General features: G+C 44.3%; 207 protein-coding genes and 4 riboswitches (2 of these 211 only partly in view). Of the genes, 146 read left to right on the plus strand and 61 right to left on the minus strand.

From position 1 onward, the window contains the following. A protein-coding gene (locus J2Z69_RS12200) for an NAD(P)/FAD-dependent oxidoreductase (protein ID WP_245339268.1) crosses the window boundary here: on the plus strand, positions 1-500 show its 3' end. Its footprint begins 637 nt before the window's first position; only the last 500 of its 1,137 coding nucleotides appear in the window; its start codon lies off the left edge, out of view; the stop codon is at positions 498-500. Positions 501-744: 244 nt separating this feature from the next. On the opposite strand, the gene J2Z69_RS12205 is transcribed toward J2Z69_RS12200, so the two are convergent. Further along, a complete protein-coding gene (locus tag J2Z69_RS12205) occupies positions 745-1,587 on the minus strand; it encodes an AraC family transcriptional regulator (RefSeq protein WP_209862853.1) in 843 nt (280 codons plus the stop codon). A gap of 173 nt (positions 1,588-1,760) precedes the next feature. Here J2Z69_RS12205 and J2Z69_RS12210 point away from each other — a divergent pair, with 173 nt between their 5' ends. The 5 genes from J2Z69_RS12210 to gnpA all read left to right on the plus strand — a co-directional run bounded on the left by J2Z69_RS12210 (position 1,761) and on the right by gnpA (position 7,407). Next, a complete protein-coding gene (locus tag J2Z69_RS12210; RefSeq protein ID WP_209862857.1) occupies positions 1,761-3,116 on the plus strand; it encodes a carbohydrate ABC transporter substrate-binding protein in 1,356 nt (451 codons plus the stop codon). Positions 3,117-3,236: 120 nt separating this feature from the next. Continuing rightward, the gene (locus J2Z69_RS12215; protein WP_245339269.1) at positions 3,237-4,130 is read left to right on the plus strand and encodes a carbohydrate ABC transporter permease; all 894 of its coding nucleotides are present in this window, start codon (positions 3,237-3,239) and stop codon (positions 4,128-4,130) included. A gap of 12 nt (positions 4,131-4,142) precedes the next feature. Further along, complete coding sequence (locus tag J2Z69_RS12220; RefSeq protein WP_209862860.1) at positions 4,143-5,030, plus strand: carbohydrate ABC transporter permease; 888 nt, start codon at positions 4,143-4,145, stop codon at positions 5,028-5,030. Between the two features lie 9 nt (positions 5,031-5,039). Beyond that, positions 5,040-5,219: a DUF6903 family protein gene (locus tag J2Z69_RS12225; RefSeq protein WP_209862863.1), complete on the plus strand. Its 180-nt coding sequence runs from the start codon at positions 5,040-5,042 to the stop codon at positions 5,217-5,219. 13 nt (positions 5,220-5,232) lie between these two features. Next, complete coding sequence (gene gnpA, locus J2Z69_RS12230) at positions 5,233-7,407, plus strand: 1,3-beta-galactosyl-N-acetylhexosamine phosphorylase (protein ID WP_209862866.1); 2,175 nt, start codon at positions 5,233-5,235, stop codon at positions 7,405-7,407. Positions 7,408-7,511: 104 nt separating this feature from the next. On the opposite strand, the gene J2Z69_RS12235 is transcribed toward gnpA, so the two are convergent. Beyond that, the gene (locus J2Z69_RS12235; protein ID WP_209862869.1) at positions 7,512-8,492 is read right to left on the minus strand and encodes an SIS domain-containing protein; all 981 of its coding nucleotides are present in this window, start codon (positions 8,490-8,492) and stop codon (positions 7,512-7,514) included. 314 nt (positions 8,493-8,806) lie between these two features. Between J2Z69_RS12235 and J2Z69_RS12240 the strand changes: the two genes are divergently transcribed. The 5 genes from J2Z69_RS12240 to J2Z69_RS12260 all read left to right on the plus strand — a co-directional run bounded on the left by J2Z69_RS12240 (position 8,807) and on the right by J2Z69_RS12260 (position 14,767). Continuing rightward, entirely contained in the window at positions 8,807-9,781 is a 975-nt protein-coding gene (locus J2Z69_RS12240; RefSeq protein WP_209862872.1) for an ROK family protein, read from the plus strand. Between the two features lie 46 nt (positions 9,782-9,827). Continuing rightward, positions 9,828-10,694, plus strand: coding sequence for a class II fructose-1,6-bisphosphate aldolase (gene fba / locus J2Z69_RS12245; protein ID WP_209862875.1), 867 nt, complete (start codon positions 9,828-9,830; stop codon positions 10,692-10,694). Between the two features lie 91 nt (positions 10,695-10,785). Continuing rightward, a complete protein-coding gene (locus J2Z69_RS12250) occupies positions 10,786-11,589 on the plus strand; it encodes a DeoR/GlpR family DNA-binding transcription regulator (RefSeq protein WP_209862878.1) in 804 nt (267 codons plus the stop codon). A gap of 414 nt (positions 11,590-12,003) precedes the next feature. Further along, a complete protein-coding gene (locus tag J2Z69_RS12255; protein WP_209862881.1) occupies positions 12,004-13,293 on the plus strand; it encodes a glycosyltransferase family 39 protein in 1,290 nt (429 codons plus the stop codon). A 301-nt stretch (positions 13,294-13,594) separates the two neighbouring features. Beyond that, positions 13,595-14,767 (plus strand): MFS transporter, encoded by a 1,173-nt coding sequence (locus J2Z69_RS12260; RefSeq protein WP_209862884.1) that lies wholly within the window; start codon positions 13,595-13,597, stop codon positions 14,765-14,767. 208 nt (positions 14,768-14,975) lie between these two features. Here the strand turns inward: J2Z69_RS12260 and J2Z69_RS12265 are convergent, their stop codons facing one another. From J2Z69_RS12265 to J2Z69_RS12280, 4 genes are all read right to left on the minus strand, one after another. Beyond that, a complete protein-coding gene (locus tag J2Z69_RS12265) occupies positions 14,976-15,656 on the minus strand; it encodes a stalk domain-containing protein (protein ID WP_209862887.1) in 681 nt (226 codons plus the stop codon). Between the two features lie 16 nt (positions 15,657-15,672). Continuing rightward, a complete protein-coding gene (locus tag J2Z69_RS12270) occupies positions 15,673-16,857 on the minus strand; it encodes a WD40 repeat domain-containing protein (RefSeq protein WP_209862890.1) in 1,185 nt (394 codons plus the stop codon). A gap of 107 nt (positions 16,858-16,964) precedes the next feature. Beyond that, entirely contained in the window at positions 16,965-18,470 is a 1,506-nt protein-coding gene (locus J2Z69_RS12275; protein ID WP_209862893.1) for a sensor histidine kinase, read from the minus strand. 1 nt (position 18,471) lies between these two features. Further along, the gene (locus tag J2Z69_RS12280; protein WP_209862895.1) at positions 18,472-19,161 is read right to left on the minus strand and encodes a response regulator transcription factor; all 690 of its coding nucleotides are present in this window, start codon (positions 19,159-19,161) and stop codon (positions 18,472-18,474) included. Between the two features lie 305 nt (positions 19,162-19,466). Here J2Z69_RS12280 and J2Z69_RS12285 point away from each other — a divergent pair, with 305 nt between their 5' ends. The 11 genes from J2Z69_RS12285 to rbsB all read left to right on the plus strand — a co-directional run bounded on the left by J2Z69_RS12285 (position 19,467) and on the right by rbsB (position 28,080). Beyond that, entirely contained in the window at positions 19,467-20,102 is a 636-nt protein-coding gene (locus tag J2Z69_RS12285) for an alpha/beta hydrolase (RefSeq protein ID WP_209862898.1), read from the plus strand. A 13-nt stretch (positions 20,103-20,115) separates the two neighbouring features. Beyond that, the gene (locus J2Z69_RS12290; RefSeq protein ID WP_209862901.1) at positions 20,116-20,595 is read left to right on the plus strand and encodes a hypothetical protein; all 480 of its coding nucleotides are present in this window, start codon (positions 20,116-20,118) and stop codon (positions 20,593-20,595) included. A gap of 246 nt (positions 20,596-20,841) precedes the next feature. After that, entirely contained in the window at positions 20,842-21,186 is a 345-nt protein-coding gene (locus tag J2Z69_RS12295; protein ID WP_342591588.1) for an SRPBCC family protein, read from the plus strand. Next, positions 21,183-21,512: an NUDIX hydrolase gene (locus tag J2Z69_RS12300; protein WP_209862904.1), complete on the plus strand. Its 330-nt coding sequence runs from the start codon at positions 21,183-21,185 to the stop codon at positions 21,510-21,512. The genes J2Z69_RS12295 and J2Z69_RS12300 overlap by 4 nt, the downstream gene beginning before the upstream one ends. Positions 21,513-21,713: 201 nt before the next feature. Beyond that, a complete protein-coding gene (locus J2Z69_RS12305; RefSeq protein ID WP_209862907.1) occupies positions 21,714-22,256 on the plus strand; it encodes a histidine phosphatase family protein in 543 nt (180 codons plus the stop codon). Between the two features lie 160 nt (positions 22,257-22,416). After that, positions 22,417-23,400 (plus strand): LacI family DNA-binding transcriptional regulator, encoded by a 984-nt coding sequence (locus J2Z69_RS12310; RefSeq protein WP_209862910.1) that lies wholly within the window; start codon positions 22,417-22,419, stop codon positions 23,398-23,400. Position 23,401: 1 nt separating this feature from the next. Beyond that, positions 23,402-24,280 carry a ribokinase gene (gene rbsK, locus J2Z69_RS12315; protein WP_209862912.1) on the plus strand — a complete coding sequence of 293 codons (879 nt, stop codon included), beginning with the start codon at positions 23,402-23,404 and terminating at the stop codon, positions 24,278-24,280. 1 nt (position 24,281) lies between these two features. Continuing rightward, positions 24,282-24,680, plus strand: a complete 399-nt coding sequence (rbsD, locus tag J2Z69_RS12320) for a D-ribose pyranase (protein ID WP_209862915.1) — start codon at positions 24,282-24,284, stop codon at positions 24,678-24,680. Between the two features lie 15 nt (positions 24,681-24,695). Beyond that, the gene (locus J2Z69_RS12325; protein WP_209862917.1) at positions 24,696-26,177 is read left to right on the plus strand and encodes a sugar ABC transporter ATP-binding protein; all 1,482 of its coding nucleotides are present in this window, start codon (positions 24,696-24,698) and stop codon (positions 26,175-26,177) included. 1 nt (position 26,178) lies between these two features. Continuing rightward, entirely contained in the window at positions 26,179-27,150 is a 972-nt protein-coding gene (rbsC, locus tag J2Z69_RS12330; RefSeq protein ID WP_209862919.1) for a ribose ABC transporter permease, read from the plus strand. 15 nt (positions 27,151-27,165) lie between these two features. Continuing rightward, positions 27,166-28,080, plus strand: coding sequence for a ribose ABC transporter substrate-binding protein RbsB (rbsB, locus tag J2Z69_RS12335; RefSeq protein ID WP_209862921.1), 915 nt, complete (start codon positions 27,166-27,168; stop codon positions 28,078-28,080). A 62-nt stretch (positions 28,081-28,142) separates the two neighbouring features. On the opposite strand, the gene J2Z69_RS12340 is transcribed toward rbsB, so the two are convergent. After that, entirely contained in the window at positions 28,143-29,195 is a 1,053-nt protein-coding gene (locus J2Z69_RS12340; RefSeq protein ID WP_245339270.1) for a GerAB/ArcD/ProY family transporter, read from the minus strand. A gap of 35 nt (positions 29,196-29,230) precedes the next feature. Between J2Z69_RS12340 and J2Z69_RS12345 the strand changes: the two genes are divergently transcribed. After that, positions 29,231-29,377: a hypothetical protein gene (locus J2Z69_RS12345; RefSeq protein WP_209863626.1), complete on the plus strand. Its 147-nt coding sequence runs from the start codon at positions 29,231-29,233 to the stop codon at positions 29,375-29,377. A 134-nt stretch (positions 29,378-29,511) separates the two neighbouring features. On the opposite strand, the gene J2Z69_RS12350 is transcribed toward J2Z69_RS12345, so the two are convergent. After that, a complete protein-coding gene (locus J2Z69_RS12350; protein ID WP_209862923.1) occupies positions 29,512-30,657 on the minus strand; it encodes a Ger(x)C family spore germination protein in 1,146 nt (381 codons plus the stop codon). Next, positions 30,654-32,105 (minus strand): spore germination protein, encoded by a 1,452-nt coding sequence (locus tag J2Z69_RS12355; protein WP_209862925.1) that lies wholly within the window; start codon positions 32,103-32,105, stop codon positions 30,654-30,656. The genes J2Z69_RS12350 and J2Z69_RS12355 overlap by 4 nt, the downstream gene beginning before the upstream one ends. A gap of 259 nt (positions 32,106-32,364) precedes the next feature. Here J2Z69_RS12355 and J2Z69_RS12360 point away from each other — a divergent pair, with 259 nt between their 5' ends. The 14 genes from J2Z69_RS12360 to J2Z69_RS12425 all read left to right on the plus strand — a co-directional run bounded on the left by J2Z69_RS12360 (position 32,365) and on the right by J2Z69_RS12425 (position 44,917). Continuing rightward, the gene (locus tag J2Z69_RS12360; protein WP_209862927.1) at positions 32,365-32,580 is read left to right on the plus strand and encodes a hypothetical protein; all 216 of its coding nucleotides are present in this window, start codon (positions 32,365-32,367) and stop codon (positions 32,578-32,580) included. A 51-nt stretch (positions 32,581-32,631) separates the two neighbouring features. After that, the gene (locus tag J2Z69_RS12365; protein WP_425355008.1) at positions 32,632-33,309 is read left to right on the plus strand and encodes a hypothetical protein; all 678 of its coding nucleotides are present in this window, start codon (positions 32,632-32,634) and stop codon (positions 33,307-33,309) included. Continuing rightward, on the plus strand, positions 33,306-34,505 hold the full coding sequence (locus J2Z69_RS12370) for a glutathionylspermidine synthase family protein (protein ID WP_209862930.1): 1,200 nt from the start codon (positions 33,306-33,308) through the stop codon (positions 34,503-34,505). Before J2Z69_RS12365 ends, J2Z69_RS12370 begins: the two co-directional genes overlap by 4 nt. A gap of 66 nt (positions 34,506-34,571) precedes the next feature. After that, positions 34,572-35,183: a signal peptide protein gene (locus tag J2Z69_RS12375; protein WP_425355010.1), complete on the plus strand. Its 612-nt coding sequence runs from the start codon at positions 34,572-34,574 to the stop codon at positions 35,181-35,183. Then, entirely contained in the window at positions 35,180-35,572 is a 393-nt protein-coding gene (locus J2Z69_RS12380) for a DUF350 domain-containing protein (RefSeq protein ID WP_209862933.1), read from the plus strand. The genes J2Z69_RS12375 and J2Z69_RS12380 overlap by 4 nt, the downstream gene beginning before the upstream one ends. Positions 35,573-35,623: 51 nt before the next feature. After that, positions 35,624-36,616: a potassium channel family protein gene (locus J2Z69_RS12385; RefSeq protein WP_342591589.1), complete on the plus strand. Its 993-nt coding sequence runs from the start codon at positions 35,624-35,626 to the stop codon at positions 36,614-36,616. 199 nt (positions 36,617-36,815) lie between these two features. After that, complete coding sequence (locus J2Z69_RS12390; protein WP_209862937.1) at positions 36,816-36,995, plus strand: hypothetical protein; 180 nt, start codon at positions 36,816-36,818, stop codon at positions 36,993-36,995. Between the two features lie 91 nt (positions 36,996-37,086). Next, positions 37,087-37,830 carry an SDR family oxidoreductase gene (locus J2Z69_RS12395; protein ID WP_209862940.1) on the plus strand — a complete coding sequence of 248 codons (744 nt, stop codon included), beginning with the start codon at positions 37,087-37,089 and terminating at the stop codon, positions 37,828-37,830. A 159-nt stretch (positions 37,831-37,989) separates the two neighbouring features. After that, positions 37,990-38,217, plus strand: coding sequence for a MerR family transcriptional regulator (locus J2Z69_RS12400; protein ID WP_209862944.1), 228 nt, complete (start codon positions 37,990-37,992; stop codon positions 38,215-38,217). 595 nt (positions 38,218-38,812) lie between these two features. Continuing rightward, complete coding sequence (locus J2Z69_RS12405; RefSeq protein ID WP_342591592.1) at positions 38,813-39,763, plus strand: hypothetical protein; 951 nt, start codon at positions 38,813-38,815, stop codon at positions 39,761-39,763. Between the two features lie 107 nt (positions 39,764-39,870). After that, a complete protein-coding gene (locus tag J2Z69_RS12410) occupies positions 39,871-40,959 on the plus strand; it encodes a threonine aldolase family protein (protein WP_209862947.1) in 1,089 nt (362 codons plus the stop codon). A 400-nt stretch (positions 40,960-41,359) separates the two neighbouring features. Continuing rightward, a complete protein-coding gene (locus J2Z69_RS12415; RefSeq protein ID WP_209862950.1) occupies positions 41,360-43,120 on the plus strand; it encodes a fibronectin type III domain-containing protein in 1,761 nt (586 codons plus the stop codon). A 176-nt stretch (positions 43,121-43,296) separates the two neighbouring features. Continuing rightward, positions 43,297-44,022 (plus strand): 3-ketoacyl-ACP reductase, encoded by a 726-nt coding sequence (locus tag J2Z69_RS12420; protein WP_209862953.1) that lies wholly within the window; start codon positions 43,297-43,299, stop codon positions 44,020-44,022. A gap of 88 nt (positions 44,023-44,110) precedes the next feature. Beyond that, positions 44,111-44,917 (plus strand): MBL fold metallo-hydrolase, encoded by an 807-nt coding sequence (locus J2Z69_RS12425; RefSeq protein WP_245339272.1) that lies wholly within the window; start codon positions 44,111-44,113, stop codon positions 44,915-44,917. A gap of 301 nt (positions 44,918-45,218) precedes the next feature. Here J2Z69_RS12425 and J2Z69_RS12430 read toward each other — a convergent pair whose 3' ends face one another. Further along, positions 45,219-46,013, minus strand: coding sequence for a YheC/YheD family protein (locus J2Z69_RS12430; protein WP_209862956.1), 795 nt, complete (start codon positions 46,011-46,013; stop codon positions 45,219-45,221). A 350-nt stretch (positions 46,014-46,363) separates the two neighbouring features. Between J2Z69_RS12430 and J2Z69_RS12435 the strand changes: the two genes are divergently transcribed. The 3 genes from J2Z69_RS12435 to J2Z69_RS12445 all read left to right on the plus strand — a co-directional run bounded on the left by J2Z69_RS12435 (position 46,364) and on the right by J2Z69_RS12445 (position 50,138). Next, positions 46,364-47,605, plus strand: a complete 1,242-nt coding sequence (locus J2Z69_RS12435; protein ID WP_245339273.1) for a phenylacetate--CoA ligase family protein — start codon at positions 46,364-46,366, stop codon at positions 47,603-47,605. Next, entirely contained in the window at positions 47,593-48,579 is a 987-nt protein-coding gene (gene sbnA, locus J2Z69_RS12440) for a 2,3-diaminopropionate biosynthesis protein SbnA (protein WP_245339274.1), read from the plus strand. The genes J2Z69_RS12435 and sbnA overlap by 13 nt, the downstream gene beginning before the upstream one ends. A gap of 314 nt (positions 48,580-48,893) precedes the next feature. Further along, a complete protein-coding gene (locus J2Z69_RS12445) occupies positions 48,894-50,138 on the plus strand; it encodes a GAF domain-containing sensor histidine kinase (protein ID WP_209862959.1) in 1,245 nt (414 codons plus the stop codon). Between the two features lie 121 nt (positions 50,139-50,259). Here the strand turns inward: J2Z69_RS12445 and J2Z69_RS12450 are convergent, their stop codons facing one another. The 3 genes from J2Z69_RS12450 to J2Z69_RS12460 form a co-directional block, all read right to left on the minus strand. Further along, complete coding sequence (locus J2Z69_RS12450; protein ID WP_209862961.1) at positions 50,260-52,002, minus strand: lytic polysaccharide monooxygenase; 1,743 nt, start codon at positions 52,000-52,002, stop codon at positions 50,260-50,262. A gap of 300 nt (positions 52,003-52,302) precedes the next feature. Beyond that, complete coding sequence (locus tag J2Z69_RS12455) at positions 52,303-53,439, minus strand: J domain-containing protein (protein WP_209862964.1); 1,137 nt, start codon at positions 53,437-53,439, stop codon at positions 52,303-52,305. Beyond that, entirely contained in the window at positions 53,439-55,139 is a 1,701-nt protein-coding gene (locus J2Z69_RS12460) for a molecular chaperone HscC (RefSeq protein ID WP_209862966.1), read from the minus strand. The genes J2Z69_RS12455 and J2Z69_RS12460 overlap by 1 nt, the downstream gene beginning before the upstream one ends. A 110-nt stretch (positions 55,140-55,249) precedes the next feature. On the opposite strand from J2Z69_RS12460, the gene J2Z69_RS12465 reads away from it, so the two are divergent. Continuing rightward, on the plus strand, positions 55,250-55,666 hold the full coding sequence (locus J2Z69_RS12465) for a VOC family protein (protein ID WP_209862969.1): 417 nt from the start codon (positions 55,250-55,252) through the stop codon (positions 55,664-55,666). A 152-nt stretch (positions 55,667-55,818) separates the two neighbouring features. Here J2Z69_RS12465 and J2Z69_RS12470 read toward each other — a convergent pair whose 3' ends face one another. After that, positions 55,819-59,961 carry a bifunctional 2',3'-cyclic-nucleotide 2'-phosphodiesterase/3'-nucleotidase gene (locus J2Z69_RS12470; protein WP_209862971.1) on the minus strand — a complete coding sequence of 1,381 codons (4,143 nt, stop codon included), beginning with the start codon at positions 59,959-59,961 and terminating at the stop codon, positions 55,819-55,821. Between the two features lie 299 nt (positions 59,962-60,260). On the opposite strand from J2Z69_RS12470, the gene J2Z69_RS12475 reads away from it, so the two are divergent. After that, the gene (locus J2Z69_RS12475; RefSeq protein WP_209862974.1) at positions 60,261-62,288 is read left to right on the plus strand and encodes a CotH kinase family protein; all 2,028 of its coding nucleotides are present in this window, start codon (positions 60,261-60,263) and stop codon (positions 62,286-62,288) included. 121 nt (positions 62,289-62,409) lie between these two features. On the opposite strand, the gene J2Z69_RS12480 is transcribed toward J2Z69_RS12475, so the two are convergent. Beyond that, on the minus strand, positions 62,410-64,017 hold the full coding sequence (locus J2Z69_RS12480) for a hypothetical protein (protein WP_209862977.1): 1,608 nt from the start codon (positions 64,015-64,017) through the stop codon (positions 62,410-62,412). 155 nt (positions 64,018-64,172) lie between these two features. On the opposite strand from J2Z69_RS12480, the gene J2Z69_RS12485 reads away from it, so the two are divergent. After that, complete coding sequence (locus tag J2Z69_RS12485) at positions 64,173-64,409, plus strand: DUF6953 family protein (protein WP_209862980.1); 237 nt, start codon at positions 64,173-64,175, stop codon at positions 64,407-64,409. A 55-nt stretch (positions 64,410-64,464) separates the two neighbouring features. Continuing rightward, entirely contained in the window at positions 64,465-65,115 is a 651-nt protein-coding gene (gene rnhA / locus J2Z69_RS12490; RefSeq protein ID WP_209862982.1) for a ribonuclease H, read from the plus strand. A 49-nt stretch (positions 65,116-65,164) separates the two neighbouring features. On the opposite strand, the gene dhaS is transcribed toward rnhA, so the two are convergent. Then, positions 65,165-65,758 (minus strand): dihydroxyacetone kinase transcriptional activator DhaS, encoded by a 594-nt coding sequence (gene dhaS / locus J2Z69_RS12495; RefSeq protein ID WP_209862984.1) that lies wholly within the window; start codon positions 65,756-65,758, stop codon positions 65,165-65,167. Between the two features lie 194 nt (positions 65,759-65,952). On the opposite strand from dhaS, the gene trxA reads away from it, so the two are divergent. The 5 genes from trxA to J2Z69_RS12520 all read left to right on the plus strand — a co-directional run bounded on the left by trxA (position 65,953) and on the right by J2Z69_RS12520 (position 71,460). Continuing rightward, complete coding sequence (gene trxA / locus J2Z69_RS12500; RefSeq protein ID WP_209862987.1) at positions 65,953-66,264, plus strand: thioredoxin; 312 nt, start codon at positions 65,953-65,955, stop codon at positions 66,262-66,264. Positions 66,265-66,304: 40 nt separating this feature from the next. After that, the gene (gene tpx, locus J2Z69_RS12505) at positions 66,305-66,823 is read left to right on the plus strand and encodes a thiol peroxidase (protein WP_209862989.1); all 519 of its coding nucleotides are present in this window, start codon (positions 66,305-66,307) and stop codon (positions 66,821-66,823) included. Between the two features lie 200 nt (positions 66,824-67,023). Continuing rightward, positions 67,024-70,185: a copper amine oxidase N-terminal domain-containing protein gene (locus tag J2Z69_RS12510; protein ID WP_209862992.1), complete on the plus strand. Its 3,162-nt coding sequence runs from the start codon at positions 67,024-67,026 to the stop codon at positions 70,183-70,185. A 289-nt stretch (positions 70,186-70,474) separates the two neighbouring features. Then, complete coding sequence (locus tag J2Z69_RS12515) at positions 70,475-70,978, plus strand: hypothetical protein (RefSeq protein ID WP_209862995.1); 504 nt, start codon at positions 70,475-70,477, stop codon at positions 70,976-70,978. A gap of 110 nt (positions 70,979-71,088) precedes the next feature. Further along, the gene (locus J2Z69_RS12520) at positions 71,089-71,460 is read left to right on the plus strand and encodes a DUF423 domain-containing protein (RefSeq protein WP_209862998.1); all 372 of its coding nucleotides are present in this window, start codon (positions 71,089-71,091) and stop codon (positions 71,458-71,460) included. Between the two features lie 53 nt (positions 71,461-71,513). Here J2Z69_RS12520 and J2Z69_RS12525 read toward each other — a convergent pair whose 3' ends face one another. Then, on the minus strand, positions 71,514-73,007 hold the full coding sequence (locus J2Z69_RS12525) for a peptide MFS transporter (RefSeq protein WP_209863000.1): 1,494 nt from the start codon (positions 73,005-73,007) through the stop codon (positions 71,514-71,516). A gap of 255 nt (positions 73,008-73,262) precedes the next feature. On the opposite strand from J2Z69_RS12525, the gene J2Z69_RS12530 reads away from it, so the two are divergent. The 6 genes from J2Z69_RS12530 (at position 73,263) to J2Z69_RS12555 (ending at position 80,954) form a co-directional block, all read left to right on the plus strand. After that, positions 73,263-74,597 (plus strand): sugar ABC transporter substrate-binding protein, encoded by a 1,335-nt coding sequence (locus tag J2Z69_RS12530; RefSeq protein WP_245339275.1) that lies wholly within the window; start codon positions 73,263-73,265, stop codon positions 74,595-74,597. A 92-nt stretch (positions 74,598-74,689) separates the two neighbouring features. Continuing rightward, positions 74,690-75,580, plus strand: coding sequence for a carbohydrate ABC transporter permease (locus J2Z69_RS12535; protein WP_209863003.1), 891 nt, complete (start codon positions 74,690-74,692; stop codon positions 75,578-75,580). Positions 75,581-75,596: 16 nt separating this feature from the next. After that, positions 75,597-76,421 carry a carbohydrate ABC transporter permease gene (locus tag J2Z69_RS12540; RefSeq protein ID WP_209863006.1) on the plus strand — a complete coding sequence of 275 codons (825 nt, stop codon included), beginning with the start codon at positions 75,597-75,599 and terminating at the stop codon, positions 76,419-76,421. 92 nt (positions 76,422-76,513) lie between these two features. Next, entirely contained in the window at positions 76,514-78,295 is a 1,782-nt protein-coding gene (locus J2Z69_RS12545) for a cache domain-containing sensor histidine kinase (protein ID WP_209863009.1), read from the plus strand. A gap of 2 nt (positions 78,296-78,297) precedes the next feature. Further along, positions 78,298-79,479 (plus strand): response regulator, encoded by a 1,182-nt coding sequence (locus J2Z69_RS12550; RefSeq protein WP_209863012.1) that lies wholly within the window; start codon positions 78,298-78,300, stop codon positions 79,477-79,479. Positions 79,480-79,724: 245 nt separating this feature from the next. Continuing rightward, positions 79,725-80,954, plus strand: coding sequence for a chitinase (locus tag J2Z69_RS12555; protein WP_209863015.1), 1,230 nt, complete (start codon positions 79,725-79,727; stop codon positions 80,952-80,954). A 287-nt stretch (positions 80,955-81,241) separates the two neighbouring features. On the opposite strand, the gene J2Z69_RS12560 is transcribed toward J2Z69_RS12555, so the two are convergent. Continuing rightward, positions 81,242-82,027, minus strand: a complete 786-nt coding sequence (locus J2Z69_RS12560; protein WP_209863018.1) for a hypothetical protein — start codon at positions 82,025-82,027, stop codon at positions 81,242-81,244. Between the two features lie 251 nt (positions 82,028-82,278). Between J2Z69_RS12560 and J2Z69_RS12565 the strand changes: the two genes are divergently transcribed. Then, positions 82,279-83,997: an alpha-keto acid decarboxylase family protein gene (locus J2Z69_RS12565; protein ID WP_245339276.1), complete on the plus strand. Its 1,719-nt coding sequence runs from the start codon at positions 82,279-82,281 to the stop codon at positions 83,995-83,997. A 199-nt stretch (positions 83,998-84,196) separates the two neighbouring features. Here the strand turns inward: J2Z69_RS12565 and J2Z69_RS12570 are convergent, their stop codons facing one another. Then, entirely contained in the window at positions 84,197-84,448 is a 252-nt protein-coding gene (locus J2Z69_RS12570; protein ID WP_209863021.1) for a YiaA/YiaB family inner membrane protein, read from the minus strand. A 165-nt stretch (positions 84,449-84,613) separates the two neighbouring features. Beyond that, entirely contained in the window at positions 84,614-85,456 is an 843-nt protein-coding gene (locus J2Z69_RS12575) for a helix-turn-helix transcriptional regulator (protein ID WP_209863024.1), read from the minus strand. Positions 85,457-85,694: 238 nt separating this feature from the next. Between J2Z69_RS12575 and fabF the strand changes: the two genes are divergently transcribed. Then, positions 85,695-86,933 carry a beta-ketoacyl-ACP synthase II gene (fabF, locus tag J2Z69_RS12580; RefSeq protein ID WP_209863027.1) on the plus strand — a complete coding sequence of 413 codons (1,239 nt, stop codon included), beginning with the start codon at positions 85,695-85,697 and terminating at the stop codon, positions 86,931-86,933. A gap of 424 nt (positions 86,934-87,357) precedes the next feature. On the opposite strand, the gene J2Z69_RS12585 is transcribed toward fabF, so the two are convergent. Further along, positions 87,358-89,712 carry a UvrD-helicase domain-containing protein gene (locus J2Z69_RS12585; RefSeq protein ID WP_209863571.1) on the minus strand — a complete coding sequence of 785 codons (2,355 nt, stop codon included), beginning with the start codon at positions 89,710-89,712 and terminating at the stop codon, positions 87,358-87,360. Between the two features lie 410 nt (positions 89,713-90,122). Next, positions 90,123-90,232: riboswitch (TPP riboswitch) on the plus strand. 127 nt (positions 90,233-90,359) lie between these two features. On the opposite strand from J2Z69_RS12585, the gene thiC reads away from it, so the two are divergent. After that, positions 90,360-92,144: a phosphomethylpyrimidine synthase ThiC gene (gene thiC / locus J2Z69_RS12590; RefSeq protein ID WP_209863030.1), complete on the plus strand. Its 1,785-nt coding sequence runs from the start codon at positions 90,360-90,362 to the stop codon at positions 92,142-92,144. A gap of 297 nt (positions 92,145-92,441) precedes the next feature. Here thiC and J2Z69_RS12595 read toward each other — a convergent pair whose 3' ends face one another. After that, positions 92,442-93,278: a metallophosphoesterase gene (locus tag J2Z69_RS12595; RefSeq protein ID WP_209863033.1), complete on the minus strand. Its 837-nt coding sequence runs from the start codon at positions 93,276-93,278 to the stop codon at positions 92,442-92,444. An 11-nt stretch (positions 93,279-93,289) separates the two neighbouring features. Beyond that, a complete protein-coding gene (locus J2Z69_RS12600; RefSeq protein WP_245339294.1) occupies positions 93,290-94,432 on the minus strand; it encodes a glycoside hydrolase family 5 protein in 1,143 nt (380 codons plus the stop codon). 172 nt (positions 94,433-94,604) lie between these two features. On the opposite strand from J2Z69_RS12600, the gene J2Z69_RS12605 reads away from it, so the two are divergent. From J2Z69_RS12605 to J2Z69_RS12630, 6 genes are all read left to right on the plus strand, one after another. Next, positions 94,605-94,742: a hypothetical protein gene (locus tag J2Z69_RS12605; protein WP_209863039.1), complete on the plus strand. Its 138-nt coding sequence runs from the start codon at positions 94,605-94,607 to the stop codon at positions 94,740-94,742. Positions 94,743-94,824: 82 nt separating this feature from the next. Further along, complete coding sequence (locus J2Z69_RS12610) at positions 94,825-95,952, plus strand: DUF2087 domain-containing protein (RefSeq protein WP_209863042.1); 1,128 nt, start codon at positions 94,825-94,827, stop codon at positions 95,950-95,952. Positions 95,953-96,153: 201 nt separating this feature from the next. Next, positions 96,154-96,618 (plus strand): DUF2243 domain-containing protein, encoded by a 465-nt coding sequence (locus J2Z69_RS12615; RefSeq protein ID WP_209863045.1) that lies wholly within the window; start codon positions 96,154-96,156, stop codon positions 96,616-96,618. After that, positions 96,615-97,385 (plus strand): cytochrome c oxidase assembly protein, encoded by a 771-nt coding sequence (locus J2Z69_RS12620; protein WP_209863047.1) that lies wholly within the window; start codon positions 96,615-96,617, stop codon positions 97,383-97,385. Before J2Z69_RS12615 ends, J2Z69_RS12620 begins: the two co-directional genes overlap by 4 nt. 117 nt (positions 97,386-97,502) lie before the next feature. Beyond that, positions 97,503-98,108, plus strand: coding sequence for a pentapeptide repeat-containing protein (locus J2Z69_RS12625; protein ID WP_209863050.1), 606 nt, complete (start codon positions 97,503-97,505; stop codon positions 98,106-98,108). A gap of 51 nt (positions 98,109-98,159) precedes the next feature. Continuing rightward, on the plus strand, positions 98,160-98,396 hold the full coding sequence (locus J2Z69_RS12630; protein ID WP_209863053.1) for a hypothetical protein: 237 nt from the start codon (positions 98,160-98,162) through the stop codon (positions 98,394-98,396). A 92-nt stretch (positions 98,397-98,488) separates the two neighbouring features. Here the strand turns inward: J2Z69_RS12630 and J2Z69_RS12635 are convergent, their stop codons facing one another. Together J2Z69_RS12635 and J2Z69_RS12640 are read right to left on the minus strand one after the other, a co-directional pair. After that, positions 98,489-101,818 carry a DEAD/DEAH box helicase gene (locus tag J2Z69_RS12635; RefSeq protein ID WP_209863056.1) on the minus strand — a complete coding sequence of 1,110 codons (3,330 nt, stop codon included), beginning with the start codon at positions 101,816-101,818 and terminating at the stop codon, positions 98,489-98,491. A 50-nt stretch (positions 101,819-101,868) separates the two neighbouring features. Further along, positions 101,869-102,189: a thioredoxin family protein gene (locus tag J2Z69_RS12640; protein ID WP_245339277.1), complete on the minus strand. Its 321-nt coding sequence runs from the start codon at positions 102,187-102,189 to the stop codon at positions 101,869-101,871. A gap of 149 nt (positions 102,190-102,338) precedes the next feature. Here J2Z69_RS12640 and J2Z69_RS12645 point away from each other — a divergent pair, with 149 nt between their 5' ends. Further along, positions 102,339-102,662: a YnfA family protein gene (locus tag J2Z69_RS12645; protein WP_209863059.1), complete on the plus strand. Its 324-nt coding sequence runs from the start codon at positions 102,339-102,341 to the stop codon at positions 102,660-102,662. A gap of 143 nt (positions 102,663-102,805) precedes the next feature. Here the strand turns inward: J2Z69_RS12645 and J2Z69_RS12650 are convergent, their stop codons facing one another. The 4 genes from J2Z69_RS12650 to J2Z69_RS12665 all read right to left on the minus strand — a co-directional run bounded on the left by J2Z69_RS12650 (position 102,806) and on the right by J2Z69_RS12665 (position 106,393). Then, positions 102,806-103,228 carry a hypothetical protein gene (locus tag J2Z69_RS12650; protein WP_209863062.1) on the minus strand — a complete coding sequence of 141 codons (423 nt, stop codon included), beginning with the start codon at positions 103,226-103,228 and terminating at the stop codon, positions 102,806-102,808. A gap of 146 nt (positions 103,229-103,374) precedes the next feature. Further along, positions 103,375-104,346: a copper amine oxidase N-terminal domain-containing protein gene (locus J2Z69_RS12655; protein ID WP_209863065.1), complete on the minus strand. Its 972-nt coding sequence runs from the start codon at positions 104,344-104,346 to the stop codon at positions 103,375-103,377. Between the two features lie 488 nt (positions 104,347-104,834). Further along, on the minus strand, positions 104,835-105,746 hold the full coding sequence (locus J2Z69_RS12660; protein ID WP_209863070.1) for a TPM domain-containing protein: 912 nt from the start codon (positions 105,744-105,746) through the stop codon (positions 104,835-104,837). After that, on the minus strand, positions 105,743-106,393 hold the full coding sequence (locus tag J2Z69_RS12665) for a LemA family protein (protein WP_209863072.1): 651 nt from the start codon (positions 106,391-106,393) through the stop codon (positions 105,743-105,745). The genes J2Z69_RS12660 and J2Z69_RS12665 overlap by 4 nt, the downstream gene beginning before the upstream one ends. Positions 106,394-106,534: 141 nt before the next feature. Here J2Z69_RS12665 and J2Z69_RS12670 point away from each other — a divergent pair, with 141 nt between their 5' ends. Both J2Z69_RS12670 and J2Z69_RS12675 read left to right on the plus strand, forming a co-directional pair. After that, positions 106,535-107,494, plus strand: coding sequence for a phosphotransferase (locus tag J2Z69_RS12670; protein ID WP_209863075.1), 960 nt, complete (start codon positions 106,535-106,537; stop codon positions 107,492-107,494). A 63-nt stretch (positions 107,495-107,557) separates the two neighbouring features. Further along, positions 107,558-108,559, plus strand: coding sequence for a glycosyltransferase (locus tag J2Z69_RS12675; protein WP_209863078.1), 1,002 nt, complete (start codon positions 107,558-107,560; stop codon positions 108,557-108,559). 426 nt (positions 108,560-108,985) lie between these two features. Here J2Z69_RS12675 and J2Z69_RS12680 read toward each other — a convergent pair whose 3' ends face one another. Then, positions 108,986-109,138, minus strand: a complete 153-nt coding sequence (locus J2Z69_RS12680) for a hypothetical protein (protein ID WP_209863081.1) — start codon at positions 109,136-109,138, stop codon at positions 108,986-108,988. 370 nt (positions 109,139-109,508) lie between these two features. Here J2Z69_RS12680 and J2Z69_RS12685 point away from each other — a divergent pair, with 370 nt between their 5' ends. The 8 genes from J2Z69_RS12685 (at position 109,509) to J2Z69_RS12715 (ending at position 117,063) form a co-directional block, all read left to right on the plus strand. After that, entirely contained in the window at positions 109,509-109,970 is a 462-nt protein-coding gene (locus tag J2Z69_RS12685; RefSeq protein ID WP_209863084.1) for a pyridoxamine 5'-phosphate oxidase family protein, read from the plus strand. Positions 109,971-110,203: 233 nt separating this feature from the next. After that, complete coding sequence (locus J2Z69_RS19315) at positions 110,204-110,338, plus strand: hypothetical protein (RefSeq protein ID WP_281069406.1); 135 nt, start codon at positions 110,204-110,206, stop codon at positions 110,336-110,338. Between the two features lie 57 nt (positions 110,339-110,395). After that, entirely contained in the window at positions 110,396-111,214 is an 819-nt protein-coding gene (locus J2Z69_RS12690; RefSeq protein ID WP_209863088.1) for a transporter substrate-binding domain-containing protein, read from the plus strand. A 10-nt stretch (positions 111,215-111,224) separates the two neighbouring features. Next, positions 111,225-112,013, plus strand: coding sequence for an amino acid ABC transporter permease (locus tag J2Z69_RS12695; protein ID WP_209863091.1), 789 nt, complete (start codon positions 111,225-111,227; stop codon positions 112,011-112,013). Then, positions 111,986-112,696, plus strand: a complete 711-nt coding sequence (locus J2Z69_RS12700; RefSeq protein WP_209863576.1) for an amino acid ABC transporter permease — start codon at positions 111,986-111,988, stop codon at positions 112,694-112,696. The genes J2Z69_RS12695 and J2Z69_RS12700 overlap by 28 nt, the downstream gene beginning before the upstream one ends. After that, positions 112,693-113,445: an amino acid ABC transporter ATP-binding protein gene (locus J2Z69_RS12705; RefSeq protein WP_209863093.1), complete on the plus strand. Its 753-nt coding sequence runs from the start codon at positions 112,693-112,695 to the stop codon at positions 113,443-113,445. Before J2Z69_RS12700 ends, J2Z69_RS12705 begins: the two co-directional genes overlap by 4 nt. A 17-nt stretch (positions 113,446-113,462) precedes the next feature. Beyond that, positions 113,463-114,641 (plus strand): amidohydrolase, encoded by a 1,179-nt coding sequence (locus J2Z69_RS12710; RefSeq protein WP_209863096.1) that lies wholly within the window; start codon positions 113,463-113,465, stop codon positions 114,639-114,641. Positions 114,642-114,897: 256 nt separating this feature from the next. Further along, entirely contained in the window at positions 114,898-117,063 is a 2,166-nt protein-coding gene (locus J2Z69_RS12715) for a putative bifunctional diguanylate cyclase/phosphodiesterase (RefSeq protein WP_209863101.1), read from the plus strand. A 96-nt stretch (positions 117,064-117,159) separates the two neighbouring features. Here the strand turns inward: J2Z69_RS12715 and J2Z69_RS12720 are convergent, their stop codons facing one another. After that, positions 117,160-118,542 carry an esterase-like activity of phytase family protein gene (locus tag J2Z69_RS12720; RefSeq protein ID WP_209863103.1) on the minus strand — a complete coding sequence of 461 codons (1,383 nt, stop codon included), beginning with the start codon at positions 118,540-118,542 and terminating at the stop codon, positions 117,160-117,162. Positions 118,543-118,777: 235 nt separating this feature from the next. Between J2Z69_RS12720 and J2Z69_RS12725 the strand changes: the two genes are divergently transcribed. Together J2Z69_RS12725 and J2Z69_RS12730 are read left to right on the plus strand one after the other, a co-directional pair. After that, complete coding sequence (locus J2Z69_RS12725) at positions 118,778-119,371, plus strand: nitroreductase family protein (RefSeq protein ID WP_209863105.1); 594 nt, start codon at positions 118,778-118,780, stop codon at positions 119,369-119,371. A gap of 398 nt (positions 119,372-119,769) precedes the next feature. Continuing rightward, positions 119,770-119,869, plus strand: a riboswitch (purine riboswitch). A gap of 65 nt (positions 119,870-119,934) precedes the next feature. After that, a complete protein-coding gene (locus tag J2Z69_RS12730; protein WP_209863108.1) occupies positions 119,935-121,371 on the plus strand; it encodes an NAD(P)/FAD-dependent oxidoreductase in 1,437 nt (478 codons plus the stop codon). A 269-nt stretch (positions 121,372-121,640) separates the two neighbouring features. Here the strand turns inward: J2Z69_RS12730 and J2Z69_RS12735 are convergent, their stop codons facing one another. Then, positions 121,641-122,195 carry a GrpB family protein gene (locus J2Z69_RS12735; RefSeq protein WP_209863110.1) on the minus strand — a complete coding sequence of 185 codons (555 nt, stop codon included), beginning with the start codon at positions 122,193-122,195 and terminating at the stop codon, positions 121,641-121,643. A gap of 272 nt (positions 122,196-122,467) precedes the next feature. On the opposite strand from J2Z69_RS12735, the gene J2Z69_RS12740 reads away from it, so the two are divergent. Next, positions 122,468-125,443 carry an OmpL47-type beta-barrel domain-containing protein gene (locus J2Z69_RS12740; protein WP_209863113.1) on the plus strand — a complete coding sequence of 992 codons (2,976 nt, stop codon included), beginning with the start codon at positions 122,468-122,470 and terminating at the stop codon, positions 125,441-125,443. An 86-nt stretch (positions 125,444-125,529) separates the two neighbouring features. Here J2Z69_RS12740 and J2Z69_RS12745 read toward each other — a convergent pair whose 3' ends face one another. Further along, entirely contained in the window at positions 125,530-127,203 is a 1,674-nt protein-coding gene (locus tag J2Z69_RS12745; RefSeq protein WP_245339279.1) for a glycoside hydrolase family 13 protein, read from the minus strand. Positions 127,204-127,535: 332 nt separating this feature from the next. Between J2Z69_RS12745 and J2Z69_RS12750 the strand changes: the two genes are divergently transcribed. After that, positions 127,536-128,927, plus strand: coding sequence for an L-cystine transporter (locus tag J2Z69_RS12750; protein ID WP_209863116.1), 1,392 nt, complete (start codon positions 127,536-127,538; stop codon positions 128,925-128,927). Positions 128,928-129,438: 511 nt separating this feature from the next. Here the strand turns inward: J2Z69_RS12750 and J2Z69_RS12755 are convergent. From J2Z69_RS12755 to J2Z69_RS12775, 5 genes are all read right to left on the minus strand, one after another. Further along, on the minus strand, positions 129,439-131,760 hold the full coding sequence (locus J2Z69_RS12755) for a glycoside hydrolase family 65 protein (protein WP_209863119.1): 2,322 nt from the start codon (positions 131,758-131,760) through the stop codon (positions 129,439-129,441). A 29-nt stretch (positions 131,761-131,789) separates the two neighbouring features. Beyond that, positions 131,790-132,440 carry a beta-phosphoglucomutase gene (pgmB, locus tag J2Z69_RS12760; RefSeq protein WP_209863122.1) on the minus strand — a complete coding sequence of 217 codons (651 nt, stop codon included), beginning with the start codon at positions 132,438-132,440 and terminating at the stop codon, positions 131,790-131,792. Between the two features lie 97 nt (positions 132,441-132,537). Next, positions 132,538-133,572, minus strand: coding sequence for a LacI family DNA-binding transcriptional regulator (locus J2Z69_RS12765; protein ID WP_209863125.1), 1,035 nt, complete (start codon positions 133,570-133,572; stop codon positions 132,538-132,540). A gap of 167 nt (positions 133,573-133,739) precedes the next feature. After that, positions 133,740-134,132: a VOC family protein gene (locus tag J2Z69_RS12770; protein ID WP_342591593.1), complete on the minus strand. Its 393-nt coding sequence runs from the start codon at positions 134,130-134,132 to the stop codon at positions 133,740-133,742. A gap of 125 nt (positions 134,133-134,257) precedes the next feature. Then, positions 134,258-136,006: an alpha-glycosidase gene (locus tag J2Z69_RS12775; RefSeq protein ID WP_209863129.1), complete on the minus strand. Its 1,749-nt coding sequence runs from the start codon at positions 136,004-136,006 to the stop codon at positions 134,258-134,260. A 659-nt stretch (positions 136,007-136,665) separates the two neighbouring features. On the opposite strand from J2Z69_RS12775, the gene J2Z69_RS12780 reads away from it, so the two are divergent. The 6 genes from J2Z69_RS12780 to J2Z69_RS12805 all read left to right on the plus strand — a co-directional run bounded on the left by J2Z69_RS12780 (position 136,666) and on the right by J2Z69_RS12805 (position 143,538). Then, entirely contained in the window at positions 136,666-137,961 is a 1,296-nt protein-coding gene (locus tag J2Z69_RS12780) for a sugar ABC transporter substrate-binding protein (RefSeq protein ID WP_209863132.1), read from the plus strand. Between the two features lie 120 nt (positions 137,962-138,081). Then, on the plus strand, positions 138,082-139,395 hold the full coding sequence (locus J2Z69_RS12785) for a carbohydrate ABC transporter permease (RefSeq protein WP_209863134.1): 1,314 nt from the start codon (positions 138,082-138,084) through the stop codon (positions 139,393-139,395). Continuing rightward, positions 139,392-140,237: a sugar ABC transporter permease gene (locus J2Z69_RS12790; RefSeq protein WP_209863135.1), complete on the plus strand. Its 846-nt coding sequence runs from the start codon at positions 139,392-139,394 to the stop codon at positions 140,235-140,237. Before J2Z69_RS12785 ends, J2Z69_RS12790 begins: the two co-directional genes overlap by 4 nt. Before the next feature lie 302 nt (positions 140,238-140,539). After that, entirely contained in the window at positions 140,540-141,133 is a 594-nt protein-coding gene (locus tag J2Z69_RS12795; protein WP_209863138.1) for a type IV pilus modification PilV family protein, read from the plus strand. Further along, a complete protein-coding gene (locus J2Z69_RS12800; RefSeq protein ID WP_209863141.1) occupies positions 141,117-141,731 on the plus strand; it encodes a PulJ/GspJ family protein in 615 nt (204 codons plus the stop codon). The genes J2Z69_RS12795 and J2Z69_RS12800 overlap by 17 nt, the downstream gene beginning before the upstream one ends. 16 nt (positions 141,732-141,747) lie before the next feature. Continuing rightward, complete coding sequence (locus J2Z69_RS12805; protein WP_209863145.1) at positions 141,748-143,538, plus strand: hypothetical protein; 1,791 nt, start codon at positions 141,748-141,750, stop codon at positions 143,536-143,538. A gap of 97 nt (positions 143,539-143,635) precedes the next feature. On the opposite strand, the gene J2Z69_RS12810 is transcribed toward J2Z69_RS12805, so the two are convergent. After that, positions 143,636-147,190: a DUF5057 domain-containing protein gene (locus J2Z69_RS12810; RefSeq protein WP_245339296.1), complete on the minus strand. Its 3,555-nt coding sequence runs from the start codon at positions 147,188-147,190 to the stop codon at positions 143,636-143,638. Positions 147,191-147,487: 297 nt separating this feature from the next. On the opposite strand from J2Z69_RS12810, the gene J2Z69_RS12815 reads away from it, so the two are divergent. From J2Z69_RS12815 to J2Z69_RS12855, 9 genes are all read left to right on the plus strand, one after another. Beyond that, positions 147,488-149,152 (plus strand): GspE/PulE family protein, encoded by a 1,665-nt coding sequence (locus tag J2Z69_RS12815; protein WP_209863151.1) that lies wholly within the window; start codon positions 147,488-147,490, stop codon positions 149,150-149,152. Between the two features lie 12 nt (positions 149,153-149,164). Continuing rightward, positions 149,165-150,205, plus strand: a complete 1,041-nt coding sequence (locus J2Z69_RS12820) for a type IV pilus twitching motility protein PilT (RefSeq protein ID WP_209863154.1) — start codon at positions 149,165-149,167, stop codon at positions 150,203-150,205. Continuing rightward, complete coding sequence (locus J2Z69_RS12825; RefSeq protein ID WP_209863157.1) at positions 150,205-151,413, plus strand: type II secretion system F family protein; 1,209 nt, start codon at positions 150,205-150,207, stop codon at positions 151,411-151,413. The genes J2Z69_RS12820 and J2Z69_RS12825 overlap by 1 nt, the downstream gene beginning before the upstream one ends. A 110-nt stretch (positions 151,414-151,523) precedes the next feature. Next, positions 151,524-151,988, plus strand: a complete 465-nt coding sequence (locus J2Z69_RS12830) for a prepilin-type N-terminal cleavage/methylation domain-containing protein (RefSeq protein WP_245339281.1) — start codon at positions 151,524-151,526, stop codon at positions 151,986-151,988. An 80-nt stretch (positions 151,989-152,068) separates the two neighbouring features. Beyond that, positions 152,069-152,821 (plus strand): prepilin peptidase, encoded by a 753-nt coding sequence (locus J2Z69_RS12835; RefSeq protein ID WP_209863160.1) that lies wholly within the window; start codon positions 152,069-152,071, stop codon positions 152,819-152,821. 12 nt (positions 152,822-152,833) lie between these two features. Further along, positions 152,834-154,393 carry a pilus assembly protein PilM gene (gene pilM / locus J2Z69_RS12840; protein WP_209863163.1) on the plus strand — a complete coding sequence of 520 codons (1,560 nt, stop codon included), beginning with the start codon at positions 152,834-152,836 and terminating at the stop codon, positions 154,391-154,393. A 1-nt stretch (position 154,394) separates the two neighbouring features. Next, the gene (locus J2Z69_RS12845; RefSeq protein ID WP_209863165.1) at positions 154,395-154,991 is read left to right on the plus strand and encodes a hypothetical protein; all 597 of its coding nucleotides are present in this window, start codon (positions 154,395-154,397) and stop codon (positions 154,989-154,991) included. 86 nt (positions 154,992-155,077) lie between these two features. Beyond that, complete coding sequence (locus tag J2Z69_RS12850; protein WP_209863167.1) at positions 155,078-155,509, plus strand: NfeD family protein; 432 nt, start codon at positions 155,078-155,080, stop codon at positions 155,507-155,509. 2 nt (positions 155,510-155,511) lie between these two features. Then, positions 155,512-156,444, plus strand: coding sequence for an SPFH domain-containing protein (locus tag J2Z69_RS12855; RefSeq protein WP_209863169.1), 933 nt, complete (start codon positions 155,512-155,514; stop codon positions 156,442-156,444). Between the two features lie 264 nt (positions 156,445-156,708). On the opposite strand, the gene J2Z69_RS12860 is transcribed toward J2Z69_RS12855, so the two are convergent. Both J2Z69_RS12860 and J2Z69_RS12865 read right to left on the minus strand, forming a co-directional pair. Further along, on the minus strand, positions 156,709-157,431 hold the full coding sequence (locus J2Z69_RS12860; RefSeq protein WP_209863171.1) for a PspA/IM30 family protein: 723 nt from the start codon (positions 157,429-157,431) through the stop codon (positions 156,709-156,711). A gap of 14 nt (positions 157,432-157,445) precedes the next feature. Continuing rightward, the gene (locus J2Z69_RS12865; protein ID WP_209863173.1) at positions 157,446-157,676 is read right to left on the minus strand and encodes a PspC domain-containing protein; all 231 of its coding nucleotides are present in this window, start codon (positions 157,674-157,676) and stop codon (positions 157,446-157,448) included. Positions 157,677-157,991: 315 nt separating this feature from the next. Between J2Z69_RS12865 and J2Z69_RS12870 the strand changes: the two genes are divergently transcribed. Beyond that, positions 157,992-158,549 carry a flavodoxin family protein gene (locus J2Z69_RS12870; protein ID WP_209863175.1) on the plus strand — a complete coding sequence of 186 codons (558 nt, stop codon included), beginning with the start codon at positions 157,992-157,994 and terminating at the stop codon, positions 158,547-158,549. 229 nt (positions 158,550-158,778) lie between these two features. Here the strand turns inward: J2Z69_RS12870 and J2Z69_RS12875 are convergent, their stop codons facing one another. Together J2Z69_RS12875 and J2Z69_RS12880 are read right to left on the minus strand one after the other, a co-directional pair. Continuing rightward, positions 158,779-159,492 (minus strand): YcnI family copper-binding membrane protein, encoded by a 714-nt coding sequence (locus tag J2Z69_RS12875; protein WP_209863179.1) that lies wholly within the window; start codon positions 159,490-159,492, stop codon positions 158,779-158,781. 132 nt (positions 159,493-159,624) lie between these two features. Then, a complete protein-coding gene (locus J2Z69_RS12880) occupies positions 159,625-161,289 on the minus strand; it encodes a copper resistance protein CopC (protein ID WP_209863182.1) in 1,665 nt (554 codons plus the stop codon). Between the two features lie 250 nt (positions 161,290-161,539). On the opposite strand from J2Z69_RS12880, the gene J2Z69_RS12885 reads away from it, so the two are divergent. The 5 genes from J2Z69_RS12885 (at position 161,540) to J2Z69_RS12905 (ending at position 165,393) form a co-directional block, all read left to right on the plus strand. Then, positions 161,540-161,740 carry a copper ion binding protein gene (locus J2Z69_RS12885; RefSeq protein ID WP_209863185.1) on the plus strand — a complete coding sequence of 67 codons (201 nt, stop codon included), beginning with the start codon at positions 161,540-161,542 and terminating at the stop codon, positions 161,738-161,740. Positions 161,741-162,109: 369 nt separating this feature from the next. Further along, complete coding sequence (locus J2Z69_RS12890; protein ID WP_209863188.1) at positions 162,110-163,279, plus strand: YhgE/Pip domain-containing protein; 1,170 nt, start codon at positions 162,110-162,112, stop codon at positions 163,277-163,279. 127 nt (positions 163,280-163,406) lie between these two features. After that, positions 163,407-164,000 carry a TetR family transcriptional regulator gene (locus J2Z69_RS12895; RefSeq protein ID WP_209863191.1) on the plus strand — a complete coding sequence of 198 codons (594 nt, stop codon included), beginning with the start codon at positions 163,407-163,409 and terminating at the stop codon, positions 163,998-164,000. Positions 164,001-164,005: 5 nt separating this feature from the next. Continuing rightward, complete coding sequence (gene nfsA / locus J2Z69_RS12900) at positions 164,006-164,752, plus strand: oxygen-insensitive NADPH nitroreductase (RefSeq protein WP_245339282.1); 747 nt, start codon at positions 164,006-164,008, stop codon at positions 164,750-164,752. A 74-nt stretch (positions 164,753-164,826) separates the two neighbouring features. Then, on the plus strand, positions 164,827-165,393 hold the full coding sequence (locus J2Z69_RS12905) for a DUF2062 domain-containing protein (protein ID WP_209863198.1): 567 nt from the start codon (positions 164,827-164,829) through the stop codon (positions 165,391-165,393). Between the two features lie 84 nt (positions 165,394-165,477). Here the strand turns inward: J2Z69_RS12905 and J2Z69_RS12910 are convergent, their stop codons facing one another. From J2Z69_RS12910 to J2Z69_RS12930, 5 genes are read right to left on the minus strand one after another with little or no spacing between them, the layout of a single operon-like run. Beyond that, a complete protein-coding gene (locus J2Z69_RS12910) occupies positions 165,478-166,269 on the minus strand; it encodes a TatD family hydrolase (protein WP_245339283.1) in 792 nt (263 codons plus the stop codon). Next, on the minus strand, positions 166,269-167,099 hold the full coding sequence (locus J2Z69_RS12915) for an ABC transporter ATP-binding protein (protein WP_209863203.1): 831 nt from the start codon (positions 167,097-167,099) through the stop codon (positions 166,269-166,271). The genes J2Z69_RS12910 and J2Z69_RS12915 overlap by 1 nt, the downstream gene beginning before the upstream one ends. 13 nt (positions 167,100-167,112) lie before the next feature. Further along, the gene (locus J2Z69_RS12920; RefSeq protein WP_209863205.1) at positions 167,113-167,883 is read right to left on the minus strand and encodes an ABC transporter permease; all 771 of its coding nucleotides are present in this window, start codon (positions 167,881-167,883) and stop codon (positions 167,113-167,115) included. After that, a complete protein-coding gene (locus J2Z69_RS12925; protein WP_209863208.1) occupies positions 167,880-168,173 on the minus strand; it encodes a thiamine-binding protein in 294 nt (97 codons plus the stop codon). Before J2Z69_RS12925 ends, J2Z69_RS12920 begins: the two co-directional genes overlap by 4 nt. A gap of 29 nt (positions 168,174-168,202) precedes the next feature. After that, positions 168,203-169,216 carry an ABC transporter substrate-binding protein gene (locus J2Z69_RS12930; protein ID WP_209863211.1) on the minus strand — a complete coding sequence of 338 codons (1,014 nt, stop codon included), beginning with the start codon at positions 169,214-169,216 and terminating at the stop codon, positions 168,203-168,205. A gap of 153 nt (positions 169,217-169,369) precedes the next feature. Then, positions 169,370-169,480, minus strand: a riboswitch (TPP riboswitch). An 80-nt stretch (positions 169,481-169,560) separates the two neighbouring features. Between J2Z69_RS12930 and J2Z69_RS12935 the strand changes: the two genes are divergently transcribed. The 4 genes from J2Z69_RS12935 to J2Z69_RS12950 all read left to right on the plus strand — a co-directional run bounded on the left by J2Z69_RS12935 (position 169,561) and on the right by J2Z69_RS12950 (position 172,013). After that, entirely contained in the window at positions 169,561-170,046 is a 486-nt protein-coding gene (locus tag J2Z69_RS12935; protein ID WP_245339284.1) for a pyridoxamine 5'-phosphate oxidase family protein, read from the plus strand. Positions 170,047-170,211: 165 nt separating this feature from the next. Then, positions 170,212-171,249, plus strand: coding sequence for an EAL domain-containing protein (locus tag J2Z69_RS12940; protein WP_209863213.1), 1,038 nt, complete (start codon positions 170,212-170,214; stop codon positions 171,247-171,249). Positions 171,250-171,494: 245 nt separating this feature from the next. Then, entirely contained in the window at positions 171,495-171,695 is a 201-nt protein-coding gene (locus J2Z69_RS12945; protein ID WP_209863215.1) for a cold-shock protein, read from the plus strand. An 81-nt stretch (positions 171,696-171,776) separates the two neighbouring features. Next, positions 171,777-172,013 carry a cold-shock protein gene (locus J2Z69_RS12950; RefSeq protein WP_209863218.1) on the plus strand — a complete coding sequence of 79 codons (237 nt, stop codon included), beginning with the start codon at positions 171,777-171,779 and terminating at the stop codon, positions 172,011-172,013. A 77-nt stretch (positions 172,014-172,090) separates the two neighbouring features. On the opposite strand, the gene J2Z69_RS12955 is transcribed toward J2Z69_RS12950, so the two are convergent. Then, the gene (locus J2Z69_RS12955; RefSeq protein WP_209863221.1) at positions 172,091-172,477 is read right to left on the minus strand and encodes a VOC family protein; all 387 of its coding nucleotides are present in this window, start codon (positions 172,475-172,477) and stop codon (positions 172,091-172,093) included. Positions 172,478-172,721: 244 nt separating this feature from the next. Here J2Z69_RS12955 and J2Z69_RS12960 point away from each other — a divergent pair, with 244 nt between their 5' ends. Genes J2Z69_RS12960 through J2Z69_RS12970 form a run of 3 tightly spaced genes read left to right on the plus strand, consistent with a single transcriptional unit; the run spans position 172,722 to position 176,375 of the window. After that, positions 172,722-173,891 carry a sugar ABC transporter substrate-binding protein gene (locus tag J2Z69_RS12960; protein ID WP_209863223.1) on the plus strand — a complete coding sequence of 390 codons (1,170 nt, stop codon included), beginning with the start codon at positions 172,722-172,724 and terminating at the stop codon, positions 173,889-173,891. Then, complete coding sequence (locus J2Z69_RS12965; RefSeq protein ID WP_209863226.1) at positions 173,888-175,375, plus strand: sugar ABC transporter ATP-binding protein; 1,488 nt, start codon at positions 173,888-173,890, stop codon at positions 175,373-175,375. Before J2Z69_RS12960 ends, J2Z69_RS12965 begins: the two co-directional genes overlap by 4 nt. Further along, on the plus strand, positions 175,362-176,375 hold the full coding sequence (locus J2Z69_RS12970; protein WP_209863229.1) for an ABC transporter permease: 1,014 nt from the start codon (positions 175,362-175,364) through the stop codon (positions 176,373-176,375). Before J2Z69_RS12965 ends, J2Z69_RS12970 begins: the two co-directional genes overlap by 14 nt. A gap of 117 nt (positions 176,376-176,492) precedes the next feature. Here the strand turns inward: J2Z69_RS12970 and J2Z69_RS12975 are convergent, their stop codons facing one another. Continuing rightward, positions 176,493-176,987, minus strand: coding sequence for a CcdC family protein (locus tag J2Z69_RS12975; RefSeq protein ID WP_209863232.1), 495 nt, complete (start codon positions 176,985-176,987; stop codon positions 176,493-176,495). Between the two features lie 277 nt (positions 176,988-177,264). On the opposite strand from J2Z69_RS12975, the gene J2Z69_RS12980 reads away from it, so the two are divergent. The 5 genes from J2Z69_RS12980 to J2Z69_RS13000 all read left to right on the plus strand — a co-directional run bounded on the left by J2Z69_RS12980 (position 177,265) and on the right by J2Z69_RS13000 (position 181,843). After that, positions 177,265-178,344 carry a lactonase family protein gene (locus J2Z69_RS12980; RefSeq protein ID WP_209863235.1) on the plus strand — a complete coding sequence of 360 codons (1,080 nt, stop codon included), beginning with the start codon at positions 177,265-177,267 and terminating at the stop codon, positions 178,342-178,344. Positions 178,345-178,666: 322 nt separating this feature from the next. Further along, on the plus strand, positions 178,667-179,716 hold the full coding sequence (locus J2Z69_RS12985; protein WP_209863237.1) for a sulfate ABC transporter substrate-binding protein: 1,050 nt from the start codon (positions 178,667-178,669) through the stop codon (positions 179,714-179,716). Positions 179,717-179,770: 54 nt separating this feature from the next. Continuing rightward, complete coding sequence (cysT, locus tag J2Z69_RS12990; protein ID WP_209863240.1) at positions 179,771-180,601, plus strand: sulfate ABC transporter permease subunit CysT; 831 nt, start codon at positions 179,771-179,773, stop codon at positions 180,599-180,601. Positions 180,602-180,636: 35 nt separating this feature from the next. Next, a complete protein-coding gene (cysW, locus tag J2Z69_RS12995) occupies positions 180,637-181,497 on the plus strand; it encodes a sulfate ABC transporter permease subunit CysW (protein WP_209863243.1) in 861 nt (286 codons plus the stop codon). Between the two features lie 115 nt (positions 181,498-181,612). After that, entirely contained in the window at positions 181,613-181,843 is a 231-nt protein-coding gene (locus J2Z69_RS13000) for a YezD family protein (protein ID WP_209863245.1), read from the plus strand. A 337-nt stretch (positions 181,844-182,180) separates the two neighbouring features. Here the strand turns inward: J2Z69_RS13000 and J2Z69_RS13005 are convergent, their stop codons facing one another. Continuing rightward, positions 182,181-183,101, minus strand: a complete 921-nt coding sequence (locus J2Z69_RS13005; protein ID WP_209863247.1) for a hypothetical protein — start codon at positions 183,099-183,101, stop codon at positions 182,181-182,183. A gap of 133 nt (positions 183,102-183,234) precedes the next feature. Between J2Z69_RS13005 and J2Z69_RS13010 the strand changes: the two genes are divergently transcribed. The 6 genes from J2Z69_RS13010 to J2Z69_RS13035 all read left to right on the plus strand — a co-directional run bounded on the left by J2Z69_RS13010 (position 183,235) and on the right by J2Z69_RS13035 (position 189,094). Beyond that, on the plus strand, positions 183,235-183,957 hold the full coding sequence (locus tag J2Z69_RS13010; RefSeq protein WP_209863250.1) for a DUF421 domain-containing protein: 723 nt from the start codon (positions 183,235-183,237) through the stop codon (positions 183,955-183,957). 175 nt (positions 183,958-184,132) lie between these two features. After that, positions 184,133-184,768, plus strand: a complete 636-nt coding sequence (locus J2Z69_RS13015; RefSeq protein ID WP_209863252.1) for an NAD(P)-dependent oxidoreductase — start codon at positions 184,133-184,135, stop codon at positions 184,766-184,768. A 513-nt stretch (positions 184,769-185,281) separates the two neighbouring features. Then, positions 185,282-185,623 (plus strand): hypothetical protein, encoded by a 342-nt coding sequence (locus J2Z69_RS13020; protein ID WP_209863255.1) that lies wholly within the window; start codon positions 185,282-185,284, stop codon positions 185,621-185,623. A 206-nt stretch (positions 185,624-185,829) separates the two neighbouring features. Continuing rightward, entirely contained in the window at positions 185,830-187,446 is a 1,617-nt protein-coding gene (locus J2Z69_RS13025; protein WP_209863588.1) for an NAD(P)H-hydrate dehydratase, read from the plus strand. Between the two features lie 211 nt (positions 187,447-187,657). Continuing rightward, the gene (gene ssuE / locus J2Z69_RS13030; RefSeq protein WP_209863257.1) at positions 187,658-188,224 is read left to right on the plus strand and encodes an NADPH-dependent FMN reductase; all 567 of its coding nucleotides are present in this window, start codon (positions 187,658-187,660) and stop codon (positions 188,222-188,224) included. A gap of 282 nt (positions 188,225-188,506) precedes the next feature. After that, positions 188,507-189,094 (plus strand): P-loop nucleotide/nucleoside kinase family protein, encoded by a 588-nt coding sequence (locus tag J2Z69_RS13035; protein ID WP_209863259.1) that lies wholly within the window; start codon positions 188,507-188,509, stop codon positions 189,092-189,094. A 268-nt stretch (positions 189,095-189,362) separates the two neighbouring features. Here J2Z69_RS13035 and J2Z69_RS13040 read toward each other — a convergent pair whose 3' ends face one another. Both J2Z69_RS13040 and J2Z69_RS13045 read right to left on the minus strand, forming a co-directional pair. Next, on the minus strand, positions 189,363-190,394 hold the full coding sequence (locus J2Z69_RS13040; protein WP_209863591.1) for a ribonucleotide-diphosphate reductase subunit beta: 1,032 nt from the start codon (positions 190,392-190,394) through the stop codon (positions 189,363-189,365). A gap of 475 nt (positions 190,395-190,869) precedes the next feature. Continuing rightward, entirely contained in the window at positions 190,870-193,203 is a 2,334-nt protein-coding gene (locus J2Z69_RS13045) for a ribonucleoside-diphosphate reductase subunit alpha (RefSeq protein WP_209863261.1), read from the minus strand. Between the two features lie 722 nt (positions 193,204-193,925). Between J2Z69_RS13045 and J2Z69_RS13050 the strand changes: the two genes are divergently transcribed. The 7 genes from J2Z69_RS13050 to J2Z69_RS13080 all read left to right on the plus strand — a co-directional run bounded on the left by J2Z69_RS13050 (position 193,926) and on the right by J2Z69_RS13080 (position 200,907). Further along, a complete protein-coding gene (locus J2Z69_RS13050; protein WP_209863264.1) occupies positions 193,926-194,225 on the plus strand; it encodes an MTH1187 family thiamine-binding protein in 300 nt (99 codons plus the stop codon). A gap of 214 nt (positions 194,226-194,439) precedes the next feature. Further along, entirely contained in the window at positions 194,440-195,324 is an 885-nt protein-coding gene (locus J2Z69_RS13055) for a cation diffusion facilitator family transporter (protein WP_209863267.1), read from the plus strand. A 107-nt stretch (positions 195,325-195,431) separates the two neighbouring features. Continuing rightward, on the plus strand, positions 195,432-196,820 hold the full coding sequence (locus J2Z69_RS13060) for a right-handed parallel beta-helix repeat-containing protein (RefSeq protein ID WP_209863270.1): 1,389 nt from the start codon (positions 195,432-195,434) through the stop codon (positions 196,818-196,820). Between the two features lie 104 nt (positions 196,821-196,924). Then, a complete protein-coding gene (locus J2Z69_RS13065) occupies positions 196,925-197,677 on the plus strand; it encodes a general stress protein (protein ID WP_209863272.1) in 753 nt (250 codons plus the stop codon). 219 nt (positions 197,678-197,896) lie between these two features. After that, positions 197,897-198,766, plus strand: a complete 870-nt coding sequence (locus tag J2Z69_RS13070) for a carbohydrate ABC transporter permease (protein ID WP_209863275.1) — start codon at positions 197,897-197,899, stop codon at positions 198,764-198,766. Next, positions 198,766-199,602, plus strand: a complete 837-nt coding sequence (locus tag J2Z69_RS13075) for a carbohydrate ABC transporter permease (RefSeq protein WP_209863594.1) — start codon at positions 198,766-198,768, stop codon at positions 199,600-199,602. Before J2Z69_RS13070 ends, J2Z69_RS13075 begins: the two co-directional genes overlap by 1 nt. A gap of 42 nt (positions 199,603-199,644) precedes the next feature. Beyond that, positions 199,645-200,907 carry an ABC transporter substrate-binding protein gene (locus tag J2Z69_RS13080; protein ID WP_209863278.1) on the plus strand — a complete coding sequence of 421 codons (1,263 nt, stop codon included), beginning with the start codon at positions 199,645-199,647 and terminating at the stop codon, positions 200,905-200,907. Positions 200,908-201,621: 714 nt separating this feature from the next. Here J2Z69_RS13080 and J2Z69_RS13085 read toward each other — a convergent pair. Then, complete coding sequence (locus tag J2Z69_RS13085; protein WP_209863281.1) at positions 201,622-203,163, minus strand: potassium/proton antiporter; 1,542 nt, start codon at positions 203,161-203,163, stop codon at positions 201,622-201,624. 211 nt (positions 203,164-203,374) lie between these two features. Here J2Z69_RS13085 and J2Z69_RS13090 point away from each other — a divergent pair, with 211 nt between their 5' ends. Continuing rightward, positions 203,375-204,886: an HD domain-containing phosphohydrolase gene (locus tag J2Z69_RS13090; RefSeq protein WP_209863283.1), complete on the plus strand. Its 1,512-nt coding sequence runs from the start codon at positions 203,375-203,377 to the stop codon at positions 204,884-204,886. A 94-nt stretch (positions 204,887-204,980) separates the two neighbouring features. Here J2Z69_RS13090 and J2Z69_RS13095 read toward each other — a convergent pair whose 3' ends face one another. Continuing rightward, the gene (locus J2Z69_RS13095; protein ID WP_209863286.1) at positions 204,981-205,637 is read right to left on the minus strand and encodes a phosphatase PAP2 family protein; all 657 of its coding nucleotides are present in this window, start codon (positions 205,635-205,637) and stop codon (positions 204,981-204,983) included. Between the two features lie 237 nt (positions 205,638-205,874). On the opposite strand from J2Z69_RS13095, the gene J2Z69_RS13100 reads away from it, so the two are divergent. Then, positions 205,875-207,275, plus strand: coding sequence for a sensor histidine kinase (locus J2Z69_RS13100; RefSeq protein ID WP_209863288.1), 1,401 nt, complete (start codon positions 205,875-205,877; stop codon positions 207,273-207,275). A 27-nt stretch (positions 207,276-207,302) separates the two neighbouring features. Beyond that, entirely contained in the window at positions 207,303-207,680 is a 378-nt protein-coding gene (locus J2Z69_RS13105) for a RidA family protein (RefSeq protein WP_209863293.1), read from the plus strand. Positions 207,681-207,776: 96 nt separating this feature from the next. Here J2Z69_RS13105 and J2Z69_RS13110 read toward each other — a convergent pair whose 3' ends face one another. Next, positions 207,777-208,538 (minus strand): tryptophan-rich sensory protein, encoded by a 762-nt coding sequence (locus tag J2Z69_RS13110; RefSeq protein WP_209863296.1) that lies wholly within the window; start codon positions 208,536-208,538, stop codon positions 207,777-207,779. A 245-nt stretch (positions 208,539-208,783) separates the two neighbouring features. Here J2Z69_RS13110 and J2Z69_RS13115 point away from each other — a divergent pair, with 245 nt between their 5' ends. Next, positions 208,784-211,879 (plus strand): DEAD/DEAH box helicase, encoded by a 3,096-nt coding sequence (locus J2Z69_RS13115; protein ID WP_209863597.1) that lies wholly within the window; start codon positions 208,784-208,786, stop codon positions 211,877-211,879. Between the two features lie 99 nt (positions 211,880-211,978). On the opposite strand, the gene J2Z69_RS13120 is transcribed toward J2Z69_RS13115, so the two are convergent. Both J2Z69_RS13120 and J2Z69_RS13125 read right to left on the minus strand, forming a co-directional pair. After that, the gene (locus J2Z69_RS13120) at positions 211,979-212,209 is read right to left on the minus strand and encodes a hypothetical protein (protein ID WP_209863298.1); all 231 of its coding nucleotides are present in this window, start codon (positions 212,207-212,209) and stop codon (positions 211,979-211,981) included. Between the two features lie 721 nt (positions 212,210-212,930). After that, a complete protein-coding gene (locus J2Z69_RS13125; protein WP_209863301.1) occupies positions 212,931-213,299 on the minus strand; it encodes a hypothetical protein in 369 nt (122 codons plus the stop codon). A 249-nt stretch (positions 213,300-213,548) separates the two neighbouring features. Between J2Z69_RS13125 and J2Z69_RS13130 the strand changes: the two genes are divergently transcribed. Continuing rightward, positions 213,549-214,343 (plus strand): zinc ribbon domain-containing protein, encoded by a 795-nt coding sequence (locus J2Z69_RS13130; protein WP_209863303.1) that lies wholly within the window; start codon positions 213,549-213,551, stop codon positions 214,341-214,343. 70 nt (positions 214,344-214,413) lie between these two features. After that, on the plus strand, positions 214,414-214,719 hold the full coding sequence (locus J2Z69_RS13135; RefSeq protein ID WP_209863306.1) for a hypothetical protein: 306 nt from the start codon (positions 214,414-214,416) through the stop codon (positions 214,717-214,719). Positions 214,720-214,820: 101 nt separating this feature from the next. On the opposite strand, the gene mscL is transcribed toward J2Z69_RS13135, so the two are convergent. After that, positions 214,821-215,321: a large conductance mechanosensitive channel protein MscL gene (gene mscL, locus J2Z69_RS13140; protein WP_209863309.1), complete on the minus strand. Its 501-nt coding sequence runs from the start codon at positions 215,319-215,321 to the stop codon at positions 214,821-214,823. Positions 215,322-215,513: 192 nt separating this feature from the next. Continuing rightward, positions 215,514-215,614: riboswitch (purine riboswitch) on the plus strand. A 165-nt stretch (positions 215,615-215,779) separates the two neighbouring features. On the opposite strand from mscL, the gene J2Z69_RS13145 reads away from it, so the two are divergent. Together J2Z69_RS13145 and J2Z69_RS13150 are read left to right on the plus strand one after the other, a co-directional pair. Further along, complete coding sequence (locus tag J2Z69_RS13145) at positions 215,780-216,364, plus strand: xanthine phosphoribosyltransferase (RefSeq protein ID WP_209863312.1); 585 nt, start codon at positions 215,780-215,782, stop codon at positions 216,362-216,364. Between the two features lie 33 nt (positions 216,365-216,397). Further along, positions 216,398-217,774 carry a nucleobase:cation symporter-2 family protein gene (locus tag J2Z69_RS13150; protein WP_209863315.1) on the plus strand — a complete coding sequence of 459 codons (1,377 nt, stop codon included), beginning with the start codon at positions 216,398-216,400 and terminating at the stop codon, positions 217,772-217,774. A gap of 93 nt (positions 217,775-217,867) precedes the next feature. On the opposite strand, the gene J2Z69_RS13155 is transcribed toward J2Z69_RS13150, so the two are convergent. Both J2Z69_RS13155 and J2Z69_RS13160 read right to left on the minus strand, forming a co-directional pair. Next, complete coding sequence (locus J2Z69_RS13155; protein ID WP_209863318.1) at positions 217,868-218,206, minus strand: DUF4870 domain-containing protein; 339 nt, start codon at positions 218,204-218,206, stop codon at positions 217,868-217,870. 141 nt (positions 218,207-218,347) lie between these two features. Continuing rightward, a complete protein-coding gene (locus J2Z69_RS13160) occupies positions 218,348-219,364 on the minus strand; it encodes a serine hydrolase domain-containing protein (protein ID WP_209863320.1) in 1,017 nt (338 codons plus the stop codon). A gap of 472 nt (positions 219,365-219,836) precedes the next feature. On the opposite strand from J2Z69_RS13160, the gene J2Z69_RS13165 reads away from it, so the two are divergent. The 13 genes from J2Z69_RS13165 to J2Z69_RS13225 all read left to right on the plus strand — a co-directional run. Next, positions 219,837-220,025: a hypothetical protein gene (locus J2Z69_RS13165; RefSeq protein WP_209863322.1), complete on the plus strand. Its 189-nt coding sequence runs from the start codon at positions 219,837-219,839 to the stop codon at positions 220,023-220,025. Between the two features lie 165 nt (positions 220,026-220,190). Then, entirely contained in the window at positions 220,191-220,940 is a 750-nt protein-coding gene (map, locus tag J2Z69_RS13170) for a type I methionyl aminopeptidase (RefSeq protein WP_209863324.1), read from the plus strand. A gap of 377 nt (positions 220,941-221,317) precedes the next feature. Beyond that, a complete protein-coding gene (gene coxB, locus J2Z69_RS13175; protein ID WP_209863326.1) occupies positions 221,318-222,358 on the plus strand; it encodes a cytochrome c oxidase subunit II in 1,041 nt (346 codons plus the stop codon). Positions 222,359-222,451: 93 nt separating this feature from the next. Further along, complete coding sequence (gene ctaD / locus J2Z69_RS13180; RefSeq protein ID WP_209863601.1) at positions 222,452-224,269, plus strand: cytochrome c oxidase subunit I; 1,818 nt, start codon at positions 222,452-222,454, stop codon at positions 224,267-224,269. Continuing rightward, positions 224,266-224,892: a cytochrome (ubi)quinol oxidase subunit III gene (locus J2Z69_RS13185; RefSeq protein ID WP_209863330.1), complete on the plus strand. Its 627-nt coding sequence runs from the start codon at positions 224,266-224,268 to the stop codon at positions 224,890-224,892. The genes ctaD and J2Z69_RS13185 overlap by 4 nt, the downstream gene beginning before the upstream one ends. 3 nt (positions 224,893-224,895) lie before the next feature. After that, entirely contained in the window at positions 224,896-225,219 is a 324-nt protein-coding gene (locus J2Z69_RS13190) for a cytochrome C oxidase subunit IV family protein (protein WP_209863332.1), read from the plus strand. A 103-nt stretch (positions 225,220-225,322) separates the two neighbouring features. Then, positions 225,323-226,261: a cytochrome c oxidase assembly factor CtaG gene (gene ctaG, locus J2Z69_RS13195; protein WP_209863334.1), complete on the plus strand. Its 939-nt coding sequence runs from the start codon at positions 225,323-225,325 to the stop codon at positions 226,259-226,261. Positions 226,262-226,269: 8 nt separating this feature from the next. Further along, positions 226,270-226,734, plus strand: coding sequence for a DUF420 domain-containing protein (locus tag J2Z69_RS13200; RefSeq protein WP_209863337.1), 465 nt, complete (start codon positions 226,270-226,272; stop codon positions 226,732-226,734). Between the two features lie 270 nt (positions 226,735-227,004). Further along, positions 227,005-227,712 carry a hypothetical protein gene (locus tag J2Z69_RS13205; protein ID WP_209863340.1) on the plus strand — a complete coding sequence of 236 codons (708 nt, stop codon included), beginning with the start codon at positions 227,005-227,007 and terminating at the stop codon, positions 227,710-227,712. 37 nt (positions 227,713-227,749) lie between these two features. Beyond that, positions 227,750-228,145 carry a GntR family transcriptional regulator gene (locus J2Z69_RS13210; protein ID WP_209863604.1) on the plus strand — a complete coding sequence of 132 codons (396 nt, stop codon included), beginning with the start codon at positions 227,750-227,752 and terminating at the stop codon, positions 228,143-228,145. Positions 228,146-228,407: 262 nt separating this feature from the next. Further along, positions 228,408-229,316, plus strand: a complete 909-nt coding sequence (locus tag J2Z69_RS13215; RefSeq protein ID WP_209863344.1) for an ABC transporter ATP-binding protein — start codon at positions 228,408-228,410, stop codon at positions 229,314-229,316. A gap of 16 nt (positions 229,317-229,332) precedes the next feature. Beyond that, a complete protein-coding gene (locus J2Z69_RS13220; RefSeq protein ID WP_209863347.1) occupies positions 229,333-230,238 on the plus strand; it encodes an ABC transporter ATP-binding protein in 906 nt (301 codons plus the stop codon). Next, positions 230,231-230,686 carry the beginning of an ABC transporter permease gene (locus tag J2Z69_RS13225; RefSeq protein ID WP_209863350.1) on the plus strand. 831 nt of this gene lie beyond the right edge of the window, so the window shows 456 of its 1,287 coding nt (coding positions 1-456); its start codon is at positions 230,231-230,233; the stop codon falls past the right edge of the window. Before J2Z69_RS13220 ends, J2Z69_RS13225 begins: the two co-directional genes overlap by 8 nt.

The raw sequence follows: 230,686 nt of genomic DNA on the forward strand, positions 1-230,686 counted from the left end.
CGCTGGGTATTGATTTTCAGGTGCGGGCTCAGAAAGCGCAGATCATGCACTTGCGGGTTCCAGGTACGAAGCACACTACCGGTAGCTGGCCTGTGGTGATGCCACCCTCCGATCAATATTTGCTCGCCTTTGAAGAGCACAAAATTGTGGTGGGGGCCACGCATGAGAATAACATGGAAGGTTATGACACGAGGGTTACAGCTGGTGGAATGCACGAAATGTTAAGCAAAAGTCATACCTTTGCCCCAGCTCTTGCGGACAGCACATTTGAAGAGGTAAGAGTGGGATTTCGCCCATTTACAGGTGATTTTCTTCCGGTTATCGGAGCAGTTCCAGGCTGGGAAGACCTTCTGGCAGTCAATGGACTCGGTGCCTCTGGCTTGACCATGGGACCTTTTATCGGAAGAGAGATGGCTAAACTTGCACTAGGTATGGAACTTGATATCGACTTAACAGACTATGATGTGAGCAAGGCTATCGGGCGAATCGAACCAGTGTAGTCCTTTTAGAATTAAGTACAAGCTATGGATATATTTTAATTTTAGATAGGCTGGGAAGAGGGAGGGGACAGTAAAGCTCCCCGCCTGATACAGTTTGAATTGTCTAAGCGCATTTGTTGCTTTTATGGACTGATTACAAGCATTTATAGCGAAAGCTCTAATTCAATTTGTACTCTTAGGTTACGAATATGAGATTATGAATTCCTCTCACGCCTCCCGTATAAGTCCCGTCGCATAAGTCCCGTTACGGAACTCGTCTTTTTGTCTGGAACCTATATTCGCTTGGCGTTAAGCCCCCACTTCGTCGGAAACTTTGTGAGAAATAACTTTGAGAGGAGAAGCCAGTAGATTCAGCAATTTGTGCAATAGAAAGATCCGTAGTTTCTAGGAGTTCCTTGCTCGCGCGAATCCTGACCTCATTTAGATAATGTATGGGTGACATATCATAATATTTAGCGAAGGTATGTGCCAAATAATACTTACTAAGATGTGCCTTTTCCGCAAGAGAGTCGAGCGAGATCTCCTCTGTATAGTTTGAGTCGATATATCGCTTGATCCGACTACATATTTTGTTCGCTTTTTGAGTAGCTACAACGGAGAAGGGATGACCCGAGCTTCGCATTAAACTGATGACTACGACCTCAAGTAAGTTTTGACAGATAGCTTCATAATTTTCATGCTTATTTTCCGTTTCCCGAAGCAAAGCATTGAAATAGAACAGTAGCTCATCCCTTTGATTCCGATAATTAATGATCTCATGATTCCGATTGACACTTCGATCCCCAAAGTCAAAGCTCATCCCCTCTACGCCAAGCACGACATATTCGAGAGGATCAATACTAACAGAAACTTCAGTATGCTCCACATTCGGGTTCACAATGACAAGATCGTCCTGCTGTACCGAAAAAATCTCGTCCTCGACTATAAAATTCCCCCGTCCGCTACGGACATAAAACAATTCTGAGAAATTATGAGAATGGCGCATGCTGAACCAATCTCCTTCATAAATGGAGGAACTGACATAAATTAATCTGGCCGGAATCTCTCCATCTCTTTTACCAGGAAGCCAATAGCGTACATTTCCCATCTGCCATCCGTCCTTTTCGTCGTATCGTTATAGGAATTATTATAATAGCAAGATATATAAAATCAACGGCAATATGTATGTTGATGCAAGATACCCATATGAAATATGGTAGAAGAGTAAAAAGAATGTAAGCGTTTGCGATTAAACAGACTAAAAATAAAGGGGTATGTACCATGAAAAAGATTCTTAGCCTTGCAATTACAGCAGCACTGACGTTTAGCTTGGCAGCTTGCTCGAGCTCTTCTGACAGTGGAACCGATTCATCGAAAGCAAATTCGAATACGGATTCAACAACGAAAAACCGTACTCTTAAGTTAGCCGCTTTGGAAACTGCCTATGGCGCGGATGTATGGAAGCAGATTACAGCTGCATTTGAAAAAGCCAACCCTGGGGTAAAGGTCGAGACCACCATTGATAAAAATATTGAAGATGTCATTGGACCTGGCATGAAATCGGGTGATTTCCCTGATGTCATCCATTTAGCAACGGGGCAGCCGAAAGGCTTGACCGAAACTTTTGTAAAAGATAAAAATTTAACCGATCTAACAGACGTGCTCTCCATGAAGGTTCCTGGTGAGGGTGTTACGGTGAAGGATAAGCTGATTCCAGGCTTTAACGAGACTACAATTACGAATCCATATAACGACGGAAAAACGTACCTTATGCCAATGTTCTACAGTCCTACCGGTCTGTTCTACAATGCAGATTTGTTTGAAAAAAAGGGATGGAAAGTTCCTACAACTTGGGATGAAATGTGGGCATTAGGTGATAAGGCTAAAGCTGAGGGTATCGCACTATTCAGCTATCCAACATCAGGTTATTTTGACTCCTTCTTCTATGCACTACTTAATGAAGTGGGAGGCGCCGATTTCTTCAACAAAGTGACGCATTATGGAGAAGGCGTTTGGCAAACTTCAGAAGCTACGCAAGTAGCTGATCTCATTGGTAAATTGGCTAAATACACAGAAAAAACGGTTCCCGCCAATGCTAACAAAGATAATTTCACTAAAAACCAACAGCTCATCTTAGATAATAAAGCACTCTTTATGCCTAATGGTACTTGGGTAGTTGGCGAGATGAGTAAAGCTCCTCGTGCAAAAGACTTCAAATGGGGCTTCACGGCTCTACCGGCAGTAAAAGAAGGCGGAGACCGCTACTCTTATACTTTCTTTGAACAAATTTGGGTTCCTGCCAAAGCTGAAAATGCGGATTTAGCAAAACAGTTTATCGCTTATCTTTATTCCGATGAAGCAGCTGCTATTTTTGCAAAAGTCGGTGCAGTTCAACCTATTAAAGGCATGTCTAGCAAGCTCGATGGTGACAATAAGCTATTCTATAGTGTCTACGATAATGGTGCAAAAGCATCTATGGGCGCATTTGCCACGACTGACCCTGTCGAAGGCGTAAACATTTCCGATACGGTGTTCGGCTCGATCGATTCATTAGTAACAGGTGCGAAGACTCAGCAAGAGTGGATTGCAGCTATTAGTAAAGCAAGCGATGCTCTGCGTGGAGCATTAAAGAAATAAATAGATAGTTTTCTAAGGGGCTTCCCATAATGATACGGAATCCCAACATAGTCTAGGAATCAATGGTGGTCAGCGCAAGCTGCCCACCATGATTCTTCCCTTAGAAAGGAGAGATTTTCATTGGAAACTAACAAAGGAAGAGGACGTTTCATATTCTTCTGTCTAGCACCTGCCGTTCTCTTATTTTCCATTTTCTTAATTTTTCCCACCATCGATGTATTTCGGATGTCACTTTACAGGTGGGGAGGCTATACAGACAACAAAACCTTTGTAGGGCTACAAAATTTTAGTAAGCTTTTTCAAAGCGACAAATTTTATCAGACATTCCAAAACAGTGTGCTACTCATCGTTATCGTCACGATCGTGACCTTTGCGCTTGCTCTTATATTTGCATCGATGCTCTCACGTGAAAAATTAAAAGGGCAAAATCTACTCCGCATTATTTTCTATATCCCGAACATTTTGTCGGTCGTTGTAATCAGTGCCATTTTCTCAGCGATTTTTGATCCCAAAAGCGGACTGTTGAACTCAATATTAAATTTGTTTCGTGGAGTAGGGGCAGAGTCTATACTTTGGCTCGGAGATCAAAAAATCGTTATCTTCAGCCTTGGCGGCGCCATGATTTGGCAGGCTATCGGCTATTACATGGTTATGTATATGGCTAGTATGGCCAACATTCCCGAGAGTTTGTATGAATCTGCTGAGCTAGAGGGTGCAGGGCGAATGACTCAGTTCTTGTCTATCACGATCCCGTTGATCTGGACGAATATACGCACGACCCTCACTTTTTTCATTATCAGCACTATTAATATGAGCTTCCTGTTTGTTATGGCCATGACGAGCGGCGGTCCGGACGGTGCCACGGAGGTTTTCCTGAGCTATATGTATAAAGAAGCTTATACCAATTCCTCGTATGGGTACGGAATGGCTATCGGTGTTGTTGTATTCCTGTTTTCATTTGCGCTCGCTGCCATCTTGAATGCAGTCACTAGACGAGATCATTTGGAATATTAAGGAGGGAACAAGATGAAGAATAAAAAGCTCACATTAAATAGCGATAAGTTCTACAGAGGCTTCATTTACATTGTTCTGATCGCTTTGGCCGTAATCATCATAGTCCCTGTACTATGGGCATTTGTTGCCTCCATCAAACAAGATAGTGAATTCTATGGTAACCCATGGAAGCTTCCAGAAGGAATCTATCTACAGAACTATGCGGAAGCATGGTTAGAAGCAAAAATGGGCACATACATGCTTAACTCTGTTATCGTGACGGCAATTGCACTTTTGATTCTATTAATTGTGGCATTACCCGCAGCCTATGTACTTTCGCGGTTCAAATTTAGAGGGAACGGGATCTTGAACTTGATGTTCATGGCGGGATTGTTCATTAATATCAACTATATCGTTGTTCCTATCTTTCTTATGCTTAACAACGGAGATAAGGCGTTACGTAGCATTTTTGGACATCCCATTTTACTGAATAATTTGTTCGTATTAGCGATTATTTATGCTGCTATGGCGCTACCTTTTACCATCTACCTCATGTCGGGATATTTCAAGTCCCTTCCCAAAGAATATGAGGAAGCTGCTTCCGTGGATGGAGCAGGCTATTTCCGAACTATGGTTCAGATCATTATGCCTATGGCCAAACCTAGTATCGTAACCGTCATTCTATTTAACTTCTTATCTTTCTGGAACGAATATATCGTTTCGATGACGATGCTAACCAAACCAGAACTTAAAACGTTACCGGTAGGCTTGATGAACCTGATGGCAGCACAAAAATCTGCTGTTGAATACGGTCAGATGTACGCGGGTCTAGTATTAGTGATGCTTCCAACCCTTATTCTATATATTCTAGTCCAAAAGAAACTTACCCAAGGTATGACTATGGGTGGGCTGAAAGGTTAAGGTGATCTTATGAATGATTCGATAAAGGAAAATTTGCGTAGCCTGCTAGTCTTGATCGTATTCATCGTCGGTATCGGCTTGGTTATTGTCGGACAAAGGCACATTGGTGCACCTGGGCTCGGGATTATGCTGCTGGGACTCGCTATGCTAATCAGCCTGCTGTGGCTATATAATCGTAAATTTAAATAAAGGAGTTATACTCATGAGTAGAACAAGAGGACGTGTGACGATACCTACAGATATAGACGTTATTCCCCAGACTCTAGAGGTCATGAAACGCTGGGGGGCGGACGCAGTGCGTGACTGCGACGGAACAGATTTCCCTACGGAGCTGCAGGATATCGATGCTAAGGTCTATTCGACTTATTATACAACGCGTAAGGACAACGTATGGGCAAATGCGAATCCTGAAGAGATTCAACAAATGTATCTGATGACACAGATCTATACGGCTGAAAGTACAAGCCTATCTATCTGCCTTATGAAAGGGCTTTATCCGGACATGCTCAAAGTGAACTGTCGCGATGATATTAAGCGCTGGTGGGAAGTCATCGATCGTACGACCGGAGAGGTCGTTCCAGTCGATCAATGGAAATATAATGATCAGACTTGTGAAGTAACGATCACAACTACCGCATTCCATGATTATACCGTTAGCTTCTTGGCTTATATTATGTGGGATCCCGTTCATATGTATAATGCCGTCATTAATGAATGGAAAGACGTGGAGCATCAGATTACATTTGATGTTCGTCAGCCGAAGACTCGTGAATTTACAATGGAGCGTATCCGTAAATTTATCGAAGATCATCCTTATGTCCATGTCATTCGCTATACAACCTTCTTCCACCAGTTTACCTTGGTTTTTGATGAGCTTGCTCGCGAAAAATACGTGGATTGGTACGGCTATTCAGCATCAGTCAGCCCGTATATTCTTGAACAGTTCGAGGAAGAGGTAGGCTACAAGTTCAGACCAGAATTTATAATTGATCAAGGCTACTATAACAACAATTACCGGATACCTACTAAAGAGTTTCGTGATTTCCAAGCTTTCCAGCGCCGTGAAGTTGCCAAGCTTGCCAAGGAAATGGTTGATATTACCCATGAATATGGTAAGGAGGCTATGATGTTCTTAGGCGATCATTGGATCGGTACAGAGCCTTTCATGGAGGAATTCGCTTCTATCGGTCTTGATGCCGTAGTTGGCAGTGTGGGTAATGGTTCAACATTAAGACTTATCAGTGACATTCCAGGAGTTAAGTATACTGAAGGTCGTTTTTTACCTTACTTTTTCCCAGATACGTTCCATACAGAAGGCGATCCTGTAAGTGAAGCCAAAGTGAACTGGGTTACTGCACGCCGTGCGATCCTCCGCAAACCCATCGACCGGATTGGCTATGGTGGTTATCTTAAGCTTGCACTGGACTTTCCAGAGTTTATCGACTATGTAGAAAGTGTAACGGATGAGTTCCGAACGCTCTACGACAACGTGCAGGGAACAACACCTTATTGTGTCAAAACCGTAGCGGTGCTTAATTGTTGGGGCAAAATGCGGGCTTGGGGTACCCATATGGTCCACCATGCACTCTACTATAAGCAGAACTATAGTTATGCTGGAATTATTGAAGCCCTATCGGGCGCACCTTTTGATGTGAAATTCATCAGCTTCGACGACATCAAACAAGATGCCTCTATTTTAGCTGGAATTGATGTGATATTGAACATTGGTGATGCTGATACAGCTTATTCAGGTGGGGAATGGTGGTTAGATACAGATATCGTTACCGCAGTGAAGAGGTTTGTTCATGAAGGCGGTGGATTTATCGGTGTTGGTGAGCCAACGGCGCATCAAGCTAATGGTCAGTACTTCCAGTTGGCTAATATCCTCGGCGTAGAGGAAGAACGAGGCTTTACCTTAGGGTATGATAAGTATAATTGGGATGAGCATGATCATTTCATTACTGCAGATTGCAGAACCAGTAGTGATGGAAGTAAGGAAATCGATTTTGGTGAGGGCAAGAAAAATATCTTTGCACTGGAAGGTACCACCATCCTCCGTCAAATCGACAAAGAAGTCCAACTCGCTACCAATGAATTTGGCAGTGGACGCGGCGTGTATATAAGTGGTTTGCCTTATAGCTTCGAGAACAGTCGTCTGCTTTACCGAGCAATCCTATGGAGTGGCCACAGCGATCAGGAGCTGAACCGCTGGTTCAGTGAGAACTATAACGTTGAAGTTCATGCCTATGTTAAAAACGGAAAATACTGTGTCGTGAATAATACTTATGAGCCACAAGAAACCAAGGTGTATCGTGGGGATGGCTCTAGCTTCTCGCTTAAGCTGGAAGCAAATGAGATCAAGTGGTATGAGATTTAAGAACCTATTTTGATAGAATAATTGGCTATATATATCCCGCTATATATACCCTCACAAAAGAACCTTCAGGAGATCTCCTGAAGGTTCTTTGTATTCGTGTGGATCTACAATTTGACCCAAGCAACCAACCCATCGGGCTGGTCGGGATTAATGCCCTGACGGTCAGCACTCGTCAAAGCGACGATTTGTGGAATGAAAATAAATGGAATACCTTGCACGGCAACATCTAAACTCTGGTCTGAGATGACAGCAAGATCGACGTATTCTGTTGCTACGGCATCCGCATGATCAGCGAATGCGATAATCGTCGCCCCTCTACCTTTGATATCACGGATCAGGTTACGCTGATGTTCTGAGCCATTGCCGGTGATTGCTGCAATCACAAGCGTGTCAGATCCCACCGTTACCATTGGACCATGCCGCACGTCCAGCAAGTGGTAGGAATGGGCTTGTACTTTCGCAATCTCTGTCAAAGCAAGGGCACCTTCGGAAGCGAGACCATAAAGCTCGCCATCAGCAAGCACAACGGCATTCGTCCATGCAAAATCAGCTACATTACGGATATCACTTTCTACACGCTGCATGTAAGATTCGCCTTGGTCTATCGCTTTTTGGATGTCAGCGATAACGACTTCATCATTGCCGAGGAAAGCAGTCAACATCAGATTGGCTACATATAGATTGGTTACAGTACGTGTCTGGCAGACACTATGGTCAAATGCCCAAGGTAACTCTAACGATACATTTGCCATTGTTGAAAGTGGAGAATCTGACACACAGGAAAGGGCCATTACAGCAATAGGTCCATGATCTTGTAGCGATCGAACTGCCTCAACGACTTCACTTGTGCTGCCGGAACGCGAAGGTGCTATCAGCAGAGTGTCTTCTAATATAGAGCTGTAACGTTCAGGGTTGAGCATGAGATCGCCAGCGGCTAATGCGTGTGCGGGGAGTCCTGAACGCAGGCGACAAGAAAAGGCAGCGGATTCACTTAGACAGTAGCTGGATCCGCAGCCAATAAAGGTAATGGAACGGATGGACTCTGATTTTGCCAAGGTAACAATTTCTTGTCTTTTAGATAACATGTAGTTGTAGGTTTGTTGCAGTGCGTTATATTGTTGCTTAATTTCGCTATAAGTTAAGTTCATCGATCATACCTCCTAAATGGTGTTACCTACTGTGAGTGTAAATCAACCAGATTGTAATTTCAATCATAAAAAGAAATTTATAATCACAATATGAGTAATTTAATCAATTAATACATATTAATGATCTAATTATACTTTTTATTATTAAAATAAGCAAAAAAAGATTGAATAAATCAATTATTGAGATTATTATGATCGTAAATGAATTATAAAATCAGATTCATTTCACTAGGGGAAGGGAGGATCTTCTGATGAAGTATACAGCTGGTGTTGATGTGGGTGGTACCAATATAGAGTGTGGATTATTAGATGAACTTGGCAATGTTCTGATTAAAAAGAAATACCCAACAAACCCTGAACAAGGCGCAGACACTATTCTAGAACGCATCGCTTTAACGCTCGAACAGCTTCGAGAAGAACTAGGAGTTGCTGCTGAGGATATGGAAGTCGTGGGTCTGGGAATACCGGGACTTGTTGATCCTATAGCCGGTATTAGCCTTCGGGCAGTGAATCTGAACTGGAGTCAGGTTCCTGTGGCGGCTAAGCTTACGGATCTAATAGGGAAGCCAGTTTTTATAGATAATGATGTCCGCATGTATATATACGGAGAAGCGGTTGCAGGTGCTGGCCGTGGTCACGATTACGTATATGGAATCACAATTGGTACAGGTTTAGCGGCCGCATTTGTACAACGCGGAGAGATACACCGTGGACACCGCTTCATGGCAGGGGAGATCGGGCATGTACCCATCGATCATGTGAATTTTACTTGTCGCTGTGGAAGAAAGGGCTGTCTTGAAACGACAGTATCTGCTAGAGGAATTGCACAACAAGTACAGACGCGAATAGTACAAGGGGAAGAAAGTGTACTTCGTGCGTGGTTCGCTGATGTGGAAGACATCCAATCCAGCGATGTTACGCGTGCGTGTCTGGCCGGAGACGATCTATCACGTGATGTGCTTGAACAGACGGGACGTGAACTCGGGCGTGCACTCGCGTGGGTCGTACCTATGCTCTCGCCCGACGTGATTGTTATTGGTGGAGGGGGCGCCTTGGCTGGCGAATGTATTATTGAACCGATGAAAGATGAATTAAATCATCGATTGCTCCAGGATTATCGCAATCATTTTGCTATCAAAAGTGCAGAACTTACTGACGATGCCGGCATTATTGGAAGCGCACTTTGGGCCTTGCACCAACATAAGCCAAGATTCAGAGATCACTAATGTGTAGCCTATCTATATAGCAAAACTTAAGTAGGAGGAATGTATCATGACACTTATCTCATCCACTGAAATGCTGCAAATTGCTCGTAAAAATAAATACGCTGTAGGTGCTTTTAACGTTCACACATTAGAAATGCTTCAAGCTGTTGTTGAGGCAGCAGTCCAAACGGATTCCCCACTCATTATTCAATCAACCGTTGGAACGGTTAGACACTTAGGTCCTGATTATATCGCGGAAGCAGCTAAGGTAGCTGCTGATCGTACGGGATTACCTATCGCCTTGCATTTGGACCATTGTACAGATTTCTCAACGATTGTTCAGTGTATTCGTGCAGGGTATACATCAGTTATGATCGACGCTTCTATGTTTGCATTTGAAGAGAATGTAGAACGCACACTTAAAGTTATGGAAATAGCTCTTGCTGCAGGTGTCAATGTGGAAGCCGAACTTGGTAAAGTGGGTGGCGTTGAGGATGATATCGTCGTGGCTGAACATGAAGCGCTGCTTGCTGATCCCGATGATTGCCGGTTATTTATTGAACGTACAGGGGTGCATACATTAGCCCCAGCTATTGGGACGGCACATGGTATTTATAAAGGAGAGCCCAACATCGACTTTAATCGCATTGCAAAAATTGCTGAGCTGGTTGATGTTCCATTGGTTCTTCATGGCGGATCGGGAATTCCAGCTGAGCAAGTGAAGAAGGCTGTAGCGCTAGGGATGTCTAAGATGAACGTTGCTACAGAACTTCGGATTGCGTTCTCGAATGCCATTAAAGATGTATTCGCCGCTAATAGGGAAGAGAGTGATCCTCGTAAGTATATGGTTCCTGCTAAAGAAGCTGTGAAGCAACTTGTGATGGAGAAAATGGAACTATGCGGATGTATTGGAAAAGCCGGCGATCTCAGATGATGACATGGACTTCAGTCCACTTGCAAATTAGCCTTCAATCCTCCAATATTAGGATTAGAATGTTGATGGGCTGTCATCAAAGGAGAGAGTTATGGAATATTCAAAGAGCGAGCTACGCAGAGTAAAAGCTCTAGAACTCATTAAATTGTACGGAAAAATATCAATTCAAGAATTAGTTGAAGCTATAGGCTGTTCGGAAGCTACGGCAAGACGTGATCTAGATGTTTTAGAAAAGTCAGGGCACATCATTCGTACCATTGGAGGGGCCATCTACGAAGGGGCACTTATGCAATCGGTATCCGAATTGCCTTTCGCGGATAAGCGTTTTTTTCAGCGGCAAGACAAAGAAAGAATCGCCGAAGTAGCGGCGAAGCTGGTGAGGGAAGGCGATATTGTATGCCTAACTGGGGGAACAACAACGTTTTTTATTGCGAGAGCTTTGAAGAAGCATCGTAATATTACGATTGTTACCAATGCAGTGAACATTGCTTCTGAGCTGGCAGATGCAGAGGGTATTCAAGTGGTTGTTATTGGCGGCATTATGCGTGCTAAGAGCTATGAGCTTAGCGGTCCACTTGCCGAAAGTGTCATTGAGAAAATCAATGTTACTAAGATGTTTCTTGGAGTAGATGGTGTTTCTCTAGGTCACGGATTTACGATGCATTCTGAGCTGGAAGCTCGCATTGCACAACTTCTGATTGAACGTTCGAGCGAAGTATATGGCGTATTCGATCAAAGCAAGCTAGAGAAAAGCGCTCTGTTCACGATTATCCCGCTGCACCGGGCAACAGGAGTGATTACGAACAAGCTTCCTGAGGGCTGGTTCGAAGAAGCATGTAAGGAGCAGCAGATTGCGATATATACATCGGTTGAAGATGTCGTTCAAAAGCCATAGCTGTTAAGACTGGTTGCTTTTACAAAAGGGATCATGATTACATGTACAGCGTTTTTTAATAAAGGCTAAGCTTTTAGATAAAAAGTAGTGGTGAACAAAATTAATGTAGAGATAATGCTTATGCTTGTAAGCATGGAAAACATCCAACGTAATGAACTTAAAAAATGCTTAACAAAAAACGGACTCCTTCGGGTGTCCGTTTTTTGTCAATACATATAAATTTACTATAGAATGGACCAATTAATTCTAAATAAACAATAGTTTTAATATTAAGACCCGCATTAAGGTTCTAACTGCACCAAACTGTTTACAAATTTAGAACCTAGTTATAAGCAAAATGTTACTAATAGGGTATTTGCGTTGTTTATAATATAAGAAACATTAGAGGCGTATAGCCAAAAAAGGAATGAGACCATGTTTTTAGTGAAAGACACGACGATTAAGCAAAGGGTATGGCTTGCTGGAATTGCGTTTTTCATTCTAGCTATGTCTAGTTTTACAGTGCTGTGGGGGCATAATTATTTTTTGCTAGGAAGTATGAGCCATCCTGATAACGATGATGTGAAGTACATTCAGAGCGCAAAGTTATTGCTAACGCAAGGAACGCTTGCGTACAACAGCGGGGTGGGACCGAGTGCGTTTGTCATGCCAGGTTTTCCTGTGTTATTGGCGGGATTCATTGCACTTTTTGGTGATGAGGGCGGTGTAATTGCATTTCGCTTGTTCCAGTGCCTGTTACAGGCACTATCTATTTATCTAATATTTTGGATTGCTCGGTATGTATTTAATGAAAAGGTTGCCATGATTGCATGTGTGCTTAGTGCTTTGTATGTGCCGGATTATTTTTCATCTGCGATGATTTTATCGGAATCGATCTGTCGTATTCTGATTTTGCTGATGGTGGTGTGCATTATACAGGCCATTGAGTCCCGCAGATGGACGTGGTACCTGATGATTGCTATTCTTACGGCTGTTGGGGTTTATTTTAAACCACAGTTGGCTTTGGTGCCTTTGGTCCTTATCCTTCTCTGGTGGAGACATCGTTTCTCTATAAAGATTATGATTCAACTTTCTGCTCTCATGGTTACCGTATTCTTAATCCTGCTGGCCCCTTGGTGGATTCGCAACGTAATGGTATTTGATCGATTTATTCTGTTCACAAGTTCCGCAGGTAGTCCGTTCTTACTCGGTACACGAATGAATTGGGAACTGCCTTCTTCTGGATTTTTTCAAGCTTATCCGCAGTATACGCCTAAGACGATCTTTGAGGGGTCCGATGATACGGCCGTCACCAAAGGCATGGATATTATCAAATATGGGTTCACTTACGAGCCTTGGAAATACTTAAAGGGCTATACGATAGAGAAATTTGAGGATCTCTACTTAGATCCTTACTACTGGCGTCCCATCTGGCCTATTAGCAAAGCAGCAATGGTCATTATGCAAGCGCTCATTATCATCTTAAGCACTTTGGGCTTAATCTGGGCTCTATTTAAAAATTCGTTCACTCGGATGCTCCCCATGTTGTATGTCCTTGCTTATTTTACGGTGGTGTATATTCCGTTCGTAGCTTTCTCCAGGTATGGGTACAACAATATGGTATTTTTGCTAATATTAGCGGCTTATTGTATAGAGAGAAGCATACATTTTGTGATGGGGCTTTCGCAAAGAAAGCGACAAGGAACCATGGTTATTCCTCGTTAGCGTTAATTCAGTCGATAACAAAGTATAGAGAGGTTATTTAACAAGACATCCTTAGGGGGTGTCTTGTTTTATATTCATTTGAAAGATGGTTACTTATATAGAAATTAACTATGGCGGGCAGAAAGTATGCAGTAGAAAGCTGTAGAGCCATTTTATATGTAATCATGCTAGACCAAATTCAGGCATAACGCAGTTGCTTATTGAAGATATGAATTGGATTCGGCCGATCTAACGCAACTATAATTGAAGGAGAAGCATCTCAGAATGGGGTATACCACTTCAGATCAAAAGGAGTGAGGGCATGCGGAAAATATGGGTACTTACTCTAGGCATGTTCTCGTTAGGATTAGATGCCTACGTTGTAGCGGGTCTGCTCCCGTTCATGGGCGCCTCTTATGGCCGAGCCGATGCACAAATGGGCATGGCTGTGAGCGTATTTACATTGTGTTACGCTCTAGCGGCACCTATATTTGCAACCGTGCTTGCGGGTCGGCCTGTTCGGCAAATGCTGCTTTGGGCTCTGATTATTTTTGCTGCAGCGAATGGAGCAAGTGCGATGGCCCCAAGTTTTTCGCTATTTCTTCTGGCTCGGGCATGTGCAGGTATCGGTGCAGGATTGTTCTCCCCTTTAGCATCTGCTGCGGCTGCTGGGCTCGTACCTAAGGAAAAACGCGGTTTCGCGTTAGGTTTTCTACTTGGGGGAATGAGCATGGGGACGGTTATTGGAGTCCCTATAGGGCTTCTTGTCGCTAAGTATGTTGAATGGCAGGGCGTAATTTGGATGGTAACGATGCTGGGGGTTATAGCTTTGTTAGCGATCATAATAGGGTTTCCCAATGTTCCAGCTACGGCCCCTCCATCCTTACGTCAGCGATTGGAGATGTTAAAAAGTGGTCCGGTCGCAGCTACCGTAGGGGTTACACTAGTCATAAGTATTGCAAGTCTCGGACTGTATACGTATGTTGCCTCTATACTGCAGAGTCTAGGTGGAAATAATGTCTCGGTCTCTAGTTATTTATGGGCTTGGGGCATAGGTGGAGCTGTAGGTAGTTTTGCTATCGGCCCCTTAATGGATCGAATCGGCCAGCCGAGAAAAATTTTATTAGGTATATTATGTATTTTATTCCTAGCGATGCTAGCTCTGCCCATGGCTTTTGGAACGCCTCTTATTACCTTTATCCCATTTCTGTTATGGGGTGCCTCGGGCTGGGCTTCCCAAGCTCCTCAGCAGCACATCCTTTTACAATTAAAACCCCAAGCTGGGGCTTCGGTTGTGGCACTGAATAGTTCGTTTAATTACTTGGGTAGTGCCTTAGGTTCAACGCTCGGTGGGGCTGTATTAGCTTTGGGCTTGTCCCCGTCGAAGCTCTCCTTTGGTGCGGCGAGTCTAATTATGTTTGCAATTGCAGGACAGCTTCTCATCATTAGAATGCAGAAGAAGCCTCAACCCTTAGACATCGGTAAAAGCTTTTAAGCAAAAAGCTTAAGATACACCCATAGATTATTCAATTAGACGCCGATTTCTCTGGCTTGTTAATGTGGTACTCTGATTGACCATTAGTTGTATCTGCTTTTGATCATGCGCATGTACTAATCTTGCTATAGCAATTGAAAAAGGAGCTACCAGAGGCAGCTCCTTTTACTGACGAGAAGACAGTTTTTATGATGTAAGAGTCATGATTTTACTTCAGTTTTGCTACGCTTGCAGCCACTTGTTGGATTTGAGCTTTGCTTAACGTATGATCCTCTGAGCTGATGGTCACGTAACGGTCATTAAGCTTAAAACCAAGCATGGGAGTCTTATCCGGTGTATACCACTTGGCCTGAATGCCGTTGGACAGCTTGACGGATTGGCTAGCATATCCACCTGAATAATCCCTTGGCGAAATGCCGACACGCATATGCTTGAATAGGAGATATACGCCGTCATCAGAGGCTCCAGCTTTTTGATAAGCGTCGCCTGTTACCATGAGCTGAGGAGCATACGCGGTCTCAAATGATTTGAACTTGGCAAATTCTTTATGAATGGCAGCCAATTGAGCAGTGCTATAGGTTATTTTGGATACCGTAGTAGATGAGCCGCTACCAATGTTCACTTGGTGATGGATAGCATCATAAGAAACGGGAACTTTTAGTGCATCAGCTACTGCACGCACGGGCAGGTAGGTCGTGTCATTATAGGTAATAGGCGCGAGTTTGTTTCCTTTTCCATCGGTTGGAGAGTAAGCTGCCCCGTTCACCTGAATACCTATATTATGATTCAAATACGCCGATATTTTCTGTAAATTCGTTCCTGCATATACGCCGCCCACACCAGTTACAGTCATGCCTAATACCATCATTGATACGATTGTCTTTTTCATAGTTATCGCTCCATTCTTATTTAAAATCCAGGATTTGAGTTACAATTCCGCTGTTCTCATTTTGCATCGTTACCCCAAGCCGTCTACCGGAGGGACTCCAATTCAGCGGATAGACTGGATAATACGTAGGGCCAAGGGGCGAGACGCTGCCTGTACCCGAATCGTAGATATAGAGTCCATTCATTCCACTCTTCTCTTCACTATAGAGGGCAAAAGCTAGCTTTTGAGAGTTCGGAGACCAAGCTAGATAGAGCATCATATCTCCTTTGCCAATCATGGAGCCCTGTATCTGTCCGGAAGGGGTATAAATTAAGATTTGTGTATTGCCCTTATCATTAGCCATAAAAGTTGCTACAGCTATCCATTGTCCATCCGGTGAAATTTGAAAATCGCCGATATTTTTGGCAATCAAAATTGGTGTACTGTGGTCCGGCTCAAAAGCTTTTAACTGATGATAATTATCCGTATAATAGATTCGGCCTCCACTCGTCCCAATATGATTCAACACCTCCGTATCCGCATCATTTAATTCCAGCATGGTATACGAACCATCTGCTGAAATCCGCCGAATTTCGCCTCTCCCCGATGTAGAACCTGCTGCAAGTACATACGTCTTGTTGTCCAGCCACTCGCCGACTTCCATATAATTATCCCCAGGAACTGGGGTAAGCGTCCCTGATTGCACATCTCTAATGAAGTTGGAAGCGGAGTATTTATCTTTCCATTTCTGGATGAATACAAGTTTGCCATCTGGGGATGGTTGTTCATGTAGGGTAACTTGATTATTTCCCTTCTTAGAATCCGCAATATTCTGCACCTGATCCTGAGCTAGTTCGACTACGGCAGAAGTATAAGTATACTTGGCCTCCACTGTTGCAGTTGCCGGCTTGATTTGCTTCACGATCTCGACTTGAATTTCATCATCGGATAGCCATTTCTCAATGTGTGCTTCCTCCAGCCGATGGATGCGATCGACAATCGCCTCGGGCGTGACACTTTGGGCTGCTCCATCCACCACCGTAAGCTTACGGTCTCCTGTAGCAGAGGAAGGCTTCGAAGTAGTTACCGAACTTGGGGGAGTCTGGTTAGGGGGAGGATTCACCAAAGTAATCTTATCCGGGCCTGACTGACACCCTGAAAGGACAGTAACTAATGACAGCGAAAAAGTTAGTGCGCCAAACCTACGACTCATTTTGTACATGCAGATTCTCCTAATTTATCTGGTTTGAAATCCTTTGGTGTACACTCAGTATAGATTGTGAATATTTCAAAACGATCTCCATCTTGTATCCAACTTGTAAACAATCATCAAGGTCTACTATCCGGATTCTGGAGGGGGAGCCGTAAAAGAAAGGTAGATCCATTCGGACCGGAATCTGCAAGGTGGATCGAACCTCTTTGTTTCTCAGCTAGACTACGTACTAGAGAGAGGCCAAGTCCTGTTCCCCCATAGGCTCGGGACCGATCTCCACTGACGGTATAGAAAGGATCAAAGATTCTATGAATCGCTTCTGGTGGAATACCGATGCCTGTGTCGGCGATCTCAACAACCATCCAGGCTGGTAGGGCGGTTGTCTCATCATTGGCAATGTAATTAGAGAGCGTTACCGTACCCCCGGGCTTGTTATATTTGACTGCATTATCTAATAAATTAATCAAGATATGCATGACGTTCTCTGGATCTGCCCAAACGGTTCCTGCATTCGTATGGATTGCTAAAGTCACATCGCTTTGTTGTGCTTTGACAGCTAGACGGTGCACAGCTTCCTCCATAACAGATTGAATCTCCATAGACTCGGCGTGAGTCTCGAAATCATAAATGTCCATAGCAGATAATTGTAAAGCTTTCTCAATGAGAGCATAGAGTCGCTCCGCTTCCATACCAATGCGCGTGCGTGCTTCTTCTAGCAGAAGAGGGTCATCTTGATACATATGCAACAAGTCGGCATAGGCAAGAATGGACGTGAGCGGTGTTTTTAGCTCATGACTGATGTTACCAATGAATTGTTTTTGCTGTTGTTCCAGCTCTTGCAGACGGGTAATAGCTTCCATCAGTTTCAATTTCTCTTCAGTTAACTGGGTTACAGAGGAAGAAATGCGGTTGCTCATATCGTAAATGCCATCGGATAATTGCCCAAGCTCATCCGTTCGACGAACAAGAGCAGCGTCTAGATATTGTCCTCTACCGATTTGCTGCGTAGCCGCATTCAGCTTCGAAATGACGTTCACTTGCCGCCATACATAGACGTATCCGATAAGAAAACCGATAATCAGCACGGATACACCCGTACCTAAGAATAGAGATTGGATATGATTATAAAAAGCATGTTGTTCCGCAAGTGAGGAATGAAACTGAACTGTTCCTGCACGTGTACCATCAATATACAGCGGAGCCAGGTATAAGACTCGATCTCCCTCCGTAATATAGGCAGATTGACCCTTTGCGGTATAGGCCAATGCATCTCTCGCATCCAACTTTGATTCAGCCGGTAGTGAGCTGCCTGCAAAACCTCCATCCGCTTTATAGAGCGTAACGGCCATCCCATCCTCCGCTCCTAGATCAACCGCCAGTCGCTGTCCGCTGCGTTCCATAAAGGTAGCGACAGGGATTTTGGTTCCAGTCAGAAATTCTTGTCTTACTTTAAGATTTGCAGATTCTGTCTGCTGGGCAAAGGATTGCTCTAGACGTGATCGCTGATCTTCCTTGATTCCGGTCAGAACTAAAAAACTGAGTACAGCAAGAACAGACGCGAGTAGAAGCGCAAGTAGGATAGCTACTTTTCCTTTGAGACCGATTCGAATAGGATGCTTCATCTTAAAATTTCCCTGTACTCTTATACCCTATACCGTATACCGTCTGAATTAAACCTTGTAATGTATCCAGCTTTTTCCGTAGTCTCTGAATATGAATATCTACCGTACGTGTGCCGCCAGCAAAATCCATATCCCACACTTGGGACAGTAATGCCTCACGAGAGTACACTCGCTCTGGATTACGTGTTAATAATGCGAGTAGATCAAATTCTTTGGGTGTCAAATCAAGAGATTGATTGCCTATATAAGCGGAGCGACTGAACATCTCTACGGTAAGACCCGCTAGATGGATGATGTCATGCTCGCTAGACGAGAGAGGGATAACTTCGGTGCTTGCTCTTCGTGCTAGTGCCTTTACTCTTGCCATAAGTTCACGTATGTCAAAAGGTTTGGTCATGTAATCATCAGCTCCGAGTTCCAGTCCCAGCACCTTGTCAACGATATCGTTCTTCACGGTCAATAGAAGAATGGCGGGCCGCTGACGATCAGCTAATGTGCGGCAGACATCGTATCCATTTTGCCGGGGCATCATTACATCGAGTACCATCACATCGGGATCAAACGTCTCTACATGCTTCAGCGCTTCCTCTCCATCTCCAGCAGTCTCGACCGTATATCCTTCTCTGCGTAACGCGTAAGCTACAGCACTAGCAATGCTTGCTTCATCATCCACTACAAGTACTTTAGTCATGGTTGTCTAACTCCTCTATTTATACTTATTTGAAGGTTTAGGTATGTAACGACTAGGCTTATAAATTGTTTTCACATCTTATAGTCTAATTTAAATTCGCTTTATATGTAATTATCCCCCTTCTAGAGGTTGAAACAACCGAACAGGAGGAGCTATTCATCTGTTGGAGAGGGTCTTCTTTTTTTTACTGAGCGCGATTAAGATGAATATGAGTTACTAAAAAGAATGCAGAATAAAAATAATGGCATCAACCCAGAGCATAAAACAAAAAATTATAAATTTAATAAGTGGGAGGAGGTTCAAAGATGAAAATTAGAGATATTACTCTATCCTCGAAGTGGGGCACTGAGATCAGACAGAAGCTATATCAATTAGATGGAGAGTCAAAAAGTCTAGTGGTATTGTTCCCAGGCAAATATTTCTCATGTGATAGGTCTCCTCTGTACTATGCGGGTGTCGCGGCAAGGCAACAGGGAATGGATGTGCTAAAATTAGAGTATGGGTATCAAGTGGCAAGAGTTGAACTGGACCTCAAAGATTTACCAGATGTTATAGAGGAATGCATGGAGGCTATACAAGCTGTTGCTGAGGCATATAACAACCTTATTTTTGTGAGTAAAAGCCTTGGAACCCTAATAGCAGGAGAAATAGAATGCCGGATACAAATGACGATTCACAACATCTATCTTACACCGCTACATGCAACCCTTCCTTATATTAATGATGCTAAAGGAATGATCATATATGGTACACAAGATCCAGAGTTTGAATCGGTAAGTGTGGATGCTATCATTCCAAGTGCAGAACGAAGGGTGATTGCAATAGAGGGGGCAGATCATGCCTTGGAAAGAGAGACAGTGCAAGGTAGTCTTGATGTTCTACAATTTCTTGTTACTACGTATACAGAGTTCTATGAAACAGTGTTGAACCGACCCTCGTAAGTAAGGATGGATAATGGATGCTATGGAGGTTATTGTCACGAAAAAGCTTATTTTATCCGCTAGTATACTACTCATCGTAGGAATTATTGCATATGTATTTTGGCCTTCAAAAGACAAGATTGACGTACAGAAATCGGCCTATATGTATAGCCCCGATCAGAGTTTCTCTAGTAAAACTATGCTCATCGGTACCTATGATAAAAAGAAACATTCTTTTCAAGGAACGATGACTTTAGGTAATGAGGTCTATTCAACTGTGCTGCTCTCGCCGGGCTCATTACTCATCTCTTATGAAGGAGCTAATCGCCGGGTGGTTGGCCCTATTTTTTATGACGAGATTTCGCAGGCTTTCGCTCTTCAGATTCATGATAAAGACCTGTACATGAAGCTCACGCACACCTCATATAACCCATCTAGTCCACCCCTTATTCTTGCGGCTCCCGTCGAGACTTTGGAAGAAGCCAAGCAACTTTATGCAAGATTATCTAAATAATTTCTTTCATACTAGCTATCTATTTTCTGAGAGATTGTCTAGCCTTTGCATTATGCAGAGGCTTGTTGTCCTGTATAATAGTGGTGTAATAGTATTTAGTTCTCAGTTCTCCTTTTGGCTGACACTAAGGGGGCGCAACTATGGTAATTGTAAAGACTGAAATCAGGGTTAAGTCCCCAATAGAGATAGTGTTTGATCTTGCTAGAGATATTGAGCTGCATACAAGAACCGTGTGGGCACATACCCATGAAACGTGTAATGCAAGGCCCTATTGGGATGGGGGAGACCGTTACTTTTGAAGCTACCCATTTTGGGATTAGGCAGCGGCTTACTTCTAAGATAACGGAATACGATGCTCCTAGATTATTCGTGGATACAATGCAAAAGGGAGCTTTCAAGAGCCTTCGGCATGTGCACGAATTCGTACAAAGAGAGGACTACACGCTAATGACAGATACGCTGTATTTAGAAGCTCCTTTTGGAATTGTAGGAAAAATAGCCGAAAAGGCAGTTCTTCAGAGGTACATGAAAAATTTTTTAATCTATAGAAATCGACAATTGAAGAAGCTTATAGAATCAAAAGGGGAGTGACTCATGCAAAAAATAAATCATTAGCGGCAGCAGCCATCAGAGAGGCTAAGGAAGAAACGGGTCTGGATGTTACAGTTCATGGTGTCGTTGCAGTACATGAATGCAGAATTGAGTCAAGACAAGCCCATGTTCTGTTCATTACGTTTCGAGCGGAGATTGTCGGTGGTCAGCAGCAGATTCTTCATCCCGATGAGATTGTGGAAATTTCATGGGTGGACCTGGAACAGGTCGGTAAGCTCATGCTTGTGCCAAGTTATGAGAATTTAATGGAGAACATGCTGAAGATGCAGAGAGAAGCACTTTATATGAATCAAGGAAGAGCTTAAGCAATGGTATTGCCAACTTAGTATGTTGAATCTTAACTCAAATAGCTAACAAACAAGAATACACTTATTACCTTGAAATCAAAGGGGATAGTTCAACGGAGCGGCTTCTTACGGAGGATGATACATACACCGTGGATAAAAATGATTCCCATAGTAGATACATATAAGTCTGTTCACAAAGAAAGAGAGGACAACCTGAAGATGAGCATTGGATTAGTCCGACATTTCAAAGTACTCCATCCACCTACCGGGGCATGGATGACCGGAAAGCAGTTCGATCATTGGGTGGAAGGTTATAATCAGGCTGAGATTGATACATCCAGCTATACGGCCTATGACCACATAAAGTGGGATGTGTGCCTATCGAGCGATTTATATCGCGCAGCTAAGACAGCTACGTTTTTCCACACAGGTTCGATTGAACAGACCGAACGTCTGCGAGAAGTAGACATGAAGGGAGTGGGGCCCGCCAAGCTGCGCCTTCCTTATAGTCTTTGGCTTGTTGCAGCACGGATAGCTTGGTATTATTCGCATCCCTCTCAACCTGAGGGCCGAGGAGAGACAGAAGCTAGGGCGGCGGCTATAATCAGCCAAATTGAAGAGGATTATAGGGGTTTGAACGTTCTCGTAGTAAGTCACGGAGGCATTATGAAGTCTTTGACACGCGAATTGTTCAGCCGAGGATATCAGGGGGATCGATTCATCAGACCTCCGAATGGGAAATTATATATCTACAACAAATGAGACATGGGGCAAGCTGCAAGGCTTGTTTTTTTGTAGATTTTTTTGTCTACAGCCGTAACGAATGGGATGTGTATAATTTCCTTTTTGTAAGGGTTGCCAAAAAAAATAAGATGTGATAATTTGAATAGGTAACCGGTTACACATTTGAGGTGAAGAGAGCATGGCCACGATAAAAGAAGTTGCCAAACAAGCAGGTGTATCCGTTGCAACCGTCTCTAGAGTGTTGAATGAGACAGGGTATGTGCACGAAGATACCCGAGCCAAAGTGAATCAAGCTATTCAGCATTTACATTATACGCCCAATGAAGTGGCGCGATCTTTGTTTAAGCGAAAATCCAAATTAATCGGACTGCTGTTGCCCGACATTACGAATCCCTATTTCCCAGAGCTGGCTCGCGGCGTAGAGGACCGGATGCAAGAGAGCAACTATCGTTTGATTTTTGGAAATAGTGATGAAGATGAACATAAAGAACGAGACTATATCCAGACATTCGTACAAAATAATGTGGTTGGCGTCATCTCTTCCACTAATGATCCGAATGCAGTCTCTTATAGCAAGCTGAAGATACCTGTTGTATTTCTAGATAGAACGTCCGATGACAAACCTTCCGTCTTTGCGGATGGGAGAGAGGGTGGACGCATCGCTGCGCAAGAAATGGTGAGGCGTGGAAGCAGGGGGATTGTAATTCAGCGGGGACCACAACAGGTTAGACCCGCGCAGGATCGTTTCCTAGGAGCCATGGAAGTACTTGAATCTGCTCCAGGCGTGACTGTTGATATCATGCAGAATGCTTCTTTCTCCTATAACGAAGCCGTGCAAGGAGCTAAGGAACTGTTCGAGAAGTTCCCTCAGACGGATGGCATTATTGCAAGCAATGACATTGCAGGGGCTGCACTACTGCATGAAGCCCTCCGACTTAACAAGCGAATTCCCGAAGATGTGCAGATTATCGGCTTCGATGATATTCCGCTTAGCAGCCTGGTCTATCCCCCTCTATCGACGATTCGGCAGCCCGCTTACGAAATGGGACGGGAAGCAGCAGAGCTATTAATTCAGTTCATAGAAAATAATCTAGTAGCACAACATAAAATACAATTGCCTGTTAGCTTTATGGAACGGGGCACGACTAGGAAGGTGGATTAGCATGGCTAAGTTATGTGTGATTGGAAGCTGTTCAATGGATTTGGTCGTTACATCCTCTAGACGTCCAGGAGCCGGAGAGACTGTACTTGGTGACAGTTTCAAGACCGTTCCTGGTGGAAAGGGAGCGAATCAGGCGGTCGCGGCCGCCCGGCTTGGCGCGGAAGTAACCATGATTGGATGCGTAGGCAAGGATTCATTTGGTGAAGTGATTTTGCACAATTTAAAAGAAAATGATGTGTTTATAGACAATGTGGAACCGGTTACACATAGGGAGAGTGGCACGGCCCATATCGTTCTAGCTGAAGGGGACAATAGCATCATTGTCGTTAAAGGGGCTAATGATCTGGTCACGCCAGAATATGTAGAGAGCTGTGCGTCCGTTCTTCATACCGCAGATATGGTGTTGATCCAGCAGGAGATTCCAGTGGAGACGGTTGCCTTTGTCAGTGAGTTCTGTGCGACGCACCAGATTCCCTTATTACTTAATCCGGCCCCGGCTAGAGATTTAGAAGCATCTGTGATTGAACAAGCTACGTACATTACACCAAATGAACATGAAGCGGCTCTAATGTTCGGAGGCCTGAGTACGTCAGAGGCTCTGCGTAAATATCCGAACAAACTGTTGATTACCGAGGGCAAGCAGGGGGTTCGTTATTTTGACGGTGAACAGGAAGTGCTTGTTCCTTCTTATATAGTAGAGGCGGTAGATACAACAGGTGCTGGAGATACGTTCAATGGTGCATTTGCGGTAGCTAGGGCGGAAGGCAAATCGCTCTATGATAGTATTCAATTTGCCAATCGAGCGGCTTCTTTATCCGTGACAAAGTTTGGTGCACAAGGTGGGATGCCGAAAAGAACCGATGTGGAGGCGAGCCTCTAATATGAAAAAGCACGGTATGCTTAACAGTCATATCTCTAAAGTTCTCTCCGATCTTGGACATACGGACCAGATTGTCGTTGCAGACCTAGGGCTTCCGATTCCAGCAGGTGTGCTCAAGATTGATTTGGCATTAACCTATGGTATGCCGAGCTTTCAGACGGTTATCAATCTGATAGCGGAAGACATGGTCATCGAGAAAGTAATGATTGCTGAAGAAATGAGAGCAGAGAATCCGCTACAATCCGATTATATTCAGCAGACATTTGCAGCCTGTGAGATCGAACAATACACACACGAGCAATTCAAGGCACTGACGCGGAACGCCAAAGTTGTTATCCGTACAGGCGAAGCGACGGCATACGCCAATTGTATTTTACAAGCAGGGGTCCATTTCGGCTAAGGAGGAACTTCGATAATGCACATACAAATGAACAACATTCACAAATCCTTCGGTACGAACCAAGTGTTAAGCGGGGTGAATTTTGATCTTATGCCTGGGGAAGTCCATGCGCTTATGGGGGAGAATGGGGCAGGTAAATCCACACTCATGAATATTCTCATCGGACTTCACCCAAGGGATGAAGGGACAATTCAGATCGATGGACAAGAGAAGTACTTCTCTAACCCTAAGGAAGCGGAAGAGTATGGGATTGCTTTTATTCATCAGGAACTAAATGTGTGGCCAGATATGACCGTGCTGGATAATCTATTCATTGGTAAAGAGGTTACATCCAAAGGAATATTCTTAAATAGGAAACAAATGAAAACGCTAGCATCGGAGCAGTTCCGCCGATTATCGGTCAACATCCCCCTTCAGACGGAAGTGGGCGAACTATCTGTCGGTCAGCAGCAAATGATTGAGATCGCCAAAGCTCTGATGACCGATGCCAAAGTCATCGTCATGGACGAGCCGACATCAGCGCTTACGGAGCGAGAAATTCAGCATTTATTCGAGGTCATTGCATCGCTCAAAAAAGAGGGTGTATCTATCGTCTATATCTCCCACCGGATGGAAGAGATCTTCGCGATCTGTGACCGGATTACAGTCATGCGAGACGGTAAGACCGTCGATACGAAGGAAATTCCGCATACGAATTTTGATGAAGTGGTCAAGAAGATGGTGGGCCGTGAACTTACAGAACGCTATCCACATAGGCATCCGAGTCCGGGCAATGTCGTTCTTGAGGTGAAAAATGCTTCTAAAAAAGGATATTTCGACAATATAAGCTTTAAAGTACATGCGGGGGAAATCGTAGGTTTCTCGGGCCTGATGGGATCAGGGCGTACGGAGATCATGCGCGCCATCTTCGGAATGGATGCACTAGACCATGGGGAAGTCTGGATTCGGGGGAAGAAAGTCAACATCCGTACACCGGACGACGCCGTGAAGCACGGTATTGGCTTCATCACCGAGGACCGCAAAGATGAAGGGCTTGTCCTCCACTTCTCCATCCGTGAGAATATGGCACTCCCAAACTTGTCTAGCTTCACGAACAAAGGCATCATCTCTACCCAAAAAGAACATGATTTCGTCGATTTACTTGTCAAACGTCTACAGATCAAGACGCAGTCTATGGAGACTCCAGCGGGCAGCCTGTCGGGCGGTAATCAGCAAAAGGTTGTCATCGCTAAATGGATTGGCATTGGGCCAAGCTTATTGATCTTGGACGAACCGACCCGGGGCGTGGATGTGGGGGCTAAGCGGGAAATCTATCAACTCATGAACGAATTGACCGATCGGGGGGTTGCCATTATTATGGTCTCCTCCGAACTGCCTGAAGTTCTAGGTATGAGTGACCGTATTGTCGTCATTCATGAAGGTAAATTCAGCGGCGAAGTCAGTGGCGTAGAGGCTACACAAGAGAAAATTATGACGTTAGCTACAGGAGGACAGTAATATGACAACCAGCAACGAAGCAGCTAAACCGAACAAGAAGTTCAATGTGGGCCAAGTCACACAGAAATTAGGGCCTTTACTCGGCCTAATTATTCTAATTATTATCGTATCCGTGCTGAATCCAAGCTTTCTGGAACCGCTGAATATCCTGAATCTTCTGCGCCAAGTCTCAATTAACGCCCTTATTGCCTTTGGGATGACCTTCGTCATTCTCACAGGCGGGATCGACTTGTCTGTCGGATCTATACTTGCCTTGTCTAGCGCCTTTGTAGCCAACATGATGGTGGCTGGACTCGATCCTATCCTTGCAATCATTATCGGCTGTCTGTCCGGGGGCCTTATGGGCGCTGTGAATGGACTCATGATTACGAAAGGTAAAATGGCTCCCTTTATTGCAACCTTAGCTACCATGACCATCTTTAGAGGTCTAACGCTCGTGTATACGAACGGGAATCCGATTACGGGTCTTGGCGAAAGCCGCTTGTTCCAGTTGTTCGGACGTGGGTATGAACTAGGTATTCCGGTTCCTGCCATTACAATGGTCATTACCTTTGCTGTGCTGTGGGCGGTTCTCCACAAAACTCCATTTGGTCGTAAAACCTATGCTATTGGGGGAAATGAGAAGGCGTCTATCGTATCAGGTATTAAAGTCAACCGTGTAAAAATTTTGATCTACTCTCTTGCGGGCATGCTATCTGCATTAGCAGGAGCTATTCTTACCTCGCGTCTTAACTCTGCACAACCTACAGCTGGAACATCCTACGAACTGGATGCCATCGCTGCGGTGGTCCTTGGTGGAACCAGCTTGTCAGGTGGACGCGGACGCATTGTAGGTACGTTAATTGGTGCACTTATTATCGGAACACTGAACAATGGTCTGAATTTGCTAGGTGTATCTTCCTTTTATCAAATGGTGGTCAAAGGGATTGTCATCGTAATTGCTGTTCTTATCGACCGTAAGAAATCTGCTTAAGAGGAGACGACAACAATGAAAAAAGTTAGCATCGTGCTTATATCCTTCCTGCTGATCATCATGACAGGATGTTCCCTTGAACCTCCAGAGTGGGCCAAGCCTAAAGCTGCGGGAGACCTGAAAGAAGCCAAGATTGGCTTATCGATCTCTACACTGAATAATCCATTCTTCGTATCTTTGAAGGATGGTGTAGTAGCAGAGGCCGCGAAGCAAGGTGTGAAAGTCATCGTCGTCGATGCGCAGAATGACTCAGCCAAACAAAGTAATGACGTAGATGACTTGATTCAACAAGGAGTCAATGCGCTGCTTATTAATCCGACCGATTCTTCCTCGATTTCGACCGTTGTGCAGTCTGCGAATAGTCTAGGAATCCCTGTAATCACACTTGACCGTTCCGCAGATAAAGGGGATATCAAGGCGCTGGTCGCGTCGGATAATATCAAAGGTGGTAAAATGGCAGCACAGTATATTGTAGACACATTAGGTAAAGATGCCAAGGTGATTGAACTCGAAGGCGTTCCGGGTGCCTCGGCAACCCGTGAGCGGGGGAAAGGCTTCCATGACATCGCGGACACACAGTTGAAAGTGATTGCCAAACAAGCAGCAGACTTCGACCGTACCAAAGGATTGAACGTGATGGAGAACTTACTCCAAGGAAATCCAGATGTACAGGCCGTATTTGCTCACAATGATGAAATGGCCCTAGGTGCGATTGAAGCGATTCAAAGCTCAGGCAAGGATATACCGGTTATTGGCTTTGATGGGAACAAAGATGCACTGGATTCCATCAAGGCTGGGAAGTTAACGGCAACCGTTGCGCAGCAGCCTGAACTTATTGGTCAGTTGGCCGTGAAGGCAGCCAAAGATGTCCTGCAAGGCAAGACCGTAGAGAAATCTATTCCAGCTCCGCTGAAATTGGTTACGAAATAACAGCACAACAGCCGCCCTGAGTATGCAGGGGCGGCTTTTTTTATATTTATATATGGTCGACCTTAGGAGAGCTTCTTGGTCTTAAGCTGTCCACGGAACAAAGCAACAAGTATGTAGTAAATGGGAATGCAATCGATGATGGCCCAGAACAAAATAATAGCCATAGAGTTGATATTCTGCTGAAATACAGTCGAATTTCTGGAGTATTGAAAAGCTAGAATTGTAGCCAGTCCTCCAAGTAGTGAGATGAAGACATGAGGCCCTGATTTGAAATTCAATACACGAGACAGACAGAGAGTGCCTACATATAAGAGGAAAGCATCGTGAATGAACATAGATGTGAGCCACATGCCGATAACCAGTGGATCAGCATTGCCGAGTATACCACTGTAAGAAGAACTTCGAATTAATTCCAGAATGGGATACTGAACACGTCCCCCATAATAAGGGCCGAAATTTAACAGTGTGAGTAGCCAAGGAATAAAGACACCTGCAACGACCACAAGATTAGCTAACATCAGATTACGTAATGTTTTTTTGCCACAGGTTAGTTCGGGGGCGAGAAATAGGAAGATGAACCATTCTCCAAACCACGATATGGACGAGAGCGTATCCCTTGCAGCGATATCTAATTTATGGTGCGTTAATAGAGCGGGCAGCATGTGAAAATTCGCATCTCTAGAGAACATAAGGGCTAGAAAAAACAGACCCGTGAGGAGCAGTATAAAAAGCGTATCGGAAAGGTAGATCATCGTGGCAAAGCCCCACCGTGCGGTAAGAGCAATAGCGAATCCAAGCATCAATTGAATAAACCAAGGTGGTGTACCTTTCATATACACAGTGCCATAGAACAAAGTAAATTGTTCAATATCCAAAGAGATATAGTATATCGTCCATAACGCAATTAGAAGGAGTACGGAACGATGCAGCCATTTCCCCATAATTCGTTCCCCAAATTGGATCCATGACTCTTGAGGGGCAAGTCTTCCGATTCGAACGGTACAGTAGATAAGCAGGACATTGATTGCCGCTGCCGTTAAAAGGGCAATCCATCCTTGATATCCCGATGAAGTGATGAGTGGCGTCACTAGAAAAGCTAGGGGAATTGAAATCATGTAAATGCTCGCAAATCTAAACACTTGAAAAGAGGATGTATGCATTCGTACCAGCCCTTCTTTCTTTTGGTCTAATTCTATTATTTGAACCATCCAAACAGGAACATGATGAGCTGGTTAGGCTGCGGCCACCAGGGAAAGAAGCTAGCTCCCATCCCCCAGCTTGTAAACAGAATGAATAGACACCAGAAGAGAATGCTGTCTCGCCTCCGTTTATTTTTGACGAGGACCCACTCCAGTATGGCGTAGCCCGCAAAAAAGAATGCCAGCATGAGAAGGACCTCCCTTGTTAGTGTGGTGCAAGATGGCTTTTTGTTTAGGTCTGATTGTTCGTGTTCTTGACATTTAGGTCGATGTGAACTTGATACTTAAGATCATTTTTATAGTAGGAGCTCCAATGCTTCTTTAACTTTTCCCATTCCTTTGGGTACTTCCAATCGAGGTTCATTCCGAATTGCAGAACATCAGCTTCAACCTTCTGCGTTTCTCGGATCGCACCATGCATATCCTTTTCAATTTTTGCTTTGAGGAGCTTAACCACGAGTGGATTGATTTCAAGATCCTTTAGATTTTGCGGATCTCGTTTGTAGATGAGATCCCCAGTGGCATCCAACGAAATCTCGAATAGGGGTCCATCAGCCGTCATTTTGACATCCTTTTTAGCCTTCAAAGTATGGAACAGGACGCTTGCCCGGCTTTTATCGCCATTCCAAGTAATGGAATACACTTGTCTTCCCAGATTCCCTATAGCCCAAGCCAAAGCTCTGGATTGTTCAATCATTAATTGCCCCTTTAACTTATCTCCTTCATATAAGGCTCCGCCTTGCACACCTACCCATTTTGAATCTTCATTCTGTCCCGTATCTTGTATCGTATTGAACGAGAGCAGATCAGTAGCAAAGCCCTCTCCTATCGTGGTGGAGATAAGAGCATCTTTCACACGGGTGGTGAACAGCGAGCGCTGCATGACCATTTTGCGCAGAACTTCGCCTGGCATCTGCTCATACAGAGGAACGAGCTGCGATATATCTTTCGCGGAACCAGGGGCAGTAATAATAAAAGCGTTGCTATGAAAAGATGGCTCTCGATCAAGCCAATCCAATAGATCATGGATACCCGCTTGTGCATACGTATGGCCCACTACGATCATCTTCGTATGTCCAAAGTTTAATCTTCGGGTAAGTTCTGCTTCGATTAGACGTAGAGCGTCAGGAACTGTCAGCGCATTTTTCGTTGTCATGGAAAAGGATTTTCCGCCTCCCCCGTTGCTGCCAGCTTGTTGTCCTGAAGATAGGCGGTTAGGCAAAGGACTGCCGAGCGTGACCTCGACGGTACCGGGCTCTTTTCCCTGATCAACGTACATGCCAAAGACGAAGGTCTGCTCGTCGATCTCTACTTTGGACCAGCACCCTGTAAGGAACACAATAGGCAGCAGGAATAGGATGAACCGGAACCTTCTCATTTCTTCGGTTGTCTCCTTATATTGCGATTTGTGAACGAGCTGGATCGTTTGGTCATCCCTGGGGAAGGTACGCGAAAAAAGACATCTTTCCAGTCTTGCAAGACGATGGGAGCCAAAGGCTGCATATACGGAGCTCCGAATGTTTTCAGACTAACCAGATGTCCGAAGATAATGAACGTTAGGATGAATACACCAATTAATCCAGTAGTGCCCCCGATAATCAGCAAGGGGAACCTTAACAATCTCATCGCAAGTCCCAGTTCAAAGTGAGGAATGATGTAGGATGCGATGCCTGTAACGGACACGACGATCACCATTGGTGCGGAGACAATCCCAGCCTGCACAGCCGCTTGTCCAATAACGATGGCCCCTATGATGGACACGGTCTGTCCAACCGGCTTAGGAATACGGGTACCGGCTTCGCGAAGCCCTTCAAAGGTAAGCTCCATAATCAAAGCTTCAGTTAGTGCTGAAAAGGGAATATTCTCCCGTGCAGCGGCAATCGTTAATAAAAGATCGGAAGGAATCATCTCGGATTGGAATGTGGTGATGGCGACATAAAGGGAAGGAAGAATAAGTGAGATGATAGCGAAAAAAATACGGACAATTCGGATCCAACTAGCCGACATATAACTTTGGTAGTAATCTTCTGACGATTGAAGCAAGGAGAAAAGGGTAACCGGTACTAGCAGGGCTGAGGGGGTCCCATCCTGTAGTATTCCAACCCGTCCTTCGAGTAGGGAGGCAGCTACAGAATCCGGTCTTTCTGTATATTGAAACTGTGGAAATGGGGTATGGTTACCTTTTTTCATCTGTTCGGATAAATAACTTATGCCCAGCGCCCCATCAATAGAAATCTCAGCGATTCCCTTATCGACTTCCGCGACAACTTCTGGTTTGCACAGACCTTCAATGTAGACCATGTAGACGATAGTTTTTGTGTATTTTCCGACTTCATAGCGAATGGTCTTGAACGCGGGATGCTTAATTTTGTGTCTCAATAGCGATAGATTGGAGTTAATATCCTCAATAAAAGCTTCCTGCGGTCCAATAACGACAAGCTCGTTTTGCGATTCAGAGACGGCCCTTTTTTGATATTTTACGAGGTCAAATAAATACAGTTGGTTGAAGTGTTCAGCGCAAAGAATAGCTTTCCCTTCCACTAGGGCATTTACAGCCTCAGGGGGATCTTGAATTTGATTATTAGGCAGAGGAAAGAGGGAACCATTATTCAGTTTGCTGACCAAATCCTGATCTTTGTCATCGGATAGAGCTTCTTGTACAAGGACGTAGGCAATTTGTTTGTGGATGACCTCCATGTCTACGATCGAGGGGATATAAATGAGCATATAAGATTGTTTATGGATTAGAAATTCTTGATATTCAACGTCATCACTGTCTTTTAGTAAATCTCTAATCTGTTCAATGGCTAACCCACGCTTTCGCAAATCTAGAACACCCCTAACCTAATGAAGTCATATTTGGTATCTTTAGGATGCCGGGTTAGGTAAGAAGTTATACGGACTCGTATAGGATCCTAGGGTGGCAAGAGATTGTCGCTTACATAATGGACCAAATTTATCATCAATTTCTATTATTTCATTGCCTTTCAAGGCGGGAGATCTTATGCTAAGTGGATATGAAACGTGTGTTTAGGATCGACGTATTACATGCATAGATGGATAAGTTTCGAAAGGGGATAGAGACTTGAGCGATACATTACAAGTTGTATTAATTGAGAAATTGGCGGACGGCGAAATGCGTGAAATCGAGGAACGGGCTTGGAGTAGCCAAATGATCATTGCCCTTGAGCATGCTAACTATATTATTGTGGGTGGACGCGAATATCAGACACTTGAAGGAAGATTGAATATCGACACAGGTAAATTTGAACTATTACTTGTAGTTATGCCCGAGGCTTGACCTTAGCATGAAATATACGACCCCACCCAATTAAAAGAGGAGGAACGTCTCGTGACGCAAGACCCTGCATCTAATGAAAAAGAAAAAGGAATAGACTCATCTCCTTTATTTCATGGCAAACCTGTTCGTGTATTATCGACTTCTCTGGGCATTGCCTTGTTAGCGAATGCTTTTTTAGTACCGGGAACCCCGGTGAATTCTGCATCTAGCTCCGATGAGCCTCAACTGGTCTCTTGGTCTACGGAGGAAGTCAAACAATATTTTGATAAAAATGTAGACTGGAATATTCCTCTCCCCGATCTAGAGAAGAAGGACGGCGATTCTTCTGGAACGAGCTCAACGGGCGGGTCAGGTTCAGGGGGAACAACAGTCATTAACAATTATGGTGGATATAACTCTGGTTTTGGCTGGGATGATATCCTGCTGTATCACATGTTGTTTAATAGCGGATCTTATTATTCCTCAAGTCGGTGGTATAACACGCATCCAGGGTACTATCCGAATACGAATCGTTCATATCGACCTAGTAAATCTTACTCCAGCACCACGTTTCAAAATAAGTCAGTTACGGGTTCACGAGTTGGGCCGAAGACGTCCTCTACGTCTAAAGGAACGATTACGCGTCGCTCCTCGTCTTCTAGTTCAGGGGGGATCGGTGGGAAATCTAGCGGCTTAGGTTCCTCTTCATCCAGTTCCAGTAGTTCAAGATCGAGTGGCTTTGGCGGATGACCCAAGAACGTGTATTTGAAGTTATGGGACAGCCGGAGAAGGAACGTACCCCACGAGTAGAGAAGCTAAGCGAACTTGGCTTTACATGGGCGGATTTGGATGGAGAGCCCTACTGGATCGATCAAGTGGTAAGAATGAAGTCAAGTACGTATGCGGAGCTCAGCGATGCAGCCGCACAATTATGGATTATTCTGGATAAGACCGCTCGTTATGTATACCGCAATCATCATTTGTACAGTTTGCTTGGAATTCCAGAGGTGTTATGGGAAATGTTAGACGAAATTCCCTTGCCACCAGCAGGATTTATTAGTCGGTATGCTCGGTTTGATTTTGCAGTGTCCGAGTCGGGTCAGATCAAGTTGCTGGAGCTGAATGCAGATACACCGACGGGTTATGTAGAAGCCTCTATTGCGACCCCTTGGGTGTGCGAACAAGCAGGTATATCCTCTAAAAATCATCAGATGCCAGAACTCATTGCTGCCGCTTGGGCAGAGGATCGCCCAGATACTGCCGCTTGTGTGGGATATGGTGAACATTTAGAAGATTCCGGTACGATTGAGGCGCTTGTACGCCATAGTGGCCGCAGCATGAATCTAGTAGATTGCTTAGATTTATGGGTGGATGAAGGCATCCTAAAAGATGCACAGCACCTTCCGATTGAGCGCATGTTCGCCCTTTATCCCAAAGAATGGATGGCTGTAGATGATGGGGGAGATGCCCTTGCTTATTCCATCGAAAAAGGACACCTTCAATTGTTCAATGCTCCACATAGTATCTTGCTTCAGTCCAAAGGATTACTTGCTGCATCATGGGCTTTATATGAGCTCGGATTACTATTTGATGCCAATGAGCGAGAGGTTATAAAGAAATATATGCTCCCTACCTATAACAAACCCGTATTTTCTGAAAGTTATGTCTCCAAGTCTATGTTTGGACGGGAGGGCGGTTCAGTACGTATCTACGATACAAAGGGCAAATTAGAAATAGAAGACCAAGAGGGCTATGATACAAGCGAATTATTTCCTTGTGTCTATCAAAAAAGGGCCGAACTCGCTCAGATCGAGACAGCTTATGGGAAGTTTCATTTGTTAACCGGTCTGTTTGTATTAAATGGTGTACCTTGTGGATTACTCGGCCGTGCAGGCGGCTTAATTACGGGGAATACCAGTCATTTTATCGCGATAGGAGTGGAATAAATGCGACGGATGCACACAATCCGAGGTACGGCTAAGTCATCAGCAAGTAGGACCTTTGCCAGAGTGATGATGCTGATTGTACTGTGTTGTAGCTTTATCTTGCTAAGTGCCTGCCAAAATAACGATAGCAGTACAGTGTTCAATACTAGTAACTCTGAAGATACCACCGCCGATACAAGCCGGGTTCCTTGGGATTACCGCATTGTTGATAGCACCGTTGGAGATCTCATTGGAAGCGATATGACGGTTCTGCCGGACAATGAACTTTTACCTAACGATGGGAATTATGCTACAGGGGACAAGATCTGGACGCTGCAATATATGGATGCCGAACTTACAACAGATGCAGACAAGCGCGGGGATATTCGTCTATCCGCATGGCAGTTGATCAAATCTTACAAAGACGAAGCTTCTGCCAAAAAAGATCTAGAGAGATTGAAAGTGTCCGTTAAGACGGATGTAAATCTTGTGGGTGTCTATACAACTAAATATAAGGATAAGACACGTAGCTTTGCCGTACTGGAGCTCCCATCTGGCAACCGCATCAAGCAACCGATTGATACGGATATGTATAAGACATTAGAAAAGAAGAAGAAAGCCAATGTCATTTTAGAAGAAGTCCATGATTTCACAGATTATGATCTAGCATATGCAAAATTTCGGGGGTGGGCGAAGTGACAATCGTTATAAATTTAATAGTAAGTATTGTAGTAATCATCCTGCTCCAACTATTGGGCATGGTGATATTTAGCTGGATGACTCGGTTCAACGATATGGAAGAATTGCGAAAAGGTAATATAGCCGTAGGTCTTGCCTTGGGTGGAAAATTCTTGGCGACGGCCATTATATTGGGCGTTGCAGCCTATACGAACACATCCATTTGGTTCATGATGATGTGGTTCGCCGTTGGGTACGTCTGTCTGGTTGCCGTCTACTGGATCTTTGAATTAGTGACACCTAGCTTCTCTATAGATGATCATCTTAAGCAGGGAAATGTAGCCATTGGGATTTTGCTTGCGATGGTGTTCATTGGAACCGCCTTTGCTGTGAGTAGCTTAATCATTTAAATCAAGCCCAAGAAGGGAAAGGAAATCGTGCACTTTCTACTCAGATTATCTATGCGTATTATGCATCTCCGCAAAACAACCGTGGGAGGTTTCGTCCTCCTTTTTGTTATAGCGGCCGCCACGGTAGCCTATGCCCTAGAGCCTTCAACATTCAACACGTGGTTCAACGCGTTCTATTGGGTGCTAACCACGATGGCAACGGTTGGATACGGTGATTACTATGCGAAGACGGTTCCCGGTAAGGCCTTTACCATATTTCTATACATATTTGGAATCGGATTACTTAGCTTGGTCATTGCCAATGTGATTGATTCAGTAGGTACGATTCAGCGGAAAAGGGGATCAGGAACATTGGATTTTAAAGGGAGTCAGCATGTCATTCTTATCAATTGGAGCAAAAAAGTACAGTATGCGATCGATGAGGTTCTGTCGTATACACCGAACGCCCATATCGTTGTCGTGGATGAATCGACCCGTCATCCGCTGGAGCATATAGCTCAAGTCCATTTTGTTAGCGGCGATCCTTCAGATGATGAGGTATTAAGGAGAGCAGGTATTCATAGAGCCAAAGCCGCAATCGTATTCGCAGATGTACGCATTACTGAGGCTTCTCTTGTGGATGGGAAATCCCTGCTGATTATCTCAAGCATTGAACGAATTGCACCTAGTGTACATACAACCGTAGAGATTGTACAAGAAAAGAACGTACAAAATTTTCGCCATAATCAAGTCAATGATTTTGTTCTCTCCCATGATGCCATATCTAGATTAGCCGTTCGTTCTGCTCTCCAAGAAGGGAATTCAGATATTCTTAGTCAGTTGCTTAGCCGTCAGTATGGTGACGATATTTATCAGATTCCGGTTCAGCCGAGCTGGACAACGTATGGCGACGCCTTTAAGGATCTTCTTAAGCAAGGGGCTACCCTTCTTGCCGACCGCAATGATCTCAGTATCAATCGCAAATTAAACCAGCAGATTCCGAGCGGGGCCAAGCTTTATATTGTATCGGATGCCGATACGTACCAACAGATTCTAGAAAAATAAACGAATACATAAGGGAGCCGCAAGGCTTCCTTTTTGGTATAGAGGTAAAAAGTAGTATGGGTTATTTTCCTTAATATGGTATAATATTAACAATATTTATTTATTTTAAATCATACCGTGGAAGGGCGTGTTTATCATCTTACCAATTATATTGGGCCTCATAAACTTAGCAATTTTAGCACTGGTAATATATATAACTGTGAAGACGGCGATTAATAAGTCCGAACTGATCGATGTAGTAAAAGAAAGCAGAGCTTTAAGTACGCAGCAATCATGGCAGCATAAGGAGAATAAGGAACAAATGGAAGAACTGAAAAATCTTTTAAGGGAACAAAATGCTCTCTTGAAAGAGTTGATCTCCCAAAAGTCAGGTCTATAGAAAGCCAAAACTTATTTATCTGAAGTAAATATAATCTCAGTCATTTGAAATAAATATAAATCTAACAAATGGATAGAGGGAGGGATGAATTATGAGTGCTACACTTTCAGGTCAAGTAGCTATAGTCACAGGTGCTTCGCGGGGTATAGGTCGGGCGATTGCAGAAGAGTTAGCGGCTAACGGTGCTCAGGTCGTGGTGAATTATGCAACTAGTGCTGCTGAAGCTGAAGAAGTGATCGCGCGTATTAAGCAGCAAGGCGGTGAGGCTATTTCTATTCAAGCGGACCTCGGCCAATTATCCGATGTAGATAAGCTATTTCAAGGAACGCTAGAGAACTACGGTAGGCTGGATATTCTGGTGAATAATGCGGGCTTTATGCGGACTATACCTCTAGCCAACGTAACAGAGGAAGATTTCGATAAGCATTTTGCAGTGAATGTAAAAGGTACTTTTTTTGCCATTCAACATGCTGCTAATCATATGCAACCCGGGGGTCGCATCATTAATTTCTCCACTTCGGTGGTAGGTCAGATGTTCCCAAGCTATAGTGTGTACGCTGGAACCAAGGGAGCTGTAGAACAGTTCACCCGACAATTAGCTAAGGAACTTGGGCCAAAGGGTATTACCATTAATGCGGTGGCGCCGGGCCCAGTGGATACCGAGCTATTCAGGCAAGGGAAGACCGAAGACCAGATTGCGCATTTAAGCGGACTTAATGCTTTCGGGAGAATCGGAGAACCTGAAGATATTGCGAAAGTGGTGCTGTTTTTGGCGAGTGAACAATCTCAGTGGATTACAGGCCAGACGTTACGTGCTAATGGTGGTTTTATATAACATACGGAATTTAGCCATAATTAGGAGAAGGAGGCTCACCCAAAGAGCCTCTTTTTGTATGAGTAAGGGCGATCGAGGTGAATGTGCATCATTCGTGCTATACTAAGGGTATTCCGTCAAGAAACGTTCTGGCTTGGAATAAAGAGGGGTTGCCGATCTATGCAAGAATTCGAGGACTGGAATCAAAAAGTGAAGAAGACATTTAATGCTACAAGTAATGAAGAGGTTCTAACCGTTACCGAAGCGGGAAGTCTACTCGGTCTTTCCAAAGATCAAATGAAAACGTACACGGACAAAAGTAAATTAACTAAAGTTCCGATTATGCGGAGTGTTCATAGATACCTGTTGCTCAAGAGCGAAATCGATGCCTTGGTCAAAAGCCAATAAAACAAAACTGCGAATAGCAACGTAAGAGAGACCTGATAAGAAGGTCTCTTTTTTATGTAATTATTTTTTGTGTAATTATTAAGGATATGTTGAGAGGGATACCCGTTCACTGATAAAGAGGGGGAAGTATAGGAGTAAGCAATCACGTTTAATTTTGAATTAGAAGGGGGGACTCATTACGATTAGATCACCTAAACAATAGGGCTGATTATCTAATAGTAAGTTATGTACATGTGAACCAAGATAAGAATATACCCGTATATTCATTAGATGACCATCATCGAAATTTGAGCATAGCTCATCCTTAGGGTTGGAAGACGCTTTTTGTCGACGCTGGATCAACAGGTTAACTATATTATATCGGCAGATGACAAATAAAAGTTTACACATTCCATGATTTGACATAATATATGAGGTATCTGCTTGTCCCATAAGGAGAGTAACCATATTCCCCTATTTTCCCCCAGATCCAGCTCAGCCCCCCACCCTATTTCACACCTGATGGTTGTTTGGACGACAGCATGTTTGGTTATTGTCTAGTAACAAGATGTGACGGCATGAAAATATGAAGAAGGAGCTGAGGTTAAAGTTGTCGGTGCGGAAAAGTTCACGTAAAAAGAGGTTGCGTCATTATGTGACACTGTGGCTAGGCTTAATGGTGTGTGTAGGTGTGTTTGCAGGATTTAATGAAGGTCAGGCAGAAGCATCAATACCGTACAGTCAATTCAAATCCATATCGGAGAAGGGTCCACTTATTGCAGGCTTAAGCAGCAAGGAATCTTGGGTACCTCAAGGTCTTGCTCTAATTCAGGACAAGCATTGGATCATCACTACGCATTACTGGAACAGTAAGAATAGAACCAAAGCTTCTGGTATCGTTATTACGGATTCAACTACAGGAAAACGTGTCAAAACGATTTATTTACATGAATCGCTATTTCGGCCTCACGTGGGTAACGTAGGCGGCGTCACTGTAAGTAAAACTCACTTATGGATAGCCTCAGGTTCAAAAATCTACAAAATTCCCCTTCAACTACTCTCTGACAAAAAAGACTTCAGTGTGATCGTCATGAACGGATACAAATTGAATCACAAAGCTTCCTATACCGCCTATCAGGATGGAGTTCTATGGATTGGTGAATATATGGACGGCAAGGATAGTGGTAAAGTTACTTGTGTCGGTGGTCCTAACGGAAAAGTATATGGATACAAATTGGATGAAAATGATGATTTTGCATCGTCTATACCGAAGCCGATGACCTCATGGAGCACACCGGACCGAATTCAAGGACTTGCTGTGACGAAAGATCAGATGATCTTCACTCAATCCTGCGGACGCGATGTATCTAGTAAGCTATTATTTTATACACCCGGTTCTACAGGCAAAAAGACAGGTTCTCTAACTTTACCTCCTATGGCAGAAGGCATATCGTTCTGGGGAACTCAGCTCTATACTATTTTTGAATCCGGTACGCATAAATATGCTGGGGGAATCTACCCACTGAAAAATATATACATCTTGGATACGAAAAAAATCCGAATGTAAGGCTATTAAGCTTGAAGACCCGAGAAGGGTCTTCTTTTTGTTGATCAGATCCCCATAAAATCATAGTACAATAGACATATCTAGTTGCCGAAGGGAGTAATGCATATATGAATACAACCACCTTACCAGAGGCATTTGCTGCAGCATCTTATCCTCTGTCCGGGCACGGTAGGAGAAATCTCCATGTGCTGCAAGAGGTACTTGATTCTTTAGATGGTGAATTGGCAAGCGATATGTATGGATCTGGACAGATTATAGAAGATTTTGAGCGGGACATGGCAAAGTATCTAGGCAAAGAAAGTGCGGTCTTTTTCCCGAGTGGTACGATGGCGCAGCAAATCGCTTTGAGAATCTGGTGCGATCGTCAAAATAACCGAAGTGTGGCATATCACCCGCTGTGTCATCTGGAAATACATGAACAGGATGGCCTGAAGGAGTTGCATCATATCGAGCCGATTCTCTTAGGAACAGCAGATCGCCTCCTTCGTATCGAAGATGTGAAGAATATAGGTCAGCCGATTGCTTGCCTTTTGCTCGAACTGCCCCAACGGGAGATTGGCGGTCAACTACCTCCATACGAGGAATTGGAAGCGATCTCGGCCTATTGTCGACAAGAGGGAATTAAGCTTCATTTGGATGGTGCACGTCTTCCTGAGATCATCCCCTATTATCAAAAGAGTGCAGCAGAGATCAGTGCGCTTTTTGATAGTGTATATATTTCTTTCTATAAAGGAATCGGCGGTATTGCGGGTGCGATATTAGCAGGAGAACAGGACTTTACTACGGAATCTAAAGTATGGAAAAGAAGACATGGCGGCGACCTCATCAGTCTGTATCCTTACATCGTCAGCTCCGCTTTTTATTTTAAGCAAAGAGAACCGAAGATGGCGCAATATTATGCTGAGGCCCAAGAGCTAGCTACGCTATATAATTCCTGTCATGGAGTGAACACATTGCCGATAGTTCCTGTCTCGAACATGTTCCATGTGCATATTCAGATACCTAAGCATGAATTGGAACCTCTTCTTATATCATTCTACAAAGAGACTGGAGTGGCTTTGACATCCTATCTAAATGAAAAAGATAATGGAGTCTGTTCCTTCGAGGTGAGTACGGGAGATCGTTATGCCGGAATTCCTCAGGACTTGCTTAAATCAGCATTTAAGCGGTTGAATGAGATGCTAGAATTAGCGTAACAGTAGAATAAGTAATAAATGGACTTTGCAATAAAATATTTACAATAAAATAGATGGAACTTGCAATAAGATGTAAGCATTATCCAGCGCGTCGGGTCTTAGCAGATCGGTGTGCTGGTTTTTTTATTTACAGATGTAATAAACATTACATTCACAGATGAAATGGACATAACGTTTTACTTGAAATAAAAATAATTTAACCCGAGTACTATCAAGTTAAGCAAATCTTGTATAGGATTTAATTTTCATAGAATCCAATTATGAAAAGTACACAAATTTAGCCCTACTCAATAATAGTTAATGGTGCTATATTTGCATATGAAAGCGTTATTTTAATAGAAAAGGAGGCGCTAAAGAACGTAGCTAGTGGTTCATATTCAACATTTTGAGGAGGATAATAATGAAATTAGGAAATAAAAAAGTGAAGAGATCCTTGCCACTGTTGGTTGCCATGACGATGTTCTTAGGGCTATTACCTTCAATGGTATCCGCAGCAGATCGTGGTGCTTGGGCACCTTATGTAAGTTATGCAGTGAATGATACCGTGACCTATGCAGGAAATACGTACAAAGATATTCAGCCGCACACGTCCTTACCTGGCTGGGAACCTACCAATGTTCCTGCACTTTGGTCGCTAGTAGCTGGTGGCGGTGGGGGTACAACTACAGATACTCAAGCACCTACAGCTCCATCTACTCTAAAATCCACTGCCTCCACAGCATCCAGCGTGTCCCTTTCATGGACAGCATCCACGGATAATGTAGCTGTAACTGGCTACGATGTATACCAAGGTACTACTTTGGTAGGTAGCGTGAATGGTACGACGTTGTCTTATACAAACTCAGGTCTTACTGCAAATACTTCATACACGTACACAGTAAAAGCTAAGGATGCCGCAGGCAATGTATCCGCTGCTAGCAATGCAGTTACAGTAAAGACTGCTACAGTAAGTACACCGGATACACAAGCACCTACAGCTCCAGCAGGTCTGGCTGTTAGCGGAAGTACTTCTTCCTCTGTATCCTTATCATGGACAGCTTCCACAGACAATGTGGGTGTAACTAGCTATGATGTTTATCAAGGTTCAACTGTTGCACTTTCTGTTACAGGCACAACAGCTACAGTGACGGGTCTTGCAGCTAGCACAGCTTACGCGTTCAAAGTAGTAGCAAAAGATGCCGCAGGTAATGCCTCTGCTGCTAGTGCTTCAATTAGTGCAACTACTCCTGCTGCAAGTGGGGGCGGGGGAACTAACAACGCAGCTCTTCCTAAGCACGTGTTGACTGGATACTGGCAGAACTTTGTAAACGGTGCGAAAAATGTTCGTCTTAGCGATGTTCCAGCTGAGTATGACATCATCGTATTGTCTTTCGCAGATATGGATGCATCCAAACCAGGCGGAATTACATTTAATGTAGATCCTGACCTGTCTAAGGCACTGGGTGGATACTCCAATGCAGATCTAATCAATGATATCAAAGCGAAGCAAGCTCAAGGCAAAAAAGTAATTATCTCCCTTGGCGGTGAAAAAGGGAACATCAACTTAGGCAGCGCGTCTCCAAATGTGGCCAACTTTGTAAGCACCGCTTCCGATATCATCAGCCAATTTGGTCTGAATGGTGTAGATATTGACTTGGAGAACGGTATGAATGTAGCGAATCTAACAACTGCAATCCGTCAGCTTCAAGCCAAAGTAGGTGCTGGTTTCATTTTGACCATGGCTCCACAGACGATTGATATGCAAAGTAACAGCACATCGTATATGCAGCTGTACAATAACTTGAAAGACATCACTACAGTAATCAATGTTCAATATTATAACTCTGGTTGTATGCTTGGACGCGATGGCAAATGTTATTCCCAAGGTACAGTTGATTTCTTAACAGCTCTTTCCGATTTGACTCTGCAATGGGTAGCTCCATCCCAACTGGGATTAGGTGTTCCAGCAACAGCGCAAGCAGCCGGCGGCGGTTATGTATCCGCTTCTGTAGTAAATAACGCATTGAACTGTCTGGCAACAGGTAACGGTTGTGGAAGCTACAAGCCCGTTGCAAAATATCCCGACATTCGTGGCGCGATGACTTGGTCCATTAACTGGGATGGTTCCAACAGCTACGCATTTGCGAAGACAGTAAAACCTTTCTTAGTCACTCTTCCTTAACTAGTTCAACAAGGAACTCCGGCTGATCGTAGCTGGAGTTCTTTTTTTGCGCTGAAATGGGTTAGAAGATCTTAGAGGGGGATCGCATCTAGTATAGTTTCGTTTTTAGTCTCGAGGAATGGGTATAATACAGAAGACAAGGTATACAAAATTATAGAGCGAATGGAGAGCGAATCATGAATCAATCTCTTAAAGATAAGACCGCAATTATTACTGGAGCAGGCAAAGGAATAGGGCGTGCCATAGCTATTGCTTTAGCTGGTGAAGGAGTTCACTTAGGCTTAATCTCCCGTACATTAGAGGAAGTTGAAGCTTTAGCTAGCCAGCTTCAGCAACAATTTGGCATTCAAGCTTATGCCGCAGAAGCTGATATATCGGCTGATGATGAGGTCGAAGAAGCTGTGGCGAAGCTTACGGGTTCGCTGGAGCATATTGATATTCTGATTAACAATGCAGGTGTTGGGAAGTTCGGCAAACTCTTAGAGATGGACCCAGAAGAGTGGAGACAGATCGTAGATATTAACCTCATGGGAACCTACAACATGCTCCGGGCTGTATTACCGGGCATGGTAGAGCGTAACAGTGGAGATATCATTAATATAGCCTCTACTGCAGGAGAAAAGGGCTTTGCCACAGGCTCCGCGTATTGTGCGTCTAAATTCGCCGTTATGGGGATGACGGAATCCGTCATGCAGGAAGTTCGCAAGAACAATATTCGGGTGACCGCCTTAACTCCGAGTACGGTGAACACACCACTCGCTGTGAATGCAGGACTATCGATTGGCGATGAAGACCGGATGATGCAACCCGAAGACGTAGCGGAGGTTGTACTGACTGCGCTGAGACTCCCTGCTCGCGTACAATTGAAGACAGCTGGCATCTGGACGACAAATCCGCAATAAAGAATGTGTCAAGAGTAGAACTGTTCCATCGTGTATAATTTGCATCCCTCCATCTAAACCTATGGGTTAGATTGGAGGGTTTTGTCATTTGATTACATTACCTAAGGATTTGAGTGTGTTGAAGACACTTATTGTAAATGTTGTGATGGTTGGTCAACCAGGCTCCCCAGAATGGGTGTTGATCGATGCAGGCATCCCTGGTTTTGCACATGCGATTCTCGAACAAGCTGAAGAAAGATTTGGGAAAGGTATAGCGCCTAAGGCCATTTTACTTACGCATGGTCATTTCGACCATTTAGGATCGCTCGAAAAGCTTCTGGATTCATGGGATGTCCCCATCTATGTATCGACTGAGGAAATTCCTTATGTTACAGGCATGAAGGATTATCCTAAACCAGATCCTGAAGTGGGCGGGGGACTTATGTCTATGGTCTCGCCGTTATATCCCTATCAAGCCTATGATTTTGGTGAACGTGTAAGGCCGTTACCTGAGGATGGAAGCATTCCATTCATGCAAGGATGGCACTGGATCTCTACGCCTGGCCATACGCCGGGGCATATCTCTTTGTATCGTGAAAGCGATCGAACTCTAATTGCGGGAGATGCCTTTATAACGGTAAAGCAAGAATCGGCCTTTGCCGTTCTCACGCAGGAGGTAGAGGTTCATGGCCCTCCCACTTATTTCACACCAGACTGGGAGCAAGCACGGATATCCGTTCAGCGCTTAGCAGCTTTGCGGCCGGAACTAGCGATCACTGGTCATGGCCTGCCTCTATCTGGTTCTCTACTACGCACGGGGCTTGAGGAGCTAGCACGAGACTTCGAGAAAAAGGCGATTCCCGAGCATGGGCGATATGTCCCTCCTAAGGATGAGTCGAAATCGACCCGGATGTAAGGGAGCTAACTAGCTCTCCAAGCAAGCTCCTAGCCAAGTATCATACGCAAAGGGAGCAGTGTCCACTATAAGCATGCCACAATCATCAACGAGGCAGAAAGTGAAGTTACGGGAACCCTATTCCCGATGATTCGGCCTAGCGGACAATGAAAATGATCTCCACCCTATAAAATTCATAGATATAAGATTCAGGATTTTGCAGTGTATAGATCTGGAATATGAATTCAAGTGGACAGAGCCTTTAGGCCCCAACAAGCTGTATCGCTACCCTGCGATGCAGCTTGTTGTGTTGTGAACCTATTTATTTGTGTACCTTCGCTGAACGAGCTTTGCCGCATCGTAGACAATAGGATCGTCCATAACCTTTTCCGTAGGCGATGATTCGTGTAATCAAGGTATGGTCAGAAAGTTTAGTGAACGGGCAAGGGTCAGGACGTGTGTTGACTTCAAGAATCCAGAGTTTGAATTGTTTGTCAATCGCGACATCCAGTCCTAACTCATTCATTAGCGGATATTTGCTAGCAAAGACACTTGAGGTCTGTTTGGCTATTCGATTCATTTGCTTTAGTAAATGGGAGGTTTTGCGGATTCCGGCTGTATGGCGCAGTAATTCGTCTGCCGCATAGATTGTCCCTCCTTGACTACCATTCGTGACGGCCAGACCGGGTGGAGCTACACGACCAGCCGTACCTGTAGGTACCCATTTGCCTGAAGGACTGCGCTGAATCATGACCCTGAAATCATAAGGTCTCTTTTCATATTTCAGAACATGAATTCCTTGCTGTATAAGATGTTGTCTATGCTTAACGTGTCGTTTTAGTCCGAAGACAAGTCGCTCAAAAGATGAATAGGTGATATTCCGATCTCCGCTATGCAAGTTATATGTTCCCTTCCGAACTTCGACACGGATGATTCCATTGCCCATGGAACCCGTATCGGGCTTAATATAGACCATTCCGTAGCGCTGTAACATAGACCGAAGATTCACCTTAGAGTAGCTGGACATGGCCGGGAGATATTTAATTAACTCGGGGTCTGTTGTTAGAAGGCGATGTTTGAGTAACTTGCTGGAGATACGCGGTGAATCACGTTTCATGGTAGGTGATCTCCTTTTAATGACTGCCTTAATGATCTCCCTTATAGGAATCAGGCAGCGGTTAATATCTTGGTAAAGAAAGAAGATTGTGAAGTACATAACATTTCCTTGAGTTCTATAGCACAAGTAAGGCGGAATACATGTTCAAGTCAACTAATTATCCATCGCGCACGACATGAAACGCATGTGTTTGAAGGGACGTGCAGAATGTAGCTATTAGATGCAATACTCCTAACATCTTAATGTCTTTATTCTATGGGGGCTTTTGACCTGGGGTGCTGGGCAGGCACCCAGTTGTTCATCCATGCATAGAATAAAGATAAAGATTGTGACTTGAGGAGCGTGTAACGATGCTTGTACCCACTTGGGTTGTCGAAACATGGAACCGGATGAATGAGTATTACCCTTGGCTTAAGGAACGGTCGCTTGCTGCGGGGCAGGATTCTCATCCTTTTAGTGAGACGAATCTTCCTTTACTTTTAACAGCAGAAGATTTGGAGACCTATTATTACGACGTGGAATCTCCGCTTCCAAGGGTCATGCAGGTATCGGATTCATTACGGAGATATCTGACGTCTGGCACCAGTTCGGGGCGCCGCAAACAAATCTTTTATACAACAGGGGATGAGGCAGCTTACTTGGATATCAAGCTAGAGGTATTCCAGCATATTCTGCAGGATACAGCTGAAAAGACAGCCATGTCTGACATGGGCACAGGTCATGCAGAAGCAACGGCGCTCGAAGTATTTCAACGCTTAGGCTATAGCGTCGAATCTATCTCGTTTTCCTTGCCGATCAGCCAGCATCTAGAGAGGTTGCAAGCGGTGAAGCCGCAGATTTTGTACACGATGCCTTCGATTCTGGAGAGACTCATTCAAGAAGCATCCAATCCAGGAAACTTAGGAATTCAGCAAGTTATTTTAGTGGGGGAGATGGCCTCGCCGTTTTGGGTTAGCCGTATAGCGGAGCAATTGAACCTTTCAGATCATCAGATTACGGATACGTATGGTTCTATAGAGGTGGGTACGATTGCGTACTATTCACATATACATGAACGTTATATTTTGACCGATGGATTGTGGGCTGAGGGTGTGGAGTCGGAGCGGCTGGGTCAAGATTTCAGTCCATTACCAGAAGGAGAGCAGGTGCTTGTGCTGACCTCGGCGTGGCGTGAAGCCTTTCCTGTCGTGAGATATGTAACTTATGACGTAGTGCGAGATTTAAGACCTATTCAAGTGGATGGTGAACTCAGACAGAGCTTCAAATGTATAGTCAAACGCATAGGGCCTGATCTTAAGCATGGGGAGAAAATTAGTATTTACGATATCGAAAGTAACGTTTACAAGCATATAGCATCAGCTAGGGTAACTTTGGCACTAGCTGGGAACACGCTACAAGTGTATTTGGAAGATGCAAATCTTACAGCCGAGATCATGCATAGCGTTCAGCAGGATATTGAGCAATGTATACCGGAGATCCAGCAGATGATCATCTCGGGACTGTTGGAGCGAATTGAGGTTATCGCTGGACATGGACCCACTGAGGATAGGGATTCCAATCGAGTAAAGGGGAAACGGTTATGGTACACCTGAAGCATGAACTTAGCGGCATGAAGCTTGAAGGGGGTATCGCAGATGTGATCGGACATACCCCTCTAGTCCCACTGCGTAGATTGTTCGAACAGGAAGAATTCAATGTGTATGGCAAGCTTGAGAGCATGAATCCTGGAGGGAGTTCCAAGGATCGCGCTGCTCTACACATGCTTCGTGAAGCGATTCAAAGGGGTGACATTACCGAAGAAAGTGTAGTCATTGAGTCGAGTTCAGGTAATCTAGCTATAAGTCTGGCGCAGCTTTGTAATTATATGGGGCTCAGGTTCATTTGTGTAGTCGATCCTCGCACGACAGAGCAGCATAAGCGAATCATTCGTGCTTTTGGAGGAGAGATTGATCTTGTAACGGAGCCGGATACGGCGACAGGTGAATTTCTTCCGGCCAGAATTGAGCGGGTACAGACCTTGGTCAAAATGATTCCGCAGGCATATTGGACGAATCAATACGCTAACCCGGATAATGCTAAGGCCCACGAGTGCACGACCATGAAGGAGATTGCAGATCAGATAGGCCCGGTAGATTACCTTTTTTGTGGTGTAAGTTCATGTGGCACACTTAAAGGATGTGCAGATTATATACAAAAGCAGGGGTGGTCTACTCACATCATAGGAGTAGATGCGTTAGGTAGTGTTATCTTTGGTGGTCCAAAGGGGGCACGGGTGTTCCCTGGGCTTGGATCGGGAATAGTTCCTGGTCTCTACGAAGAGGGGCTTGCCGAGAAAGTTGTCTATGTATCCGACTTAGATTGTGTAGCGGGGTGCCTTTCTTTAATTAGAAAGGAATCCATTCTCGCGGGCGCTTCTTCCGGGGGAATCATTACAGCCATTCAGCAGTTGAGAAATGAAATTCCTGCAGGTGCTACTACGGTAGCTATTTTGCCGGATCGTGGTGAGCGGTATCTGGATACTGTGTTCAGTGAAGGATGGGTAGAACGCCATCTGTCCCTAAAGTAGCTCAGGTAATTTGTGACAGTAAAAAGCTATTATTACTCAATCTATATGAACACCGCAAGTGCATAAATCTAATAGAGATACAACTAAAAACCTCCAGTTTTGGGGGTGTTTTTGTATAGCGAGTTAGGCATGAAAATGAGTACGGTCCGCAGAAAGATTATCTATTTGATCAAGCAAGAGGAGACTATAGCATATGATATAATGATAGATGTGATGTTATTTACAAAACTTTACTTTGCGTGACGTGTAGGATAAGTCTACTCTTGAGGTAAATCCAATACGGCATATGCCTGACGAGGAGGAGTCCGAAAAAGATGTTGAAGACTGATTATGTGGATGTACTCAGTGTGATTTCGCGTAATTTGTATGAGTCAGCCGCTCAGGTGATGCAGACATCAAGCCGCTTAATCTCGGCCAATACGTTCTGCATTGCACTGAATGATCGGCAGAGTACAACCGTACTGAAATCTTTTAATAGAGAAGCTGTAATTCTTGAAGAGGGACTCATGTTAGATAATGAAGATTCCTATTGTCATTTAGTAACAGAGCATGCGAAGGGACCCCTTGTTATTCAGAACAACCAGACGCATGACTTAACGAAAGAGATGGATGCCACCGTTTTTGTAGGCGCTTGTTCGTTCATGGGCGTCCCGATTCAGACGAAATCAGGCGAGACCTATGGTTCGTTGTGTGCATTCGATCATAACCTCTATCAGTATAGTGATCAGGATGTAGAGTTATTTCAGTCCTTGTCGTTGTTTTTTGCGAATATGCTCGAACTTGAAGATACCCTTCATACCCTGCGACAAGTCGAAGCAGACAATCAGCGGATGTTAGAGGAAAAATCTAATCTGCTAGCGGTCATGAGCCATGAGGTGCGAACGCCGATGAATGGGATCATTGGCATGTCCTCCTTGCTTAAGACGACAGAACTCTCAGAGGAACAGCGGGAATATGTGGATTTAATTGAGACGAGCGGAGAATCTCTGTTAGAACTAATGGAAAATATTCTAGCATACTCAAAGACAGAACATCAGCAACTTCAGCTTGATATTCGTGCATTTCATCTGCCTTCTTTTCTCAAGCAAATTGAAGCCTTATTCCAGAAGGAATTGGAGCAACAGGGTACCTTGATGTATACTTCCATCTCGGCTAGTGTGCCAGATATTATCTATGGCGATGCTAATAAAATACGTCAGATTCTCATCAACTTATTATCCAATGCGATTAAATTCACGGAGGAGGGCAGCATTCGGATTGAGATCGATGTCGATGCTACTACATCGATTGCTCCTCAATGGGTCGTACGCGTGAAAGATACTGGACCAGGTATTCCCCAAGAACGTAGAGGAGATTTATTCCGTACCTTTTCTCAAGTCCATGAGCCTATCGTTACAGAGGGGTATAGTGGAACAGGCCTTGGCCTCTCTATATGCAAACAACTAGTTGAAAGAATGGACGGGCAAATCTGGTTAGAGGATACCGCGGAGACAGGATGCTCATTCATTTTCTGTCTTCCGCTTCTGGAAGAAGCGCTGACTGTGGAGCTAGTACAATAACCTTACTAGCGTTGAGTGTTGTTGGGGTCTACAGCAGGCTGTTGAAGAATGGAAAATATCACCCAAACAGGACGGCCCTTGGGCCGTCCTGTTTGGTATAATCGCTAGATTTAAGCTAGATTTAAGATACAAGTAACCATACACTGGCTGTACCAGGAACATCGCCTTTTGTCCACCATTGGGCTTTGTAACTTTTGCCGCCGTAAGTAACTACAGATTGGCCTTCGTAAGCCTTATCTGCACTCCAAGCTTGAATCGTTCCAGACGTGGCAGGCTTCCATGAACTGGTCGTATCCGGTTGGTCTCCCTTCGTCCACCACTGAGCAATGTATTCTACACCGTTGTAGAGGACATGGTCTCCTGCGAGGTAGGTACTATTTTTATCCCAAGTAGGAATTGCGCTTTTAGCTTTCGTGCTAACACTAAGGGCCGTGCTGACAGGTGACACATTACCCGCAGCATCAGATGCTGCAACTGTATAGCTGTAAGCCGTGCTTGCAGTAAGCCCAGCATCGGTGTAGCTAGGAATAGAAGACGTGCCAACTTTGACCCCTGTACGATAGATGGTATATTGCGCCACACCCACATTGTCTGTTGATGCCGTCCACGTCAGTGTAATCGTGCTATCCGTCTGCGCAGATGAGTTCACTCCAACTGGAATCGTAGGAGCTTGGGTGTCTGTGACAGAGCCAGATAACGTGCTCACTGCAAAGGCCGAACTTGCAGCTGAGCGATTCCCAGCAGCATCTAGAGCTGTAATTGTATACGAGTAGGAGACTCCTGCTTTGAGGCCGGAATCAACATAGGTAGTCGTTGTAGAAGTTCCTACTAGAGTACCATTTCGATATACTTCATATTTGGTCACGCCTACATTGTCTGTAGAAGGACTCCACATTAAATCGATACTTGTCTGTGTCTGACTATGGGACATGATCCCTGCTGGCACAGTGGGTGCGGCTGTATCTGTAACATTTGCCTTGGTGCTAACGCTAACGGAACTACTAGCTACAGAACGCGCGCCTGTGGTATCGATAGCTACTACCGAGTACGTATAAGCCTTGTTAGCTGTGAGTGCTGTATCCGTATAGCTGGTAGTCGTGGACGTTCCCACTACAGCACCATTCCGAGAGATTTCGTACTGCTTCACGCCACTAGTAGAAGTGGAGGGAAGCCAGTTCAGTGTGATACTATTCGTAGTCTGAGCAGATGAGGCTAGACCTGTTGGCGCAGCAGGTGCAGTGGCAGGGGGAGTGCTGCCATTAACGAGGTTCACATCGACCACTTGGTAAAAGGCATTACCTGTATCCGCAATCTCCCATACAGCGAGGATAATATTGTAGCCACTACGATCGGTAGGAACATTACACTCATGGGTTACCGTAGCATTCGGTCTTGCCCCTTTATCATTGATATAACAGAACGGTGTAAGATCTAGCTGAGCGCGAGTTAAGGGTTTGCTCTGATCCCAACCTTTTTTGGTGATATAGTATTTCCATTCTTTTGTAGCATGAAGGGCTGTGAGCTTCCATTGGAACGTATTTTTGCCGCCGTTCATCGTAATCTTAGTCCAGCGGTCAGCAGATTGTTCTTCTAACTCTGGATATTTACCCACACCAGCTAAATTGCCATCGGGTACACCAGCTGTAGGGAAATTACCTACTCCTTCTACACTTTGAGGTTCATATTGAATACTGCCGCAATTCTTGTTAATGCCCTGAGCACAGAGTGCAGATCGACTGCCTGGAGACTCAATGTATCCATGCGCGGAAGCGCTTCCAGCAAACACTAGCATAAGCACAGCACCCATAAGCGCCAGCGCCGCTGTAATCCAGACTTTAGATTTGTAGATCGGGGTTAAAATCATTATTCTCCTCCTTTAGGATAGTGGGATAAGTACTCTATCAGAGTAGCGGATTAAATCTAGGATGGGCTAGATTCCTTAGTCCTAGAATAAGGAAAGATATAGAAAAAAGACCCTATAAATTAGGGCCAAAGTATTATTTTGGAGATATTTACCCCTCATGATCTGTAATATAATGGGTAATATTTACTGTTTAGATTAATCGAGTTCATTGCATTATGAAAGAATACAATGTGTACCATAACTAAAACAAATTCTAACTAAAACAAATTTTCTCTCTTTGGAGCACTTAGACAGTTGAGGCTACAGCCACCGTTTGCGGAGTAGGAAAGTGGCAGCACTTTTCAGACGTAATTTGAAGGAGATCTTACCTAACTCATCCTTAAGGCGCTGGGTTAAGCGTACCTCAGAAACTTGATTCTTTTCCCGATTTCGAAGCATGAGATCGTTAACCTGAGACATGGCTAGGATGGCTTCGATGCGCTTTGGTTGCAGAGTTAAAAGACGGACATAAAATTTCTTGGCACGCTGTAGATCGTTAGCTTGATGTGCGGCATAACCAGCTAAGGATAAGGCCTGCACATCATCCGGTGTTCTTAGCAGGATATTCTCTAGAGAGTCTAGAGCTGCATTCCAATCCTTTTTCTCGGTATGAATTTTAGCGCGATAAAAGTCTACTTCATTAGGAACAGTGAGAAGCTTTGCTATATGATCACAGGCCTCAAGTGCCAAATCATACTGCTCACGTGAACAATAATGGTGAATGAACATGTGGGACAGATCGGTATCTCCATCAAAATAACCCGCAGCCTTATTCAACCATTCTTCTGCTTGTATCCAAGCATCTCCCTTAAGCGCCAAATAAGCTTCTTCTCGTGCTTTGAGAAAGAGATCCGCATCAGGTATTTCGGCCATTAGCACAGGTTCGTAGGCTAAGGTAGACTCTGGAGTTTTCAGACAAGCATAGGCATAGATTTTAGGGTATGTATTCTGGAATTGCTCTTGATTCTCATTCCACTGTTGATGCCAGCCGAATGTTCGCACCATGAGATCCCATACCTTCGACGTCAGGAAATAATGTCTATCAAAAAAAGCTAGCAGCGCTTCAGATATCGTCTCTTTGGCTTGGAGATCCCACAGAAGCTCGGAATGGAGTACAGTATCCCATACGGTGACGTTCATTCTGGATGGATAGTTATCATATATTCTTTGTATATCCATTAAGAATGTAGTGATCGTCTCATCTGGGAATAGTCCCGATTCTTCTTCAGAAGGCGACGTTTTGGCGTAGGTTAGAGCTGCATCGTAGGCTTCCCGGAGGACTTGGTATTCTTCGGGATCATCCTCAGGATGAGAGATCTTAAGTTTCTTCGCATAGGTGCGTTTGATTAAAGTAAGATCATCGGTAGGCTCTATTTGTAATATGGACCATGGGTTCACTATTCATCATTCCACCTCTCTACATCGTCCAGCATGTTCTTAAAATAACGAGCGAACTTAACAATTTCTTGCTCTTGCTGAGAAGCTAAAATATGTTCAAATTGCTGCATCATCTCAGCTAAATCTCTACGTCTGTCTCCGAGAGATTCTTCATAGAGTCGTTCACCTCTTGCAAGAAGCAGGCGGTTATGACTTCGATCGCGGGGATGCACTTTGATATGAGCTAGCTGGCTTAAGCGAGCTTCGATATCTTCTTTATGTAGCAATCCCGGCTCTTTCTCAATAATGGCAGTAGTCTTCTGTCCTGTGCTAATGGTAGTAATCTCTACTTCTAACATGCCATTGATATCATAAGTAAAGCGGACGTCGATGGCCTCTTGACCTGCAGGTCCCGGAGGAATCGGATGCTGCACTTCACCAAGTCGGATAGTGTTCTCTACACGGCGGCTTTCTCCTTGGAAAATAGCGACTTGAATGTGGCGCTGATTCGGATGGATCGTACAGTACCGTTCTACTCGGCTGACCGGAATGGGTGTATTACGCTCGATAATAGGACTAAAATGACCAGAATCATATTGCTTCTGACCATAAGCTTTTGTAGTCTCGATCCCCAAGGTATAAGGACATACATCGGTAAGAATAACTTCCCGAAGGGAAATGTCCCGCTGCTTGAGTGCGACTTGTATAGCGGTCCCCAAAGCGACAGTTTCGTCTGGATGAATATGAGTGTAAGGGAGTCTGCCAAACATTTTACTGATCATTGATTTAATCAGTGGCATCCGCGTAGCACCACCGATGAGAATAATGGCATCTAGATCATGCGCTCTCAATGAGGCATCACGCAGCGCACGTTCGATGGGTTGACGTAAGCGGAGAACCAGCGGATTCACAACTTTTTCGAACAGATCCCGATTTAGAGTAAGGTCATACATGTGTTCACCCAGCTGAACATGCATATGGGCTTGGTGGGCGGAGGCAAGTGCACATTTGCAAGCTTCGGCTTGTCTAAGTAGGGCTGCGCGAGCTTTCTGATCTAAGCTGGCAAAGTCGATACCTGTCTGTTCGATAAAATAATGTTGTAGAAGTTCGGAGAAGTCTTCCCCACCTAAGTAGTTGTCTCCAGCGACCGATTTCACTTCCATCATGCCTTCAAAATATTCAAGAATCGAAACGTCGAACGTTCCACCTCCAAGATCTACGACTAAGAATTGAGTCTCTTGTTTCTCTTGGTGCAAGCCATAAGCTATAGCCGCAGCGGTGGGTTCACTAATAAGACGTTCTACCCGTAGCCCGGCTAATTCTGCTGCTCTTTTGGTGGCTTTACGCTGGGTATCATTGAAGTAAGCAGGTACACTGATAACGGCCTCGGTAATTGGCTGTCCCAGAGCAATTTCGGCATCCGCTTTGAGGGAGCGAATGATAAAGGAGGATAGCTCCTCGGCATTAAATGTATGCGGGCCTAACTTATACGTTTTCTCGGTACCCATAAATCGCTTGAATACCGCTGCTGTATATTCAGGGTGCGTTAATAATCGTTCTTGGGCAATGCGTCCAATAACAAGTTCACCAGTATGATCTACACTTACAATAGAAGGAGTGAGGAACTCTCCATATACATTAGGAATGAGCTTTGCTCCCTCTTTGGTCCAGTGAGCTGCCAAGCTATTTGTCGTGCCGAGGTCGATTCCAATAATTGTCATGGGGATATTCCTCGTCTATGATAGATTTGAGTCCCAGATAGGGACTGTAGTTATTTTATCGGACTTTAGGGTGGATTGTTGAAGTGTAATAGGACAGGAGGTTTATTTTAATGCAAAAAAATGTGTGGTCCACGGGCCTATCTGCTGTCCAATTCAGGGTGGCAAGACCTACACATCAACTGGATAAGATCGTGACTTTCTATCGGGAGGGTCTAGGTCTGAAGGAAGTGGGTTCATTTCAGGGACATGAGGGGTACGATGGTGTGATTTTTGGACTGCCTGATGAGAAATATCAGTTGGAATTCACCCAGTACACGGATGCAGTACCTATACTTCCACCTTCAGAGGATAATTTGCTTGTATTTTATATGCCCGATGAAGCAGAGCGGGACCGGGTTGCAAAGCGACTCGCATCTATGGGTCATCCTGCGGTTAAGCCAGAGAACCCTTACTGGAGAGCAAATGGAGTTACCCTATGTGATCCTGATGGGTGGCGTATTGTCTTACAGCATGGCAGTGGGTTATAGAAGAACATATTCATCTTAGGGTTGGACAAGAACAAGCTGTTAAGGTTTTCACAGCTTGTTTTTGATTAAGGCATAGAACAAATAAAAGAGCGGTCTCCCAAGTCTGGATGACTTGGGAGACCGCTCTTAATCTTTATTAATACATCATAGTATTACTTTTTGTTGATGCGGTTCTCAATCTTCGCTTGAATATCTTTTCCAGCGAACGTTGTTTTTACATAGTCGATGAGTGCTTCAAGATCTACTTTGCCTGCTTCACGGTTCGTACCTTTAAGCAGTGCTGTATAGCCGTCGCCGCCAGAAGACATGAAGTCATTCACTACAATGGTGTAGGAAGCTGCATCTTCGATGGCTTTACCGTCTGTTTTTTTCAATTCAACGATTTTGGAACCTTGTGGTTTGGAATCATCATAAGTGTAAGTCAGACCGGATACTTGACCAATCGTAGTCTTGGAACCGCCCCATTGTTGATTCAGTAGTTCCTTGATTTGTGCACCTGTCATTGTAAGTTTTACAAGTACGTTACCGAAAGGCTCGATGCTGAACATGTCACCATAAGTTACATTGCCTTGTGGAAGATCGTTACGAACTCCACCCGAGTTCATGAATCCGAAGTCTGCATTCATAGCCGTGCGCATGCTGTCTGCAATCAGATTACCTAGTGCAGATTCACCCGCAGCATTCACTGTACGAGATACGCCTAGGGAAGAAGTACCTACAGGAGCGTTCAGAACTGGAGCATTTTTTGCAAGATAATCACTAACCATTTTGGTAATCGTAGCGTCTGGTGTAATGCCTTCATGCTTCACGCTTACGATCGTCGCCTTTTTGCTAATGATGTTCTGTGTTGCACGATCTACGACAAGATCCGTGCTAGAGAATGCCGTTCCGTAAGAGTAGGATTCAACAATTAGTTTGTTGTCAACGACAGTGTTCAATCCACCGTGATCATGTCCTCCTACAATAACGTCAACTTCATCATCCACGCTCTTAGCTAAGTCAACGACTTCACCGGTAGGTGCATCGCTTGATCCTGCGAATGGATCATGCGCAAGGATGACGATAGATTTGATCCCTTGCTTTTTGAGTTCAGCTACCGCTTTGTTCACGGCAACCGTCTGATCCGTGAACTTAAGACCTTTCACACCCGCTGGGCTAACAATCGTTGGTGTGATGTTGGTTACAACGCCGATGAAGCCTACTTTGACGCCGCCCACTTCCTTGACAACATAAGCTGGCAAGAAAGCTTTACCGTTCTCATCTTCTACGTTAGCTACAACGTAAGGGAAGTTTGCACCCGCAAAGTCTGCGCCAGTCTTAGGGTTTTTGCCTCCGTAGATCAGGCGAAGCGCTTCTGCAGAACCTTTATCGAATTCGTGGTTACCCACAGTACCTACATCAAATTTCATACGGTTCAAGAAATCAATAGTAGGCTCGTCTTGGAGTAGTGCGGATACAGGACGGCTTGCGCCAACGGAATCACCCGCATGTACAAGAAGGGTGTTCGGGTTCTTTGCTTTGTATTGCTCCAAGTAAGCGGCCAAGTAGTCAGCACCACCCACAGTGGAAGTTACTTTACCTGTTGCATCTTTAATATCTTTTTTGTAGTCCAGTTGTCCATGGAAATCATTAATGCCGAGCAATTGAACAGAGATGTTCGTAATTAATGTGTCTACAACTTTTGCTGCTTCCGCACGAGTGGAAGTTGCTGCTGGTACGAACATGTTGTTCCCGCGGCCATTGATTACACCACGATCTACAACTACGTTCACTTCAGCTTTAGCCCAAGCACTGATCTTAGCACTATCGCTAAATTTCGCCGTTGTAGTTACTTTAATAGATTCGCCAGCTTTTACATCGAGTGCATGCTTGGCCATAACTGCCATTTGTTCACGGGTGACAGGCTTGTTCGGCTCAAATGTAGTTTTGCTAGTTCCGTTAATAAGTCCGTTCTCATAAGCTGCCGTGATTGCATTTGCGAACCAGCTATTGGAAGGAACGTCTTTGAAGACAGACTTCCCTTTTGCTTTAAGTTCCAAAGCATTCACAAGCAACGTTGCGAATTCTGCACGAGTTACTGTAGATTCCGGTTCGAACGTTGTTTCCGTTTTACCTTTGACAATGTTCTTGGAAGCTAGGTCAGTAATGAACGTAAATGCCCAGTGTGTTGCTGCCACATCTTTGAAGACTGGGGATTTTGGCGGTTGTGGTGTAGTTGTACCGGGTTGCTCTGGCGTAGGGGCAGGAGCCGCTTTGCTCAGATCTAATTTGAAGACACCAAAACCTTTTTCGTTCGTTTGACCAGTGTACTGAATGTTAGCCGTTTGTTTTGCAAATGCTTCTGCTTTTGGAGCAGAAGTAAATGTAACATTGAGATCGCCTGCTACAGGAGCGATGGACCAGTTGTTATCTGCTGTAGGGTTGATTTCTTTGTTAGCTGTAATGTAATCCATCAAGATTTGACGGTTCTCATCTGGGCTGTCGATTACATATTTGCTACCTTTAAGTCCAGGGAAGTTACCACCACCACTTGCGCGGTAGTTATTCGTAACTACAACGAAGTCTTGGTTAGGATCGATCGCTTTGCCTTGGAATTGAAGATTAAGTACACGGCTGCTGTTCGCATCGTTCACTGTACCATCTACGTTATATTTCGCAGGTTTAGTCACATCGATCTGATACGTTACACCATCGATGACATCGAAGTTGTATACAGGGAATTTATCATTCAAAAGTGGTTGTTCCTCTTTCTTAGCTGGATCAATCTGATTGAATTTACCTGCGGACATTTCAAGCCATTCTTTAACTGTAGAACCTTTTACCAAAATAGCTTTTAGTGTGTTGTCATACAGATACAAGTCGCCTGCGCTCTTAATAGCCAAAGGACCTTTTGCGATATCTGTATATTCTTCAGGACCATTTCGTCCTGCTTTGAACGGTGCGCCAGCGGAGAGAACAGGAGTGTTGGCGTAAGCTGGCAAGTTCTTTTTGATATAGTTCGTAACATAGTCTTTCTGAGCTTTTGTTACGACTTGAATAGAAGGATCATCTTGAATAAGTGCAAAGTAGCTGAAGATTGGCGCTGTAGTTGAACCGATTGGGCTGTTCACATAGGCAGAAGTTGCCTCATGTTCAGGTGTAACCGCGTCTACAATTGCTTGATCAGGTTCAGCCAAAGATTTCTTGTTCGCTGTATCATAGATGGCTTTGGTAGAAGATTGGGAGGACGCTACTTTCCATGCGCCATCTTTCTTCTCTAGAGTCAGGTCGATTAGACCTAGGTTGCTACCGCCATATCCTGCTTGAACAGCAGCCACACCGTTGATCGTACCTTTTGCATTATCTACCCCTGGAAGCAAATTGCCAGAAGCATCTTTGAATAGACCATCAAGTGCTTTGTCGGTAGCCGCAGGGAATACTTTATGAGTATGAGAGAAAGTAATAGCATCGATACCCGGTACCTTGCTAAGTGGAAGAATGACATCTTCATCCATCACGTTTGCTTTAGCATTGGCATTGACCCCGGAATGTGTCATAGCGATGACGATATCTGCTCCAGCTTTTCTCATTTCAGGAACAAATTTTTCGGCTGTAGCTACGATATCTTTGGTAATGACTTTACCTTCTAAGTTGGATTTATCCCATTCCATAATCTGTGGAGCTACGAGACCTAGAACGCCGACTTTAACCGTTTGTTCTTGACCAGCTTCATCTTTGTAGGTTTTCGTAATGATTTGATAAGGTTTGAAATGGTTGACATCATTGTCAGGATTTTTATCTTTGTCGTCATTGTATACGTTTGCATTGACGTAAGGGAAGTTTGCTTTTTTGATGATTTGTTCGAGGAAATCCAGACCATAGTTGAACTCATGGTTACCCATTGTAGCTGCGTCATACCCCATCAAGTTCATGGCTTTGTATACCGCGTGGGTTTCATCTGCTTTTACGGGTTTAACAAGGGCTTCATAAGTTCCGAGCGGAGTGCCTTGGATCAGGTCCCCGTTGTCTACTAGGAACGTATTGCCTACTTCTTTACGAGCTTCCTTAACCAATGTAGCTGTTCTGGATAAGCCTACAGTTGGAGCCGCTGCGCTCTTGTAATAGTCATAGGACATCAAGTTCGTATGGACATCGGTAGTCTCCATAATTCGCATTTTTAGAGGCGAGCTGGACGTACTTGCATCAGCAGCAGCAAAACCGCCTTGGAGTGGTAGAGCCAGCAAACTGATGGCCATAGAAGATGTGAGAACCTTGGTAAGTTGTTTGTGTAACCCCTTATTCACTTCATTCTTCATCCCTTTCAAATATGGTAGATTCAAAGATTGGTGATCCAAATATATGAAATCACTCTACTATCATAAGGGAGATTTAACAAAAACGATATAGATTTTCGTAATTTATTGAACAAAGGTTAAATTTAATTGCACAACTTGATTAGAACTGTTTTCGCGGTGTTAGGTTGATGTAAATTTGAAAAGGCTACAGGTCAAACTTTAAGCATACTTTAAGTTTTCTCTCCTAGTGGACAAGGTATAATTTTACACAGAGTTTACAAAACTCATCTCTATCATCTCTAGACACCTAGGAGGACGAAATGTTGAACGTTGTATTCAAGAAAATGGCTGTAGCTTCCTTAGCAGCGGTCATGGTGCTGTCATCAGGTAGCTTCATTGGCAGTAGAAATGTAGCCCATGCAGAATCAGAGGTCACCCCGTCCTATACTACGATTTTCCAAAAGGACAAGATTATTAAAGTGAACGTTACGATTGCAGATGCAGATTGGAAAGGCATGCTCGCAAGCCCACTGGACAAGGCGTACAAAAAAGTCACGGTAGATGTAGATGGTCATGTATTGAACAATGTTGGCTTCTCTACTAAAGGGAACCTGACCTTAACATCTGTTGCTGCAATGAAAGATTCGGATCGGTACAGCTTCCGCCTCAAATTCGACAAGTACGATAAAACGCAGAGCTTACTGGGTCTGGATAAAATGGTCTTGAACAACAGCTATACAGATCCTTCTTATATGCGTGAATATCTTCATTACGAAGCGCTTCGTGCTATCGGCATGGATGCCCCGCTTACCGCCTTCACGAATCTATATATCAATGGGAAGTTATATGGATTTTATCTAGGGGTAGAATCGGTTGCAGATAGTTATCTGAAGCGGAATTATGGAGAGAATGCTGCGACCGATGGCGTGCTTTACGATACGGAAGAGCAAAGCTACCTTCAATATAAAGAAGGCAGTGAATACGAGAGCATCACCTATGAGACGGGCAAAAAAGATAATAAAGCCTCCCTTAAAACGTTCATTAAAACGTTGAATGCTATGCCTGCTGGAGAGAAAGGCGATATTGAGAGCGTACTGGATGTTGATTCTGCTCTGAAATATATCGCTTCGAATGCAGTTCTAGGGAACTATGATAGTTACAATGGAGATAAGGGTCATAACTTTTTACTCTATGGTAATGCATCTGGGAAATTCACCGTTGTTCCATGGGATTTCAATATGTCCTATAATGGTTACTCAGGCGGAGGCGGACCTGGTGGCGAGAGACCGGGCGCAACAGATGCTGGGAAATTAAAAGATACTACATCGACCACGACATCTGCGAAGTCTACCGTACCTACGACTACAAAAGGAGCCGAGGGTGGTACTTCAACTGCGGCAACCACGGCGGGAACGAATACGAGCGCCATCACGGCATCCATAGATAATCCTACCTTAGGGATCAATATAGACAAGGTTCCGATGATTAATAATCTTCTTAAAGTTCCTGCTTATAAAGCTAAGTATCTTAGTTATGTATCTGAGTTAGTCAAACAGCTCAAAACTACACCTGCACGTATTACAGGATTGGCACAGCTGATTCGTCCCTTTGTACAGAATGATCCAACAAAGTTCTACACACTAGAGCAGTTTGATTCTAATATTAAGTATTCTACTCTTCCAGACGCTAGTGGCGGTGGTATGCAAGGAGGCGGAACACCTCCAGGTGGATTTACTCCACCAGCTGGAATGGAAGGCATGAAGCCGCCTGAAGGGTCTACTCCCGCAGCTCCACCTACTGGAGACATGAATGGCACACAGCCCACTCCACCAACAGGTGGTCAGGCACCAGGTCAAGGCATGGGCATGATGGCATCGGGTTCGATCATGACGTTCGTCTATAACCGTCTGGTGAACTTGCAAGGCCAGCTTGGCTTGCCGCTTACTTCGCTTCCTGCAACAGAGGATTCCACTGAATCTGGACAAGGAAGTAGTAAAGGAATTGCTGTTCAATTGAATGGAAAACGTCTTGCGATTAATGGTCAACAACCCGTAATGCGTAAAGGTACGGTGCTAGTGCCTGCAAGATCGATTCTGCAGTCTTTCGGCGCTACGGTGAATTGGAATGCAAGTAGTAAGAAGGTTACCGTTAAGAAAGATCAGAATACATTGGTTCTTACGTTAGGTAGCAGGGCGGCTACGATAAATGGACAAACCTTTACTTTGTCTGCTTCTGCTGAAATTGTGGGAGGAAGTACACTAGTTCCTGTCCGTTTTATCGCTGAGGCTTTGAGTATGAAGGTATACTGGACGAATGAAAGTCAGACCGTGTACATTTCTAGCAAATAAACAAGGCTTCTTGTGAGATGAACTCAAGCTTTATGATTAGCAACTAGAATAAAGCACGGCCCTCTAAAAAGGGGCCGTGCTTTTGTATATCAAAGCGAATGTTGTCTCGCGTAGTCCATCTTTATTCTTTGGAATGATCGTTTTTTCCGCCGATCTGAATACCGATGTGTCCATCGTGGTGTCCAACGCTTCCCCCTAGATCAAACCCAATGCCTTTGCCCCCGCCTAAATGACCATCCATGTGTGTGGCTAGGCCATGCTGACCGCCTACTTTGGCTCCTGCATCTGCGGCCAGCCCTTTTTTCCACCCTGCATCCGCCCCGGCATGGGCGGCAAGGCCATGTTCATTCCCGCCTAAGTTTCCTTTAATATGAGCTCCCATCCCTTTGTGACCGCCCATGTGACCATCAGCGTGAAGACCTATACCATGGTCTCCACCCACTTGGGCCCCTACATCGAAGCCAGCTCCTTTTTTGAACCCAGCATCTGCTCCGGCATGAGCGTTCAGACCGTGCTTAGGTCCACCAAGTCCGCCACTAAGATGAGCTCCAATACCTTGGTGACCGCCCAAGTGAGCATCTGCATTCATACCTACGCCATGCTCGCCTCCGAGCTTCGCTCCAACATCAAAACCAATACCTTGCTTCAATCCAGCTTCAGCATCAGCGTGTGTATCTAAGCCATACTGCTTCCCGCCAATGGTAGCATGAATGCCGCCACCGACTCCCTTGCCACCGCCTAAGTGAGCATCGGTATTTAGAGCTGCACCATAGTCACCTCCGAACTTTGCTCCAGCGTCAACGCCCCAGCCTTCTTTTTTGCTGAGATCTGTACCCGCATGGGTGTTCAGGCCATATTTGGGTCCGCCGAGATGTCCTGCAGCGTGGAAACCAGCGGTATCTCCGCCCAATTGTCCATCTGCTTGTAAGCCAATTCCGTGTTCACCACCGAGTTCACCTGCTGTATCAAAAACAAGGCCTTGGCCGCCGCCAAGCTGCCCATCTGCATGAGCATTCACACCGTAAGGACCGCCGTAATCTGCTTTGGCATGAAATCCAACCTCCGCATCCCTTGGAACAGGTGCGGGCTGATAACGGGGGTAATTTCCCGGTAGATAGTCGTATCCCGGATAAGGAAGAGGAATTACATTAATCGGTGGGAAGTATGGATAGCCCGGGTTAAATTGTCCGCCGCCGGGAAAGCCTGAGCCCGGTCCACCGGGGAATCCGGGTCCACCGCCGGGGAAGCCTGAGCCCGGTCCACCGGGGAAACCAGGTCCGCCGCCGGGAAAGCCTGAGCCCGGTCCACCGGGGAAACCAGGTCCGCCGCCAGGAAAGCCTGAGCCCGGTCCACCGGGGAAACCAGGTCCGCCGCCAGGAAAGCCTGAGCCCGGTCCACCGGGGAAACCGGGTCCACCGCCAGGAAAGCCTGAGCCCGGTCCACCGGGGAAACCGGGTCCACCGCCAGGAAAGCCTGAGCCCGGTCCACCGGGGAATCCGGGTCCACCGCCAGGAAAGCCTGAGCCCGGTCCACCGGGGAAACCGGGTCCACCGCCGGGGAAGCCTGAGCCCGGTCCACCATGACCTGACCCTCCGCCATGCCCGCCATGTCCGCCATGTCCTGAACCGCCCCCATGGGGAAGAAGGTTTATACCGCGACCTTCGCTCGTATAATAAGTCGAATGTACTGAACCTGCGGCGGGCTCAAGTCCGTTCAAGTCTCTTGTCATTTCGTTAGACCTCCATTTAAGAATTGATGATATAGCCTATTCACAGCGACAAGGAAATGACACCCGCCCAATCAAACAATTGAATGAAGCGTCCAAATCCGATACGATACAACTATTAAATATATTGGACGAGTTGAAGGAGCGGAGCAGAACGGATGGAATGGACAGACCAGCAAGTGGCAGAATGGATGGTAGAGGAGATACGATTCAAAGGAATTCTTCGACAAGAAGAAGCGATTACGCATATTAAGGAGCACTTTGGTGAACGTTTTATTTTTGTGAATGATAATGGCAACACATCGCTATCGAAAGAAGTGAAAAAATCATTCCGTAAGCTACACGGCGGCCGAGTGGCTTGGGATCGGGAAGGATTTTTCTGGGCTTGGACCTAAGTGTGGAGCGAGAATCTATATAAATTATTCAATATAAGGGAGCGAAATCATACCCATGGCAGGATCGAAGTATTATGTTGTGTGGGAGGGGTTAAAGCCCGGAGTCTATACTACATGGAATGAATGTAAAGCGCAGGTCGATACATTCAAGGATGCCAAATATAAATCGTATCCATCCAAGGCGGAGGCAGATCTTGCTTACCAAGAAGGTTGGAAGAAGCATTGGGGCAAAAAGAGTGCGGGGAGTTCAGCAAGTGCTACAGCGAAGACGCGAACATCTGCATCTAGTTCTATCGCAGATATAGATTACGACAGCATGTCCGTAGATGTGGGGACGAGGGGGAATCCCGGACCTATTGAATACCGCGGCGTGGATACGCGCACGGGCGAAGTGGTTTTTGAACGGGGACCGATTCCTAATGGGACGAATAATCTAGGTGAATTTTTGGCGATTGTTCATTCGTTAGCCTATTTGAAGCAGCAAGGGAGTACGAAGACTGTCTACAGTGATTCTCGGACTGCGCTGAAATGGGTTAGAGAACGAAAAGTCGCTACCACCCTAGAACGTACAGAGGCCACCAAAGAAATTTGGGATTTGGTAGATCGTGCGCTAACTTGGCTGGAGTCCAATCGGTATGAGAACAAACTGCTGAAATGGGAAACCAAAGCATGGGGAGAGATCAAGGCGGATTATGGTCGAAAATAGCACAACAAACAACGAAGCTCACCTCCATACAGAGAGGGAGCTTCGTTTTTTAATGAATCTTATCTTTTGGTTTAGATGCATGAAGATTAGAAGTAGGTAAATGCAACGCTTTAGTGAAATTCCCTCGCATCAAGTCACTGAGTTTCTCAATCATGACCTGTGGATCATCCTTCATCCCTGAACGAATCCACTGAATAATAAGCCCAGTAAAGGCTAATGTATAAAAATTAGCGATGAAGTGCTTATCCACTTCGGTCTCTTCGGGCCCCGATATTTCTATAAGCACCTGCATGATCAGTCGGCTCGTCACAGAATATAGATATTCATCCAGATGGTCCCGTGCCAAGGAATGAAGGGTGTTGACACAAAATTCCTTATTGTTACTAATGTATACAAATACTTTGTAAAAGCCATCTGACCAAGCTTCATAGGTGCCATCTTCGGCAATATGTTCAATGGCCTCGGTCTGATAGATCCATCCTAACAATGCATATAGATCTTGAAAGTGATAATAAAAGGTCTGGCGATTCACTCCGCACTTGTGCACGAGATCCTTGACGGTTATTTTATTGAGTGGCGTTTTGAGCATAAGTTCTTTGAGCGCACTAGCTAGCGCTTTTTTAGTTAAGACTGAATTCGACATAGTTCACCTACCGCACAGTATAAAAGCTCTATACCCGATCATAACAACTTAAATTGGAATTAAGCAAAAATAAAGCAACAATCATAAATATTGTACACAAATTAATTGTTGACTATGTAATTAGCGAATGTTATACTTTGACCATAAAAGTTGTGCGCAAATTAATTTTACAAACTTAAGAGGAGGAGTTACACATGGCGATTATGAATGTGACCGATGCCGCTTTTGCGGAGGAAGTAGAGGCTTCAACAGGAACGGTATTGCTGGACTTCTGGGCACCTTGGTGTGGTCCTTGTAAAATGATGTCCCCTGTACTAGAAGAACTGTCGAACGAACTTGGGGACTCGGTTAAAGTCGTGAAAGTGAACGTGGATGACAACCCAGCTTCTGCTTCCAAATATAATATTATGAGTATCCCTACTCTTCTGGTATTCAAAGAAGGTCAAGTTATACAGCAAATGACAGGCTTGCAGACAAAAGATCAATTAAAAGCAGCATTAGCTTAAATCATATAGATTTCATTTTTCATAGGAGGTTGTACTAGATATGATCGAAGAACGTAAAGGTTACGCTACGGTGGGAGGGGCTCCTGCAACATTGCTAGGTCCGGAGCTCAAAATAGGAGATGTTGCTCCCGATGTTACCTTAAATGCTGATCTGATGACGGAAGTCTCTTTGTCTGATTATAAGAGCAAATTAAAATTAATCTCCGTAGTACCTTCCCTAGATACAGGGGTATGTGATGCGCAGACACGCCGTTTCAACCAAGAGGCCTCTAATCTCGGGGATGAGGTAGTCATTCTTACTATTTCTGCGGATCTACCTTTCGCTCAGAGTCGGTTCTGCACGGTTGCAGGCATTGATCGTGTAGTTACGTTATCCGATTACAAACATCGCGCTTTTGGTATGGCTTACGGCGTGTTACTTCAAGAAGTACACTTGGATCAGCGGGCCATCTTCATTGTTGATGCAGAAGATAAGATTCGTTATATAGAGGTGCTTCAGGAAATGTCGGAACATCCAGACTATGACAAAGCACTCAGCGCTCTGCGTGAAATGCTGTAATATTGGTGTTATATACGCCGTATATATGAAGGGAACTGCGAGTAGCAGCTCCCTTTTTTGTTGTATTTTCATGATAAGAGTCGAATATTTGGAAAAAAGTCAGTGTTGAAGGAAACTTTTAACAGGTTAAGCACGTCCAATACAGCGATACCTAAAAAATTTAGGTATGCCCTGATCTTTTTAGTCCTAAGGAGGATATTATGAAAAAATGGATGTCATTGCTGACCTTGGCTTCTCTGATCTCGACGCTAGTCTTGCCCATTCAGGCACAAGCGGCCACAGCAATCAGTGTGTATATGGATGGGAATAGGATCGCTACAGATCAAGCGCCTATTGAAAAAAGTGGAAGGGTGCTGCTTCCCTTAAGAGCAATTTTCGAATCTCTGGATGCGGATGTGCTTTGGAATCCTAAGACAAGTGTAGTTACCGCAGTGAAGGATGATACAACGATTCAATTAAAGATAGGATCCAAGACCGCAACAATTAACAATAAAAGTGTAGCTCTAGATGTCCCAGCGCAGACGGTAAAAGGACGTACATTAGTCCCTGTTCGCTTTGTTAGTACCGCCCTAGGTGCCAATGTCGAATGGAAACCGACTACGCGGAGTGTATACATTACGAACCCTGTGGAGCTGTCGCCGGTTGCCTATGTTACCCCGCAAGTCATAGGGCAAAATGGAGACGGCCGGGATCTGAAGGTGAGCTTTTCCAAAGTTACGAATGAATCTACCGTATCCCATTATCGTGTTCTTGTAGTGAAGACAGACCGTAGTCGGTCCTTTGATCTGCAAGCCGCGCAGAATACAGCAGCTGGGAAATACACCTATGTAAGTACACAGGGTACAGAGCGTACGGTTGCTCTATCAGCGCAGTCACGCGATACGGACGGAGATTTGCTTCGTTCAAATCAATCGTACACCGTTTATGTGCTAGCTATTGGAACGAAGGCAGGGGAAGCAGCGCTATCTAATCCTTCTCCCGCAGTGACTCTGGGTGCTAGCACATCAGTGCAGGCCGTGACTTCGGTGTCCGCGCAGGATGTGAATGATTACGGGGATGGTAGGGACCTTTCCGTTAGCTTTACCAAAGCTTCAAATGAATCGAATATTGCTAATTACCGGATATTCGTCGTGAAGACGAGCGAAATAGGTTCATTTAATACGAGTGTAGCAAGCGGATTAACTAGTGCTAACTACACTATAGTGAATAAGACGGGTTCTTCCACACTTACGACGGTACTTGGTTCGTCTACTAGGGATACCTCGGGCGAACTGCTTCGGACCGGGGTCTCGTATACTGCGTATGTGCTTTCTGTGAGCAACAGTGTAAGTGCATTCAATCATCAGTTATCTGCGGGTTCATTAGCTGTTGTGCTAAGCTCTGGATTTGTGACCCCACCAGTCATTACCTCCGTCACAGACGTAAGTGATTACAACGATGGGCGCGACGTGAGAGTTAACTTTAATAAAGTCTCAGATGAGTCCCGTATTAGCGAGTACCGAGTGTATGCTGTACGGACATCCAATGCGGACAGCTTTAATCTGAGTACAGCTAGTAATTTATCGAGCACTTATTATACCACTGTAAGTAAGACGGGATATTCACTAAGTCCCACATTAAATGCCAGCAGTAGAGACACAAGTGGCTCGCTACTTACTAGTGGCGTTAGTTATCGCTTCTTCGTGTTGGCTGTAGGAAATGGCAGTTATTATGGCACCAACGTATTGTCCGGTGGCTCTTCGGCATTCACCCTGTATAACAACATCAATGTTGGATATGCCACGAACGTAAATGCTTGGGATATCGCAGATAACAACGATGGGCGAGACATGCAGGTCTCATTTAACCGCGCAAGTGATGAATCGAACATTAGCCATTACCGTATCTTCGTAGTTCGTGATGGTTATGCAGATAGCTTCAATCTTACAGCCGCAAACAACTTCTCAGATTACTATTACACGTATGTGAGCAAGACGGGGTACAATATCACACGTCAACTGGCTTCCACCACTCGCGATGTAAATGGGAATCTGCTTCAGAATAATGTCTCATATCGGGTGTTCGTTCTTTCTGTAGGTACAGGAAGTTATGCAGGAACCAATGCATTATCTAGTTACTCCCCGATCGTGACGCTCTACAATAATAATGGAGTTAAAGCGGTGACCGGTCTGACAGGTTCAGATGTGGCAGACAATGGGAATGGACTTGATCTTAGAGTTTCCTTTACCAAAGCCTCAGATGAGAGCAGCATTAGCTCGTATCGATTGTTTGTGGTCAAATCAGAAAAAGCAGGATATTTCTCCAGAAGCATCGCAGAAAATTTAACAAGCAGTTCTTACTATACTGTTAATAAGACGGGCTACAACTTTAACGATGTCCTATCCAGTTCAGCAAGGGATAGTGACGGTGAGCTGATCAAGAATGATCAGAACTACAACTTATTTGTTTTATCCGTAGGTAAAGACAATTATTATGGAACCAACATCTTATCAACGGCCTCTTCCACAGTAAAACTGATTACAAGCAGCACGGCTCAAGCCGCGATGATAACTAGTGTGACGGATGTTGCGGATTCTGGTAATGGAAGCGATCTTAGCGTATCGTTCAACAAACCTAGCAGCGCAGCGAATATTGATCACTACCGCATCATTGTGGTTAAAAGTGAAAAAATTGTATCGGCGAGTCAGGCGGCCGCACTTGCAGATGATCGGGTCACCTTTGTGAGCAAAGAAGGCAATTCCTCGAATAGAACGTTGTCCTCCGATGCCAAGGATAGTGATGGGGATGTCATTCGAGAAGGTCAGAGCTATAAAGTCTATGTTCTGTCCAAAGTATCAGGAAGTGGAACGAATGCACTATCTGTAGCTTCAGGCCTAATCACACTAGGATCACCGGCTATAGCTCCGACCAATATTAAGGCAGAATTAGATCCTGCTCAGGATGCGACAACCAGTATTCGTGTAACTTTTAATGCTTCGGCTAAGACATCAAATCTATCCGAATATCGAATATTTGTGGTTCCAACGGTTTCAGCATTTGGAAGAGCAGAAGCGGAGAATAGCAAAAACTACAAGCAATTGTTGAGTACAGCAACAGAGACTTCTATTTCTGTAAGCACAGATAAGGATTACAATGGAAATCCCATGGCTATCGGTAGCAAGTATAAGGTATATGTGCTTGCCGTTAATAGTATAGCTGGAAAGGGAAATGCGATTTCGGAACCCTCTAACGAGATTACGATAAAAGGCACAGTGCCTGCACCGACTGCACCAGCGCCTACTGAAACGACACCCCCTGCACCAGCAGCAGAACCTGTTGCTATTGCAACGTTCAAAAGTGACGCGTTCAATCTAGTTTTTTAAAGTAAAAGTTGTATCATATACACCGAGTGAATTGAATATTAAAATTCAGAAGGCTGTGGTTATGTCTTCTGTAAAGTCATCAATATAAGAATGATTATAAAGAGCCTGAACTCCTTGTTCAGGCTTTTTAGCATATCACTTCATTTTTAACTAACCAAAAACCTAGCATATTATCCATATCCTAGACTAAAGTCTAGGTTGCAAATTGATCTAGGGGTGGAGGTTAGACTACAAATCAGGTGATAGACTTGAGGTATACGGTAGATATGAAAAAGAAGGAGAGATACATATGAATCGTAAGACTGTACTTGGTCCCTTACTTATATTAGTGGGTGTATATCTGTTCTTGAACAAATCAGGCTCATTAGGTCCAGGATCTATCTTTGCCTATTTCTGGCCAACCTTATTTGTACTTCCCGTCGGGCTACTTCTACACTGGCTTTACTTCTCATTAACAGGACGCAAGGGCGTGGGTATGTTAGTGCCTGGTGGAATTTTAATTACAGCCGCAGTAGTCTGCCAGATCTCCAATATCTTTGGTAACTGGGAGACCACATGGCCGGGATTTATTTTGGCTCCTGCGGTAGGACTGCTTGAGCTATATTGGTTCGGAGGTCGGAACAAATGGTTGCTTATTCCGATTAATATTTTAACGGTAGTGGCTTTGCTCTTCTTAACGGTATTCTCTGTCGGCTCTCTTCTGGGCCAGTCTATTTTTGGTCAACCGCTCCTTGCGATCATTTTGCTCATTGCAGGTGCTTATCTGATGCTTTCTAAGAAAAGAGAATACTAGCCATTCTTCGTTACCAAGTGCTACGATGTATAAGTCTTTTTGATGGATCGGACTCCCTAATCAGAGGGTTCTTATACATTGGAGCGACAACTTGGCGGAGGTGAAGAGCGATGAATACGTTACTGCTTCTAGGGGCGATTTTCATGTTTTTGGCTGTGGCTCTTGGAGCGTTTGGGGCGCATGCCTTGAAGAACAAATTATCTGAGGATCAATTAAAGGTCTATCAGACGGGAATTCAGTATCATATGGCACATAGTCTTGCTTTGCTGATCTTGGGCATCATGGCGCATATCCTACCTACTGCTTCTAATACTATTGTGATGGCTGGTTGGTTCATATGTACAGGGATTGTTCTCTTCTCTGGAAGTTTGTACGTGCTTAGTCTCACAGGGATTCGTAAGCTTGGGGCGATTACACCGATGGGTGGATTATTTTTCTTGGCAGGCTGGGTAGTTACCGCGATTGCCATCATTAATCTATAAGGCATAAGCATGAAGAAAGAGCTTTCCTATGAGGAAGCTCTTTTTTTATATTGCTATTCTACACCTTTCATATATCCCTGAATCTTAGGGGAGAGAAGGAATAATACCACGCCTAGCACAATCGCTGCTCCTCCAATAATACCGAAGTAAGCCATCTCCGTACTTGGAGTATAGAATCTAACGATTTGGGCATTGATGGCTTGAGCCGCAGCATTTGAAAGGAACCATAGACTCATCGTCTGGGCAGAGAAGGCCGCTGGAGCAAGCTTAGTGGTAGCGGATAGTCCCACAGGAGAGAGACATAGTTCTCCAATGACAACGATGAGATAACTTAGGACAAGCCACAGCGGATTGACTAGAGAATTCTCACCTCCAAGGTAAGCAGGAAGCAGAATGACTAAGAACGACAATCCAGCGAATAACAGGCCAAGTGAGAATTTTACAGGAATGGACGGTTGACGCTTGCCGAGCTTAATCCAGATCCAAGCGAAGACCGGTGCCAAAATAATGATGAATAATGGGTTCAAAGATTGGAACCAAGCTGGAGATAACGTGATTCCTGCAAAGTTCAATTCCATCCGTTTATCGGCATAGTTCGCTAATATAGATGATCCTTGTTCTTGAATGGCCCAGAACATAATAGAGGCAATGAATAGCGGGATGTAAGCAATAATTCGAGATCTCTCAACAGCGGTAGTCTTTGCACTGCGATACATCACTATAAAGTATAGTGTGGGTATTAGTATACCTAGTACACCTACAAGGGCGATAAACGTTTTGAATGTAAGAATGCCAAGTGTAATGGCAACGAACACCAGAATAGCTAGTAGAATTACGCCGCCACCGATTAAGGTGTACACCCGTTTTTTCTCCGATGGGGAAAGGGGATTAGCCACAATAGACCCAGCAAGTCCCAGGTTTTTTTTGCGTGTAACCATGAATACGATAATACCTACAAGCATACCTAGTGCAGCGATCCCAAAGCCAATATGGAAGTTATAGTCAAGACCGATCGTACCTACAATAAGCGGGGCAAGGAAACTACCCAAGTTGATTCCCATATAGAAAATACTAAAACCTGCGTCTCGGCGTGCATCTTTTTCGCTATAGATCTGACCGACAATGGTCGAGACATTTGGTTTTAGTAGCCCCGTACCTAGTACGATCAAGACCATGGAGACGAAGAAAAGAATCATACTTCCCGGAATCGCAAGCACAATATGGCCGAGCATGATGAATATACCGCCATAAAATACAGATCTTGCTGTACCCAAAATCCGGTCTGCCATCCAGCCTCCAATAATACCGGACATGTAGACTAAAGACCCGTAGATGGACATGATGGATAGCGCTGTGCTTTGATCAAGACCTAATCCGCCTTTGCTGACTTCATAGTACATGTAATATACAAGGATGGCACGCATGCCGTAATAAGAAAATCTTTCCCAAAATTCTGTGAAGAATAAGGTGAATAATCCTTTAGGATGTCCAAAAAAACCTTGTTGTGGAACGCTGTCTACAATTTCTTGTTTATTATACGTAGCCATATAAATCCTCCCGAGCTTATCATCTCTTATATGTATAGGTTATTTATAATAGTACCCACCCAAGTGAGAGTACAAGCAATTTTTAAAAAAATTACCAAAACGAACGATCGCCGTTACGCTCTCCCTCCTCATTTTCCAAACCATAATCTAAAAAAAACAAACCTCATCCCTAAAGTTCTCGCCTTGTTGAGAGCGCTATAATCTCCAATAATAAAGGTAATACATGAAGATTATGAAAACAGGGGGCAATCAATCATGATACTTAATTCAAAGAAAATGATAGGCGTCGCTTTAACCGGTGCATTGACACTAAGCTTGACCGCATGTGGTGGAACGGACACCAAAACCACCGATTCAGGTAGTGCTACAACCGGTGATAAAAGCACGGACAAAAAAGTAACGATTTCTTTCCAGAATATCTATCCGGACCCTACAACACCTTCCTACAAAATGCTTCATTCGATCGTAGATCAATATCAGAAAGATCATCCGAACGTTACGATTGAGCTAGATACCTTAAATACAGATCAACAAAAAATGAAACTGAAGACGCAAGCTGCGTCTAAAGAAGTGCCCGATATTACGATTGTGAATCCTGCGGCACAGATGAAACCTTTCGTTGATGCTAAATTGTTAGCTCCACTGAATGACATGCTTGACCAGAATGGTCTGAAGGATACGTATCAAAAGGGACTACTGGATAATTACAGCTTTGATGGCAACACCTATGCTGTGCCTGATGGCAATAACATTGAAGTAGTCTACTACAATAAAGAATTGTTCCAGCAAGCAGGCATTGCTAAGACGCCTACGACATTTGATGAACTTCTTCAAGACGTGAAGGCACTAAAAGCTAAAGGAATCACGCCGATTGCGATCGGAGAAAAAGATTCTTGGACGGGGTCTTTCTTGTTCATGAATATCTTGCTTCGTACCTATGGGGGCCCTGGCTTCTTAAAAGACGTAGTCGATGGCAAGAAGACATTTAATGATCCGGCCTTCACCTTGGCTGTCGATCGCTTCCAGGATCTTGTTCAAGCGGGCGCATTCCCAGATGGTGCTACATCTATCGATTACAATGCGGGCGGAAATATTTTCAAAACAGGTAAAGCTGCGATGTACATCATGGGTACGTGGGAGACCGGTTCCATCGATGCTTCTTCTGTAGCAAGCAAGGTAGCCGCATTCCAATTCCCTACCGTAGATGGGAAGGGCGATGTGAATCAATATATGCTCGCTCCAGGTAGTGCATTTGCCGTATCTGCGAACAGTGAACATGTGCAAGAAACCAAAGATTTCTTGAACTATTTTGCACTGAACCTACCTAAGAAACAATTTGAGTATAAGAACGCTGTAGGTCTAGGGCAAAAGATTGACGGTGATTTAAAAGCTAGCGGCTATTCCGATCTAGCAATTAGTGTAGCTGGGCTGTTCAATAACATCTCTGGTGGCGACTTGGCCTTCGACAACACGATGAATCCGGCTACAGCTCAAGCCCATCTAGGTAGCATTCAGAATCTGTTCGTACAGAAAGTAGATGCTGTCCAAGTAGCGAAGGAACATCAATCTGCATTTGAAGCAAATAAATAAGAATAATTAAATTCTGTATATAGAGAAAGCGATGCGAAGAGGCTCCCACGCTTCTTCGCATCACATATGTAATGGGAGGGAGTAGGCCAGCTATGAACGTGTTGAAAGTACCTACACGCACGATTGCCGTATTTGTCTTACCTGCTTTACTGCTGTATATATGTCTAGTGTTTGTGCCAATTATCGTCTCATTCTATACAGGATTACTGAATTGGGATGGCATTACAGCTGCAAAATTTATAGGTTTCGGTAATTTTAAAAATATGTTCTTGCATGATCCGATATTCTGGCCTTCTGTACTAAGAACCTTGTTATACGCTGTGGCTTCTATCGTGGAAATTCCATTTTGTCTTCTCATGGCGATTCTTCTGAATCGATATGTGCGGAAAGGCAATGCCCTCGTCTCCATTTACTTTACTCCAGTTATTCTGTCTGTGGTAATCATTGGGCAACTATGGAGCACCATCTATAATCCAGCTGCGATGGGCGGTATGCTGAATGGTGTACTGACTTCAATCGGTCTAGAGCGTTGGACACACAACTGGCTCACGGAGCCGAAGATTGCGATGTACTGCATTTATGTAGTATCGCTATGGCAGTATTTCGGTTACCATTTATTAATTCAATTCACGGGAATTCAGAACTTGCCCAGCGAGATCTATGAAGCTGCCAAAATCGACGGAGCAGACGGCTTCAAGGCAGATCGTTATATCACCCTGCCCCTGATTGTTCCGATCTTCAAAATATCTGTAGTTCTAGCTTTTATCGGTTCTTTGCAAGCCTTTGACCTGGTGATGGTCATGACGGGCGGTGGACCGGCTCACGCCACAGATGTCATTTCAACGCATATGTATAACAGCTCGATATTATCTCAGAAATATGGATATGGAAGCGCCATTGCAACCTTCTTAGTTTTGGTATGCCTAAGCTTCACTGTCGTGATTAACCTAATCTTTAGCCGCTTAGAGAAAAAATTCGGATAGAAGGGGAGTGCACGTTATGAAAGGATTCAAACGAGGTATCTTGTATCTTCTTTTTGCGATTCCGGTAGTTACACAACTCTACCCTCTATTATGGCTGTTCCTCTATTCACTCAAGAGCAATGAAGAGATCTTAGGAGGAAGTTTTTTCGCCTTACCTCAGAAGTTTCAGTGGCATAATTATAAGGAAGCCTATGAAATGGGTAGCTATGTGCGCTATCTAGGAAACAGTGTGTTTGTCACGATAATTACGATGGTCTTCGTCATTTTGCTTAGCTCGATGGTAGCATATGCCGTCTCCCGGTTCCGCTGGAAGTATAACAAAATCATTTTGCTTATCTTCATGATGGGTCTGATGATTCCGATGCAAGCTACCTTATTACCGTTAATGATTATATTTAAAAATATGCATATTCTTAACACGCATTTGGCTCTGATCTTACCTTATATCGCGTTCTCCACCCCCATTGCTGTGTTCATATTAAGTGGATTTATGCGTGATATTCCGGGAGAAATCGAAGAATCTGCATTTGTGGATGGAGCAAGTATCTATCGGATTTTCCGCAGCATTATCCTGCCGATTTCCGTTCCACCGATGATGACGGTTAGTATCCTGACGTTCATTACGATCTGGAATGAATATATTTTGGCACGAACATTTATCTCTTCAGAAAGACTGAAGACATTGCCGTTCGGGGTGTACACATTTGTCAGTCAATATTCAACCAATTATGGCGATATCGGAGCTTTTTTGATCATGGGCGCAATTCCGGTTATCCTGATCTATTTCGTTCTTTCCGAGCGAATTACCAAAGGGATGGTCGCTGGAGCTGTCAAAGGATAGCGGTCAAAGGATAATGAGGGTTTACCGTAACATTTAAGAAGAACTATAATGAAGAGGCAGCAGGACTACAGATGGAGAGGGGGAAAAATCCTTTGCGAAGAGGTTTTCATTCCATAAGCCATCGATTGTTCGTGCTGTTTCTTTTTTGTATGTCGGCCATTGTCCTTATCGTGAGCCTCTTATATTACAATCGGACAACGGAGCAGTTCCATGCGAAGATCAGTGATTTGGCGCAAAAAAACGTCTCTCAAACGGTCGGGCTATTCGATCTTCTATATAAGGGATATGATAGCTTGTCCAAGACGCTGAGCAACAACTTCGACGTGGTTCGGTTATTGAACGAGAAAACAAAAGAGCCAGCTATGGAATATATTAATGAGCAGTCGATTACGAATATGATTGGGGCTATCTTTTACTCTCGGGATGATCTGGTAGGTATCCATGTCATTACCGATCAAGGCAAAATTTATAACTATGGTAATTATATGAATGTGGTTGATCCGGATTATGCAAAATCAGAATGGTATAGCGAGTTACAACAATCTTCTGGGAAAATGGTCTGGTTAGGGGTGTTTCCCCACTCGCTGATTGATCGCAATGAAAGCAGACCCGTATTTGCATTTGGTAGGCAAATTTTTGACCTTAATGAGCATAAGCCGATTGGTATTGTGCTATATGAGACCAATCCAAAGCCCATTGTTGCTGCGTTAGATAACCTTAAGCTTGGGCCGAATAGTCATGTCTATGTTGTTGCAAAGGGCGGTCGGGTAGTCTCCTCGACCATCGATCCCGTTACGGTGGATACGAATGAGAAATTGCCGCACATAGATGATCAGAAAAATGTAATGGTGGAGCAGGACAAGCAGCGACTAATCGTAGCATCTAAGCTTCCTTTTACAGATTGGTCTGTTGTTAGCGTTACTCCGGATAAAGACCTCAACGTAGAGTTGGTGCAGATGAAAAAGTTCTTACTCTATGTCGTTTCGATTCTCATTGTAGTCTCCGCCCTTATTGCTTCTATTGTATCCCGAACGTTGTCTAGTCCTCTCAAGCGCCTTATCCGGGGGATGAAGCAAGTCGAAATGGGGAATTTCCGAGGTCAATTAAATGTCACGTCGTATCAAGAAATCAACAGTCTAGTCGCTTCATTTAATCGAATGGTCCTGCAGATTGAGGAATTGATTGAACGTGTCAAAATTTCATCAGTTAGTGAGAAAAATGCTGAAATCTATGCGCTGCAATCTCAGGTTAATCCGCACTTTTTGTATAACACGCTCGATATGATCTACTGGATGCTGGATGAAAAAGGGGATGAACAGCTGGGTGAGATTATTTTATCGCTCTCTCATATGTTCCGCTATAGCAGCAGGTGGGTAGAAGGAGCAGAAATTACGCTTCAAGAGGAATTTGATCAAATCGTTCATTATCTAACCATTATTCAGTTCCGTCTTGAAGGGCGATTACAAGTAGACATGGGAATATCTGAGGAATGGATGGCCATTCAAGTTCCTAAAATGACCCTGCAACCGGTCATCGAAAATGCAGTCAAACATGGACTCGAAGCACTAGGCAGACCAGGCATTCTAAAGGTCGATGCGCAAGCGGATGGGCAGGATCTACGCATTCGAGTGGCAGACAATGGGCGAGGAATGAGCCGCATTGAACTGGATCGTCTGACGGCATCTCTTGAGGGCAAGCGTTCTTCAGGAATCAGTTCTTCCAAAAAAGTAGGGGGCATTGGTCTTCTAAATTTGCATCAACGATTAAAGCACATGTTCGGTGAAGCTTATGGACTTGAAATCTACAGCATATTAGGAGAAGGGACTACGGTAACCATCGTAATTCCTTTACCTGCGGGCAGAGAGGAGAATTAGCTATGAATCATATTCTCATTGCCGACGATGAACGGACCATTCGAGAAGGAATTCAACGTACAATCGAACTTGTCTACCCTAAGGCAGTGGTCTACGTGGCCGCTTCCACAGCTGAAGCGGTGGAAATCATGGGCCAGCACCATATGGATGTCGTACTGACTGATATTTTGATGCCTGGTATGAATGGGTTGGAGTTCATGCGCATCTCAAAGCGTAGATTTCCACACGTCAAGTGGGTAGTGATTTCGGCGCACTCGGAATTTTCATATGCTCAAGAAGCCGTAAGACTCGGCGCAAGAGATTACTTGCTTAAGCCCATTGGGAAGAAGCGCCTCATCGAGGTTATGGAAGGTCTGGATGCGGAAATTAAGAAGGATGCGGAGACCTCTAGAGGTGGTGAGCTTTTGAAAGCGAATCTCAAATACTTGCATGAAGGCATTTTCCGCAGACTAGCTTCGGGTCTGGATACCGGAAGCTTGGACATTCTCTCCTTTACACAAGATTATTCTACGTTTCATCTGGTAATGGTCGCCTTAGAGGCTGGAGATAAGCCTGTTCAATTAGAGCATTTTATTGTGGAAAATGTATTGTTAGAGCTCATCGAGCGTCATGGAAAGGGCTTGGGGATCAGCCTCGATCCGAATACACTGCTCGGTATCGCCAGACTGCGGCAGGACACGGATCTGGAAGCTTTTCAGGGAGAATTAAAAGGGCATCTGAAACACTATATCAAAATTCCTTTTCATATCGTGGTGTCTGGGCTGAACCATGAGTTCAATTGTGTCCCTGAGGTGGTGAGTCAGATGCGTTCAGCTACTGCCGCACAACAGATAAAGCCCCTCAAAGGTAGTGGAGAGAAGGCCATAGAGGTAGCTTTGGAGTATATTCAGACGCACTATCATGAGGATCTTTCTTTGGAAAAAGTAGCTGCCGTGGTCTTTTTGAACTCAGCTTATTTCAGTCAATTATTTAAGCTAAAGATGGGGCAGGGTTACAAAGAATATGTGATCTCTCTGAGACTTGCGCAGGCCAAACAACTGCTCCTCAACCCCAAACTTCGGCTCGTGGACATTTCCGAGCGGGTTGGTTACCAGGATATGAAGCATTTCACGCAAGTATTTCGCAAAAAGTTCGGTCTCACACCTACAGAATTCAGACAACAACAAAATGTGAATGTGATATGAATGTCCAAGAATTAAGTATATGTAATGTCCTTTTGAAAAGAGAATTGGTCTGAGTAGTCAAGCTTTGGGAGAGCATGAGGGGGAATATTTTCCTAGTAGGGATAGTATTCTCCTTAATCGATTTAGCCTATATAAATAGTTGAGTACGACTATATAATTGTACGGGTAATTTCCTGATAATGAACAGGAGGCTGGATGAAAGTTACGTCCAAGCATCCTACAAAACAGGTCGAAGGAGAATGTGTATGCGGGGATCGAACATAGCTGGAACCAAAAAATGGACGGTACGCACGATGAGCCTTGCCCTTGGAGCTACATTGCTAGTTACACCTTTGAATGCTTTTGCTTCGTCTGAGCACACTGCTAGACCAATTTTGAAAGCGCCTTCACAGTCGCAGATGAGCCCTCTCGCAGTGGGACAAAGTCGGAAGCTAAGTAGTTCAGAGCTTAAGCAGCTATGGAATGGCATCGACGCTAGATTCTCTCCCGATAAGGCCGTTGCCGCAGTGAAAGCCGCTCTATCTGAGAAAGAATACAATACTTTATTTCCATATCGTCTAGGTTCCGTGGAATGGCACAAAGCGGCGGCAGGGAAAGAGTACGATGATCCGAAGCAAGGGGACTATTATTCCTACCAGAACTTGATCGATGCGGTGACAGAAGCCGCAAATATTAAATATAAAGTAAGCACCCGGGCAGGAAGCTTAACTGCTCAGGAAATCTATCGTTTGGATAAGAAGATGATGAAAGAGACACTTGTCGTGAGAACAGATGATTTCAATTCCAAAGCGAATTCAAAACAGAAGATCAGCACTCAAATTGTCGATTTTGGCTCGTTCCTGCAAGAGGGAAGCGACCGTGATCGGAAGCGAGATTTGGCGGCACTTCTGGCTAATTTGTCTCATGAGACAGGTGGCGGCGCGGCAGATTCTCCAGGAGGAGAACTGCGCTGGGGTCTGTTCTGGAATCAGAACATCGCAGGAAGAACAGGCGTTAACAAATCTAATTTTGTCGATGCAGCTAGCAGTAAACTGTACCCAGGTGTGGAAGGCAAACGATATTATGGACGTGGGCCGATTATGATGAGTTGGAATTTCAATTATGGATTGATTAGCTCCATTATCTATGGTGACAAAAATGTACTGCTCAAAAATCCAGAATCCGTTGCAGCCGATGGCAAATTAGGATTCATGACGGCCTTAATTTTTTGGCTTACTCCTCAGGCGCCTAAGCCATCCGCTCATGATGTCATGGTCGGCAAATGGAAGCCAATTAGGGAAGACCTTGCCAAGGGATTATCTCCAGCAGGTTTTGGTGTCAGTGTCATGGTCTTAAATGGGTTAGAAGCCAATCTTGGAGATGTCGACGGAAGTCCAATTAAGCGCCGCGCTGGTCACTATCGGGATATTACTGCGCGGATGGGACTCAATATTATTGGCGAAAAAGTAGATACACTAGGCATGAAGCCATTTTAATCAGGCTGAACTAGAAAAGAACAAGGCATGTTATAAGGATGGATATGACCATTGATGGTGCCAAGAGAAATTACCCCTATCAATTTGGAACCTTCTCTAACAGACTACCCCTGTAGTCTGTTAGTCTATGTCGGTAAGGTGTATACCGGTATCTGTTAGGTGTATAGGGGTAATTTGTTAGGTGTATATTCATAATCTGCTAAATAGGTGGAACCGGTAAATCGGTAACTATTTATAGATAGGAAAAACGTAAATATTATTAATTGTTAGCTGGAGCATATGTTTATTTACTTCGCAGGAGCAGCAAGCTGTGATTTGACCTTGGCGATTACAAGGCTAATCTGGTTCTCCAGCGATTGAATAATTTTCTTATCCTCATTGATTTTAAGAGCTAAGGAACCCAGCGTAACTAAAGAATCAGCAACTTGCTTTGTATCTTTCTTCTTCAAGATGGGCTTAAAGTCACTCCACTCTGCGGCGTATCGTTTGGTAGTTAGGCTAATGGAGGTTTTGGTGGACTTTATTTTTGTATTGTACATTTCGGTATTAGCGATTGCCTCACGATAGCCTTTGATTGTAGTATCTCGGGCTATTCTGGCGTTCTTAAGCTGCTGTTCTTTGCGCCTAACATCTTCATGAGCTAATTGCACCGCTAGCTTCAATTGGGCTGTGGCATTCTTGGTACCACTGACTGTTTTGTAAAGGATAAACAAAGGCTTGTACTGTTCCTCCGTCTGCTTGAGCTTGGTCTCCAATTGCTTAATACGATCTGCATCAATCCATTTGAGTGCATCTAATGTAGTTTTCTTCAATTGTTCATTCGCATTGTGTACTTCCTTAATAGAGTTGTCCAATATACCTTCCTGAGCAAGCAGACTTGTAAGCGTCTCAAAAGATGTGACAATTCGGTTTTTAAGGGCTGGATCTGCGGTAGTAGCAGTCTGCTGAATGAGGGCCTGTGTTGCGCTCGTTATAGGTGAGGCGGCGCCAAGAGCTACGGATGGGAAGTTCGGTAGTAAGGCGGTGGACAATAGAGCGGCGGCAAGTAGCTTGTGTTGATACCTAGATTTCATTTAAAGAATTCCTCCTTAGTATAGGTGATATATGTACTCCTATAAGCAAATAATTCTTAGCTAATACACAAAAAAAGCACCCGTAAGAAAAGGCCTTCGCCTCATCTTACGGGTGCTTCCGCGTAAGTACATATGTTTGCATTTAATATAATGCATCCATAACCACATTGTCAAGGATTGGAAATCGTGAGATGGATAGTTAATTCGGGTAATACTATGGATAAACGCAAAAGATGAGAGGGGTAATCCATATGTCCAATTCTATCCAGTCTATGAAGAGTAATGGTGAGGGTTCCAACACAGGAGACAAAACGCTGGGGCAGTATCTATTAGATTGTTTGAAATGTGAGGGAATTACCGAGATATTCGGAGTACCTGGTGACTACAATTTCACCTTGCTAGATACTTTGGAACGTGAGAAAGGTATTCGCTTCGTAAATGGTCGGAATGAACTGAATGCAGGGTATGCTGCTGATAGCTATGCTCGTTTAAAAGGTGTTTCAGCACTGATTACAACATTCGGTGTGGGAGAGATGAGTGCTTGTAATGCGATTGCAGGATCTTACAGCGAGAACGTCCCTGTCATCCATATTGTGGGATCACCCAAAACGCAGGTACAGCAAGCTCATAAACTTATGCATCATACCCTTCACGATGGGAACTATGATGTGTTCCGCAGCATGTATGAATCCATTACCGCTTATACAGCCGTGCTTACTCCTGAAAATGCAGCGATAGAAATTCCTGCAGCAATTCGCATAGCGAAGGAGAAGAAGAAACCCGTGTATCTCGTGGTCGCGATCGACCTAGTAATGAAGCCTGTACTTCAACGAGAGAGCCAAGATATGCCTTTAAAAACGAACGCTGAAGTATTGAAAGCAGCTTCCGAGCATGCCAAACAGTTGCTAGAGGCTTCTCAACATCCTGTGATTCTATCGGACTGGATGGTTCAGCGATACGGTCTATCCCATGAAGTGGAGGATCTCGCACAGAAATTAAATATACCTATGGCTTCTTTACAGCTCGGGAAAAGTGGAGTAGATGAGACACATCCTCTATACATGGGCATGTATGGCGGTGCGCTTGGAAGTTCTAAGGTTCGGGATGTGGTTGAACAGGCCGATTGTGTACTGGCGATGGGGCTGATCTGGTCAGATAGCAACAGTGGTCATTTTAGTGGGAGACTAGATACGACGAAGACTATCATCATTGAGCCGAACTCAGTAAAGATTGGTGAAGCTGTGTATTTAGATATCAAGGCTGAAGATATGTTACACGAACTCCTTCGTGCTGAGCAAAGTAAATTTGCGACGAAAAAAGGGACAACATACGATTTTCCATATGATATGGAGACGGGAGAACCGGAAGACTTACTCGTTGCAGAAAGCTATTATCCTCGAATTCAGCGCATGCTCAGAGAACAGGATATTGTGGTTGCTGAGACAGGTACATTTATGAACGGAATCTCTCAACTTCGGTTGCCTACAGGAGCGAACTATATTGCACAAGCAGGGTGGGAAAGTATTGGATATGCTACGCCAGCGGCCTTTGGAGCTTGCATCGCCGCTCCATCACGACGTGTGTTGCTATTTACAGGAGATGGTTCTTTGCAGCTAACCGTGCAGGAGATCAGTTCTATGCTAGCGAATCAATGCCGACCGATTATTTTCATTCTTAATAATGATGGCTACACCATCGAGAAATATTTAAATGTCAAAACGGACAACCAGCGATACAATGAAATACCTATGTGGTCATATACTAAGCTTACCGAAGCTTTTGGCGGTCAAACCTTCACCGTAAAGGTTCAGACGAATGGCGAATTAGATCAGGCTATTCGGGATGCGGAAGTACAGAGCCAAGAGAGATTGTGTGTCATTGAAATGATTGCGAAGGATCCTATGGACGCTCCAGATTATCTGCGAAGAACAAGAGAGTTCTTGGAAGAGCAGGAGAAAAAACAGAGCTGAACGTGTACATTATTATTTATCAAGGAAATTTATTAACTAGACCTACCACCTAACTGACAGGAAGCTATCTATTAGGTGCGAAACTTTGCTTCAAGCGCATCAAAAAGGGACTTATCCTCTAAAGATATGTCCCTTTTTTCGATGTTTTTTGTGTTCGTAGAAGAAAGAACATTGTGTCTAGCTTTATGATTTGGATTGTCTAAACACTAGGAGGATTAGTCCGATTTTGCTCTGCAAGAATATCGTTATCTTCACTGTTATCACGGGTTACTTTTTGTGTCAAAATGGCTCCAACGGCTACGAGAATCATGACCGCAATATAGTACCCTTTCTCATTTAACTGCATATTCGCGTTGTACATCCCAATTCCAAATAAAGCGACGCCGGCAAACAATGTGAAATATGCTAAAAATGTAAACGCTGGCGTATTTCTTCTTCTATACTTTTGCATGTATACCATCCTTTAATATGAATTCCGTAAGTATTATTTGGAAAATAGTACTAACATGGAACTATCTTACTATGGAATATCCTACTAATCTACTAGTTTTTTGTAAGTGTGAATGAGTGGAATAGTATATAAAGTTTCCTAACCTTGTACGCAGTCTTGCCATTATTACATACCCTCTAACAATTTGCTTAACTTTGATTCCGTCTGTGTATCCTGAACAGGGGTATAGATACTGCATCTTAATTCTGTAGATCCTTGAACTTGCAAAGAGGTGAGGTCGAACAGCATTTTGCCCGCCTTAGCATGTCGGAATTCAATGAGTACGGTAGGCGCTGAACTGACTTCGCTCTCATGCCATAACGAGGAGAAATCAGGATAATGCTGGGTCATGGACTCAATAAATTCAGCATACCAAGGATCTGCGACATATTGACCGTAGTAAGCGCGGAATATAGATAAAAATCCCCGAGCGAAATGTTCCCAATTGACGGCTAGACTGCGTAGTTCTTTTTTTGCAAATAGAAGTTGGATCATATTTCTTTCATGAATAGGAACCTGTTCAAAATTAAGAAAAACCTGAGCGGCTGCGGCATTCCAACCGACGATCTGACATTTGCGATCTGAGATAATGGTCGGGCAGAATCTCAGCTCCTGAAGAATTCGCTCTAAGGAAGGACTGACGACAGGGAGATTCTGAGGATGTGCCAACTTACTATGTGCTGCAGACTCCAGTGCAAGATCATATAAATATTTACGCTCATCCGTATTGAGCTGAAGTGCACCAGCTATCGCATCCAGCACGGACGGAGAGACTTTGATATCCCTTCCTTGTTCGAGCCACGTATACCAGGTTGTGCTTACACCTGCTAAGGCAGCTACTTCTTCTCGGCGGAGTCCGGGGGTACGCCTGCGTTGTCCAGGAGGAAGGCCCACAGTATGGGGATGTAGCTTGGCTCGCTGTGTCATGAGAAAATTGGAAAGAGCTTGGAGTCTGGATTCGGGTTTCATAAAGATAGGTCCTTTCGTAATCCTAGAATTATTGTAGTGTTAATTATACTAGGATAAACACAAACTTGTAATAGGATATAAAAAGGTTAGAATACAGAAATAAGCAATTATAGATATCATTAAAACGGAAATTTTTCAATTATAAAGGTGCAGGATTTAATGTATGAGTCAGGATGTACTTCAATGAGTTGTGAAACTTATTGGAGCTGAACTCAAGAGGTGAAAGGGGAAGAGACTTATGGAGAGAGTGGTTATTACGGGTATGGGGATTGTATCTCCGTTAGGCAATGAACTAGATACATTTTGGAATAAATTAAAGGCAGGAGAGTCTGGAATTAGCAGTATTGATTCCTTCGATGCATCTGAATACAAGACGCAGATTGCAGGATTGGTCAAAAATCTGGATGCTGAGGAAAGATGGGGACGCAAGGAAGCACGAAAGATGGATCGGTTTACTCAGTTCGGGTTATATGCAGCTGAACAGGCGCTTGAACATTCAGGACTAGACTTAGACAAGCTAGATCGTGAACGTCTGGGTGTCTATGTGGGATCTGGAATTGGTGGGATTGAGACGTTGGTGCACAATGTAGACCTCCTACGAGATCGGGGGAAAGGAAGAGTGAGTCCGACAATGGTACCGATGATGATCTCTAACATGGCGGCTGCACAGATTAGCATTCGTCTAGGCTCCATGGGTCCTTCGCTGTCTCCGGTTACGGCGTGTTCTATAGGCAATACAGCCATCGGGGAAGCCTTCCGTCTAATCCGCACTGGGGAGGCGGATGTAATTTTTGCAGGGGGAACTGAGGCGGCTGTCCATCCACTAGCTTTAGCTGGTTTTGGTAATGCTACAGCTCTTTCCGTTCGCAATCATGCCCCGCAGCAAGCCAGCCGACCGTTTGATGCGGGACGTGACGGATTTATCATGTCTGAGGGCGCAGGAATACTTGTATTGGAGTCATTAGCTCATGCTAAGAACCGAGGAGCTACGATTTATGGTGAAGTGATTGGATATGGAGCGAGTTCAGATGCATATCATATGGTTGCACCTCATCCCGAAGGAACAGGAGCCTATATCGCTATGAAAACAGCACTCAAAACAGCAGGGATTCAGCCGGATCACATCGATGTCATCAGTGCTCATGCTACGAGTACAGAGGCTGGTGATCTGGCTGAGACCAAGGCCATTCATCGCTTGCTTGGAGATCATGCCTATTCAGTACCCGTGACCGCCAATAAATCGATGCTCGGCCACATGTTGGGCGCATCAGGCGGAGCCGAAGCCATTGCGTTAGTCCAGACGTTAAGAGAGGGCGTTGTTCCGCCAACGATTAACTTAGATCATCCCGGCGAAGGGTGTGATCTCGATTATGTTCCAAATCAGGCACGTTTAGGGCATTTCCAGATTGGGTTGTCTAACTCCTTTGGCTTTGGTGGCCATAATGCAGTGATAGTGCTGAAGAGGTTTGACGAGTAGCCAGTAGTTGCCTGTAGAAATCGAGTTAGCTTACATGAATAAAGTCGAGCATACATTCGTGCGTGTTCATCTACGTGGGAGAAAGAGCAAGCTTAATGAGCACATAAAATATTTTTTTTGTAGCCAAAATCTGCTCTAACTAAATAGGCCATTATATATTAAGTATAATAGATTAGAAAACAAACTAAATTTGCGTTAGATCATTTAATAATTAATGACTTATGTACAAAAAAGGCCTCTTTAAAAGAGGCCTTTTGCGTTTATTTGAAAGGTCAAGAGCATAGATAATAGTTCATGAATACAAAAATGTTTCAGTAATCAGTGCTGTATTAATGGTAGAAAATGTTACTTCGGGGGTGGAGAAGATAGGCTGGGCGGGCGCTTAGGCTAAGCCAAGCGCGGCTGTGGCAAGGACGTGCCGCCTTTATCGCGGCACGTCCTTGCTTCCCCTGTGCATCGGCTTCCCGCACAGGGGGCAAGCCTTCGCGGCGAGGCCCTGCTCCCTCGCCGCAATGCGGGTCCAGGCAATACAGCCTGGACCTTGGCACACCCAGGCGGCGACGGTCTCCATCCGCCGCGCCGCCGCTGCACTGCCCCCGCTTCGGGAACGCTCCGCGCCCGAAGCGAACCCCTCGCGCCGAGCAAGCGCTGCGCTGCTCGGCGTGCCTGCCGAGCTTCGCGCCATGCTCGAAGCTCGGGTGCCCGTGCCTTCGGCTTCGCCGCCGAAGGCAGAGAGCAGAAAGCGGGATACCGCCGCTTTCTTGCCCCGGTACCTGGCGGGGGAGCTGATGATCAGCTCCTCCTTGGCCCGGGTAATCGCGACGTAAGCGAGTCGCCGCTCCTCTTCTAGCGCCGCCGCGCCCTTGGACCCTGCGCGATCCGCGTCCGGATACGCGGTGTCGTTCAAGCGGTCGGCATCCAGCGCCGAACTATGCGGCAGGCTGCCCTCAATGGCGCTAATGAGCAAGACCACAGGGAACTCCAGTCCCTTGGAGCGATGAATGGTCATGAGGGCAACGCGGTTACCTTGTTCTTTGGACTTATCGCTGTTATTCTCTTGACTCTTCTGGATTACATCATGAATGAAGCCGAGGAAGGCTTCCACCGTATCGAACCGCTCCGCCGAAGATTCTAGCTCATCTAGCATTTCCTTGATCATTTCTTTATGTTGGGTTAGCAGCTTCCGATCATCGGCTTCGACATAAGCGTTGTAGAATTTCTCCCGCATCAAGGCGATAGCGCTTGCGGGCCTCATCGTGGACAAGCTGCGAATCAGCTCCAGTCGATCCTTGATCTTGGCGAGCTGGAAATCCTTGAGTCCCGATAACGTTAACAAGTGAACGAGCGGTCCCTTTTTAGCCCGAATCGATTCCTGTTCTACAATGTGTGACATGCCCCGTTCTCGATTGATATACAGCGTAGGCAGTACACTTTCCATGGCGGTGAAGTCTCTACGGCTCAGTCCTAGACGCAAATGATCCACAAGCGGAAGGACCAGCGAGTGTTCATAGAGTAGTTGTCCATCTCCATACTCAATATAGGGAATCTCCCGAATCATGAGTTGTTCTAGCATCGCTCGGTTATTACTAGAAGCTCGGTACAGGATAGCATAATCTCCAAAGGTTCTTCTGCTGGTGTGCACTTCGTGTTCTATCCGATCGAGTGCTATCCGGGCTTCATCGTCGCTGGTAAGCGGCCGCATATACATGGGTCCCGCTGTTCCTGATTTGACGGCAAGTAGAGTCTTGCTGCGCCGATGTTGGTTATGCCGGATCACTTCATTGCCTAGACCCACAATCCGTGTACCGGATCGATAATTAATATCAAGTGTAATGACATGGGCTTCTGGGTAGGTCTTCTCGAACTGTAAAATATATTCGCTGCGCGCACCATTAAACGAATAAATAGTCTGATCATCATCGCCCACGACCATTAGATCATGATGCGGGGCCGCAATCATTTTGACCAATTCATATTGCAGATGATTTGTATCTTGGAACTCGTCTACCATAATATAACGGAAGCGATCTTGAAGCGTGCGCAGCAATGCCGGTTTGCCCCGCAGCATGCGGTAGGCAAGTACAAGCACATCATCAAAATCCATTTTCTCATGATCTACTTTCCATTGTTCATACTGCATCAGAATTCGTTTGATTTCACGCTCGGTTACACTCTTCTCGGGCATGTCTGGGATTTCAATGAGCTGCGTCTTATAGGAAGATAGGATGGAAAGCAGGGATTCCGGTTGGTAGGCATCTTGGAGACCCATTTCCCGCATCATTTGTTTGAGCAAAATATGTTGTCTACGTGTCTCGCTCCAAATTTCGAGTTCCGTGCCTTGTCTGCGCAGCAGTTGCAGGAAGAACGAATGGAATGTTCGAGCTTGCAAAAGCCTTACATCTTGCGGATGTATACCGGGCAAGATGGCAATGCGGTCACGCATTTCTGCAGCAGCTTTGCTGGAGAACGTAAGCAGTAGAATTTCTCTCGGATCAATTCGGCGTACGGATAAAAGATAACCTGTACGGCAGATTAAGACCGAGGTCTTGCCTGAACCTGCGCCAGCTAGTGTAAGCAGTGGGCCTCGAAAGTGCCGAACGGCCCGAATTTGAGAGGGATTTAGTATAATACCGTTCTCTTCCAACGTGCGAAAATAAGCCGCATCAGAATCTTTGGCCCCCACAATCTCTCGGCTTGTCTGTGCCGAAGCGAGTCGCGCTTCCGGTATGCGCTGCTGAGCGGCCCCCGATGGTACTTTATTAAAACTGGATTCACCCATGTTATTCACCTTTTGCATTTATATTAATTTTTCTTGACCTTTTGTAAAAAGAAACAATCTGATTCTATGAATTCAGCTTAACAGCATACCTCTATTCTATCAGACATACAACAGATAACTAGACACATTCAGATATTGGATACCAGGAATAGAACTTATTGTAGGTTCATTCTGTCTTTGTTCGCTTAGTAATTCTTAATGGATTCACCCATTTGTCAGAGCATAAACATGCTGGCCTAGAGTAGGGAATATCCAGACATGCATGACTGTTAAATTAGATCTGCTAAAATATATCTTCTAAGTGAAAAGAAACATATCTGGCTCTGTAATCTACTTAATCATTTATGAAATGAACTAACGTAGATCACCGTTGATAACCTATCCAAAATGGGTTAAACTGGATGAACAACTTCATATCAAGCGGGAGCTCAAGGTTTGGGCTGAGAGGATAGGAATTCGACTATCGACCGTTATACCTGATCTGGGTAATGCCAGCGGAGGAATTGAACAGGACGCCATCTGTCTTTTTCAAAAGACCTTGTTACTTTATATTTGTATGTTTTTCTAATATAAAGGAATAACGTCTTGAAATGTCCATATTTATCGCCTGGCCTTTCTCGGATACACAAAGAGGAGGCTTTTTTGTTATGAACGAACCAACACAAACAGTGCACACGTCCCCCCTTCCCGGAAGCCGCAAGGTCTATATCCAAGGTTCAAGACCTGATGTTCGCGTTCCCATGCGGGAGATTGCGCTGAGTCCAACATCGGATAGCTTGGGGCAGCATGAGAATACACCCGTTCGTGTATATGATACCAGTGGGCCCTATTCCGATACGGAAGTGCAGACGGATATTGCTCAAGGTCTTGCCCCCAGTCGGCAAGCCTGGATTGAAGAGCGTGGGGATGTAGAAGCTTACGTGGGCCGAGATATTAGGCCTGAAGATAACGGTTATGCAGAGCATGATCCAAGAGCCAATACAGAGCAATTCCCCCATAATGGGCGTAGACCGCTCCGTGCTAAGCCCGGACAGAACGTAACGCAGATGCACTATGCGCGCAAAGGTATCATCACTCCTGAGATGGAATACATCGCCATCCGTGAGAATGTAGCGGCTGAGTTCGTGCGCGATGAGGTAGCCCGGGGCCGAGCGATTATTCCAAGCAATATCAATCACCCGGAGAGCGAACCGATGATTATTGGACGTAATTTCCTAGTGAAGATTAATGCGAATATAGGCAATTCGGCGGTAGGTTCTTCTATCGACGAGGAAGTAGAGAAGATGACGTGGGCTACCCGCTGGGGTGCCGATACGATCATGGATCTTTCTACAGGCAAAAATATTCATACCACCCGCGAATGGATCGTCCGCAATTCTCCTGTACCTATCGGTACGGTGCCGATTTATCAGGCGCTAGAGAAAGTGAATGGAAAAGCTGAGGACCTGACTTGGGAAGTATACCGAGATACGCTGATTGAACAAGCAGAGCAGGGTGTGGATTATTTTACAATTCATGCGGGGGTATTGCTGAGGTATGTTCCCCTCACAGTTCATCGGCTAACCGGTATTGTATCTCGAGGGGGTTCGATCTTAGCTGCATGGTGCTTAGCTCACCATCAGGAGAATTTTCTATACACGCATTTTGAAGAGATATGCGAGATTATGAAGGCTTATGATATTGCATTCTCTCTAGGAGATGGACTTCGTCCGGGGAGTTTGGCCGATGCCAATGACGAAGCTCAATTCGCGGAGCTTGAGACGCTGGGTGAACTGACCAAGATCGCTTGGAAGCATGATGTTCAGGTCATGATCGAAGGTCCGGGTCATGTACCGATGCATTTAATCAAAGAAAATATGGATAAGCAGCTTGAAATCTGCGATGAAGCACCATTCTACACATTAGGGCCCCTGACTACCGATATTGCACCCGGATATGATCACATTACCTCAGCCATTGGAGCAGCCATGATTGGTTGGTTCGGAACGGCGATGCTGTGCTACGTTACACCGAAAGAGCATCTGGGTCTGCCCAATAAAGACGATGTGAGAGAAGGGGTCATCACCTATAAAATAGCGGCACATGCCGCCGATCTAGCCAAGGGTCATCCTGGTGCTCAGGACCGCGATAACGCCCTTTCCAAAGCCCGATTTGAGTTCCGTTGGCGTGATCAATTCCATTTATCCTTAGATCCGGAGCGCGCTCTCGAATACCATGACGAGACTCTTCCTGCTGAAGGCGCGAAGACGGCCCATTTCTGCTCCATGTGCGGACCCAAATTTTGCAGCATGCGCATTTCTCATGATATTCGCCAAATTTCAAGAGACCATAGTGAGGCGTTCGAAGCACTAGGCAGCGATACATCTATTCAAGAAGGCATGCAGCTAAAGTCGAAAGAATTCAAAGAAACGGGCAGTGCTATTTATAAATAGATATTAGATATTAGAAGTTAGATATTAGATTATTAGATATTAAATATTAAATACTAAGTGTTAGATATGTAACTTATAAAAATTTAAATGTTGAATAATCAAGAAAGCAGCACCTAGGTGCTGCTTTCTTATTTTATTATATACACAGGCTTTATCATCTTCCTCCCTGTCAGGGCAGGATCGTGAAAACTATCCGAAAAGTACTCTGTTATAAGGAATATATCTAGAAAGTTGAGCCCCGATACCGTATAGGGTTCAGCGTGCATTTAGTTCTTCTACAGTGTAAAAATAAATGCTTTATCTGCTTTGATGAAGCAATTGGATTACGGTGAGCTCAGGTTTTGCAAATAAGCGCACTGGCAGTCGGGTCGTTCCGATGCCTCGGTTGACGTAAAGTTTCAGCGACTTGCTTGTGTAGGGCAGGGAGTATAGTCCTTCCACATACTTTTGGGCTAACAGGGTTGTAACAGGCGGATCTAAGAGAGGAACCCTAACTTGACCACCATGGCTATGACCGGATAGTTGGAGATCAATCGGATAACCTTGTAGTTGATCGGCTATATCTGGCTCATGGACGAGGAGTAGGTTAAAGTCCTGCTCTCGGAGCGTTCGAAGTGTCCGGGCCACCTGCGGCTGTCCAAGCAAAAAATCGTCGAGTCCAGCTATGATGATATTCTCGCCTTTCGTGGATCGTATAGTATGAACCTCATTCACTAGTACGTTAAATCCTGCTTCCACCATATATTGCTTATACCCTCGGCTGCCTCCTCCCCCTCTGTCATGATTGCCGAACACAGCAAATTTCCCAAGTGGAGCATGTATCTTTTTCAATACTTGTTGGGCCTTTATTCTATTATCTAAGCCAAACTGCGTATAATTATCCATTAAATCTCCGGTAAACACTACAATGTCAGGTTTCATAAGATTAATGCGATCTACTAATTGTTGAAGCTGATCTACCGAATAATGGGGACCTAGATGCGTATCTGAAAATTGTACAATTTTTGTACCGTTAAAGGAGATCGGAACGAAATCATTAACTACATCTAGACGAGTAACTGATATAGATTTGGGTTCAATTTGGGTTGCATAGTACCCGGTTCCTAATAGGAGAAATAGTACAAAAATAATCATCCTTCTAAAGCTCACTTCTTCAGGTCTTCTTGTATGGCATTCCAGATGGGATTATGCGCCTTAACGCGGGCAGGAAGCTTCCCTTTTTCAATGGCATCCCAGTATTTCCAGTCTGGTTTCACACTGCCTAATTCATAGTCCATCCCATCCCATGTATCTTCACGAAAAGCATAGAAAGCCCAGTGCCAGCCATATTCATTAAAAATGGAGATAAGATCCGCCATGTATTGGTCCGCACCTTGGACCATTCGGTTCGTTCCGAATTCTGAGGCGATAATCCGGTTTGCAGGCACACCATGATCTGATGCCCACTTCGCAACAGGCTCTACAAATTGCTCTAGCGCTTGGCGGTTAAATTCTTTTTCTGTCTGATTATTTCCAACCTTAACGGTTCCCGGATAAGAATAGGTGAATCCCTTTTTCTTATTTTGACTCGTCATTTCATAAGGCTCATACATATGAAAAGCATATAGCACGTTCGGGTCATCCATGGGCTTCAAATACTTAAAGGCCCAAGGCGTTGCGTACAGTCCTGAATCTACAATAATGGGCGTCGTACTATCGACGGTTCTAATCCCCTTTACAATCGAGTCATAGAGCGCATTGAGGTCCGCTGCGGTATGTTCCACTTTGGTATACCAATTCGTATAATCTTGAGTCCAAAAATCATTAAAACCCGTAGCTGTCTCCGGATGAGGCTCATTAATGAGGTTATAGCCGATAACGGCTGGATGTCCTTTCAATCTTGTAGCTAGGTCTTTCCAAAACTCTGTAGCCTGATTCTGATATTCAAGATCATTCCAGATTCGATCGTCATTTTTATTTCCGTTAAACTGCCGCCAACGATCTCCTGGCAAGCTAAGCACGGTAACTACAACTTTCATTCCTTTGGCTTCCGCCGCATCCAAATCCGCTTTGAGTCTAACAAAATCCTCTTCTACGATACCTTTGTACTGATCGGAGCTACCTATTAGGAAGTCTGCATTACGGGTGTCCGCCTTATCATTAAATAGAAAATCACGATTTTTACTCCACTTATCGGGTGCGAGACGGACGAACTCTATCCCTTGCTCCTTGGCCGCTTCATAATTTTGGGGAAGCGATGTAGAATTCATGAAATTCGTTCCCTTGCGCTGTTCATCCCAATATTTCATTTTCTCTGAAGGAACCGTAGACTTTTTCTCCTGACTATTGTTTACTCCTGTAATTTTCACAGGCTTAGGAGCAGCTGTATTATTACTGCACCCCGCTATTACTGCCAAAATTGTAGCCGATACTAGAATCGTTTTTACGATGGGCCAACCCGCTGGTGTGGTTGTTTTGTTCATGTTCAATCACCTCGAAGATCATCTTACCCTTCGTGTGTTACGCCAATATGACAAACAAACCGCATTAAACGCATTAACAGTGCGTAGGGTTCATCGTGAAATTCGAAAATGGAGAGTCATTTATCAGTTTAAATAAACAGAATTTATGATTAGGTTTGACTTATAACAAACGAAATAATAAAATATCTATAAATAAACTAACGGAAAAGGTGTTTGGAATGGAAAACGAAAGAATTTGGAATGCTTCGATGAAGGATTTAGCCAAAGGATATACCGAAAATGAGGAAACTTATGAATGTATCGCTTGTGGTCGTCAGTTTGAGAAGGGACTTATTTATCCGGTTGAGGAACTGCTCTATGAAGCGGAGAAGTTTGTGGTCCTGCACATTGCTAAGGAACATGGCTCAGCTTTTGACTACTTGATCCAGCAGGATAAGCAGATTACGGGACTATCTGAGATTCAGAGTAAGCTACTTGGCCTCTTCTATGAAGGAAAGAGCGACAAAGAAGCTCAGGAGGAAATGGGCATGGGCAGTACGTCCACCATACGGAATCATCGGTTCGTGCTGAAGGAGAAGGAGCGTCAAGCGAGAGTCTTCCTGACCCTGATGGAGTTACTTCGCGCGCAAGAGAAGGGTACAGATTCGGGGAGACTTGGAGCGGCGAGAGCACGGACCTTAGAGGGACGACACCGATCTACAGCGACAGAGCAGGAGAAAGTGCTGGCGAAATATTTCCCGCAAGGGGTACAAGGCCCGCTTAAGAACTTCTCAATGAAAGAGAAACAGAAGCTTGTTGTCTTGCACGAGTTAGCCAAGCGATTCGAACAAGGGAAGCAGTATACAGAAAAAGAAGTGAATGAGCTACTTGGTCAGGCTTTTGAAGACTATGCCATACTTCGGCGTTATTTGATTGATTATGGATTTATGGCCAGACAAGAAGACGGGAGTGCCTATTGGCTCACCGAACTTGCAGAGGGGCAGGAGGAGAAAAGCTTGAACCGCAGAGACGAATTAAAACTTCAGGCTAAGGAAATCAAGATTGAAGCGGGTGTATTCCAGATACGCAACTTGGAGAATGGAAAGGTCTTCATTGATAGTAAACCAAATTTGAAATCCATGAATGGACATGAGTTTTCTCTAGACATGGGCTCGTTCATCAACAAGAACCTGCAAGCAGATTGGAAGAAATACGGTAAGGATGCATTCGTATTTGAGGTGCTTGAGGTCTTGAAGCCGAAGGATGGCGAGGCTAAGATTTATGATCCCAAGGATGCTTTGAAGAAACTTGAAGAGAAGTGGCTAGAAGCCAAACAACCTTACGGGGACCAAGGATATAATGAGTAGTCGAACTAAATAAGCATTAGTTAAGAGTTGATTCCTTAGAGGATTCAACTCTTTTTATGTGGACGAGTAATCTCTACGTATTTATTAGGAAGAGTTGAGTGGGGAAAAGTCCTGTGTGTGTCGTCCGTGAGATGGTTCCAACTTAACAAAGCTGGGTAATATGGTAAAGATTGGATAATTCTATACATAGGGAGCAATCTAATGGACGTACTAACCCATCAGAAGTTTGCAAGTCGTAATCTATGGTCAGGTTTCCTATTTGGAGTGGGACTCGTAGGTTTTATAGATGAGACCGTATTTCACCAATTATTACATTGGCATCATTTCTATGACAGATCTACACCTGAGGTGGGATTAGTATCCGATGGACTTTTTCACGCGTTCAGTTGGTTTGCCACAATTGGAGGACTATTTTTGTTCGCAGATCTTCGCCGCCGTAAAGTGCTCTCGGTTAGAAGATGGTGGGGAGGGGTATTGCTTGGAGCTGGTGTATTTCAGCTATATGATGGGACGATTCAGCACAAGCTGATGCGATTGCATCAGATTCGCTATGTGGAACATGTGTACATCTATGACCTCATATGGAACATAGCTGCGGTCATTATGATTTTCATTGGAGGTATTCTTATTGTGCGTTCGAAAGTAAAAAAGGACTTCTCGCTATGAATCATGTTCATGCTCTTAGCAGCGTGTTTAGTCTGAATATCGTGATTTTTATAATAGCTATTGTACTGTACATTACAGCTGCTTTAATTACCAATCGTACATATCGCTCATGGCCCAGATCTAGGTATTTCTTCTGGATCGCAGGTGTTTTAATCACTGCGCTGCCTATCATCGGCCCCCTAGCCAATCTAGCACATTTAGATTTTAAAGCACATATGGTAGGTCATTTATTATTAGGTATGCTTGCTCCACTTCTTCTGGTGCTCGCAGCACCTATGACTCTAATCATGAGAACTCTTCCGTTAGCTTTGGCTCGGCAACTGTCCCGTATCCTAAAGAGTAAGCTGATTCGATTCTTAAGTGATCCCCTTATAGCGGCGTTTCTAAATATCGGGGGATTATATATTCTGTATTTGACCGACTTATATATGTGGATGCAACAATCGATGTTGCTACATAGTATCGTATATCTTCATGTATTTTTTGCAGGCTATCTATTCACCATATCGATGATCTATATCGATCAACCCGCACATCGTACGAGTTATGTGTATCGTGCTGTTGTGTTTGTGTTTGCCCTAGCAAGTCATGGGATTCTAGCTAAATATTTGTATGTTCATCCGCCTACTGGGGTCCCTTCCTCTCAATCAGAGAGCGGTTCCATCCTTATGTATTATGGGGGGGATGCTATAGAGATAGTCATCATTACTATATTGTGCTACCAGTGGTTCCGAGCTACTCGTCCTAGTTTTGCGGAAGGCATTTAGGACTAAATCTCGATTCTTATTCATAAGGAAAGGGACAATCTATACTTGAATCGGCCTTTCCAAATGTGTTACATAAGGGGGAGTAATCATTCTGTACGGCTAGGGAGCGTTCATTAGATGTATCAATATATAGACAGACATTTTGATCATGTAGATTTTAGTCACTCCGATCAACGGGAAGGCGAGCTTATACGGTGCACTTTCGAGAAATGTACTTTTCGAGGAACATCAATGGAGGAGATAACGACAAGTGGATGTCGTTTTGTAGAATGCGATTTTACAGGAGCTCTATTGAATGCATCGATGCATACGGAATCAGCATTTGAGAATTGTAATTTTCAAGAGGCTAACCTATTTGTCTCCAAATTCACCCATTGTAAAATGACAGGTTCAGATTTCTCCCAAGCGCAGCTGGATGGAATTACTTTGGAAGAAGGGGATTGGTCTTATACCAATCTTAGACATGCCAATCTAGCAAAGCAGAATTTGCGCAACGTACGCTTCATCGAAGCAGATTTATACGGGGCTAATCTCGAAAAAGCTGATCTGCGTAAAGCGGAGCTGAGTATGGCCCAACTAACCAAAGCCAATCTACAACAGAGTGACCTTCGGGGAGCCTTGATTGATGGCATTGATTTTCGGACTTTATCTCTTCGCGGAGCAAGAATGGACACGGCCCATGGAGCGGCTTTCCTTAAAGTGCTCGGTGCAAAGATAGACTGAACAAAGCGAAGAGATTTTGTATAGTGCTACAATTTCAGGGGAGGGTTCCATTTGAGAAATGTATGGATCATTCTATTCGGCGTTCTTCTTATGGCCCTAAGTGGGTTAGAGAGGATCATCCTGTATGCCAGCAAGGCTAATCAGGTCGGTAATAATCTGCAAGAATTAACTGATCTTATACCCTCTTATATATGGAATATCACCACAATTACCTTTTTTGCAGGTATTCTTCTGGTTGGAATTGGTGCGATGCTCTATCTGCCCAATCGCTCTAAAGATCTAGCCTAAGCCATGTATTCGTTTCATACGCCAATCACATTATAAAAACAAGCCCCTTCACTTCGTGGCAGAAGTAAGGGGCTTGTTTTTATAATGTGGAATTACAAGCTCAGTAGTTCGCGAATTTCTTGCTCGGTCAGGGTGGAAATAGATTCTTGTCCGGGCTCAATCACTTCAGCAATCAGATCCTTTTTCTTCTGCTGAAGTTCATACATCTTGTCCTCAACGGTGTCTTGCGTGACCAGCCTGATGACTTGGACAACTCTTTTTTGCCCCATACGGTGGGCTCGGTCTGCGGCTTGCTCTTCCACGGCAGGATTCCACCATAAATCGTAGAGGATAACGGTATCGGCTCCGGTTAAATTAAGACCGGTTCCCCCTGCTTTCAAGGAGATCAGGAAGAGATCCTTCTCCCCTTCATTGAACCGATCGCACAGCTCAACACGATCTCGGGAAGGCGTCTGTCCATCTAAATAGAAGTAAGGAATACCTTCGTAACCGAGTTCCCGCCCTATGATACCAAGCATCTGAGTGAACTGGGAGAAAATGAGAACCCGTCTGCCCGAGCTTCGGCATTCTGCAATAATCTCCATTAGCTGATCAAACTTAGCAGAGCCGCCCTTATACCCTTCGACGAACAAGGCAGGATGGCAGCAGAGCTGACGCAATCGGGTAAGACCCGCAAGAATCTTGATACGATTCTGTTGGAACTCGTCATCTTTTAGATGCTTCAAGGTTTCTTCCCGGAGATTACCAAGATAGGCAGCATACAGCTTCTTCTGCTCAGGCAAGAGCTCGGAGATCTGCATGGATTCGAGCTTCTCTGGAAGCTCTTTGAGCACATCGGTCTTCAATCGGCGTAGCAAGAATGGACGAATGCGACGTGCGATCGTCTCGCGCGAGAGACTGCTGAATGCAACGCGGCTAGGGAAGAGGATCGGCAATACGACGTTATAAATGGACCAAAGCTCTTCAATGGAGTTTTCAACGGGCGTACCCGTCAATGCAAATGTATAGCGAGCATCGATTTTCTTCACGGATTGAGCCGTCTGCGTATAGTGATTCTTGAAAGCCTGGGCTTCATCCAAAATTAGGGTATGAAAGGCATACTTCGCATACGTATCTACATCCTGCCTAAGCAGGGGATAGGAAGTAATGATGACATCAAATTCGTCAGCATGTTTTAATACGCGATCACGCATCGTCTTCGTCCCATCCGCAATGACTGCTCGAAGACCGGGTGCGAATTTGCGAAGTTCATTATGCCAGTTGTATATAAGTGAAGCGGGACACACGATAATCGCGGGCACACGGTCTGAACGGATCGATGGTAATTCAGACACGAGAAAAGTTATAGCTTGCAGCGTTTTACCTAGTCCCATATCATCGGCTAGTATTCCCCCAAATTGATAATGAGCTAAGGTCTTCATCCACTGATAACCTAGTTTTTGATAGTCTCGCAGTATAGGCGCTAGCGAAGGAGGTACCTCGAAATCGATATCACCTGGGTTACGTATATGCTCCAATAATTGACGCAAAGATTTGCTAAACGTCACGCCAGCTACAGCTGCTTGCGGATCCATTACATGTAATGCCTGCAGTGCGGGCACCCGAAAATAGGGACCTTTGATATCGGGTTTGCGAATGCCAATTTCCTTCATGAAAGCTCCAATTCCCTGCCACTCTTTGGTGTCTAAAGGTAGGAGGGAACCTGTAGGTAGACGGTAATATTTACGTTTAGCTTCAAGTGCATGAAGGAGTTCTTTGACCTCATCTTCAGGGATACCATCGAGTTTGAAGCGGAGTTCAAGCCAGTTCGTCCTCTCCTCCAGATGAACGGAAATGGACGGTGTGGAAGGTGTCGGAAGCACCCGAACCTTCACCGCAGTGGTGGCATAGACCACTAACAGTTTCTCCAGATCAGGGATCGTGTGATGGAGGAAGTCGAATTCTTTCTCTTCATCGTCAATGAAATATCCACTTTCGGTCTGAGCAAAATGACTCTGCTGCATGATCGCCAAAATCCTTCGTTCCTGCTCTCCGTCCCGAATGAGAATTCGGTCCTCTCCTCGGCGTTCCCCTGCATCCTGCAAGGGATAGATAACAATATCCCCATATTGAAATTCCAGGCTAGCAATCAGCCGATCTCGAATACGGTCGAGATAGAGACGTGCCTTAAGGGGCGCCTGCATCAAGCGATCAGAGACGGCTTCGGCGACGTGGACTTCACCCATTTTCATCAGTGCAGGCACAACCTTTTCCATAAAAGGTTCCATCTGCTCTTTGGATATCTGAATCGTGGGTTGCCTAGATGTATCCAGCATACGCTTAAGCTCATGTAAGTGAGTGCACTGCTGCACAGGAAGCTTCAACAGCTTTCCTTCATAAAGGACGATGCCATAGGCCTCCAGAATAATGAGTTGATCCAGCCCTTGCACATCCAGCTGGTAGGTTGCTTCCTCATCCTGATCAAATCCAAATCGTAAAGGAAGTGCATGGTCGGCTACCTGAAGTGCTGTGAATGTGCCATTAGGTAATTCAACTTTGACAGTACCTGTCTCCAAGAGCAAAGGGAGTAATGTGTCCCAGAGTGACGGGGGAATAAGAAGCAGTCGGTCTCCAGCGGTATGTCTAGAAGAGAAGGCATATCCACTTAGGGTATCCCGGTACATCGTCTCTTCATGATGCACATCGATAAGCATTCTTAGCACCCGATCCTGCGCTGGATGAAAATAATGAAGCTCAGGGATATAACTGAAATGCTTGGTAAAGGTGTACTTGTCTCGTTGCTCATAGGACGTTAAAAATTCGCGAATTTTCTGTACAATGTAGAATCTTTTCTCGCCTACTCGAAGCTCTAAAGCTAACATATATTTACCCATTCCATAATGATGGGGCCTACAGATGAATTCGGCATCTAATGCAGTTAGGTCATAGGTTAGAATTCGGTTCTTGTGTCCCGTGCGAGCTGAATTCCCGAATAGTCCTAGCACTTCATCTGCTAGTAAGAACGGAGAGGACTCATTCCGCCTTGACCTCGGATGAAGTAAAGAAGGAAAGGAAGGACTGTGTTCAGCTAGAGAGGATGCTGAAGGAAGTGTCTGTGGTGAGCTGTTCATGGGATCGGGTCCAGCAAGTTCATATCGCTTAGCATGTAAAATATCTAGTAGAACAGCAGCCACATGTTCACAATACTGGAAGCTGGTATAGTAGGAGGGACAGCTGCATTTTGCAGACACATCATGGTTAGCATCTAGGATGACCGTCACCTCTTGCAGATCACTTCCCTTGACCGTTGCTTCGAAATGTCTAGCATTCGGACGATATAGGGTAAAAGTAACCTGACCCTCCTGATATAAGTCCGTGCCTCGTTCGAACGACTGTGGACCACATAGCAATGTAATGGTTCGTTCACTTAACTGAAAATTCATGCAAATCTACCTCCTTTCGGGCGAATAGAGGGTGGATATGTGAACATATCTCAACTCTGATTAGGTTTGAGCAGCTGATATAAGTAATCGACAGAGTGCATCGCATATTCAAAATTTAGAGGGTTCCCATCTTCGAATATCACCAAGCAAGGTACACTCGTAATCTGCCATGTATCGCGTAGGTGGGGCGCGTAATTAATATTTAATTTATATAACTCAAGCTCAGGCAGAGCTATATTTACAATGTCCAGCATGCGTTCAGCCAATTGGCATGTTCCGCAGAAGGTTGTATGGATTAGTAGGGCCATTTTCCCCGTAGAGTGGGTTAGGTAATGGAGCAGCTCCTGCTCTTGCAGTTCATGTAACGGCAATGGAATTCCTGCCTTTCCTAAGTATAAAGTGAACGATGTAACTCTCCTCAGTATATTGAAATCAGATGCGAATTACGAGCGTTTGTTCGGGAAAAAGGATGGAAATAAATCATGATCTATCCTAGGGAGGATAAAAAGGGGGCTAGGAATTGTCGATTCTTTTATTCATCTTGGCCGGGATTGCTGAGATTGGAGGAGGTTATCTTATCTGGCTTTCTCTCCGAGAGGGCAGGCCGCTTTGGTTCGGTGTAGTTGGCAGTATAATACTCATCATCTACGGAATCATTCCAACGTTACAGAAATTCCCCTCTTTTGGCCGGGTATATGCTGCCTATGGAGGTATCTTTGTTGTGATGGCTCTGTTCTGGTCTTGGCTAGTCGATAAAAAAACACCCGATGTCTATGACTGGCTAGGTGCGGCGATTTGTCTTGTGGGTGTCTCTGTCATTTTGTGGGCGCCAAGAAGTGGCTGAAGAATGGGCAAGTCGGAAGAGATGCATCAGGATTATCAATGGTGTACTGACATCCGATGAGACTGCGCCCGCATAAAAATACCCCCGCAAACGATATTTATCGTTTGCGGGGGTATTTGGCTTCTCACAGATGTAATCGGTGATTAATCTGAGAACAATACACCATCAAAGTTTTCAGGTCCAACACGGATAGTACCTAGCAAATTGGAAGATACAAAAGCGGTGTATACAAGTTGGGGTGTAATCGGCGGGATATAGTCATCCGCGGAAAAAGTAATAATCTGAGGGGCAAGCACACTCACATTAAATGTAGAAGTAGCTGAATAAATTACAGGATCTGTCGGTAGCGTTCCTCTCACGATAGTTACAGTAATCCCAACAAGTGCTAAGGGAACCTGCAATGAGATGGTCCCTTTGAACTGAACGCGAGGAGTTCCTCCTACATTAAATGTTGATAGACCAATTTGTCCAAAAAGCTGAGGGGTATTCACTGCAAGAATAGGGATGGCAATGGAGTTGGCTGTACTAGCATTTTGTGATGTTCTAGCATCTATGACTTGAGTCATATTAAATTCCACCTTTCATAGGATGTACGATAGAGTATGAATTAGGTTTAACAGATTCTTGGACACCCTCTAACTGTGCATCCTATAAAGGATAGAGAATTTAGCAAAAAACAAAATGCATTTCTTTTATCAAATGGTAGAGGAATCTAGGAAGCTGGTAGGATTAATGGAGCCAATCCTCCAATGCTAGAACCTTTATAAGCTCGTAAAGAATGATCTATAATCATCTTTTTCCCAGCTACTGCGGTATAGCCATAATGTGAACCCATGATCTTCACTAATTGAGCATCAAGGTTATCATTTTTATTGAAAGGCTGCTGAATCAGATTTTTCTTATTTGTGAGTTGCCCCATCCAAGTTGTGGTCACTTTATTGTCTTTAATTTGAAGTTGAATGATGAGGTTATATAAGGGCTTTGTTCCGAGCCAAGCCTTACTATAAGGTTCAACATCTCCACTTAAACCTCGATTGATGATGTGAAGAGTAAGCCGTGTTGGATCGCTAGGATCGAACCAAATATGATAGAGATCAAAGTCAGAGATGGGCTCCTTCAGTGCTGAATTCAGCGCCAGCAGCTGTCCCCAAGTGTGGAAAGATTCGCCGACTTTCTGATCAAGCTCGTCACGATTTCCATTCGGGTCCATGAGCTTGGTGAGTGATTGTTGCTGTTGAGCAATGAACGCATTAGTCAGAATCGACGCTTGTTTACTCCCTTCGAACCAACGAACCTGCGAATCTAACGTCTGCGAGACGAATCTTAGCGGTACATAAGTTCTTCCACTGCGCAGAACGGGGGGAGTGGATAGTTGTAGAGGGACCTTATTTTTGAAAGCTGTCTTTGAGCCAATCGTTAAGGTTAACACAGAAGCCCCATTCTTGACTGTAACTTGTTGCTTGGCTGCATTCCAATCATAGCTTAGTTGAAGAGCAGATAAGGAACGAAGCGGAATATATAAGGTGTTTTTGATAAGAAGAGTGGGCTGGGGAGATACAAAGGTATCATTAATAGATAGTGATATTGGTGTAGAAGCGGCTTGGCCATGAGCAGGTGCCGTAAATCCAAGAGATACAGAACTTATAAGCAGTAGCATGAGTACCAAAATCTTTGTATGTTTCAAAAAAGTCAGCTCCTTTGTTCTAAATTCAGGGTCGATTCCCTTGAGGAATCGCTAATTATTTAACCGGAGTAGGCCTATTAGTAAGAAAGAAGTGCCGAACTCCTTAGAGGAAGCTTCCCTCTCGCGCATGTCCCGTATTTCTACAGCTTCAGAGTCTCTGAATATGTCTCGCAACAAGATTCTCAACCGGTGCATTCACGAAAAAGGGAGTACCTCGATTGCGATCTGCATAGAACGAATTCCAATTGAAACGGGAGTTTCCTTGAGTAAGCTGTCTAACATTTGAAGAATGTCATCATGATGAAGAATGTTTACTGAATAGAGTTCACCTCCTGATATAGTATTATTTTACCATATTATGTAGAATTTTAGGGTATTTTGTATAGTATATGGATGTAATATGAGGGGGAAATATCACTAAAAAGCAGACCTCTCCATCGCTGAGAAGGTCTGCTTAGATAGTTACTTATGAAGTGAGAAATGCTGAATTAAAATCTTCGACCGGCACCGCCGCCTCCAGAGGAACCGCCACCCCCACCGTTAAATCCACCCCCACCGCCACCGCCACCACGACCGCCGCGTCCAAGTATGGACAATAGCGTCATCGTGATGAAACCGCGGAAGAAGATGAAATCGACGGCCATGAGGCCGATGATGATAATGACCCAGAAGATGGAGATCCCTCCGCCTTCATTTCCACTTTGGGAGGATCCGGGAGATGGAAGCACCACGGATTCCGGGTGAAGTTTGTCTTGTACTTTATATTCTGTAGCAACCTCATTATATAGAGTCTTATAGGTCTCTATAATCGCTTGATCCGGCTTGTTTTGCTGAAAATAAGGGATGGATACCTCATCTAGTATACGGCCTGCTTTGCCATCTGGGATGGCGCCTTCAAGGCCATATCCGACTTCAATGCGAAGCTGGCTCGCGCCCTGCTGGCTGCTTAGAGATACGACGAGGAGTACGCCGTTGTTGAGCTTGGCATCTCCAAGTTTGTATTGTCGTAAAGCACGGTTCGCATATTGTTCCACCGACTCTTCCCCAATTGTGGGTACGGTAAGCACCGCGACCTGTGCCTTAGTAGCGCCTTCTAGAGCCCGACCCAAGCGATTCAATTCATCTTTTTGTTCTTGATTCAATAGATGCTGAAAATCCTGAACATAGATATCTCCTTGAGGAGCGGGAATTTCGATAACGGCAGCCCATGCAGGGGCTGCCCAAGCGAATATGAACAGCAACGTAAAAAATGCAGACAGCAGGCTCCTTGGACAACCTTGCTTTAAGCGACGGCCAAGCAAGCCTGCAAAAGGAACCTCCTTGTGCTTTTCAGTGGCTGCTTGGAAATCCGAAGCTAGTGCTCGGTTTACCTGAGGAGAACTCAGGCGGTTACCGTTCATGCGCTCTTACCAGATGAAAGTAGAGTCAGCTTAGGATTGTTATTGAAGTTGAACGAAGTTGATTTATCCTCATCACTAAAGTCGACTTCTGGATTATTACGGGATTCCGTCGTAGTCTGGAAGTATTCTTTTTTGTCGAATCCAAGGATGCCAGCCATCAGACTGCCAGGAAAGCGGCGAATCATCTTGTTATAATTGGCTACTACAGTATTGTAATCTTTGCGTGATACCGCAATACGATTTTCAGTTCCAGCGAGTTCATCCATCAATTGCTTGAAATGAGCATCGGATTTGAGGGTTGGATAGTTCTCAACTACTACCAGCAATCGGCTCAAAGCGCCTTGCAATTGTTCATTGGCTTCCGCTTTCTCTTGATTCGTGCGTGCGCCACCTAGAGAAGCTCGTGCATCCGTTACAGATTTAATGACATCTTTCTCCTGCTTGGCAAATCCCTTTACCGTGTTAACCAGATTGGGAATGAGATCATACCGACGCTGTAAGTCGGTTTCAATGACACTGAATTTCTCATCAACCTCCGTCTCTGCATTAACGAACTTGTTATAGTTGCTGATCATAATAATTCCTAAGATGACGACGATCGCAACGACCGCAATAATGGGAATAAGACAACCTTTTCCTTTTGGCATTATGTAGTCCCCTTTTCGATTAATCTAGTGCATGTAGTTTGTTTGTACCCGAAGACAGCAAGTGAGAAACCACATTCCGGCAATGTACAAGAGAATCAAGCTCTGAGATAATAAGAAATGATCTGAAAAGGAGGTCATTTCTTGTACCCTCTAACGAAGTTGAATGACTCCCACAGGCACTTCCCGGGCCTGCCGATGCTCAAACGAGAAGTGCTTTATACAGGCATGAATGGGCAACAAGTTGAACGTATATACAGTACTCTGGACAAGTCTTACATTTACAAACCGCTGACTAATGATAGCCAGTCTGGCAGGGAGCGATGGATCTACCATCATATTCTTCCGTTACTGCCTGATATTTATCCAGCTTTAGTGGATGCAAGCTTTGAAAAAGAGGGACCAGATAGCTGGCTCCTTTTCGAGGATTTAGGTCCTTTACGTCACGTGTTTCGAATGGATACCGCTCGTGAAGTGCTTAAGCATATGGCTAGGTGGCATACATTTCCTCATCATCATTGGCCCGATGGACTCACCTTGCAGGGGCCTAAACCCTCCATTTTGCAGATGGCTGCCGAACTTTGTGCGCGTGCGGAAGACTTGTACAGAGTTACAGCTTGGGCAATTCCTGAAGAAGCCGAAAACATAGTTCAGTTCATTCGGGCTGTGGATGTGGACGAGACTTTTTTCCGGGATGCTGTAGTGCTTACGCATGGAGATCTACATTTAGGTAATTATAGTAAGGTGAGAGGGCGAACGATGATTCTGGACTGGGAACATGCTCACCTGAACCTGCCCTATTGGGATCTGTATCATGTTCTTGATGTATCACATCCGTTATACCCTAGACGCATCACCCCTTCCCAGCGTACAACCCTGCTTCATTACTATATGCATCAATCAGCACAGTATGGCGAGAAACTGGACAAGGAAATTTTTATGAGGAACTATCGTGTGTTTAGCTGTGTTTTTTCGCTTTGGATGTTGTTATTAGTAGAATCTGATTTGAGTAGTGGGCAGACCCCTTGGCCGCAGGACAAACTTTTGGTGCAACGCGAAGAAATTAAGGACAGTTTAAGGCACAATATTCGTCGATGGAGATAGCACGAGGAGCGGTAATGCAGCGCCAGGCGCGGATGCAATAGAGATCCGAAAGGCGGCTGGACGATGAAAAAAGTAGGATTAGTAATGAGGAAAATTCAATTTGCTGAGCGCCAAGGTCCAAAGGTATTCGCCGATCGCTTACAAGCGCTAGCCCGAGAATTAGGCGTGGATATTGTGTTTATCTCACCCGAACGGCATGTAAGTGAATTCGACTGGCTTCCTGGATATGAACATGAGAAGGGTGACCTCGTGAACTACGATGTCGTTCTTGATCAAATCTATAATAGACATATTGAGCATGTCATTTATACGGTTTCGGGATTTACCTTTCTTAATATGTTCCTTAAAAACAGTGTGCTTTTTCCGCATAGCTTTCCAGACCCTGCCTTGACAGGGTATGAGATGATGAAGCCTTTCTATACGATGGTGAATAAAGCTATTGTGCAGACTGAATTTTTGAAGAGAGAAATTAGCCGTAACTTTGGTGTCACAGATACCAAAGTTATCCCGATTGGATTCGATGAACGCTTGGCAGAGCGGTACTATGATCCTGAGCAGGTTGTACATAACCGTATATTGTGGATGGGCCGAGATGAGGAGAATCGTAGACCAGACATCGTGCTCGATTATGCCAGACATAATCCGGACAAGGAGGTCATTATGGTGTTCGGAGGCGAACGCTATAAACAAAGTATGAAGAAATACAGCATTCCAGATAACGTAAAGCTTAAGTTCGCACTTACCCAAGAGGAAGTATTCCAACTCATGAATTCCGCCAAAGTATACTGGAGCTGTTCTAAGTTTGATACCTTTGCAATGCCGCTAACGGAAGCGCTAGCGATGGGCAAAATTGTTGTAAAACCCGAGCACCCTTGTTACGATCATATTAGCGCACAGCATGCTTTTTCTGGTAATGAGCATAACTGGTTTGAACTTGTTAATATGGCAGCAGCCTCTCCCTTGAAGAGTTCATGTGAGAACCGTGCCTATGCATTTGAGAAATTCTCAAGTCAAGTTATGAAGCAGGGTTACGCAGATTTCTTCGATCAATGGCTTAGTAGTTAATTTAACCAGACTGCATCATGAAGTAATTCACTCCACGTTAGGACCACATCTTCTGAGACTATCATCTACGTACATCTAAGGTAAGATACTCCACGATAATTCACCACATCTAGGCTTTAACCGACGTTTAATGACTTCCTACTAAAGACTATCAGCTTTATGTTCACTGTATAATTTTTCAGTACAAGGATGTCGGGGCTATTCTCAATCGACATCCTTATTGCTATGCAACGTTCTTCTTCAACATCTACATCTACATCTACATCTAAATCTATATTTTACTAAAAAAATTTACTTAGAAAAGTTATTAAAAGCAATTACGAAAATAATGCCTTCCTCATGATGTAATAGGTGCACAAAAAAAGACACCTTGGCAGGTGTCTTGGAGCCGCAAAGCTTTAGAAAGAGAGCGGCGTGACGTATACATTAATCTTGTTGAGCATCATGATGCATATAGGACAGCTTGCGAATAATTTCTCTTTGCCATTTCTCATCTCCGAGTTGCACAGCGAGGTTGAGAAGATCCAAATATTCATCAATCTGTGGATGTATAGTTACATTTGGGGTAAGTGTTCTCATGCGCGTTACTCCTTTGAGTTCAAATATCAAGATCTAGTAGATAATGAGAATCATTATCATGAACTTTCTATCTTTATATTATGCATGATCCTGTTCAAATTGCAACAGTTAAACGAAGAAATTTCTCACAATTACATAATTATGATGAAGCAAAAAAGAGCGGTCCCATCGCCAAAGTAATAGGCCGATTCACTATGGATGTAGAGATACGGTAGAAGAGATAGGGCAGAATCCAAACACCTGTTGGTAGTGTTCGACACTCAGTTCTACATTCGCTACAATGACATATGGACATGCACTTTGTATGCTTATTTCCTCCAAGGGCTTTGAATTTTGGGCCATTCTTAAAAGTAAAGGAGATCCTTATACCATGAATACGTGCGAAATTGGAACCGAGCTACTGCATCTTTTAGATGGGCAAGACCTAGCTATGAAGCAGCATGATGCCTTGCTATTATTGACGGTAAATGAAGAGGGCTGGCCTCATACAGCTATGATTAGCGTGGGTGAAATTGTAGCACTCAATGCAACAACGCTTCGTATAGGGGTATGGCCAGGTACAGAGACTAGTCGAAACATGGTCCGGACTGGACAAGCTACGTTGGTTGCCATAGTGCAGGATCTAGCCTATTATACCCGGCTCACTCTCCAGAATTTAGCAAGTCTAGAGCCTACGGAAAATCTACGTCAACGCTTTGAAGCGCGGGTGGTCTGGACAAGAGAAGATAAGGCTCCCTATGCGGATATTGTGAGTGGAATTTCCTTTGAATTGCATAATCCAGTAGAAGTCCTCGCCCGTTGGGAAAGGACCGTACAAGATTTATTGAAGTAAAGCAGCGATGTCGATTGGTGCTACATCCAAAAGATCATGTACATATAAGCTCATTCGAGAGGTTCCTCGGATGGGCTTTATTTTTATCTATATGATAATAGAAAAACCCTATTACTGAAGCCATTGACGACTGTCTAGTCTCCCGTGTAAAGTAAGGTTCAACATAATACCTAATTAAACAACTAGGAATTATAAGAATATTAGCAGGAAGACAACTCAACAGGGGGTTTGTGATGAATGAGTTCTATCGGTTAGGCTCTATCGTAGTCCCCATGGATGAGCGCGAAGAATATGAACGATTTCATGAAATCGTTCATGACAGGTGGAGACATCACTATCGTTCTCCTAAGAAAGGTGGTACATCCTGAACGATATGAACACTACAAACAGGGTCAAGCCAAATCACAACCATCGGAGGTCAGTTCATGAAAAAAGTTGGGGTATTTTGGGTGACGATCAGTATGTTGATGACGATGCTCTCTGGATGCGGAGCCGAGAAAGAAGCTGCGGCTGTCGATGCCAAGACAGGTTCGAACATAGCAGTACGGAAAATTATTGTGGGAACCGGCACACAGTTTCCGAACGTTTGTTTTTTAGATGATAAAGGTAAGCTTACGGGCTTTGATGTGGAGCTCGTTCGGGAGCTGGATAAGCGACTGCCTGAGTACGAATTTGAATTCAAAACGATGGAATTCTCCAGCCTTCTGCTGAGTTTGGGAACGAAGAAGATCGATTTTATTGCTCATCAGATGGAGAAAAATCCGGAGCGCGAAGAGAAATTCCTATTTACCAAAGAACCTTATAGTATCTTCTTAAATAAAGTAGTCGTTCCTAAGCGCAACACGGATATTAACTCCATTGACGATTTAAAAGGCAAAAAAGTGATTACGTCAGCTACTAGTAACGAGGCGTATATCTTGCAGCAATATAATAAGAAAAACAACAGTGCGATTGATATCGTCTACTCCAGCGGAGCATCCAATGATACGACCAACCAAATTTTGAACGGGCGTGTAGCGGCTACTATCAGCACTTCTTTTGCACTGAAGTTCCTACCGAATGGAGATCAATTGAAGACGGTAGGCGATGCTTTAACCCATTCAGATGTACTGTTCGTGCTTCGCAAAGATGAGCAGGAAGTGGCAGATAAGCTCGATCAAGCTATTAAAAGCGTGAAGGACGACGGTACACTAGCCAAGCTCAGCATCCAGTGGCTGGGCGAAGATTTCACCAAGACGAAGTAAAGATACGAGTATGAATACTTCCTTTCAATTATCTTACGTATTCGACTTTCTGTTCAAGCTGCTGGGCTATGTGCAGATTACCCTTTTCATTGTGGCAAGCTCAATTGTACTGGGGCTAGTGGTGGGTCTAGTCCTTGCCCTGCCTCGAATGTATCAAGTGCCTCTTTTAAAGCAGTTGTCTGCCGTCTTCGTCTCATTTTTCAGGGGAACGCCAGTATTGATCCAACTCTTTTTAATCTATTTTGGTGTGCCGGAACTGCTGAAAGTGGTGAATATCGATGTGACGAAGGCCCCTGTTTTACTTTTTGTAATTCTGACCTATACGCTGAATAGCGGAGCTTTCTTAAGTGAAATTATCCGAGGAGCTGTAGCTGCGGTAGATCGGGGCCAAGTCGAGGCGGCTTATGCCGTAGGCATGAGTAAATATCAGGCATTTGTAAGAATTATGTTGCCACAAGCCCTGTCGGTATCTATACCTATTTTTGCAAATAAAGTGCTGGCTAATCTTAAAGAGACTTCTCTAGCCTTTACCCTTGGACTTATGGATATTAACGGAAAAGCACAAAGTCTAGGATCCCTGACTAATCATTTTGTAGAAAGTTATATTGCCTTATCAGCACTGTACTTTGTCATGGCCATCTTAATAGAGCAGTTGTTCTTATGGTGGGAGCGGCGGATGCACCGGCATGAACAAGGATATATCTCTCCATTACAAGAGCTAAAGTTTTCTCATACAGCTCGACGTCTTCGTGATCAGAAGGAGGATGCTTTATTCAACTCGACCCAAGGTTTATCTTAACGGCCTTTCTGTCTTTGTTTCAGGCCCTTCCTATGACCCTATTGATTACTGCCGTGTCACTTATAGGAGGCTTTATCATTGGAATGATTGTGGCGCTTGTCCGCATCTATCGTGTTCCATTTCTTCGTGGGCTAGGGGCAGCCTATGTAACGGTCATTCGAGGGACGCCGATGCTGATGCATCTGTTCCTCATTTATTTCGGACTGCCTGTAGCGATCGATAGTTTCTGCGGCTTTGTGGGCATTCATTTCAGTTCCACTTCGATTCCCATTCTGTATTTTGTATTCATTGCTTTCTCAATAACGGCGGGGGCTTATAGCGGCGAGGTCATCCGCTCAGGCATTCTGGCTGTGGACCGAGGTCAAGTGGAAGCTGCACATTCTGTTGGCATGTCTAGTGTCCAGACGTTTCGCCGGATCATTCTTCCTCAGGCGCTCTCGGTTAGTCTCCTGAATATCTCAAGTGAGGTGATTGGGATGCTGCATGGTTCCACGCTGGCTTATACCGTATCGATTCGAGAGATTAATGCGCAGGCTAATATCGTGGCGTCTAGCAATTGGAAGTTCTTTGAAGCGTATATCGCAGCGGCACTCCTATTCTGGGGAATAACCTTGTTAATCGAACGGGTCACGGCTTTTCTAGAAAAGAAAATGAATACGTACAATCGAGGCGGGGTAGCATGATTACAATTCAGAGTTTGACGAAGTCTTTTGGTAAGCAGGAGGTCCTCAAGAGCATCGATCTGCAAGTACAGAAGGGAGAAGTTGTGGTTATTCTAGGGCCAAGCGGTTCGGGCAAAACCACGCTACTTCGTTGTCTGAACTTTTTAGAGAGACCTGATGGCGGTAAGGTATCCATTGGCGACTTACAGGTGAACTGCAAGAAGCCAAGTAAACAGGAAATTTACGACCTAAGAAAGAAGACAGCCATGGTATTTCAGCATTATAATCTATTCAAGCACAAAACGGTTCTGGAGAATGTGATGGAAGGTCTAGTCATCGTGCAGAAGCAAAGTAAGCTTAAAGCTCGTGAGAAGAGTGTTCAGGTGCTTGAAAAAGTAGGCTTAGCTGAAAAGCTGAATGCTTATCCAAGCCAGCTCTCTGGGGGGCAGCAGCAGCGAGTGGGCATAGCTCGGGCGTTGGCCTTGGAACCCGAGGTTATTTTGTTTGATGAACCGACCTCGGCCCTAGACCCCGAGCTTGTAGGTGAGGTCCTCTCCGTGATTCGTAAGATTGCGAAAGAAGGCATTACGATGATTGTGGTGACTCATGAGATGAATTTTGCGATGGATGTCTCGAATCATGTGATCTTCATGGATGGGGGAGTGATTGTGGAGGAGGGCACGCCCACAGAAATCTTCCGTACACCAAAAGAGGAACGAACTCGGCAGTTCCTGAAGCGGATTACACCAGAGCTTACGTATGACATTTAGACAGGAGGCATCTGTATATGACTACTCATTCTATACTCTCACCCAAAGCTTACGCATTGACGGACCAACTTATTGCGATTAGGCGTCAGTTACATCAGCACCCCGAAGTATCTCATGAAGAGATTCAGACTACGGCATCTATTCGAGGGTGGCTCGGGCAAGCGAACATTCGCATACTAGATGTCCCACTAGCAACAGGTGTAATTGCAGAGGTCGGAGGCCAGCGCGGCGGGCCCATCATTGCCCTTCGGGCAGATATCGATGCTCTGCCCATTCATGAGGAGACAGAGTTCGAATTCTCATCCCAAATAGCGGGTACCATGCACGCCTGCGGCCATGATTACCATACGGCTTCCTTATTGGGGGCCGCTTTCCTGCTTAAAGAACAGGAGGAGGAACTTCAGGGAACTGTTCGGTTCATATTTCAGCCTGCTGAAGAGAAGGCTGAAGGGGCCGAACTCGTTATTCAGAGCGGTGCATTAGAAGGGGTTCAGGCCATCTTCGGCTTGCATAACAAGCCGGACTTGCCTGTGGGAACTATCGGCATCCGATCCGGTCCGCTGATGGCCGGTGCGGACGGCTTCGTGATCGAAGTAGAAGGAACCGGAACCCATGCAGCTGTTCCGCAAAGTGGAAATGATCCGATTGTTGCTGCCTCGCATATCATTACAGCGTTGCAGTCTATTGTTAGTCGAAATGTGAACTCGCTTCAGAGTGCCGTCGTTAGCGTGACTCGTTTTCACAGCGGGACCGCCTGGAATATCATTCCGGATAAAGCGGTATTAGATGGTACAATTCGTACGTTCGAGGAAACGGTACGGGAGAAGGTCCTCGCCCGATTCGAAGAAATTGTGCAAGGCGTATCTTCTGCATTCGGGACTCAAGCGGAGCTTCGATGGCTTCAAGGTCCGCCGCCTGTTCATAATGATGCGTTGCTGGAACCGCTGGTGCGAGAAGCTGCGCAGCTTGCGGGACTTACGGTCGTCTTACCAGACCCCACCTCTGCTGGGGAGGATTTTGCATTTTATCAGAAGCAAATTCCTGGTTTTTTTGTCTTCATGGGGACATCGGGATCGCACGAATGGCATCATCCTTCTTTTGATTTGAACGAAGACGCTTTAGCGCCAAGCGCTTCTTATTTTGCAGCGCTTGCGGAGCTTGCATTGAACTCTTTTTCTGACAATATCTCAGACTAAATAGCAGATTATATTGCTAGATCTACAAAAAGTATAGGTGTTAATGCAAACGAGCCGAAAAGCTCGTTTTTTTGATCTTTTTATCCATCGTTCATTGCAGGAAATTACAAAAGATATGTCGAAGCTGTACATACCTAATTCGCTCAGCCATGACTAGAGCTATCTCTAGAGCCATGGCAGCACCCTCTCTCAAGACTAGACAACGGGACGATAGAATAGATCGACAGAATTGCGCCAAAAGGAGGAACTTAAGCTAATGAATTGGGTTGTCGGCTCCTTCATTTTTATTTGTGTAGGTCTGCTTGGATTCCTGTGGACCTCATATAGACTTTATCAGTACAAAAGACGTTTGCATGATAGTGAAGAACGATATCATACGGCTTCATACGGCTCTGACATTATTATTTGGAATATGGATATTGCTAAGGAGAAGTATTATATATCAGATCCTTGGTATGCGCTCATGGGTTATGTGCGTGGTGAATTCAAAGGGCAACTTCAATCTTGGAGAAGTCTAATTCATCCAGAGGATCGTCTGAGCGCCGAAGTAGCTAGAGCTGCCCACATGACAGGCAATCAGGCTATATATCGTGCGGAATATCGGATGCGAAAGAAGGACGGGGAGTATTTATGGTTCGAAGTCAGGGGTAAAGCCATCCGAGATAAATATGGAACACCCCTTCGCATGGCAGGCTCCATTATGGATATTACAGCTAGTAGAGAGAAAGCCGTCTTACTTCAATTAAGTCACGATGAGATGAAACGCAAAGAAGAATATCATAATTTAGTGCTTGGTGTGTCCAATGACGGAGTCTGGGAGCTAAATATAGAGGATCGACGCATCTATTTATCTCCACGACTTCAAGATATGCTAGGCTACGAATCATTACATTACATAGATACTGATAGTTTAACAAAGTATATTCACCCTGATGATGAAGAAGCCATTAGAACAGCAGCGCAGCAGTATTTCACGAATTCCAGTGAATATTTTCAATGTGAATATCGGATGAGAAAGGCTGGGGGGAAATATACCTGGTTCTTAGCTAGAGGTCGTGGCATTTTTGATGAGAATGGTAAAGCCACGCGTATGGCGGGCTCCAATACCGACATTGATGAGCTAAAGAAGGTTCAAGAACAGTTACAGTTACTGGCCTATAACGATACGCTAAGTGGTCTTCCTAATCGCCTCTATATGTTGGAAGAGTTGGATCGCTTCTTCAGGCAGCCTGAAGGCGGAATTGCCGTGTTCTTTATTGATATGGATAATTTCAAATTCATTAATGATACGCTGGGCCACAAATCAGGAGATCAGCTGATCAGGCTGGTGAGCCAACGGCTGTCTACTTATTTGCCCCATGAAGGAATGTTGTTCCGTTGGGGTGGAGATGAATTTGTCTACTTATTAAAGATGACTTCGTGTGATAATGCCAAAAATATTGCAGAGCATATTATTCGCCAATTCAAACAACCGATACTCTTGAACGAAAATCAGCTTCATGTCTCCGTGAGTATTGGTATTGCCACCTATCCTGAAGATGGAAATAGCGCAGAGGAACTGCTAAAGAACGCAGATCTGGCTATGTATCGTTCCAAGCGTGCGGGAAAAGGCATTTATACCCTATATGACCGTTCTATGCATGAAGACTTAACTCAGCGAATGCTGATGGACAAACATTTAAGGACTGCATTAGATCAAGATGAATTCAGTCTGTACTATCAACCGCAACTCAGTTTTGAGACGGGTCAGATTGTTGGATTTGAAGCCTTGCTTCGCTGGTCAAGTCCTGAGCTTGGCAACGTCCCACCAAATCTGTTCGTTCCCGTAGCTGAAGACAATCGTCTAATTATCTCGATTGGTGAATGGGTGATGATTACGGCTTGTGCTTTTATGAAAGATCTCCATAATAAGGGCTACACAGAGTGCCGTATTTCTGTGAATATCTCCGTCATTCAGATGGCGCAGGATGATTTTATTTCTACCGTGCTAGATATTCTAGAAGATACAGGGCTTGCTCCATCTTTCTTAGAGCTAGAAATCACAGAGTCTATTTTTATGGATTCTTATGAAATCATTATTTACAAGCTGGAAATCCTTCGATCCTTAGGTGTGAGAATTGCACTAGATGATTTCGGAACAGGTTATTCATCGCTGAGCTATTTGAAGCAGCTGCCGATTTCAACTTTGAAGATTGATAAATCTTTCATTGATAATTTGCCGGATGAGTCGAAGAATCGCTCCCTCACGGAAGCCATCATTGTAATGGGTCACAAGCTGGGACTGGAGATTGTAGCCGAAGGGGTAGAGAGTTACAAGCAGCTTGCGTTCTTGAAAGAAAGCGGCTGTGATCACATTCAAGGGTACTTCCTCAGCCGACCGGTTGAAGAATCTCAGGTCCCTGTATTAATGGAGAAGTATTAAAAAGCCATCCAAGTGAATCGACGCAGTTTTAAGCAAAAAAGACAAGACCTTACTCAAGCCTGAAGGCGGAGGGTCTTGTCTTTTTTTTATGATATTTTATTTTAAGGTATAAGGGAGTTCAAATGTCCAAAGATCGGTACCATTCTCTTTGGAATCGGGACGATCTACTCCAAAATCATTATCATTGACGATGACAAGGGTATGTCCATTGACTAAGGAGATACCTTCGATTTTTTCATTCGGATACTTGAATTCAACCGCGTCGAGAATGGTCGTCTTTTGGGGACTAGTCACGCCGGCCTTAGATAGCTCGGCAGGAGATAACTGCTCCAGCGTCTTCCCAGCTTTGCTCGTATCGTCATACTGTCCTAGAATGTTGGTTGCTTTGGACAAGTCTGTAAGGTAGATTTTCTTCAGTTGTGCCTTATCTCCTGCGTTCTTATCACGCTCATCAATCAGAAGCATATTCTCATTAATGACATTGAGATCAGAGATGACAATATCGGATTGCTTCAAGTCTTTGTACGACTTCGCGTCCTCTGTCAAATAGACATATTCCGCTACGGGTTGCAGAGTAGCTAGATCGATTTTTAGGATACGTAGCGCACGTGAATTGTCCGTAGATTTATCCGGATTACGGAGTGGGCTCTGCATCGCAGTGAACAACCATTTGCCATCAGGCGTAATTCCTACAGCTTCTGCACCTCGATTTTGGCGACGGTTGAGGTAGGAAGCAGGTAAGTTCTCCTTTAAAGGAAGAGCACTAGTATTTAGTTCTGTACCAATGCCTTTAGGGGCTAGCCTTTGTAATAGGGTGCCATCCCGGCTGACTTGAACCAAATAAGGGCCATATTCATCGGAAATCCAAAATGTGTCGTCTTTAGGATTGTAAGCAAGTCCTTCTACGTCAAGCCCATAGATGTCATAGGAGATCACGTTCGCAGCCGCTTTATCATAAGGAATCTCATCTCTGGATTTGAGATTCGGTAGGCCTGTAATCAGTGAAGTGCCGGTCACTGCGTCGGTACCTTTGATTTTAAGTGGAATGGTCTGAAGGACTTTAATCTGTCCTTGGCTTAGTTCAATTTTGTAAATTGTAGGTGTATAGTTCGGCATAGGGAAGGTGCGGCGTGTAGTACCGTTGACATCGACTTCGCCATTTGGACCCCGATCTGCTGTCGTATAGAAGATATTATCTGCATCTCCGGGAATATGGGTTAAGGAAGAGCCAATGCCAAATTTGATGCCCGGCGCTAGATCAGGCTGATTCAGATTGTATTTTCCTGTGAGGGTAGGTTTGCTTGTCAAGGTTAAGCTCGACTGAGCTGCATCCCAACTTTCGTAGGCACTCGTGGTAGTGTTCTGGCCACTACTAGTTATGTATTGAATTTGAGCAGCAAAAGCAGACGTAGTTAAGACGGACATACTACCTAAGGATAATGCAGTTAGGGCGGTAATCAGACGTTTTTTATTGAACATGATAGGGAACCCCTCTCCAAAACTAAAATTGTAGTTTTCTACTCTTTTACTAGAGTCTAGCGTTAAATCATTAACGGGATATGTGGGGTAGATATGATTTATGTAAAAACGTTAAGGTAGCGTTAATGGATGCCATTGCAACGAAAAGATTGGGAAACGGTATCCCTAATTTGTTACAATAAAAGTATTCTAGGCTTGAAAAGTACTATTTATATAACTTGAGGAGGAACTATTCATGAATGTATCCGAAGCGATCCGCAGTAGAAGAAGTATTGGTAAAGTAAAGCAAGACGAGATTCCTCAAGCTACAATTGAGGCTATTTTAGAAGCGGGAATTTGGGCACCGAACCACCGTTTGACTCAGCCTTGGAGATTTTTTGTGCTACGGGGAGAGGGACGCAATGTTCTTGGAGAAGCTATGGCCGACATTGCACTGGAATCGATAGAGGACAAAAACTCAGAGGAAGCCGTGAAGGCGCGTGAAACTGCGCTGCAAAGACCGCTTCGTGCTCCTGTCATTATCACGGTTGCTGTATCTCCAAGTGACAAAACAGGCGTGGTTGAACTAGAAGAATACGGGGCTGTGTTCTCCGCTATTCAGAACATGCTGCTTGAAATTCATGCTCAAGGTCTAGGTGCAGTATGGAGAACAGGAGACCCTACGTATCACGCCAAGATGAATGAACATTTTGGACTTGCGCCACAAGATAAAGTGCTTGGATTTATTTATCTTGGTGTACCTGACATGGACAAAGAGCTTGTAGGCAAACGTACGGACGTTCAAGAGAAGACTATCTGGGTAGACCGTGCAGATCAGTTGAAAGGTTAGTCATCTCCTGAGAGACCATAAAATTCACAGTTATGCTTAATAGGTTAGAGGCTGAATAAGCGTTCAAGCAAGGGAATTTAACTGAAGCAAAGCACTATGGTGATCTGGCTGTATCCAAAGCTGGAGAAATCCAAAATATTTATGGATCAAGCGAAGCACATATTTTAAGCGGAACATATCTAGAAAAGCAGACCTATAGGGTCTGCTTTTTTGTTATTATACATAACATCTTTTTTATAAGTGTACTATGATAATGTTCGGAAATTATATATTATTTATATAATAAACATGAAAATAATATTAATATCTCCATAAACACGAACTATTAATATGAAAAATGTTGACACATTCGGAAATATTGTTTATGATTCTACATGTTCAAGTGATAAATAATGATGTGAATTATATATGTAACCGTTCGTATATCCTCAAAGAGATGGTTTGAGGGTCTCTACAAGGAACCCTATGTTCCTGGCTACGAACAGGATGCTATTTGGCATACCTGTTCTGAAGCCAGGAATTTTTTGTATTCAAGGCTACACCTTACACCTCAGGAGGATAAAATGAGTAAATATGACGTAATTGTAGTAGGGGCAGGCCCCGCTGGAATATTTGCCTGTTATGAATTGAGTCTGAAGGCTCCGCATTTGAAAGTGCTACTAGTAGATAAAGGTCATGATATCTATAAAAGACGTTGTCCTATCCTTGAGGAAAAGATTACGTTATGTCCACCTGCTGCTGGCAAAAAAGAATTTTCTGGCTGTCTACCCGCATGCTCCATTACAGCTGGATTCGGCGGTGCAGGTGCCTATAGTGATGGCAAATTCAATATTACAACCGAGTTTGGTGGATGGATGACGGATTATTTGGCGCCTTCGAAAGTCTTGGAATTGATTCAGTATGTAGATGGAATCAACTTGCATCATGGGGCGACTACAAACGTAACCGATCCGTTAACTTCTGCTATTCGTGATATTGAACAGCGGGGTTATGCTGCAGGACTGAAGCTGCTTCGCGCGCAGGTGCGTCATTTGGGAACAGAACAGAACTTAGAGATTCTCAAATCCATTTACGAATATTTGAAGACACGTGTCGATATGACGTTCAAAACAGAAGTAGAAGATATTATTACGACAAGAACGGAAGAAGGATATCGTATCGGTGGGATTACACTTAAAAATGGTGAAGTCCACGAAGCAGATGTCGTCATGATTGCACCAGGACGTGACGGTTCTGCATGGCTTACCGAAATTCTCAAGAAACGCCGCCTTAAGATGTACAATAATCAGGTAGATGTAGGTGTTCGGGTTGAGACTTCTGATGTAGTGATGCGGGAGATTAATGAACATTTATATGAGGGTAAGTTCATCTATAATACGTCGGTTGGAACGAAGGTGCGCACGTTCTGTAGCAATCCATCAGGACATGTAGTTGTGGAGAATCATAGCGGTGTGATGGCGGCCAATGGACACTCTTACAAAGATCCCGCACTAGGATCACAGAACACGAACTTTGCTCTGCTGGTATCGCACAAGTTCACAGAACCTTTTGATAAGCCAAATGAATATGCCCGTGAAATCTGCCAGCGAGCCAATGATCTTTCTAGCGGCGGGGTCATTGTTCAGAAGTATGGGGATATACTGCGCGGAAGACGTTCTACGCACAGCCGTATTGCTGAGGGATTTCTTGAGCCTACGCTTAGTGAGGCTGTACCTGGCGATTTAGGATTGGTGCTTCCGTATAATACAATGAAGAGTCTAATAGAAATGACACAAGCGCTGGAGAAAGTGACTCCGGGTATTGCTTCTGAACATACGCTATTCTATGGCGTCGAAGCGAAGTTTTACTCCGCTCGCCCGCTCTTGAAGCCTTCCTTTGAGACGGAAATTGCAGGTCTCTTCTGTGGTGGAGACGGTGCAGGAATTACGCGGGGGCTGGCTCAAGCGGGCGCGGCAGGAGTCTGGATTGCTAGAGGTATGATGGAGCGCGTAGGCTTGTAATTAGAGATAAGCGATGTTTGCCTTTTTGCCTAAATGTGTGTCATAGAGATTCGGTATGCTTGAGCATTCCAGCAGCAAGCAACCTATCTATTTTATCAAGCAGATGCTGAACTAATAATTAACAATTTTAACCACATTGTAAATCCCTTCAAGGCCCAGTACATCTGGAATCTTGAGGGGTTTTTTAGTGTTACTACCAGTCTACTCGTTAGGCTTGCTAGATAGACTTGCTTGATAGACTTGCTTGATAGGCTAAGTACAGTTCGATCTTATTCCTGCTTTTGGGCTAGCACTTGTTCAATGAACTGAGTTTTGGCTAAAGTATAGGCTTCTCGGTCATCTGCAAAGGTGGCCGCAAGTTGCAGCTTAAGTTCAGCATACTGCTCAGTCAGCTGGGGATTTGCCCGCAGTCTGTTACGGAACGTGAGCTGCTTCTCCCAACGCTCCTCTCCTTCTAGCATCAAGTGTAAATGCGCGATTCGCTGATCCTCGTGTACTTTAACAAAAAATCTTCGCCACTCGCGTTCATCTAGTTCCGGGGGGACGTAATGCCAATCGAAAGGAGCAAGTTGTTCTGAAATAGCTTCAATGTGTTCAAAAGAAGAAATCTGCGCCATAAGATCAATAATCGGTTTGGCAGGTAGACCACTTACGGAGGTACTTCCGATATGCTCGATACGAGTCATTCCAAATGGGGAAAGCAGCGGGGCAAGAGCCGCTTGTTCTATGCTGCCTTGAGTTAACCATGCGGGATTCGAAGGGGAAATGTGAACAGCCTCAACAGCCCATAGGGGCCAATTAGAGGGATGTGTGCTTTCTGCCATAACGTGGTCGCCTCATTTTCTTTGATATAGTGCTAGATTGCAGTCTTCTCTTTCATAAAATATGCTGCTGCTTATTATACGCAGTATACATTATAGACTGAAAATCTATCTATGTATCTCCTCTTTCAGGGTGCTCCGTGTATACGTTATTATTTCCATTTACAAACATTTAAAAAAATTTACAAAATACACTAACCATGGGTCAATTCATCGTATATGATAGGAATGATCTACCAATATTTCATAGATTGAATAGGAGGAATGAATAACGTATGAGAAGTCGCTGGGGAACTAAATTTGCAGGGTGGGCACTTGCCGGATTACTTCTAGCTGGTGGACAAGCAGGTCTTGGATTAGGGGCACTTCCTGTTAGTGCCGAGGAACTTAACCCTGCAACCGCAGTCGCCGTTCAAACAGCGGATGTAAATGCAGCAGCTCTGCCGAATGGACAGGGCAAAAAAGTATTGTTTGATAACACCCATGCACAGACCGCTGGAGCCGCGGATTGGGTCATTGACGGAGCTTTTTCTGATTTTGCTAATGGGCTAAAAGCAGTTGGATTCACTGTAGATGATCTTCAGCGTACAGCACCTTATACCTTTGGTGAACAAGCAGTAACATATGATAAGCTCAAAAATTATGATGTTTTTGTGATTGCAGAAGCGAATATTCCTTTCAAAGTATCAGAGCAGCAAGCTCTACTTGAGTATGTACAGCATGGCGGCGGTGTATATTTCATTGCAGATCATTATAATGCCGACCGTAATAAGAATCGCTGGGATTCCTCAGAAGTATTCAATGGCTATCGCCGCGGAGCTTGGGAGAACCCAGCTAAAGGCATGTCTACAGAAGAAGCAGCTTCCCCTGCGATGCAGAATGTAGCTAGTTCCGACTGGTTGGCCGACAATTTCGGTATTCGGTTCCGTTATAATGCACTCGGCGATATTAATGCTTCGGATGTGGTAGCTTCTAACCAAACTTTTGGCATTACAGCAGGTGTAAGCTCGGTAGCTGTTCATGCCGGTTCGACACTAGCTATATTAGATCCCAACAAAGCCAAGGGGCTAGTGTATGTACCTACCTCTGCGCCAGCTTGGGCCAATGCAGTAGATAGTGGCGTGTACAACGGCGGTGGAAGAGCTGAAGGACCATTTGCAGCTATTTCCAAAGTGGGTCTAGGGAAGGCTGCATTTATTGGAGATTCTTCTCCTGTAGAAGATGCGACGCCTAAGTACCTCCGTGAAGATAACGGCAAATCAAAGACGACCTATGACGGCTTCAAGGAAGTGAATGATAGCACGTTCCTGGTTCAGACTGTAGAGTGGTTAGCGAATAAAGAAAGCTACAGTTCCCTGAACCAAGTCTCGGGACTTGTGCTAGATACGCCAACAGCGCTTCTTCCTATGGAAGTTCCTGCAAATTCAACAGAACCTAAGCCAGAACCTTGGGCAGCACCGGATGCAGGCTACAAATGGTATGATCCCACTACGTTCAAACCTGGTTCTTATGGGGCGGCTACAAAAGTGCCCGATGCCAAGCCTGTATATGCATTTGTGAAGCAAAAACAGCTTCCTTCTGCGCAGGAGTTCCAAATTCGTCTCACGGCGGATAATCTGAATCCGGGTCAGACTGTGACTGATCTGAAAATAGGGATTTATTTAGCTGGTGGCGATCAAATTGCTCGGTTCAAAAATGCAGACGGTACATGGTCTGATTATGGTTACAGTCCTTCGGTAAGCTTAACCGCTAATGCTTCAGGTCATGCGGCAAAAGATTGGACTGTGCAACTAAAGCCGAACTCTACAGGTTCTGCATCCCTTCGTCTTAAGCAGGGGAGCAACAATGTATCTACAGAGACCGTAACGATTGCGAATGTACCCGCAGAACCCCTGCCAGCAGATCACCCTCCGGTTCCTGCGGCAACTTCTGTAGCCTCAGCACGACAAGTGGCAGATGGTACTGTAGTTACAGTGGAAGGCGTAATCACAAGTGAACCGGGTGTTTTTGGAGGCCAAGCTTTTTACCTTCAAGATGAGTCGGCTGGGGTCTATGTATATCAGAACATCACAGGTTATCACGTAGGGGATCGCGTGTCAGTTAGTGCATCCAAGACTACCTATAACGGTGAGGTGGAGCTTGAGAATCCGGTTTTTTTTGAGAAAAAAGGGACTTCGGAACTTCCGGCTTGGAGCATTCAACCTGTTCTAAGTGAGACGAATCAAGGTCAACGGGTTACCCTGCAAAACTTGAGTATCCAGAACTTCGTGACAGCTGCACCTGCGGGTTCGTTTGAATTCGATGCGGTGGCAAAGGATGGCGGTTCTACACATGTGCGTGTAGATGGTAGAACTGGCGTGAATGCGGCGGATTTCCAAGCGAAGTATCCGTCAGGATCTTGGATTCATGTATCCGGAGTCTCTTCCGCTTACAAAAGTGGATACCAATTAAAGCTGCTCTCAGCAGATCAAGTCCAACTGTCAGATACTGCAGCTCCAGTTACGACGGTTACTTCAGATGGACAGACCGGGGCGGGCGTGTACAATCGTGGTCCTGTGTCTATTACATTTGCAGCGACAGATGAAGGTTCAGGCGTGGCTCGTACGGAATACCGTGTGAATGGGGGAGCATGGACCGAAGCATCAGGCGCGCTGACGCTTCGTGCCGAAGGAACGCATATCGTCGATTATCGTTCAATTGATCAAGCCGGAAATATCGAGGCAACACAGACGCTGACTGTAGGAATTGATACTGAGGGTCCCCAAGTTGCGTTAACGGGTTCCGCTACATTTTATCAGACCGATGCTGCGCTTCCTGCCGTCTCTATTAAAGATATAGGTAGCGGTGCGAAGCAAGTATCTTATACATTCGATGGCAAAAAGATTACATCACTCACAGATATTACGCCGTATAAAGTGGCGCTAGGAAGTCATACGCTAGCGGTAACCGCTGTGGATGGTGTGGGCAATAGCACAACGAATTCATTTGCGCTTAAGAATGCTATAGACGTAGACCACTTGGATGAGCTAGTCACCTTGGGTCAGACAGAGCAGTGGATTACGAAGCCAAGTGAAGTGACAACTTTGCAGGCCAAAGTAACGTTGGTACAGAATGCAAAGAACAAAGCGGAGCGGGTCATTTATCTAGCTGCGTTTGGAGCTGAAGTAGCTGCACAGACGGGCAAGAGCATTAAGCCTGCGTTCTCTGCTTTAGTTGTTGTCGATTTGGCTAGCATTTCCAAACAAATGTAATTCATAAGATCAAAAAGAAATGCCACCTTATCCGTCTGGATAAAGGGGCATTTCTTTATTTTTGAAGCGAAGCAAACTCAGATATACTACTGAATCCGATAAATTCGGGCTTCATAAGGACGGAGGAGGTTCATCTCTCTTCCTTCTGTTGGATAGTTGCTGAGAATGACTTCTTTGCCGCCGAGGTCTATACCTAGTTCATCGGGAATCTCTACAGAATCAGCGAAAAAGTTCAATAGTACAGCCCATTGTTCTCCCTCAAGTGTTCTCGTATAGGCATAAATGCTGTCATGATAGGGTAATAGGAGCTCGTAATCACCATACACCATGATTGGTGATTTTTTTCGTAAGGCAATCAGTTGTTTGTAGTAGCTCAACACAGAATTCGGATCTTGCAACGCAAGTTCAGCATTAATCTCTTTGTAGTTCGGATTGACCTCAATCCAAGGAGTGCCTTCTGTGAAGCCACCGTTAGGTGTACCGTCCCACTGCATGGGTGTACGTGCATTATCACGGCCTTTGACATGAATAGCTTCCAAAATCGCTGCATGATCGGCTCCGCCCTCGACGACTTTCTCTTGATACATATTCAGAATCTCAATATCTTTATATTGATCTAAGGAGGTAAAAGTCACATTCGTCATGCCGAGTTCTTCGCCTTGATAGATATACGGAGTTCCTTTCAAAGTATGCAGTAGCGTAGCAAGCATTTTGGCCGATTCCAGACGATATTCTCCGTCATTCCCAAACCTAGATACCATACGTGGCTGATCATGGTTATTCAAATATAGACTATTCCAACCTTCTTCGGCTAAGCCCACTTGCCATTTATGAAGGATGCTTCTTAGATCTTCCAGCGTCCAAGGAGCTAGATCCCATTTTCCACCCGGACCGGAGCCGATATCCATATGCTCGAACTGGAACACCATTTGTAGTTCGTGACGATCTTCACCCGTATATTTCTTAGCTTGCTCTACAGTAGCGCCTGGCATTTCACCAACTGTAATGACGTCATAGTGGGAGAGAACTTCATGATTCATTTCTTGAAGATATTCATGGATTCTTGGCCCATTCATGAAATAGTCTCCACCCCAAGCGAGCTTTTCTGTCCCGGCCGAAGGAAGTCCATCTGCCTTAGAAATGAAGTTAATGACGTCCATTCGGAAGCCATCTACCCCTTTATCCAGCCAAAATCTCATCATGTCGTAAATGGCATGGCGAAGTTTCGGGTTCTCCCAGTTCAAGTCAGGTTGTTTTTTGGAGAAAATATGAAGATAATATTCCCCTGTAGCTTCATCGAACTGCCAAGCGGGTCCGCTAAAAGCAGAGGACCAGTTATTGGGAGGTGTATTTTCTTCATTACTGGTTCTCCAAATATAGTAATCCCTATATTCATTATCTTTAGATTTACGTGATTCTAAGAACCAGGCGTGTTCGTCTGAGGAGTGATTGACCACAAGGTCCATCATCAGTTTGATGCCTCTAGCATGAAGTCCCTCAAGTAGGTTCTCCCAATCAGCAAGAGTGCCAAATTCATCCATAATATCTTCATAATTGCTTATATCATACCCATTATCATCATTCGGTGATTTATAGACGGGAGATAACCAGAGAACGGTAATGCCTAAATCTTGAAGATAATCAAGTTTGGAGATGATACCGGGAAGATCTCCAATGCCGTCTCCATTACTATCTTTGAAACTACGTGGATAGATTTGATAGACTACAGCTTCTTTCCAAAATGCTTTTGTTATAGCCATATGGATATCCCCTTTGCGCAGTGAAATATGGAGTATTTTCTTCAAAAATAATCATCATGATTAAGCTTGGTTAAACGTTTACTGTCTCATTAATTCTAGCAATATTCATTTATCTATGTCAAGAATACGAGAAGAAAAGTAAGGGATAAGCGTGAATCAATTTAATTGTGGGTAATATAAAAGGCGAAGTAATTCCAAGCTAAATAATTAATCCTACCCATTTAGTCTACATTGTGATACTATACATTAAGCCAATTATTCCGATTAGGAATTCAATTATGGATTCGAAATCGAAGAATAGAACATAATACACATCATAGGGGGTTACAAAAATGACGACGCTGTGGGTTATACTTAACGTAGTTATTATGGCTCTTCTCATCGGATTATTAATATGGATGCAGAAGAAGCATGTTTCATTTACGAAGCGAGTTTTTACAGGGCTTGGACTGGGAATCATCTTTGGTGTCATCCTTCAGTTAGTATCCGGGCCTGATTCTAAAGTGGTAACCCAATCCACGGATTGGTTCAATATTGTCGGTAACGGATATGTAGGACTACTTCAAATGATTGTCATCCCGCTCATTATGGTGTCCATCATTTCGGCAATTATGAATCTGAAAGGAAGCCGTAACTTAGGTAAGATTAGTGCTTCCATTATCGCTGTGCTCATGATTACAACAGCTATTGCTGCGAGTGTAAGTATCGTGACTAGCTTAAGTTTTAATCTCAAAGCCATTGAGATTCAAAGCGGAGACAAAGAGAAGCAACAAGGCGCGAAGCTTGAAGAGCGTCTCGGTTCCGTACAGGATATGACCATTCCACAGCAGATTTTGGAGTTCATTCCGACGAATCCTTTTGAAGATATGACTGGGGCTCGCCGTTCATCAACACTGGCTGTAGTTATTTTCTCAGCTTTTATTGGGATCGCAGTCCTTGGATTAGATAAAAAGAAACCTGAACAGGCAGATATGTTCCGCAAAATTGTAGATTCTGTCTACGCCGTTGTTATGCGAATTGTGACTCTGGTGCTACGTCTTACTCCATTTGGGATTCTGGCCTTGATGACCAATACCATAGCCACGACCGACGCCGGTTCCATTGTAAAACTGATTAAATTCGTAGGAGCGTCTTATGTAGCACTCATCGTGATGTTCATCATCCATCTGATCCTACTTGCTCTGTTCGGCTACAATCCGATTCAATATGTACGCAAAGTGTTCCCTACACTGGTATTCGCCTTTACTTCCCGTTCTAGTGCGGCGACCATCCCTCTTAATGTAGAGACGCAAGTGAAGAAGCTTGGTGTGCCTTCAGGAATTGCTAACCTTGCAGCTTCCTTCGGGGCTACTATTGGACAAAATGGTTGTGCCGGTATTTATCCGGCTATGTTGGCAGTTATGATTGCTCCTACTGTCGGAATTGATCCAATGAGTTGGGATTTCATCTTGACCCTCATTCTTGTGGTGACCATCAGTTCCTTCGGTGTGGCGGGCGTAGGCGGCGGAGCGACATTCGCTTCCTTGATCGTGTTGTCCACCATGAACATGCCAGTAGCCTTGGCAGGACTTCTTATCTCGGTTGAACCTTTGATCGATATGGGTCGTACTACCCTCAATGTTAATGATTCCATCACGGCCGGAGTCATTACAGGCAAGATCTTAGGGGAAAACAACAAAGAAGTGTTCGATAGTAACGTTGATCTCGATGTAGCACACGCTTAAATATTATGGAGTTCAACCCCATTTTATAAGCTAACCCTAACACCCTTATTCTAATACGCTTCAATTGCGGAATTAGAATAGGGGTGTTTTTTATGTATGATTTATTTGTTGTGGATTATTAAAAACAAGGCACAAGTAAACTTTGAACTCATTTTCTGAATCTCCGCCTAGGCTGTATGTATATGAACTTGAGTTAGGGACCCCTCAAAAATGAGCAGCAGCATATTTTCTAAAATAAGAACTGAATGATGCCTACAACAATGAGCATGAAAATAAAAAATATAATGAAATTAAACATTAATTTAATCAATGATTACCCTCCTTAAGCTTTACTATTATTAACATATATTATTTCGTAATGAACTCTTAATTCACTACAATATTGTTGCTGGCGCAGCAAAAAGGCAGGATTCAGTCCAGCCTCCCAATCCAGCTGCTTGAACCCTGCTTTGAGTAATCATGCTAATCTTTATGAGATTTCATTCCGCCGTAGCGTAAGACATTAAGATATCTAAAGTGTGTTCACCGATTCGCTTTCCACTTGAATCATGCCTAGACTGCCCACGCTATAATCGCGATTATGAATACGAATCGCCGCAGGAATTTCTGTCTCATTGAATACCGTCACGCTTTGCTCCGATACATGTACTTTCAACCGAGCACCGCGGAACATCACTTTGAAGGAAAATGATGTCCAGCGACCCGGGATAAATGGCTTCAAAATCAGTTCATCGTTCTGAACACGCAGTCCGCCAAATCCGTGAACGACTGACATCCATGTGCCTGCCATACTCGTCGTGTGACAGCCATCTTCCGTATCGTTGTTGTAGTTATCCAAATCTAGACGTGAAGTACGTAAATACATCTCATAAGCCTTCTCTTGATAACCTAGCTCACATGCCAAAATTGAGTGGAGGCAAGGAGACAAGGAGGATTCATGAACCGTTAGCGGCTCATAGAAATCAAAGTTGCGGCGTTTGGTCTCAAGATCGTAGCGATCACCCAGGAAGTAGAGCCCTTGAATGACATCTCCCTGCTTAATAAAGCATGAACGGAGAATTCGATCCCAAGACCAGTTCTGGTTAATCGGGAGATTACCCGGTTTGAGGTCTTTAACCTGAATAATCTCTTTGTCCAAAAAGCCATCCTGTTGTAAGAAGATACCGAGTTCTTTGTCCTCGGGATAGTACATTTTAGTGATGATATCCTTCCACTTCGCTGTCTCTTCTGTAGTAAGTTTTAGTTTATCCAGCAATTCCTCATAGCGATGCGGTTCGTTAGTCTCAAGGTAGTCCAAGGCTTCTAATGTGTATTCAAGTGTCCACATCGCAATGCGATTGGTGTACCAGTTGTTATTCACATTGTTCTCGTATTCATTGGGTCCAGTGACCCCGAGCATTACGTATTTGTCCTTCAGAGGAGCATAATTCACGCGTTCTTCCCAGAACCTTGAAATCTCCGCAAGTACTTCAAGTCCGTATTGACCTAAATAGGATTTGTCACCGGTATAATTCACATAATTATAGATAGCATAAGCAATCGCACCATTTCTATGGATCTCTTCAAAGGTAATTTCCCACTCATTGTGGCATTCTTCCCCATTCATCGTTACCATCGGGTACAATGCACCTTTGCTGAATCCTAGCTTACGTGCATTTTCCTTGGCTTTCTCCAGGTGTTTGTAGCGATAGATGAGCAAATTCCGGGCGATGGAAGAGTCCGCCGTACTGAGGTAGAAAGGTACACAATAAGCTTCGGTATCCCAATAGGTGCTGCCGCCGTATTTTTCACCCGTGAAGCCTTTAGGCCCAATATTAAGGCGATCATCCTCACCACTATAGGTCTGATTCAATTGAAAAATATTAAAGCGAATCGCTTGCTGTGCCGCCACGTCTCCCTCAATAATGATGTCACTTTCTTTCCATTTGTCTGCCCATGCTGCCGCTTGTTCAGAGAGAAGCACATCAAAACCGGCTGTCGTCGCTTTATTCAGGGACTTCGTTGCAGCTTCCACAAGCTGGCCTAATCCGTAATTGCGTGATGTAACGTTAGCAACATATTTATAGAGGACAATCTCATCATTTGGTGCTGCTGCTATGGTAATGTCATTTGCTACGTATTTTTCTTTTTCAGAAGTGGAGGGAGTAAATTCTAGCTTTTGGCCGTTTTTGACAATATCGTAGGTCATGACCGAAGTTATATGAAAATCTAATTTCTTCGTCTTGAGCGTCAGGTTCGCTGTACAAAGTCCTACTTCTTTGCTGACTTCATTCCAGAATTTCTCCTCATAATTCGAATCCTTATTTTTAACATCTCCATCTAGGTAAGGCGTGAGCCGAATAGGTGCGGAGAAGTTCAGCGGGGTAATAGCGTAGCGAATCGCCCCAATCTCGTGACGAGCAATACTTACGAAACGGGTGGAGGCAATTTTAAGCTGCTTGCCATCAGCCATTTTGACCACAGCAGTACGCGCCAAATATCCTTCTTTCATATTCAATTCCCGGCGGAATTCCGTTACACTGCATGCGGCCAAGTCGAGAGGGCTACCGTTAACGTGAACATCAATTCCGATCCAGTTGGTACTATTGAGTACTTTGGCAAAATAATCTGGATAGCCATTTTTCCACCAGCCTACACGGGTCTTATCCGGGTAATACACGCCAGCCATGTAGCTTCCTTGCAGAGATGGACCGCTGTACTTTTCCTCGAAATTGGCACGCTGCCCTATATATCCATTGCCGATACTAAATACACTTTCGGAAATCTCTTGGTGTATGGCATCAAAAGATTCTTCGATAATAGACCATTCATCAAGTTTCAAATACTGTTTCACAATAACCGACTCCTTCGCTAGCGCTTTATTTACAATTGCTGTAGCCGCTCGGTAGACATCTCTGCCAAGGAAGAAACGACTATAGTAGCATGCCCTAAATTCTGGGCTGATCCGATTCCAACACTACGCATACCCGCACGGGTAGCCGCCTCAATACCTGCTTCAGCATCTTCGAATACGACACATTGATCTGGCAAGGTATCAAGGGCCTTTGCTCCAAGGAGAAATACCTCAGGATTAGGCTTAGCCTGACTCGTATGTGTTCCATCTATAATGGCATCGAAGTACGGGGTAAGACCCGTATTGTTCAGGATAATCATCGCATTTTTGCTTGCCGAGCCTAGTGCAACTTTGATTCCTTGCGCTCGGCAGGCTTGAAGGAATTCAAGTGCACCGGGAAGGATTTCAGAAGCACCCATAGTAGAAATGGAATCTACATACCATCTGTTCTTGCGCTCAGCTAGTTCAAGCTTACGCTGATCATCAAGCTCTATACCGCCGATCCCGAGCAAAATATCTAGGGATGCCGCGCGCGATACACCTTTCAACTTCTCATTATCTTTCAAGGTGAATTCAAATCCAAGCTCCTCAGCCAGCCGTTGCCAAGCAAGATAATGATATTTGGCTGTATCCACAAGGACACCATCTAAATCGAATAAGCATGCATGAATAGGGGACATTGAAATACCTCCGTTATAGTTTGCGCAAACGTTTGTACAACAAGCGAAAAATAAATGAAGCAGCGATGCTTCAGTTTATTTTGTGTCTCGTTTCTTATCACCTTTTAGGCAGTGACAGCATAGAGGATTCGCGGATCATCAAACGATGCGGAATAATCTGACGTGTCTGATATATCGTGTCTCCATTGTTCTGGATATTCTGAATAAGTAATTGCGAAGCGGTATATCCCAATTGGTAGATGCCAATATCAATACTGCTTATTGGGGGTGAAGATAGTTCTGCCATTGTAATGTTATTGAAGCTAACCAGACAGACATCATCAGGTACTTTAAAGTTCAGTTCATGTAATCCACGCAGAATGCCGAATGATACCATATCATCTACGACGACTAGTGCAGTAGGGCGGTTAGGAAGACTCATGATAAAAGACATCGCACGATATCCACTATCTTGTACAAATTCCCCTTCTACAATCCACTCTTGCCGCATTTCCAAATTGGCGTCTGCCAAAGCATTCTGATATCCTTTGAGGCGGTCTTGAGACACCGTCAAATTAGGAGGTCCGCTGACGAATCCGATACGTTCATGGCCCATAGTAATTAGATGCTTAGTAGCATCATAAGAAGCCTGAACGTTATCTGTGTCCACGGATAATACGTCATCGTAATCTTCACTTCGACCAATCACGACAAAAGGATAATCATTCTGATGCAGAAATTCGATAACTGGGTCATCTTTACGTGAATACAGGAGAATGGCGCCATCTACACGGCGGCCTTTGAGCAGCCTAGCCACAGCTTCTACTTCTTCCTTTTCATTGGCACCTGAACTGATAAGTACGTCAAATCCTGAGCGGTTGGCCTGCGTAACAATACCACGAATCAACTCCATAAAGAACAAGTTAGAGAACAATTCTTCCGCTGGCTTCGGTAGAATGATGCATATGCTCTCGGTCGTCTTCGACACCAGGCTTTTGGCCATAATATTCGGATGATAGCCGAGCTGCTCCATAATCTCTTTCACTTTATGAGAAGTTTGTGCGCTGATTCGAGGGTGATTGGACAGTACCCGAGATACGGTGGATGGTGATACTCCAGCCTTTTTGGCGACATCCTTAATGGTTACAGCCATGGGTACCTCCTCTATGGAACCGGTTGCTTTTTTACAATGTAATCTTAATCTAAAGGATGGGGAATGTAAATAGAATAGCCCTTAAGATAACCTAGGTTATACGACATTCGTATACCTCATTTGATCTCATGAATTTACTGCAAATTATGTATAAAAGTGGATCATTATCATGGAGCAACAATTTCCACCTTTATGCGGTCGGGGTCCTCAAAAAAGACAGCGTAATGCTCTGACCCTCCTGCATATGGATATTGATCGTGATAGAGCAGCTGGACTCCGCGTTCTTTAATCTGGCTTGTGAGTTGGTCCACATGTTGCTGAGAAGAGGCATAGAATGCGAGATGATTTAAGCCCACACGAGAACGATGATAGGGGATATCTAGAAATCTTGCTTCCGTTTGAACAAAGACAAGGTAGGTTGGCCCCAGCTTCCAGCTCCGTCCATCTTCCCAAGATTGATAAGGTTCGTATCCTAATTCTTCTAATAGCCATCCCCAAAAATCTGTACTTTTTCTGAGATTAGAGACGTATAGTTCAACATGGTGTAACAAGCTGTTCACCTCTTCTGAAATGTCATATGCCAAAGTATCAATTATTGAGTCATTGCAGAGCATTCGTCTAGCGTACTACCATGCCATTCCCAGATCATTGGGGGGTGTGAAATGAGAAAAAACAGGCACTTCGTTTATTGCACTATAGCCGTAAGAATAGCATATCCATAGGCTGGAAGCCGAACAGCCAGTTTGCCCTGCTTAGCTATCCATTTCTCACCCGTAAAGTTATCTTTCCACTGTTTTTCTTCTACGTTTACTTCCAGTGTCTGAATGATGTTGTCATTATTGGCAAAGATCAGCACGGTCTCTTCGTCCAGTTGACGATGAAAGACGAGCTTAGTGCTTCCTTCTTCGGCAGATAGAAAATGAAGTGTGCCTGTACGTAGAGCTGGCAACTCACTGCGAATACGAATGAGCTGTTGATAGAAGGAGAAGAGATCTCGATCCTGTTGATCCGCATCCCATACCATGCATTTTCTGCAATCAGGGTCTGCACCCCCATCCATTCCGAATTCATCTCCATAATAAATGCAAGGAGAACCTGTATAGGTGAACATCAGAACTTCCGCCAGCTTAAATTTATCTTTATTTCCTTCACATAAAGTGAGTAGGCGCGGCGTATCATGACTATCTAGCAAATTGAACGCAACTTCGCTAGCTTGGCGAGGGTAGCGCGACAATTGCAGACCGATAGCACTTGCATACTGACTAGCATCCGAGATCCGCTCCACAATGAAATCGGTAATAGCATTGGTGAGAGGATAATTCATTACAGCATCGAATTGATCTCCTTCCAACCAAGGTGAAGCTTCGTTCCAGATTTCTCCTAGGATGAAGGCGTCTGGATTCGCTGTCTTGACGACTTTCCGGAATTCTCGCCAGAAATAGTGATCCACTTCATTCGCTACATCTAACCGCCAACCATCAATTCCAATTTCTTTAATCCAGTATTCGGCCACACCTAGAAGATACTCACGTACTTCAGGATTCTCCGTATTGAGCTTGGGCATATGAGGCTCAAAGGCAAAGGTATCATACGTAGGAATGCCATGCTCAACTTGAAGTGGTAGCTTCCGAATATGGAACCAGTCTTTGAATTTGGATTGATCTCCTTTTTCTTGGACATCTAGGAAGGGTGCAAACGTTGCACCCGCATGATTAAATACGGCATCCAGCAGTACTCGAATTCCGCGATCATGACATTTTTGGACAAGTTCTTTCATAGTGTCCGCATCACCGAACTGGGGGTCAATTTTCATGTAATCTTGAGTGTCGTATTTATGATTAGTCTGAGCTGCAAAGACCGGTGTAAAATAGATCGCGTTCACTCCAAGCTCAGTAAGATGATCAAGATGGTCAATGACACCTTGTAAATCGCCCCCAAAGTAATTATCTCTTGTTGGTGTACCGCCCCAAGGCTCTACCTGATCTGAACTTATGGAAGGATTCCCATTAGCAAAACGTTCGGGGAAGATTTGATAGAATACGGCTTCCTTTACCCAAGCTGGAGGCGTAAATACATCAATCGGATTGATGTATGGAAATTCGAATAGTCTTTCCGGATGAAGAGGTAGATCTTTGAGAATTTCATTTTCGGTCATCCATACTTTCTCTGAACCTTTGTGTAGTAGAAACCCGTATTTTAGGCGGCGAAAAGGAGGTTTAACCTCGCATTCCCAATAGTCAAATTGATGATCTGAAGACATGACATACATGGGTACTAATTCGACTGTGGTATCCCAAGCGTATTTATCGCCAGTCCAAGCATGAACCTCCGTTAAATCTCCCTTTTTAGCACGAAGCCGGAGGTGAATAGTTTCATGGTCATAGGCATACGCCCAGTTAAGTTTTGGGCGGTGGTAGATCGCTTCTAAATTCAAGTAAATTGCCTCCTAATTGGATGAAATATTAGAGCAAAAAAGCACATCCGGACCTTATTAATGGGCTCCGAGGATGTACCTGAAAGGAAACATTGCCTTTAAATTATCATGGTAAAATAGTATGTACGTGTCACATTGGACAGGATTATAGCATGCCATTTTCATAGTGACAATATCAATAATAAGAGTATATAAACCATATAGCAAAGCTTGAATATCATTTTGAGTTACTGGTAGAAAAGAGTACACGATCACAAATAGTAATTGATTAAAAGGTGGATGATATTACTTTGAATCTGATATCAATTAGTCCCTTTGGTTATGCCATAGAGCATAAATTTCCTAGGATTTATAGCATGAATAAAGCATCAAATGAAGAAAAAAAGATCACATAAAATGTGATCCGTTGCGATATAAGGAGTAATAAAGAGTAATATGGAGATATCAACCCTATATTGCAGGAAAACAACCAATGCAAACGTTTTTACTATGATTAATCGATGCTGTATGATGTTTTTAGGAATGAAGCGCTTTCTATTTTATAAATCTTGCTAAAACATAGAAAATTACGAGGATTTGCAACCTTGTATCAAGTTTAATGAAATCGTTTGCGCATTGTTTCTGTAAAGGATTCGCTAATAACGGGAGGGTTAATACAAATGAAATTAAAGAAATTCACGGTTCTGCTTGCTGCACTGTCTATGGCGATTTCCATGACCGCTTGTGGTCCTAAAAAATCCGCTGAGGAAACTCCAGCACCTGCTCCAGACACAACAACAGAACAACCAACAGCAGACAAAACAGAAATTAAACCTGAAGATGGAGCTACCTTGGTCATTTGGGAAAGTAAAGATGAAAGAGCCTTCACAGATGAAATTGCTAAGCAATTCACTGAAAAATATAAAGTGCCTGTAAAGATTGAAGAAGTAAAACCAGATGAGCAAGTGACAAAACTTACTCAAGATGGACCTACAGGTCTCGGTGCCGATGTGGTTATTTTCCCACATGATAACTTGGGAAGAGCAGCGAGCGCACAATTGTTACTGCCTAACGATATATTTGCTGATGAGACCAAAAAGAACAATACGGACGCTTCTGTGCAAGGGGTTACGTACAATAATGAACTTTATGGATATCCAAGAGCCGCAGAAACGTATGCGCTTTATTATAATAAGTCTCTTGTAAAAGAAGCACCTAAGTCTTTTGATGATGTGATCGCTTTTGGCAAGACCTTCACAGATAAGGCGAAGAAGAAATACGGCATCATGTGGGAAACAGGTAATATGTACTTCAACTATCCATTCATCGCTACTACAGGTGGATATATCTATGGTAAGAACGGTACAGACAAATCCGATATCGGAATCAACAATGCAGGTGCGATTGAAGGCCTGAAAGCATACCAAAGTTTGAAAGAAATTCTACCTGTGAAGAGCGGCGACATTACGCCTGACATCAAACGTAGCTTGTTCAACTCCGGTGACGTAGCAATGGATATTACAGGACCCTGGGAATTGAATGCTTACAAGCAAGGTTTGGGTGACAAACTCGGCATCGCTCCGATCCCAACGATTGGTGGTAAAGCAGCTATTTCCTTCTCCGGTATCAAAGCTTGGTACGTAAATGCGTACACTAAATATCCGAATGCATCCAAGTTGTTCGCAGAATTCGCTTCTTCTAAAGATGCTCAACTTCTGTTGAACTCTAAAGTAGGTTCCGTACCGACGAACAAAGAAGCGCTTGAAAGCGATCAAATTAAGAACGATCCATTCGTGTCTGCCTTCGCTGCACAAACGGTGAACTCCGTGCCTATGCCTTCGATCCCTGAAATGGGTAACGTATGGGCTCCTGTAAATGCGGCGCTTCCAGAAATTTGGGATAACAACAAAGATCCTAAAGAAGCAATGGACAAAGCAGCCAAACAAATCGCAGATTTGAACAACGGCGCGAAATAAAGATCAGTCATTCACACAGGGAATTGGATAGTAGACTACATCAGGGAATTTTAAAGACGACCCGCTGCTAAGCTGCTGCGGGTCATTCCCCGATCTACCGGAGAGGAGAACATCAGACTGATGCGTCAACAACGTACAATCGCCAGCGTTTTATCCATCGTAGGTATGGGTCTAGGACAAATATATAACCGCCAATATATTAAGGGGATTCTTTTTCTTATCGTAGATATATTGGGCCTTACTTACTTCATTAGTAGTCTCGGAAATGCAATATGGGGTATCACCACCTTGGGAGACAGAGCCAATCATCTTGTCAAAGTGAATGGTGTATCCAAAATGGTCGCAGGCGATCATTCAATCATCATTATGATTCAGAGTTTAATTATTTTGCTAGCTCTAGTTGCTTTTGTTATCGCTTATATTTTCAATATCAAAGATGCTTACCAGACCGGGAAATTAAGAGAGTCCGGCGTCAAAGCCAACAACTTCTCACAATCGGTTCGATATATTTTGGATTACAAATTTGCTCAAACCTTGTTACTCATTCCTGCAATTGGCATTCTCTGCTTCACCATCATGCCGATCGTCTTCATGATCATGTTGTCTTTCACGAACTATGCGGCTCCTGACCATATTCCGCCAGGGAAATTAGTAGATTGGGTAGGCTTCGAAACTTTCCGTAACTTAGTGACACTCAAATCCTGGAGTCATACGTTCTATGGTGTATTAACTTGGACCATCGTATGGGCTATCCTTTCCACGGTGACAACGTATTTTGGAGGTATGCTTGTTGCCCTGCTGATTAATCAAAAGGGAATTAAGTTCAAAGGTCTATGGAGAACGCTGCTCATCGTACCTTACGCAATTCCTCAGTTGATCTCCTTGCTAGTTATGCGTAACTTGTTCAACGGTCAATTCGGCCCAATTAACCAGTACCTTGGATATTTCGGTCTGGGATCTCTGCCTTGGCTAACTGATCCGACTTGGGCTAGGGTTACAGTCATTGTGGTCAATATGTGGGTAGGTATTCCGGTATCGATGCTTCTGATTCTAGGTGTCTTGACTACCATCCCGCGCGATATGTATGAAGCGGCTGAAGTGGATGGAGCTACCGCCTATCAGAAATTTAGAATTGTTACCTTACCGATGATTTTATTCACTACAGCCCCTACATTAATCATGCAATTTGCAGGAAATATCAATAACTTTAATGCGATTTTCCTGTTGACCGGAGGCAGTCCGGTAGTCGGGGATTATCAGTATGCAGGCGCGACAGACTTGCTCGTGACTTGGCTCTATAAGCTGACGCTTGATCAGAATAAGAATAATATGGCTTCCGCCGTGGGTATTATTATCTTTATCATTGTGGCTACCTTCTCGATCTACAACTATCGCCGGACGAAATCATTCAAAGAGGAGGATATGATCCAATGATCGGACTCAAAACAGCAAATAAATTACGTCTTGCCGCCAGTTATCTGGTGCTTGTGATCTTATCTATCTGTGCTCTTTATCCGGCGTTGTGGGTTGTAATTGCTTCCTTTAGGCCTGGTAAGTCACTATATAGTAAGACGCTTCTCCCTGATCACTTTACGCTGGACCATTACCGCGAATTGTTCACTTCCAAGACGTTTATGTTTGGAACTTGGTATATGAACACACTGAAAATTGCTACGTTATCTATGATTATTGGGGTAACGCTTACGCTCTTAACGAGTTATGCAGTATCACGTTTCCGTTTCAAGCTCCGGAAGACCACGCTGTCTACGATATTGGTACTGGGGATGTTCCCTGGCTTCATGAGTATGATTGCCATCTTCCTGTTGCTTAAAGAATTCAATTTGCTGGATACTCATATGGCCTTAATTATTGTATATGCTGCGGGGGCACCACTGGGTGGAACGCTCATTGCAAAAGGATTCTTCGATTCTATACCACGCTCTCTCGATGAAGCAGCCCGAATAGATGGGGCGACGAACTTTACCATATTTACAAGAATTATCATCCCATTGTCTCGCCCAATGCTTACGTATTTGGCATTGACGCAGTTCGTAGGACCGTGGGTAGACTTTATCTTCGCCCGTCTAATCTTGCGTACCAAGGAGAACTGGACGCTTGCCGTAGGACTATGGGATATTGTCTCCACTTCTCAGAACAGTAACTTTACCTTGTTTGCAGCGGCATCTGTATTTATCGCGATTCCAATCATTATCCTATTCATCTTCTTGCAACGACTTCTCGTTGATGGACTTACCTCGGGCGCAAGCAAAGGATAAAAGTTATCCCCAAATGGAATGTGGTCATAACAAACATCATATCAACTTCGCAAGAATGAACTAGCTATAAAAGATACGTTCAGCTGCACCTAAAGCCCGATCTCTAGAGAAGAGACCGGGTTTTTTATTTGCATTAGGTACGGCTACCTTTAATTATCCTGCATAAGTAAATATCAGAACTGTACTTAGGTTATTCCATGGATAGAGTGGGATTACTCATTGCTGTAGACCTATCTAGCGAATATAATAAAAGAGAGAAATAGGTATATTTTAGCAGATACATAGGTCCTAAGATGAGGTGAATGTTCAATTTGGTACAAGGAAAAGATCATGAACAAGGGTTCTCACTAGTAGAATTATTGGCGGCTATTACTATATTGTCGATTGTGTCCTTGGTTCTGACCGCTTATTTTACGAATGCACTCTCGTATTCCAAGCAGAATCAGAATAAGACGATTATGGTTAATCTGGGGCGGAACGCTTTGTCATTTATGGAGAAGATGGAATTCGATGCGCTGTCGGACTATTTTATTAATCAGAATCATACGAGCATAAGTCCGAGTGGATGTGTAAGAACAGGCAATCAGCTAGATTGTACAACGTATAATCAATTGTTGAATATATCCAACCCTGCCGTCCTTCCCGCAATATTGCAACCCGAGATTAATGGCATTACTTATGAAGTTACAATTGAATATCAATCTCAGCTTAAGGATGAACTAGATCCTACTAAAGATCCTACTAAAGATCCTACTAAAGTTCCCACTTTAGATCCTACGAAGGCAGCCAAGTATTTGCTTCCGGTGCAAGTGAAGGTGGTAGGACAGGGAAATAAGGCCAGCAAAGGAAATGAGACGATAGTGGAGGGTTATATTACAGATGAGCGGATTCGTTAAGCGTCGGATGAAGGAAGAGGGATTTACGCTCATTGAATTGATTGCCGTTCTTTCATTATTTGGATTGGTATTGGGTTTAATATATTCCGTGTTGATGTTTGGATTTAAAAGTTATACCCAGATTCATGTAGAGAACGCCCTTCGGGATGAGGCGGATATTGTGATGTCTTCCGTGATAACGGAATTATATACATTTGGTCCTGATCGGATTAGTAGCCCTGGCAAGGATAGTCAGACTCTGATTTTGGAAAAGGAAGTGCAAGGGTCAGGCTTGGCAACTGAGGTGAAGAAACGCGAGATTAAGCTGCAACATGGCGCGGTTTATATTCGCGATCTGGCATCAACTTCGGGCAGTCTTGGTTCTGGGGCTGGATTTAATGATCCCATTGAAGTCGGGAAAGTAAGTATAGCTTCCACATTAATAGAGCGTGATCCAAGTCAATCCGGCATACACGGCTCATCCTTGTTACTTGATAGCTGTGAGTCCGCGTTGCCTTGTTCAAGAAGAAGCGGCCTGCTAACGATTCAATTGGTGCTCCAGCAAGAGAGCGGCGGCAAGCCTTATCAGCTTGAAGTGAAGAGCAAATTTGGTTTTTGAAGATAGGGGGCTGAACATGAAGCGAATGCAAGAAGAGAGCGGGTCTGCACTGGTGATGGTACTATTTGTAGTGCTCATGCTGACGATCTTAGGTATGGCGGTACTTAGCGCTTCCATTGGAGGGGCCCAACGAGCCGAGACTCGTGAGAACGATGTGCAGAGCCTACATTTAGCTCAGAAAACGGTAGATGAAGCGGCGGCTGCCATTGGCGCAGGTCTAGCGGGAAAGGAAGATATTAGTCCCAAAGAGCTGGAAGTCACATTACGAAATGTTGTAACACAAATTCGTCAACAAGGCAAAAAAGTGACCACGGGCTTCAATGTGAATGGGATCTCCAGTGCAAAAGGAGAAATTGTAGATATAACTTATAACAACATGACCGTTAATGCTAACGATCATTCTATACTGTACCATCTAACGATAACTGTGAAGGCAACAGTCAATGGCGTGCTTCGCAAGCTCAAACAGGATGTTACGATTGATACCTTTCCAGATTTCTTGAAATATGCGATAGGCTCTGAGAGTAACCTAATCATCAATGGAGCGGCTCAAATTCAAGGCAATGTGTATGCAGGGCAGAAGCTGTTACTTAACGATTATGCTTATTACAAATACAATAAGCAGGAGCGCGAGAAAAATACCGTATTCCCTACTCTAGCCCATGGAAGCTTGCTGAACGTCTCTTCCATACATGATATTCAGTATCAAGAAGGCAATCGGCGGCTGGGATCTAACTACATTCCCTTAACAGAAAATACTTGGCCGACAATGTACCCAACACTGCTGCACAGTACAGACTCGGAACTGCTTCAGATTAAAGATAAGAAAAAATTTGTTTCTATTAATTTAGATGAATCAATTCTAGACAAATTGACAGAAGCTCTAGGTACGGAGAACGGGCGGGATCAGATACGTAACAACATTGGCCATCTTGGAAGTTACCTTTTGCAGGACCCAACAGCAGCGACTAAGTTTCTGGGTTTAAGACTTCCAGAGAAACCAACTGCACCTGATTTTCCAACCGATGACAATGCAAAGGTAACTCAAGATTATGATAAGGTAGTAAAGGATTATGATAAGGCATTAAAGGAGTATAATGAAAAATTAGCTATTTATAACAAAGGTCTAGACGAGTTAAATCGGAATCTGATGAATATGAATCAATCTGCCGTATTTGAAAATGGGATGACGATCGATGGGGATACGCTGAAAGAAGGGCTACGCTATACGGAAGAAGCAAAGAGAAACGGACGCTGGTTAGTGGTGGATGGGGATCTTACCATTGATAATTATAAGTCTCAACCATTGCAGATTCGGGGGAATGTATTGGTTACTGGGAAAGTGATAATTCGTGGACAGGTGGCTTTTGATTCCACAATGTTTGTGATGGGGAAGACAACGATTGAGGATGCCACAATTACAGGGTTAAATCAGAAAGAGCTTGTACTGATCTCTAAAGGTAAGATTTTAGTGAATCGATATGATGCCTTTCAAAATGCTTCACCTGCTTCGCTCAGAGCCTTTTTTTATACAGAAGACACAGCGGAGTTGTACGGTGTAGGTTCGGCCTTCTTGCTTAATGGAGGATTCTTCTCTAAAGGGGACTTAACGATTCATGCTGTACTCGGCTCTGCGACTGGCAATGGATCGACGATAGATTTTAGTCCTCAGACGGAAGGCACGTCACTCAAGCGGTTCGAAGTTAAGTATAACGAACAAGTATTTGAAGATCAGAATACGAGTTTGCCAAGAGTGCGGCAGGTTAATATTAGCATGGGAGCTTTACAGCTTATGCCGCAGGACTGATTTGCACAATTGTACTTTTATGCGTCTACTTCTATATAGAACAACCCACAGCCATCTAGCTGTGGGTTGTTTGTCTTTTGTAATTTAGGACTGTCGATTAATAGCGGTCATCTGTTTCTTTGGAATCAACTTTCACCACTATAGTAGCAGTGATGTTAGGGTGGTCTTTAAGGGTTACGGTCACTGCGGTTATTCCACGTTGCCCAGCGATAATAACCCCACTAGTAGGATTTAGAATTTTAACAATAGTACTGTCCTTAGAGGTCCATATTAATTGATTTCGTACAGTGTCCTTAAGTCCGAATGGCCTTAGATCATTTAATAAATGATACTCTGGAGAGCCTTCTTGCAGGGTCATACTAAGTGGGAGCTGAAGAAGAAGACGTATATCTATCAGCTTCTCTACAGTTAGTGTACCCGCAGTTACGCTCACTTTTACCGTGCCTGCATCGTTCCCTGTTAGTACAGCCGTCTCATTAGAGGTTGTGATGGAAGCAAGGGTAGTAGGTGTCCCATCAACATTGGTGACTTTCCAAGTAAAAGGGGTCTGATCTGCATCCAAAGGCAAGAATGTTGCTTTTAGATCGATCTGATTTCCTAATTGGACCTCGCTTGAACCCTCAAGAGCTATACTCGTCATAGGGTTGGATACGTTAATTTCATAGGATGCATTATACGTATATTTCTGATGTGTAACCTGACTCTCCGTTTGAGCTACAAGTCCAATAACGGCTTTTCCAGAGGCAATTCCTTTGATGTTCGTATTCCACTGATTCTGTGGATCAGATAGTTGCACAAAGTTAGCACCTTCTAAAACAGTCCATTTCAACGAGGTTATATTTTGCCCATCCAAAATAAGTGAACTATTGAGCGAGATCGTCTGATTTTTATAGACGTTATGAGGACCCGTAATAATCAGTTCGGGTCGGATGACAGTGATTTGCGACGTTGCGGTTAGATTGCTTCCATCTATAGACTTAGCCGTTATGACAGCTTTTCCTACGGCATGAGTTTCAATGATACCATTTTCATTCACACTGACGATTTCAGGATTGCTACTTGTCCATGTATAAGTTAAGAGGCTAGCATCATTAGGTTCGTAACGTGGTATTAATCTGGTTTTATCTCCTGTGATAAGTGTATAGTCATCTAACGTCAGCTTGGTAAGTTTGGTCACCGCTTCAAAAACATAGGTAGGAAATTGCAGTGATTTTGTAGTTGAATTACCGATATCAATAAAAGTAAGATTTGAATTTCTTAACGTATAGATTCCATTTTGGGTTGGTTTGACAGCGATATCGAATGAAATCGGATCAGCCACATAGGTTAGTCGGTCTGCCGAGAGTCTATAGACGATAGAATTTAAATTCCCCGAAATCGTATAACCTGCACCTAGAGATCCACTTTTTTGAAAGTTTGCTGCAGAACTATTAACAGGAAGAGTTATTATCTCAAGGTTAGTAGGAAGTGTCTCGCTGAATTGTACATTTTTAATCGTAATTTGATCATTGTCCTTCACCTTAAAGTAAGCTATAGGTTTAGGGGTTACCGTATAATGCATAGTCACCGTGTCATTCTTCTCCACTTTGCCGTTGATTACATTGGCAGAGAGTGTCCGGTTCGTCTGCAGATTCGCCGTGACCTTAACGATTTTAATAGGAACAGTGACTTTAGATTCAGCTCCTTGACGGTCACGAGCAACAATTTGGATAGACATATCTCCGCCTTCAGGAAGGGGATTGTCAAATGTCATATTAATAACACTGCCAGATTGTACACTTCTTTCGGGAAGCATCGTCGTCTCTTTGCCGTTGATGATGAACTTAAAGCCTGTTGTAACATTACGGTCTTTTAGATCTAAGTCGTTGGCAGTATAGCTTACAAGCAATTTTTGATAAGAAGGAATGACATCAGTTGCTAAAGGCGCATGAACTGTTATCGTAGGTGCATGGTTAGAACCAATGAATGCACGGTACATCGTATTCACGAATAGTCGTTGTTCCCAATCGGGGAAATTTGAATTTGTATGCCCTGTACCTGAATACGTCACATTCCCTTTCGAATACGTATAAAAATGATTCCAGCTATCTTCTTCATCCCTTTTTCCACCAGTGATATTATACCAGGGCACAATGGTAGGATCCTCTAAGTCCAGCGTGAAATACTGGTTATGTGTCAGATTAATAAGTGGCCTCTCATTCGTTCCAGTTGAGAGACCTTTAGTAAGATAAAATGGATATTGTGTAAGTAATCCATCATTAACATTGGTGGTCGAGGTTGATTTGTTCGGGGCACTTAGACCCAGGTTTGTCATGGGTGCAATCTGCCCTGTATCCTGCTGGAAATTATCAACCCAAAGTTTCCAATACTTATTACTCGTATCTGCTTCGTCTCTGAAAATCGTATCATGGGTGAACATGACCCCTTGTCCCGTAGATATGAAGTTGTGAACGGCCTGAGCGGATTCTGCCGTAAGAGAAGCAAATTGATTGTATTCGTCCCGGAAACCAAAGACGATCATATCGTATTTACCGTTAAGGTCTTTATAACCCGTAGTAACAAATTCACTGGATTGCATGACAGACAGGTTAATTTTGTAATCGTCGGAATCACTGCCTAAATAGGCAGCGTTCATATTGTTTCCCTTCAATAAGGAGCTATTTTCACCTCCTGGAAGGATTTGCAGAACACGAACTACCGTTTTCTCATCTTTGAAATGAATGGTGCCCGTTTCATAGCTCTTTATCTTGGTTGCTTGATCGACTAGATCCAGGCGCCAGTACAGTAGTCCTGAATAAGCTTTAGGTAATTCATAACTAATCTCCCCACTTGTCCCCGTAATTGAGGTCGAAGCAACCATTTGATTCTCATCAAACGTAAGTACCTTATCAATCCCTAAGTAAAGATTGGATTGAATTAGACGGTCCTTAATATTCTCAATATTGTACACATTAAATTTGAATACTAGCTTGTCTCCTGCAACATAAACTTTAGTCTGATCGGTCGCATAATCGGTAGGCTTCATATTCTGCCCATTGCTCGCATCTAAATCGATTCTAGGACGAAGTTTCAACAGAGTTATATTGGCATTGAGCTTATCAGTTAAAGGAGTGTTTTTATTCCCAGCTGGAACTTTAAGTTGATCAGCACCCACGAACCAGACATTAGATTTAGGTGAGGTAACAAAAGGTGCAAATAAGTTATACAGATTACTTTTCTTGTCAGTTTTGCTCATGACATCGTTATGTACCATAACAAGCATACCTTTATTAATATAGCTGGATACAATCTGAGAGGCTTTAAGCTTAGTGATATCGTTCATTACATCGGTTGTCTCGTGTGAAGAACCTTGTACGCCCGCTATACTATAAAGTCCAGTATCCACAAAAATAGCATCATACTTCCCATCAAGCTCATCTCGCATCGCTACAAAATGCTTCATTCTGACTTTCTCTACGGTAACCGTTACTCCCGTCAGATTGCTCATTAGAGTGGTAAGGTCCGTCGTTTTGTATGGCGAGGTCGCGGTGCTGTTGTTGTCTATAATTTGAAGTATTTTCAGCGGGTATGGTTTGGGGATTTCAGCATTCACCTTGAAAAATACAGCGGTCACCAGGAGCAAAAGGGCAAGAATAGGAATTACATAAGCCATACGTTTCACGAGAGGACAACCTCCTTAGATTTGATAAAAATGTTCAATTACTGCGAAAGGACTTATTTACTAGAAAGTTCATTCTTTTGTCCTGTAAAATTATTGTAAATTAACTAGTGTTATGATATAAATCAATTTAGGAATAATGTACCATAGTAAGCGTAACAATCATAGATGATTAGTAGACTATTTCACTATAAATTAGGGATTTTTTAACAGATTATACGAAATTAAGGTAGACGCCTTATAGAATTTTTTTGGAAGATACCAATAAAGAAAAGTGTGAGGTGATAGGGCATGGCCGTAGTGAAAAAGAGATTAGGAGATTTGCTAGTTGAAAATGGCGTGATCGCCGAAGAACAGCTGCAAGAAGCACTCCAAGAACAGCGGAAGACGAAGCGAAGACTCGGTGACCTTCTAATCTCTCAAGGTTACATTACGGAACAGCAATTAATAGAAGTACTAGAGTTTCAGCTAGGCATACCTCATGTCAGTCTCTTTAAATATCAGATCGATCCTGCACTCACGCAGATTATCCCTGAGAGTATGGCTAAGCGTTATCAGGTGCTTCCTTTTATGAAGGAAGGTGGCAAGCTGATGGTAGCCATGGCAGATCCACTGGATTACTTTGCGATTGAAGATCTACGAATGACTACAGGTTTCCGCATCGAGCCGGCTATTTCTACCCGGGATGAACTCCAGCGAGCCATCGCAAGACACTATGGGCTTCGGGACTCGATGAGCCAGATGATGGTGGAGCTTCCTACACAAGAAGAAATTGAAGAAACAGAGATTACGGATGAAGGCTCGCCCATCGTACGTCTGGTCAATCAGATGATTCAGCAGGCTATTCATTTAAAAGCGTCAGATATCCATGTAGATCCAGCTGAGAATCATGTGACGATTCGCTACCGAATAGATGGATTGCTACGTACCGAGCGGGTTATTCCTAAGCAGATGCAAGGATTCATCACGGCGAGGCTCAAGATTATGTCAAAGCTGAATATTGCAGAAAGACGCCTTCCTCAAGACGGGCGGATGAAGCTGCAATTCGATCTGCGGATGGTAGACATTCGAGTTTCAGTTTTGCCTACCATTCATGGAGAGAAATTAGTATTACGTCTACTAGATTTGAGTACAGGAGTTAAGGCTATTGATCAGCTGGGTTTCAGTGATCGGGACTTACAAGCCTTCCAGTCTATTATTGAGAACCCATATGGCATGATTTTGATTACAGGACCTACAGGTAGTGGGAAAACAACTACATTGTACTCCGCACTCAATCATCTTAATGAGGAAAGTTCCAATATTATTACCGTGGAAGACCCCGTGGAATATCAGATAGAGGGAATTAACCAAGTACATGTGAATCCATCGATTGGACTTACATTTGCAGCAGGTCTGCGCTCTATACTTCGGCAAGATCCAAATATTGTTATGGTAGGGGAAATTCGTGATAACGAAACGGCGGAGATTGCAATTCGGGCCTCGCTCACCGGTCATTTAGTATTATCTACGCTACATACAAATGATGCAGTCAGTACAATTACTAGACTTCGAGATATGGAGATTGAGCCGTATCTTATTGCTTCCTCCTTAGTGGGGGTTATTGCACAGCGGCTGGTAAGAAGGATTTGCCCAGAATGTAAAAAAGCCGTAGCGCCAACCGAGCAGGAGTCCATTGTGCTACACAATCATGGATTAGATGTTGATGTGTTATATCGCGGGAAAGGCTGCGGTAACTGCAACCAGACAGGCTACCGAGGACGGATGGCTATTCATGAGATCGTAGTGGTTAATGAGAGGTTACGTGAGAGCATCACGCGTGGAGCTTCTATTCAAGAGCTTCGGCAAGAAGCCTATGCACAGGGCATGGTGAGTCTAATGAACGATGGCATGTCCAAAGTAGCCTTAGGCTATACCACACTGCAAGAAGTACTTCGTGAGACGGTATCACATTAAGGGGGCGCTGACATGACAGGTCACATCGATGAACTACTAATATTAGCTGGGGAACTTAGAGCCTCTGACCTGCACATTTCAGTGGGTTCTCCTCCAGTCATCCGGGTGGACGGTGTACTACGTTCCTTGGGAGAACAGATGAACAATCCTATTGATATACAGGAAATGACCTCTCATTTGCTTCGTACACAACGTGTTACGGATAAGCCCGAGGAAGAGGAACGAGATTTCGCTTACGCAATTGAGGGTGTGGGACGCTACCGTGTTCATATTTATCGTCAGCAGAATGAACCGAGTCTAGCTATACGGCTCTTGCCGGGGGTGATTCCTAGCATTGAGGACCTTGCGCTTCCTCAGATTATTCAGATTCTTGCTCAAAAAATGCAGGGGTTAATCCTTGTAACCGGGCCAACGGGTAGCGGCAAATCTTCCACCTTAGCGGCCATCGTGGGATGGATTAATCGAACTCAGCATAAACACATTATTACTTTAGAGGATCCTGTGGAGTTCTTACATGGTCCGGGTCTTTCTCTCATTCATCAGCGTGAAATAGGGGTGGATACGACTGGATTTGCACAAGGTCTTAAGGCCGCACTTCGGCAAGATCCCGATGTTATTATGGTGGGGGAACTTAGGGATTTGGAGACGATCTCAGCGGCCATGACTGCGGCCGAGACGGGACATCTGGTGCTGGCTACCTTACATACGTCGGATGCACCACAGACTATTGACCGAATTATTGACGCCTACCCTGCATCTCAGCAGTCTCAGATTCGTGTTCAACTAGCTTCTGTGCTTACCGCCGTAATCTCGCAGCGATTACTACCTAGTCCCAAAACTTCAGGCCGTGTGTGTGTAACTGAAGTGCTGTTAAATACGCCGGCTGCGGCCAATCTCATTCGTACAGAGAAGACGCATCAGCTCAAAAGCATTATGCAGACAGGCCGGCAGTTAGGGATGCATACGATGGACATGAAGGCAAGGGAACTGCTACAGCAAGGCGTGCTTGATCATATTACAGCCAAACCTTATTTGATGGAGGCCAGCAGCTAATGCCTCAATTCGAATATCGTGTGAAGACGGCTAGCGGTCGTGATCTGACGGGCAAGTTGACTGCGGCAGATAAATCTACCGCTATGGAAGATTTGCGGAAGCGGAATGTGACCGTTTTTTCACTAAAAGAACAGAACAATTCTATCTTTTCCAAAGATATTTATCTAGGCAATCCCGTCAAAACTATACAGTTCATCATCTATTGCCGACAGTTTGCCACCTTGATTCGTGCGGGGGTAACCATTGTAGAATCTACGGTCATTCTAGCCGAACAGACGGACAGCAAGGCCCTAAAAAAAGCGTTGTTAGATATACACTCGAGCTTAATGCGGGGTGTGCCTTATTCTCAGGCAGTGCTGGATCATCGCAAAATTTTCCCGACGATGTTCGTCAGCATGATACGCGCGGGAGAGGAATCCGGCAATCTGGAAGGTACGCTGGAGCGCTTAGCTATCTTTTTTGAGAAGCAGTATAAGACACGGGAAAAGGTTAAGTCAGCGCTCATGTATCCAATGACCGTAGGTATTCTAGCAATCGCATCCGTCGTCTATCTCCTGTGGGCGATTGTACCTCAATTCGTGACCATGTTCGCTTCGATGAATGCTACTTTACCTGTAGTAACGCGTATCGTGCTAGGGCTAAGCGGCAGTATTCAACATCAGTGGTATATTTGGGCGATGTTGCTTGTCCTAGGTATAGCGGGGTACCAATTAATGAAGCGGGATGAACGGGGAGCCTACTGGATTGATTATGCGAAGCTTAAAATACCTGTATTCGGAAAATTAATGCAAAAAAGTGCGATTGCTCAGTTCACACGTACCTTCTCCTCGTTGTACGCAAGTTCGGTCCCTGTATTGCAAGCCCTGGCGATTGTGGAAGGCGTCGCCGGGAATAAAGTGATTGAGCAATTCATACGCAAAGCGGGCGATTCATTACGGCAAGGGAATCCTTTGTCTGAACCGCTGAAGCAAGCTTGGGTGTTCCCCCCACTAGTGACGCAAATGATCGCTATTGGTGAGGAGACCGGGGCACTGGATCAAATGCTGGAAAAGGTAGCTGATTTCTACGAGATGGATGTAGAGAACACCGTAGACCGATTGAAATCGCTCATCGAACCGCTGTTGATCGTGTTTTTGGCCGGCGTGGTAGGCCTGATTGTCGCAGCTATTATGCTGCCGATGTTCAGCATTTACAACCAGATGGGTTAATCTGCGGTGATCTTTTATAGGTCATAGTAAGCACAAGATATGCCCATGTCGATGACGGAGTACAATTGTTAAGAATCAGAAAATGAATGAAAAATTTAGGAGGAATTCACATGTTAGCAAGAGCAATGAATGCAAGGTTAAAGAAGTTAGGTAAAGAAGAGAAAGGGTTCACATTGATTGAGTTACTAGCGGTTATCGTAATTATCGGTATCATTGCAATTATTGCTATTCCACTGATTTCAGGTATTCTCAGCAATACGAAGCAAGATGCAAACGTAGCAACGGCTGGCCAGATCTACGATGCGGCAAGATTGTACGTAATCAGCGAGCTTAATGGGGATTTTAAGAATAAAACAGTTCCTATAAATGGTGATGATGCAACTTCTACACTTATGAGTAAGGGTTATCTCGATAAAAAACTATTGCTTCCTAGTACTAAAGCACAAATCACAGGGGGTAACGTGAAATTCGATGCTAATGGGGTGTTAGATAGTGCAGCAGCTGTTACTATTACAACCTCAGAGGGAGACATAATATATACTTCTGATGATGTACTTAAAGCTAAAAGAAAGTAATACATGAAATATTTTTTCACATCTCAGGAACCGTAACCCGGTTCCTGTTTCAAATTCAAGACGAAAGCAGATTTGCCTAAATGTCGATCATTATAGCTTTATATATAACGTTAATAGGCTTAATTATGGGTTCTTTTTATAATGTGGTAGCTTCACGTATTCCGGTAGGCGAGTCCATTGTCCATCCTCCCTCACATTGTTCGGGCTGTGGAACCAAGCTCAAGGCGAGAGATTTAATTCCTCTTCTAAGCTATGTAGCATCTAAAGGCCGCTGCCGTTACTGCGGGATGCGACTCTCCTGGTTATATCCTGCCAGTGAAGCAATGACAGGCTTGTTATTCCTATGGATTTTCAATCTAAAAGAAATAACAACTGAATCCCTCATTGGATTTACCCTTGTGAGTATGGGGATCATCGTGTCTGTAGCCGATATGATATATATGCGTATTCCTAATAAAATTTTGATGTTCTTCGCCCCCTTGTTCATCATCCTGGTAATTATTTGGCCTGCTCATTCTCTGTGGAGTCACGGTTTAGGCGCGATAGCGGGTGGCGGCATTCTAGTTCTCATCGTACTCATCACAGGAGCGATGGGGATAGGAGATGTGAAGCTGTTTGCTTTATGCGGATGGTGTATAGGGTTACCGAATACGCTATTAGCTTTGTTGTTAGCCTGCGCTATCGGTACGTTAGTGGGGGGCGGGCTGATGTTGACTGGGCAGGTGAAGAGAGGCCAGCCGATTTCGTTTGGTCCATTTTTGATGATAGGAACACTAATTGCTTATGGATATGGTTCAGAAATTATCGGCGGGTATCTCTCGCTCATCGGTTAGGAGGCAGCAGTTATGTTCGGAATAAGCTCATCCCGGGTGGGAATTACGATTGAGCAGAATGCTATACGTTATGTCAGATTAAAAAAAAGTAAATCATCCGAGATGGAGAGCAAAGGCTGCTTGACGCTCCCTCGTGGTCTGATTATAGAGAATGAAATTACAGACCGATCTGTGTTAGGGCAATCTGTTGCCCAGTGGGTGAAGCAGGAAGGGCTGAAGGGGAGCGAGGTCAATCTTTCCATTCCGCCTTCTCAGATTATTATACGTAGAATGTCGATTCCAAGTCTTCAACCGAAGCAAATCGAGCAGTTAGTGAAGCTTGAGGTTGAGACGGCGCTGCACTTACCGTTTGACTACCCTGTATATGATTACATTACGGTGAGTCAGGATGAGGATCATACTCACCTTCTTGTGTATGTGGCTCCCAGAGAACTTATCGAAGGATATATTCAGGTGCTGACGGAGGCCGGCGTCAAAGTAAAATCTGTGGAGACTTCTGCCACGGCGCTAACCCGAGCTATTCAGCATGCATCCTTACAGCAGGAAGAAGCATCGCCCGATGTAATGCTGATTCATTTGGACGCGGGGCTACTCGATATCCATATGCTTCATAATGGACAGCCTGTATTTATGCGTACTTTAGATTTACAGGAAGCGGACTCATATGCCCTACCCATAGAACTGGAAAAAGATGAAGAGAGTGTGCTCGGTGCTACTAAGGAGCGGTCATCTGGATTCTCATCGAGTCAGATTGTTGAGATTACAGCGGAAATCTCTCGTATGCTTAACTTTTATCAATATAGTCTTCATGATGGAAATTCAAGAATTAGCCATATCATTATCAGCGGCAGATCTGATTTGCAAGAGCAATTAGAACATGAGTTGGAGCTTTCACATGCTGAACTAAATATTCGTAGCCTGGTCCGTTTTGCAGAGGGCGCTTCCAACGCAGAGCTAGAAATGTACAGAATGGCCGTTGGTGCAGCTATTAGAGATCGAGCGATACGAAGTATTAATCTTTATCCGCAAGAAGATCGAGAGGCTAGGATCTACCCCATGCTTGTAATGTCTCTAGGGGCGCTGTGGTTATTAGGAGGTATAGCTTCAGGTATTCTCTATGTTCAAGGACATAACCATGTGAACCAGCATTCGAATCAGCTGCAAGTGTTACAAGAAGAAAATGCACAGCTTCAAGTTAAATTGAACAAGCTGAGCTCAGGGGGTGCTAATCAAGTGACTAACCCTGCGGATATAATTGCTTCAATAAATGAAATGAAAATGGATGCCGTCCAAGTTGTAGATTCCATGCAGCGTCCCCTTCCGGTAGGGGGAGCACTTATGAATGCAGCCTATTCACAGAATAAAGAGCTCAATGTAACGGTAGGTTTCACATCCATGTCTGATGCGGCCACGTATTTAGCTAGTCTACGCAAACTGCCTTTTGCAGTGAGCACGGAGATCACTAAGCTAACCCAGGATAATGGGAATGCGGGAGCAGCTCAGATCTACACGGCTGTATATAAAATCCTAATGAAAAATGCGGATCAGTCTGCGAATGGAGAGGCAGGTTAACATGGTAGAATGGACGGAACGTATTTCTAAATACCGAAATGCCTTAATCTTAGCAATCATTCTGATGTTTGTTCTTTTAATAGGGTTTTATGTGCTGGCCGTACAACCTGTTCGGACAGAAGATCATGCTCAGCAAGAAGAGATTAGCTTAGTGACTGAGGAAAATGCAAGAATGCAGGAGAAGATCGCTTCTTTGAATGCAGCCGCTCAGGAGAATGCAGCGAATGGCGTCATGGATCAAGCCTTACCTGCTGTAGAGAATACAGAGCAAATCATTCGTGACTTTAAGACGATTAGCGAAAAAACGTCGATCTCTCTGAAGGACGTGCAGTTCACTATTCCTACGATGAATCATATTCGTATAGCTAAAGGAGATGAGAAATCTCCTTTCCCATCTGTCAAAGAAGTCAATATGACGGCGACCATTCAAGGGAATCTTACGCAAATTCGTGCATGGATGGATGAGCTTCAAAAGCTGCCTCGTCTGCTTGTAGTAGATTCCTTTACTTTTGAGAAACCCTACGAGGTATCCCCTCCAGGCAGTATCATTGACGCAAATGTGTCATTTACCGCTTATTATCAACCTAATACCAAATAAATCCTTTTGTGGTAATATAATTGAATACGTTGCTTTAGATGTTCCGTATATATAAGTATACCTACGGAAAGGTGGTGCATCTGCTGATGCATGCTTGGTTAATTTGGCTCATTATTGCTGGCGTATTACTTATTTTTGAGATGTTAACTTTAACATTTTACTTGTTATGGCTAAGTATTGGTGCAGCGGCGGCCGCGGTTGTAGCTTGGATCGTGCCGGATGCTATTCTTTGGCAAGTAGTCGTTGGATGTGTAGTTGCACTCGGATTAACCGTGTTCACAAGACCTTTGGTTCAGCGGGTACGTACATCCAGAGGATTTCAGGATTCGGGAACGGATCTGGTTGGACGGGAAGGTCTAGTCGTGGAGCCCATTCGTCAAGGGCATTATGGCATTGTCAAAATAGGCGGGGATACTTGGAGTGCCTCCTCTCAACAGTCCTTAGACAAGTTCGAACGCGTCCGTGTTATTGAACGAGGGAATGCTATTATCGAAGTAGAACGTTGGGAGGAAATTTAATTATGTATATCGGAGTAGTTGTTGGCGTGTTGTTAGTTGTTGTGATCGTATTCATAGCTCTAACGATTAAAATTGTACCTCAGCAAAGGGTAGGGGTTGTAGAGCGTCTGGGTAGGTTTAATCGACTGCTTAACCCGGGGCTGAACATATTGATCCCGATTATCGATCACGTGAGAACTTATCATGACCTGAGAATTCAACAAGCAAATGTACCTCCACAGACGGTCATCACTAAGGATAACGTTCAGGTGCAGATTGATACGATCATTTTCTATCAAGTAGTCGGGCCTGAAGAGGCTACATATGGGATATCCGATTATGTGTACGGGGTTCGTAATATCTCCACAGCTACGATGCGTCAGATTATCGGTAAGCTTGAGCTCGATGAGACCTTATCGGGACGGGAGAAGATCTCTACAGAAATTCGCCTTGCGCTAGATGAAGCCACCGAGAAATGGGGCGTGCGGATCGAACGTGTAGAAGTCATCGATATCAAACCACCTATGGATATCCAAGAAGCGATGGACAAACAAATGAAGGCCGAGCGTAGCAAACGTGCGATTGTTCTTGAAGCGGAAGCTGCCAAGCAGGATATGATTCTTCGTGCAGAAGGGGATAAACAAAGTAAGATTCTGAAGGCTGAAGGGGATAAGGAGGCTCGGATTAGAGAAGCTGAGGGTCTGGGCCAAGCGCAGGAACTTGAAGCTCTAGGTCAGGCCAAAGCGATCTTGTCCGTTGCCGAAGCCGAAAAAAATCGAATTGAACTACTTCGTAGTGCGGGACTGGATGAAAATGTCCTAGCTTATCGTTCTTTTGAGGCACTAGAGGAAGTATCCAAAGGTGCAGCGAATAAGATTTTCCTTCCAATTAGCGCAGTAGATACGCTAGGCAGTATTGGAGCCATTGGTGAAGTGTTCAAGAGCAAGGACAAGTAGGAACAGCAATCCCATGATCCTCAGTATTTATAGCAATACAAAATAAGATGTACAATTTATTCAGAGCATGAATGCCAGAATACTCAACTTTCCATATTTCTTCCATAACAAAATTTACACTAAAAGCCCCCGGGAATTGTAATTCCCAGGGGCTTTTTCATAATGAATTCGTTACTCCTTTTTGCTAATAGGTCGGCGAAGACTGTTCACATTAGATTGATTCCCTAAGAGTATCCATCCATCAGAATGAAGATGTCACGTTCCTCACTCTTTATGTGTATCGGTTACTTTTCCTTGCAGGCGGCTGAGTTCATCCTCAACGGCACTATTTTTGGTATAGGAAGGTTGTTGAGGGCTTGAAGTAGATGCGCTACTGCCATTATAACTTGAAGCATTAAGTCCTGCTTCCCATTGTAGAATCTTCTCTTCCATGCGCTCAAAACCACGGGCCGCTGTCCCACTAAGGTTAGAATATCCAGAAGTCCCTGCTCCGGTTGCGCCCCAGTTCGTATGGGAAGAGCTGGATTGCGCTTGGCGAGATCGTTCTTCTGCACGCTGTGCACGAGCTACGAGTTCTGTGCGTTTTTCTTTGAGGCGAGCGAACTCCTCTTTAGCAGTCTGAATGTGGAATTCTAGCTCTGTAATACGCTGACGAGTGATATCCAGGGTAACGCCATGTTCTTCTGCTTGCGTTTTGAAGGCGAGTTTGGCCTCCACTGCTTGACGTGCAGCGACTTCATTGCCTCCATTAAGCGCTTCTATAGCACGTTCTTCAGCAGTAGCCGCAGAGCGGATCGCTTCGTCCTTGCGGAAGGTTAGTACTTTAACAGAAGTGTGTTGTTCACTCAATTTCCGTTCAGATGAATCGATGTCTTCTTCTAAGTTGCGCAAATATTGATTCATAAGCATAACGGGGTTCTCCAGTTTGTTCAGCGCCTCATGGGCAGCCGCTTTGGTCAAATTCGCAATTCTCTCGAAAAAAGTCATGTGTACATCTCTCCTTATTTGTAGTTGGAAAAGCTATCGTAAGTGTCAAAGCCGTATTCAGGTTCTTTGGGAATCACAAGGCTGGCCACAATGTAGATAAAAGCAAACGTTCCAAAGCTAAAGATGGCGCCTAGCGCAGCCACAAGACGAATGAGTGTAGGGTCAATGTTAAAGTATCGAGCGACACCGCCGCAGATTCCTGTGATCATTCGGTCAGACCGAGATCGGTATAATTTGTTCTTCATAATCTAATCTCTCCTCTGTCAATGGTTGATCTAGCAGACTGAGGCGGGTGCAACCAAGGTCTCATTCGTCGTTCGCCTCTCTTGCTTCATGTCTATATCTTACGCTGTAATCAAAGGATTCAAAACGGCCCTTAGGCGGTTTGTGAACTGGACCTGAGGAGGGGATGAGGCTCAACACTTAGACTGGGTTCCCATTTTTAAACCTATCAAAATTTCATCCCTGATAATTAGAAAAAGCGAATGACAGCTGAAAATTCGAATATTACAATAAAAGGAATACCGTAGTCGATTCGAAATATAGGAGGCGCTAATGAGATGAGTGTCGTTGTTTTGCAGGGAAGTGCACGTGCTGGAGGGAATACGGAAGAATTGGTAGAGCTGGTGCTTCAGGATATACCGCATACTCACGTGATCCTTCGCGATCATGAGATTCAGCCGATTGTAGATCAAAGGCATGCCGAAGGCGGATTTCAGACGGTGGAAGATGATTACGATGCTCTGATTCAGCAGGTGCTTGAGCATGATATTTTGATTTTTGCTACGCCTGTATACTGGTATGGCATTTCGGGGACGCTCAAGACATTTGTGGATCGGTGGTCGCAGAGCTTGCGATCGCAGGAGTATGATTTCAAATCGTTAATCTCCGGGAAAAAAGCATACGTGGTCGTGGTAGGCGGAGATGATCCAAGAATTAAGGCGCTTCCTTTGCTTCAGCAGTTGAAATACACATTTGACTTTGTAGGGCTATCATTCGAGGGATACGTCATTGGAAAAGCCAGCAAGCCCGGTGATATCGCCTCGGATGAACGGGCGCTGCATGACGCGAAGGGATTGAATGCGCAGCTTAAGGCTGTACTCGCTGTTAAGTCGTAACATCATTATCTGGACTGTTTGGATGTATAAACTAGGTTAAGAAATATATTTGAAGAAATCTAAGATATTTTGTTCCAAATATTTTGTGAACACCTTGGCATAGCAACATAGGAACATCCGAATAAGCATAACCCAAGACAATTAATGCGGAAAGAATAAGGGTATGAGGTTAAGCCCAAGCTTACACCATACAAAAAGGCGAGGGCCAAAGCCCCCTCCTTTTATAATATTAACGTCTAATTTTACGAACGAACAAAATGGATACCCAGAGAGATACAAGAGAAGCGACTAAAGCCAAGGCTGATAGGACGACAGCGACCGTCTGCCCACTGGACCATTCCGTAGTTACGGGCTCTGCTGAAGAATTATCGGCTACTGCGTTACCTGTATTTGTGTCTTTATTTACATTTGTATTCGTATTAGGCGTAGCCGCATGCTCATCCTTGGCCGGTTCAGCTGGTGTAGAAGATGTGCTCGCTGTAATTTGGGTTACCGAATGGGGACTTTCTCCGCCATCGCCTGTCCACTCGACAATCGTTCCGTCTTTGTAGTACTGGAAGGCATCCCAGTTAAGTGTGGCATCTTTGGCGGGGTTCTGAGCCACAAAGTTAAATTGTTGGAACTGACCTGCGAGAATGCCTTCGCCTACGGCTGTCCAAGTTACGTTGGTTATTTTACCTGCTGAATCTTTCGTAGTCTCTACTTTCCAGCCGGGTACAGGTTGATAATTTTTGAAATCTGCGTTCGCTGGTATTTTCAGAGCAATTTTGGTTGTAGCTACGTCTTTTTCCACTGGAATTTTGATGGAATATGTCTCATAGGCTTTGGGCTCGGAGGTTGTAGGACTGACGGTCACATGCGCACTGGCTACGCCTGCAAACAGCAAGGCACCCACGGCCATACTGGAAAAAGTAGTCATAATACGGGTCAATTTGATTGTCATAATTGAATTCTCCTTTAGTGTAGAATCTTGAATAGTGTAGAACCTTGAATTATAAGATCTGATTTATGGTGTTAATAATTTGGAGTTAAGATTGGTCACATGGTGAATGGGTTAACTACTCGAAAATTAGGATTATGGAGTTCCTGCATTAAAGTTGACACTGCCATTTAAGGAATCCAGTGATTTGAGCAGAATATGATATTGAATTTCCCATTTCCCTGCCATCGTAATTAGATCTTCCGTCTGCAAAGGCGAGGCCGTTCCAGGAATTTTCACTTCGAGCGTGCCCATAGCCATCTCTTGAGAACTCAGATTTAGTGTTACCTGTTCAACGTCTTTTACCGGCTTACCATTTGGGTCTTCTACGGATACTTTAAATTCATTTTTACCCATAATGTTCGGGGAGATATCTAGCGTTACTGTGTAGCCTGTGCGTGTCTTATCTACGATATGGGCGGGTCCGGGATGCGATAGGGCTGTGGGTAAGTTCGTCAGCACGGCAGCCAGAATTAGCACAACAATACCTACCACAAACTCGATCCAGACTCCCTTTCCAAGCTCACGCTGGCTTTTTCGTCCCCGTAAAAAACCACTTATAGCAAATCCGAACATGATTAGGAATAAAGCGATTTTGGCTAGTAGCACTTGTCCATAAAGGGAAGTGAATAGCGAACCTAGCGACGGAGTGTAAATTTTAATTCCGTAAAGGCCGCTGCCTACTAGTAAAATGACACAGATTGTACCTACTAAGGAGAATCGCTGAATTGTAGCAAAGTAAAACTGTTTTCGTGCATCTCCTTCAGGCTGAATCTTCGCTATGAATGGAAGCAAAAATGCAAGTGCCAGCAAGGCCCCAAGCCATAGAGAGGCAGCAGCCAAATGAACGAACCCGCTGAATACGGCAAGCCCTTCAATATCCGCGGATGCGGCATGGCCCATGAAGGATTTGGCTACAAACAGACCAATGACCGTCACCAGAGCAAAACCTGCATAGATCGTCTTCTCTCCAGTGTTAATCTTGGGGAATAGTCCACAGGTTAGACCTGCAAGGACAAGGAATAACAAGGCTTCCGTCCACCATATGGAGCCAAAGGTCGTGAACCGAAGCGATTCACCAATCACACCACTGCTGAATACTTCACTCCAACTCACAGCTGCATCATGTTTGGCTTGCAAGGGCAGGCTGAGCAGAATACCTATGGCTGCAAGGATGAGTGAAATAATAAGCAGCCATTGTGTTCTGCGGGATGCATAAGAAGCTTTTCGCTGCGCTTTAGGCAGAAGATACAAGTGGAACAACAGGATGCCGGCGTATAAGGACAGACCGATATACTGCATCCAGCGAATTAAGGTCTGATCCCAGCCAGGAAGTGCTGTTCCTTCATCTACGGCTGTTGGTGTCTGTGTACTTCCTCCGGTTCCCATAATGAACGGAATTACACCCGTAATGGGATGACCATCGGCAGATACCACACGCCAATTAATCGTATAGATGTCATCCGGTAGAGTTTGACTAAGCTTAGCCGTCAATCTCGCTGGATTGTTGGTATCGATAGTGGATGGACCGAGCGTAATCTTCTTTCCCGTCGCACTTGTCATTTCAATGGAATGGAATACATTCTCCACCGCTTCATTGAAAACAATACTAATTTCTTTAGGTGCGGTAGTTAAAGTCTGGTTCGGCGTCGGATTGGAAGTTACAATATTAGCGTGTGCCGAAGCTAGTCCCGGACACAAAATCAAGACTATGCCGAGGAGTATAAAGATAATACCGTTTCTGTGCTTAGCGAATAGCATGATTCAATCACCTTCTCTTTTAACATTCTTTACTATTGTAGCGCACGAGTATTGGTTTGGCATGACTACAACGGGCTATATCGCCAAGGATATACCCTTGAGTATGTCCAATTTGTGAAAGGAGTGCTCTTTAAGACTAGAAAAAGATGATTTTGTATGTTGCATACCCCTAGGGGGTATAATATAATAAGATTATAATTATTATTAATTACGGTCAATAAACTTATGAAATAAAAGGGGATGGACAAGTATGGCACAAGTTACTCTTCAAGTTGAAGGCATGTCTTGCAATCATTGTGTGAATGCTGTTGAGGGTGCACTATCCAAAGCGGGAGCTGAAGGCAAAGTTGATTTATCTGCCAAGGCCGTAACCGTAATCTATGATGAACAAAAGCTGTCACTTGAAGCGATTAAAACAGCCATTGAGGATCAAGGGTACGACGTCGTTTAACTTTACAGGTATAAAGATAGACCAACAAAAAGGAGACCGCTTTAGGCGATCTCCTTTTTGTTGTCACGTCTCTGATGTGTAATGATTTAATTCTTCGTGATTACTTTCCTTACAGTCCAATAACATAAGGACTGAGCAGTAGATGCCCTGCCATTTGGACTTCTGCAAGTGACAATATACAGGGCACCAAGTAAGTCACTCCTTACTTGAAATGGGGTTCGTCTAATGGAACGTAAGAATTTGCATTTTAGATGACCCAACTTCTTACATTGGATTTCAGCTTGACGAAAAGACATCCATAAGCTATATTTTAAACACAAGTTTTAAACGAACGTTTAAAGCAATCTTAGTTTCGAGAGGCGATGAATCATGTTACACACGTTTAAAGGGCTTCTACGTAAGCCGCCTACTATTATAGGCTTAATTATGGCATTTGCTTTTCAAATTATATTCTGTGTAGTCTGGATGACAGGATATAGCGGAGTGAACGATCGAGTCAAAGATTTTCATATTGCTATTGTGAACGAAGCCGGTGCTACAGGTCAGGCTATATCACAGCAACTGGCAAGCAAGTTGCCTTTCCAGATTAAGGAGGAGAAGGCTCAGCAAGCGGCCGATCTACTGAACAGCCGGGATGTTCAGATGATTGTCACTATTCCAAGCGGTTTTAAAGAAGCTTTAACTACACCGGGAACTGAGGCTAAACTGCAGTTCACAATCAATGAATCCAACCCTGTCACTATCAAGAGTGTGATGCAGAATACAGCGAATCAAATTGCGGAGTCGGTAAATCGCAATGCGGCGGGTCAAGGCACAACAGCCGTATTGGAACAGCTTCATCTTCCTGCGACTCAGGCGACGGCCACTTCTCAAGCATTACAAAATAAAGTAAGTGCAGACCTTATCTATACGAATAAGGTAGATGGTATGAACAATCAAATGGTACCGATGATGTTGGTCCTTGCTTCCTTTGTTGGAGCCATGATTATGGGGATGAATGTGCAACAAGGTGCAGCGATTATGGCTAAATTTGCGAATAAATGGTCTATTTTTATCTCCCGTAGTGTGCTCAATCTAATTACTGCTGTGGTTGTCTCCCTAGTGGGATCAACGCTCGTAGTACTGCTCGGAGGTCAGACCGCCCATGGATTCTTAGGTTTATGGTTGTTCCTTAGCTTGTTCCTAGCCACCTTTATGCTGTTCTCCCAAATGTTCTTAATGGTGTTTGGCATGGCGGGTATGCTAGTTAACGCGATTATGCTCTCCCTCCAACTGGTAAGTTCAGGAGCCATGGTGCCTAGATCATTACTCAGTTCCACATTCCAGACTATTGGAGATTTCTTGCCAGCGACCTACGCGGTTGAAGGTCTAATGAACCTACAGTTTGGTGGACCTGGGGTAGGACCTGACGTTACAGCGTTAGTGATAGTGAGCGGCGTAAGCCTTGTGATCTCTGCAATTGCTGTGGCTTTGCACAAGTCCAATCCACTACCGCTTCCGCTAGAATCTACAGATATTGCGGAACCTGCAACGATTTAAGTTATATTTACGTAAATAACCTGTCCCCTCTGCGTCTTCTCGCTTGGGAGACAGGTTTTGTGTGTTATTGATTATAACAATTTGAAGGGTCATAATGGGACTAGAACGGTAGAGGAGAATCATGTCTATGCACAATGCAGACCAGGATCTAGACGTTAAAATACGAATTATGCTTTCCGCGAAGAGGCTCTTTGCGAAGCAAGGCTTTGATCGGACAAGTGTGAGACAGATTTGTGAGGATGCAGGAGCAAATGTGGCCCTCATTTCCTATTATTTTGGAGGGAAAGAGAAGGTTTTCGAAGAGATTTTAGAGCAATTTTTTCCTGGCAATGAAATTGCGCTTACCATGGTCGAAATGAGACCACTTGAAGGGCTGAGGACCCTGCTGCGAGAAGTCATTGCTTTTAGCTCTACGGACGATCCGGATTTAGGTTGTATTATTCAGCAGGAAATGACACTGGACTCTCCTCGCAAAGGTATTGTAACTCATCATGTTCAACCCGTCTGGGACAAAGTCCGTATGTTGTTAGAGCAGGGCCGGGAGGAAGGAATATTCCATTTCGATTCTCTCAATTATACATTACTGATGGTTATGGGTACGGCTCTTGCACATAAGAGTAAATATAATTATATTGCAGAATTAGAAGATAATGAAAAGAAGCATATACCGGATCAATCGATTCGGTTCATCCTTAGAGGACTTGGAGTGAAGGAAGCATGAATAACTTGTCTAACGAAACATTAAAAGTACTACTTCAGCATCGTTCGATTCGTAAATTCAAACCAGATACATTGGATAAAGCTACAGTAGAGCAAATAGTAGCTGCGGGCCAGATGGCTTCGAGCTCAAGTCATGTTCAAGCTTTTAGTGTCATTGCTGTTACTGATCAAGAACGAAAAAAAACATTAGCAGAACTTACAGGTAATCAGTCTTACGTGGCTGATTGTCCGGTCTTTTTGGTCTGGTGTGCGGACTTATCTCGTCTAAAGTATGCCGCAGATCATCACCTTCCCGGACAGGACTCTTACGAAGGTGCAACAGAGAGCTTCATTATCGGTACGGTAGACACAGCCCTTGCTGCTCAGAATGCGGCCATTGCGGCCGAATCCATGGGGCTTGGTATCGTCTATATTGGGGGTATCCGTAATCGTATTGCAGAAGTCTCACAGCTATTAGAATTGCCGAATCTAGTCTATCCCGTGTTCGGGATGTGTGTTGGATATCCTGATCAAGAACCGGGTCAGCGCCCACGTCTACCCGTGGATGCGGTGCTTCACTGGGAAGCGTATGATGAACATAAAACCCCTGAGCAGATTGCGGCATATGATACTACGATGGTGGAATACATCAAGGAGCGGACACACGGTGAGCGAGATAAGGGTTGGTCTGCCTTAATGGCGGACAAATTAACGGTTCCAAGTCGCCTGCATATGAAGAAATATTTGGAGGATCGTGGCTTCAAGATGGACTAAAGGAATAGGGCGGCTTGTGGTATAATAGACAGAACCCCTGCATCTTGCATGGGAGTTGAGGGTAAGGAGTTAAGATGATGAAGAAATACAGTAAACATCACTTTGTGAATAAATTGTACCGAGCATTCAAACTGAATTTTTTGAAGCTGCTTCGTACGCCTGGTGGAGTGAAGAAAGTATCGCTCGGCTTTTCCGTCGGCTTTGGACTGGAAATGATCGTAATTTCGACAGCATGTCTCGTCTACCTTATATTCTATCCTATAGTCAAACTATCTGGAGGTTCTGTACCCGCCGCTATTATCGGGAATGTTATAGGTAAGCTTACATTTCTCCCGATTTTGCTCATGCCTTTCGCCAAAAAGATTGGTGAAATGATCTACCCTGTACGGACGGGAGAGCAATCTGGTTCTCCCATGGTCAAAGAACCCTCGATTATGGATATTTTCCAAGGCGATTTCACGGCAGTTCGAGATATCCTGCATGGAGGGCTGCATATTCTAATCGGTATGAGCATCTTTGGCGCCGTACTTGGTGTAATTTCTTATTACGTCATTCAGTTCTTCTATAACAAAACAGCAAAACGACGCTTGGAGAAGCGCCGTGCCAGAATCATAATATATGAACAGAATTTGGGATCGTAAGCTATAGGCTTGCGGTCCTTTTTATGTCAAAATTTGTGTGAATTGCATGTCTAATTCTAATTGTGTCACTATTCTATCGTTTTCTCATAGTCCATAAAAACGCTTGGTATTGCGGTAGAGGATATCACAAGCTTCAGCCTTATCTAACCCTTGAATATCGGCCCAAACCTTAGCCACTGCTCGAATCATAGCAGGGTGTGTGAGTTGACCTAGAAAAGGCCCTTCGAAAGGCCAAGGTCCATCTGTCTCGACCATCACTTGATGGGCTGGATACAGGCGCGCAAGCCCGACGATCTCTTCTTCGTATAGCAAATCAGGTGTAAAAGAAATGAAATATCCGCGGTCGGCCATGCGCTGAACTGTCTGACTCGAACCTTTGAACCAGTGAAAATGTGCTCGCTTAATTCCATGCGCTTCTAGCCGATCACATACGATATCTGCATCTTCATACACGGCATGCAGTATGACTGGTTTATCCAATTCTTTGGCTAAGGCAAGCATTTGGTCTAGCATCTGAATGTAAGGTGCCAGATCTAAATGATTCCCCTTTGCTTCTAATTCCGTACGCATATAATAAGGCAGTCCAATTTCTCCAATGGCTAGTACTTCTCCAGCCCTCTCACGAATCCACTGTACAAGTTGATCTAGCTCTGACGCACTTGGAAGGGGTTGTTCTGGATGGAATCCAAAAGCGGGATAAACCTGCTTAGGATATTGCTTGGATAGAACCGCATTCTCTTGGCATGAAGCCAGATGCATAGATACGGCAACGAGAGATTCTACGCCTTCCTTAGACAATTCCGAGAGGATACGAATTTGATCGGAAGGCTCATATAGATCTAGATGTATATGGGCATCAATCAGCGGCATGTTCATCATAGATTCCCCTCTAGACGTCCAAAATCCATTCCCTTCTGTTGTTCTTCGCGCATGAGGTGGCTGAGTTGCTTTTTTAGCTTTCGGAATTCAGGATCTTCAATTATATCTTCACTACGCGGTCTTGAAAAAGGGACGTGAAGCTGATGAATAGGTCTAGCTGGACGGCTTGAGAAAAGGTAAATCGTATCCGATAGAAGCAATGCTTCTTCAATATTATGTGTGATGAATAGCACTGAGCGACGATTCTCCTCCCAGATGTCGAGGAGCCAGCGCTGCATATCACTACGTGTAAAGGCATCTAGAGCGCTGAAGGGTTCATCGAGTAGCATAAGCTCCTGACGACTAATAAGTCCCCGTAAAAAAGCTACACGCTGCTGCATCCCTCCAGACAAGGTCTGCGGATAAGCTTGCCGAAAGTCGGCTAATCCTGCGCGTTCTAGCCATTGTGCTGCCTCTTGTCTGGCTTCCTTTAGGGGGACGCCTGCAACTTCAAGGGCTAGAATCACATTGTCCTCAATGGTACGCCAAGGGAACAAAGCGGGCTGCTGAGGCACGTAGCTGATGTGACCCTTTTGTCCTGTAATATCTTGATCATGTAGCCGAATGCTACCGTGGTCTGGGGCGGTTAATCCCCCAATGATATGAAAAAGGGTACTCTTTCCGCTGCCAGAAGGTCCTACAATAGATACAAATTCACCTGTGTGTACTTGGAGGGAGATGGCGTCTAGAACTTGGAGATGCTGCTTTTTTTGCTTAAATGTTTTGCTTATGTCCTGAATATCAAGGGCAAGACTTGCGGAAACCGGGGATCGTGGGTGATTATGCATGCGGTTCACCTCCTTATTTTTGATCAGCTTGGGCTTGGGGTTGATAACGTACCAGCCATTTCTCTATCAGAACTACAATAGTGAACAAAGTCAGACTCATGAGGACAATAATCATAATCGCAACAAAAATACGGTCGGTCCGAAAGGAGGAGCGCTGCATCATCATATAGTAACCAATACCTTTATCCGCGCCGATCCATTCGGCAATGATAGCACCCATAACACTATAGGTAGCAGCAATTTTAACGCCGGACATGATTGCAGGTAGCGCATGGGGAAATTCGAGCTTACGGAAGATCTGTCCACGTGATGCCCCGATCATCTGCATGTAATTTCGCATCATTGGATCTGTCCGAGTTAGCCCATCCATAGCCGAGACGGCTACCGGGAAGAAGCATACTAAAGTTATCACAATATACTTGGGAAGCAGTCCATACCCGAACCAGACAAGCAGCAGGGGAGCAAGCGCAATGGTCGGAATGTTCTGGCTGAGAATCATAAGCGGATAGAGGGCCGATTTGAGGAGCGGACTAAAATGCAAAATAAGAGCAATGCTAAGCCCCACTGCAATGCCAATTAATAGGCCAACAAGGGTAAGCTGCAAGGTAGCTAAGCTTTGTGTTATTAGATTCTCTTGATTCGTGAGCGCCTCATGTCCAATATCCAAAGGTCCAGGGAGGAACCATGTATCCAGATGCAAGAGCTGAACGGCTACCTGCCATAGGGTCAAAAAGAAGAGGACCGCCACAAGTGGCGGCCATACATTTCGGAACCATATCTTCATGGACGATATTTCTCCGTCAACGCATCCATACTTGCACCTTTCGGTGCATATAAAATTTTAATTTGCGAGATGATACTTGGGCTGCCATAGGCGATGACTGCATCGTTAACTTGTTGTACGATGTCAAGCAACTCTTGAAGGTCCCCCTCCATGGTAGTATCTAGAGCATTCACTTGATGTTTCACTCCAGAAGCTTGAATTACTTCAATGGCACGATCTACATAAGGGATAACATCTTCACCATTCGGTGTTTTAGGGATGATTTGTAGGCTTAAGAGGGCATTGTTCATCAGATGATCTTCCTTTCGCTGTGCTTGGATTATTTAGTTGAAGGCAAAAAGTCATTAGTAAAAGCTTTATTTACTTCTAAAGGTTTGTCCAAGAGTTTATGTTCATACATCCAATCGGCGTAATTCTTCCAGACGCTTTCTTTCTGTTCACCCCAACGTGGTGCATCATCTTGGTACCGGCTGCTTAGCCATTTCTGACTAGCTATGACCAATTTTTCATCCAGTTCAGGAGCGGCTTTAAGTAAGATCTTGCCGGCATCCTCAGGGTGTTGGGTGGCATAGGTATAACCTTTAGACGTAGCACTCATGAATGCTTTGACTAGTGCGGGATCTTCGGCAATGACTTTCTCGCTAGTTGCAATTACAGGCGTATAGTAATCCAGTTTATCCGAGTAGTCTTTTACGTACAGCATGTCTAGTGGTTGGCCGCGAAGCTCAGCTTCAATCCCTGTCCATGCATAATAGATCCAAGCGAAGTCTATATCGCGTTTCACGGCGGTAAAGTAGTCAGCTTCGCCAATATTTATATTTTGTACTTTGGTGACATCGGCACCTTTTTGTTCCATTAATGATTTCATCACTGCTGCTTCAATAGGAGAACCCCAACCTCCATATTTCTTACCCTCAAAATCCTTAGGGGACTTAATGCTGCGATCTTTTGGTGCAGCAAAACCTGAAGTATTATGCTGGATTACAGCTCCAATGGAGACCAGCGGTACATTCTGAATACGGCCTTGCGTAATACTTTCTTGATAACTTACGCCGAACTGGGCTGCTCCCGTGGCCACCATCGTATCAGCTCCACCACTACCGGGCTTCAGTATTTCAACATTGAGGCCGGCGTCTTTATAATAACCCCGTTCTTTGGCAACATAGAGTCCTGTGTGATTGGTATTCGGAGTCCAGTCCAACACGACCTTAACGTCTTTAAGCTTCGTAGGACTTGATGCGGTAGGTTCTTGGCTAGATTTACTACCACAACCTGCTGTAGTGATTAGGACCATTAAGCAGAGTAGAGCGATAGCCCATTTGTTCTTCTTCATTATTGTCGTCTCCTTCGGATAGATCTTCATTTCACCCGTATTTCCTCTTCATGCTCAGAAGAACTAATCCAGGGGCGATCATTTACTTGAAAAGATAAATAGGCGTCCTGAAGGTCAGGACGCCTATGCGTATGTGAATGAATAGATACATAATATTCAATCAGGTCTCTTTCCTACGCTGGCATTATCCAGATCAGGTATAAGGGTTAGTATCAGAAGGATACACTCTCAGCCGGCTGTACTTCCAGCTCCCCAGTTCTACATGAAATTGTACGGGTGAATCTAGAACGTATTATAGTCTGTTCCTTGGAGAATTGTCCAGTAATCTGATGGTAGAACGGTTCATGAAGCCCGACACGGGGTACACTACGAATGAAGCTAATAATTTCTGGAAGGAGCTGCTTACTATGGATCGTCAACAATTAGAGACTAAGATTGTGAAGGCATTAGATGAAAATAAATTTGGTTCTTTAGCGACCGTGGAGAATAATAAACCTAAGGTGCGCTACATGGCCTTTTATCACGAGGGTCTGAATGTGTATCTAGCTACAGATCGCAAAACTCACAAGATTGATGAGCTCGAACAGAATCCGCAAGCGGCTTTGTTGCTTGGATTTGAGCAAGGTGGAAGCGGGACTGCCGTGGAGATCGAAGGACAAGTGAAGATTAGCAGCGATGAAAGCTTGAAGAAAAAACTCTGGAACGACGATTTCAAAGAATACTTTGAAGGACCCGAAGATCCAGATTATATTGTTATTGAAATCCACCCGGCGCGTATTGATTACTCTTCCAAAGAAGATGGTCAACAAGTCTGGACGGCAAAAGAATAAATGGCAAAAGCTTTTCTCTAGAGTATTTCAACACACAGCAGCCTATAGTTAAACGGGCTGTTGTTTTTTTGTACAAAAATTGGTATTTTTATGATGTATCTTAAAACGTTATCATGTTATAATGTTCTCGACATAATTCGGCAAATTTTGCCAAGGAGGATACTTATGATTTGTGGCAACTGCAGAGAGCAGCGCCCTATGGAAGACCAAGGTATTTTATCGCTGCGTGGGGCAGGAGATTTCATAGAACTAATTAGAGATCAACGTTTCGATCCAAAGCTGGAAGGCCAAGATTATACGATGAATTATCGGTCGAAGGATGAACTACTGCAATTGTTTCAGATTTTGCGTTATGGAGATGGAACGGTTCCCACAGACATTACGATGAGACTTCAAGGCATGAAAGATCGTAACGATCAGCCTGTGTGGATTCCCTTACCGCAGATGGAAGCTAGACTCAAACATCATAACATTGTAGATATTATTGTAGATGAACGGTTCACAAGTCATATGCAACCTATAGTGAATCATGTAGAAGAGATTGTAGGATTTGAATTTTTACTTCGTCCCTCCAGTAAAGAAGCTCCTTTTCAGCCTTTAGAATTGTTTGATATCGCCCGAGAGACAGGACTCCATTCATTCTTGGATCGTGCAGCGAGATTATCTGCTATAGAGACTAGTGCCATGCATATTCCGAAAGGAATCAAACGCTTTATTAATTTTTTACCCTCATCTATTTATAATCCAAAGTACTGTTTGACGCATACTTTCGATGCTATTCAAAAGCATGCATTAGATCCTCAAGATTTTGTGTTTGAAGTGGTAGAGACAGAACAAATACATAAAATGGATAATATCCTTTCTATCTTTGATGAATACCGGAAGAATGGCATTTCCGTAGCGCTTGACGATGTAGGTGCGGGTTACTCTACATTAGAAGAAATGATTCGTTTACGTCCAGATTACGTGAAGATTGACAGAAGCCTAGTAGATGGCTGTAGCCAAGATATGAACAAGCAGCGTCAGATTCAGCTTATCATTGAGCGGGCTCAAGATTTTGGAGGACAGGTATTAGCGGAAGGAATTGAGGACCGCCAAGACTTTGAATTTTGCCGTACGCATGGGGCACTTTTAGCTCAAGGTTATTTATTTGGTAAACCTGCGCCCACGCCTCCTGACACCTTCATGCGCCCAACTGCATAACATGAAAATGGGCTTATCGTTCAAGCTTGAACGAGGCCCTTTCTTTCTCCTTAATTAGGTAGAAATTTGCTTTTTGCTGGAAATTAGGTTATAATTGAGGAAGTTAAACGTCTGTCTGAGAATCAATTCTCATATTGAAAAGAGTGTCAATTCGTCTTGAAATGGAACTTTTCTCAATATGTGAATTTTTTTTACGGAAAAAAGTTACATGTTAAATATTGTTATTTTCAGGGAGGCTACACCACATGGCAACAGGTACAGTGAAATGGTTTAACGCAGAAAAAGGTTTTGGCTTTATCGAAGTTGAAGGCGGAAATGATGTATTCGTTCATTTCAGCGCAATCACTGGTGAAGGCTTCAAGACACTTGATGAAGGACAACAAGTGGAGTTTAATGTTGTTGAAGGTAACCGCGGACCACAAGCTGAAAATGTGGTAAAACTCTAACGCAAACTCTACTGCCCTTAACGTGTTTGCGTTAGGGGCAGTTTTATTTTTTTTGGGGGAACACCAAAAAGGAGGATAATCATGAATTATCGAAAAAAAACGTTAGAAGAAATTCCTGAAGAGATTACACCAATCTGGTCTTGCACGAGCGACAACTGCAACGGATGGATGAGGGATAATTTTGCGTTTGACTACACTCCTGCTTGCCCTCTGTGTAGTTCCGAGATGGAGAAGAGTTCGAAGATGCTTCCATTGCTCGTGAATAATAACTCCGATATGAAGGCCTTGAAGAAGGGTGTTCAAATCGATAATCAGTAAGTCATGCTCCACTCAAGTAAGCCGTCCCTACAGGGACGGCTTTTTGTTATTATAACTTGTCATAAGCGGCAGAGGGTCTACCGCTGAAATAGTTCAATCCACTCTTGCTCAGGGCCATAAATGAAGAAGTAGCGATAGCCATTCGGTAAAGTAGTGATCTCGGAATCGATTAGCGTTACCTTTTCCCAGGCTTGAAGCCGGGCAAATTCCTCGTCTAGGTTAGCTACAGCAATAGCAAAGTGATGTACGGTAGCTTCATTTCCCAATTGGTCGCTGTAACCTTGAATCAGTTCAATTTCTGTCTCTTCTTGATTCCCATAACCAAGGAAGGCCAATTGAAATATGCCATTCGTATGCAGGAGCTTTTGCTTCAGTTCGAGTCCTAAGACTTCGGTATAGAACTTAATGGATACATCCAAGTTGCGAACTACAATTCCTATATGATCAATACTGCGTTTTCCCATGTGAGTCCCGCTCCTTCACTTGTAATGGTCAAGATTATCAGATGTTAAAACCAAGTTGTCAAGTGAGAATAGTTAATTTAATACGGTGCTATGTTGAAGTTTTATGTTGACAGTAGAGCATGCTACCCGTAATATTAGATCAATTCCGGCTATTATACTTGGTTTAATGTGATAAGGAACGGAGCTTTCATTCCTTGTCGGAGCTAGGTAGAGTCGAGTTGACATGATGGGGGAATAAAGACAAATGAAGAAATCGATTAGTATCATGATGATGGTAGTATTGGTATTCCTGACTGCCTGTACGAGTGAACAAGCGGGAGATAACAAGGCGTCTACAACCTCAGTTACGGATAAAACAACGGATAAAACAACAACCGATGTAAAGGCTCCAGAAGGAACAACCGCCACTACTTCAGGAAATACAACGGCAGCTAATGCTGATATTCCTGAGAAATTAAAAAAGCCTGTACGGATTGCTTTGGTAACTCGAATTACTTCAGGTTCTTTTTTCAACGCCTATAACAAAGGGGTTCAGGAACAGGTGGATGCCTTTGGTGGACAGTTGAAAATTTATGATTCCGCAAATGACTTAGCCAAAATGGCCTCTAATATTGAAGCAGCAGTTAATGAAAAAGTGGATGCCATCTTGGTGAATAACGGCACTGCACAAGCGCTGGAACAGTCCGTGAAGAAAGCCCTTGATGCTGGCATTCCTGTAGTTACTTATGATAGTGATCTGAACCTTCCTGGTATATCTGCAATTAACCAAGATGACTATATGCTAGCATGGCAATCCTTAAAGAAACTGGCAGGAGACTTGAACGGCAAAGGGAACATTGCTGTACTATGGGTAGCTGGATATCTACCTATGGAGCGGCGTCAAATTATGATAGATGCTTTTAAGAAACGGTATCCTAATATTAAGGAAGTCGCACGTTTTGGTAGTGCCACGGCAAATACAGCGCTCGATACACAAGCACAAGTAGAAGCTCTGTTGAAGAAATATCCGAATGTTGGCGACCTGCAGGCGATTTACTCCAATTGGAATGAATTCACAAGAGGTGCGCTTCAAGCGCTTAAGCAAGCGGGACGCACAGATATTAAAGTATATGGAATTGATCTAACCGATGAGGAACTACCGTTATTTCAGGATGCCAATAGTCCTTGGGAAGCAGCAGCCGCTACAAATCCGGGTGATGTAGGGTCTATCCAAGCTCGTCTCGCATATCAAAAAATAGCAGGAGAAAAGGTTCCAGAAGATATCTCTATCGAACCTCATCTCATTATTCGTTCCCAGCTTCCTAAGGAGAAAATTGCGTTTTCCGACTTGAGTAAATATGTATCAGGCTGGGGCAAATCGGAAGAAGCTCGCTCTGCTTGGATGACTACGCTTGAGACGAGTGCCAAAAAATGACCTTGACCCTTCTCGACATCTCCCATGACTTTGGTGACCTTCCTGTTCTACATCAGGTTACGTTCTCTGTAAAGCCGGGTGAAGTTCATGCGTTGCTCGGGATGAACGGAGCAGGGAAGAGCACACTGCTTCATATCGCTGCGGGCGTCTATCAGCCCGTGCGAGGAACAATTAACATCGATGGAGAGAGGGTACTCTTTCGATCAACATCCGATGCGAATGCACATGGTGTAGTTTTTTTAACCCAAGAAGTAGATCGTGGCCTCGTTCCACAGCTTGCTGTGCATGAGAACCTGACCATTGGTCATCTTCGGCAAGAGAAAGCGATATGGTTCAGTAAGTCAGCGAATAGAGCAAGAGCTCGGGCATTATTGCAGGAATACGGACTGGATTTGAACGTAGATCTTCCAGTAAAAGAGTTATCTCTGTATGAAAAACAGATGTTGTCAATCATTCGAGCGGTTAGCAATCAGGCTCGTTATCTGTTGCTAGATGAACCCACGGCTTCGCTAGACCGACTTCAAGCTGTGAAATTCTATGAGCTCGTTCAGAAGTTACAGCTTCAAGGGCTGGGTATCGTCCTCATATCTCATAAGCTCCATGAAATTATGGCATGTTGTCAGCAGATAACTGTCCTCCGCGGAGGGGTGACGGTTATGGAGAGGTCTGTAGATAATAACCTGAAATTAGAGGATATCATTGAAGCCATGACCGGTGGTGCCAAAGGCATTGCCCGCAGAGTGGTTAAAGACGGGGAACAACAACCTGTGCAATTGGCTGTCCGCACCACAGGGAATCGTTCGGATGATCTTGGCATTAAATTCGAGATTCGAAAAGGTGAAATTGTGACGCTTTTCGGCTTACTGGGCAGTGGCAAGACAGAGCTTGCAGAGACATTGTTCGGCCTTCATGATGCTTACACCGCGGTCATTGAAGGCAAACAGGTAACTATTCGGAATACTCGCCAAGCGGTAGAGCAAGGTTTTGCTTTTATCCCAGAAGAGCGGGGCAGACATGGGGTGTGGAAGAAAGATGATATCCGTACACATCTGGCGCTATCATTCCGAGGCATGATTCATGTATCCAAAGAGCTTGCGTATAGCCAAGAGCGTATTCGATCCTTTGCGATTCGTCCCGATTCGCCAACTTATCGTGTCGGCAGGCTAAGTGGAGGCAATCAACAAAAGGTAGCGATAGCGAAGTGGTTCGCCAAGCCTCGAAAAATTGCTATTTTTGATGAACCGATGAAAGGCATTGATGTATCTGCTAGAGAGACCATTTTTCAAATGATCGAGTCTCTTGCGGCAGAGGGGACATCCATTCTTTACTTAACAGCTGAACCCGAAGAAGCACTGCGAATTTCAGACCGAGTATGGACTCTCGTAGATGGGCAGATCGTGTCCGAGATAGAGGCCCATGCACTTACGATGGATGCGCTGATGTTGACGGCAGATAAGGAGGTACAAAGAAATGGACACCGTTAAAACCTTGCGGACCGTGAAACCGATTCACCCGCTAACTAGTTATTTATTTCGATATGGGGCGGTTCTGATCATCTTGGGGGTTATTGCTTTCTTCTCCATAACTAATGATCATTTCCTAACGTATAGCAATCTGAAGGATATTTTGAAGGCGATATCCATTACGACCTTTCTTGCTCTGGGTGTTACTTTTAGCTTAGTTGTAGATGGGTTTGATATTTCTGTAGGTTCCACGACTAGCCTAGCTACGATTGCTGCGGCCTCTGCATTAGTCTTACATAGACAGGAGTTGCTGATCACGCTTCTGGTTCCCTTGTTGTGCGGAATTGGCGTGGGGCTATTCAATGCATTTCTTGTGGTCAAAGTTAAATTACCTGATCTGCTAGCCACGCTTGCAGTAATGTATATTGTGAATGGCATTCAGATGACGTATACCAAGGGATATTCCATCTATGAGGGAATGGCAGGTACAGGGGGCGAAGCGACAGGGAAGTTCATTCCTTCGTTTCTCTTTATCGGTCAAGGTGAGGTATTAGGCATTCCTGTGGCTGTGCTGCTCATGCTTCTGTTTGTAGGTCTTGCATACATATTCTTGGAAAAGACAACGTTTGGTCGCCATATGTATATGGTGGGAGGGAATGCGGAAGCTGCTAATTTGTTCGGTATACCTGTAAATCGTTATCGGGTATTAGCTTATGTCATCAGTGGATTATTTGCTGCTCTAGGAGGAATTGTACTGGCTAGCCGTATTGGGACAGGGCAAGTCTCCGCAGGCGCTCCTCTGCTTATGGATGCGGTGGCCTCGGCCTATATTGGGTTTGCTTTGTTTGGAGAAAAGAGACCTAGCGTAGTCGGTACGCTCCTTGGCTCAATTCTGATAGGTGTTCTGCTCAACGGCTTAACGATGATGAACGTGCCTTATTTTGCACAGGATATTATTAAAGGTTCTATTTTGGTACTTGCATTAACGTTCTCTTTCTTGCGCAAAGAACGTAGTGCATAAAGATAACAAAGCGAATTCTGAGAATGAGCACTTAATGAATAATTAGGATACATTCATAGACAGGAAAACCCCGCTAGCTCAAAGCTGCGGGGTTTTTTTGTTGTCCTATAGGTAATATTACTGAACGGTAGGAGCAGGTTCTGCAAGTACTTTGTACTCTCTCCACATGAATAACCGCCAGCGCAGGATCATACCGAAAGCTAGCATGAAGAAGAGAGCGCCTGTCTGCAGCACGGAGACATACATTTCAATGTACTGATGAAGAATCATACGTACGGCAAAGAGGACAAGCAGGACAATGATGAAGCTACGTGAGCGCTGAGCATATACTTGCCCATCTACCACTTCAAATTTCGTACTTCGAATTAGTGGATAGGAGAAGAGGAACCAACCTACTGCAAAAGCGACGATACCCCACCACCATGGAATGCGTACATCCGGTACGAGAAACATCAAGAACCCTGTACTCATACCAACTGGCGGCATAATAATTTTTTTGATATTGACGGGTCTTCGGCTAGCTTTTAAGCGGATAAATATGGTAAGCAGCGCCATGAGTAAAGTACCCACAGTTGCAAAAATTTGAAGATAGGAAGGACTTAGCTGCGTCATGTAACTTGCCCCTTTCAGATGGTGGACCTAGATACTTTAATTATAGCACAATCGGTGATTAGCGAGAAAAAAATGCCACACCAAAAATAAGCACTCTCATGATAGGAATAGAGCTTGAGGTCGAGCCTGCTTCGTCTATCTAATTTAGGGATAATATATGTATATATAGGTTGTTCAAGTGAGCCTGAAGCTGAGCATAGTTGTTAAATTGAACGGGGTTATATTACAATCAGTCAGAGTTAGTTCCTATTATTTTAAATAAAGGAGAAAATACAATATGACGAATCAGCTAAAGCGCGACGATGAAGTTTTATTATATGTAGGAAGTTATTCCGCCCCAGAAGATGGTGGTATTCACTTGACAGCTCTAAATACAAAGACTGGTGAAATTCGATTAGTACATACGACTACAGGTATTGAGAACCCATCCTTTCTTATTCTGAACGAGCCCATGGACAAGCTCTATGCTGTAAGTGAGACAGAGGACGGAGAAGTAGTAGCTTACAACATCGATACGGCTGAAGGTCGCTTAAGTGAGTTGAATAGGCAATCCACGGGGGGATATGCCCCTTGCTACGTCTCTATTACTCCTGATCATGGCGGCGAACTGTTCGTCGTGAACTACATTAGTGCAGAAGTGAGCAGCTACCAGTTAAGAGAGGATTGGTCCATTACAGATGTAGTCTCTCGCATTAAACATGAGGGAAAAGGGTTCGATAACGATCGACAGGATAGTGCACATGCGCATTCTATAGTGATTGATCAAGAAGGGACGTTTGCTTATGTATCCGACTTGGGTCTCGATCAGATTGTTATTTACAAGATTGAGGAGGATGGGAGTCTCAAGGTTCATCGGAAAATTGAGCTTCCCCAAGGTGCAGGACCTCGTCACTTTAAAATTCATTCTTCCCACAAATGGGCATACGGAATCAATGAGCTGAATAATACGGTAACGCTGTATAATTATGATGAGGAAGAAGGCAATCTGGAGATCGTTCAGCATATTTCTACGCTGCCCGATCATTTTACGGGGGAGACAACAACGGCTGAGGTTGCCATTTCGCCTTGTGGTCGGTACTTGTATGGATCAAATCGAGGACATGACAGCATTGTTCGGTATATCATTGATGAATCGACAGGCCGCCTATCCGATCCGCAGTGGGTATCCAGTGGAGGAAGTGGTCCTAGGCACTTTACGATACTTGATGAAGGACTTTTGGTCGTAGCCCATCAGTATACGAACAACTTGGTGAGCTTCAAGATAGATCCAGACCAAGGATTATTACACGAAACGGGATATACCCTTTCCGTAAGCAAACCGGTATGTGTCACCCGGGCAAGCGGACTGAATAATTAGACATGAGATTTAGGTTGTAGGCCGGAGCAGATAGAATTCTGCTTCGGTTTTTTTATGCAGATTTTAATTTACCCAATTAAAGCAAAAAAGGTTTGACAACCTAAGGAGTTCCCATTAAAATACAATCATAGCATACTAAACAGGTAGGAATTAATTAAATTAGATTTTGCCGTACAGATAGGGGAACGCTCTAATGCCCTAGGCAGGCACGGGCACTCAGCTCGGTTTGACCGACAAGCGTGGAGAGCGTTTCTTTGTCCTGTTCGAAGACCTAACCTTGTGAGATGCAGCAGTTTATTTTGGGAGAATTGGGGGAGAGAAAATGAAGAAATCTTTAAAAATGGGAATGGTACTAAGTCTTGTCTTAGCTTTGACTGTGGTGACTGCAGCGTGCGGTAAAAAAGATGAAGCGGCTAGCACATCAACGAATGACAAAAAAGATGTAGAACTTCTGAATGTCTCCTATGACCCTACTCGCGAACTTTATCAAAATTATAATAAAGCCTTTGCAGCCTATTGGCTCAAGGAAAAAGGCCAGAAAGTTACGATCAAACAGTCCCATGGTGGTTCAGGCAAACAAAGCCGGGCTGTTATTGATGGACAAAAGGCAGATGTAGTCACTTTAGCCTTAGGGTATGATATCGATGCAATTCAGGAGAAGGGGCTTATTGATAAGGACTGGCAAAAAAAGTTCGATAAGAACAGCGCTCCTTACACCTCTACGATCGTATTTCTAGTACGTAAAGGGAATCCGAAGCAAATTAAAGACTGGGATGATTTAATCAAAGGTGATACGCAAGTGATTACACCGAATCCTAAAACCTCAGGTGGAGCACGTTGGAATTACCTTGCGGCGTGGGGTTATGCATTGAGCAAGAACAACAACGATCAAGCCAAAGCGCAAGAGTTTGTTAAGCAACTCTACAAGCATGTACCGGTTCTAGATACTGGAGCTCGCGGTTCCACAACCACATTTGTTGAGCGCGGAATTGGCGATGTTCTGATTGCATGGGAGAACGAAGCTTTGTTATCTGTGAAGGAACTTGGACCCGATAAAGTGGATATTGTCTATCCATCCGAAAGTATTCTTGCTGAACCTCCTGTTGCCGTCGTGGACAAGAATGTGGACAAAAAAGGTACACGCGAGGTTGCCGAAGCTTACTTGAAATATTTGTATTCTGAAGAGGGGCAGACCATTGCGGCTGAGAATTTCTATCGTCCTACATTAGAAAGTGTCAAAACCAAATTCAAAGACAGCTTTAAAGATTTGAAATTGTTCACAATTGATGAATTTGGAGGCTGGCAAAAAGCTCAAAAAGAGCATTTCAGCGATGGTGGCATCTTCGACCAGATTTACGTACCCAGCAAGTAAGCTAGTTAGGTAATTGCGGAGCACCGACCGTACAGCGGAGGGGATGGATGATTCATGAAGACGATGGCTTCCAAGCGGGGGATTCTTCCCGGTTTTGGACTTACAATGGGTTTTAGTGTGCTGTATCTGAGCTTAGTGGTACTTATTCCGTTATCAGCATTATTGCTGAACTCTACAGGACTAACCTGGGGGAAGTTCATAGATGTAGCTACGAATGCCCGCGTACTCGCATCATTTAAAGTAAGCTTTCTGACAGCTGCAGCGGCGGGACTTATTGATGCGGTATTGGGACTGCTGCTTGCTTGGGTCCTTGTAAGATATGATTTTCCTGGAAAAAATGTATTCGATGCGATGATCGATCTTCCGTTTGCTTTGCCAACAGCGGTAGCGGGGATTTCCCTTACAGCCATCTATGCTCAAAATGGATGGATTGGTTCCCTGCTGGACCCGCTCGGGATCAAAGTGGCTTTTACGCCTCTTGGGATCACAATGGCTCTGATGTTTATAGGTATTCCATTTGTAGTTAGAACGGTACAGCCTGTCCTTCAGGATCTGGAGGCGGATGTAGAAGAGGCTGCCGCAACGCTCGGATCGGGAAGAGTGAGAACTTTTCTGGTTATAATATTGCCGCAATTGTTGCCGGCGTTATTAACGGGCTTTGCCTTAGCTTTCTCAAGAGGAATTGGAGAGTATGGATCTGTTGTCTTCATCTCAGGGAATATGCCGATGAAGACGGAGATTGCCCCGCTGCTCATTATGTCGAAGCTTGAACAGTTCGACTATGCGGGTGCTACAGCTGTAGCTTTATTGCTACTACTGATCTCTTTCTTACTGTTGCTGATCATTAACACGCTTCAGCACCGATTCCGCAAGACCGCTCGCTAATATGGAGATCTAAGCTCAGAAGGAGGAGAGGAAGAATGGCTGGTTCGTTACCGCTTGTTCCTACGCAAGCTAAGCCGCAGAGATCTACGACACGCAATGAATCATCCTGGGTGAAATGGTCATTGATTGGATTGGCAGCCCTTGTGCTGATCTGGATGATTGTCCTTCCCTTGATCGTCGTATTGACGGAATCGCTCAAAAAAGGTTGGGAAGTATATGTGGCCGCTATTGTGGACCCCGATGCATTATCTGCCTTACGCTTAACGTTATTGGTAGCGGTGATTACCGTGCCTTTGAATACAATTTTTGGTGTCGCTGCTGCATGGGCGATCACCAAGTTCAAATTCAAAGGGAAGCAATTGTTAATTACACTTATTGATCTTCCTTTTGCTGTATCTCCCGTTATTGGCGGATTGATCTATGTACTTGTCTATGGGGAGCATGGTTGGTTCGGGCCTTGGCTCAGCGATCAGGATATCCAGATAATATTTGCTCTTCCGGGTATCGTGCTTGCGACATTATTCATTACATTCCCCTTTGTTGCAAGGGAGCTCATTCCACTGATGGAAGAGCAGGGTCAGCACGAGGAAGAAGCAGCGGTGACCTTAGGAGCAAAAGGGTGGACGGTATTCTGGCGTATTACGCTGCCTAACATTAAATGGGGTCTCTTATACGGAGTGATTTTGTGCAATGCCAGGGCGATGGGGGAATTTGGGGCCGTATCTGTTGTGTCTGGGCATGTTCGAGGAGAGACCAATACACTTCCGCTTCATGTAGAAATCTTATATAACGAGTATCAATTTTCTGCATCCTTTGCGGTTGCGTCCTTGTTACTGATTCTGGCACTTGTGACATTGATTTTAAAAGGTTGGTTCACACGTAAAAGTGTTCATTAAGTAAATGATTCATGCGTTGAATGTTGAATGTTAAGAGTAGGAAGTCAAAATAAATATGGAACAGGGATATGCGTTGAATGCACAATCCATATCCCTGAAGAAGGAGGCACCCACCATGGCAAAACCTTTAAAGGTTGATGACGTTTGGATGGATCGCATAGCCGGATTGCTGGACGAGATGGAGTTCGGCTCGCTGAATATCGTCGTACACGAAGGACAAATTGTGCAAGTGGAACGTACGGAGCGGAAACGTTATGAGACGGGTGCCTCCTCAGGAGCAAAGAGTGTTGGCGCCCCCCGGCAGCAAGGGGCCCGAACATTACGGGAGTCGAACACGGGCAGATAGCGTCTTTAATAAATGAGTATATTGAAATCGTATGTTGATGTTATGAATCAAATCAAAAAGCCCTGCTAGTGAGCCGACCTTGGATAAGGACTTCTCGCTAGCAGGGCTTTTCATTGTGAACGCTAGACTCCAGCTTTCGGATGCAAATATTAAGGTCAAGATAGGCTGAAGTCAACCTAGAGAACAAGCGAGAAATTTTCTCTGCCTCACGTAGAGATATACGAAAGAACAGAGGATCAAGGCATAGATGTCCTTGGACCATACTGAACTGGACTAGTACCGCCATAAGATGGATATTCGATAGCGCTTACTATATTAATCCGCTTGCACATAACACTCACTTATTGTGTGGTTCCTGCGTCTTCCCATCCTCATGTTCTGGCAGTTGCTCCATTGGCAGCTCGTTGGTTATTGATTCAGTTGGTGAATCATAATGCCCCGCGAAGGGACGGGTTTTGCGAGGGGTATGTTCGTTAAGTCGGAAGCCCAGCAGCCATAGCAAAAGCTGAACGGTCAAGATGTAGGGGGCTAGGGTAAGACCGACGAAGTGCACAAATGCGAGTAAGGCAATTCCTATAGAGAGCACGTAGACGAGCGGTGTACGCTCCGTGCGGCGTCGATTCTCAAGCAGCACGGGGTAGAGCAGTAGCAGCGAGAAGAGGCACGAGACGAAGCGAGACCAGATGGCCGCGAGCTGCCAAGCGGCCGTGCTGCCATCGGCAGCAGGCGCTGCTTCCAGCGCTTGCACCAGCCAGGCGGTCCAGAGGACCGCGGCCGCTGCAAAAGCGAAGGGCAGCGCGGGGCGAAGCTGTAGCCATAGCGAGAGGCCCCAGCTGGGCCGCTCGCTGCGAAGTAGCAGCTTCGCTTGCTCTTCCTGGAGGCGCGAGATTTCGCGCTCCAGGCTCCGCAGGAGCAAGGGCAGACGGGTATTATCCCCGTCTGCGAGGTAGGCGCCGATTTGGCCTTGCATATCGGCGCTAAGATAAGGCGCAGCGCGGCAAGCTTGCAGCCGCTGGGTGAGCAGCTCCTCGAAGTCAGCTCGCTCGCAATTAGATTCTATAGCTTGCAGCAAGCCGCCTGCTGCTGAAGTATATAGCATAAGACTTGTATGTATGCGATTCAATCTAGCTTGTTCCACACGCCATGCTCCTGTTCTAGCTGTCGCATATAGACCTGCAAAAATCGCAGCTCCAAGTATAGCTAAAGCTAGTCCTAGTGGATGTTCAGCGGTCCATGTCCACACATGCGATAAAGGCACCTTGGGTTCACTCCTTCGATCCATGATTCTATGTCTAACTATGGCACAGTAAGCAGGAAGAATACAAGCGATCTTCCGCTCATAATTGGGTATATATTAGGAGAACGTAGAAGTAACCTTGGAGGGATCAAGCATGAGTTTTGAATTAATCACCCTAAAGCTATTGATAGGATTTGTGGGACTATGGGCTATGACTCGTTTTCTCGGTAAAAAAGAGATCTCTCAGCTCACTCCGTTTGATTTCGTCTCCTCCCTTATGTTAAGCGAGCTTGTAGGGAATACCGTCTATCAAGAAGATGTGAAGTTCTCACATTTGCTGTATTCCCTTGTGCTATGGGCTTTACTCTCTTATATATTGGAAAAAATTACGCAATATTTCAAGCGGTCACGTGCTTTTCTAGATGGGAAAGCCTCGATTCTAATTCGTCATGGCGAGGTTGATCTCAAGGAAATGCGAAAAAACAGTCTAGACTTCGACCAACTTCGTATGTTGCTAAGACAAAGTGATGTTTTTTTCATGAATGAAGTGGCGTATGCTATATTTGAGGCCAATGGTACTTTGAGCGTGATGAAAAGGTCTGACTTTGATAATGTAAGCCGTGCAGACCTGAATTTGCCTCAGAAAGATGCTTATTTTGCCTATAGTCTTGTAGAAGACGGCAAGATCGATCCCGAGGGACTGAAATGGCTTGGAAAAGATGAAGCATGGCTACGAGAGAGACTGTCAGAATCCGGTTATACAGACCTAAAAGACGTCGCTTATGCGGAGTGGAAGGAAGACGAGGGCTTGTATGTACTGGAGCATCGTAAAAAATCTTTCAAGATGTCGCACGTGGGAACGACCAAGTCCCAGTAGGAGAGCGCGCAGGCAGCTTGATGTACATGTACCCTTTGATTATCTACAACCGTCTGCTGAGTTCACGATGATTGATCTTGTCAAAGTAAATAGAAATAACACGTGTTAGTTAAACGACTATGGTGGCTTAGGTAAGCTCCATAAGACATCAATGAGAAAACAAGGAGTGAACCATATGAAAATTGCTTTATTTGGAGCAACCGGGATGATTGGTCAGAGGATTATGAAGGAAGCTTTAAAGCGAGGCCATGAGGTAACTGCAATTCTGCGAGATACAACAAAACTTGCTTCACATTCGCATGAACATCTACAAGTTGTAACCGGAGATATTTTGGTTCCTCAATCCGTAGCGGTTACGACAACCGGCAAAGATGTGGTCATTAGCGCATTTGGACCTCAGTTTGGTGCGGAAGATGAGCTTGCAGAAGCCGCGCGCTCCTTAGTGGAGGGTGTCAAAACAAGCGGAGCAGGTCGTCTCTTGATCGTAGGCGGTGCAGGGAGCCTTGAAGTAGAGCAGGGTGGATTGCTCATGGATAGTCCAGGATTCCCAGAGGAATGGCGTCCCTTAGCCCGAGCTCATGCGGAAGCCTATGAAGTATTCAGTCATTCCGATGTCGATTGGACATACCTTAGTCCAGCGGCCATTATTGAACCCGGAGAACGGACGGGATTCTTCCGAATTGGAATGAATCGCTTGGTGACGGATGAAGTAGATCAGAGCCGTATATCGGCTGAAGATTACGCAGTCGCTTTACTGGATGAAGTAGACGAAGGACATTTCATCCGGGGCCGTTTTACTGTGGCTTATTAATCTAGCTCAATACATTCTGTATTTGCTCCATTTCGAAGCATCTTTGTGTAAAGTAGCAAAGGAGTTTCCTGAGTTACTTACTAACTTGAAGAGGCAGGTTAGTGTACGTATAAGGTAAGTGTACGTAGAACAGATTCTTAAATGGATTAAAGGCAACATGGCGTACGAAAAATTCGTACGTGCCATGTTGCCTTTTTTCTGTTATAACAGCAGGTTTTTCGTGATGTAATCCAAAATAATTCACCAGCGTACAAAAGATACATCCATTAATTTCACATTTGCCCGAGAGGTAAACCATACAAAAAAGAACGATTTTACTATTCCAAAGGAGGATTTTTTACCGAGTTATAATTATGTATGTGAATTTAAGTTACCACAACTCCAAAAGGAACATAGTAACAGGATAACTAAGTGAACATGATATCTGATATAATAAAGTAAATTAATGTAATTTATTATAATATTAGAGAGTGAAGTCAAGATGTATATAAGTGCTGGAAGGTTGTGAAAATAATGAATGATAACCATGCAAAATATAATTCATCTCAAAGGGTACATGTATTAGATATCGCTGCTCCGTTATTATTTGTATTAGGCATCTTGTTTCTATACCCTTTATCCTCTCATGAACAGATAGGTGATGTAATTTTTCAGTGGTTAGGGCTCAAGAGCTGGTCCTCAGGGCAAGGCACAAGCTTTCATAGAGCAATTATTCTAGGAATTCTATTGCTTCTTGTAGGAATGAAGCTGACGATTCAAATCTATCGAGGCCGAATTCCACGTATTCGTTATGTAGTGGGGTGGAGTTTGGTTCTGTCCATGGGATTGTTTTCCGTTATATATAATAAATTATGAAATATTCAATAGCTAAGGAGCCGTCTAGTAGAACGGCTTTTTTAGATTTAAGTTATGGCTAAAAGCTTAGGAAATGAGAAGTATGACTGTGATTATAGATAAAGCTAGATTGTTTGTCCATGATAGATAAAGTAAGAAATATGGGTAATGGGTTACATGTTGAAGATAGGAGCGGAAAAGGAAACAGGTCAAGGAGGCGGGGAGTCTTGCAATTCATTAGTTCAGCTCAGATGAGGACGTTAGATGAACAAACCATTCAAGAAATAGGGTTACCTGCGGCCGTTCTTATAGAGAACGCAGGCAGGGCTATAGCGGCGGAAGTGGTACGTTTTTGTCTAGATCAGAAGGTTCATAAGGTGAATCGGGGGGGACAAGGAAGGCTGCAGCGCCGAATTTGGGATGAATACCCGAATGGAGTGTCTAATCCAAATTCGCTGGAACTAGAACATTGGTTGGTTCTTGTAGGGAAAGGTAATAATGGTGCGGATGGCATCGCAGCTGCTCGTTATCTTGTAGATTCGGGTCTGTGTGTAACGCTGCTGTACGCTACATCGGAGCAAGAGATGAGTATAGAGACCCTGGCGCAGGCAGCCATAGCGCAGAAGTTAGGGATACCTTCGAAATTATACGGACGGGACGATTTGGCATATGGGCAATTTACCGGAATTATAGATGCTTTATTGGGTACAGGGAGTCGTGGTAATCCTAGAGGCAATGTAGCAGAGATGATTGATCAAGCTAATCTTACCGGGCTACCTATCATGTGTGCTGATATTCCAAGTGGGGTGGATGCAGATACGGGAGCTCTTTATCATCCATGTATTCAGGCGAGGGTGACCCTATGTCTAGGGGTGTTAAAGGCAGGTCTTACTCAGTATCCAGGTGCTCATGCTGCGGGTACGGTTGTTGTGCGTAGTATAGGAATTCCAGCAAAGCTGGCTGCAAATGTAAAGCCAGCGGGCTTCGTGCTCACGGACGAAATTCTCGAACGTGAGCTCGGTGTAGACCCGGCGCGCCTGCGTGATTCGGACGGTCACAAGGGCACGTACGGGCACGTGCTGGTCGCCGCAGGCAGCAGCACAATGAGCGGCGCCGGGCTACTCGCATCGAAGGCCGCCTTGCGGGCCGGATGCGGGTTAGCGACATGGGCGCTGCCCGAGGCACTCGCGCCGCATGTGGCGGGCGCAGTGCCGGAACTGATGCTGGCCCCTGTGGGCGGCAGCATGGGTTGGGGGGCTGCCGCAGCGCACGAAGTGCTGCGGCTGTTGGAGACGCGAGATGTACTCGCGGTAGGGCCGGGGCTTGGCCGCTTTGAAGAAGAGGGCGCCTTTTTGCGCGCCCTCTGGGAGGGGGCACCACGTCCCCTAGTCGTGGACGCGGATGCCTTGAACATCCTTGCGGCAGCCGGCGGCCTTGCCGCTTGGAAGCGCCGGGAATCGGCGACGATCTTGACGCCGCATCCCGGCGAGATGGCGCGCCTAGCCGGCGTCAGCACGGCCGAAGTCCAGCGGGACCGCCTCGGCCTAGCCCGCGCGTTCGCCCTTGAGCACGGAATTACCCTTGTGCTCAAAGGCTCACGCACCGTCGTTGCGGCCCCGGATGGCCGCATCTTCGTGAACACCACCGGCACCCCTGGCATGGCAACAGGGGGCGCCGGGGATGTGCTGACCGGCATCATCGCCGGTCAGCTAGCGCAAGGCCTCTCCGCCGAACAAGCGGCGGCATTCGGCGTCCATCTGCATGGCTTAGCCGGCGAACGTGCGGCAGCCCTGCGTAATAGTCCCGCGTCATTACTTGCGGGAGATATCATTGAGCAGCTTTAATTATTGATCGCAGCTTTCTTAGCTGTTGCCAACAGCTTAAGCGTTTATGTGTATCTTCTGGCCTTACGTATGAATTGACAATAGATATAAAGCTTGATAGCATCAAATTTAAAGTATAGTGAACACATCGGAATTAATTAAGGAAGAGATATTGCACTTATCTTTGAGTATTTTTGTCGAAAAATGTATGAAGTAGAGGAGAGAGTAAATTATGGCTGTTATCACCATCATCAACGGTAATCCATCACTCACGTCCCGTTTGTCTGCCATTATTAATTTGACGGAAGAATTGCTTCGCCAAGAGAACGTTGAAGTTCATCATGTCAATGTGGCAGAGCTTCCACCTGAAGATTTGATTCATACCAAATTTGAAAGTGAAGCCATCGTGAAAGCCAATGCGCTAGTAGCTCAAGCCGATGCAGTAATTGTGGCAAGCCCTGTGTACAAAGCTTCTTATACAGGTGTGCTGAAAACATTCTTAGATCTAATCCCTCAAAAAGGTTTGGCTGGGAAGATTATTTTGCCGCTATTTATCGGAGGAAGTCTAGCCCATCTATTATCTATTGATTACTCTCTAAAACCGGTCTTGTCTGCCATTGGTGCTCGCCATATTTTGGGTGGTGTCTATACAGTAGATAGCCAAGTAGCTCGCCGTGAAGATGGAGGGTTCGATATTGCGGATGAACTGCGTGCTCGCTTGGAAGAAAATGTGGCTGAACTGGTTAGAGAAACCAATCTTCGCTTGAAACACAGCCCCCTTCCTAATGGTTTAGCGTAAATTAGGTGAGAGACTATAGGCAAGCCAATCGCTGCCTCAATCTCATTAAATATCTATCAGACTCTGTAGCTAGCAATGCTAGTACAGGGTCTTTTTTCATTCCATAGATGCTTCGCTTCGGTAGCTTTTTTCTTGCTCACTAATGAAGACTAGATCCTCTAATGAATAGAGCAGATCACCAAGGGATCAAAGCGTTATAAAGTCATCATGGTCATCTGGCATGGAGATTGGCCCTGTGTTAAAATGTACAAATGACATGATCAGTAGGGGAGGCTTGTATAGATGCAAAAGTTAATCTTTTTTGTAGGCGTGGCTGGGACAGGGAAAACTACTGTAGCCCGCAAATTATCGGATAAAATTCAAGCAGCTTTTTTGGATAGAGATACGGTGGGTGGGCGTTTTGTAGAGCGGATTCTAGAAATGAAAGGTCTGGATAAAAATGACCGGGATTCTGAATTCTATAAAGAAAATCTAAGAGATCTCGAATATGATACCACCAAAGACATTTGTATCGACAATTTGGCAGCGGGACAAAATGTATTTATGATCTCACCTTTTACGGCTGAACTGAAAAATAGAGCTTGGATTGAGGAAGTTCTTACCTCTGCAGGCCGCTCCAAATCAGACGTTGAAACAAAAGTTGTCGTGGTGACCTTGAGCGATATGGATGTTCAAAAAAATCGCATTATCGACCGTCAAACCGAACGTGATACTTGGAAGCTAAATCACTGGGATAATTTCAAAGAGCGCGTACAATTTATACCTGAGGTGAACTGGGATATTCCAGCTTCTGCTATTCATGTATTTGATAATAGTGGGGAACTGACGGATGAAAAAGTAGAGACGTTATATCGCTTTATTCTTGCTTAAGTGAATCCTCTCCAAAAATGCTTATAAGACGCTTTCGTCCTTTCCAGAGGGAGAGCGTCTTCTTTTTATAGAATGCCATCCCTCATCCCTCACCGTTAGAATAATTAATTTCTTTGTACCTTACGCTTCGTAGATGCTTCTATTCAGAGATGAACTGTCAAAATCGTCCTCATGAAAAAAGCACGCTTGTGATAAAAGGGGGAGATGCCTTATGGCAAGGATCTGTCCTCTTACAACAAGCGTACTTTTTAATTTGGTCCAGCCACTTTTATAGATCGTCAAATCCGTTATCGTCGCCTACTTTGCCGTAGTTACGGGATTTGGCTTCAAAAAAGTCGGTTTTGGTAGCATTCAGCGCGTCATCGGAGAAAGGCTTGATCCAAGGCATACAGTTCACATCCACGCCTTCGTAAGCTTTTTCCATACCCATAAGATTCAGGCGTCTATTCGCAATATACTTGATATAATCGGACAGTTCTTCGAGATCAATGCCTTTAACTTCTTTCAACGTGTAGTAAGCCCAGTTCGTCTCTAATTCCACCGCACGGTTAATGGTACGGTAGGCATACTCTTTATTGGCTGGTGTATCAAGCTCTGGATAGTCCGCTAACAGCTGCTTGAACACCTCAGCAAAGAAGTAACAGTGCTGATTCTCATCCCGCTGAATGTACGAGATCATTTGACTTGTACCCATCATCTTCTGATCACGTGCAAGGTTATAGAAGAAAGCAAACGTACTGTAGAAGAAAATGCCTTCCAAAATCAAATCGGCCACTAGCGCTTCATAGAAAGTCTGTGGGTTGGAATCATCGCGGAAGTTCTGATATATATCCGAGATGAATTTGTTGCGTTCCAGCAGAACCGGATCATGCTTCCAGTATTCAAAGACTTCTTTTTGTTCCTGATCGGACACAATAGAGGACAACACATAAGAATAAGATTGATTATGCACCACTTCTTGTTGACCGATAATCGCTGAAATAGCTTCCAAAGAGGAGTCTGTGAAGTAACGCTTCACATCACCTACGAACATTGTCTGCATGGAATCCAGCACTGCTAGAAGAGAGATATTGATCTTAAATGTCCGTTGCTCTTCGCTGTCCATCCGAGCAAATTGCTGCGCATCTTTGGACATAGGGATCTCATCCGCAATCCAGTGATTGAGCAAGAGTACTTTGTATAACTTGTACATGTGCGGCATCCGGATATCGTTCCAGTTCAGAATTCCTGAACATTCCCCGCCAATAATACGCGTCGATTTGTTAGGTGCTTCTGTATTAAAAATGGTTTGTAGTTGCACAATCATCATCTCCTTCAAAATATGCGCACCACGCTTTGAGAACAAGGTCTCCTTCAGCCCTGCGCCAACCTTGCGGCACTTACGCCGTATATACACATGTCTATTCCACTTTTGTGGAGTGGCTAGAATACTTGGAACTGCATTTAACAAGTTCATCTACATTTTTTTCTCATAAGAAGAGTGTAATTCAATAAGCTTTTTTGAAAATAGGTCAAGTCTTGCATAGAAAGTATGGTGTTCATCTCTAACGAGTAAAAAATCTATCCATCCAGCCCACCATGTTACTATCCCTTATCCAAAATCTCGTTCATTCAGAAGCGGGTGTCGTAGGGACGGCAAGCGATCCACGCTCATCCACGCTCATCCGAGCAAAGTTACCATCTCTTTCAGTCTTACGTTATCTACCCGGGTGTCCAGAGGGCGTAGCCCTTGGGGCCCTCCCTTTTAGGGAGGGTTTGGGAGGGTCCTTACCTAATTAGGATGCGCAAGAATCGCATTCCTCAATGGTCAGCGCGCGGCTGCGTACATAATACGTTGATTTCAGTCCAGCTTTCCAAGCATGAAGATGAAGTTCAAGGAATTCTGTCGCTTTAATATCCGGACGCACATAGAGATTAAAGCTTTGGGCCTGATCGACATGGCGCTGACGTGCAGAAGCCATTTTGATAGACCAGTTCTGATCAATTAGGAAAGCCGTTTTATAGTACCAGATGGTCTTCTCGGATAGGTCTGGTGCAGGATTGGCAATCTTATAGGTTGTTTTTTCTTCATACGAAAGCAATTCATAAAGTGGATCAATACTTGCGGTAGATCCGGCAATAATGGAAGTAGAACCATTCGGTGCAATGGCGAACATCCAAGCGTTGCGTACACCATGCTCATGAACTTCCTGTTGAAGTTGTTGCCACTGTTCTGTAGTCACGAATTGGCCAGGGAGAGAACCATCGGTATATCCACGTTGAGTGAAGTAATGCCCCGTATCCCAGTCAGAACCTTCGAACTTCGCATAACGACCTTTTTCTTTGGACAATTCCATACTTGAACGGACCAGAAGGTAATTAATCTTTTCATATAGCGCATCATTATAAGCTACTGCTTCATCAGACTCCCAGCGAATGCCTTCTAGCGCCAGCAAGTGGTGGAGTCCAAACGTGCCGAGTCCAATACCGCGGTACTTACTATTGGTATATTGAGCCTGTAGGACTTCAATATTATTGATGTCAATGACGTTATCTAGCATACGTACTTGGATGGGAACGAGACGATCCAATATTCCTGCAGGTACGGCCCGTGCAAGGTGAATGGAATTCAAGTTACAAACAACGAAGTCTCCGGGAACCTTGGAGATCACGATACGAGTCTCGCCATCTTTAGTTACCAATTCTTCCGTCTCTACTACTGTTGCAGATTGGTTCTGCATTATTTCTGTGCACAAATTAGAGGAATAGACCATACCATGAACACGGTTCGGGTTAGAACGGTTCACAGTATCTCGGTAGAACATGTACGGTGTACCTGTTTCTAGTTGGGATTTCATAATCCGCTTCATAATATCAATCGCTTGCACCGTAATTCTAGACAAGGTAGGATGTGCGACAGCTTCCTCATATTTCTCCCGGAATGTGCCTTGACCAAAACCTTCATCGTAGAAATCTTCAAGTCCTAGAGGACGACCGTCCGCATTTTTCCAATTCATTGTTTTCTTGATTTCGTGGGGGCAGAATAAATTCCACTCACCACGGGTATCCACAGCTTCCATGAACAGATCGGGTAGACATACGCCGTGGAACACATCATGCGCACGCATCCGCTCATCCCCGTTGTTCAGCTTCAGATCTAGGAAAGCGAGAATGTCTTTATGGAAGACATCCAGATATACCGCAATCGCGCCTTTACGTGTTCCCAACTGGTCCACGCTTACCGCTGTATTATTCAACTGACGAATCCAAGGGATGACGCCAGAACTTGTATTCTTATGACCACGAATATCTGAACCACGGGCCCGGACTTTACCGAGATACACGCCAATGCCACCGCCCATTTTGCTTAGACGAGCTACATCGGTATTGGAGTCGAAGATTCCTTCGAGCGAGTCGTCCACGGTATCAATGAAGCAACTGGACAGTTGGCCAGCTACCTTTTTACCCGCATTGGACATAGTTGGGGTTGCTGCGGTCATGTAAATGTTGCTCATAGCCCAGTACGCTTCTTTTACGAGTTCCATGCGCTTGTCTGCGGGTTCACGGTGCATCAAGAACATGGCAATAACCATGTAACGCTCTTGCGGTAATTCCATGACACGGCCATCAAAATCGTTAGCAAGATAACGTTCTGCCAACGTGAGGAGGCCAATATAATCAAATAACAAATCACGAGTAGGATCAATCATTTCTGCTAACTCTTCAATTTGCTCTTTGGTGTACATTTCCAGCAGTTCTTCTCTATATATGCCAGCTTTACTCAGATCGACAATGAGGTGGTAGAACGATCCGTAAGGCTCTTCGGGGTAAGCTTTGTAACGGCGATTCGTAGCCGCTTTCTTATATAAGGTTGTCAGCAGGGATCGAGCAGCAGCAAATTTCCAGTCGGGTTGTTCTTTGGTGACAAGCTCCAAGGAGGACATTGTGAACGCTGTGCTGATTTCTTCTCCAGTCACTTCGTCACGGCGGAGCTTGGAATTCACACCGCGAAGCAGTTGGTCCTTGTCCAGCGTATGTAGCCCTTCAAGTACTCGGTCTGCATAGATGCCGAGGCGGCTGCTATCAAAGGCCAGTTGGCGGTTATTGGGTTTGTTAACGAATGACGGCATAAGAGAAAATCCCTACTTTCTTAATATAAAATAATAATATGATGAATCATGAAAAGACAGATTGGTGTCCTCATGATCAAGATCGCAAAAAGAACCGCAAGATATAATTATACTCGAAATAAGGTCGTCGATAAAGAAAGAATTAAAGACTTTATTGCCGATATTTGTCTTCCTACATGCGAAATAGGATGCATGTAAGCAGGCATAAGGGACGATAATCCCTCGGCCCATCTAATGGTATGGGTCATGAAATAGAGTACATCCAGATGTGTAAAGTAAGGAAAACAATATTACGGGGTTCTGCAATCGTTTTACTCGACTATAGGGGTGTGTGACAGTCTTCCACCTTAAAAGAAGAGACCAAATGGCTTTGGAATCTAACAATTCTCCCCCAAAATGTAGAGACGCAAACTTGTGGAATTACACTATATTTTGTTTGGGTTTTATCAATTTAACACAATATATAGTGTTTGGGTAGAGACAAAAATGTGAAAACTAAATGAAAGCGCTACTTCATAGTATCATAAAATCCGTCGGCCCTTACCCTGTCTGGTTTTGCAGAAAATACAACAATCTCAAAATAAATTCTTTGAAACATTAACGCATAAAGCTTGAAAATTTCAAATGTTTTTCATTGGAAAAACATTTGAAATTTTGGTTTTGAACGAGGTTTTGGTACGATAATAAAAGATAGAAATCCATGAGGAAAGGTGTCGATACACATGGCTATTGCAGAAGTAACGATTATCCCTGTAGGAACAGGTTCCACTAGCTTGAGTTCGTATGTAGCTGATATGCAGCGTGTATTACAGCAACAAGAGGGAATACAATACGAGCTTACCTCGATGAGTACTATAATTGAAGGTCCGCTTGCCCTTGTGTTTGCAGCTATTCAAGCCCTGCATGAATCCCCTTTTGGAGCTGGTGCTGCACGTGTATCCACCTCAATAAAGATTGATGACCGTAGAGATCAACCCTCTTCTTCGCAGCAAAAGCTTCGTTCTGTTCAGGAAAAGATGTAGGGTAGAACACAAGATAATGAGGGGCAGCCTGAGGCTGCTCCTTTTTGCTGCGTCATTGTTAGCAAAGCTTAGCGATGTTGACAGTGCGACACATCCTTTGATTCAGCTATTAATGTGCCCGCGTACCAACACTGTTTCTCTAGACCCACCAAAACTGCACCTGCTACGATGAAAATATAAGCTAGGTATAGCGACTGAAAGGGATGAAGTGTATATGGACCCATACAAGGACATGAAAGAAGGAGAAAAAGGAGCATGGCTAAGTATTGGCGTCTATATCTTGCTATCGGCAGTCAAGTTAGGCTTTGGCTATTTTCTCCATTCAGCCGCCCTATTAGCAGATGGGATTAACAATACCACGGACATTATCGCTTCGATCGCCATACTTATTGGTCTAAGAATCTCTCAGAAGCCCCCGGATGACGATCATCCATATGGTCATTTCCGAGCGGAGACGGTGGCATCGCTCATCGCATCTTTTATTATGGCAGCAGTAGGGCTTCAAGTCTTGTTGCAGACAGTGCAGTCACTGTTTCAGGGCCGAGAATCTACGCCTGATATAGCAACGGCTTGGATTGCAGTAGGCTGTGCAGGGGCCATGGGTATGGTGTACATATTCAATCTACGCTTAGCGAAGAGAGTGAAGAGTATGGCTCTTATGGCTGCGGCAGCAGATAATCGCTCGGATGCTTTAGTAAGCATCGGGGCGGCCATAGGTATCTTTGGGGCTCAGTTCGGCATGCCTTGGCTGGATCCGGTTGCAGCCCTAGCTGTGGGCTGTGTCATCTGTCGAACGGCATGGCAGATTTTTAGAGAAGCTACGCATGCATTAACAGATGGGTTCGATCAGTCTCGGTTGCGGGGGCTTCAAGATACGGTACGCAAGACTAGGGGCGTCAAGCAGATTAGAGACATTAAAGCACGCGTCTATGGGAGCCGAGTCATTGTTGATTTAATTGTGGTGGTCGATGGGAAGCTTTCTCTAGTGGAGAGTCACCAGATCAGTGATGAGATCGAACAGCAGATGGTCAAAAAACATAATATTATGAATGTTCATGTGCATGTGGAACCTGACACCATTGCACAAAAAAAGGCATAAGCCGCCGGAATCAGCCCAAATCTACTAATTTATCGCTAGAGTGAGAATTTCGCACAGTCTTCTGCGAGCTATGGAACATAGAGTAGCTGTGAAGGAGATGATTTTAAATGGCTAATGTGTACCGAGTTCCACAAGATTATGCCACGATAACGGCGGCGATTGCCGCAGCAAGTGACTTAGATACAGTCAAAGTAGCCGCAGGTATTTATCATGAGACTGTCATCATTAACAAAAGAATTCAGTTACTTGGCGCGCAAAGCGGTATAGATGCCAGAGAGCGTTCAGGCTCGCTTATCGCAGAGACCGTAATTTCGCAAAGTGCGAATCAAGGAGCGATTCAAATCACGGCTGATGATGTTATTATTGATGGCATCACGGTGCAGGATAATACAGCGGGGGCGGGTATTTACAGCAATGCTACTCATTCAGGATACTGGATCATAAATACAATTGTTCAGAACAATGCCTATGGCATCTACTTGAATTCTAACGGACAGAAGACCGTGCAGGTTCGCCAGAATATGTTCTATTCCAACAACATTAACAATGCTGCTGGGAACGGAATTTTCTCGATTCTTGGCATATCCAATGTATTAATAGACTCCAATCGTTTCTCTGGGATGCATGCCTCAGCTACGGTTAACTTTGGTGCACCTACCGTCCAAAATAATATTACGATTTTAAATAACGAGTTCCTAAATGACAATTCTATTGCTTTAACTAATACGAACAATGTCAAAGTAGCCTCAAACCGATTCAACAATTCGAGCGGTACTTCCGTCTATTTGGGTGGAGCAACAAATAATACCGTCTTGGAAGGAAATCGGTTCGAGAATGGAATGGGTTATGCGATTCAAGTGACTCGTAGTTTTAACGCTGCACTTAACCTCAATCTTAAAATCGTGGGCAACAGTATTGCGGGCAATGCGCTTGCTGGAATGTATGTGGAAGCTGGCGCTTATAATCCTACAGGACCCAATAGCCGCCTCGATGCAACGAATAACTGGTGGGGAAGTGCTAGTGGACCTGCCCCTTCAGGTAGCGGAGATGCTATTGTAGACCCGGATAATGTGTCGGAGCATATTCCATTTTTGACTGCCAACCCATTCCCTGTGCCTGATCCTACAATCAGTAAGGTTCTTTCTACAGGGGTGATTCATTGTGCTCAAGGCGAACCTTATAACATGGTGATTGATATTTTAAACGATGATATAACAACAGCTGCGGGTATAGAAATGTGGGGCTTTTTTCTCGTACCCGATAATCCCAAAATTCCGTTTGCCTTTGAACCTATTCAAGTGGGTGCAAATGGATATACGCAGCGTAGTCTAGTTACCTACTTTGGGGACCGATTTGAGTTTCAATTCAAAATTACCAATACGGATGATGTAATCATCACCATTTGGGGAATGCACGCAGACGGTACACTCACAGCCATTCAGCGTCTTCATGCGGCAGACTTTGTACCGATTGCTTCACAGACCCCTACTTCTTAATCCATATATCGACAAGCCAGGGATTTACTCCATCGGTAGTTGGTTAATACAACTATATAGTTCTTAGAACATATTAACCAACTAGTTAACTGGAGGGATTTCACATGGCTAAGAAAATTGTAGGCGTATTCAGTAATGAACAAGAGGCTTCTGTAGCTATCGAAGCCCTAAAAGGACATGGCTTTAATACCGAGGATATTTCCGTAGTAGCTAAAAATAAACAAGACGTTCAAGAGATTACAAATGAAACAGGAACGAAATCACCTGAAGGCATTGTTGCGGGACTAGCGACTGGAGGGGTAGTCGGAGGGACAGCCGGTCTACTTGCTGGAATTGGTGCTCTATTTATTCCAGGTATTGGTCCGATCGTCGCTGCGGGACCGATTGTCGCCACACTTACGGGTATGGTTGCTGGAGCTGGAGCTGGGGGTCTCGTAGGAGGACTTGTTGGACTTGGTATTCCAGAAGATGAGGCTAAAGAATATGATACTTTTGTAGATGATGGCAGAATTTTAGTGTTGGTGTCGGCTTCTACGGAAGAAGAGGAACAGCGAATCTACGATGTATTCCGTGGACATAAGACCATGAATGCTCGTCACTATCATGAATTGGGGAATACTACTACACCAGACCTAGATCTCGAAGATCCTGCAAGAACAAATGATAATATTCGCCCTCATATCAGTGCGACAGATACCGGGACCATGCCTTTTTACAATGAAAAAGTGAATCCTTCTACAGATGGACAGACTAAGGAAGGTATTACCCTTACGAATCCCGATCTTGATTCTGAACCGGTTCAGGCACCCGATGCTACTTTAGAAGCCACACGAATGGCACGTAAAAACCGCATATAAGTACTTTGAATATAGCCCTATATTATTATAAAAAACCCATGAAGTCTGACATTAGTCAGGCTTCTTTGTGTTGATAATCCTTGTCTTATTTCCTCGGAAATAAGTAGAAAAGTACGGTTTGATAGAATAAATGATAGATTATGAGAGTCATAATGAGATTCATTTATGGGTAAATAAGGTAATAAGGAGACACGAAGACAGATTGGAGAGGTGAGTCTGATGCATCAGAAAAGAGTATTGAATCGATTGACAGGATTCATATTTGTAGGGCCTGCAGCGATCTTTTTTTTCCTGATCGTAGCTATACCCTTCTTGCTGGGGCTATACTACTCGTTCACAAGTTGGAATGGAATTTCCAGACATGCTGAAGGGATAGGACTGCGAAATTATATCCATATTTTTACGAAGGACCCCGACTTCATCCATTCATTTTGGTTCACAGCTAAGTTTACGTTGTTAGGCGTAATCCTTACGAATATTGTGGGATTTATTCTCGCCTATCTATTAACTAGACCTTTAAGAACTCGCAACTTCATGCGGACCGTATTCTTCATGCCCCATGTCATTGGCGGATTGTTGCTTGGATTCATTTGGCAGTTCATATTTGTGAAAGGGTTTTCATCTATTGGCGGCCCCTTCTTTGGATTACCGTGGCTCGGAACTGCATCGACCTCATTCTGGGCAATTGTCATTGTATTTGTATGGCAAAATTCCGGTTATCTCATGGTTATTTACATTTCCTCCCTGAATGCAATTCCTAAATCACTCATTGAGGCAGCTCAAGTCGATGGAGCTTCACGTGGCCAAGTCCTCCGTAGAGTAATCGTGCCCATGGTCATGCCGGGAATTACGGTATGTCTGTTCCTGGCCATTTCTTGGTCCTTCAAATTATTTGACCTCAATCTTTCTCTTACTAAGGGTGGCCCCTTCAAAGCTACAGAATCCGTAGCGCTAAATATTTATAATGAAGCCTTTAATATCAGCCGCTTTGGGATGGGTTCTGCGAAAGCAATCATCTTCTTCCTCGTGGTTGCACTCATTTCTATTCTCCAAGTAAGAGCTACCAAGAGTAGGGAGGTTGAAGCATGATGAATACAGTGAAAAAGACTCGTTCAAGTTACTTGATGATCGAAATGATTTTACTTTTGGTCGGGTTACTGTTTCTCGTTCCCTTCTACTTCTTGCTCGTAAATTCTGTCAAAGGCTTTGGGGATATTTTGACGAATGCAGCGGGCTGGCCAGAGGCGTTCGTCTGGCATAACTATGCGCAAGCTTGGCAGAAAACCCACTTTCTAACCTCGTTTGGGAATTCATTGCTTATTACGGTAATGAGCAATCTCTTATTAGCTCTCTTATGCGCTATGGCAGCCTATCGCATGGTACGTAGAGACACTTGGTTCAACCGGGTCCTGTATGGAACTTTTGTGGCGGCCATGGTTATTCCCTTTCAATCGTTGATGATTCCGCTAGTAAAAGTAGTAAGTACACTCGGAGTTATGGATACTCGTACAGGACTTATTCTCTGTTATCTCGGATTTGGTGCTCCCATTACGGTATTTCTGTTACACGGATTCGTAAAGACCGTTCCCTTTAGTATAGAAGAGGCAGGGCGAGTGGATGGAAGCGGAACATTCGGCATCTTTTTCCGGCTTATTCTCCCCTTGATGCAGCCCATTATTGTAACGGTCATTATTCTTAATACGCTGTGGATTTGGAATGATTATCTGATGCCATCTCTTATTCTCCAGAGTCCCAATAACCGAACCATTCCGATTGCGACGTATGCCTTTTTTGGACAGTTTACGAAGCAGTGGGACTTGGCGCTTCCAGCATTAGTTCTGGGCATTGCTCCGGTGGTTATCTTCTTCTTGGCTATGCAAAAATACATTATTGAAGGAATTGCCCAAGGTTCGGTAAAGGGATAAAGCAAAGAACAGATCCAAGTGCTCAAAAAGGAGGAAATAAGCATGAGATTATGGCTAAAGGGTTCTACCCTAGCAATTAGTATAATGTTGCTTCTAGCAGGCTGTAGCGGTCAAGGAGACGACGATACTTCGTCAATCAAGACCATTCATATTTTTCAATTCAAAGTGGAGATGGCAGAGGCTTTCAATCGTCTAAAAGTCGTCTATGAGAAAGAACATCCGGGGGTCAAGCTGGATATCCAAACCGTGGGTGGTGGAAGTAACTACGGAGCGTCACTTCGTGCCAAATTCTCATCGGGCAAAGAACCGGATATTTTCAATATCGGAGGATATCGTGAACTTGAGATGTGGCAAGATTATCTAGAAGATCTTACGAGTGAACCTTGGGTGAAGGATGTTAAGCAAGTTGCCAAAGAACCGATGACTCTAAATGGGCACCTTTATGGACAGCCGATGAATCTAGAGGGCTATGGATTTATATACAATAAAGATTTATTTGAGAAAGCAGGCATTAAGGAGCGTCCAGTTACCTTATCCCAGCTGGAAGAAGCATGTAAGAAGCTGAAGGCTGCTGGCATTATTCCATTTGCAAACGGATACCAAGAAGCCTTTGTACTCGGGAATCACAATATTAATCTAGCTTTTGCTTATCAGAAGAATCCATCTGCCTTTATTAAGGGTCTCACGCAACACACGCAGACTTTCGCAGGCAATGAAGTGGTAGAGAAGTGGTCCGATCTATTAGACTTAACCTTGAAATATGGCAATGCAAATCCGTTAACAACAGATTACAACACACAGGTGACTCTATTAGCTACGGGAAAAGCCGCGATGATGCAGCAAGGGAACTGGACACAAGGCCAACTGGATGGGATTAATCCCAAGCTTAATTTGGGTATTCTACCTATGCCGATTACCGATGAGGCTGGCAGCGACAAGCTTTTTGTAGGCGTACCTAATAACTGGGTTGTATACAAGAACTCTCCTGTAAAACAAGAAGCGAAAGATTTTCTGAACTGGTTGGTAAGCTCAAAGGAAGGAAAACAATATATTACTAAGGAATTCAAATTCATTCCAGCATTGGATACGATTAAGCCGACTAAGGACGAGTTGGGACCTTTAGGCATGGAGGTATTGAAATATACGGATGCAGGTCAAGTCCTGACTTGGAATTGGTTCCGTTTCCCGAACGGGATGTCTCCCGAATTTGCTTCAAGCATTCAATCTTACATTGGTGGAAAAAGTACAAAAGCTGAGATGTATACGGACTTTCAACGAAATTGGGATAATCTTAGCGTAAAATAGGAGGCATCTATAAAGAGGCATCCAAAAAAGGTCTAAATAGACGCGAGCGCCTACAGGAAATCCTGTGGCGCTCGCTTGTGTTTCATGCAATATATTAAAGTTGTAATAGTATACTATGTGCAGCCGTCTCTTCATGTCCACATAAAGATGAACGTCAGTTCCTTCCAGATCATAACTGTAACTGTTCTAAAACAACAAAAGCCCTACCTCTCTCTTGTCCTTGCGGCTCCAATGACCGCGCCAGTGTGAATCAGAAAACTCCGTTGAATTCTTACTCTTAGGGTTGGTTCAAATAGGAATTACAAAGTGGTACTTGCTAAGGAGAGTTATCATCTTCTGAGGAACTACTATGGGGTTTTACAACTTAAGTATATATCATAACAGAACTGTATGAAATTTGCAAATAAAATTATGAAATGATTGGAAACAGGTTAGAACTAAGCGAGATGGTTTATGTAATAAGTACAGCAACGATTTGGAACTAGCAGATAAGGGAGGGTCCTAGCAATGAATGAAGATACTATGTACACGGTTGCGTTCTTTGTTGCACTTGTGGTTGGTATTGCTGCACTTGGAGGTTGGGTCTATTGGTTGAACCTCAGAGCCAAACGAAGAAATCAGCGTTAAATTTAGGTATAGATTGGAATGAATAAAAGGCTATCTCATTTCTAGAGTCATCTAGAATCGAGATAGCCTTTTATGATGTATTCACGTTTATTTGGAGGAGGGTAAGGATTTCTCTTTAGTTAGATCAGGTTCTCCTGGAATGAGTTCGGGCTCAGGAACAGAAGGAGCAAATGGAACTTCTGTATATCGAAAGACTTGCTTGATATTTTCTCGTTCTGACTTGGGTCCAAGAATATACAGCGTATCTCCTTCACAGATCTGTGTATCTCCATGAGGAGTTACAATTTCCTCGCCGCGAATGACTGCGGTAACGAGTACATCCGTTGGTAAGGCAAGATGCTGAATCTGTTGCCCCGATGCAATCATTCCTGCATGCACATGAATGTGATTAATCTCCGATTTCGTCTTACCAAGAGACACGAGCTCAAGTAGGGAATGGGGCTGACTGTTGGAGTTATCTGCAAGGCCCAGCTTGATAGCCAGAGGAGAAATGGTAGCACCTTGAATTAAGGCCGAGGTTAGAATGACGAAGAATACGACATTGAAGAACAGTTGCCCATCGGGCATCTTGCTCATTAATGGATAGGTAGCGAGCACGATAGGTACTGCACCTCGTAGTCCTGCCCAAGATAATAATACCTTTTCCTTTAGACTGAAGGAGACAAATAACGTACTAATAAATACAGCTACTGGCCTAGCGATGAACATGAGAATTATAGATAAAATCATACCACGAACCATAATTGCTGGTAGATCTGCTGGGAAGACAAGCAACCCGAGCAAAGTGAACATCGTAATCTGCATAATCCATCCGAAGCCTTTATTGAACTGTAGAATGGACTGACGATAAGTTAAATCGGTATTGCCTAATTTCAGTGCCATGACGTATACAGCAAGCAACCCACTTCCGTGCAATGCCGAGGTAACCCCATAGGTTAATATAGCAAAAGCTACAGCCATTACGGGATATAGACCAGAGGAATCGAAATTCATACGATTAATAATCTGTACGGCTACCCAACCAAAAGCGAGGCCTAAAGCTAATCCGAGTCCCATTTCCATAATAAAAGACAGAATGAGTGTGAAAATATGATGGCTCTCAGGGAACTGAATCCATTCAATTAATGTAACGGTGAGAAAGACGGCCATGGGGTCATTACTGCCAGACTCTGCTTCTAGCGTGGAGGTTAGCCGTTCCTTAATATTTTTACCCCCAAGTACAGAGAACACCGCCGCCGCATCCGTAGAACCTACAATAGCACCGAAGAGAAGGCCATGAGATAAGGGGACATCTAAAATATACATAGCACTAACTCCGATAATAACCGTAGTGAGTACAACACCTACTGTAGCGAGCGATAGTGCAGCTGGAATGATGGGGCGAATCGTGACGTATTTCGTCTGCATACCGCCTTCGAAGAGAATGATAATGAGGGCAAATGTACCCACGACTTGAGTAAGGAAAGCATTGTCAAAATAAATGAATCTACTAAGAACCATGCCGGCCGCTATAAAAAATACTAAGGCAGGGAGCCCGAGACGGCTGGAGAATTTTGTTGCAACAACACCCACTAACAGTAGGCTTGCCAAAAGAATGATGATGGTATCTGTTTGCATTGTTATGGCCATGGCAACCTCCGATATAGATTGGTCTTATACATTATTATAACGGAAAGCGGTTTTGATGAATCAGAATGAGCAGAAGGAATATAATGTCTAATCCCGAATATACATGGGGTTATCCTTTTTCATAACCAACGGTGCATTTCATTTATTGGGATATAATTCCGATAATAATAGACACTGCTTCATCTGGCAGGAAAGGAGGAGGCTTCACGGTATGTCGATGTATAGAACATTCACGAGGCGTCTAATGCTTAATTATTTTATAGGTTCCATTACAGCGGTCATGGGCGTGGGCGGACTTTTGGTCTTTACCACTTTGGAGCTTTCCCAGCGGGAATATCTGTGGCTAGCGGGTGTGCTTGTTATATCGTTATTTTCCATGATTGGACTAGAGTGGCCGATTTTTCAAAAGCAAATTTTACCGATTCGTAGAGCCTTTACGGAAGATATCAAAGACTTCCATCAGCTACAGAATATTTATATGAGGCTTCATAGGCTGCCTGAGCTTACACTGAAAAGAATACTTGGGCCTCATTATTTCGGTCTTGCTATTCCTGCTGTAATACTCACCTTGTGGCTTATACATATTCAGAAAGTCTTGATTCCATCTAGATATGTCTTAGTTGCTTTACTTGGTGCGCTACTAGTAGCTGCAATGCACGCAATGATTGAATTTTTCCTTACGTCCTATGCCATTCGCCCCGTCATTGAGGAAGTGCGTAAGATTAGTAAAGAAAAATTCAAAAAAGAACTTTCTCTAGAAGGAAAAGTTCTGACTTCTATTCGGCGTAAATTTAGATGGGGTGCTTTTCTCATTGGGGCTTTTCCGATCTTGCTCTATGGTCTTGCGGTACAACTGCGCACGGGGCACCTGGATGGGTCGGACGGAAGCTACTGGCAGTGGGCAGGGTATATCTTGGTGGTAGCTTTGGGATTTGCTTTTTTTGGTGCATGGTTACTGACTAAGGACGTGGAGATTCCTATTCAGCACTTGTATGAACGTATGGCGGAGGTCAAGGAAGGGAATCTAAATGCACAAGCCAGTGAATTATTTTCTGATGAATTTTCCAAGCTGGTATCGGGTTTTAACCACATGCTTAGCAGTATAAAAGCGCAGCATGAGCTAAATAGTCAGTTAATTGAGAGTTACTTCGCCACGCTTGCCGCCGCATTGGATGCTAGAGACCCTTATACAGCGGGTCATTCTCTTCGCGTAGCTGAATATGCCGTACAGATTGGGACACTTGCCAAGTTGAAGCGGGATCAATTAGATGCTCTGAGAAAATCAGCGTTGCTCCATGATATCGGCAAAATTGGCACAAGAGATGCGGTCCTTCTTAAAGAAGGGAAACTAACCGAAGAAGAATTCAACCAGATTAAAGAACATCCCGCTTTAGGGGAAAGTATTTTACGTCAGATTGAACCGGCTAACGCGATGGCTCTTTTTCTACCCGGAGTTCGCTCTCATCATGAAAGATATGATGGCAAGGGATATCCCGATCAGTTGAAAGGGGAAGAGATTCCCTTGTTCGGCAGGATTATAGCAGTAGCGGATGCTTTTGATGCCATGACATCAAATCGTCCCTATCGGAAAGGCTTAGATAAAGACCAGGCCATTCGGATTCTGGAAGAGGGCCGCGGCACGCAGTGGGATCCTTACTTTGCAGGATTATTTGTAGAACAATATTACAAACAGTCTAAAAATATAACGAATTTTGCAGGATAAATAAAAAGAAGGGGTATCGAAATTCCCTTCTTTTTTTGTATTAAGTGAAGGTGTCCCATGTAGAACCATAGGTAAGCGTTATTACTACTTCGAATTAAGAGTGCATTGAGTTCTCCCATTGATGCCTTCGGCGTCTTCGAACAATCCAAAGCGCGCAGACGACAGCAAAGATGGCTTCGCCTAAAAGTGCAGATGAAATCGCATCGTAAATAACATGTTGTTTTATTAAAAAAGTGGAGAGAATAATCGTTGAGGAACACAGGCTAATGACCCACTTGGCACGCTTGCCAATTTGCTTGGAAGCCCAAGCTGCTCGCATAATCAAATAGGAGTGAAGTGCATGTATGCTCGGGAAACAATTGAAGGGTTCATCCCTTTGGTACAGAGAGAGGACAAGCCTGCGGCTCCAACTGGTAGGAGATATAAAAGGCCTAGGTACGGTCGTCTGAAATTGATAATAGATGACATAACAAATGACGAGGCAGATGTTCATTGTAATCAATATACGGTAATAGACAGATCGATCCTTGAAGCAAATATAGGTCATGGCTACAAATATGAAGGGATACCATAAGATATAGGGTATAACCATTCCAGGTATAAAAGGTAACCAAGCATCTACAGGAGAGTATAACATTTGTGCTTTCCCGGAATCCTCATTTAAAAGTGTATAAAAAATACTCATGAAGCCCAATGAACTAAGTAATCCCAAAGCCAAAATAAAGGATTTATTAAGCAGGCTTTTCCTCATTATTAAAGACTCCTTCAAGTGCATTTACACCGAATCTGGTTCAGAATTCGATTGTATCACAACCTAATCCCCTATGTGTTGGTAAATTCGTGAATATTGTGGGACACTACATATCCCTAAAAAACCGTGTATACCGGTTGAGTTGGACGTATATTACATGGATTAGCTACCTTTCAAGGATCGCTTCATGCTATGATATGTTAGATATTATCCTTTTGCTGTTACGGGAGTGAGCGTATGGGTGTAAGAGAAATGTTCCTTCTAAACTTAGGAATGTTAATCAGTGTGGCCTATCTTGCTAATATTTTGTATAAGTATCTGTTCAACAGAACTTCGAACCGAATTAAATATGTATGTTCGGTCGTTCTCATTATATTCTCAGGTTGGATTTGTATGAAGTTCGGTTTCACCTTAAAAAATCACGTAATCACTGATCTAAGATACGTTCCACTAATTATTGCCGCCGTCTCCTATTCAGAACCTGTCACCATATTTATTATTGGACTCGGAATTGGACTTGTTCGTCTAACCTTCGGTGTCAATGATGCAGCAATCGCAGGCTTATACAACATGGCTATACTTGGAGCGGTATGTGCATTATTAAATATATGGATGCGCCGAAGTGATATACGTCTTGTTTTTAAAGCAGGCATTACGATATTGGTCGTTAATATACTTAATACTTTAAACATTGCCATATTGGGTGTTATTCCATTTAAGCAGTACATGTTGGAGCTAGCACCGATTACAGGACCATCAGGCTTCGGGTTAAGTATCGTATTTGCTTTAATTCTAAGAGATTTCCAGTTAGAGCAAAAGCGGATTGTGGAATTAAAGTATGCCAATGAATTAATGCGCAAACAGACGGAGGAATTGCAAAGGGCCAAGCTAAAGTTAGAAGAGAGGGCCCATCAACTTGCCTTAGCCTCGCAATATAAGTCAGAGTTCTTGGCGAATATGTCGCATGAGCTTAGAACACCGCTTAACAGCATTCTTAATCTGGCTCAGTTGATCGAAGAATCGACCCCGAGTAGTGAGGAAGAAGATCACAGAGCATATGGATCTATTATTTACAAATCAGGTCAGGACTTGCTCCAGCTTATCAATGATATTTTGGATCTATCCAAAGTAGAGGCCGGTCGGCTTGAAATTATGAATGAAGATTTAAGTCTGATGGAGATTCCAGAATCGCTGGATATGCAGTTCCGTCATTTAGCTGAACGCAAAGGAATTGTCTTTGATATCCGTCAGGCAGAAGATTTGCCGGACACGATCTACTCCGATACGCTACGCATTCAGCAGATTTTGCGAAATTTGCTCTCCAATTCCTTTAAATTCACGGAACATAATGGGAGAGTTACACTGGAAATCCGCCGTAGTATCTCCAAAGACGGAGTCAAAGGAGAATGGATTGTATTCTCTGTATCCGATACCGGAATTGGCATACCTGCGGATAAACATATGTTAATCTTTGAGGCATTCCAACAATCAGATGGCTCTATCAACCGTAAGTATGGAGGAACAGGCCTTGGATTATCGATAAGTAGGGATTTAGCAAGACTGCTAGGCGGATTTATCCGTTTGCAGAGCAAAGAGGGAGAAGGGAGCTTATTTTCTCTGTATCTCCCAATCAAATGATGGAATAAGAAAGGGGTAAAAGAACTTATGAAAAAAGCAATTGCTACTACACAAGCACCAGGAGCTATCGGTCCTTATTCGCAAGGCGTCGCTTTGTCAGATCTTATTTTCACATCGGGACAACTAGGACTGGACCCAGCTACGGGAGAATTTGTTGGCGGAGTGGAAGCTCAAACGAAACAAGCACTACGTAATGTACAAGCGATATTGGAGGAAGCGGGAAGTTCACTGAATCAAGTGATTAAGACTACGGTGTTCTTAAAAGATCTTGAGGACTTCGCAACGATGAATAGCATCTACAGTATGTTCTTCGTTGAACCCTATCCTGCAAGAAGTGCAGTGGAGGTAGCAAGACTACCCAAGGACGGTCTTGTGGAGATTGAGGTTATCGCGCTTCGCAAATAATGTCAGACGCCAAGAACCCCAATAGATCCGCAGTACCGAACTGCAGCTCTAATGGGGTTCTTGGCGTTGCTGTTGTGAAAGATCGGGATGATTGAATTAATCCCGTGAACGAGCACGTTGAATCAGTAACCAAATGGCATAAATGAATAAGATAATAGCAAGGGCGCCTGCAACTAAATATACGTTTTTGGTCTCGTGTTGCTCAGCTGCAATGGCGATATAGGCCCAGACGAATACCAAAGGAAATATGCCATCTTTAGAAGAATAGCTAACCCAAATAGCTAGGAAAGCTCCGACGGTTAGCATGATAATTGCCCATTGCGGGTTAGAAAGTCCCCATCCACTAAATCCATTTTTAGAAAGAACGACGGCAACGTTGACTAGAGTGGCAACGCATATCCAGCTTAAATAAATACTAAAGGGAAGCCGTACTAATAAAATCTCCCCCCAAGTAAAAGATCCACGGATGGCGCGAATTCGGCGGTATATCATAATTAGACTCACTAATAATCCTGCCATAGCTAGTAAGGAGAGTTCCGTATATAAATATTGCCACAATATAATCCAAAGAATATTGAATAGACACGATACACTGAACCAGATGCCGATAGTCTGAACCGACTCGCGATTGACTTGGGAATGCAGTAGTTGATAGATCACAAAACCAGCAAGTAATAAATAAATAACACCCCAAATGCTAAAGGCGTACCCCGCTGGGGTAATACTAGTATGATACATATCGGAAATCTCACCCGTTGATCTACCACCTAGTGGAATCGTAACGGCGAGTGTGTTCACTACAATGACTCCGATAAAGAGTAGAAGATTCCACCATCTGTACACGTTAGATTTGAACATGAATGACCCTCCAGTCAATTTAAGTTGTATAAAGAATATACCCAAATATAGAGATTTAACCTCGATATAACTAAAATGTGGATTCCATCTCTTCTACAAAGCTATGCGGACAAACTGATTCTCAGGACAGGCCGCACCCGTCCAATTATATAATTTTGGAAGCGCCGTTTTTAAAAGCACTTCTTTTCGTATAATATGTAGTAATACATGGAATGGATGGAATCGTAACAAGACAGGAGAAAGCAATGAATCAAAGTCTATATGGAACATGGCTGGGAGATGTGTTTTTCTGTTTTTCGGGAGAAGCATCAGAGACAAAGGTAGATGCTTGGAGTGCGGCGGTAAGAAAGCTGCAATTTTCATATGGCAAAAGATCCTTCCAGCAAGCAGCCTTACGTCTGGCCGAGATTCGTTGGCCTTCCCCGCTTCTACGAGGTGTTAGTCGTAAGGGAGATCGCAAGGTACTACTGGGACGTACCCTAGAGGGGCTTGCGCTTACTCCTGAGGATGCTTGGCAGATGTTAATACACTGGGATGAAGGCGGAATGACAGCTCAGGGAATTCAACCAGGACTAGAATTTTCCTACTGGAGTGGTGCAGCAAAATTTGCACTTGAACTTTTGCTTCGTGGATGTATTGCTCCTTCTGTGGTCGCGGCAACGTTGCCTGGCACAAGGAAGCGTAGTGGACAATCCGCGCTGCGAGCCGTGTGGGGACCCCGTCTGGACTTGCCGCACGATGAGGAACGCTTCCGACAATTGGCTGCATCGATGCCCAAAATTGGATTGGCCCCGATGCATCTTCCATTTACAGAAGATGATTCTATAGAGTACCGACAACACTATATACTACACTCTTTCCTTACAGGAATGATGGACCCTCAAATCCGTAAGGGTTCGGTTGAACTCGGACGTGAATTAAATAAAGTTAAAGGAATATATAGAAGAGGCGTATCTCCTCTAATGGAGTTATGGTGGGAGGCTCTGCTTAGTGGTGAACGTCCTATGGATATCCAAGGAACGACGACAGAGATGGAACAGCTCACCGAAGAGATCAAGGTATTCGGAGGAGCTATGCCTGCGGAGACGACGGAAGAGAATGCCGCAGGAGCAGGATTTCGATTATGCCTTCGACTAGAGCCTCCTGCAGAGCTTGGAGGAGGGGAAGATTGGAACTTATCTTTTTGGGCTGAAGTGCCTGAAGATACTTCCTTACTTCTTCCGGCTTCTTTGATCTGGAGTCAGACTGATCAGGAGATCATGATTCGCGGTAGAGTATATCAAGGAATTCAGGAGAATTTCTTACTCCGCCTTGCGAAAGCGGCTGAAATCTCACCAGAGATTGCACAAGCAATGGAGAACGCTGCGCCAGAGGCAGCTATGTTGGAGCAGAGCCAAGTCTATACATTTTTAAGTAGATCTGTTCCTTTGTTACGTAAAAATGGAGTTACGGTTCAAATGCCTTCACGTTGGACGAAGGAAGGAAGGCGCAAAGCTGGAATTAAAATTAAGGCAGCAGGCTGGGAAGCGCAGGATAAAAGCTCAGGAGATAAACCTAAGCTTGGAGTTGATCAAGTCATTAGTTTTGAACTAGAAGCAGTTCTGAATGGAACTAGCTTAACTAGTGAAGAATTGACGGAGCTTGCGAGTAGCAAGGCTCCCTTGGTACTTTTCCGCGGGGAATGGATTGAGATTGATGTGAAGGAAATCCGTCAAGTTCTCCGATATATGAAGAAAAATGAACAGGGAAGTATGACATTCCGTGAACTGATGCATTTAACAAGTGAGACAGAGGAAGACGGCCGCTACGAAGGCATCTATGTTGAAGGGGTAGAGACTACGGGTCTCCTGTCTGCTTTGATGGAGGGCGGGACCCTACAAAATCTGAATGTTCAGACTGTGCCGCAATCTCTTCAAGGTACACTGCGACCTTATCAAGAACGGGGATATCAGTGGCTTTGGTCTATGAAAGCTTTAGGATTTGGTGCCTTGCTTGCGGATGATATGGGGCTCGGGAAAACGGTTCAGGTCATTACGACCTTGCTTAGCGATGAAGTCGCAGGGACACGGCTTATTATCTGCCCTACATCTCTTCTAGGCAACTGGCAGCGAGAACTTCAGCGCTTTGCACCCGAATTGAACATGTATATCCATCATGGCACAGACCGACTTCATGGAGAACCCTTCCTACAGGCATGCAGAGAACATGATGTGGTCTTGACCACGTATCATCTAGCTGGCCGAGACGCTAAGGAATTAAAATCCGGGGAATGGGCATCTATTGTGTTAGATGAAGCGCAGTATATTAAGAATTTTGGAACGAAACAAGCTCAAAGTGTAATGAAACTAAATGCACCTCACCGTATTGCCATGACAGGTACACCAGTGGAGAATAGACTTAGTGAGCTGTGGTCTATCTTCCAATTCTTGAATCCAGGTTATCTCGGCACGTATGCTTTCTTCCGTAGAGAATATACCGGAAATGGAGAAGATAGGCCTAAGGAGCTGGGACGGTTACGCAAATTAGTAGCACCCTTCCTGCTTCGCCGGCTGAAGAGTGATCCCGATATCCGCAAAGACCTGCCTGAGAAGATCGAACTTAAATCATATTGTCAGCTCACTACAGAGCAGGCTAGACAATACCGGGCTGTGACAGATGACCTCATGGCACGAATTGGAGAGAGTACAGGTATCGCTAGAAAAGGACTGGTCTTATCATCCTTAACACGACTCAAGCAAATTTGCGATCACCCTTTGCTACTGGAACGTAGAGAAATTAGCAAGGGAGAAGGCCGCTCTGGCAAAATGGAAAGATTGTTCGAATTGCTGGATATCATTCGAGACAATGGAGAGGCTGCCCTCATCTTCACGCAATATGTTCAGATGGGTGAATTGCTAGTGAAGGAATTGGCGGAGCGCTACGAAGATCGTCCATTTTTCTTGCATGGTGGCGTCGTGAAGCAAGAAAGGGATCGAATGGTTACTGATTTCCAAGAGGGCGTAGGTTCTCCTGTATTCGTCCTCTCTTTGAAAGCGGGGGGAGTAGGTTTGAACTTGACCCGGGCGAATCACGTCATTCACTTTGATCGCTGGTGGAACCCTGCGGTAGAGAATCAGGCCACCGATCGGGTCTTCCGGATTGGGCAAGAAAAGAACGTGGAAGTTCATAAACTGATCTGCCAAGGTACGCTGGAAGAACGTATCGATGAACTCATTGAACGCAAGCGTGCACTCTCTGAACAAGTCGTAGGTTCCGGAGAACAATGGTTAACAGAGATGTCTAGTGAAGAACTTCAGAATCTGATTATGTTACAATCAGGGAATTGGCAAATGGATAGCTAAGTTCGATCTCGATGATAGTTAACAAATCATTGGGGTCTCCATGAATAAAAGGGTAGAGAAATGGGAGGAGAGTCCGCATGAAACGAACGCAGCAGGATGCTACAGTAACTGCATCAGCAGGCGAACTGCAGGTCCACCTTCCTTTAAAAACCCGTACGGCAGCTGCGGAGGGCGGCGAGGCCCAAGTTGTGTTTGCGTTGGAAGGGCCAATAGCGCAGCTGGAAGCTCAGTTAATACAAATCTTAAGCGATGACCCACTGGAGCTAGCACAGCTTCTGCAGCGGGGACGCATGAAGCGCCTAGCAGCGCTGCTACCCGAGACACCGCCATGGGCGGCTGCTCCAGGCGCACCGCTCGGCGCGTGCAGCTGCGGCCGCGCAGGCTGCGCGCATGTTGCCGCTGCGGCGGAACTTGCCGCAGCACACTGGGCGCAGCAGCCGCTGCTGCGCCTCAGCGCGCTCGGCTTAGCGCCGGAGCGCCTACAGGCGGCTGTATTCGCCGCCTGGGCTGCGGCTGCGCCGCCGGGCGCAGCTGAATTGCCCGAAGCCGCCTATGGAGGCGACACGGGCCGCGCGCTGCGCGAGGGGCCTGGCCTAGCCGAATGGCTGGCCGAGGCGGCAGAGCAGGACCGGATGCATGTGCCCGGTCCGCAGTTCCACGACGTCAAAGTCAATTTGACGTCGGCGGGGCTACATCCGGGGCTGGGCACAGCCGCCCCGGACGCGCGCGATTGGGCCCAGCTGCTGCCGGGTGTTCCCGGGGCAGCTGCGGCGGTAGCGCGCATTGCCGCTCGCGCTAGCGAGCGCTCGCAGGAGCAGGCAGAGACAGTGAATCGCCGCACGAAAGCGCCTTCGGGAGAATAAGCATACACAAAAAGCCGCAACATGGTGGTGATATTCCTTCAGTAGCCAACGTCTAACGTTGGCTATCACGAGGGGATACTCCTACATGAGTCGCGGCTTTTTATATTTGTCATCTAATATGGACAAATGCAGCATAGGATAGAGTTAAATGCTCATAACGATAGTAAATGATGTTCACTCTTATTGGCTTATCGGTTCGTCGGAGATCCTTCGCCATATCCTTTGTCGTTATAGTCAGGTGCATCCAGTTTGTTGAGTACACCTAATCCGTAAATGGCCTCACGTGTCTCTTCTGTTCCTACACGGACTAGCATCTCATAGAGCTGAATCATGCGATCATTATAGTGATCGGTCGCTTCATCTTTATCGGCAGATTTATAAGGAACAGCAGCACGCTGAAGCGTATATTCATCCTCTTTAAGTAAGTCATTCAGTTTGTCTGTAAGAAGGCCTAACTCCTCACCGTCGAGGTCTACAGCAAATTCGGTAGATTCATTGCGAACGTCTTGGATTATTTGATTGGTGACCGACACATAGTAGCGTTGCTTCTGGCTCATGTTCTATCACTCCCGGCTAATTTTAATACTTAATACACGTAGAAAGCCATGCTGAATCAGACTATTTTCCCTGTATGGGCCAAATCTGGTATGATGAACAAGATAGCAAGCGTAACTTATAATTGAAATATTCGTTTCATTCCTTAGCAAAATGTATAAGTGATTAAGTAGACACGATCTACTATTTGAAATGTAACGAGTATACGTCAAGCCTTCGATAAGGCTGTAGGAATATGGGGGGAGAATTACATGGATTTTTTACAAAGGATCAAGAAGGGTGCAGGTAAAGCGACGGAAAAAGCGCAAAGTGCCGTAGAAATCAGCAAGATAAATACTCAAATTGGGAATATTGAGCGTGAAATGGGGATCTATTACCAGCGCATGGGTCAAGTGTTCTATGAAGGATATCGAGTATCGGATATGTCCCAAGCAGAGACAGAAATGATGGAACTCGCCAAAACTTGCGATTTGTTGCAAGAGGAAAAGGATGAGCTTCGTTTTAAAATTGCTGAATTACGAAATGAACGTCTTTGTGCTTGTGGTAAAGTCGTACCGGTGGAGGCCGTATTCTGTCCTTATTGTGGTCTAAAGCTAGAGAAAACACCACCTAGAAAAAGTGCCTCTGGACCAGATCGGACTACAGAAGAAGAAACAGCTTCCGCTCTAGAGAAAGATATTATTTTGCCTTATGAAAAGGAATCAGACTACGATCACCTTTCTCCGATGGAAGAGAAGGTAGCTGGCCCATTAGAGTCGGACCGGCATGTTAGGGAACTTGAACGTGAAAGAGAACGTCAACTAGAGCTTGATCGGCGAATTCGGACTTGGAAGGAAAATGCTTCAGCGGATGGTTCAGATCGTGAAGTCCGTACCCCTGATCTTGACACGGAAGAAGCACAGCGAACCACACGGGAGCGAGAGTTCAATTACAAATCACCTGACCATGAAGAACCTGCGATTCGAACGGTACCATGCCAGATTTGTACTAAGGAAATTGCGGAAGGGACGAAGTGGTGCCCACACTGCGGTTCAGAGCAGATTTAATGGATGCATAAGGATCTACTTGAAGGGAAAGCTTACAACAGGCGATTTCATATAACGAGGAGTGTTATCTATGGAATGTATCGTACATTTTAATGTAGTTCATCCAGATAAAGTGAAAGAACTTAGAGGACTGATATTGCTAGAAGCGGGAACCAAACCTACAGAAGCAGATTTTTTATCTATGTTCAGTGATATGGGTTTTCAATTGATTGTAAAAGATCGGGAGAAGCTGATTTTTGCACCTACGGATCCGGGAGCAGATTACAAAGAAATCCGTATACGTGAGCTGGATACGGGTGAGGATAAGTATGTGGAGGACAAAGATCTGAAGTCTGTTATCACGAATTTGCTCCCTCCTACTCAGCGGCCTATTTAGACCATTCAATATGCATCTTACATGATTTATAATCAAAAACCTGACGCCAGTAGGCATCAGGTTTTTTGGATTTTAAAACAAATTGAAAGCTCGGAATATAGTTAAGGTTGAAGTTCACCCTCGTGCGATTCGCCATCTTCGAGTCTTGAAGTGCAGTGGGCACAGCGGCTGGCCTGAGCAGGGATATCGGATAGACAATAAGGGCAGGCTTTGGTAGCCCGTTCGGGTTCGGGTTTCTTTTCCTCAGCACGGCGTAATAAATTGATTCCTTTGACGAGCAAGAAAATACAAAAGGATACAATTAGGAAGTCAATTAATGTATTAATGAATTGTCCATAGGCAATGACCGCAATCCCAGCATTTGCAGCCTCCGCTAGCGCATGTTTGCCTGGACCTAATGCCTCAATTTTATCATGGTCAAGGGGATAGTAGAGGTCCTTGAAATTTACATTACCTAAGACGCGGCCGATAGGGGGCATAATGATGTCATTCACCAGCGAAGTTACGATTTTACCAAATGCTCCTCCAACGATAACCCCTACGGCTAGATCGATGACATTGCCACGTACAGCAAATTCTTTGAATTCTTTGATGAAACTCATATAAAAACGCTTCCTTTCTGCGAGTATTGTCGAAATGTGAAATATTTTCTCATGATTCACTAAAATACCTCTTTATTCCCACTTGTCGATACGTTATACTTCTAACATTGCCTAGACAAATCCTTTAACTGAGAAAATCAACAATGGCTTTAAATGTAAAGTACGTTAATGTAAGATGCGTTAATGTAAGATGAACTGAATACGTTAGACCTTCGTATATGTGCAGGAATGGGCTTGCACGTCTCTACCAGATCACCGCAAATGATCGGACTACGAAGCAGCACAGGTCTGTTTGCCTTTGACAAGCTTAGATGTGCTCTATATTGTTATTCCAGCCCATTTTCCGATGATTGTCGGGAGGTGGGCTTTTATGTTGTTCATTTTAAGTTGTTCATGCTAAGACTAGTTATCTGAAGGCTACTAACCGCATTCGTACAGAACTTTGAGGAGGAAGTCATATGCAATTGTTAAAAAACAAAGTGATGCAAGAGGGAATCGTACTTAGCGATAACGTACTCAAGGTAGATTCATTCCTGAACCATCAAATGGACCCGGTATTGATGAAAGAAGTAGGACGTGAGTTCTCACGTCGTTTCTCTCATGAGCCCATCACTAAGATTCTAACTATTGAATCTTCAGGTATTGCGCCTGCAATTATGACGGCGCTTGAGCTGGAAGTCCCGATGATTTTTGCACGTAAACATAAGTCCCTTACTCTTCGTGATCACATTCTTGTAGAGAAAGTGTATTCCTTCACTAAGCAAGAGACTAACGAAATTACGGTATCTAAGAAATTTTTGTCCTCTGATGACCATGTGCTTATTATCGATGATTTCTTAGCGAACGGGGAAGCGGCCTTTGGACTGGCCCGAATTGTAGAACAGATCGGAGCGAAGGTTGCGGGTATCGGTATCGTTATTGAGAAGTCATTCCAACCCGGAGGACGGTTGTTGCAAGAAGCTGGATACCAAGTAGAGTCTTTAGTTCGTATCGCCGCTTTAGATAACGGTTGCGTTACTTTTGCGGAAGAAGTTATTTCATAATATTAAATAAAGACCAGGGGGAAGAGGAGACATATGGCAAGCGAAAAGGTGTTAGATCACAACAGAAATCCTTTTAAAACACTGTCTTTAGGCATACAGCACGTCCTTGCGATGTACGCAGGAGCCGTGATTGTTCCCTTGATTGTAGGGGGAGCCCTTAAGCTCACGATGGATCAGCTTACCTATCTAATCTCAATCGATTTATTAGCTTGTGGAATAGCAACTCTGCTGCAAATATGGGGGAACAAGTACTTTGGCATTGGGCTTCCAGTTATGCTCGGTTGTGCCTTCCAAGCAGTATCTCCGATGATCGCTATCGGCAGCACGCAAGGAATGGGTTTGTCTGCGGTGTATGGGGCCATTTTGGCTTCGGGATTATTTGTATTTCTTTTTGCAGGCCTGTTCAGTAGATTGATTCGTTTCTTCCCTCCAGTAGTGACCGGTTCGGTAGTCACAATTATCGGAGTAACTTTAATTCCAGTCGCTCTAACCGATCTAGGTGGAGGACAAGGCAATGCAGAGTTCGGTAGTCCATTAAATCTTATGTTAGGTTTTGGCGTGTTTATATTTGTTATTCTAATGAACCGTTTTGCTACCGGTTTTGTGCGCTCAATCTCTGTTTTGTTAGGGCTTGTGTTCGGAACAGTCATTGCAGGATTTGCTGGTAAAATTAATTGGATTCCTCTTGAGCAGGCCAGCTGGTTCCATGCCGTGTCTCCGCTTCATTTAGCTAAACCCACTTTTCATCTGTCGGCAATTTTAACTATGATCTTGGTAGCCATCGTAAGTGTGGCAGAATCTACAGGCGTTTTTGTAGCTCTGGGCAAAATTGTTGGTAAAGATATTACTTCTAAAGATTTGGCCCGGGGTTACCGTGCAGAGGGCCTTGCGATTATGCTAGGCGGGCTGTTTAATTCCTTCCCTTATACAACGTATTCGCAGAATGTAGGACTTGTCCAAATGAGCCGTGTCAAAACACGAGATGTGATCTTCGTTGCGGGATCGCTTCTAGTCTTGATTGGTTTTGTACCCAAAATTGCTGCTTTAACGCAGATTATCCCTACGTCTGTGCTTGGTGGAGCTATGATCGCCCTGTTTGGACTTGTTGTATCTTCGGGTATTCGCATGTTAGGTGATCAGGTAGACTTAAATCGGTATGAGAACTTACTTATTATTGCATGTTCCGTTGGTATGGGTCTGGGTGTGACGACGGTCCCTACGCTGTTTAATCAACTCCCTAGCTGGCTGACCATTCTAGTGGACAACGGTATCGTAGCAGGAAGTGTCACTGCTATTGCACTTAATCTATTGTTCAATGGATGGCGAAGTACTCCTGTATTGGCAGCTCACGATGCAGCGGACTTATCTGCTGATGAAGGACAGTCATTAGCTGCTCACCGCGTGTCTTAGGTAGAGTGGAGAAAGAGCCACACCTCATTATTTTGAGGTGTGGCTCTTTTTAATGGCATACTTATTTAATTCGCTTAATGACTTGTTAGAGCCTTATAACCTACGCATTTGACTCTCAGCAGCATCCCCAAAATAGGGGACTTTGTACCATTTCCCTTGCAGAGCAGCAGTCATAAGAACAATCCATAGAATGACACCAATAAGTTGAAGCAATAGTGCAATGAGTGAGCCAAGTAGTGGAATGAAACCAGATGCGACATGACCCAAAATTAAAATACCGAACACAATCAAGGATTGTAATGCATGGAACATAACATAGCGGCTTCTTTTTTCTAATGCGAGAAAGACGGCTCCTCCTACAAAAGGGACGAGATAACAGAGAAAACCGGCTAAATTCTCTGGCAAACCGGTTGATGACTTGAAAGGCGACATCTTCATTCACCTTCTTCACTGAACAGGATGAAGGTGGGCACGGTCCTGTCCTCCTTCTCCTTATCAGTGTATGCCTTTATATAGGGTGTACAGAACTGGCTTGGATACAGGACCCTGGAGAACTAGCTTAACTATTTCCGATTAACGTAAAGCAGGCAATATAAATTCTCTTAGCAATAGGCGTGGATTTTTCCACCTTCTTACTTGAGATTCTGAGGTGAAAATCACTACGGCTTTATAGGAGGGAATAACGATAATTTGCTGACCGCCGTGACCATGAGCATAGCTGAAAGGGACACCATCTTCCTTGCTGTTCCACCATTGGAAGCCATATTTACCGAACCCATGGAAATCCTCAGAATAGCTAGTAAATGAGTTGTGAACCCACTTGGAATCAAGAATTTGGCTTTTGTTCCATATCCCATGATTGAGATAGAGCAGGCCGAATTTAGCCATATCCCTTGAAGTTAATCTAAGCCCAATATGTCCCATCGTGTGTCCTTCTGGGCTGGCAGACCAAGCCGCATTCTGGATATCTAGAGGCGTAAATAAATGATCTGAAGCATAGCTGAAGGCACTCTGTCCTGTGTATTCGGTTATGATCATGGATAGTAAGTGAGAGTCCACACTGCGATATAGGAAGGAACCTAACTGATCCTCCATTATGGGGAGTCTCAAGATGAATTTCATCCAACTGCGGCTCTGCTCAAAACGATGCAAGAATCTCTCGCCAAGTTTGGGTCCCGTCTGCCAGTATAGTCCAGAGGTCATCGTTAACAAATGCCTCAGAGTAATTCGGTGCCATAGGAGATCTTCTCGGTGCGGCGCAAATTTCTGAATTTTATCCCAGACTGGCACCTCTAACCCTGGAAGATCTCCGCGCTGAACAGCAATGCCAATCAGAGCAGAAATGAAGCTTTTCGTAGCCGAACGAAGATCGTGTAAGGAAGCAGCATGATATTGATTATAATACCGCTCAAAAATGAGCTGATTGTCTTTGATAACTAGAAAACTATGCATGTTAGGGTAACTTCGCTCTATCGCTTGATGGGCCTCTAGAATTTTGGCTGAACTTACCCCTGTATGTTCAGGATCTCGAATAGAGAAGTAAGGAAATGAAATAGATGAAGAAGTTAGAATAGGTGTGAGATGTTTCATATACCTCCGAGGGAATAAGGGGATTTTAATACTATCTATATTTTACCCAGTTTCAGCAGATAAATAGGGAACCTGTCCCTATAATATTCCTGAAAAATGTGCCAATATAAAGAAAGCTGTAACCCCTTTGTGAATATGATACAATGGAAAAGGATAGGAGGTTGCTGCAAAAAAAGGGCCAGGCTTGTAGAGGAATGGCTCACGTAGCACATCAGCTTTGTTTCAACTGGATTTTCTTCGGGTATGTATAATGTCAGGTACCTGTCCTTAGCGACAGAGTTATGTTCCTGAGTACTGCGGCTGGTCAGCTGATTTTTTTTGGCACAGCTTGCTTGTTGGGTATCCGAGTTAGGTACGACATCTTTGGCTCTACTCAGCAACGGCGCAACTCACTTCATGGTTATACTTGCAGATCTTTAGGCGTTCTCAAAAACGGAGCATTAACTTATAAGCGTTCTGGGAGGGAATTACTATGGCAACGAAAGGTCATAACGAAGTCAAAGAAAGTTTGCGGGAGATGACAAGAATTTTCAAGCCCAAAGACCCCAAGAAATTTGTCAAAGAGTACGTCCGCAAATACCGCATTATGGGTGGCTACGAAGAAGAACTTACACATTTAGTTGAATATGAAATGGGGAAACTAAACTCCTCCGTATCTTAAAGCTGTGCACACCTTGTAATGACACGTAAACTTCCAATCCATATAAATTAGACCTTACAACCGCTATGCAGTTTTTGCTGCTTGCGGTTTTTTTTCGGTCTTTTCCTACATATATTATATTCCGGGGATAGCAACGGCCGGATATGAACAGAGGAGGTCGGCGGCGTGAAGATCAGTCTTAAAAGTACCGAAGAGATTAAACGAATCAGGGAAGCGGGAGAAATTTTAGCAGAGTGTCATCGTGCTATCCGCAAATTGATTGCCCCTGGTATTACAACACTTGAAATCGATGCTTATGTAGAATCTTTTTTGATATCTAAGCAGGCCACACCCGAACAAAAGGGTTATAAAGGATTCCCATTTGCCACCTGTGCCTCGGTGAATGATATCGTTTGTCATGGTTTCCCGAATATACACCCTTTACAAAGTGGTGATATTGTAACGATAGATATTGTGGTGAATAAGCAAGGATGGTTAGCTGATTCGGGATGGTCTTATGGCGTAGGGCCATTATCCTTAGAAGCAAGTCGCTTACTCCAAGTGACAGAGGAAGCCTTATATAATGGCATAGATCAGGCACACCCAGGGAAGCATGTGGGAGATATTGGTCATGCGATCCAGATGCGAGCAGAGCAAGCAGGAATCGGAGTTGTAGCTCCGCTTGTGGGTCATGGTATTGGAAGACAGTTACATGAGCCACCGAATATTCCCAATTACGGAGTTCCGCGCACGGGAGTTAAGCTTAGACCCGGGATGGTCATTACTGTAGAACCCGTATTCATAATAGGGGATACCGGGGCTGTTTTCTGGGAGGAGGATGGCTGGACGGTGCGTTCCGCAGATGGAAGCTTAGGTGCTCAGTATGAACATACGATCGCAATTTTAGACGATGGACCACATATTTTGACAGCTTAAAGGAGGGGCGACTCTCTTTTTTTTGTCTAATTTATGCAGGGGCTTAAAGCTAGAAAAGTCGAAAATGTCAAAATTCTATGTCGGTTTAGTAGAGTAGACTTAGAAGAGTCTGAATAATTAAGAAGAACTGTTTTTCTTTGAAAACTAAGGGTGAAATCGTTTGCAAATCCAGTATTGACGCGACTTTGCGGAATTTTGAACATTCTGTGAACTACCCTTGAATCATTGACAAAAGTGTGTACGAATCATATATTTAATTAGTGATTGTTCGAATTGACAGGATAGCAGTTTCCGTGATAGAGCAAGTCGATTGTTTCCGATATCTGGAGAGAGTCCTTGTAGGGTAACGGAAGAATACGTAAAAGTGGGGTAGATCAATGATGAAACGGTGGCAGGCTGTGAAACGGCTCCTTCCTTTGTTGGCGGGGCTGGCGCTGTTGTTGTCTGGTTGCGGTCGGGAGGACTTGTCTGTGTTGAAACCACAGGGTCCTGTAGCACAAGGGCAATACGATTTAATGAAGCTTTCCATTACCATTATGATTGTCGTGTTACTGATTGTATTCGGCATAGCGGCTTATGTACTTATTCGTTTCCGCCGCAGACCGGGACAGACTGATGTTCCTGAACAAGTAGAAGGAAACTTCAAGCTTGAAGTATTGTGGACTGTAATTCCTTTGATTCTGGTTCTTATTCTGGGAGCTGCTACAGTTCAAAAGGTATTTGCTTATGGAGAGAATTATTGGAACGACAAAAATGCAATAAAGGTGAAAGTGACTGCGCATCAATTCTGGTGGGAGTTCACCTATCCTGACTATGGAGTGACCACGGCACAAGATTTGATCATTCCAACTGGCAAGAAGATTGCCTTTCAGTTGAAGACAGTAGATGTTCTTCACTCCTTCTGGGTTCCATCCCTTGCTGGGAAGACGGATACTAACCCTGAAGGTTCTGTGAATACAGCTTGGTTCCAAGCTGACAAAGAAGGCGTGTACCGCGGAAAATGTGCAGAGCTTTGTGGACAATCTCATGGTTATATGGAATTTAAAGTCAAAGCAGTTAGCCAAGCTAAGTTTGATGGTTGGGTGAAGGTGATGAAAGCGCCAGTAGCTATGCCTGAAGATAAAGCAACAGCTGAACTTCTGAAGAATCAATGCTTGAGCTGTCATGCTATTGGAGATCAAGGGGGACCTCTTGCTCCGAATCTCACAGGGATTGGTAGCCGCGAGAGCGTAGCTAGCATTCTCATCAATGGTGAAGATGGCAAGACAGTGAAGCAGAACCTTGTAGAATGGTTATCTGATCCTCAGAAAGTAAAACCAGGCAACAAAATGCCTAGTCCTAAAGAAAAGATGCACTTAACCGACGCCCAAATTGATGCTATCGCAGACTATTTATCTAAATCAAAGTTGAATTATTAATTTGTTCTTAAGCACGGCGCATATGGATAGGAATTTTTAAGGGGGGTACAAACCTTGGCTCACGCTCACAGTGTCAAGCGCCATAAGGGTCTGATGGATTGGTTAACAACGGTTGACCACAAAAAAATCGGCATCCTGTATTTATTAGCCGGGGCTTTCTTCTTTGGAATCGGCGGTATTGAAGCATTAATGATTCGTTGGCAGCTTATTAAACCTTTAAATGATTTTGTAACAGCGCAACAGTTTAACGAACTTATAACTATGCATGGAACAACCATGATCTTCTTAGGTGTTATGCCTATCATCTTCGCTTTAATGAACGCAGTAGTACCCCTTCAGATTGGCGCGCGCGACGTAGCGTTCCCATTCTTGAACTCCCTAGGTTTCTGGACCTTCTTGTTCGGAGGAATTCTTCTGAATCTGAGCTGGGTCATGGGTGGTGCTCCAGATGCTGGATGGACAGCATATACCCCACTTTCTACCGTTGCTTATAGCGGTACGCATGGGGTCGATTTCTACACTATTGGTCTCCAAATTGCGGGTCTAGGGACACTTATCGGGGGGATTAACTTCCTAGCCACGATTATCACAATGAGAGCACCAGGTATGAGCTTTATGCGTATGCCCATGTTCACATGGACAATTTTCATTACCTCTGCCATCATATTGTTCGCTTTTCCAGCTATTACCGTAGGTTTAGTTCTACTTAGCTTTGACCGAATTCTCGGAGCTAACTTCTTCGAAGTGGGTCAAGGCGGCAGCCCTGTACTATGGGAGCATATCTTCTGGATTTTCGGACACCCTGAAGTTTACATACTTATACTTCCGGCGTTTGGTGTGATTTCTGAAGTTATTCCAACTTTTGCACGTAAGCGGTTATTTGGTTATAGCTCTATGGTGTTCGCTACGATCTTGATCGCCTTCCTTGGTTTCATGGTTTGGGCTCACCATATGTTCACCACGGGTATGGGACCGGTAGCGAATGCACTGTTCTCCATCTCCACGATGTTGATCGCTGTACCTACAGGAATCAAAATCTTCAACTGGCTATTTACGCTTTGGGGCGGACAAATCCGTTTTACAGCGGCTAATCTATACGCAACAGGATTTATTCCAACCTTCGTTATGGGCGGAGTTACAGGTGTCATGCTTGCTGCGGCTCCTGCCGATTATCAGTTCCATGATACGTACTTCGTAGTAGCCCATTTCCACTACGTTATTGTAGGAGGTTTGGTGCTTGGTATTTTCTCAGGTCTACATTATTGGTGGCCTAAAATGTTCGGTCGTATCCTTAATGAGACGATTGGTAAGATTGCATTCTGGTTCTTCATTATCGGTTTCCACCTTACCTTCTTTGTACAGCATTTCCTTGGACTTCTAGGTATGCAACGCCGGATCTTTACTTACTTACCGAACCAAGGTTTTGATACGCTCAATCTAGTTAGTACCGTAGGTGCTTTCCTGATGGGGGTAGGCGTTCTTATATTCTTGTATAACGTGGTAATCACATCCATGAGACCTGCGGATGCTGCCAATGATCCATGGGAAGATGGACGTACGTTAGAATGGTCCATTCCTTCACCTCCTCCAGAATATAACTTCAAACAAACACCGCTGGTTCGCGGTATTGACGCATATTGGAAAGAGAAAATGGCTGGGCATACGGAAATGACACCTGCGGAACCTGTGGGCGATATTCATATGCCATCAGCATCCATCTTGCCATTCGTCATGTCTGTAGGTATTTTCATTGCGGGTCTGGGCTTCATGTATCATTACTACTGGATCGTAGCTGGAGGCCTAGGTATTCTCTTTGTATGTATGGCCATTCGTTCTCTCTATGATGATAAGGGCTGGCATATTCATCCTGAGGATCAGGTCGAAACTAATCGTAAGGGGGTAAAAGCATGAGTGCACCACATCCAGAACAGGTGACATCCGCTCTTCCCCACGAACCGGAGAAAGCAACACTTGAGGGACGCAATAAGGTTTTAGCCTTTTGGTTGTTCCTTGGTGGGGAATCCGTTCTCTTCGGTACGTTGTTCGCCACGTTCTTGGCTCTTCGGAATCAAGTAGCGGACGGACCTACTGCGAATGAATTATTTAAGCTTCCTACGGTTGCTGCGGCAACTTTTATCTTGCTTGTAAGTAGTTTGACTAGCGTATTTGCAATTCAAGCTATGCATAAGGGCAATCGCAAATTGCTACAAATCTGGCTTGCCATTACAGTTGTATTAGGTTTAGGATTCCTAGGGCTTGAGATTACCGAGTTCTATGAATATGTAAATCATGAGAAATATGGCATGACTACAAGCGCATTTAGTTCGGCGTTTTACACGCTAGTAGGCTTCCATGGAGCCCACGTAGCCTTTGGGGTATTGTGGATTAGCATGTTGATTGGGCAATTGTCCAAAAAAGGTCTGACCGTAGTTACAGCACCTAAAGTGTACGTTTCTGCAATGTACTGGCACTTTATCGACGTGGTATGGGTATTTATCTTTACCGTCGTGTACCTCCTTGGGAAGGTGGGCTAACCTATGGCAACACAACAAGATACGAACCGCGGTAGCGCGGTGCGTCATAGACACCGGGTTGAAGGACCGCAGAAGCACGTCGTGGCCTTTATCTTCTCGATCGTCTTGACCTTAATTGCATTTGCTGCCGTTGCAGCTGGAGGAGTGAATTCCTCCTTCACTATTATCCTGCTGGTCGTAATGGCCGTACTTCAAGTCATTATTCAATTGGCATACTGGATGCACATGAAAGATAAAGGACATATGATCCCAATTATCTTCATGGCCGGTGGATTTTTCGTAGCTTTTACAGCGGTAATTACAGCTTTGTACTGGGTTTGGTGGTAAAATAAAGGAGGAGGCAGGTACACCCTGCCGCCTCTTTTTTTAGGTCTAAGCATTTGTCACACAATCGACAGAAATCTGAGCCGGCAGAGGAGGAGTTTTTGGTATGCTGGGGTTAGAATACTTCACGTTTAATGATTTATGGAGTCCAGTCTTTATGTCATTCATGTTATTAATTATCGCAGGTTACTTTATATTAATAGGTCCGCTAGCGGACAAGCGTGAAGATGCGGAACCAACGAGTGTCGGACGGAAAATGGCTTTTGTAGCCGGAATGTTCATTCTATACCTTGCTCAGGGCGGACCCATTAGCTTGTTAGGACACTTAATGTTTAGTTTTCACATGTTAAGTATGGCATTGTCTTATCTAATTGCCCCTCCTCTACTAATGTTTGGTATACCCCCTTGGGTGTGGAGAATACTACTAAGAGTGAATCCTTTTAAAAAGCTCAGCTTTTTGGCTCATCCCATTGTTGCTGCGGTAATTTTTAATGGTCTGTTCTCTGTATATCATTTACCTTCAGTCCATGATTATGTCATGCTTCACTTTGGTGTTCATCGACTGTACTATGCTGTGCTATTCGTTGCATCAGGTCTGATGTGGTGGACGCTTGTCAATCCGCTGCCTGAACATACCGAGATTAAGGGACTCAAAAAAATGGGCTTCATATTTATCAATATGGTTTTGCTTACGCCTGCGTGCGGTTTGATTATATTTGCACCGACAGGACTGTATGCTACTTATAATGATCCAAATGTATGGGCAAAAGCTATGGGTTACTGTGTATCAGGCAATCCTTCGGCCCTGCTGACTACGTTCGGTGGGCCCAAGTATTTTGCATTTCTGGACACCCATGTAGATCAACAAATTGGGGGAATTCTCATGAAATTTATTCAAGAGATTATTTTTGCCTCCATGCTAGCGTATGTGTTTTACCGGTGGTACAAGCAAGAGAACCGGGAGTCGGAGGAAGAGGGATCGGCAGGCTTCACTACGACCGGAGATATGGACACAAGTTCTGCCGCAAGTCGAACAGGAGGATGAAATTCAAGATGGATATATACACAATTTTTCCTACGATTAGTACTTCCTTTATCGTAATCAGTGCCATTCTAGTGGCTATTGGTTGGAGTCTCATTATTAAAGGAAGAAGAGAAGCTCATAAAAAGGTGATGTTAGCGGCCGCTGTGGCTGCGTTAATTTTCTTCATTATTTATACGTCTAGAACGATCTTCGTGGGGAACACGAACTGGGGCGGCCCGGCAGATCTGGAGATATACTATCGCGTATTTTTGATTTTCCATATTATATTGGCCACAGTAGCTGCAGTGTTTGGATTAACCACTATAGTGCTAGCCTACCGCGAGAAGTTTGCGAAGCATCGTAAATGGGGTAAAGTAACTTCTTTGATTTGGTTCTTCACAGCCATTACGGGCGTAGCCGTGTATGTACTGTTATATGTGTTATACCCAGGTGGTCATACCAAACCTGTGATTGATGCAATCTTTGGGACTTAACAAACTCATTATGAAGAGGGCGTAACTGAAAATATGAAGAGTGCGTAACTGAATATCATATTTGATGGATTCTCTTCCTTTTATGGATTAGAAAAGTGAGACATACGGTATATCCGTATGTCTCTTTTTTATTTAATAAACGAGGAATATATTGACAATAAAATAAAATACACATTATACTGTGTATAAACATATATACAGCTCTATACATACTCGTCTAGACTCCTTAAAATCTAGATAGATCTTTAAGTAAAGGTAGGGTAGAAAATTATGAGTACATGGAGAGATGGCTGGTTTATTTTTATCAAAGATTTAAAGAGTGATCGGTATCATCTGATTTATAATGTAATATTCATGCTGTATTTAGGAGGTATGACTATACTCGCGTTAAATTGGGAAAGTCAGACCACGAATCCTATTTTGGATTACTATCTATTATTAATTGTGCCTTATCTAGGGTTTTTCTTTTCAAGAAAATCTTTTCGTTATTTGAAAAATGATTCGTATACAAAGATGCTATATTACTATCGGATGTTGCCCATTCCGGCAATAGCCATCATTAAAGGAAGGATAATTAGTTTGATCTTTGCTTCTTTGTTCAATAGCCTAATCTATTTCAGTGTATATTTTGGAGTTATGTATTCTAAATGGGGCGCGATGAAGATTCAAGTTTACCTTGCATTTGTATTCACATGTTTAGGTTACTGTTTCTTGATATCAGGCATCTATATATATGTCGAGTTCTTGAAAAAAGGGACTGTATATTTATGGATCACCATTATACTGAACATGGCATTTATCTTAGTTGCATTTGTTATAAGCCATCTAGGATGGAACTTGACGAAATATGTGATGCAGAGTTCTCAGCAGGGATTATTATCACCTATAATGTGGGGATCTCTCGTAATAAGTAGTGCTGCATTATGGGGTATGTGCCGCATCACCCTTCGTAAATTAAGCACAAGAGATTTAATCTAATTTTAAAACATCAAGAGAGGAAGGTGGGGTGCGGAAGATGTGGGTTCCGATTCAAATTAACGAGAACAGCGCAGAGCCTTTATATCATCAAATCGAGACACAGCTGCGCACACTCATTGTGAGTGAACAAATCTCAGAAAATACTCTGCTTCCATCCATAAGAGAGCTAGCGGCGAGTTTGAATTGCAGTGTCATAACGATTCGCCGTGTGTATCAAGACTTAGAGGGGGAAGGTCTGCTTCGAACTCGTCAAGGTACAGGAACTTTTGTGGCAACAGTGGATCAGGTTGAACGGAATGAATACCGAAGAGCCGTAGTCCAAGAGGCGATGGAAGCAGCAGTGAATGTGGGCTTATCCGTTCAGTATGGCAAAGAGGATATGACCTCACTTTTTTTAGAGGTACTCAAACAAAAGTATGAACCAGAAGCATGAACTTGAAGTATGAACTAGAAGTATGAACTAGAAGTATGAACTTGAAGCATGAACTTGAAGTATGAACTAGAAGTATGAACTTGAAGCAAGAACTAGAAGTATGAACTAGAAGTATGAACTTGAAGCATGAACTTGAAGTATGAACTAGAAGTATGAACTTGAAGCAAGAACTAGAAGCATGAAATAGAAGCATGAACTAGAAGCAAGAACTAGAAGTATGAGCCAGAAGTATGAACTAGAAGAATGGAAAGGAGAGGATTGTATGCAAGAACTCATGGCTGTGCAGATGAATGACGTTGTCAAGCAAGGGCGGAACAAGCCTATTGGACCGCTGAATTTGGATATCCCAGTAGGTTATGTGGTGGCCTTAGTTGGACCCAATGGATCAGGTAAAAGCACGCTTTTACAGTTCATACTCCAGACGTTGCATCCCGATGAAGGGAGTATACGTTGGTTTGGCCAATCTTATAAGAACACTCTACCCTTGGAGATTCGTCAGCAGATCAGTTATGTAGCAGAGGGACCTCTACTTGAAGAAAGCCATATGACTGTTCAAGAAGCAGCATATTTCAGGGGTCATTGGTATCCAGCATGGGATCAGCAGCGGTTCGAAGAGTTACTTGCCATTTTCTCTCTCCAATCTCAGGCTAAGCTAAATAAAATGTCTAAGGGCGAACGTAGAAAGTTCGAGATTGCGGCGGCCTTGGCTGTTCGTCCCAGACTCCTTTTACTCGATGAACCCTCGTCAGGTCTAGATCCTTTTGCCTGGACACAGATGATGGATGAGATTCGCACCTGCCTCGAGGGAGAGGATGTCACTGTTATTATTTCTACTCACATTGTGGATGAGATTAAGCGGCTTGCCGATTATGTCGTCTTGATTCATGAAGGCAAAGTCAAAGGAATGGTAGAGAAAGATGCTATGTTAAGTCAGTGGGTTGAAGTATGGGCTAGAGGACAAGTGCAGCTGATGAGTCCTGATGTGAGAAGTGATGTGATTGAGATTCAAGAAGACGAATCGGGAATGCATAGATTCATTGTACAGAATACACCCAATATACTTGCTAAGCTTGCAGAAGAAGGTTTGGAGGTCGTAAGAAGTCGCGCACTAGAGTTAGAAGAGACGCTTGGATTGTGGATTAAAGAACAGGGACCTGAACTTACTCATTGAAGGAGCGTGAATTCATATGACACAACCTTTGGTTATTAATCAGTTATATAAGCAGTTTGGGGATAAGACGGCGGTAAATGGCATTTCTTTAGATGTGAATGAAGGAGAAATCTACGGTTTGCTTGGTGGAAATGGTGCAGGTAAAACGACTACCATGCGCATGGTTCTAGGCATTATATATCCGGATGGTGGAAGGATTGAATACCACGGTAAAGGTTACAACGCTGAATTACAGCAAGGGATGGGGTACTTACCTGAAGAACGAGGCTTATATCCCAAGATAAAAGTGAGTGATCAGATCAAATACCTAGGTCAGCTCCGCGGTATGAAGGCCAAGGATGCGGATGAAAGTCTTAAATATTGGTTGAATCGATTTGGAGTTCCAGAATATTACGATAAGAAAATTGAGGAATTATCTAAAGGAAATCAGCAGAAGATGGGATTTATCGCGGCTGTTGTGCATAGACCGAAGATTTTGATTTTGGATGAGGCCTTCAGTGGTTTAGATCCTGTTAATGTAGAACTCCTGAAAGAAACCGTTCGGGAGCTGAGAGATGAGGGCACGAGCATTCTTTTCTCAACGCATCGCATGGAACATGTAGAAGAGCTTTGTCAGCGGATTACAATATTACATAAATCAAACCCCGTAGTCCAAGGCGATATTCGGGAGATCAAAAAACGCTATCCTAGAGAGCAGGTAGTTCTCCATACGACAGGTCCGGTCCATGGGTTGGAGAACCTTGCAGGGATAACTAAGGTAGATCAAGTAGAGCGAGGGTACTTACTTCATATTGCTGATGTAGCAGCCGCGCGGTCAGCTCTACAGTTAGCCATGCAACAGACGGACGTAGAACATTTTGAAATTATGGAACCGACGCTCAACCAAATCTTTATTCAAGAGGTGGGTGAATCTAATGAATAAACTCAAATCGGTCATTGGTTTTACATTTGCAAATAAGGTAAAAAATAGAGCTTTTCTCGTTACTACGATCATTTTCATTGTGATTATCAGTATTCTTGTGAATCTTCCTTATTTGATCCAGCTTTTCTCAGGGGATGACAAGAAGGCAGAAAGTACACATATCGGGCTCATTGTAGGAAACCAAACTGAAATTGCGACTCAACTAGAGAAGTATGCCGCCCAACCTGAAGCTGGTTTTACGATTAAGAAATATGCCAACTCTGCTTCCCCTGATGTAAAAAAAGATATAGAAGATAAAAAAATTAGTGGCTATGTAGAGTTCAAAGATACGACGGTGGGTGATTTTCCAGTAGTCACTTTTGTAAAAAAGGGTGACGGACAGGACACAGCATTGCTGGCTAAATTGCAGAGTGCGCTGCAAATCGTTAAAACACAGATCATTACAAAA

The sequence above is a fragment of the Paenibacillus shirakamiensis genome, assembly GCF_017874255.1.
Lineage (GTDB): Bacteria > Bacillota > Bacilli > Paenibacillales > Paenibacillaceae > Fontibacillus > Fontibacillus shirakamiensis.

Bases quoted from the DNA above. Each gene is read 5' to 3' on its own strand.
- J2Z69_RS13045 (WP_209863261.1), bottom strand. From the start codon at position 193,203: ATGCCGTCATTCGTTAACAAACCCAATAACCGCCAACTGGCCTTTGAT.
- J2Z69_RS13145 (WP_209863312.1), top strand. From the start codon at position 215,780: ATGCAATTGTTAAAAAACAAAGTGATGCAAGAGGGAATCGTACTTAGC.
- J2Z69_RS12575 (WP_209863024.1), bottom strand. From the start codon at position 85,456: ATGAAACCCGAATCCAGACTCCAAGCTCTTTCCAATTTTCTCATGACA.
- J2Z69_RS13035 (WP_209863259.1), top strand. From the start codon at position 188,507: ATGCAAAAGTTAATCTTTTTTGTAGGCGTGGCTGGGACAGGGAAAACT.
- J2Z69_RS13200 (WP_209863337.1), top strand. From the start codon at position 226,270: ATGGATATATACACAATTTTTCCTACGATTAGTACTTCCTTTATCGTA.
- J2Z69_RS12600 (WP_245339294.1), bottom strand. From the start codon at position 94,432: ATGAAATATTGGGATGAACAGCGCAAGGGAACGAATTTCATGAATTCT.
- J2Z69_RS12830 (WP_245339281.1), top strand. From the start codon at position 151,524: ATGTTAGCAAGAGCAATGAATGCAAGGTTAAAGAAGTTAGGTAAAGAA.
- J2Z69_RS12350 (WP_209862923.1), bottom strand. From the start codon at position 30,657: ATGAGAAGGTTCCGGTTCATCCTATTCCTGCTGCCTATTGTGTTCCTT.
- J2Z69_RS13100 (WP_209863288.1), top strand. From the start codon at position 205,875: ATGGGTGTAAGAGAAATGTTCCTTCTAAACTTAGGAATGTTAATCAGT.
- J2Z69_RS12965 (WP_209863226.1), top strand. From the start codon at position 173,888: ATGACCTTGACCCTTCTCGACATCTCCCATGACTTTGGTGACCTTCCT.
- J2Z69_RS12650 (WP_209863062.1), bottom strand. From the start codon at position 103,228: ATGACTCAAGTCATAGATGCTAGAACATCACAAAATGCTAGTACAGCC.
- J2Z69_RS13155 (WP_209863318.1), bottom strand. From the start codon at position 218,206: ATGTCGCCTTTCAAGTCATCAACCGGTTTGCCAGAGAATTTAGCCGGT.
- J2Z69_RS12540 (WP_209863006.1), top strand. From the start codon at position 75,597: ATGAAAGGATTCAAACGAGGTATCTTGTATCTTCTTTTTGCGATTCCG.
- gnpA (WP_209862866.1), top strand. From the start codon at position 5,233: ATGAGTAGAACAAGAGGACGTGTGACGATACCTACAGATATAGACGTT.
- J2Z69_RS12325 (WP_209862917.1), top strand. From the start codon at position 24,696: ATGCACATACAAATGAACAACATTCACAAATCCTTCGGTACGAACCAA.
- dhaS (WP_209862984.1), bottom strand. From the start codon at position 65,758: ATGTCGAATTCAGTCTTAACTAAAAAAGCGCTAGCTAGTGCGCTCAAA.
- J2Z69_RS13060 (WP_209863270.1), top strand. From the start codon at position 195,432: ATGGCTAATGTGTACCGAGTTCCACAAGATTATGCCACGATAACGGCG.
- tpx (WP_209862989.1), top strand. From the start codon at position 66,305: ATGATCGAAGAACGTAAAGGTTACGCTACGGTGGGAGGGGCTCCTGCA.
- J2Z69_RS12680 (WP_209863081.1), bottom strand. From the start codon at position 109,138: ATGAGAACACTTACCCCAAATGTAACTATACATCCACAGATTGATGAA.
- J2Z69_RS13110 (WP_209863296.1), bottom strand. From the start codon at position 208,538: ATGTTCAAATCTAACGTGTACAGATGGTGGAATCTTCTACTCTTTATC.
- J2Z69_RS13165 (WP_209863322.1), top strand. From the start codon at position 219,837: ATGGCAACGAAAGGTCATAACGAAGTCAAAGAAAGTTTGCGGGAGATG.
- J2Z69_RS12470 (WP_209862971.1), bottom strand. From the start codon at position 59,961: ATGAAGAATGAAGTGAATAAGGGGTTACACAAACAACTTACCAAGGTT.
- J2Z69_RS12235 (WP_209862869.1), bottom strand. From the start codon at position 8,492: ATGTTATCTAAAAGACAAGAAATTGTTACCTTGGCAAAATCAGAGTCC.
- J2Z69_RS12810 (WP_245339296.1), bottom strand. From the start codon at position 147,190: ATGGCTTATGTAATTCCTATTCTTGCCCTTTTGCTCCTGGTGACCGCT.
- J2Z69_RS12565 (WP_245339276.1), top strand. From the start codon at position 82,279: ATGTCCAATTCTATCCAGTCTATGAAGAGTAATGGTGAGGGTTCCAAC.
- J2Z69_RS13070 (WP_209863275.1), top strand. From the start codon at position 197,897: ATGCATCAGAAAAGAGTATTGAATCGATTGACAGGATTCATATTTGTA.
- rnhA (WP_209862982.1), top strand. From the start codon at position 64,465: ATGGCAGGATCGAAGTATTATGTTGTGTGGGAGGGGTTAAAGCCCGGA.
- J2Z69_RS13130 (WP_209863303.1), top strand. From the start codon at position 213,549: ATGGATTTTTTACAAAGGATCAAGAAGGGTGCAGGTAAAGCGACGGAA.
- J2Z69_RS13150 (WP_209863315.1), top strand. From the start codon at position 216,398: ATGGCAAGCGAAAAGGTGTTAGATCACAACAGAAATCCTTTTAAAACA.
- J2Z69_RS12310 (WP_209862910.1), top strand. From the start codon at position 22,417: ATGGCCACGATAAAAGAAGTTGCCAAACAAGCAGGTGTATCCGTTGCA.
- J2Z69_RS12340 (WP_245339270.1), bottom strand. From the start codon at position 29,195: ATGATTTCAATTCCCCTAGCTTTTCTAGTGACGCCACTCATCACTTCA.
- J2Z69_RS12715 (WP_209863101.1), top strand. From the start codon at position 114,898: ATGAATTGGGTTGTCGGCTCCTTCATTTTTATTTGTGTAGGTCTGCTT.
- J2Z69_RS12510 (WP_209862992.1), top strand. From the start codon at position 67,024: ATGAAAAAATGGATGTCATTGCTGACCTTGGCTTCTCTGATCTCGACG.
- J2Z69_RS12520 (WP_209862998.1), top strand. From the start codon at position 71,089: ATGAATACGTTACTGCTTCTAGGGGCGATTTTCATGTTTTTGGCTGTG.
- J2Z69_RS12835 (WP_209863160.1), top strand. From the start codon at position 152,069: ATGTCGATCATTATAGCTTTATATATAACGTTAATAGGCTTAATTATG.
- J2Z69_RS12420 (WP_209862953.1), top strand. From the start codon at position 43,297: ATGAATCAATCTCTTAAAGATAAGACCGCAATTATTACTGGAGCAGGC.
- J2Z69_RS12875 (WP_209863179.1), bottom strand. From the start codon at position 159,492: ATGACAATCAAATTGACCCGTATTATGACTACTTTTTCCAGTATGGCC.
- J2Z69_RS12925 (WP_209863208.1), bottom strand. From the start codon at position 168,173: ATGAACAATGCCCTCTTAAGCCTACAAATCATCCCTAAAACACCGAAT.
- J2Z69_RS12970 (WP_209863229.1), top strand. From the start codon at position 175,362: ATGGACACCGTTAAAACCTTGCGGACCGTGAAACCGATTCACCCGCTA.
- J2Z69_RS12625 (WP_209863050.1), top strand. From the start codon at position 97,503: ATGTATCAATATATAGACAGACATTTTGATCATGTAGATTTTAGTCAC.
- J2Z69_RS12475 (WP_209862974.1), top strand. From the start codon at position 60,261: ATGTTGAACGTTGTATTCAAGAAAATGGCTGTAGCTTCCTTAGCAGCG.
- cysT (WP_209863240.1), top strand. From the start codon at position 179,771: ATGAAGACGATGGCTTCCAAGCGGGGGATTCTTCCCGGTTTTGGACTT.
- J2Z69_RS12525 (WP_209863000.1), bottom strand. From the start codon at position 73,007: ATGGCTACGTATAATAAACAAGAAATTGTAGACAGCGTTCCACAACAA.
- J2Z69_RS12730 (WP_209863108.1), top strand. From the start codon at position 119,935: ATGAGTAAATATGACGTAATTGTAGTAGGGGCAGGCCCCGCTGGAATA.
- J2Z69_RS12820 (WP_209863154.1), top strand. From the start codon at position 149,165: ATGACAGGTCACATCGATGAACTACTAATATTAGCTGGGGAACTTAGA.
- J2Z69_RS13085 (WP_209863281.1), bottom strand. From the start codon at position 203,163: ATGGCCATAACAATGCAAACAGATACCATCATCATTCTTTTGGCAAGC.
- J2Z69_RS12825 (WP_209863157.1), top strand. From the start codon at position 150,205: ATGCCTCAATTCGAATATCGTGTGAAGACGGCTAGCGGTCGTGATCTG.
- trxA (WP_209862987.1), top strand. From the start codon at position 65,953: ATGGCGATTATGAATGTGACCGATGCCGCTTTTGCGGAGGAAGTAGAG.
- pilM (WP_209863163.1), top strand. From the start codon at position 152,834: ATGTTCGGAATAAGCTCATCCCGGGTGGGAATTACGATTGAGCAGAAT.
- J2Z69_RS13115 (WP_209863597.1), top strand. From the start codon at position 208,784: ATGAATCAAAGTCTATATGGAACATGGCTGGGAGATGTGTTTTTCTGT.
- J2Z69_RS12530 (WP_245339275.1), top strand. From the start codon at position 73,263: ATGATACTTAATTCAAAGAAAATGATAGGCGTCGCTTTAACCGGTGCA.
- J2Z69_RS12430 (WP_209862956.1), bottom strand. From the start codon at position 46,013: ATGAAACGTGATTCACCGCGTATCTCCAGCAAGTTACTCAAACATCGC.
- J2Z69_RS12720 (WP_209863103.1), bottom strand. From the start codon at position 118,542: ATGTTCAATAAAAAACGTCTGATTACCGCCCTAACTGCATTATCCTTA.
- J2Z69_RS13160 (WP_209863320.1), bottom strand. From the start codon at position 219,364: ATGAAACATCTCACACCTATTCTAACTTCTTCATCTATTTCATTTCCT.
- J2Z69_RS12220 (WP_209862860.1), top strand. From the start codon at position 4,143: ATGAAGAATAAAAAGCTCACATTAAATAGCGATAAGTTCTACAGAGGC.
- sbnA (WP_245339274.1), top strand. From the start codon at position 47,593: ATGGTACACCTGAAGCATGAACTTAGCGGCATGAAGCTTGAAGGGGGT.
- J2Z69_RS12225 (WP_209862863.1), top strand. From the start codon at position 5,040: ATGAATGATTCGATAAAGGAAAATTTGCGTAGCCTGCTAGTCTTGATC.
- J2Z69_RS12240 (WP_209862872.1), top strand. From the start codon at position 8,807: ATGAAGTATACAGCTGGTGTTGATGTGGGTGGTACCAATATAGAGTGT.
- J2Z69_RS12290 (WP_209862901.1), top strand. From the start codon at position 20,116: ATGGATGCTATGGAGGTTATTGTCACGAAAAAGCTTATTTTATCCGCT.
- J2Z69_RS12940 (WP_209863213.1), top strand. From the start codon at position 170,212: ATGATTTGTGGCAACTGCAGAGAGCAGCGCCCTATGGAAGACCAAGGT.
- J2Z69_RS12660 (WP_209863070.1), bottom strand. From the start codon at position 105,746: ATGAACGGTAACCGCCTGAGTTCTCCTCAGGTAAACCGAGCACTAGCT.
- J2Z69_RS12815 (WP_209863151.1), top strand. From the start codon at position 147,488: ATGGCCGTAGTGAAAAAGAGATTAGGAGATTTGCTAGTTGAAAATGGC.
- J2Z69_RS13050 (WP_209863264.1), top strand. From the start codon at position 193,926: ATGGCTATTGCAGAAGTAACGATTATCCCTGTAGGAACAGGTTCCACT.
- rbsK (WP_209862912.1), top strand. From the start codon at position 23,402: ATGGCTAAGTTATGTGTGATTGGAAGCTGTTCAATGGATTTGGTCGTT.
- J2Z69_RS12485 (WP_209862980.1), top strand. From the start codon at position 64,173: ATGGAATGGACAGACCAGCAAGTGGCAGAATGGATGGTAGAGGAGATA.
- J2Z69_RS13015 (WP_209863252.1), top strand. From the start codon at position 184,133: ATGAAAATTGCTTTATTTGGAGCAACCGGGATGATTGGTCAGAGGATT.
- thiC (WP_209863030.1), top strand. From the start codon at position 90,360: ATGAACGAACCAACACAAACAGTGCACACGTCCCCCCTTCCCGGAAGC.
- ssuE (WP_209863257.1), top strand. From the start codon at position 187,658: ATGGCTGTTATCACCATCATCAACGGTAATCCATCACTCACGTCCCGT.
- J2Z69_RS12985 (WP_209863237.1), top strand. From the start codon at position 178,667: ATGAAGAAATCTTTAAAAATGGGAATGGTACTAAGTCTTGTCTTAGCT.
- J2Z69_RS12585 (WP_209863571.1), bottom strand. From the start codon at position 89,712: ATGGGTGAATCCAGTTTTAATAAAGTACCATCGGGGGCCGCTCAGCAG.
- J2Z69_RS12885 (WP_209863185.1), top strand. From the start codon at position 161,540: ATGGCACAAGTTACTCTTCAAGTTGAAGGCATGTCTTGCAATCATTGT.
- J2Z69_RS12980 (WP_209863235.1), top strand. From the start codon at position 177,265: ATGACGAATCAGCTAAAGCGCGACGATGAAGTTTTATTATATGTAGGA.
- cysW (WP_209863243.1), top strand. From the start codon at position 180,637: ATGGCTGGTTCGTTACCGCTTGTTCCTACGCAAGCTAAGCCGCAGAGA.
- J2Z69_RS12480 (WP_209862977.1), bottom strand. From the start codon at position 64,017: ATGACAAGAGACTTGAACGGACTTGAGCCCGCCGCAGGTTCAGTACAT.
- J2Z69_RS13215 (WP_209863344.1), top strand. From the start codon at position 228,408: ATGCAAGAACTCATGGCTGTGCAGATGAATGACGTTGTCAAGCAAGGG.
- J2Z69_RS12555 (WP_209863015.1), top strand. From the start codon at position 79,725: ATGCGGGGATCGAACATAGCTGGAACCAAAAAATGGACGGTACGCACG.
- J2Z69_RS12710 (WP_209863096.1), top strand. From the start codon at position 113,463: ATGACTACTCATTCTATACTCTCACCCAAAGCTTACGCATTGACGGAC.
- J2Z69_RS13080 (WP_209863278.1), top strand. From the start codon at position 199,645: ATGAGATTATGGCTAAAGGGTTCTACCCTAGCAATTAGTATAATGTTG.
- J2Z69_RS13220 (WP_209863347.1), top strand. From the start codon at position 229,333: ATGACACAACCTTTGGTTATTAATCAGTTATATAAGCAGTTTGGGGAT.
- J2Z69_RS12595 (WP_209863033.1), bottom strand. From the start codon at position 93,278: ATGATTATTTTTGTACTATTTCTCCTATTAGGAACCGGGTACTATGCA.
- coxB (WP_209863326.1), top strand. From the start codon at position 221,318: ATGATGAAACGGTGGCAGGCTGTGAAACGGCTCCTTCCTTTGTTGGCG.
- J2Z69_RS12665 (WP_209863072.1), bottom strand. From the start codon at position 106,393: ATGCCAAAAGGAAAAGGTTGTCTTATTCCCATTATTGCGGTCGTTGCG.
- J2Z69_RS13010 (WP_209863250.1), top strand. From the start codon at position 183,235: ATGAGTTTTGAATTAATCACCCTAAAGCTATTGATAGGATTTGTGGGA.
- J2Z69_RS12960 (WP_209863223.1), top strand. From the start codon at position 172,722: ATGAAGAAATCGATTAGTATCATGATGATGGTAGTATTGGTATTCCTG.
- J2Z69_RS12570 (WP_209863021.1), bottom strand. From the start codon at position 84,448: ATGCAAAAGTATAGAAGAAGAAATACGCCAGCGTTTACATTTTTAGCA.
- J2Z69_RS12705 (WP_209863093.1), top strand. From the start codon at position 112,693: ATGATTACAATTCAGAGTTTGACGAAGTCTTTTGGTAAGCAGGAGGTC.
- J2Z69_RS12805 (WP_209863145.1), top strand. From the start codon at position 141,748: ATGAAGCGAATGCAAGAAGAGAGCGGGTCTGCACTGGTGATGGTACTA.
- J2Z69_RS12550 (WP_209863012.1), top strand. From the start codon at position 78,298: ATGAATCATATTCTCATTGCCGACGATGAACGGACCATTCGAGAAGGA.
- J2Z69_RS12690 (WP_209863088.1), top strand. From the start codon at position 110,396: ATGAAAAAAGTTGGGGTATTTTGGGTGACGATCAGTATGTTGATGACG.
- pgmB (WP_209863122.1), bottom strand. From the start codon at position 132,440: ATGTCCCCTATTCATGCATGCTTATTCGATTTAGATGGTGTCCTTGTG.
- J2Z69_RS12745 (WP_245339279.1), bottom strand. From the start codon at position 127,203: ATGGCTATAACAAAAGCATTTTGGAAAGAAGCTGTAGTCTATCAAATC.
- J2Z69_RS12205 (WP_209862853.1), bottom strand. From the start codon at position 1,587: ATGGGAAATGTACGCTATTGGCTTCCTGGTAAAAGAGATGGAGAGATT.
- J2Z69_RS13125 (WP_209863301.1), bottom strand. From the start codon at position 213,299: ATGAGCCAGAAGCAACGCTACTATGTGTCGGTCACCAATCAAATAATC.
- J2Z69_RS12880 (WP_209863182.1), bottom strand. From the start codon at position 161,289: ATGCTATTCGCTAAGCACAGAAACGGTATTATCTTTATACTCCTCGGC.
- J2Z69_RS13120 (WP_209863298.1), bottom strand. From the start codon at position 212,209: ATGGCGGTGTCTCGGGTAGCAGCGCTGCTAGGCGCTTCATGCGTCCCC.
- J2Z69_RS12795 (WP_209863138.1), top strand. From the start codon at position 140,540: ATGTTCAATTTGGTACAAGGAAAAGATCATGAACAAGGGTTCTCACTA.
- J2Z69_RS12450 (WP_209862961.1), bottom strand. From the start codon at position 52,002: ATGATTTTAACCCCGATCTACAAATCTAAAGTCTGGATTACAGCGGCG.
- mscL (WP_209863309.1), bottom strand. From the start codon at position 215,321: ATGAGTTTCATCAAAGAATTCAAAGAATTTGCTGTACGTGGCAATGTC.
- J2Z69_RS12695 (WP_209863091.1), top strand. From the start codon at position 111,225: ATGAATACTTCCTTTCAATTATCTTACGTATTCGACTTTCTGTTCAAG.
- J2Z69_RS12395 (WP_209862940.1), top strand. From the start codon at position 37,087: ATGAGTGCTACACTTTCAGGTCAAGTAGCTATAGTCACAGGTGCTTCG.
- J2Z69_RS12800 (WP_209863141.1), top strand. From the start codon at position 141,117: ATGAGCGGATTCGTTAAGCGTCGGATGAAGGAAGAGGGATTTACGCTC.
- J2Z69_RS12850 (WP_209863167.1), top strand. From the start codon at position 155,078: ATGCATGCTTGGTTAATTTGGCTCATTATTGCTGGCGTATTACTTATT.
- J2Z69_RS13190 (WP_209863332.1), top strand. From the start codon at position 224,896: ATGGCAACACAACAAGATACGAACCGCGGTAGCGCGGTGCGTCATAGA.
- rbsC (WP_209862919.1), top strand. From the start codon at position 26,179: ATGACAACCAGCAACGAAGCAGCTAAACCGAACAAGAAGTTCAATGTG.
- ctaD (WP_209863601.1), top strand. From the start codon at position 222,452: ATGGATTGGTTAACAACGGTTGACCACAAAAAAATCGGCATCCTGTAT.
- J2Z69_RS12295 (WP_342591588.1), top strand. From the start codon at position 20,842: ATGAAACGTGTAATGCAAGGCCCTATTGGGATGGGGGAGACCGTTACT.
- J2Z69_RS12400 (WP_209862944.1), top strand. From the start codon at position 37,990: ATGCAAGAATTCGAGGACTGGAATCAAAAAGTGAAGAAGACATTTAAT.
- J2Z69_RS12765 (WP_209863125.1), bottom strand. From the start codon at position 133,572: ATGGCTGTAACCATTAAGGATGTCGCCAAAAAGGCTGGAGTATCACCA.
- J2Z69_RS12435 (WP_245339273.1), top strand. From the start codon at position 46,364: ATGCTTGTACCCACTTGGGTTGTCGAAACATGGAACCGGATGAATGAG.
- J2Z69_RS13020 (WP_209863255.1), top strand. From the start codon at position 185,282: ATGAATGATAACCATGCAAAATATAATTCATCTCAAAGGGTACATGTA.
- ctaG (WP_209863334.1), top strand. From the start codon at position 225,323: ATGCTGGGGTTAGAATACTTCACGTTTAATGATTTATGGAGTCCAGTC.
- J2Z69_RS12275 (WP_209862893.1), bottom strand. From the start codon at position 18,470: ATGAAGCATCCTATTCGAATCGGTCTCAAAGGAAAAGTAGCTATCCTA.
- J2Z69_RS12735 (WP_209863110.1), bottom strand. From the start codon at position 122,195: ATGGCAGAAAGCACACATCCCTCTAATTGGCCCCTATGGGCTGTTGAG.
- J2Z69_RS19315 (WP_281069406.1), top strand. From the start codon at position 110,204: ATGAATGAGTTCTATCGGTTAGGCTCTATCGTAGTCCCCATGGATGAG.
- J2Z69_RS13185 (WP_209863330.1), top strand. From the start codon at position 224,266: ATGAGTGCACCACATCCAGAACAGGTGACATCCGCTCTTCCCCACGAA.
- J2Z69_RS12375 (WP_425355010.1), top strand. From the start codon at position 34,572: ATGATGCTGATTGTACTGTGTTGTAGCTTTATCTTGCTAAGTGCCTGC.
- J2Z69_RS12460 (WP_209862966.1), bottom strand. From the start codon at position 55,139: ATGACAATTATTGGAATCGACCTCGGCACGACAAATAGCTTGGCAGCT.
- J2Z69_RS12910 (WP_245339283.1), bottom strand. From the start codon at position 166,269: ATGAACATGCCGCTGATTGATGCCCATATACATCTAGATCTATATGAG.
- J2Z69_RS13105 (WP_209863293.1), top strand. From the start codon at position 207,303: ATGAAAAAAGCAATTGCTACTACACAAGCACCAGGAGCTATCGGTCCT.
- fba (WP_209862875.1), top strand. From the start codon at position 9,828: ATGACACTTATCTCATCCACTGAAATGCTGCAAATTGCTCGTAAAAAT.
- J2Z69_RS12385 (WP_342591589.1), top strand. From the start codon at position 35,624: ATGCGTATTATGCATCTCCGCAAAACAACCGTGGGAGGTTTCGTCCTC.
- J2Z69_RS13095 (WP_209863286.1), bottom strand. From the start codon at position 205,637: ATGAGGAAAAGCCTGCTTAATAAATCCTTTATTTTGGCTTTGGGATTA.
- rbsB (WP_209862921.1), top strand. From the start codon at position 27,166: ATGAAAAAAGTTAGCATCGTGCTTATATCCTTCCTGCTGATCATCATG.
- J2Z69_RS13090 (WP_209863283.1), top strand. From the start codon at position 203,375: ATGTCGATGTATAGAACATTCACGAGGCGTCTAATGCTTAATTATTTT.
- J2Z69_RS12785 (WP_209863134.1), top strand. From the start codon at position 138,082: ATGCGTCAACAACGTACAATCGCCAGCGTTTTATCCATCGTAGGTATG.
- J2Z69_RS12865 (WP_209863173.1), bottom strand. From the start codon at position 157,676: ATGAAGAACAAATTATACCGATCTCGGTCTGACCGAATGATCACAGGA.
- J2Z69_RS12410 (WP_209862947.1), top strand. From the start codon at position 39,871: ATGAATACAACCACCTTACCAGAGGCATTTGCTGCAGCATCTTATCCT.
- J2Z69_RS12870 (WP_209863175.1), top strand. From the start codon at position 157,992: ATGAGTGTCGTTGTTTTGCAGGGAAGTGCACGTGCTGGAGGGAATACG.
- J2Z69_RS12280 (WP_209862895.1), bottom strand. From the start codon at position 19,161: ATGACTAAAGTACTTGTAGTGGATGATGAAGCAAGCATTGCTAGTGCT.
- J2Z69_RS12515 (WP_209862995.1), top strand. From the start codon at position 70,475: ATGAATCGTAAGACTGTACTTGGTCCCTTACTTATATTAGTGGGTGTA.
- J2Z69_RS13055 (WP_209863267.1), top strand. From the start codon at position 194,440: ATGGACCCATACAAGGACATGAAAGAAGGAGAAAAAGGAGCATGGCTA.
- J2Z69_RS12685 (WP_209863084.1), top strand. From the start codon at position 109,509: ATGAATACGTGCGAAATTGGAACCGAGCTACTGCATCTTTTAGATGGG.
- J2Z69_RS13135 (WP_209863306.1), top strand. From the start codon at position 214,414: ATGGAATGTATCGTACATTTTAATGTAGTTCATCCAGATAAAGTGAAA.
- rbsD (WP_209862915.1), top strand. From the start codon at position 24,282: ATGAAAAAGCACGGTATGCTTAACAGTCATATCTCTAAAGTTCTCTCC.
- J2Z69_RS12945 (WP_209863215.1), top strand. From the start codon at position 171,495: ATGGCAACAGGTACAGTGAAATGGTTTAACGCAGAAAAAGGTTTTGGC.
- J2Z69_RS12305 (WP_209862907.1), top strand. From the start codon at position 21,714: ATGAGCATTGGATTAGTCCGACATTTCAAAGTACTCCATCCACCTACC.
- J2Z69_RS12345 (WP_209863626.1), top strand. From the start codon at position 29,231: ATGTATGCATTCGTACCAGCCCTTCTTTCTTTTGGTCTAATTCTATTA.
- J2Z69_RS12465 (WP_209862969.1), top strand. From the start codon at position 55,250: ATGCAAAAAAATGTGTGGTCCACGGGCCTATCTGCTGTCCAATTCAGG.
- J2Z69_RS12920 (WP_209863205.1), bottom strand. From the start codon at position 167,883: ATGAAGATATGGTTCCGAAATGTATGGCCGCCACTTGTGGCGGTCCTC.
- J2Z69_RS12930 (WP_209863211.1), bottom strand. From the start codon at position 169,216: ATGAAGAAGAACAAATGGGCTATCGCTCTACTCTGCTTAATGGTCCTA.
- J2Z69_RS12725 (WP_209863105.1), top strand. From the start codon at position 118,778: ATGAATGTATCCGAAGCGATCCGCAGTAGAAGAAGTATTGGTAAAGTA.
- J2Z69_RS12445 (WP_209862959.1), top strand. From the start codon at position 48,894: ATGTTGAAGACTGATTATGTGGATGTACTCAGTGTGATTTCGCGTAAT.
- J2Z69_RS12605 (WP_209863039.1), top strand. From the start codon at position 94,605: ATGTTCAATCACCTCGAAGATCATCTTACCCTTCGTGTGTTACGCCAA.
- J2Z69_RS12635 (WP_209863056.1), bottom strand. From the start codon at position 101,818: ATGAATTTTCAGTTAAGTGAACGAACCATTACATTGCTATGTGGTCCA.
- fabF (WP_209863027.1), top strand. From the start codon at position 85,695: ATGGAGAGAGTGGTTATTACGGGTATGGGGATTGTATCTCCGTTAGGC.
- J2Z69_RS13210 (WP_209863604.1), top strand. From the start codon at position 227,750: ATGTGGGTTCCGATTCAAATTAACGAGAACAGCGCAGAGCCTTTATAT.
- J2Z69_RS12915 (WP_209863203.1), bottom strand. From the start codon at position 167,099: ATGCATAATCACCCACGATCCCCGGTTTCCGCAAGTCTTGCCCTTGAT.
- J2Z69_RS13075 (WP_209863594.1), top strand. From the start codon at position 198,766: ATGAATACAGTGAAAAAGACTCGTTCAAGTTACTTGATGATCGAAATG.
- J2Z69_RS12250 (WP_209862878.1), top strand. From the start codon at position 10,786: ATGGAATATTCAAAGAGCGAGCTACGCAGAGTAAAAGCTCTAGAACTC.
- J2Z69_RS12955 (WP_209863221.1), bottom strand. From the start codon at position 172,477: ATGGGAAAACGCAGTATTGATCATATAGGAATTGTAGTTCGCAACTTG.
- J2Z69_RS12905 (WP_209863198.1), top strand. From the start codon at position 164,827: ATGATGAAGAAATACAGTAAACATCACTTTGTGAATAAATTGTACCGA.
- J2Z69_RS12890 (WP_209863188.1), top strand. From the start codon at position 162,110: ATGTTACACACGTTTAAAGGGCTTCTACGTAAGCCGCCTACTATTATA.
- J2Z69_RS12845 (WP_209863165.1), top strand. From the start codon at position 154,395: ATGGTAGAATGGACGGAACGTATTTCTAAATACCGAAATGCCTTAATC.
- J2Z69_RS12415 (WP_209862950.1), top strand. From the start codon at position 41,360: ATGAAATTAGGAAATAAAAAAGTGAAGAGATCCTTGCCACTGTTGGTT.
- J2Z69_RS12750 (WP_209863116.1), top strand. From the start codon at position 127,536: ATGACGACGCTGTGGGTTATACTTAACGTAGTTATTATGGCTCTTCTC.
- J2Z69_RS12950 (WP_209863218.1), top strand. From the start codon at position 171,777: ATGAATTATCGAAAAAAAACGTTAGAAGAAATTCCTGAAGAGATTACA.
- J2Z69_RS13000 (WP_209863245.1), top strand. From the start codon at position 181,613: ATGGCAAAACCTTTAAAGGTTGATGACGTTTGGATGGATCGCATAGCC.
- J2Z69_RS12260 (WP_209862884.1), top strand. From the start codon at position 13,595: ATGCGGAAAATATGGGTACTTACTCTAGGCATGTTCTCGTTAGGATTA.
- J2Z69_RS12860 (WP_209863171.1), bottom strand. From the start codon at position 157,431: ATGACTTTTTTCGAGAGAATTGCGAATTTGACCAAAGCGGCTGCCCAT.
- J2Z69_RS12535 (WP_209863003.1), top strand. From the start codon at position 74,690: ATGAACGTGTTGAAAGTACCTACACGCACGATTGCCGTATTTGTCTTA.
- J2Z69_RS12560 (WP_209863018.1), bottom strand. From the start codon at position 82,027: ATGAAATCTAGGTATCAACACAAGCTACTTGCCGCCGCTCTATTGTCC.
- J2Z69_RS12255 (WP_209862881.1), top strand. From the start codon at position 12,004: ATGTTTTTAGTGAAAGACACGACGATTAAGCAAAGGGTATGGCTTGCT.
- J2Z69_RS12620 (WP_209863047.1), top strand. From the start codon at position 96,615: ATGAATCATGTTCATGCTCTTAGCAGCGTGTTTAGTCTGAATATCGTG.
- J2Z69_RS12855 (WP_209863169.1), top strand. From the start codon at position 155,512: ATGTATATCGGAGTAGTTGTTGGCGTGTTGTTAGTTGTTGTGATCGTA.
- J2Z69_RS12935 (WP_245339284.1), top strand. From the start codon at position 169,561: ATGAAGCCCGACACGGGGTACACTACGAATGAAGCTAATAATTTCTGG.
- J2Z69_RS12790 (WP_209863135.1), top strand. From the start codon at position 139,392: ATGATCGGACTCAAAACAGCAAATAAATTACGTCTTGCCGCCAGTTAT.
- J2Z69_RS13065 (WP_209863272.1), top strand. From the start codon at position 196,925: ATGGCTAAGAAAATTGTAGGCGTATTCAGTAATGAACAAGAGGCTTCT.
- J2Z69_RS12270 (WP_209862890.1), bottom strand. From the start codon at position 16,857: ATGTACAAAATGAGTCGTAGGTTTGGCGCACTAACTTTTTCGCTGTCA.
- J2Z69_RS12265 (WP_209862887.1), bottom strand. From the start codon at position 15,656: ATGAAAAAGACAATCGTATCAATGATGGTATTAGGCATGACTGTAACT.
- J2Z69_RS12210 (WP_209862857.1), top strand. From the start codon at position 1,761: ATGAAAAAGATTCTTAGCCTTGCAATTACAGCAGCACTGACGTTTAGC.
- J2Z69_RS12285 (WP_209862898.1), top strand. From the start codon at position 19,467: ATGAAAATTAGAGATATTACTCTATCCTCGAAGTGGGGCACTGAGATC.
- J2Z69_RS12610 (WP_209863042.1), top strand. From the start codon at position 94,825: ATGGAAAACGAAAGAATTTGGAATGCTTCGATGAAGGATTTAGCCAAA.
- J2Z69_RS12780 (WP_209863132.1), top strand. From the start codon at position 136,666: ATGAAATTAAAGAAATTCACGGTTCTGCTTGCTGCACTGTCTATGGCG.
- J2Z69_RS12895 (WP_209863191.1), top strand. From the start codon at position 163,407: ATGCACAATGCAGACCAGGATCTAGACGTTAAAATACGAATTATGCTT.
- J2Z69_RS13205 (WP_209863340.1), top strand. From the start codon at position 227,005: ATGAGTACATGGAGAGATGGCTGGTTTATTTTTATCAAAGATTTAAAG.
- J2Z69_RS12975 (WP_209863232.1), bottom strand. From the start codon at position 176,987: ATGACGCAGCTAAGTCCTTCCTATCTTCAAATTTTTGCAACTGTGGGT.
- J2Z69_RS12615 (WP_209863045.1), top strand. From the start codon at position 96,154: ATGGACGTACTAACCCATCAGAAGTTTGCAAGTCGTAATCTATGGTCA.
- J2Z69_RS12370 (WP_209862930.1), top strand. From the start codon at position 33,306: ATGACCCAAGAACGTGTATTTGAAGTTATGGGACAGCCGGAGAAGGAA.
- J2Z69_RS12675 (WP_209863078.1), top strand. From the start codon at position 107,558: ATGAAAAAAGTAGGATTAGTAATGAGGAAAATTCAATTTGCTGAGCGC.
- J2Z69_RS12740 (WP_209863113.1), top strand. From the start codon at position 122,468: ATGAGAAGTCGCTGGGGAACTAAATTTGCAGGGTGGGCACTTGCCGGA.